The 230,686-nt window shown below is 39.6% G+C and carries 191 protein-coding genes and 1 tRNA gene (1 of these 192 only partly in view); 86 read left to right on the forward strand and 106 right to left on the reverse strand.

The window, feature by feature from the left end; translation table 11 throughout:
- A protein-coding gene (locus J8L85_RS09220) for a hypothetical protein (protein WP_211016668.1) crosses the window boundary here: on the reverse strand, window positions 1–73 show its 5' portion. Its footprint begins 122 nt before the window's first position; 73 of the gene's 195 nt are visible here — the first part of the coding sequence; its start codon is at window positions 71–73; its stop codon lies off the left edge, out of view.
- A 253-nt stretch (window positions 74–326) separates the two neighbouring features.
- On the opposite strand from J8L85_RS09220, the gene J8L85_RS09225 reads away from it, so the two are divergent.
- The 6 genes from J8L85_RS09225 (at window position 327) to J8L85_RS09250 (ending at window position 8,869) form a co-directional block, all read left to right on the forward strand.
- On the forward strand, window positions 327–1,589 hold the full coding sequence (locus J8L85_RS09225) for a PD40 domain-containing protein (protein WP_211016669.1): 1,263 nt from the start codon (window positions 327–329) through the stop codon (window positions 1,587–1,589).
- A 147-nt stretch (window positions 1,590–1,736) separates the two neighbouring features.
- Window positions 1,737–3,446 carry a PorP/SprF family type IX secretion system membrane protein gene (locus J8L85_RS09230; protein ID WP_211016670.1) on the forward strand — a complete coding sequence of 570 codons (1,710 nt, stop codon included), beginning with the start codon at window positions 1,737–1,739 and terminating at the stop codon, window positions 3,444–3,446.
- A gap of 640 nt (window positions 3,447–4,086) precedes the next feature.
- On the forward strand, window positions 4,087–4,707 hold the full coding sequence (locus J8L85_RS09235; protein ID WP_211016671.1) for a response regulator transcription factor: 621 nt from the start codon (window positions 4,087–4,089) through the stop codon (window positions 4,705–4,707).
- 265 nt (window positions 4,708–4,972) lie between these two features.
- The gene (locus J8L85_RS09240; protein ID WP_211016674.1) at window positions 4,973–6,460 is read left to right on the forward strand and encodes an FGGY family carbohydrate kinase; all 1,488 of its coding nucleotides are present in this window, start codon (window positions 4,973–4,975) and stop codon (window positions 6,458–6,460) included.
- A 1-nt stretch (window position 6,461) separates the two neighbouring features.
- A complete protein-coding gene (gene xylA, locus J8L85_RS09245) occupies window positions 6,462–7,787 on the forward strand; it encodes a xylose isomerase (RefSeq protein ID WP_211018234.1) in 1,326 nt (441 codons plus the stop codon).
- 65 nt (window positions 7,788–7,852) lie between these two features.
- Entirely contained in the window at window positions 7,853–8,869 is a 1,017-nt protein-coding gene (locus J8L85_RS09250) for a LacI family DNA-binding transcriptional regulator (RefSeq protein ID WP_211016676.1), read from the forward strand.
- 1 nt (window position 8,870) lies between these two features.
- Here the strand turns inward: J8L85_RS09250 and J8L85_RS09255 are convergent, their stop codons facing one another.
- Window positions 8,871–10,244 carry a Gfo/Idh/MocA family oxidoreductase gene (locus tag J8L85_RS09255; protein ID WP_211016678.1) on the reverse strand — a complete coding sequence of 458 codons (1,374 nt, stop codon included), beginning with the start codon at window positions 10,242–10,244 and terminating at the stop codon, window positions 8,871–8,873.
- A gap of 199 nt (window positions 10,245–10,443) precedes the next feature.
- Between J8L85_RS09255 and J8L85_RS09260 the strand changes: the two genes are divergently transcribed.
- The 3 genes from J8L85_RS09260 to J8L85_RS09270 are packed head-to-tail and all read left to right on the forward strand — an operon-like array spanning window position 10,444 to window position 13,719.
- Window positions 10,444–12,165, forward strand: a complete 1,722-nt coding sequence (locus J8L85_RS09260) for a GMC family oxidoreductase (RefSeq protein WP_211016680.1) — start codon at window positions 10,444–10,446, stop codon at window positions 12,163–12,165.
- 3 nt (window positions 12,166–12,168) lie between these two features.
- Complete coding sequence (locus J8L85_RS09265) at window positions 12,169–12,885, forward strand: gluconate 2-dehydrogenase subunit 3 family protein (RefSeq protein WP_211016682.1); 717 nt, start codon at window positions 12,169–12,171, stop codon at window positions 12,883–12,885.
- A gap of 15 nt (window positions 12,886–12,900) precedes the next feature.
- Window positions 12,901–13,719: a sugar phosphate isomerase/epimerase gene (locus J8L85_RS09270; protein ID WP_211016684.1), complete on the forward strand. Its 819-nt coding sequence runs from the start codon at window positions 12,901–12,903 to the stop codon at window positions 13,717–13,719.
- A gap of 59 nt (window positions 13,720–13,778) precedes the next feature.
- Here the strand turns inward: J8L85_RS09270 and J8L85_RS09275 are convergent, their stop codons facing one another.
- Entirely contained in the window at window positions 13,779–14,900 is a 1,122-nt protein-coding gene (locus J8L85_RS09275) for a glycoside hydrolase family 130 protein (RefSeq protein ID WP_211016699.1), read from the reverse strand.
- 127 nt (window positions 14,901–15,027) lie between these two features.
- Here J8L85_RS09275 and J8L85_RS09280 point away from each other — a divergent pair, with 127 nt between their 5' ends.
- The 16 genes from J8L85_RS09280 (at window position 15,028) to J8L85_RS09355 (ending at window position 42,711) form a co-directional block, all read left to right on the forward strand.
- Window positions 15,028–15,750: a M15 family metallopeptidase gene (locus tag J8L85_RS09280; protein WP_211016701.1), complete on the forward strand. Its 723-nt coding sequence runs from the start codon at window positions 15,028–15,030 to the stop codon at window positions 15,748–15,750.
- Between the two features lie 28 nt (window positions 15,751–15,778).
- Window positions 15,779–16,663 carry an alpha/beta hydrolase gene (locus J8L85_RS09285; RefSeq protein ID WP_211016703.1) on the forward strand — a complete coding sequence of 295 codons (885 nt, stop codon included), beginning with the start codon at window positions 15,779–15,781 and terminating at the stop codon, window positions 16,661–16,663.
- 169 nt (window positions 16,664–16,832) lie between these two features.
- Window positions 16,833–16,906, forward strand: a tRNA-Pro gene (locus J8L85_RS09290).
- Window positions 16,907–17,256: 350 nt separating this feature from the next.
- Entirely contained in the window at window positions 17,257–18,729 is a 1,473-nt protein-coding gene (locus J8L85_RS09295) for a hypothetical protein (RefSeq protein WP_211016705.1), read from the forward strand.
- 523 nt (window positions 18,730–19,252) lie between these two features.
- Window positions 19,253–22,600 (forward strand): gliding motility-associated C-terminal domain-containing protein, encoded by a 3,348-nt coding sequence (locus tag J8L85_RS09300; protein ID WP_211016706.1) that lies wholly within the window; start codon window positions 19,253–19,255, stop codon window positions 22,598–22,600.
- A 25-nt stretch (window positions 22,601–22,625) separates the two neighbouring features.
- The gene (locus J8L85_RS09305) at window positions 22,626–23,558 is read left to right on the forward strand and encodes a type IX secretion system membrane protein PorP/SprF (protein WP_211016707.1); all 933 of its coding nucleotides are present in this window, start codon (window positions 22,626–22,628) and stop codon (window positions 23,556–23,558) included.
- Window positions 23,559–23,573: 15 nt separating this feature from the next.
- Window positions 23,574–25,514, forward strand: coding sequence for an OmpA family protein (locus J8L85_RS09310; RefSeq protein ID WP_211016708.1), 1,941 nt, complete (start codon window positions 23,574–23,576; stop codon window positions 25,512–25,514).
- A gap of 250 nt (window positions 25,515–25,764) precedes the next feature.
- Complete coding sequence (locus J8L85_RS09315; RefSeq protein ID WP_211016709.1) at window positions 25,765–28,521, forward strand: LuxR C-terminal-related transcriptional regulator; 2,757 nt, start codon at window positions 25,765–25,767, stop codon at window positions 28,519–28,521.
- A 234-nt stretch (window positions 28,522–28,755) separates the two neighbouring features.
- The gene (locus tag J8L85_RS09320; protein ID WP_211016710.1) at window positions 28,756–31,788 is read left to right on the forward strand and encodes a TonB-dependent receptor; all 3,033 of its coding nucleotides are present in this window, start codon (window positions 28,756–28,758) and stop codon (window positions 31,786–31,788) included.
- Between the two features lie 21 nt (window positions 31,789–31,809).
- A complete protein-coding gene (locus tag J8L85_RS09325) occupies window positions 31,810–33,342 on the forward strand; it encodes a RagB/SusD family nutrient uptake outer membrane protein (protein ID WP_211016711.1) in 1,533 nt (510 codons plus the stop codon).
- 8 nt (window positions 33,343–33,350) lie between these two features.
- Window positions 33,351–35,066 carry a LamG-like jellyroll fold domain-containing protein gene (locus J8L85_RS09330; RefSeq protein ID WP_211016712.1) on the forward strand — a complete coding sequence of 572 codons (1,716 nt, stop codon included), beginning with the start codon at window positions 33,351–33,353 and terminating at the stop codon, window positions 35,064–35,066.
- Window positions 35,067–35,124: 58 nt separating this feature from the next.
- On the forward strand, window positions 35,125–36,489 hold the full coding sequence (locus J8L85_RS09335; protein ID WP_211016714.1) for a glucoamylase family protein: 1,365 nt from the start codon (window positions 35,125–35,127) through the stop codon (window positions 36,487–36,489).
- Between the two features lie 31 nt (window positions 36,490–36,520).
- Entirely contained in the window at window positions 36,521–37,870 is a 1,350-nt protein-coding gene (locus J8L85_RS09340) for a glucoamylase family protein (RefSeq protein WP_247656623.1), read from the forward strand.
- Between the two features lie 2 nt (window positions 37,871–37,872).
- Window positions 37,873–38,664 carry a prolyl oligopeptidase family serine peptidase gene (locus tag J8L85_RS09345; RefSeq protein WP_211016719.1) on the forward strand — a complete coding sequence of 264 codons (792 nt, stop codon included), beginning with the start codon at window positions 37,873–37,875 and terminating at the stop codon, window positions 38,662–38,664.
- A gap of 99 nt (window positions 38,665–38,763) precedes the next feature.
- On the forward strand, window positions 38,764–41,046 hold the full coding sequence (gene bglX, locus J8L85_RS09350; protein WP_211016721.1) for a beta-glucosidase BglX: 2,283 nt from the start codon (window positions 38,764–38,766) through the stop codon (window positions 41,044–41,046).
- 75 nt (window positions 41,047–41,121) lie between these two features.
- Window positions 41,122–42,711, forward strand: coding sequence for a sulfatase (locus tag J8L85_RS09355; RefSeq protein ID WP_247656672.1), 1,590 nt, complete (start codon window positions 41,122–41,124; stop codon window positions 42,709–42,711).
- Between the two features lie 15 nt (window positions 42,712–42,726).
- On the opposite strand, the gene J8L85_RS09360 is transcribed toward J8L85_RS09355, so the two are convergent.
- Window positions 42,727–42,870 (reverse strand): hypothetical protein, encoded by a 144-nt coding sequence (locus J8L85_RS09360; protein ID WP_211016725.1) that lies wholly within the window; start codon window positions 42,868–42,870, stop codon window positions 42,727–42,729.
- Window positions 42,871–42,982: 112 nt separating this feature from the next.
- The gene (locus tag J8L85_RS09365) at window positions 42,983–47,503 is read right to left on the reverse strand and encodes a two-component regulator propeller domain-containing protein (protein WP_211016727.1); all 4,521 of its coding nucleotides are present in this window, start codon (window positions 47,501–47,503) and stop codon (window positions 42,983–42,985) included.
- Between the two features lie 344 nt (window positions 47,504–47,847).
- Here J8L85_RS09365 and J8L85_RS09370 point away from each other — a divergent pair, with 344 nt between their 5' ends.
- Window positions 47,848–48,552, forward strand: a complete 705-nt coding sequence (locus J8L85_RS09370) for a sulfite exporter TauE/SafE family protein (RefSeq protein WP_211016730.1) — start codon at window positions 47,848–47,850, stop codon at window positions 48,550–48,552.
- Here J8L85_RS09370 and J8L85_RS09375 read toward each other — a convergent pair.
- The 13 genes from J8L85_RS09375 to J8L85_RS09435 form a co-directional block, all read right to left on the reverse strand.
- A complete protein-coding gene (locus J8L85_RS09375) occupies window positions 48,549–49,643 on the reverse strand; it encodes a hypothetical protein (RefSeq protein ID WP_211016732.1) in 1,095 nt (364 codons plus the stop codon). The two genes, J8L85_RS09370 and J8L85_RS09375, sit on opposite strands and share 4 nt — an antisense overlap.
- A gap of 43 nt (window positions 49,644–49,686) precedes the next feature.
- Window positions 49,687–50,748: a hydrogenase expression/formation protein HypE gene (hypE, locus tag J8L85_RS09380; protein WP_247656624.1), complete on the reverse strand. Its 1,062-nt coding sequence runs from the start codon at window positions 50,746–50,748 to the stop codon at window positions 49,687–49,689.
- A 9-nt stretch (window positions 50,749–50,757) separates the two neighbouring features.
- Entirely contained in the window at window positions 50,758–51,852 is a 1,095-nt protein-coding gene (gene hypD / locus J8L85_RS09385) for a hydrogenase formation protein HypD (RefSeq protein WP_211016734.1), read from the reverse strand.
- Between the two features lie 6 nt (window positions 51,853–51,858).
- Window positions 51,859–52,137 carry a HypC/HybG/HupF family hydrogenase formation chaperone gene (locus J8L85_RS09390; protein ID WP_072995306.1) on the reverse strand — a complete coding sequence of 93 codons (279 nt, stop codon included), beginning with the start codon at window positions 52,135–52,137 and terminating at the stop codon, window positions 51,859–51,861.
- Between the two features lie 3 nt (window positions 52,138–52,140).
- Window positions 52,141–54,402 (reverse strand): carbamoyltransferase HypF, encoded by a 2,262-nt coding sequence (gene hypF, locus J8L85_RS09395; protein WP_211016736.1) that lies wholly within the window; start codon window positions 54,400–54,402, stop codon window positions 52,141–52,143.
- 58 nt (window positions 54,403–54,460) lie between these two features.
- On the reverse strand, window positions 54,461–55,156 hold the full coding sequence (gene hypB / locus J8L85_RS09400; RefSeq protein ID WP_211016738.1) for a hydrogenase nickel incorporation protein HypB: 696 nt from the start codon (window positions 55,154–55,156) through the stop codon (window positions 54,461–54,463).
- 64 nt (window positions 55,157–55,220) lie between these two features.
- Window positions 55,221–55,568, reverse strand: coding sequence for a hydrogenase maturation nickel metallochaperone HypA (locus J8L85_RS09405; RefSeq protein WP_211016740.1), 348 nt, complete (start codon window positions 55,566–55,568; stop codon window positions 55,221–55,223).
- Entirely contained in the window at window positions 55,568–57,049 is a 1,482-nt protein-coding gene (locus J8L85_RS09410) for a hypothetical protein (protein ID WP_211016742.1), read from the reverse strand. Before J8L85_RS09410 ends, J8L85_RS09405 begins: the two co-directional genes overlap by 1 nt.
- Window positions 57,024–57,281 carry a hypothetical protein gene (locus J8L85_RS09415; protein WP_211016744.1) on the reverse strand — a complete coding sequence of 86 codons (258 nt, stop codon included), beginning with the start codon at window positions 57,279–57,281 and terminating at the stop codon, window positions 57,024–57,026. Before J8L85_RS09415 ends, J8L85_RS09410 begins: the two co-directional genes overlap by 26 nt.
- Window positions 57,278–57,598, reverse strand: a complete 321-nt coding sequence (locus tag J8L85_RS09420) for a hypothetical protein (protein ID WP_076457192.1) — start codon at window positions 57,596–57,598, stop codon at window positions 57,278–57,280. Before J8L85_RS09420 ends, J8L85_RS09415 begins: the two co-directional genes overlap by 4 nt.
- Window positions 57,595–58,074 carry a hydrogenase maturation protease gene (locus J8L85_RS09425; protein ID WP_076457191.1) on the reverse strand — a complete coding sequence of 160 codons (480 nt, stop codon included), beginning with the start codon at window positions 58,072–58,074 and terminating at the stop codon, window positions 57,595–57,597. The genes J8L85_RS09420 and J8L85_RS09425 overlap by 4 nt, the downstream gene beginning before the upstream one ends.
- Window positions 58,075–58,156: 82 nt before the next feature.
- Window positions 58,157–59,749, reverse strand: coding sequence for a nickel-dependent hydrogenase large subunit (locus J8L85_RS09430; RefSeq protein ID WP_211016745.1), 1,593 nt, complete (start codon window positions 59,747–59,749; stop codon window positions 58,157–58,159).
- Between the two features lie 21 nt (window positions 59,750–59,770).
- Window positions 59,771–60,730, reverse strand: coding sequence for a hydrogenase (locus J8L85_RS09435; protein ID WP_046287861.1), 960 nt, complete (start codon window positions 60,728–60,730; stop codon window positions 59,771–59,773).
- Between the two features lie 607 nt (window positions 60,731–61,337).
- On the opposite strand from J8L85_RS09435, the gene J8L85_RS09440 reads away from it, so the two are divergent.
- The 10 genes from J8L85_RS09440 (at window position 61,338) to J8L85_RS09485 (ending at window position 72,714) form a co-directional block, all read left to right on the forward strand.
- Window positions 61,338–62,156: an SDR family oxidoreductase gene (locus J8L85_RS09440; RefSeq protein ID WP_211016746.1), complete on the forward strand. Its 819-nt coding sequence runs from the start codon at window positions 61,338–61,340 to the stop codon at window positions 62,154–62,156.
- Between the two features lie 159 nt (window positions 62,157–62,315).
- The gene (gene uxuA / locus J8L85_RS09445) at window positions 62,316–63,512 is read left to right on the forward strand and encodes a mannonate dehydratase (protein WP_211016747.1); all 1,197 of its coding nucleotides are present in this window, start codon (window positions 62,316–62,318) and stop codon (window positions 63,510–63,512) included.
- 174 nt (window positions 63,513–63,686) lie between these two features.
- On the forward strand, window positions 63,687–65,921 hold the full coding sequence (locus J8L85_RS09450) for a c-type cytochrome (RefSeq protein WP_211016748.1): 2,235 nt from the start codon (window positions 63,687–63,689) through the stop codon (window positions 65,919–65,921).
- Between the two features lie 177 nt (window positions 65,922–66,098).
- The gene (locus J8L85_RS09455; RefSeq protein ID WP_211016749.1) at window positions 66,099–66,500 is read left to right on the forward strand and encodes a response regulator; all 402 of its coding nucleotides are present in this window, start codon (window positions 66,099–66,101) and stop codon (window positions 66,498–66,500) included.
- A 77-nt stretch (window positions 66,501–66,577) separates the two neighbouring features.
- Window positions 66,578–67,120, forward strand: a complete 543-nt coding sequence (locus J8L85_RS09460) for a heme NO-binding domain-containing protein (protein ID WP_211016750.1) — start codon at window positions 66,578–66,580, stop codon at window positions 67,118–67,120.
- A complete protein-coding gene (locus J8L85_RS09465) occupies window positions 67,113–69,470 on the forward strand; it encodes a PAS domain S-box protein (RefSeq protein ID WP_211016751.1) in 2,358 nt (785 codons plus the stop codon). The genes J8L85_RS09460 and J8L85_RS09465 overlap by 8 nt, the downstream gene beginning before the upstream one ends.
- Window positions 69,471–69,488: 18 nt before the next feature.
- Window positions 69,489–70,622, forward strand: coding sequence for an FIST N-terminal domain-containing protein (locus tag J8L85_RS09470; protein ID WP_211016753.1), 1,134 nt, complete (start codon window positions 69,489–69,491; stop codon window positions 70,620–70,622).
- The gene (locus J8L85_RS09475) at window positions 70,622–71,686 is read left to right on the forward strand and encodes a HAMP domain-containing sensor histidine kinase (RefSeq protein WP_211016755.1); all 1,065 of its coding nucleotides are present in this window, start codon (window positions 70,622–70,624) and stop codon (window positions 71,684–71,686) included. The genes J8L85_RS09470 and J8L85_RS09475 overlap by 1 nt, the downstream gene beginning before the upstream one ends.
- Complete coding sequence (locus J8L85_RS09480; RefSeq protein WP_211016756.1) at window positions 71,683–72,003, forward strand: Hpt domain-containing protein; 321 nt, start codon at window positions 71,683–71,685, stop codon at window positions 72,001–72,003. Before J8L85_RS09475 ends, J8L85_RS09480 begins: the two co-directional genes overlap by 4 nt.
- Window positions 72,004–72,714 (forward strand): LytTR family DNA-binding domain-containing protein, encoded by a 711-nt coding sequence (locus J8L85_RS09485; RefSeq protein ID WP_211016757.1) that lies wholly within the window; start codon window positions 72,004–72,006, stop codon window positions 72,712–72,714. It abuts the gene before it with no gap.
- Between the two features lie 109 nt (window positions 72,715–72,823).
- On the opposite strand, the gene J8L85_RS09490 is transcribed toward J8L85_RS09485, so the two are convergent.
- The 3 genes from J8L85_RS09490 to J8L85_RS09500 form a co-directional block, all read right to left on the reverse strand.
- Window positions 72,824–73,234, reverse strand: a complete 411-nt coding sequence (locus J8L85_RS09490) for a response regulator (protein ID WP_211016758.1) — start codon at window positions 73,232–73,234, stop codon at window positions 72,824–72,826.
- Between the two features lie 2 nt (window positions 73,235–73,236).
- Window positions 73,237–75,024, reverse strand: a complete 1,788-nt coding sequence (locus J8L85_RS09495) for a sensor histidine kinase (RefSeq protein ID WP_211016759.1) — start codon at window positions 75,022–75,024, stop codon at window positions 73,237–73,239.
- 149 nt (window positions 75,025–75,173) lie between these two features.
- Window positions 75,174–77,228: a tetratricopeptide repeat protein gene (locus J8L85_RS09500; protein ID WP_211016760.1), complete on the reverse strand. Its 2,055-nt coding sequence runs from the start codon at window positions 77,226–77,228 to the stop codon at window positions 75,174–75,176.
- A gap of 227 nt (window positions 77,229–77,455) precedes the next feature.
- On the opposite strand from J8L85_RS09500, the gene J8L85_RS09505 reads away from it, so the two are divergent.
- The 5 genes from J8L85_RS09505 to J8L85_RS09525 all read left to right on the forward strand — a co-directional run bounded on the left by J8L85_RS09505 (window position 77,456) and on the right by J8L85_RS09525 (window position 84,060).
- Window positions 77,456–78,694, forward strand: a complete 1,239-nt coding sequence (locus J8L85_RS09505) for an oligosaccharide flippase family protein (protein WP_211016761.1) — start codon at window positions 77,456–77,458, stop codon at window positions 78,692–78,694.
- Window positions 78,695–78,929: 235 nt separating this feature from the next.
- Complete coding sequence (locus J8L85_RS09510; protein ID WP_211016762.1) at window positions 78,930–80,156, forward strand: glycosyltransferase; 1,227 nt, start codon at window positions 78,930–78,932, stop codon at window positions 80,154–80,156.
- Between the two features lie 186 nt (window positions 80,157–80,342).
- Window positions 80,343–81,482, forward strand: coding sequence for a response regulator (locus J8L85_RS09515; RefSeq protein WP_211016765.1), 1,140 nt, complete (start codon window positions 80,343–80,345; stop codon window positions 81,480–81,482).
- Between the two features lie 33 nt (window positions 81,483–81,515).
- Window positions 81,516–82,799 (forward strand): oligosaccharide flippase family protein, encoded by a 1,284-nt coding sequence (locus J8L85_RS09520; RefSeq protein ID WP_211016766.1) that lies wholly within the window; start codon window positions 81,516–81,518, stop codon window positions 82,797–82,799.
- Window positions 82,800–82,830: 31 nt separating this feature from the next.
- A complete protein-coding gene (locus tag J8L85_RS09525) occupies window positions 82,831–84,060 on the forward strand; it encodes a glycosyltransferase (RefSeq protein ID WP_211016768.1) in 1,230 nt (409 codons plus the stop codon).
- A 47-nt stretch (window positions 84,061–84,107) separates the two neighbouring features.
- Here the strand turns inward: J8L85_RS09525 and J8L85_RS09530 are convergent, their stop codons facing one another.
- From J8L85_RS09530 to J8L85_RS09540, 3 genes are read right to left on the reverse strand one after another with little or no spacing between them, the layout of a single operon-like run.
- On the reverse strand, window positions 84,108–85,628 hold the full coding sequence (locus J8L85_RS09530; protein ID WP_348771746.1) for a glycoside hydrolase family 2 TIM barrel-domain containing protein: 1,521 nt from the start codon (window positions 85,626–85,628) through the stop codon (window positions 84,108–84,110).
- 2 nt (window positions 85,629–85,630) lie between these two features.
- Window positions 85,631–86,905 carry a hypothetical protein gene (locus J8L85_RS09535; protein WP_211016772.1) on the reverse strand — a complete coding sequence of 425 codons (1,275 nt, stop codon included), beginning with the start codon at window positions 86,903–86,905 and terminating at the stop codon, window positions 85,631–85,633.
- Entirely contained in the window at window positions 86,856–89,942 is a 3,087-nt protein-coding gene (locus J8L85_RS09540; RefSeq protein WP_211016773.1) for a hypothetical protein, read from the reverse strand. Before J8L85_RS09540 ends, J8L85_RS09535 begins: the two co-directional genes overlap by 50 nt.
- A 201-nt stretch (window positions 89,943–90,143) precedes the next feature.
- On the opposite strand from J8L85_RS09540, the gene J8L85_RS09545 reads away from it, so the two are divergent.
- On the forward strand, window positions 90,144–91,298 hold the full coding sequence (locus J8L85_RS09545; protein WP_211016774.1) for a response regulator: 1,155 nt from the start codon (window positions 90,144–90,146) through the stop codon (window positions 91,296–91,298).
- Here the strand turns inward: J8L85_RS09545 and J8L85_RS09550 are convergent.
- From J8L85_RS09550 to J8L85_RS09565, 4 genes are all read right to left on the reverse strand, one after another.
- Complete coding sequence (locus tag J8L85_RS09550; protein ID WP_211016775.1) at window positions 91,295–92,212, reverse strand: DUF5050 domain-containing protein; 918 nt, start codon at window positions 92,210–92,212, stop codon at window positions 91,295–91,297. The two genes, J8L85_RS09545 and J8L85_RS09550, sit on opposite strands and share 4 nt — an antisense overlap.
- A gap of 129 nt (window positions 92,213–92,341) precedes the next feature.
- Window positions 92,342–92,755: a DUF6691 family protein gene (locus J8L85_RS09555; RefSeq protein WP_211016776.1), complete on the reverse strand. Its 414-nt coding sequence runs from the start codon at window positions 92,753–92,755 to the stop codon at window positions 92,342–92,344.
- Window positions 92,756–92,759: 4 nt separating this feature from the next.
- The gene (locus J8L85_RS09560; RefSeq protein WP_211016777.1) at window positions 92,760–93,317 is read right to left on the reverse strand and encodes a YeeE/YedE thiosulfate transporter family protein; all 558 of its coding nucleotides are present in this window, start codon (window positions 93,315–93,317) and stop codon (window positions 92,760–92,762) included.
- An 83-nt stretch (window positions 93,318–93,400) separates the two neighbouring features.
- On the reverse strand, window positions 93,401–93,928 hold the full coding sequence (locus J8L85_RS09565; protein ID WP_211016778.1) for a DsrE family protein: 528 nt from the start codon (window positions 93,926–93,928) through the stop codon (window positions 93,401–93,403).
- 189 nt (window positions 93,929–94,117) lie between these two features.
- On the opposite strand from J8L85_RS09565, the gene J8L85_RS09570 reads away from it, so the two are divergent.
- Window positions 94,118–95,152, forward strand: a complete 1,035-nt coding sequence (locus J8L85_RS09570) for a c-type cytochrome (protein WP_211016780.1) — start codon at window positions 94,118–94,120, stop codon at window positions 95,150–95,152.
- Between the two features lie 2 nt (window positions 95,153–95,154).
- Entirely contained in the window at window positions 95,155–96,498 is a 1,344-nt protein-coding gene (locus tag J8L85_RS09575; protein WP_211016782.1) for an OprD family outer membrane porin, read from the forward strand.
- Window positions 96,499–96,523: 25 nt separating this feature from the next.
- Here the strand turns inward: J8L85_RS09575 and J8L85_RS09580 are convergent, their stop codons facing one another.
- Both J8L85_RS09580 and J8L85_RS09585 read right to left on the reverse strand, forming a co-directional pair.
- A complete protein-coding gene (locus J8L85_RS09580; protein WP_211016785.1) occupies window positions 96,524–97,831 on the reverse strand; it encodes an FAD/NAD(P)-binding oxidoreductase in 1,308 nt (435 codons plus the stop codon).
- A gap of 146 nt (window positions 97,832–97,977) precedes the next feature.
- Window positions 97,978–98,184, reverse strand: coding sequence for a DUF2892 domain-containing protein (locus J8L85_RS09585; protein WP_211016787.1), 207 nt, complete (start codon window positions 98,182–98,184; stop codon window positions 97,978–97,980).
- Between the two features lie 246 nt (window positions 98,185–98,430).
- Between J8L85_RS09585 and J8L85_RS09590 the strand changes: the two genes are divergently transcribed.
- The gene (locus J8L85_RS09590; RefSeq protein WP_211016789.1) at window positions 98,431–99,312 is read left to right on the forward strand and encodes a sterol desaturase family protein; all 882 of its coding nucleotides are present in this window, start codon (window positions 98,431–98,433) and stop codon (window positions 99,310–99,312) included.
- Window positions 99,313–99,418: 106 nt separating this feature from the next.
- On the opposite strand, the gene J8L85_RS09595 is transcribed toward J8L85_RS09590, so the two are convergent.
- From J8L85_RS09595 to J8L85_RS09655, 13 genes are all read right to left on the reverse strand, one after another.
- Window positions 99,419–100,042, reverse strand: a complete 624-nt coding sequence (locus tag J8L85_RS09595) for a DUF3365 domain-containing protein (protein ID WP_211016791.1) — start codon at window positions 100,040–100,042, stop codon at window positions 99,419–99,421.
- Window positions 100,042–100,311: a heavy-metal-associated domain-containing protein gene (locus J8L85_RS09600; protein ID WP_211016793.1), complete on the reverse strand. Its 270-nt coding sequence runs from the start codon at window positions 100,309–100,311 to the stop codon at window positions 100,042–100,044. The genes J8L85_RS09595 and J8L85_RS09600 overlap by 1 nt, the downstream gene beginning before the upstream one ends.
- 69 nt (window positions 100,312–100,380) lie before the next feature.
- On the reverse strand, window positions 100,381–100,731 hold the full coding sequence (locus J8L85_RS09605) for a rhodanese-like domain-containing protein (RefSeq protein WP_211016794.1): 351 nt from the start codon (window positions 100,729–100,731) through the stop codon (window positions 100,381–100,383).
- A gap of 96 nt (window positions 100,732–100,827) precedes the next feature.
- Window positions 100,828–101,490 carry a peroxiredoxin gene (locus J8L85_RS09610; protein WP_211016796.1) on the reverse strand — a complete coding sequence of 221 codons (663 nt, stop codon included), beginning with the start codon at window positions 101,488–101,490 and terminating at the stop codon, window positions 100,828–100,830.
- 159 nt (window positions 101,491–101,649) lie between these two features.
- Entirely contained in the window at window positions 101,650–102,027 is a 378-nt protein-coding gene (locus J8L85_RS09615) for a rhodanese-like domain-containing protein (RefSeq protein WP_211016798.1), read from the reverse strand.
- A 99-nt stretch (window positions 102,028–102,126) separates the two neighbouring features.
- Window positions 102,127–102,450: a rhodanese-like domain-containing protein gene (locus tag J8L85_RS09620; RefSeq protein WP_211016800.1), complete on the reverse strand. Its 324-nt coding sequence runs from the start codon at window positions 102,448–102,450 to the stop codon at window positions 102,127–102,129.
- A 17-nt stretch (window positions 102,451–102,467) separates the two neighbouring features.
- Window positions 102,468–103,877 (reverse strand): MBL fold metallo-hydrolase, encoded by a 1,410-nt coding sequence (locus tag J8L85_RS09625; protein WP_211016802.1) that lies wholly within the window; start codon window positions 103,875–103,877, stop codon window positions 102,468–102,470.
- A 132-nt stretch (window positions 103,878–104,009) separates the two neighbouring features.
- Window positions 104,010–105,425 carry an MBL fold metallo-hydrolase gene (locus J8L85_RS09630; protein ID WP_211016804.1) on the reverse strand — a complete coding sequence of 472 codons (1,416 nt, stop codon included), beginning with the start codon at window positions 105,423–105,425 and terminating at the stop codon, window positions 104,010–104,012.
- 149 nt (window positions 105,426–105,574) lie between these two features.
- On the reverse strand, window positions 105,575–106,387 hold the full coding sequence (locus tag J8L85_RS09635; protein ID WP_211016807.1) for a sulfite exporter TauE/SafE family protein: 813 nt from the start codon (window positions 106,385–106,387) through the stop codon (window positions 105,575–105,577).
- A 73-nt stretch (window positions 106,388–106,460) separates the two neighbouring features.
- Window positions 106,461–107,093: a Crp/Fnr family transcriptional regulator gene (locus J8L85_RS09640; RefSeq protein WP_211016809.1), complete on the reverse strand. Its 633-nt coding sequence runs from the start codon at window positions 107,091–107,093 to the stop codon at window positions 106,461–106,463.
- The gene (locus J8L85_RS09645; protein ID WP_211016811.1) at window positions 107,090–107,494 is read right to left on the reverse strand and encodes a DUF983 domain-containing protein; all 405 of its coding nucleotides are present in this window, start codon (window positions 107,492–107,494) and stop codon (window positions 107,090–107,092) included. Before J8L85_RS09645 ends, J8L85_RS09640 begins: the two co-directional genes overlap by 4 nt.
- A 143-nt stretch (window positions 107,495–107,637) precedes the next feature.
- Window positions 107,638–108,165 (reverse strand): sigma-70 family RNA polymerase sigma factor, encoded by a 528-nt coding sequence (locus J8L85_RS09650; RefSeq protein WP_211016814.1) that lies wholly within the window; start codon window positions 108,163–108,165, stop codon window positions 107,638–107,640.
- A gap of 277 nt (window positions 108,166–108,442) precedes the next feature.
- Window positions 108,443–109,198 carry a YoaK family protein gene (locus tag J8L85_RS09655; RefSeq protein WP_211016816.1) on the reverse strand — a complete coding sequence of 252 codons (756 nt, stop codon included), beginning with the start codon at window positions 109,196–109,198 and terminating at the stop codon, window positions 108,443–108,445.
- A 665-nt stretch (window positions 109,199–109,863) separates the two neighbouring features.
- Between J8L85_RS09655 and J8L85_RS09660 the strand changes: the two genes are divergently transcribed.
- The 4 genes from J8L85_RS09660 (at window position 109,864) to J8L85_RS09675 (ending at window position 113,790) form a co-directional block, all read left to right on the forward strand.
- Window positions 109,864–110,763 carry a LysR family transcriptional regulator gene (locus tag J8L85_RS09660; protein ID WP_211016817.1) on the forward strand — a complete coding sequence of 300 codons (900 nt, stop codon included), beginning with the start codon at window positions 109,864–109,866 and terminating at the stop codon, window positions 110,761–110,763.
- Between the two features lie 380 nt (window positions 110,764–111,143).
- Entirely contained in the window at window positions 111,144–112,115 is a 972-nt protein-coding gene (locus tag J8L85_RS09665) for a substrate-binding domain-containing protein (RefSeq protein WP_211016819.1), read from the forward strand.
- A 26-nt stretch (window positions 112,116–112,141) separates the two neighbouring features.
- On the forward strand, window positions 112,142–112,681 hold the full coding sequence (locus J8L85_RS09670) for a DsrE family protein (protein WP_211016821.1): 540 nt from the start codon (window positions 112,142–112,144) through the stop codon (window positions 112,679–112,681).
- A 68-nt stretch (window positions 112,682–112,749) separates the two neighbouring features.
- Window positions 112,750–113,790: a c-type cytochrome gene (locus J8L85_RS09675; RefSeq protein WP_348771747.1), complete on the forward strand. Its 1,041-nt coding sequence runs from the start codon at window positions 112,750–112,752 to the stop codon at window positions 113,788–113,790.
- A gap of 180 nt (window positions 113,791–113,970) precedes the next feature.
- Here J8L85_RS09675 and J8L85_RS09680 read toward each other — a convergent pair whose 3' ends face one another.
- The 3 genes from J8L85_RS09680 to J8L85_RS09690 all read right to left on the reverse strand — a co-directional run bounded on the left by J8L85_RS09680 (window position 113,971) and on the right by J8L85_RS09690 (window position 116,413).
- A complete protein-coding gene (locus J8L85_RS09680; protein ID WP_211016823.1) occupies window positions 113,971–114,453 on the reverse strand; it encodes a hypothetical protein in 483 nt (160 codons plus the stop codon).
- Window positions 114,454–114,567: 114 nt separating this feature from the next.
- On the reverse strand, window positions 114,568–114,939 hold the full coding sequence (locus tag J8L85_RS09685; RefSeq protein WP_211016825.1) for a hypothetical protein: 372 nt from the start codon (window positions 114,937–114,939) through the stop codon (window positions 114,568–114,570).
- Between the two features lies 1 nt (window position 114,940).
- Window positions 114,941–116,413 (reverse strand): potassium/proton antiporter, encoded by a 1,473-nt coding sequence (locus tag J8L85_RS09690; protein ID WP_211016827.1) that lies wholly within the window; start codon window positions 116,411–116,413, stop codon window positions 114,941–114,943.
- Window positions 116,414–117,062: 649 nt separating this feature from the next.
- Between J8L85_RS09690 and J8L85_RS09695 the strand changes: the two genes are divergently transcribed.
- Together J8L85_RS09695 and J8L85_RS09700 are read left to right on the forward strand one after the other, a co-directional pair.
- Entirely contained in the window at window positions 117,063–118,115 is a 1,053-nt protein-coding gene (locus J8L85_RS09695) for an acyl-CoA desaturase (protein ID WP_348771748.1), read from the forward strand.
- A gap of 127 nt (window positions 118,116–118,242) precedes the next feature.
- Window positions 118,243–118,434 (forward strand): cold shock domain-containing protein, encoded by a 192-nt coding sequence (locus J8L85_RS09700; RefSeq protein ID WP_211016829.1) that lies wholly within the window; start codon window positions 118,243–118,245, stop codon window positions 118,432–118,434.
- 151 nt (window positions 118,435–118,585) lie between these two features.
- Here J8L85_RS09700 and J8L85_RS09705 read toward each other — a convergent pair whose 3' ends face one another.
- The 7 genes from J8L85_RS09705 to J8L85_RS09735 form a co-directional block, all read right to left on the reverse strand.
- Window positions 118,586–120,070, reverse strand: a complete 1,485-nt coding sequence (locus J8L85_RS09705) for a mannitol dehydrogenase family protein (protein ID WP_211016831.1) — start codon at window positions 120,068–120,070, stop codon at window positions 118,586–118,588.
- Window positions 120,070–121,791, reverse strand: a complete 1,722-nt coding sequence (locus tag J8L85_RS09710; RefSeq protein WP_211016833.1) for a hypothetical protein — start codon at window positions 121,789–121,791, stop codon at window positions 120,070–120,072. Before J8L85_RS09710 ends, J8L85_RS09705 begins: the two co-directional genes overlap by 1 nt.
- Window positions 121,792–122,106: 315 nt before the next feature.
- Entirely contained in the window at window positions 122,107–123,027 is a 921-nt protein-coding gene (locus J8L85_RS09715) for a putative sulfate exporter family transporter (protein ID WP_211016835.1), read from the reverse strand.
- 234 nt (window positions 123,028–123,261) lie between these two features.
- Window positions 123,262–124,146, reverse strand: coding sequence for a dienelactone hydrolase family protein (locus tag J8L85_RS09720; RefSeq protein WP_211016837.1), 885 nt, complete (start codon window positions 124,144–124,146; stop codon window positions 123,262–123,264).
- Between the two features lie 14 nt (window positions 124,147–124,160).
- The gene (locus J8L85_RS09725; protein ID WP_211016839.1) at window positions 124,161–125,021 is read right to left on the reverse strand and encodes an MBL fold metallo-hydrolase; all 861 of its coding nucleotides are present in this window, start codon (window positions 125,019–125,021) and stop codon (window positions 124,161–124,163) included.
- 14 nt (window positions 125,022–125,035) lie between these two features.
- On the reverse strand, window positions 125,036–125,734 hold the full coding sequence (locus J8L85_RS09730) for a LytTR family DNA-binding domain-containing protein (protein ID WP_247656625.1): 699 nt from the start codon (window positions 125,732–125,734) through the stop codon (window positions 125,036–125,038).
- Window positions 125,735–125,739: 5 nt separating this feature from the next.
- Window positions 125,740–126,762 carry a histidine kinase gene (locus J8L85_RS09735; protein WP_211016841.1) on the reverse strand — a complete coding sequence of 341 codons (1,023 nt, stop codon included), beginning with the start codon at window positions 126,760–126,762 and terminating at the stop codon, window positions 125,740–125,742.
- 326 nt (window positions 126,763–127,088) lie between these two features.
- Here J8L85_RS09735 and J8L85_RS09740 point away from each other — a divergent pair, with 326 nt between their 5' ends.
- From J8L85_RS09740 to trxB, 5 genes are all read left to right on the forward strand, one after another.
- Window positions 127,089–128,243: a PepSY-associated TM helix domain-containing protein gene (locus tag J8L85_RS09740; RefSeq protein WP_211016842.1), complete on the forward strand. Its 1,155-nt coding sequence runs from the start codon at window positions 127,089–127,091 to the stop codon at window positions 128,241–128,243.
- Window positions 128,244–128,576: 333 nt separating this feature from the next.
- Entirely contained in the window at window positions 128,577–130,610 is a 2,034-nt protein-coding gene (locus J8L85_RS09745; protein ID WP_211016843.1) for a transketolase, read from the forward strand.
- A 21-nt stretch (window positions 130,611–130,631) separates the two neighbouring features.
- Window positions 130,632–131,285: a fructose-6-phosphate aldolase gene (fsa, locus tag J8L85_RS09750; RefSeq protein WP_047244988.1), complete on the forward strand. Its 654-nt coding sequence runs from the start codon at window positions 130,632–130,634 to the stop codon at window positions 131,283–131,285.
- A 196-nt stretch (window positions 131,286–131,481) separates the two neighbouring features.
- Entirely contained in the window at window positions 131,482–132,618 is a 1,137-nt protein-coding gene (locus J8L85_RS09755; protein WP_348771749.1) for a formylglycine-generating enzyme family protein, read from the forward strand.
- 314 nt (window positions 132,619–132,932) lie between these two features.
- A complete protein-coding gene (gene trxB, locus J8L85_RS09760) occupies window positions 132,933–133,910 on the forward strand; it encodes a thioredoxin-disulfide reductase (protein WP_211016844.1) in 978 nt (325 codons plus the stop codon).
- A 71-nt stretch (window positions 133,911–133,981) separates the two neighbouring features.
- On the opposite strand, the gene J8L85_RS09765 is transcribed toward trxB, so the two are convergent.
- From J8L85_RS09765 to J8L85_RS09800, 8 genes are all read right to left on the reverse strand, one after another.
- Window positions 133,982–134,428 (reverse strand): hypothetical protein, encoded by a 447-nt coding sequence (locus J8L85_RS09765; protein ID WP_211016845.1) that lies wholly within the window; start codon window positions 134,426–134,428, stop codon window positions 133,982–133,984.
- A gap of 100 nt (window positions 134,429–134,528) precedes the next feature.
- Window positions 134,529–135,590, reverse strand: a complete 1,062-nt coding sequence (locus J8L85_RS09770; protein ID WP_211016846.1) for a pyridoxal phosphate-dependent aminotransferase family protein — start codon at window positions 135,588–135,590, stop codon at window positions 134,529–134,531.
- Window positions 135,590–136,600 carry a dipeptide epimerase gene (locus J8L85_RS09775; protein WP_211016847.1) on the reverse strand — a complete coding sequence of 337 codons (1,011 nt, stop codon included), beginning with the start codon at window positions 136,598–136,600 and terminating at the stop codon, window positions 135,590–135,592. Before J8L85_RS09775 ends, J8L85_RS09770 begins: the two co-directional genes overlap by 1 nt.
- Window positions 136,601–136,692: 92 nt before the next feature.
- A complete protein-coding gene (locus J8L85_RS09780; RefSeq protein ID WP_211016848.1) occupies window positions 136,693–137,424 on the reverse strand; it encodes a head GIN domain-containing protein in 732 nt (243 codons plus the stop codon).
- A 132-nt stretch (window positions 137,425–137,556) separates the two neighbouring features.
- Window positions 137,557–139,371, reverse strand: coding sequence for a PspC domain-containing protein (locus J8L85_RS09785; protein WP_211016851.1), 1,815 nt, complete (start codon window positions 139,369–139,371; stop codon window positions 137,557–137,559).
- Window positions 139,372–139,375: 4 nt separating this feature from the next.
- A complete protein-coding gene (locus tag J8L85_RS09790) occupies window positions 139,376–139,711 on the reverse strand; it encodes a PadR family transcriptional regulator (RefSeq protein WP_211018241.1) in 336 nt (111 codons plus the stop codon).
- Window positions 139,712–139,881: 170 nt separating this feature from the next.
- Entirely contained in the window at window positions 139,882–140,334 is a 453-nt protein-coding gene (locus tag J8L85_RS09795; RefSeq protein WP_211016853.1) for a nuclear transport factor 2 family protein, read from the reverse strand.
- Window positions 140,334–140,816 (reverse strand): DUF4870 domain-containing protein, encoded by a 483-nt coding sequence (locus J8L85_RS09800; RefSeq protein WP_211016855.1) that lies wholly within the window; start codon window positions 140,814–140,816, stop codon window positions 140,334–140,336. Before J8L85_RS09800 ends, J8L85_RS09795 begins: the two co-directional genes overlap by 1 nt.
- A 194-nt stretch (window positions 140,817–141,010) precedes the next feature.
- Here J8L85_RS09800 and J8L85_RS09805 point away from each other — a divergent pair, with 194 nt between their 5' ends.
- From J8L85_RS09805 to J8L85_RS09820, 4 genes are all read left to right on the forward strand, one after another.
- Complete coding sequence (locus tag J8L85_RS09805) at window positions 141,011–141,466, forward strand: DUF4442 domain-containing protein (protein ID WP_211016858.1); 456 nt, start codon at window positions 141,011–141,013, stop codon at window positions 141,464–141,466.
- 232 nt (window positions 141,467–141,698) lie between these two features.
- A complete protein-coding gene (locus J8L85_RS09810) occupies window positions 141,699–142,592 on the forward strand; it encodes a DUF6268 family outer membrane beta-barrel protein (RefSeq protein WP_211016860.1) in 894 nt (297 codons plus the stop codon).
- Between the two features lie 151 nt (window positions 142,593–142,743).
- Window positions 142,744–143,541 (forward strand): TIGR00266 family protein, encoded by a 798-nt coding sequence (locus J8L85_RS09815; RefSeq protein ID WP_211016862.1) that lies wholly within the window; start codon window positions 142,744–142,746, stop codon window positions 143,539–143,541.
- Between the two features lie 54 nt (window positions 143,542–143,595).
- Window positions 143,596–144,249 carry a DUF2461 domain-containing protein gene (locus J8L85_RS09820; RefSeq protein ID WP_211016864.1) on the forward strand — a complete coding sequence of 218 codons (654 nt, stop codon included), beginning with the start codon at window positions 143,596–143,598 and terminating at the stop codon, window positions 144,247–144,249.
- Here J8L85_RS09820 and J8L85_RS09825 read toward each other — a convergent pair whose 3' ends face one another.
- Window positions 144,250–145,821: a M81 family metallopeptidase gene (locus J8L85_RS09825; protein ID WP_211016866.1), complete on the reverse strand. Its 1,572-nt coding sequence runs from the start codon at window positions 145,819–145,821 to the stop codon at window positions 144,250–144,252.
- A 111-nt stretch (window positions 145,822–145,932) separates the two neighbouring features.
- Between J8L85_RS09825 and J8L85_RS09830 the strand changes: the two genes are divergently transcribed.
- From J8L85_RS09830 to nudK, 3 genes are all read left to right on the forward strand, one after another.
- Window positions 145,933–147,633, forward strand: coding sequence for a GMC family oxidoreductase (locus J8L85_RS09830; protein ID WP_211016868.1), 1,701 nt, complete (start codon window positions 145,933–145,935; stop codon window positions 147,631–147,633).
- Window positions 147,634–147,635: 2 nt separating this feature from the next.
- Window positions 147,636–148,229 (forward strand): gluconate 2-dehydrogenase subunit 3 family protein, encoded by a 594-nt coding sequence (locus J8L85_RS09835; RefSeq protein ID WP_211016870.1) that lies wholly within the window; start codon window positions 147,636–147,638, stop codon window positions 148,227–148,229.
- Window positions 148,230–148,324: 95 nt separating this feature from the next.
- On the forward strand, window positions 148,325–148,906 hold the full coding sequence (gene nudK / locus J8L85_RS09840) for a GDP-mannose pyrophosphatase NudK (protein ID WP_211016872.1): 582 nt from the start codon (window positions 148,325–148,327) through the stop codon (window positions 148,904–148,906).
- A 22-nt stretch (window positions 148,907–148,928) separates the two neighbouring features.
- Here nudK and J8L85_RS09845 read toward each other — a convergent pair whose 3' ends face one another.
- Window positions 148,929–150,197, reverse strand: a complete 1,269-nt coding sequence (locus J8L85_RS09845; RefSeq protein WP_211016873.1) for a D-alanyl-D-alanine carboxypeptidase — start codon at window positions 150,195–150,197, stop codon at window positions 148,929–148,931.
- A gap of 188 nt (window positions 150,198–150,385) precedes the next feature.
- Between J8L85_RS09845 and J8L85_RS09850 the strand changes: the two genes are divergently transcribed.
- Window positions 150,386–150,583: a hypothetical protein gene (locus tag J8L85_RS09850; RefSeq protein ID WP_211016874.1), complete on the forward strand. Its 198-nt coding sequence runs from the start codon at window positions 150,386–150,388 to the stop codon at window positions 150,581–150,583.
- Between the two features lie 84 nt (window positions 150,584–150,667).
- Here the strand turns inward: J8L85_RS09850 and J8L85_RS09855 are convergent, their stop codons facing one another.
- Window positions 150,668–151,606: a LysR substrate-binding domain-containing protein gene (locus tag J8L85_RS09855; RefSeq protein WP_211016875.1), complete on the reverse strand. Its 939-nt coding sequence runs from the start codon at window positions 151,604–151,606 to the stop codon at window positions 150,668–150,670.
- A gap of 130 nt (window positions 151,607–151,736) precedes the next feature.
- Here J8L85_RS09855 and J8L85_RS09860 point away from each other — a divergent pair, with 130 nt between their 5' ends.
- Window positions 151,737–152,216, forward strand: coding sequence for a Dps family protein (locus tag J8L85_RS09860; RefSeq protein WP_211016876.1), 480 nt, complete (start codon window positions 151,737–151,739; stop codon window positions 152,214–152,216).
- Between the two features lie 63 nt (window positions 152,217–152,279).
- On the opposite strand, the gene J8L85_RS09865 is transcribed toward J8L85_RS09860, so the two are convergent.
- Window positions 152,280–152,696 carry a DUF2141 domain-containing protein gene (locus J8L85_RS09865; protein ID WP_211016877.1) on the reverse strand — a complete coding sequence of 139 codons (417 nt, stop codon included), beginning with the start codon at window positions 152,694–152,696 and terminating at the stop codon, window positions 152,280–152,282.
- A 207-nt stretch (window positions 152,697–152,903) separates the two neighbouring features.
- Here J8L85_RS09865 and J8L85_RS09870 point away from each other — a divergent pair, with 207 nt between their 5' ends.
- Window positions 152,904–155,063 (forward strand): TonB-dependent receptor, encoded by a 2,160-nt coding sequence (locus J8L85_RS09870; RefSeq protein ID WP_211016878.1) that lies wholly within the window; start codon window positions 152,904–152,906, stop codon window positions 155,061–155,063.
- A 35-nt stretch (window positions 155,064–155,098) separates the two neighbouring features.
- Here J8L85_RS09870 and J8L85_RS09875 read toward each other — a convergent pair whose 3' ends face one another.
- The 4 genes from J8L85_RS09875 to J8L85_RS09890 all read right to left on the reverse strand — a co-directional run bounded on the left by J8L85_RS09875 (window position 155,099) and on the right by J8L85_RS09890 (window position 160,145).
- Window positions 155,099–156,496: a hypothetical protein gene (locus tag J8L85_RS09875; RefSeq protein ID WP_211016880.1), complete on the reverse strand. Its 1,398-nt coding sequence runs from the start codon at window positions 156,494–156,496 to the stop codon at window positions 155,099–155,101.
- A 9-nt stretch (window positions 156,497–156,505) separates the two neighbouring features.
- Window positions 156,506–157,114, reverse strand: coding sequence for an FMN-binding negative transcriptional regulator (locus J8L85_RS09880; RefSeq protein WP_211016881.1), 609 nt, complete (start codon window positions 157,112–157,114; stop codon window positions 156,506–156,508).
- Between the two features lie 159 nt (window positions 157,115–157,273).
- A complete protein-coding gene (locus J8L85_RS09885) occupies window positions 157,274–158,113 on the reverse strand; it encodes an endonuclease/exonuclease/phosphatase family protein (RefSeq protein ID WP_211016882.1) in 840 nt (279 codons plus the stop codon).
- 4 nt (window positions 158,114–158,117) lie between these two features.
- Window positions 158,118–160,145 (reverse strand): S9 family peptidase, encoded by a 2,028-nt coding sequence (locus J8L85_RS09890; protein WP_211016883.1) that lies wholly within the window; start codon window positions 160,143–160,145, stop codon window positions 158,118–158,120.
- Between the two features lie 138 nt (window positions 160,146–160,283).
- Between J8L85_RS09890 and J8L85_RS09895 the strand changes: the two genes are divergently transcribed.
- Window positions 160,284–160,664 carry a glyoxalase superfamily protein gene (locus tag J8L85_RS09895; protein WP_211016884.1) on the forward strand — a complete coding sequence of 127 codons (381 nt, stop codon included), beginning with the start codon at window positions 160,284–160,286 and terminating at the stop codon, window positions 160,662–160,664.
- Between the two features lie 49 nt (window positions 160,665–160,713).
- Window positions 160,714–161,697: an SDR family oxidoreductase gene (locus J8L85_RS09900; protein WP_211016885.1), complete on the forward strand. Its 984-nt coding sequence runs from the start codon at window positions 160,714–160,716 to the stop codon at window positions 161,695–161,697.
- 173 nt (window positions 161,698–161,870) lie between these two features.
- Here J8L85_RS09900 and J8L85_RS09905 read toward each other — a convergent pair whose 3' ends face one another.
- The 12 genes from J8L85_RS09905 to J8L85_RS09960 form a co-directional block, all read right to left on the reverse strand.
- Window positions 161,871–162,617 carry a DUF6090 family protein gene (locus tag J8L85_RS09905; protein WP_211016886.1) on the reverse strand — a complete coding sequence of 249 codons (747 nt, stop codon included), beginning with the start codon at window positions 162,615–162,617 and terminating at the stop codon, window positions 161,871–161,873.
- Window positions 162,618–162,633: 16 nt separating this feature from the next.
- Entirely contained in the window at window positions 162,634–163,260 is a 627-nt protein-coding gene (locus J8L85_RS09910; RefSeq protein WP_247656626.1) for a Pycsar system effector family protein, read from the reverse strand.
- Window positions 163,261–163,283: 23 nt separating this feature from the next.
- Entirely contained in the window at window positions 163,284–164,324 is a 1,041-nt protein-coding gene (locus tag J8L85_RS09915; protein WP_211016888.1) for an adenylate/guanylate cyclase domain-containing protein, read from the reverse strand.
- 4 nt (window positions 164,325–164,328) lie between these two features.
- Window positions 164,329–164,703: a response regulator gene (locus J8L85_RS09920; protein ID WP_047245016.1), complete on the reverse strand. Its 375-nt coding sequence runs from the start codon at window positions 164,701–164,703 to the stop codon at window positions 164,329–164,331.
- A 17-nt stretch (window positions 164,704–164,720) separates the two neighbouring features.
- Window positions 164,721–168,368: an ATP-binding protein gene (locus J8L85_RS09925; RefSeq protein WP_211016889.1), complete on the reverse strand. Its 3,648-nt coding sequence runs from the start codon at window positions 168,366–168,368 to the stop codon at window positions 164,721–164,723.
- A 6-nt stretch (window positions 168,369–168,374) separates the two neighbouring features.
- Window positions 168,375–170,549 (reverse strand): ATP-binding protein, encoded by a 2,175-nt coding sequence (locus J8L85_RS18015; RefSeq protein ID WP_247656627.1) that lies wholly within the window; start codon window positions 170,547–170,549, stop codon window positions 168,375–168,377.
- Complete coding sequence (locus J8L85_RS09935) at window positions 170,542–170,742, reverse strand: hypothetical protein (RefSeq protein ID WP_211016890.1); 201 nt, start codon at window positions 170,740–170,742, stop codon at window positions 170,542–170,544. Before J8L85_RS09935 ends, J8L85_RS18015 begins: the two co-directional genes overlap by 8 nt.
- Before the next feature lie 250 nt (window positions 170,743–170,992).
- Entirely contained in the window at window positions 170,993–171,505 is a 513-nt protein-coding gene (locus tag J8L85_RS09940; protein ID WP_211016891.1) for a Rid family hydrolase, read from the reverse strand.
- Between the two features lie 25 nt (window positions 171,506–171,530).
- Window positions 171,531–171,947: a nuclear transport factor 2 family protein gene (locus J8L85_RS09945; protein WP_211016892.1), complete on the reverse strand. Its 417-nt coding sequence runs from the start codon at window positions 171,945–171,947 to the stop codon at window positions 171,531–171,533.
- A 190-nt stretch (window positions 171,948–172,137) separates the two neighbouring features.
- On the reverse strand, window positions 172,138–172,458 hold the full coding sequence (locus J8L85_RS09950) for a hypothetical protein (RefSeq protein ID WP_211016893.1): 321 nt from the start codon (window positions 172,456–172,458) through the stop codon (window positions 172,138–172,140).
- A gap of 313 nt (window positions 172,459–172,771) precedes the next feature.
- The gene (locus tag J8L85_RS09955; protein ID WP_211016894.1) at window positions 172,772–173,467 is read right to left on the reverse strand and encodes a peptidase E; all 696 of its coding nucleotides are present in this window, start codon (window positions 173,465–173,467) and stop codon (window positions 172,772–172,774) included.
- A 78-nt stretch (window positions 173,468–173,545) separates the two neighbouring features.
- A complete protein-coding gene (locus J8L85_RS09960) occupies window positions 173,546–174,076 on the reverse strand; it encodes an ester cyclase (RefSeq protein WP_211016896.1) in 531 nt (176 codons plus the stop codon).
- A gap of 188 nt (window positions 174,077–174,264) precedes the next feature.
- Here J8L85_RS09960 and J8L85_RS09965 point away from each other — a divergent pair, with 188 nt between their 5' ends.
- A complete protein-coding gene (locus J8L85_RS09965; RefSeq protein WP_211016897.1) occupies window positions 174,265–176,223 on the forward strand; it encodes a histidine kinase dimerization/phosphoacceptor domain -containing protein in 1,959 nt (652 codons plus the stop codon).
- Window positions 176,223–176,954 (forward strand): response regulator, encoded by a 732-nt coding sequence (locus tag J8L85_RS09970; RefSeq protein ID WP_211016898.1) that lies wholly within the window; start codon window positions 176,223–176,225, stop codon window positions 176,952–176,954. The genes J8L85_RS09965 and J8L85_RS09970 overlap by 1 nt, the downstream gene beginning before the upstream one ends.
- Before the next feature lie 82 nt (window positions 176,955–177,036).
- Here the strand turns inward: J8L85_RS09970 and J8L85_RS09975 are convergent, their stop codons facing one another.
- Window positions 177,037–178,353 (reverse strand): DEAD/DEAH box helicase, encoded by a 1,317-nt coding sequence (locus tag J8L85_RS09975; RefSeq protein ID WP_211016899.1) that lies wholly within the window; start codon window positions 178,351–178,353, stop codon window positions 177,037–177,039.
- 64 nt (window positions 178,354–178,417) lie between these two features.
- Complete coding sequence (locus J8L85_RS09980; protein WP_211016900.1) at window positions 178,418–179,971, reverse strand: FAD-dependent protein; 1,554 nt, start codon at window positions 179,969–179,971, stop codon at window positions 178,418–178,420.
- Between the two features lie 213 nt (window positions 179,972–180,184).
- Here J8L85_RS09980 and J8L85_RS09985 point away from each other — a divergent pair, with 213 nt between their 5' ends.
- The 10 genes from J8L85_RS09985 to J8L85_RS10030 all read left to right on the forward strand — a co-directional run bounded on the left by J8L85_RS09985 (window position 180,185) and on the right by J8L85_RS10030 (window position 186,574).
- Window positions 180,185–180,808 carry a VTT domain-containing protein gene (locus J8L85_RS09985; protein ID WP_211016901.1) on the forward strand — a complete coding sequence of 208 codons (624 nt, stop codon included), beginning with the start codon at window positions 180,185–180,187 and terminating at the stop codon, window positions 180,806–180,808.
- A 118-nt stretch (window positions 180,809–180,926) separates the two neighbouring features.
- Window positions 180,927–181,604 carry a class I SAM-dependent methyltransferase gene (locus J8L85_RS09990; RefSeq protein WP_211016902.1) on the forward strand — a complete coding sequence of 226 codons (678 nt, stop codon included), beginning with the start codon at window positions 180,927–180,929 and terminating at the stop codon, window positions 181,602–181,604.
- Window positions 181,605–181,862: 258 nt separating this feature from the next.
- Window positions 181,863–182,279 (forward strand): DUF2141 domain-containing protein, encoded by a 417-nt coding sequence (locus tag J8L85_RS09995; protein ID WP_247656628.1) that lies wholly within the window; start codon window positions 181,863–181,865, stop codon window positions 182,277–182,279.
- Window positions 182,280–182,298: 19 nt separating this feature from the next.
- Window positions 182,299–182,922, forward strand: a complete 624-nt coding sequence (locus tag J8L85_RS10000) for a hypothetical protein (RefSeq protein WP_211016904.1) — start codon at window positions 182,299–182,301, stop codon at window positions 182,920–182,922.
- Between the two features lie 4 nt (window positions 182,923–182,926).
- Window positions 182,927–184,249 (forward strand): 2TM domain-containing protein, encoded by a 1,323-nt coding sequence (locus J8L85_RS10005; protein ID WP_211016905.1) that lies wholly within the window; start codon window positions 182,927–182,929, stop codon window positions 184,247–184,249.
- Between the two features lie 217 nt (window positions 184,250–184,466).
- Window positions 184,467–184,745 (forward strand): 2TM domain-containing protein, encoded by a 279-nt coding sequence (locus J8L85_RS10010; protein ID WP_211016906.1) that lies wholly within the window; start codon window positions 184,467–184,469, stop codon window positions 184,743–184,745.
- Between the two features lie 45 nt (window positions 184,746–184,790).
- Window positions 184,791–185,093 (forward strand): 2TM domain-containing protein, encoded by a 303-nt coding sequence (locus J8L85_RS10015; protein WP_211016907.1) that lies wholly within the window; start codon window positions 184,791–184,793, stop codon window positions 185,091–185,093.
- Window positions 185,093–185,416 carry a 2TM domain-containing protein gene (locus tag J8L85_RS10020; RefSeq protein ID WP_211016908.1) on the forward strand — a complete coding sequence of 108 codons (324 nt, stop codon included), beginning with the start codon at window positions 185,093–185,095 and terminating at the stop codon, window positions 185,414–185,416. The genes J8L85_RS10015 and J8L85_RS10020 overlap by 1 nt, the downstream gene beginning before the upstream one ends.
- A 1-nt stretch (window position 185,417) precedes the next feature.
- A complete protein-coding gene (locus J8L85_RS10025; protein ID WP_211016909.1) occupies window positions 185,418–185,783 on the forward strand; it encodes a 2TM domain-containing protein in 366 nt (121 codons plus the stop codon).
- 35 nt (window positions 185,784–185,818) lie between these two features.
- The gene (locus tag J8L85_RS10030) at window positions 185,819–186,574 is read left to right on the forward strand and encodes a LytTR family DNA-binding domain-containing protein (RefSeq protein WP_211016910.1); all 756 of its coding nucleotides are present in this window, start codon (window positions 185,819–185,821) and stop codon (window positions 186,572–186,574) included.
- 34 nt (window positions 186,575–186,608) lie between these two features.
- Here J8L85_RS10030 and J8L85_RS10035 read toward each other — a convergent pair whose 3' ends face one another.
- Together J8L85_RS10035 and J8L85_RS10040 are read right to left on the reverse strand one after the other, a co-directional pair.
- A complete protein-coding gene (locus tag J8L85_RS10035) occupies window positions 186,609–187,802 on the reverse strand; it encodes an LETM1-related biofilm-associated protein (protein WP_211016911.1) in 1,194 nt (397 codons plus the stop codon).
- 608 nt (window positions 187,803–188,410) lie between these two features.
- The gene (locus tag J8L85_RS10040) at window positions 188,411–189,199 is read right to left on the reverse strand and encodes a DUF547 domain-containing protein (protein WP_247656629.1); all 789 of its coding nucleotides are present in this window, start codon (window positions 189,197–189,199) and stop codon (window positions 188,411–188,413) included.
- Window positions 189,200–189,362: 163 nt separating this feature from the next.
- On the opposite strand from J8L85_RS10040, the gene J8L85_RS10045 reads away from it, so the two are divergent.
- Window positions 189,363–190,064 (forward strand): glycosyltransferase, encoded by a 702-nt coding sequence (locus J8L85_RS10045; RefSeq protein ID WP_211016913.1) that lies wholly within the window; start codon window positions 189,363–189,365, stop codon window positions 190,062–190,064.
- Between the two features lie 81 nt (window positions 190,065–190,145).
- On the opposite strand, the gene J8L85_RS10050 is transcribed toward J8L85_RS10045, so the two are convergent.
- The 5 genes from J8L85_RS10050 to J8L85_RS10070 form a co-directional block, all read right to left on the reverse strand.
- Window positions 190,146–190,331, reverse strand: coding sequence for a hypothetical protein (locus tag J8L85_RS10050; RefSeq protein ID WP_211016914.1), 186 nt, complete (start codon window positions 190,329–190,331; stop codon window positions 190,146–190,148).
- A gap of 179 nt (window positions 190,332–190,510) precedes the next feature.
- A complete protein-coding gene (locus tag J8L85_RS10055; RefSeq protein WP_211016916.1) occupies window positions 190,511–191,149 on the reverse strand; it encodes a YceI family protein in 639 nt (212 codons plus the stop codon).
- An 85-nt stretch (window positions 191,150–191,234) separates the two neighbouring features.
- Window positions 191,235–191,945 carry a DUF2490 domain-containing protein gene (locus J8L85_RS10060; protein WP_211016918.1) on the reverse strand — a complete coding sequence of 237 codons (711 nt, stop codon included), beginning with the start codon at window positions 191,943–191,945 and terminating at the stop codon, window positions 191,235–191,237.
- Window positions 191,946–192,017: 72 nt separating this feature from the next.
- On the reverse strand, window positions 192,018–195,251 hold the full coding sequence (locus J8L85_RS10065; protein ID WP_247656630.1) for a hypothetical protein: 3,234 nt from the start codon (window positions 195,249–195,251) through the stop codon (window positions 192,018–192,020).
- A 106-nt stretch (window positions 195,252–195,357) separates the two neighbouring features.
- A complete protein-coding gene (locus tag J8L85_RS10070) occupies window positions 195,358–195,948 on the reverse strand; it encodes a methyltransferase domain-containing protein (RefSeq protein ID WP_211016920.1) in 591 nt (196 codons plus the stop codon).
- A 142-nt stretch (window positions 195,949–196,090) separates the two neighbouring features.
- Here J8L85_RS10070 and J8L85_RS10075 point away from each other — a divergent pair, with 142 nt between their 5' ends.
- Window positions 196,091–199,321 (forward strand): S41 family peptidase, encoded by a 3,231-nt coding sequence (locus tag J8L85_RS10075; protein WP_211016921.1) that lies wholly within the window; start codon window positions 196,091–196,093, stop codon window positions 199,319–199,321.
- Between the two features lie 466 nt (window positions 199,322–199,787).
- Here J8L85_RS10075 and J8L85_RS10080 read toward each other — a convergent pair whose 3' ends face one another.
- From J8L85_RS10080 to J8L85_RS10090, 3 genes are all read right to left on the reverse strand, one after another.
- Window positions 199,788–200,798, reverse strand: coding sequence for a permease (locus J8L85_RS10080; RefSeq protein ID WP_211016922.1), 1,011 nt, complete (start codon window positions 200,796–200,798; stop codon window positions 199,788–199,790).
- A gap of 96 nt (window positions 200,799–200,894) precedes the next feature.
- A complete protein-coding gene (locus J8L85_RS10085) occupies window positions 200,895–201,257 on the reverse strand; it encodes a metalloregulator ArsR/SmtB family transcription factor (protein ID WP_211016923.1) in 363 nt (120 codons plus the stop codon).
- Window positions 201,258–201,487: 230 nt separating this feature from the next.
- On the reverse strand, window positions 201,488–204,646 hold the full coding sequence (locus J8L85_RS10090; protein ID WP_211016924.1) for a glycosyl hydrolase: 3,159 nt from the start codon (window positions 204,644–204,646) through the stop codon (window positions 201,488–201,490).
- Between the two features lie 237 nt (window positions 204,647–204,883).
- Between J8L85_RS10090 and J8L85_RS10095 the strand changes: the two genes are divergently transcribed.
- Together J8L85_RS10095 and J8L85_RS10100 are read left to right on the forward strand one after the other, a co-directional pair.
- Window positions 204,884–205,783 (forward strand): sterol desaturase family protein, encoded by a 900-nt coding sequence (locus J8L85_RS10095; RefSeq protein WP_211016925.1) that lies wholly within the window; start codon window positions 204,884–204,886, stop codon window positions 205,781–205,783.
- 106 nt (window positions 205,784–205,889) lie between these two features.
- Window positions 205,890–206,522, forward strand: coding sequence for a DUF998 domain-containing protein (locus J8L85_RS10100; protein ID WP_211016926.1), 633 nt, complete (start codon window positions 205,890–205,892; stop codon window positions 206,520–206,522).
- A gap of 32 nt (window positions 206,523–206,554) precedes the next feature.
- Here J8L85_RS10100 and J8L85_RS10105 read toward each other — a convergent pair whose 3' ends face one another.
- Genes J8L85_RS10105 through J8L85_RS10115 form a run of 3 tightly spaced genes read right to left on the reverse strand, consistent with a single transcriptional unit; the run spans window position 206,555 to window position 210,042 of the window.
- Window positions 206,555–207,799, reverse strand: a complete 1,245-nt coding sequence (locus tag J8L85_RS10105; RefSeq protein WP_211016927.1) for an amidohydrolase family protein — start codon at window positions 207,797–207,799, stop codon at window positions 206,555–206,557.
- Between the two features lie 11 nt (window positions 207,800–207,810).
- The gene (locus J8L85_RS10110; RefSeq protein WP_211016929.1) at window positions 207,811–209,241 is read right to left on the reverse strand and encodes an amidohydrolase family protein; all 1,431 of its coding nucleotides are present in this window, start codon (window positions 209,239–209,241) and stop codon (window positions 207,811–207,813) included.
- Window positions 209,242–209,274: 33 nt separating this feature from the next.
- A complete protein-coding gene (locus J8L85_RS10115; RefSeq protein ID WP_211016931.1) occupies window positions 209,275–210,042 on the reverse strand; it encodes a CDP-alcohol phosphatidyltransferase family protein in 768 nt (255 codons plus the stop codon).
- Window positions 210,043–210,369: 327 nt separating this feature from the next.
- Here J8L85_RS10115 and J8L85_RS10120 point away from each other — a divergent pair, with 327 nt between their 5' ends.
- Window positions 210,370–213,765 (forward strand): ThuA domain-containing protein, encoded by a 3,396-nt coding sequence (locus J8L85_RS10120; RefSeq protein WP_211016933.1) that lies wholly within the window; start codon window positions 210,370–210,372, stop codon window positions 213,763–213,765.
- Between the two features lie 101 nt (window positions 213,766–213,866).
- On the opposite strand, the gene J8L85_RS10125 is transcribed toward J8L85_RS10120, so the two are convergent.
- The 5 genes from J8L85_RS10125 to J8L85_RS10145 form a co-directional block, all read right to left on the reverse strand.
- The gene (locus J8L85_RS10125) at window positions 213,867–214,334 is read right to left on the reverse strand and encodes a GAF domain-containing protein (protein ID WP_211016935.1); all 468 of its coding nucleotides are present in this window, start codon (window positions 214,332–214,334) and stop codon (window positions 213,867–213,869) included.
- Window positions 214,335–214,342: 8 nt separating this feature from the next.
- The gene (locus J8L85_RS10130) at window positions 214,343–215,953 is read right to left on the reverse strand and encodes a M1 family metallopeptidase (protein WP_211016937.1); all 1,611 of its coding nucleotides are present in this window, start codon (window positions 215,951–215,953) and stop codon (window positions 214,343–214,345) included.
- Window positions 215,954–215,973: 20 nt separating this feature from the next.
- Complete coding sequence (locus tag J8L85_RS10135) at window positions 215,974–217,305, reverse strand: M28 family metallopeptidase (protein WP_211016939.1); 1,332 nt, start codon at window positions 217,303–217,305, stop codon at window positions 215,974–215,976.
- A gap of 106 nt (window positions 217,306–217,411) precedes the next feature.
- Complete coding sequence (locus J8L85_RS10140) at window positions 217,412–218,611, reverse strand: MFS transporter (RefSeq protein ID WP_211016940.1); 1,200 nt, start codon at window positions 218,609–218,611, stop codon at window positions 217,412–217,414.
- Window positions 218,612–218,784: 173 nt separating this feature from the next.
- On the reverse strand, window positions 218,785–220,998 hold the full coding sequence (locus tag J8L85_RS10145; RefSeq protein ID WP_211016941.1) for a bifunctional alpha,alpha-trehalose-phosphate synthase (UDP-forming)/trehalose-phosphatase: 2,214 nt from the start codon (window positions 220,996–220,998) through the stop codon (window positions 218,785–218,787).
- A 102-nt stretch (window positions 220,999–221,100) separates the two neighbouring features.
- Between J8L85_RS10145 and J8L85_RS10150 the strand changes: the two genes are divergently transcribed.
- Window positions 221,101–222,900, forward strand: coding sequence for a glycoside hydrolase family 15 protein (locus tag J8L85_RS10150; protein WP_211016942.1), 1,800 nt, complete (start codon window positions 221,101–221,103; stop codon window positions 222,898–222,900).
- Here the strand turns inward: J8L85_RS10150 and J8L85_RS10155 are convergent, their stop codons facing one another.
- The 5 genes from J8L85_RS10155 to J8L85_RS10175 form a co-directional block, all read right to left on the reverse strand.
- Window positions 222,901–224,346, reverse strand: a complete 1,446-nt coding sequence (locus J8L85_RS10155) for an aminotransferase class I/II-fold pyridoxal phosphate-dependent enzyme (RefSeq protein ID WP_211016943.1) — start codon at window positions 224,344–224,346, stop codon at window positions 222,901–222,903.
- 101 nt (window positions 224,347–224,447) lie between these two features.
- On the reverse strand, window positions 224,448–226,256 hold the full coding sequence (locus J8L85_RS10160; protein ID WP_211016944.1) for an acyl-CoA dehydrogenase family protein: 1,809 nt from the start codon (window positions 226,254–226,256) through the stop codon (window positions 224,448–224,450).
- A 17-nt stretch (window positions 226,257–226,273) separates the two neighbouring features.
- Window positions 226,274–227,464, reverse strand: a complete 1,191-nt coding sequence (locus J8L85_RS10165) for an acetyl-CoA C-acyltransferase (RefSeq protein ID WP_211016945.1) — start codon at window positions 227,462–227,464, stop codon at window positions 226,274–226,276.
- A gap of 4 nt (window positions 227,465–227,468) precedes the next feature.
- Complete coding sequence (locus tag J8L85_RS10170) at window positions 227,469–229,874, reverse strand: 3-hydroxyacyl-CoA dehydrogenase/enoyl-CoA hydratase family protein (RefSeq protein ID WP_211016946.1); 2,406 nt, start codon at window positions 229,872–229,874, stop codon at window positions 227,469–227,471.
- 15 nt (window positions 229,875–229,889) lie between these two features.
- A complete protein-coding gene (locus tag J8L85_RS10175) occupies window positions 229,890–230,342 on the reverse strand; it encodes a MarR family winged helix-turn-helix transcriptional regulator (protein ID WP_211016948.1) in 453 nt (150 codons plus the stop codon).
- Window positions 230,343–230,686 lie beyond the last annotated feature (344 nt).

Genomic DNA, 230,686 nt, shown 5'->3' on the forward strand with positions numbered 1-230,686 from the left:
GTACCATGGCTATCATTAATAGATCTGATAAAAATTGCGTGTCTACCTTTGGTGTTGAAGTGTTCATTTTCATAACTAATTGGTTTACAATAGGAAGATAATACAATATTTAAAATTTAACAAATAATTAAGAAAACTTCCATGAGAGTCGGTGTAACCATGTTTACTAGGTATGTGGTTTTTGTCTAAGTAGCTCTGAATCAGAAAATAATTTTAAAATTTTAACATAAAAATTGAAAAAAATCTAAAAACCTATGAATTTTTGTTAAGTATTTGTTGGTCGTCTTTTAAGATCTTTGACATGTTAACCCCAAAATCATGTAATCATGAGAAATATCTTAATTTACAAAATGGCTTTAGGGTGCGTCATCTCGCTAACCTGCACTGCCATGACCGCCCAGACAGCATTTGTTTCTTCAAACGAAGCGTATCGTTTGAACGAAACGGAAAAAAGACTTCAAAACTATGAAGAGCTAAAATCCTTAGGTTATACCGAAAAGGAAATCTATGAAGATTTAGGAAACGCACACTTTTTATCGCGTAATTATGAGAGTGCATTGTATTGGTATGATAAATTGACCAATATAAGCGAAGATGGAACTTTAGAGCCGTCGTATCAAAAAAGGTACGAACATGCACTTTCCAAATTAGGTAAATCTGCCTCTGACATAAAAGAGGATGATGAAAACTGGACCGAGTTGGTAAAGGCTGATTATCATATGACAGATGCCTCTTCAAAAAAGATGGCAAGAAGAACATCTTTTAGAGACAATTTTAAACCGTTGCACTTTAACACCGAAACAAGAACGGCATCTTTGGGAAACGTAATGCCCTATAGGGCCAACAGCGATAATTTTCTTAAAGATGATGAATTTAAGTACGAAAGTCCCATTGTGGTTACTCCAGATGGCAATACCGCCTATTTTAGCAAGGTGGTAATGGAGAAGCCTACTACCGGTATTTTTTCGAAAAAGGAAAAGCAACACCGCATCTTTAGGGCAGACAAGGTAAATGGGGAGTGGAAAAGTATAAAAGAGCTTCCCTTATGCCCTAAAGGGTATTCTGCCATGCATCCAGCCATTTCAGAAGATGGCTCCAGACTGTTCTTTGCTTCCAACATGCCAGGTTCTTTTGGAAAATACGATATCTACGTAACAGACATTAAAAAAGGAGGTATGGTAGGTATTGCAAAAAACTTGGGCCAGAAAGTAAATACAGAAAAAAACGATATGTTTCCCAAAGTAGTAGAGGGCAATACCCTGGTTTTTTCATCTGAAGGACATAAAGGTTACGGAGGTATGGATATATATATGGTACAGGTAGAAAAGAGAAAAGTAGGCCTGGCCATGAACTTGGGAAGCCCGATCAATAGCCCTAGCGATGATTTTTCAATTCAGTTGACCAATGATCAAGGAATGGGCTATGTAATGTCCAATAGGGGAAATGGTAAAAAGACCGCCCATAAAGTAGCGTTCTCCTACATTGGAAAAAAAGATTTTAATCACACAAAAGACTACCAGTTAATGGAAGCCTTGAACACAGAAAGCCAATTACAATATTCTTCTTCGGTATTTGAAGATGAGAAATGATAATAGGTAATAACCATGTGAAATGAATTTTTGAAGACAGACCCCTACAAAGGATATCAGTACTGATCCGTCCTACCCAAACAGGTCAAGTTGATATACCCGATCCTTTGCTCGCAAATTTTACTCGAATATTTAAAATATACTCAAATGAATTTACTACATAAAATACCCGCCAAGATAGGTTGCACCGTCTTCCTGGTGATGCTGTTCGGAAGCCTTTCCGTTCTCGGTCAGGAAACTAGTTCTGATTTGAGTTCTAGCAGCACCTATCACAATCAATTGTTCTTTAACAGATTTTTGATAAACCCGACCTTTTCACTGGTACGCGAAAACAAATCGTACTTGAACATTCTTCACAGAAACCAGTATGCCACATTTGACGATAACAGTCAGAATTATTTTCTAGGTTTCAGTAATAAATTAAGCGAAAGAACGGCAGTAGGTATTGGAGTGTATAGCCAATGGTCTGGAGTTATACAAGAGTTTGGATTCAATGCCAATTATGCCACGGCAGTAAAATTGGGCGACAAGAGTAAACTTACCTTCGGTACCAACGTTACCTATTTTAATCAGGGATTGGATAAAAACCGTGTAATTATAACGGAAACCGACCCAGAAGTAGCTGATGCAAGAAAAGAAAGTAAAATTGCGGTACAACCGGGAATTAACCTATCTATCGGAAAATTTGATTTCGGATTGTATGCAGAAGACCTATTAAGGTATAACCAGACCACGAACGAATTTTTAACCAATTTATCCACTAAAAGCGTAAAGGCATCTGTACAATATACCCACACTTTTGATGCAAATAGAGGCTTGTTCGAGAACGCACGCCTAATGCCCTTGGCACAAGTTGGTCAAAATGAGGATGGTAGCATCTATTATTTAGGTTCTTTATTGTTGGATTTGCCAAACTATGGCTGGTTGCAGGGTACTATAGACCAAGAGTATGGTGTTTCTGCCGGTATTGGCTTTAACTTGAGCAAGAAAATGTCTTTGGGTTATTTAATGGAAAAGAACCTTTCTCAAGACGAGGCTAATCTAGGCTGGAACCACGAACTTTCATTAGCATATACCTTTAAAGATGACCAAGATAATTTTGGAAACGGGTATGTAGACAGCTCCAACGATGCCAAAATAGACCGTATCGTTAGAAATTATGAAGAGCAGATAGCCGATTTGATATCGGAAAGGGACAAGGCAAAAAGAAAAGAGAGAAAAGAAGAAAAGAATAAAGAGGTTATCGAGACGGCATCTGTCGTTACAGGAGACCCAAACGACATAGCTTACCAGAACCGCTTGATCCTAGACGAGCTTATATTAAGACAAGACTCTATAGAGAAAGCGCGTAACCGGGCCTTTGAGCAAAAATTTGAGACCATAGTAAGGTTGTTGAGAAACGATATCAAGAACAATATCAATTCAAACTTGCACAACTTTAAATTGGAAGAGAAGACCATGATGGCGGCCAAGAAGATGGAAGAAGAGCACGCAGCCGCCGTGGCAGCTGAAGATTCACAGAAATACAAGAAGCTACCTATCAGGGTTTTGGGCGATTCGGATGTAATAGGTGTAAAATCTGGATATTATGTGATCGCCAACGTGTATAGCAATAAAAAATACCTCAAAGCCTTTATGGACGATTTAAAGAGGAAAGGACTGGAGCCACGACAATTTTACAATAAGGAAAATGGTTTGTACTACGTTTATTTGGCAGATTACGATTATAAACAAGAAGCACAAACGGCATTTGTATCTAACCTAAACGGTAAGTACAACGACGAAAAATGGATTATGCAGGTAGACGAAAATACAGCTACTGCCTCTAATACTTTTGAGGACGATGAGTCATATTAAAGAGCACATTAAATAGGAGAATTTAATTTAAAATTATTAGTAGTACGATACAGGTTAGAGTATTTCTATGTTTGAGTAAATTGTCGACAGAAGGAGGGGTGGTATCCGGGGGGATAACTAATTCCCCTCCTTTTTTATTATAAGCTTTTTAGCTAATACTAGTCGTTGAAATGCATCAAAAAATGCATTTTAACGAAAATTAAAGCTAGTTTATCGGATGTATTTTATAAATAACTATATTTAAATCTCAAACATAAATAAAACCATTGTTTAACCCCAAATCCCCCCAAAAACATGGAACATTTTTACCTACAGCTTACTACCAATAAGCACTCCTTCTTACCGACAAACAGTAGAGACCTGTCCAAAGTCCTAAACTATTTAGACTTTATTCTTAAGCAGGTCATGAACCCTATGAACACGGGAACGCGATATTCCTGAGATTAGTTCATTTTCCCCGAACATTTAACACGCAAGTTATAGTAGGCTAGGCCCTTACCCAAGGCATTGGTATATAATTTTTATGGCATCTCATATGATTTGCCGGCTGTTAATTGTTCTAAACTATTTCCAATTTACTCAATACTAACCCCGATTGTGGTGCTTTTTTAGAGCATGGCATGGGATAATACTACTTATTATGAAAGCTCAAGATTTAAAAGTTATCATACTGGACAAAGATGAGAACCTACACGCATCTTATCAAACCTATCTAGAAAATTTGGAAGGTTTTTCATTGATGGGAATTTATACCTCGGCAGAAAAGGCATTGAAAGATTTTCGTAGAAGTACCCCCGATATTATTATAACCGAGGTCGATTTAAATGGTATTGGAGGTATAGATGCCATTAAATCTTTTCGGAGAAAAGACTGGAACGTAAAAATTATAATGATCAGTGAGAACAACGATTTTGAGATCATTAAAAAAAGTTTTAAAAGAGGGGCCAATGGGTATTTGACCAAACCATTGACAGAAGATAAGATATCGCATGCATTGTTAAGCATAAAGGAAGAGGGGGCTACCTTAAGCAACGATATCGTGAAGCAGGTGATATCTACATTTCACAGAAAATCGTTCAACTTCTTTTCTGAACGAGAAAATCAGATTATCGATTATCTGTGCCATGGGGCCACCTACAAAATGATAGCCGATAAACTGTTTGTGACCACAAGTACGGTCAACTTTCATATTCAGAACATTTACCTAAAACTCAACGTAAACTCCAAATCGGAGGCATTGAGCAAACTTGAACAATTATAACTATACCTACTTATACATTTGGTTAGACCCTTGGAGATAATTTTATTTTCAGGGGTTTTTTGCGAAAACGGTTTCGTTAAGTTTTCGTAAATCACGAAAATAATATAAATATCTAATAATCAGAGTAGTAAAATTACAAATATCATATATAACGATAATCTTAATTATATTATTCGTAAATATTATTTAAGTGACCAACTATAAAACAGATTCTTTATTTTATTTTTAAGTAGCAAAAATCCATTTGCCGTTAAAAATAAAAAGGATGTATTATTTAGGTCTCGATATCGGTAGTTCTTCTATCAAAATTGCATTGGTCGTATCGGAGACCGGGGCAAGTGTGGCGGTCGTACAAGAACCGGAAACGGAAATGTCGATGTTGGCCATTAAAAATGGCTGGGCAGAACAAGATCCCAATGAATGGTGGATTCATGTATGTAATGGAATAGGCCGTATAATTAAGGAAAACAATATTTCTTCTAAAGATATTATTGGCATAGGTATCTCGTATCAAATGCACGGTCTTGTATTGGTTGATAAAGAGGGCAAGACCGTAAGAAATTCGATTATTTGGTGCGATAGCCGAGCTGTGGCCATAGGGCAACAGGCGTTTGAGGAAATAGGAGAGGACAAATGTTCGGAATACCTCTTAAACTCTCCGTCAAATTTTACAGCATCGAAACTTAAATGGGTCAAAGAAAATGAACCGGAAGTATATGTCAAGGCGTATAAATTTATGTTGCCCGGTGATTATATAGCCATGAGGCTTTCAGGAAAAATAAACACTACCGTTTCCGGTTTGTCGGAAGGAATCTTCTGGGATTTTAAAAAAGAGGGAATAGCGGAATTTTTAATGGATTATTATGGATTGGATGCCCATATGGTTCCCGATATAGTGGACACCTTTGGTGAGCAATGCCATGTAGATGAAAAAGGAGCTATTGAAAGTGGATTAAAAATGGGTACCCCCATTTTATATAGGGCAGGGGACCAGCCCAATAATGCATTATCATTAAACGTATTCAACCCTGGTGAGGTGGCTGCAACGGGCGGTACCTCTGGCGTGGTCTATGCGGTGACAGATAACCTTTCTGTGAAAGAAAGTGCCAGGGTAAATAATTTTGCCCATGTAAACTATAAACCAAAAGTAGAACCTAGAATAGGTAAGTTATTATGCATCAATGGATCTGGAATACAATACAGATGGTTGCTTAATAATTTGGATGTTTCTTCCTACGAAGAAATGAACAACTTGGCCAAAGAAATACCCATAGGCTCTGATGGGGTGGTGTTAATACCATTTGGAAACGGTGCCGAGCGCATGCTCAACAACCGTGAGGTAGGCACAAGAATCGTTAACCTTAACCTTAACAATCACGGTAAAGGGCATTTGTGCCGAGCGGCATTGGAAGGTATTGCCTTCTCTTTCGTATACGGAATGGAAATTATGAAGTCAGATGGTATAGAGGTAAATGTTATGCGGGCGGGTAACGACAACCTATTTAGGTCCGAAATTTTTTCGGAAACGGTTTCGACCTTGATAGGCTATGATATAGAAATATACAATACGACGGGGGCCATAGGTGCGGCCAGGGCAGGGGTATTGCAAAATGGGGACTTTGAAACCTATGGCAAGGTAATTATGGAGAACGATTACATAATGAGCTTTGAACCATTAAAAAATAAAGAAACGTACAAAGTCGCTTATCAACGTTGGAAAAAAGAACTGGAATTAACATTGAACAACTTATAAAATTAAAATAATGGCAGGTAAGGAATATTTTAAGGGAATAGATAAAATTAAATTTGAAGGAAAAGAATCTGATAATCCGTTGGCGTTCAAATACTACAACCCCGATCAGGTGGTTGCGGGTAAAACCATGCGCGAACATTTTAAGTTCGCCATAGCTTATTGGCATACCTTCTGTGGTCAAGGGGCAGATCCCTTTGGGCCCGGAACTCAGAATTTTGAGTGGGATCAAGCTTCAGACCCTGTTCAGGCGGCAAAAGATAAGGCAGATGCTGCCTTTGAGTTTTTTGAAAAAATAGGATTTGATTATTTCTGTTTTCATGACTTTGACCTCGTTCAGGAAGCGGATACCTTGGTGGCATCGGAAAAACGTTTGTCCACTATCGTAGATTATATAAAAGACAAACAGAAAGCTACCGGTAAAAAGTTGTTATGGGGTACGGCCAACTGTTTTTCCAACCCACGTTATATGAACGGGGCGGCTACAAACCCCGAGTTTAATGTGTTGGCCAGGGCCGGAGCACAAATAAAATTGGCTATGGACGCCACTATGGAACTTAATGGAGAAAACTACGTGTTCTGGGGCGGTAGAGAAGGTTATATGTCTTTGTTGAACACCGATATGGGAAGAGAATTGGAACACATGGGGCAGTTTTTGGCCATGTGCAGAGATTATGCCCGTAGCCAAGGTTTTAAAGGTAATTTCTTTATAGAGCCAAAACCAATGGAGCCCATGAAGCACCAGTACGATTTTGATACGGCTACCGCGATCGGATTTTTAAGGGAGTATGGTCTAGAGAAAGACTTTAAGATAAATATAGAGGTAAACCATGCTACTTTGGCGCAACATACGTTTCAGCATGAAATTGCGGTTGCCGGTAAGGCCGGTATGCTAGGTAGTTTAGATGCCAATAGGGGAGATTACCAAAATGGATGGGATACCGATCAGTTTCCCAACAACATTCAAGAAACCACCGAAGCAATGTTGGTGTTTTTAGCGGCCGGTGGCCTACAAGGCGGAGGTATTAATTTTGATGCTAAAATTAGACGTAACTCAACCGATTTGGAAGATATATTCTTGGCCCATATTGGTGGTGCGGATACTTTTGCAAGGGCATTGGTCACAGCCGATAAAATAATTGCATCATCTGCCTACAACAGTCTTAGGGAAAAGAGATATAGTTCTTTTGATTCAGGAAAGGGAAAAGATTTTGAAGAAGGAAAACTGGATTTGACCGACTTGTACAAAATAGCTCATGAAAATGGAGAACTTCCTTTAGTGAGTGGAAAACAAGAATTGTTCGAGAATATTATTAATCAATATATTTAGTACATATATATTTAGTTTAAAAAAGGTCTTGATGTATATTGTCAAGGCCTTTTTAGTTTACAGTAATGAGAAAGATAACCCTTAAAGATATTGCCAAGTATTTTGACGTGTCCATTTCGACCGTATCAAAGGCCGTCAATGACAGTCATGAGATCAGTGATGATCTTAAAAAGAGGATACGGCAATATGCCAAGGAAAACAACTACAAGCCTAATAAGTTGGCACTTAACTTGTTAAATAGAAGTAGTAAAACAATAGGTGTAATAGTGCCGAATATATTAAATTACTTTTTCGTGCAGGTCCTGTACGGCATAGAGAAGGTAGCCAATGAACATGGGTATAATATCGTTAGCTGTATTAGTAACGAGTCTTTTGAAAAAGAATCCAAGACTTTAGAACTGTTAGATTCTGGAACGGTAGATGGTCTAATAATGTCATTGGCAGAAGAAACCCAGGTAAAGGAACGGGTTGAAGGCCTGCAGGCGATTACGAACAGTCATATCCCCTTGGTGTTGTTCGATCGGGTCTCAGATCTGATAGCGTGTGACAAGGTCGTGGTAGATGATTTTGAGGCGGGGTATAAAACAACCAAACATTTTTTTAATATTGGATGTAAGAATGTTGCCTTCGTTTCTCCAATAGGCAATTCCAGTGTAGGCAAATTAAGATTGGCGGGGTATAAAAAGGCCTTGGAGGAGGCTGGTAGGGAGTTCGATGAAAGGCTGGTTGTAAACTTTACGGCCAAAGATGACTTAGATCTGTTAATGTCTTTTCTTTTAAATTATAAACCCGTAGATGGTATTTTGGGGCTAGATGAGATTACGGCCGTGAAAATATTACATATTGTAAAATCTAGGGGATATAACGTACCTAACGATGTTTCCGTTATCGGTTTTACAAATGGCCAACTCTCACAATATGTAACCCCTCCGTTGACCATGGTCAGCCAACATGGAAAATTTATCGGAGAGCAGGCCGCGGAGCTTTTGATCAAGAGAATAAAAAAACCTAGTGAGCCTTTTGAGACCAAAGTGGTAAAAACCAGTCTTTTGGTGAGAGAATCTACCAGAAAATTACAATAGGCTATATATTGTTCGGATGGGGATGCTCCCAATTTTTTCTGTAATCGCGCTGTAAAAGACGAGTAGCTTCGGGATCGTTTAAAACCGTTCTGCTTTTGGGGTCATAGACCAAGGGTCTCTTTAGGTCCATAGATAGGTTGGCCAAAATACAACTGGCCGTAGAGATATGCCCTTCTTCGATATCGGCAATAGGCCTGGTATCATTTTCAATGGCTTCCAGAAAGTCGATCATATGCCTTCTGGTAGCAGGTGCCGTATGTAGCTCAATGTCTTTTTCGGTTAAGTCCTCCGGATATTTTTCTTTCTCCCATAAAACATCAAATCGAATGGTTTCACTACCATCGCTAGGTACAAATTCGGCTTTCATGACATCACCTTTAAAAACCCCTTTTTCTCCATAAATAAAAAAGGCCCATGGGTATTCGGGGTCTGCGGCATTGCCCCATGTTCTATGTTGCCAAACACAATTTAGGCCATCGTATTCAAAAACAGCGGTTTGGGTGTCTGAAATGTTCGATTTACCTTCTTTTTGAACATAAATACCACCTTCAGAACTAATACGTTTTGGCCACCCTAGATCCAGCATCCAACGCACAGTGTCCAACATATGTACACACATATCTCCTACGATGCCATTTCCATATTCCCTAAAAGAACGCCACCATCCCCTATGGGGAATACCATCGTAGAGTCTCATGGGGGCAGGGCCGGTCCACATTTCATAATCTAAAAATTCGGGAATAGGCTGCAGGGCAGGGTTGCTATTGGAACGCATGTGGTAGTAGCAACATATATCTACATGGCCAATTTTTCCCAATAGGCCTTTATCTACGATCTGTTTTTTGGCCTCTATCAAATGCGGGGTGCTTCTACGTTGGGTACCCACTTGCACTACACGGTTATATTTTCTTGCTGCCGCAACCATAGCCTCCCCTTCGATAACATCAACGCTTATAGGTTTTTGTACATAGACATGGGCACCTGATTTTAATGCCTCTATGCACATTAGGGCATGCCAATGATCTGGGGTTCCAATAAGTACAATGTCTAGCTTTTCTTTGGCAAGCATCTTTCGATAATCGGAATATAGTTTGGGTTTTTTACCATTTTTTTGTCTTTCAGATACCAAAACCGCCACTTCGTTCAAAAAGTTGGAGTCTACATCGCATAATGAGGTAACTTCTACATTGGCTATTTGAATAAGTCTTAACAAGTCGCTTGTGCCGTACCAGCCACACCCGATAAGTGCTACTTTTTTTGGTGTTTCGTCTTTAAAAAAATTAAAACCATAAGATGGCACCGTAGAAAAAAGCAATGCGGCCGAGGTTCCTTTTATAAAATGTCTTCTATTAAACTGCGATGGTTCGTTGGTCATAATGATCTGTTTAAAAGATAGGTTTTCAAATACTTAAAAATAGGCTGTTTCTTATATTTCTTGAAATAAATGTAATCAGCAACGGGATAGGTTTCGAATAATATCAAATAATTCATGAATTTGTATTTGTTAATATATTCAAAATCCCTGTTTTTTTTGATTAATTCTTTAAATTGTACACAAAATCAAACTACAAATTATGCAGATAAAGGAATCTTCAGAAATCTATGATGTTATTATTGTAGGTTCGGGAGCAGGTGGCGGTATGGCTACCAAACAATTAGCGGATGCGGGTCTTAATGTTGCCGTAGTGGAAGCGGGTCCGTTTTTTGACCCGGCGGACCCTGTTACAATGACCCAATTAAAATGGCCTTATGAATCTCCTCGTAGAGGAGCGAATACCGATCGGGCTTTTGGCGAGTGGGACATGTCTTACGGAGATTGGGAGGTGGAAGGCGAACCTTATACCCATGCCGAGGGAACGACCTTTAAATGGTGGCGTTCAAGAATGTTGGGAGGTAGAACCAATCACTGGGGTAGAATATCTTTACGTTTTGGGCCTAAAGATTTTAAGGGAAAGACCAGGGACGGTCATGGTGATGATTGGCCGATCGGTTACGAAGATGTAAAACCCTATTACGATAAGGTAGATAAATTGATCGGTGTATTCGGAACAAATGAAGGCTTAGAGAACGACCCTGATGGTTTTTTTCTTCCTCCGCCAAAACCACGTTTGCACGAACTTTTTTATATCAATGGAGCAAAAAAAACGGGAATTCCGGTAATTCCGGGTAGGCTGTCCATGTTGACCAAAAGAATAAACAACGAACGTGGTGTTTGTTTTTATTGTGGCCAATGTAGTAGGTCTTGTCAGGTATACGCCGATTTCTCATCGGGTAGCTGTTTGATCTTTCCTGCCCAGAAAAGCGGGGGCAAGGTGAGGATTTACGTAAACAGTATGGTACGCGAGGTAACCACCAACGAAGAAGGTAAGGCTACCGGTGTTTCTTACATCAACAAAGAAGACAGAAAAGAATATAAGCTAAGGGGAAAAGTAGTGGTCTTGGCCGCTTCTGCCTGTAGCTCGGCGCGTATATTATTAAACTCAAAGAGTAAACAACACCCTAACGGACTGGGTAACAGTAGTAATCTTGTCGGTAAATATCTTCATGATTCTACAGGTGCCAGTGCGGCAGGGTTTATACCGGGCCTAATGAACCGTAAAACATCTTACAATGAAGACGGTGTTGGTGGTATGCACGTATACTCGCCATGGTGGGGCGATAACTCTAAATTAGATTTCCCAAGAGGATATCATATCGAAGTTTGGGGAGGTATGGGACAACCAAATTATGGTTTTGGAATGAACCCCAACGATTTTAATAAGTTCTTTGGTCTAAAAGTAGGAGGTTACGGAGAAAGCCTACGGGACGATGTTAAAAAATACTATGGTTCTGTCATAGGATTTGGAGGTCGTGGAGAAAGTATAGCCCGTAAAGAGAACTACTGTGAAATAGATCCTACGACGGTGGATCAATTTGGTATTCCTGTCTTGAAATTCCATTATAAATGGTCAGATTTTGAAAGAAACCAGGCCAAACACATGCAAGATACCTTTGAAGAGTTGATCCATAATATGGGAGGCCATTATTTAGGTGAAAAACCAGGAAAGGATAAAGATTATGGCCTACATGCCCCAGGAGAAATTATTCACGAGGTGGGTACTACCCGTATGGGAGATGACCCCAAAACATCTGTTACCAATAAGTTTAACCAATTGCACGATGTGGACAATGTATTTATTGTAGATGCCGGACCTTTTGTTTCACAGGCCGACAAGAACTGTACTTGGACCATTCTGGCACTCTCGTGGCGTGCTTCCGATTATATCATTGAGCAATTAAAACAACAAAATATCTAAACCATGGATAGAAGAAAGAGTATAGAAACCATGATTCTAGGTGTAGGTGCTTCGGCATTGGCGTTTCATGGTTGTAAAACAGAGGAAAGTAAACCGGCGGAAGAAGTAGCCGTAAATACCGACACCAAATATTTTGGCCGTACACCGGCAGAATTGGAACGTATAGAGAAGTTAAATGCCGAAAGACTGTTTACAGATCATGATATGGATACCATTACGGCGCTAAGCTTGGTAATATTGCCTCCAAAAGAACCTTTTGGAGGGCCTATCGAGGCCGAGGTTCCGGAAATGATCGAGTTTATGGGCAAGGATATTCCAGAAATGCAACCTACCTTAAAAGGTGGACTTATGTGGTTGGACCATAAAAGCAATAAAGAATTTGGTGTTGAGTTCAAATCGGCAACTTTAGAGCAGCAAAAACAGATATGTGATGAAATCTGCTGGCATGATATTGAGAAGCCATTGGAAGAGCAGCCGTTAGAAATCCAATTTTTTGCTTTGATGCGAAATCTCGTGGTAACTGGTTATTATACCTCTAAAGTAGGTATAGCCGATTTGGGCTATAAAGGAAATACCCCTAATGTATGGGATGGTGTTCCGCAAGATGTATTGGATCAGCACGGGGTAGCATATGATCCCGAATGGATTGCCAAATGTGTAGACCAAAGTAAGCGAAATGTTATCGCTGAATGGGACGAAAATGGCAACTTGCTCACATAGAACAATAATAACTTTATGAAGAAATTAGTTATGACCGCTATCCTATTGGGTAGCGGTTTTATGTCACAGGCGCAGGAAGTAGGTATACAGTTGTATAGTTTACGCAATCAGTTTAAAATAGATGTATCCAATACATTGGGACTTATCAATGAATGGGGTATTTCTAAAATTGAAGGTGGGGGAACCTATGGGATGCCCCTAGAGGACTTTAAGGAACTTCTAGTCCAATACAATTTAAAGATGGTGAGCGTTGGCGCCGATTTTGGGGACTTGGAGAATGATATAGATAAGGTAATTAAAAACGCAAAAGATTTTGGTGCTACTTATGTCATGTGTGCTTGGGTACCTCACGACGATAACAAGTGGGACCTCGAAGAGACCCAACATGCTACCACTGTTTTTAATAAGGCCGGTAAGCGGTTAAAAGAAAATGGACTTACATTGGTATACCATGCTCATGGCTATGAATTTAGACCATATAAAAATGGTACCCTATTCGATTATATGGCTGAAAATGCTACTGATTTTGCTTTTGAGTTAGATGTTTTTTGGGCTCAGCATGGAGGGGCAGATCCTTTGGCGCTGATAAGACAGTATCCCGATAAAATGAAGTTGTTACATTTAAAGGATATGGAGCATGGAATCGTGGGCAACAATACGGGACACGAAGATGTTGAGACCAACGTGGTCCTCGGATCTGGGCAAATTAATATAGCCGGGGTAGTGGCAGAGGCCAAAAAACTGGGTATAGAATATATGTTTATAGAAGACGAATCTTCTAGAGTGGTTTCGCAGGTGCCCCAAAGTTTGGAGTATTTAAAAAGCTTGGATTAAAAGAACATCATAGTAAAATTGAAAACTCCAGCTACAATGGTAACTGGAGTTTTTTTTTGTTATTCCTTTATGGCCAATCCCACCATAGAATCTGCCGTGCCATAATAAAGAAACCATTTGTTCTTAAAATAGACCAGACCTTCTATAAATGTGGTTCCTGCTTTGTATTGTCCACTTACCTCATGGGGTAGACTAGGGCAAATAAAAGGCGTTTCCAATCTGGCGAGCACTTTTGTAGGGTCGTTTTTATCGAACAACACTTGTCCGCCACAATAAGTGCCTTCCGGATATTTGTCGGTAGCCCCCTCGCCATTCAAATTTTTGCCATTGTATAACAAAAGAATTCCGTTGTCGGTATATAGGGCAGGAGGCCCCGGTTCTGTCAAATGACTGTCAAAGTCGTTTAAGGTAGGTTTAAAACTGTGCAATAAACTACCATCTTTATTAAGTGTGGGGCTCCAATCCACTCCATTTTCAGAAGTGGCAAGGTTTACGAAGAGCTCTCCCCAATACATAAGATATTTTCCGTTTATCTTTTTTGCTACCAATTTACAATCTTTTAACTCGGTGACGATAGAACCCGATTTGCTCCAAGTGTCCAAAAATTTTCCATCATGGGCATCTTCAAAAACAGGGCCTTGCTTTGTCCAGTTTCTTAGGTCTTTAGATGTGGCACTAGAAAGTCGGGCCACATCTTTGTTCCAGCTGGTGTAGAGCATAATATAGGTGCCGTCCGGTGTTTCGACTACACGGGGATCTTCGATACCTCCAGGTTGGTCCCATTGGGCAAATTCATCGGTGTCGGGAAAAAGAACGGGAGAAGGGTATTTGGTGAAATCAATGCCATTGGTACTGTAGGCAAGGCCAATTCTAGAGGTACGCCCCCCTAAAATGGCATCGGGGTTGTCCTCCGCACGAAATAATAGAAATACGGTATCGTTACGTACAATGGCCCCGGGGTTAAAAACATCCGCTTTTTGCCATTGCACCTCTTTGTCGGTAACGGGATCCTTAAAAACATAGCTGGAATCCGCTGTCATTATAGGGTTCTTTTTTGTCTTTTCAAATCCTAAGAGCCATATATCGGCAGAAGGGGTGTCAACAGCTTTTTTTTGAGTTGTAGTATCTTTACATCCAAAGAATAAAACCAATAAACAAAGAGATAATAACCTTACGTCCATTTTGTTGAATTTTAATATTTTACTAGTGTAATGGTAAGGTAAGAATTTAATTCCGTTCTCGGAATCTGACCTAATGTTTATAGGTATTTTGATAAAATAACTGTATTTTTCATTGTTTAACCTTAGTATGAAATATTTCTATTATAGCCTGGTACTACTGTTCTTTATGTCTTGTGGAGAAAAAGAAAAAGTAGAAAAGAAAAGCGATACCGTTGAACCACTTTCTCAAAAAATAGATACAATAGAGCAAGTTGATATTCAAGAAAGGGATAAGCCGGACCTTAATAGTTTGGCAGACACCACCTTTGTGAGATTGGCGGATTACAGCGACAATTTTATGTATGATATGCGGTATGCGACCGAGAATAATTTTTTAAAGGCCAAGGTATACGACTGTGCCGAATGTTATACGAGGGTAAAGACCGTAAAGGCGTTGATCGCCGCTAACGAAGATTTTATGAAGAAGGGCGTGAAGATTAAATTCTATGATTGTTACCGTCCCAATTCGGTGCAGTATAAAATGTGGGATATTGTACCCAATCCGCAATATGTTGCCAACCCGGTAAAAGGCTCAATTCACAATAAGGGTGGGGCCGTAGATATTACGTTGGTGAATATGGAGGGTGAGGAGCTTGATATGGGTACCGATTTTGATTTTTTTGGTAAACGGGCCTATCATGACAATTATGATCTTCCCCAAGAAATTCTTGACAATAGAAAGTTATTAAAAGAAACTATGGAGAAGCATGGTTTTTGGTCCACCAGGACAGAATGGTGGCACTATAATCTACAAGGGGCCTCAAAGGATCCTATAGCAAATTTTAAATGGGAATGTAATGAAAACGATTAATTATAGATTATGCTCAATTATCTTTTTAATGTTTAATTTTTTGAGTTGTTCCGTAGCAGCTCAGGTATTTTCGTTATGGCCAGAGGGGCAAATACCAAATAGAATAGAGACGAACGAAGAAGAGGTACACAAACAAGAGGGGATACTCAGAATCAGTACTGTTCAAAAACCGACCATAGAAGTCTATTTGCCTGCACAGAATAATGCTACAGGAGAAGCTATGCTTATCTTTCCTGGTGGGGGGTATGGTATATTGGCCTACGATTGGGAGGGTACCGATATTGCAAAATTTTTAAACGGAAAAGGTATTGCGGGTATAGTCGTCAAATACCGTTTACCTTCTTCAAAATCCCAGACACAAAAACACAATGTTCCGTTGATCGATGCGCAAAGGGCCATGCGCATGGTAAGGAGTAAAGCGAGCGATTTTCATATAGATCCCAATAAAATAGGAATTATAGGTTTTTCGGCCGGAGGACACTTGGCCTCAACACTTGGCACCCATTTTAATGAAAAGGTGTATGCTCCCGTGGACGCCATTGATAGTATAAGTGCCAGACCCGATTTTATGGCCTTGGGGTATCCGGTCATTAGCTTCGGTGCTATGACCCATAATGGTACAAAGACCAACTTAATAGGGGAGAGCGGACCACAGGATATGATAGAACACTTCTCTAATGAAAAGCAGGTAACCGACCAAACACCACCGACCATATTGTTTCATGCAACCGATGATACCGTTGTGCCGGTAGAAAACAGTCTGTTGTTTTATAAAGCTTTGAAAGACAATGGTGTTTCTGCAACCATGCATATATACCCAAAAGGAGGGCATGGTTTTTCACTGGCAAGAAAAGACGAACATCTAAGAGGTTGGACAGAGCGGTTGTTGGAATGGTTGGAAAGTCTTGATTAGATTTTACATCGTGTTTTTATGGTATAGGATCTAATGACCTGCATAATTTACCATGGTGGATGAGGAAAAATTATAGTAAAAAAATCTATCACTGTTTTTTTTGATTATTAAAAGAGCAATTCTATCTTTGCGCGAAATTGAGCCATAAATTTTTATGGCTTTTTAGTTTCGGGATGTAGCGCAGTCCGGTAGCGCACTCGGCTGGGGGTCGAGTGGTCGCAGGTTCAAATCCTGTCATCCCGACTAAATAGAAGCTTTGGTTTTTGTAGAAAGTTTAATTTCTAAAGAAAACCGGAGCTTTTATTTTTTAATAAAGCTTAGTTTTATTTGCAGTGAGGGTTTATAAGGATTGTTTAAATCCTGTCATCCCGACCAAATAGAAAAGTGGTTAGCAAAAGCAAATCACTTTTTTTGTTTTCAAGTGTAACGACAAAGCTTATTTTTTTATTAACGGATTAATGTTTTGTGCCTCAAAACATTGACTGTTGGTATATGGTTTTTGGGGCTTTGGAAATTTTAATTGTAAGAAAAATATTCTTAAAAAAATGTATTTTTGACGAAGGATATTTTTAATCTTATGTTCGAATTTTTTTATGAATTTTTCTTCTTGCGTTGCAATTTTTTTATTCTTTATTAATTTATCAAATGCCCAAACCTTTACCCCCACACCAGAAACTGTAGATGACCAAATCGAACAGTCCAAACAAGAGTTTTCTAAATTAAATTTTTATCAATCTATATCATATGCGAAAAAGGCATTCGATGGTGCTGAAAGCATATCATATTCAAAAGGGAAAACGATCGCTTCCATCTACTTGGCGAAAGCTTTGATTGAGATTGGGGAGTACAAAAAGGCTTTGTCTTTTATTTCAAAGGCAGAAAGAGAGGAATTCTTCAGTTCTTACATAAATATGCAAGTAGAATCGTATAGGCTAAAAGGTAGACTATACGGTAGTCTAGACATGAATCTCTTGGCAGAGAAAGAGTTTAAGAAACAATTGTTGCATTCTAAAAAGATAAAAAATCAGAATCAACGGGGAATGTCCAGGTTTTGGTCTTACCAAAATCTGGTACATATATATGATAAAACAAATAATAAGGACTCTTTGGATAAATACTTGGTTTTACAGGAAAACAGTGTTAATCGTTTAAATGAGACCGCCAATTTTTACAGTATAAGTGCAACATACTGTCAGATTGCCAGAAATCTTATGAAAAACAGTAAGTTTCAAGAGGCAAAGAACTACTTGGATAGATCAAACGATATTCTTCATAAATACGACTCTAGTTATCTCTTTCAGCATTATGATTGCTATGCCACTTACGAGAAATTGACCGGCAACTTAAAAGAAGCGGAGCGGTACTATGATTTGGCGTTACAAAATGCTTTGGAACTGAAAGATTTGGATGCCATTGTCGGTCAATACAAAAACATGTCCGATTTCTTCATAAACGATATGAAAGATGTTAAAACAGGGAAAAAATACTTGCTGTTGTATCATAAGTATAATGATTCTCTAAAGACGATAAATTCAAACATACAGGACGATGTGTACAATGAGATACTAAAAGAGAAATATGAGGTTTCTAGACAAGTAGGCGGAAGGTATGAATATGTTGTTTTGGGTGTACTGGTAATTGGTCTGGTGCCTATAGGGTTTATATATTATCGAAAAATAAAATATAAGCGTAAAATTAAGGTATTGGAAACCAAAATAGATGGTCATGATAAAACGGAGCAATCGAAAATAGAAGGTCAGAGGCATAAAGAACTAATGGCTGCGGCCAATGCCAATAGTCCCGATTTTCTGTTACTGTTTAAAGAACTTTATCCAGAGGTTGTAGTAGAGATTAAGAAACGTAATAAAAACGTACTTAATTCCGATATTGTTTTTTTGGGTATGGCGCATTTAAATTTTTCTACCAAAGATTTGGCTAAAATATTAAACGTTACGGTACGGGCCATTCAGGTTCGTAAAAATAGACTTCGAAAAAAGTACAATATTCCTTCAGAGATAGACTTTAATCTATGGTATGGTGTAACAACTAAAAAGGAGATTGACTAAGAACAATCGAATAAATAGGGCTGGTTGTTATCTAGAGGATGTTATTGGTTAATGGCCATTTTGTTATGGGGTGGTTAAGGATTAAATGAAGAGGCAACATTGTTGATGCTATATTTAGTTCATTACAGGCATATATTTCCATAATCGGTATATCATAAAGAATATCATGACCTTTCTTCCAAATTAATTATCTGTAGAATTACTTTTAAACAAAGGGTTGCTTTTTGAAAAGGCAGTAGAAAGTCCGGAGTATGATTTGTGTATATGGATCAATAGAAATTCCGGCTACCTTTTTTAGTGAGGTCATGAGACCCTATGGCTGATGGATTTGTCTTTGTTTTTCTTCATTTTATCTAAAAAATGCCAATGTTTCGCACATGTGAAACATTTGTGATAGGTGCTTTTTGGGACATATGTTAATTTTTTAAAGATTTTTGTGAAAATTCTGTAAATATTTTTTTTACAAGTTTTGAAGATCCCACCACCATTTTTTTTTGTCCCATTTAAACATAAACAATTTAGTATGATGAGAAAGTATTTTAAATGTATACTGTTCTTGGTTTTTGCCACATTTATAGGTTATGGGCAACAACCGTTTCAGTGTGATGGGTCCGCGTACCTTGTGTCTTCGCCCTCGGGAACCGTTCCCTCAACGATTTACGTGGTCGAGTCTACCAGTCCCAGTACCGTTTTGGCTACCATTACCCCATCCATAGCGGATAGGTACAATGCCATAGGCTATAATTTTATGGATAATCTTATCTATGGAATCGTTAGTGGTGATGCAGCTTCCAATACCCCGGGAGATATGGTACAGATAGATGCCCTGGGAAATGTTGTAAACATGGGGGTGCCCACACCCGTTGCAGGACAAAGTGATGGCTTGGCTTCATGGACTGCCGACCCTAGTGTAAATGCCAATGGAGGTTACGTGAATATGGCCTCGGGCGTGGTGGGAAGCGATCATTTGTTCTATTGTCTTGCAAGTACCGATGATTCCAAAGCCTATCTGGTAACCGTTGATTTGGTTGCCATGACTTATACCACAAAACAACTGTCCCTTGGTGTAGCGTCCTTAGTGGCCGACCTGGCATTTTCTTCGTATGACGGTATGCTCTATGGAACCGTGAGAGGAGAGCAAAAAATCGTAAAAATAGACCCGGATAATGGAAATCAATCCTATGTAAGCCTTCCGGCAGGTTCCCCTACATTATTGTATTCTGCCGGAGGCGCTTGGAACGATTCCCAAGGTAGGATCTATTTCTATTATAATAGTACCAATGAAATAGAAAACAGATTGTTCAGATATGACCCAAGTATCAATGAACTTGTTGATATGGTCAAAGCTACCGCATATTCCACCTTCGATGCAACGGCATGTTATCCTACCTCCTTCGAAAAAGAAGTGGATGTGCCAGCTGAAGGGGTGCATGCGGGAGACATCGTAGATGTCGAATTTACTATTTACAATAATTTTCCTTCAACACAAATTTTTGACTTTGAGGACACACTTATTTCCTCAAACCTTAGTTGGGTGGCCAATTCCGTGACCCCCGCATCGCCTGGTGGTGGTACGGTTAACATTACGGGGCAAACCCTGAATATAGATGGAATTTCAATTCCCCCCATCGCATCGACCAGTGGCGTGCCTTTTTCTTTTACCGTTTCCTTTAAAATTTCCGAGGAGGCGTCTCCGATTGAATGTTTTACCAATCAGGCCAGTATATCCAATGGTTCTACAACGGTAACGAGTGATGACCCGAATACCTTGGATTTAGGCGACCCTACAGAATTTTGTTTAACTCCATGTACCACTTGCAAGGCCGGGGACGATTCCGCTACTACACTAGTAGATGCCCCCGTTTTGATCGATATATTGGACAACGATTCCAATATGGGAGATTTGGATGTGTCAAGCATAACCATTACAAGTGCCCCGTCAAATGGAACGCTAACCATCGATCCTGTAACCGGAGAGATAGAATATACTCCAAATGCAGGTTATACAGGTACGGATGAATTCACCTATTCGGTATGTACAACAGATACACCGGTATACTGTGATACGGCCACTGTTTCTATTGATGTGCTCGCGGACACGGATGGCGATGGTATTTCTGATGACCAAGAGACCTTGGACGGTACCGATCCTTCAGACGATTGTGATTCGGTAGGCGGAACACCTTTGAGCACCAGCGACTGTGATAATGATGGAATCAGCAATGGCGATGAGGTGACTTTGGGAACTGACCCGAACGATCCCGATACGGACGGTGACGGTATATCGGACGGACAGGAAGTGTCCGACGGCACCGCCCCCCTTGACGACTGTGATTCGGTAGGCGGAACACCTTTGAGTACTGGCGACTGCGATAGCGACGGTATCTCTAATGGCGATGAGGTGACTTTGGGTACGGATCCCAACAACCCCGATACGGACGGCGACGGCATTTCCGACGGACAGGAAGTATCCGATGGTACTGTCCCCCTTGATGACTGTGATTCCATAGGCGGTACACCTCTAGCTACAAGCGACTGCGATGGCGACGGAATCACCAATGGCGATGAGGTAGCTTTGGGAACTGACCCCAACAACCCCGATACGGACGGTGACGGTATATCGGACGGACAGGAAGTGTCCGACGGTACGGATCCTTTAAATTCTTGTGATTCGGTAGGCGGAACACCTTTGAGCACCAGCGACTGTGATAATGATGGAATCAGCAATGGCGATGAGGCTACCTTGGGAACCGATCCCAACGACCCCGATACGGACGGCGACGGTATATCGGACGGACAGGAAGTGTCCGACGTTACGGATCCTTTAAACGATTGTGATTCGGTAGGCGGAACACCTTTGAGCACCAGCGACTGTGATAATGATGGAATCAGCAATGGCGATGAGGTAGCCTTGGGCACCGACCCCAACGATCCCGATACGGACGGTGACGGTATATCGGACGGACAGGAAGTGTCCGACGGTACGGATCCTTTAAACGATTGTGATTCGGTAGGCGGAACACCTTTGAGCACCAGCGACTGTGATAATGATGGAATCAGCAATGGCGATGAGGCTACCTTGGGAACCGATCCCAACGATCCGGATACGGACGGTGACGGTATATCGGACGGACAGGAAGTGTCCGACGGTACGGATCCTTTAAATTCTTGTGATTCGGTAGGCGGAACACCTTTGAGCACCAGCGACTGTGATAATGATGGATTGACCAACGAAGAGGAATTAATTTTGGGCACCGACCCTAATGACCCCGATACGGATGGTGACGGTATCTCAGATGGTCAAGAAGTCTTGGACGGAACCGATCCCTTGGATGATTGCGACCATGTAGGTGGTACTTCGTTACCAGATAGCGATTGTGACGCAGACGGTCTGACCACCTCCCAGGAAGAGGCGATAGGGACCGATCCGGAGAATGCGGATACGGATGGGGACACCATTCCCGATGGTCAAGAATTGGAGGACGGCACCGATCCCCTGGATGCTTGCGATTCCATAAACGGAGTTCCTACTCCAGAATCTGACTGTAATGAAGAGGTCGACGAAATGGATATTTCGGTGACCAACGAGATCATAACACCGGACAACGACGGGGTGAACGATTACTTCGAGATCGACAATATCGAGTCGTACCCGAACAACAAGGTGCTGATCTACAACCGTTGGGGCGTTTTGGTCTATGAGATGTCAGGTTACGACAACGGGCCCGGTTCCTTCAAGGGCGTCTCCAGCGGAAGGGCTACGATCCAGGCGGACTCTAAATTGCCAGTCGGGGTATACTTCTATATAATCAAATATGAAAACAAAGGGGAGGGTCTGAGCAAATCGGGCTACTTATACGTGAACAGATAATTTTCCCCGAAAACAAACAATAAAGATGAAAAAACTATTTATAGCTGTCCTGTCCATATTTTCCGGTCTTTTTTCGGTCGTTGGACAGCAAGATGCCCAATACACGCAGTACATGTACAATACGATATCGGTGAACCCGGCCTATGCGGGCTCCCGTGGTGTTTTCAGCATAGCGGCGCTGCACCGTTCCCAATGGGTGGGTCTGGACGGGGCCCCGAGCACCCAGACACTGAACCTTCATACGCCGGTATCGAATTCGGTGGGTCTTGGGCTCTCGGTGGTGCACGACGAGATCGGCAACGGGACGAACCAGGACACGTACATCGATGCGGCCTTTTCCTATACGGTGCATACCTCCGAGGAGGGCAAGCTCTCCTTCGGCCTGAAGGCCGGGGGCCATTTGTTCAACGTCGATTTCTCGAAGTTGAGGAACTACGGGGCGGAGAGCAACCTTCCCAATATCGACAACAAGTTCTCTCCCAATATCGGGGCGGGCATCTATTACCATACGGACCGTTACTATGCGGGGCTGTCGGTACCGAACTTTTTGGAAACGGAACATTTCGACACATCGGGTTCTGGCGGCAGCTCTTTTTTGGCCAAAGAGCGAATGAACCTCTACTTCATCACGGGCTATGTGTTCGACCTGGATTACAGGACCAAGTTCAAGCCTGCCGCCCTGGTGAAGGCGGTAAAGGGGGCGCCCCTGCAAGTGGACCTTAGCGCGAGCTTTTTGTTCAACGAGAAGTTCTCGTTGGGTGCGGCCTATCGTTGGGACGCCGCCCTGAGCGGGCTGTTCGGGTTCCAGTTGAGCGATCAGTTGATGCTGGGGCTGGCCTATGACCGGGAGGTCACCGAGCTAGGGGGGGCAAGTTTCAACGACGGATCTTTCGAGATCATGCTGAGGTATGAATTTTTGAACAAGTACAAACGAGTGATTACCCCGAGATTCTTTTAAATACGATAAGACAACATGAAAAAAGCAAGATCTATTTTCTTTGGTTTGGCCGTAATGGGCTGTATGGTGAACGCCCAGGAAAAAAAACTGGAAAAGGCCGAAACCAAGTTTTCCAACTTTGCCTATGCGCCTGCCATACAGTCCTATGAGGACCTGGTAGCGGAGGGTTACGGCGAAGAGCAAATATTCAAGAACCTGGGGAACGCGAATTATTATAACGCCAAGTACATAGAGGCATCTAAGTGGTACGGGAAACTGTTCGAACTCGACAATGCGGATATCGACCCGGAATACATGTACCGCTATGCGCAGACCCTTAAGTCACTGGAAGAGTACGGTGCCTCCGATAGCTGGATGAACAGGTTCAAAGAGGCCAAGGCCAATGACCGTCGCGCGGTACAGTTCGGGGAGAACCTGGACTATCTGGATCGGATAGAGGCGAATTCGGGCCGTTACGAGATCGAGAATATCGGTCTGAATTCCAAGGTGTCCGATTTTGCCCCGTCTTTTTACGGACGGGACCTGGTCTTTTCAACGGCAAGGGACAGTGGGTCCATATCGAAGAACATCCATAAATGGAACAACGGTTCGTTTCTGAACCTATATAAGGCCTCACGGGACGGGGAGGGGAATTTCCTCGAGGTGTCGCGGCTTTCCCGGAAGTTGAACAAGAAGACCCATGAGTCCTCGACGGCCTTTACCAAGGACGGGAAGACCATGTACTTTACGAGGAACAACTCCAACAACGGCAAGTTCTCGCGGGACGAGCAAGGAGTGAGCCGGTTAAAGATATACAGGGCCACGCGGGAGGACGGCGAATGGAAACATATCGAGGAGCTTCCCTTTAACGACGACAGTTACTCGGTGGCGCACCCGGCATTGGACAAGGACGAAAGCAAGCTGTATTTCGCCTCCGATATGCCGGGCACGGTAGGGGAGTCGGATATCTTTGTCGTGGACATCCATGCCGATGGAAGCTTCGGCACACCACGGAACCTGGGCTCCAAGATCAATACCGAGGCCAGGGAGACCTTCCCTTTTGTGACGGATTCGGGCGTGCTCTATTTTTCAAGTGACGGGCACCCTGGCCTGGGCGGGCTCGATGTTTTCGCCACCGATCTGAAGGAAGGGGAGTTCGGCAAGGTCGTGAACGTGGGCCGGCCGTTGAACGGGGAAGAGGACGATTTCTCCTATATAATCGACGAAGACACAAAGAAAGGTTTTTTCGCCTCCAACAGGGAGGGAGGACACGGGGATGATGATATCTACGGCTTTACGGAGACCAGGCCCTTGGACCTCAAGTGCTATATCCTGATAGCCGGAACGGTCATCGATGAAGCGACAGGGGAACTGCTGGCCAATGCGTCCGTCAAGGTCTACGACGACCAAAACAATGTGGTCTCCACATCGGAGACCGATGCCGACGGGGCCTTTGGCATGCAAGGCGATTGCAGGGAAGCAAACTATAGGGTAGTGGCCTCAAAAAGTGATTACGACGATGGGGAGAAGGCTTTTGTGACCATAGGGTCAAAAGATGCCACGGGCATAGAGGTGGTCTTGGGCAGGACGGTAAAATCGGCCCCTGTGGGAACCGACCTGGTCAAGTATTTGGAGATAGAGCCTATCTATTTCGATTTCGACAAGTACTTTATCCGGGAGGATGCCAAGGTAAGTATCGAAAAGGTGCTGGCGTACCTGAGGGAATTCCCGAATGTAAAGGTAGAGGTACGTTCGCATACCGATTCCCGTGCCAACGATGCGTACAATATAAGGTTGTCCCGTAACAGGGCGAAGGCCACTGCAGCGTATTTGACGGCCCATGGCATTGCCGAGGACAGAATTTCCTTCGAGGGCTATGGGGAGACCCAGCTCACCAACAAGTGTAGCAACGGGGTGCCCTGTACCAAGGAACAGCACCAGATGAACAGACGATCGGAATTCATAGTGGTGGAATAGTCCACTGTTACAAAGTTACAAATGGATATAAAAGGGGAGAAGCTCAGTTTCTTCCCTTTTTTTATACGATAGAACCTGTTATATATACCCATAATTGTACAGAAGAGTCTTTTGAAGATAGATAACATACTCGGTTTTTGATATTCTCAGGTCTTAGATTCATATCTTGTTATACTTCATGTTCACATTGCTTCCTATGATATAACTTCTACTTATCTTTATCCCCTTAAAGAGAAAAATAGGTGTTTACATGAGATTATTTTTCATCCTATTACTAACGGTACTCACTACATCTTTGCGGTTAAGTGCACAAAACCTTTTGCCGCCGATACATAATTATAAGATTTTTGAATATAGGGCCGACAGTAAAAACTGGGGGTTGTCTACCAATGAGGCTGGAGAATTATTCGCTGCCAACAATAGCGGATTGCTTCATTATAACGGAGAGAAATGGCACCTTTATAAACTTCCCGACAATACGACGATAAGGTCCGTTGCCCATATCAACGACAGAATATATACGGGGTCTTATGAAGAGTTCGGTTATTGGGTGAAGAATACGTATGGTGTTCTTGAGTATACTTCGCTGACGCACTTAATAAAAGATCACACCTTTACCAATGAAGAATTTTGGCAAATTATGCCCTATGGCGATGATGTGCTTTTTCGATCATTTAACGGCATATATCTTCTAAGGGATAACGAAGTCAAGGTAATCGCTCCTGACTTTGTGATCAACTATATTTCTGGATATAGAGATAAGATTGTGGTCGCTGCCGGACATAACAGGCTTTACGAACTTGTAGATGATAAGTTAGAGCCCTTGAAAGAGTATAAGCTGTTTTCCGATAAGATTATTGTTGGTATGGCCGAAATAGAAGAAGGCCTTTTGGTTGGTACTAGGCGTAATGGTTGTTTTATCTTGAACGATAGAGGGGTAAGTCCTTTTAAAACCCTAATAGACGACCAATTAAGTCAACATCAACTCAATCAGATCTTGCCGATTTCGGAAAGTATGATTGCCTTCGGGACCATAAAGAACGGTATATATCTCTATGATAAGAATAAAAAAAGTAGTCAAAAGGTCAACCGTCAAGTGGGACTGCAGAACAATACAGTATTGTCAATGACTCAGTACCAAGACCAACTATGGGTGGGCTTGGACAATGGAATCGATAGGATACAACTCAACTATCCCTTAACCTATTATACCGATTATACGGGTGCCGTGGGTACGGTGTACGATCTGGCCGTTTATAAGAATATCCTATATATGGCGAGTAACACGGGCATGTATTATTTTAAGGACGATGTGTTGCATTTTGTTGAAGGTTCACAAGGTCATGTGTGGGATTTGAATATTACGGACGGAGATCTTTTTTGCGGTCATAATACAGGAACTTATAAAGTAGAAGAAAACACTTTTGAAAAGATATCGGATATTTCAGGGGGCTACCAGATCGTAAAGGTCCCCGAATCGGATGCTTCCTTTGTTCAGGGTACGTATATAGGTTTGTCCAAATACGAAAAGGACGATTCGGGCAATTGGGTCGTTACCCCGATTACGGGAATCAACAAACCGGCTAAATACCTTTGTTTCGAAGACGCCCATACACTCTGGGTAGCTCACCCTTATAAAGGGTTGTACCGCCTTGTACTCAACGATAGTTATGATCAGGTGGTAGATAAAATCGAATTTACCAAAGAGAACATACCTACCAATTACAATGTTAAGGTCTTCAATATTAGAAATCAGATCGCGTTGGATATTGAAGGGGTGTGGCATAGGTATGATCCCATTTTAAAAAAGATAAAACTGTTCGATGAGTTTCAGGCTTATAATCATAAGAATCTGGTGTACCATGATGATTCGTCTTTTTGGTTTATAGATAACGAAGGCGTCAAAAAAGTACTCTTTTCCGATTTAAAGGAGGTGAATTACATCTTGGACGATCTGCAACTGCAAAAACGATTGACCCCCGAAGCTGAAAAAATCGTTAAGCTAAACGATTCTACCTATTCCTTTACTTTAAATGATGGTTTTGGAAAACTGGATATATCCGAATTTCGCCATCATTTTGAGAATTTTGAACTACAGCAACCCAAGCTGGTGTCTTTTAAGGCCAAGGGTAGCACGTATCCATTGGATAAAGATACTTTTGAAATTCCATACAAGTTGGCAAGTGACATTACGGTAAATATTGCATCGCCCGCCTTGCTGGATGCCACATATTACTATGATCTAAGCGGGCCCATAGATCAAGAGGCTTATTTGGAAAATGGTCAAATAAATTTTCAAAATCTTCCCTATGGCAATTATGAGTTAAATGTTTTTAGTGTAGGTATAGACAATGAACGTTCCAAGGCCAACATCTTATTTTTTGAAATCGCACCACCATGGTATTTGTCCAAGGTGAGTTTCGTACTTTATATAGTGGCTTTTATTGTAGCACTATTTTTATTAAGAAGGTACAACAGATCAAAAATAGAGAAACGTCATTTAGAGCTAAAAACCAAATTTATCAAGGACCAAGAAGAGCGGTTGGCAAAAAAGGAAAAAGAAAAACTTGAAAAGGAAATTAAGAAAAAACAAAAGGAATTGGCCCGCATTACAATGAGTATGGCCGAGAAGAACAAGGTTATCTTAGAGTTAAAGGAAATGTTATTGGTAAATAAAAGCCAATTTACCAATCAAAAACGTTTTGGTTCGTTTATCAAAAAATTAGACAATTCTATTAATGATGATGAGGATTGGAAGCATTTTGAAGTTAACTTTAAAGAACTTCATGAGGACTTTTTCGAAAACCTGTTAAAAATGTATCCCAAATTAACACCTAAAGACCTAAAATTATGTGCTTATTTGAAAATGAACCTTACATCAAAAGAGATTGCGCCCTTAATGGCGATTTCAAATAGGGGAGTGGAGATTCATAGATACCGACTTCGAAAAAAATTAGGAATCGACAGTTCTCAGAACCTTTCTAACTTTTTAATCAAATTTAACTAGCTTTTTTTACGATATTTTTAATGCCTTTCGATATTTATACATACATCATTACTACATCAATGTGTTAAAATTTAATATTCACTTAACATAGTAACTACTGCAAACATCCTTTATATAGGACATTCGGGCAGATGTTGGGGTGATGTATTTTTTATGTACCTAGTTGACTCCGCTCCCTATACTGTAATTGGTAATTTGGTAAAAATTAAAACTAATAATTAAACATTATTCAAAATGAGGAATACAATATTGGCAATACTGCTTTTTTTGTTTCAAATAGCAAGTTATGCACAGGATGGTGTTACGGTAAGGGGGGGCGTGTACGATACCGGAGGGCAGCCCTTGCCAGGTGCCAGTGTGGTGGTTAAAGGAACTACTACGGGTACACAGACCGATTTTGACGGTAATTTTACCTTGTCAGGCATTCCGTCCGATGGCGTATTGTTGGTCAGTTATATAGGGTTTATGACCCAAGAAGTTCGTGTTGACGGAAGAACGTCGGTATCGGTAACTTTAGAAGAAGATACCCAAACGTTGGATGAAGTGGTTGTAGTGGGTTATGGTACCCAGAAAAAATCGGATTTGACCAGTGCCATAGTATCTGTTGATACAGAAAGTATGGAGAAAGTTCCGACCGGGCAATTAATGCAGGCGGTACAGGGTAAGGCTGCCGGTGTTCAGGTAAGTAGCCTTGGTTCTCCAGGTGAGGCACCTGAGATTATGATCAGGGGCGTAAACTCTGTATACGGTAATTCTACTCCATTGTTCGTTGTAGACGGGGTGTTCTTTGATAACATCGATTTCTTGAATGCCAGTGAGATAGAGAGCATGTCCATTTTAAAGGACGCCTCCGCATCTGCCATTTATGGGGTAGAGGCTTCGAACGGGGTTATCTTGATCAAGACCAAAGGGGGCAAGTTCAATAAAAACGCCACCATTACCTATTCTGGTTACACCGGGGTTCAAAAAGCACAGAATATACTTCAAATGGCGAACACCGAACAGTTTGTGAATTTCGCCTTGGAGTCCGGTTCGGAATCGGAAATAGCAAGTGTGCAGAGCGCCATGCAACGGTATGGGCGTAGTAGGATCAACCCGAACGTACCCGATGTAAATACAGATTGGTACGATGAGATCTTAAGAACGGCAATGACCCAAAATCATGATATTTCCATTGATGGGGGGTCGGAAAATATCGCCTATTCCGTTGGGGGCAATTTCTTTACCCAAGACGGTATTCTTGATATGAACAACAGCTATGAGCGTTTTAATTTAAGGACTAAATTGGATATTAAGGCGAACGATTGGCTCAAAGTAGGTGGTAGTATGGTCTATAGCAATGCCACAAAATACGACGATGAGGGTTCGGCGTGGTCATTGGCCTATTTTGCGGTACCTATTATGCCCGTATACGATGACTTGTTCACCGAGGCCGACCCGCTTCCTTATTCCGATGCCAGGGAACTGGGGTACAGAAGCAGTCAAAACCCGTTTCCTACGATGGACAACTCTGATCTTAAGAGCAATATACGTAGAACCGTGGCCAATTTTTATGCCGATTTTCAACTGGTTCCCGAAAAATTAAACTTTAAGACCAGTCTATCCTATAATCATGCGGGTACCACAGGACGTAATGTCTACCTACCTTATTATGTTACCGATGATTATCAAAGAAGTGTAGAGCAATCTTCTATTAACAGAAGTCAGGTAACGGACGAGTCTTATGTTTTTGATAATGTATTGACCTATCAGAATACGTTCAACGATCACGACCTTACCTTAATGGGAGGTATGTCTTACCGAGATAATTATTATAGCTATTTTGGTACTACCGGTTATTTTGACCCAAGTGGATCTTTTGTTAGGGACAAAGAACAGACCTGGTATATTGCCAATACATCTACCGATAGTCAAACATCATATGACGGAGGTAGCCGATCTTACGGATTCTCCTATTTTGGTAGGGCGGCCTATAAATACAAGAACAGGTATTTGGCCTATGCCACGTATAGGGCTGAGGGTGCCAATAAATACGACGAAACCTATGTGCACTTGCCCGCCTTTGGTTTGGGTTGGGTTGTTTCCGAAGAATCTTTTATGGAAAATGTCGGCTTTATCGACTACCTTAAGTTAAGAGGTGGTTGGGGACGCTTGGCCAATGGTTCCGTACCTGCATCCGATGGTGGCGTGGGATCAAGTACGGTACAGACCGTCTTTAACGATCAATACTATACCGGAACGCAGTTTGAAACCATCTCCGATGATATCAGCTGGGAGTATACCGAAGAGACCAATATTGGTATTTCGGCCAAGTTCTTGGGCAACCGACTGTCTTTGGAAGCCGATTATTTTATTAAGGATACCAAAGACATGGTGATTCCCCTGTCGCCCCTTGTAGGTACCGAAGTGAGTTACCAAAATGTGGGTAGTGTTAGAAACCAAGGATTGGAATTGGCCGTAGGGTACAATGGAAAGATCGGTAAAGATTTTGGTTACTCCGTTAATGCCAATTTCAGTAAGATTAAAAACGAGGTTACCGACCTATACACCCAGCCATATATAGAAAGAGGTTCTGCGGAGTTCAGGCAGATGATTACCGAAGGGCAATCTATAAATGTTTTCTACGGTTACGATATAGAGGGCGTTTACCAGACCCAAGCGGAGGTAGATGCGGACCCTGTGGCACAATCGGCCATTGCGGGTGGTACCAATATTGCTCCAGGATATTTTAAGTTTAGGGATGTTGACGGTAACGGTACATTGGATGCCGACGATAGGGTGTACCTTGGTGCTCCCGTACCGGATTATTTTTATGGAGGTAGCATTAACCTATACTATAAAAACTGGGATTTCTCTACTTCTTTCTACGGTCAAGGGGGCAATGTAATCTTAAACAGGAACAGGGCCGAAGTCATTTGGACCACAGGAAGAAATATCGATGCCGAACTGGCTAAAAACCGTTGGACGGGCGAGGGATCTACCAATGCCTTCCCTTCCTCTGAGGGTTATAGACAATCTTGGAACCAAAAGCTTTCCGATTTCTTCTTACAGGATGGCGATTTCTTTAGGATCCAGAACATACAACTGGCCTATACCATCAAGAACGATAAGTTGCCCGAAATACGATTGTCGCTTACTGCGGATAGACCCTTCCTTTGGACCAAAGAGTACAATGGCTTTAATCCTGAAGTTGGCTTCGACGGTATAGATAGCCAAACCTATCCGATACCTTCTACGTATTCTTTCGGAATGAATATAAAATTATAATCATAAAAAAATATCAGGGAAATGAAATCAACGATTTATATAAAAAGTTTACTTCTGGTTTGCGGTTTGTACTTGGCGGGCTGTGACAATAAGTTAGACGAAGACGCGGAACTTAGGTCGTATCAAAATGATATTGATTATTCCAGTACCGAAGGGGCCTATGGAGCGCTTGTAGGTGCATATGAAACTTTTCAAAGTGTTGGCTGGGAACAGATTCCGCTTATAGCCGTTAGGGGAGACGATGTTAATGCGGGCGGTCTGGGAGACCAACAGGGTTTTGCCGACACCGATAACTACACCTACGATAACAATTATTGGATGTACAATTCACTTTGGGAAAACTGGTTCCAGGATGTGATGCAGATCACCTCCCAGATAGAGCAGTTGGAACTCTACAGGGAAGGCGGGGTCAATAGTAGTTTGGTCGACCAGTACATAGCCGAGGCCATGACCTTGAGAGGGTTTATAACCTTAGAGCTATCAAGGGTTTTTGGCGATGTCTATTTGATAGAAAGTACCGATCAGACAAGTATCACGGTAGAATCGAAGGAATATTTGATGCAATGGATCTCTGATCAAATGGATGAGGCCATTCCCAACCTTGTGGATCTTCGCCCCAATCAAAGAACCGATATTCCTGGGGGTATGACCAAGTATACGGCATTGACAGTAAAGGCCATGGCCAATCTCGAATTAAAGAACTATCAGGCGGTCGCCGATGCTACTGGAGAAATCATTAACTCCGGAAAATTTGAACTTTATGACGATTTCTACCAATTGTTCAAAATTCCTGGAAAGTTGTGCAACGAGAACATTCTAGAGATCCAATATTCCGATTTTGGTCAATCTTCGGGTGAAAATGTCGCCCATTTGTTTGCATTTTACGGACCACAGGGGTGGACGCCAGCGGTACCCGAAGCCGGTGAGGGTTGGGGATTCTTTGAGCCCAGTACCAAATACATCAAGTTTATGTTAGATCGTGGCGAAACCACGCGATTGGAAACCAGTGTCTTGTTTACCGATAGGGGTATAGCCGATATTCAAACAGACACCGATTATGCCACCTTGCCCGATTTTGTATCCAACACCACTCGTGATGGCGACGTGATAAACGATTACTCTAGGGCCATGTTCGCCAGCGGAAAACACTATTTGCCGTCCGTTCAGTTAACCGAAGGTAGAACTGACTACGGTACCAATAAAAACTATACGGTCATCCGTTATGCCGAAGTGCTTTTAATGTATGCGGAAGCCTTGACAAGAGGTGCTTCGGGTTCGGCAGGTTCTGCAGATGATGCCGTGAACTTGGTCAGGACGCGTGCAGGAATGCCTGCCTTGAGCGGAGTAACCAGTGATGACGTAATGGATGAGAAGTTTGCCGAGCTGGCCATGGAATGGGGTATACGATACTACGACATGATCCGATTGGAAAAAACATCCGAATTAAGTTATGACGGAAGAACCTTTACCATGGAGAAGGCATACCTGCCTTACCCATTGGAACAATTGGATGTAAGTCCAATTCTAGACGAATACAATAACCAAAACAACTAGACGATATCATGAGAAATACTATAAAATCCTTATTGTTTGTTTTAGGGCTCTTGGTGGTCTCCTGTGATGATGGTATAGACCCATTGACGTACGTAGCGCCCGGAGAAGATGCCGAGGCTCCGCAGATTACCATAAATTCTCCTGCCGATGGGATGGAAATCAAGGTTTTTGAAGACGTGACTACCTTGGACGTAAGTCTAGAGGTAACCGACGATATCGAGATAAAGGACATCGTCGTATTATTGGATGGCAATGAAATAGCTTCGTTCAATAGTTTTTTGGACTACAGAAGGGCCATTGAGGAATTTACCTATGACAGTCTTGGAGACGGTAGTCATACACTTACCGTAACCGCTACCGATCTTGACGGAAAAACATCGACTTCTTCAGTAGATTTTTCCAAAGCACCACCTTATACGCCATTGTTCGATGGGGAGTCTTTCTATATGGCCTTTGATGGCGATTATAGAGATCAAATAGGCTTCGAATTGGCAACGGAAGTAGGTACACCCGGCTTCGAGAACCCCGGCCATGATGGAGTAGGGGCCTATTCAGGGGCAACGGATTCTTATTTGACCTTTCCTTCAGAAGGTTTGTTGTCCAACGAGTTTAGTGCTTCGTTTTGGTATAAAGTTGACGCCGATCCGGATCGTGCAGGTATATTGGTCGTTGGTGACGATGCCGATGACCGTTTACAGGGTTTCCGCTTGTTCAGGGAAGCTAGTGGCGACGACCAACGGATTAAATTGAATGTTGGTACCGGAGCAGGTGAAAGCTGGAACGATGGGGATCTTATCGATCCATCTTCAGATGAATGGGTTCATATTACCATTACCATTTCCAGTACCAAAAACACCATATATTTTAATGGTGTAGAGGTAAATTCTTCCGATATGTCGGCTCCTATAGATTGGACGGGCTGTGAAGAGTTTACTATTGGTTCCGGTGGCCCTACCTACGATTATTGGGGGCATGGAGCCGACAATAGTGCTATCGATGAACTTCGCTTCTATACCAAAGCACTATCTGCAGAGGAAGTGGTTACCATATACGGTGGAGAACTAGAGGAAGAATATTTTGGTGCTACCTTGTATATGCCTTTTGATGGAGCCAATACCGATATGGTAAATGGTATAGATCCGACCCTTGTGGGTACTGCAAGTTTTGCAGGTGAGAGCAAGGTAGGTACAAATGCCTATGCAGGTGCTACCGATTCTTATCTTACCTTACCAATTACCGGGTTGTTCACCAATGAGTTCAGTGGGGCATTTTGGTACAAGGTAAATGCGGATGCCGATAGGGCGGGAATCTTGACCGTAGCTCCACCTATGATAGGTGCAGATAACGATCTTTCCGCTGGCTTTAGATTGTTCAGGGAAGGTGATGCCAACGAACAACGGATAAAACTTCATGTGGGTGCTGTTGAGGACAATGTTTGGAACGATGGAGATGTAATCGATGTTACCGCAGGAGAATGGGTACATATTGCGTTCACCGTTTCCGAAACCGAGACCAAGATCTATTTTAACGGTACGGCCGTGGCCAATGTTGGCGATATGACAGGTAAGACCATGAACTGGGAAAATTGTTCCATTCTGTCAATAGGTTCCGGAGCTCCTAATTTTATAGGTTGGAGCCACTTATCGGATACTAGTTATATCGATGAGCTTTATTTGTTCGATAGGGTTTTGACTGCCGATGAAATTCAGGATCTGATGGAATAAGGGGTCCTATTTATGAGTTTAAATTGAATTGTTTGAGTTAGTTAGTTTAATATATTTTATGAGATTTATCTTCATTACAATGGTCGTTACAAGTTTGTTAGTTGGTTGTAACGGCCATTCTTCTAAAAAGAAAATGGCAACATCGGAATCGAAGGCCGATACCTCGTACCTGTCCAATAACGAACAGTTGATGGATACGGTACAAAAACAGACCTTTGAGTACTTTTGGGAAGGGGCCGAACCGGTTTCGGGACTGGCACGCGAACGTATTCATTTAGACAATATTTATCCGGCCCATGATAAGGATATAATCACCATTGGCGGTTCCGGTTTCGGACTTATGGCCATTCTGGTCGGGGTTGAACGTGGATTTATAACCCGGGAACAAGCTTTGGAGCGCTATGAAAAAGCGATTGGTTTTTTGGAAAAGGCAGACCGTTTTCACGGTGCCTGGCCCCATTGGTTGCTGCCTTCTGGAAAAGTGACGCCCTTTAGTGCCAAGGACGATGGGGGAGACCTGGTTGAAACGGCCTTTTTGGTTCAGGGCATGCTCACCGTTAAGGAGTATTTTAAAGATGGAAACGAGCGAGAAAAAGCACTGGCCGACAAGATTCAGAAACTTTGGGAAGAGGTGGAATGGGACTGGTATACCCAAGGGGGACAGAACGTCCTGTATTGGCATTGGTCGCCCAATCATGGCTGGGACATGAACTTTCCCGTCGGAGGCTATAACGAGGCCTTGATAATGTACATATTGGCAGCGGCATCTCCCACACATCCTATCAAGAAAGAGGTGTACGAGCAAGGTTGGGCAAGAAACGGGGCGATCAAAAAAGACACTGTTTTTTATGGCCTGCCTACCATACTTGATCATTACGAGCACGACGCCTCGCCCGTGGGGCCCATGTTCTGGGCGCATTATTCGTACCTTGGCCTGGATCCCAACGGACTTGTAGATCAATATGGGGATTATGAAAAACTAAATGTAAACCACGCCTTGATACAGTATAAATATGCAGTGGATAATCCCAATGGTTACAAAGGTTATGGTGAAAATTGTTGGGGGTTGACCTCTAGCTATTCCATAGATGGCTATGCCGGACATAGGCCCGATAACGATTTAAGTGTTATTTCACCTACCGCAGCGCTTTCATCTATGCCGTATACGCCCAAGGAAAGTATGCAGTTCTTAAAGTATATGTATAAGGAACAAGATTCCTTGATCGGTAAATACGGACCTTACGATGCTTTTAGTCTAGAGAAAAAATGGTCTCTGCCCCGATATCTGGCCATAGACCAAGGCCCCATTCCCGTGATGATAGAGAATTACAGAACGGGTATGTTCTGGAAGCTCTTTATGAAAAACGAGGAAGTCAAAACCGGATTGCAAAAGTTAGGGTTCAATTCTCCTTATTTAAACTAGAATGGTAAAGACCAAGATTTATATATTTTTAATGGGCGCACTATTGTGGTCGTGTTCGGGAGGCGATGATTATACCTATGTTCCTTCGGAATTACCGGGAGAATCGGAGGAGACCGTTGATGATGAACCGGAAATTACCGATGAGGAATTGTTAGACCTCACGCAAGAAACTACCTTCAAGTACTTTTGGGACTATGCGGAGGCCAATTCTGGAGGTGCCAGGGAACGCTACCACCCTGATGACACTTCAAATAGTGCCAACGTAGTAACTACAGGAGGCACTGGATTCGGATTAATGGCCCTTCTCGTAGGTATCGAAAGAGGATTTATTTCTAGGGATGAAGGTGTAGGGCGATTGGAAAAAATACTGACTTTTTTAGAATCGGCCGATCGTTTTCACGGGGCATGGCCCCATTGGATCGATGGCGCATCTGGTGACGTAATTCCTTTTAGTACAGAGGATGATGGGGGCGACTTGGTAGAAACTGCTTTTCTGGCCCAAGGGCTCATTTGCGTAAAGGAATATTTTAAAGAAGGTTCGGATACCGAAAAAGCTTTGGCCGAAAAGGCCGATACCCTTTGGAAAGGGGTCGAGTGGGATTGGTATACCCAAGGTGACAATGCGCTTTACTGGCATTGGAGTCCGAACTATGGTTTTAACATAAACCTGAAGCTCTCGGGTTATAACGAGGTGTTGATCGCTTATATAATGGCGGCCGCTTCCCCCGATTACGGGATAGATAAAGATGTATACACCGCCGGGTGGGCAGGTAATGGGGGTATTTTGTCTTCCAATACGGCCTATGGCTACCCGCTTTTGGTTAAACATAATGGAGCCGAAAACTACGGGGGACCCTTGTTCTGGGCACATTATTCGTACTTGGGACTTGATCCGAACGGACTTTCGGATGAGTACGTAAATTACTGGGATGTCAATGTAAACCATTCCAAGATCAATTATGGGTATTGTGTGGAGAATCCGAAGAACTTTGAAAGTTATGGAGAGGATTGTTGGGGCTTAACGGCCAGCTATTCCAGAAATTCGGATGGTAGTATGGGTTATGCCGCCCATCATCCGGAAAACGATCTTGGGGTTATATCCCCAACGGCGGCCATTAGTTCAATGCCCTACACCCCAGAGGAATCTTTGGCCGCTTTGCGATATTTTTATAAAAACGAAGATAAACTGTTGGGGCCTGCCGGATTTTACGATGCCTTTAGTCCGGAGTATGACTTTTGGGTAGCCGAAGCTTATTTGGCCATCGACCAAGGTCCGCAGATTATAATGATTGAAAATTATAGGACAGGGTTGCTATGGAATTTGTTCATGCAAAACGAGGATGTACAAGTAGGCCTAAATTTACTTAATTTTAGCTATTGATTATGGTACGTAAATATATTTTTTCTTGTCTTTTATTTTTAGGGGCGCTGCTGATGGGCCAAGCTCAGGACACTTCCTTGTTTAAAAAGGAAAAATGGATCAAAAACGGGGACACACTATTATATAGGGTATTATATCCCGAAAATTTTGACAAAAACGTGTCTTACCCTTTGGTGTTCTTTTTGCATGGGGCAGGTGAAAGGGGCAATGACAACGAAAAGCAACTGACCCACGGTAGTACCTTGTTTACCGATGGGGAAAACCGGACAGATTATCCGGCCATTGTGGTGATGCCACAATGCCCCCAAGACGATTACTGGGCCCAGGTAAACGTAGATCGAAGCAATTATCCCATTCAACTGGATTTTCAATTCGAAAAAGGACCGACCAAGGCCATGGGGCTGGTCATGTCCTTATTGGAAGAGTTCCAACAAAAAAAATACGTCAACAACCATCAGGTTTATGTAATGGGCCTGTCCATGGGAGGCATGGGAACCTATGAACTGTTGGCTAGAAAACCCCATACCTTCGCGGCTGCCATTCCCATTTGTGGGGCCGGAGACCCAAAACAGGTAAATAAGTACGCCTTAAATACCCCTATATGGGCCTTTCATGGTGCCCATGATAATGTGGTCGATCCATTGCACTCTTTTGAAATGGTCACGGCATTGTTAAAAGAAGGCGCCTTTCCTAGGTTCACGCTTTATGATCATGCGAACCATAACAGTTGGGATCCCGCTTTTGCGGAACCGGATTTGCTATCATGGCTCTTTTCACATCAACTTAAAAAATAAAAAAACAACAATTTAGACGGGATGTAAATACTTAAAGGGAAACCTTTGATAATGGGTGTACCTATCTTGTTTTTAAATACTTATAATAGAATTAATCATATGAAAAACAGAATATCGATACCTTGTTTGGCCGTAATACTTTTATGTTTGGTCACAACAAGATCAATGGCGCAACAGAGGGTTCCCTTTGTAGAAGACCTCTTGCAGAAAATGACTTTGGAGGAAAAAATAGGTCAATTGAATTTGCCGGGCGCCGGGGACGTGGTTACCGGACAGGCCCAAAACTCCGATATAGCCAAGAAGATAGAAGAAGGCAAGGTAGGGGGGCTATTGAACCTGACTTCAGTGGAGAAAATTAGGGAGGTCCAAAAAATAGCGGTCGAAAAAAGCCGTTTAAAAATTCCCTTGTTGTTTGGTCTGGATGTTATCCATGGCTACAAAACAACTTTTCCCATTCCTTTGGGACTCTCCACTTCTTGGGATATGCCCCTCATAGAAAAAACGGCCCGCATAGCGGCACAAGAGGCCAGTGCAGATGGTATCAACTGGACTTTTTCGCCCATGGTGGATATTTCCAGAGATCCGCGTTGGGGAAGGGTATCCGAAGGAAACGGTGAAGACCCCTATCTGGGGAGTGAAATCGCAAAGGCCATGGTACGTGGATACCAGGGCGATGACCTTACCAAGAACAACACCATTATGGCCTGTGTGAAGCATTTTGCCCTTTATGGGGCTTCCGAGGCCGGGCGTGACTATAATACCGTAGATATGAGCCGCATACGTATGTATAATGAGTACCTACCACCTTACAAGGCTGCTATTGATGCCGGTGTGACAACCGTAATGGCTTCCTTCAACGAAATTGACGGAATTCCCGCTACGGGAAACAAATGGTTACTGACCGATTTGCTGAGAAAGCAATGGGGTTTCGAAGGCTTTGTGGTCACCGACTATACGGGCATCAATGAAATGGTGGCACACGGTATGGGCGATTTGCAGACCAGCTCGGCCTTGGCCCTAAATGCGGGGGTAGATATGGATATGGTCGGGGAAGGCCTTTTGAACACCCTTCCCAAATCACTGGAAGAAGGTAAGGTAACGATGGAACAGATCGATAATGCCGTTCGAAGGATCTTAAAGGCCAAATATGATCTAGGGCTCTTTGATGATCCTTATAAATATTGTGAGGTAAAAAGAGCGGCAAAAGAAGTTTACACGAAAGAAAACAGGGATTTTGCTAGGGAGGTCGCTACGCAATCCATGGTATTGCTAAAGAACGAAAACCAATTGCTGCCCTTAAAAAGAACCGGTACCATTGCCCTTGTAGGACCTTTGGCCAATACCAGCGAGAACATGGCCGGTACATGGAGTGTATCTACCGATCAGAGTAAATCTATCGCTTTGTTGGAGGGAATAAAGGAAGTGGCCGGGAAAAAAGTGAACATTACCTATGCCAAGGGAAGTAACCTGACCTACGATCCCGAACTGGAAGCAAAGGCGACGATGTTCGGAAAAAGTCTTAACAGGGATCAAAGGTCCGATGCCGAGTTGCTAAAAGAGGCCTTGGAGGTAGCGGAGAATGCCGATGTAATCGTGGCGGCACTTGGCGAAGCGGCAGAATTTAGTGGGGAGAGCAGCAGTCGAACGAATATTGAAATACCACAAGTGCAAAAAGACTTGCTGAACGCCCTGTTAAAAACAGGAAAACCAGTGGTCTTGGTGCTGTTTACCGGTAGACCCTTGGTTTTGAAGGAAGAAAGTAAAACGGTTCCAGCGATACTTAATGTGTGGTTTCCGGGAAGCGAGGCCGGTCTGGCCATTTCTGATGTACTTTTTGGGGATGTGAACCCATCGGGGAAATTGACCGCGACATTTCCCCAAAACGTAGGGCAGGTACCCATTTTCTACAACCATAAGAATACGGGACGTCCGTTAAAGAACAAAGAAGGGAAATTTGAAAAGTTCACTTCCAATTATATCGATGAACGAAACGAGCCGGTATATCCTTTCGGTTACGGACTTAGCTATACAACGTTCAAATATGAAAACCTGCAACTAAGTTCCGGTACCATACACGAAAACGATACGTTGACGGTAAGTGTCGACGTAACCAACACAGGCGATTACGATGGCAAGGAAGTGGTACAGTTGTACGTTCGCGACCTTGTGGGCTCGGTTACCAGACCGGTAAGGGAGTTGAAAGGCTTTCAAAAAGTGGCCTTGAAAAAGGGAGAAACCAAGACGGTAAGTTTCAACCTGACCGTTGAGGACCTCAAGTTTTACAATTATGATCTCGACTTTGTCGCTGAACCCGGGGAGTTCGAGGTCTTTGTAGGGGGAGATTCCAACACGGAACTAAAGGAAACCTTTATCCTTCAATAGAAGATAAAATTAACGTATCAATTAAGAAATGGCATGACATACAGAGGAGTACTGGTATTGATTTTTGCAACTAGTATGTTATTTTCCTGTAATACGGAAAAAGCTTCTGGGACAGTTGAAAAGAAAAGGCCCAATATTATCTTTATAATGTCCGACGACCATGCTTCGCAGGCGATTAGTGCCTACGGGCACCCCATTGGTCAATTGGCACCTACGCCCAATATAGATCGGTTGGCGACCAATGGGGCCTTGTTTCGCCATAATTTCGTTACCAATTCTATTTGTGGCCCCAGCAGAGCTGTAATTCTAACGGGAAAACATAGCCATATCAACGGATTTAGGCAAAATGGGGATCATTTTGACGGTAATCAACCTACCTTGCCCAAACTATTGAGAAAAGCGGGCTATCAAACCGCTATTGTTGGCAAGTGGCATTTACACGGATATCCCCAAGGTTTTGATCAATGGAAAATTATTGTCGATCAGGGCAATTATTACAACCCCGACTTTATCGAGAATGGCGATACCATCCGCATCGAAGGGTACGCTACGGATATCATTACCCATGATGCCCTAGATTGGTTGCAGCACAAAAGAAACGACTCTGTGCCCTTCTTTTTAATGGTACACCACAAGGCCCCGCACCGCAACTGGATGCCAGCCTTGCGCCATGTCAAAAAGTACGACTCCGTGCAGTTTCCCTTGCCCGGGTCCTATTTCCCGACCTTTAAGAACCAACGGGCGGCGGAAGAACAATTGCAGACCATTTATGATGATATGTACGAAGGGCATGATCTTAAGATGACCAAGGAATATGGCAGTACCGAATTGGCCCATAACCCTTGGACCACCGATTTTGAGAGAATGACCCCCGAACAGCGCAAGCAATGGGATGCCGCTTATTTGCCAAAGAACAACGCTTTTCATAAGGCCAACTTGTCGGGCAAAGAACTGGCCGAATGGAAAGGGCAACGCTATTTGCATGATTACATGGCCACCATTGCGGCGGTAGACGAAGGTGTAGGCAGTATTTTGGATTATTTGGAAGAAAGTGGTCTGGATGAAAATACCTTGGTGGTCTATACTTCCGATCAAGGATTTTACTTGGGAGAAAAAGGGTGGTTCGACAAACGTTTTATGTACGAAGAATCCTTTAGTTCCCCATTGTTGATGCAGTTGCCCGGAACCATAGCGCCCGGGACGGAGATTAATGCCATGGTGCAGAATCTGGATTTTGCCCAAACCTTCCTCGATTTTGCCGGTTTAAACGGTTTAGGGAAAAACATGCAGGGAGAATCCTTTAAGGGACTGTTGGATGGTAGTATGGACGAAGCTGATTTTAGGGATGTTGTTTATTATCACTATTACGATTACCCGGCCTTTCACATGGTCAAAAAACATTACGGTATTCGCACAAAGCGCTATAAACTGATGCATTTTTATGATGACATAGATACTTGGGAACTCTACGACCTGAAAAGGGATCCGCAAGAGCTTCACAATGTGTATTCGGATAGTGGATATAGGGACATTGTGGCGAACCTGCACCAAAAGCTGGATTCTGTACAAAAGGTTTACAAAATAACGAAAAAGGAGTATGAAAAGGCTTCCCAAGAAGACGTCCATAAAGCCTATAAACAATTTAAACGGTTAAGGGGGAAATAGGCAAGAGCCTATTCGTTATTGTATTTCGGTGTTATCCCCTTTAATTATTTCGAAAGTTTTAATGACTTTATCGTCCTGCAGTATAAAAAGCTCGTATTTTCCTTCTTTGAGATGGTCTATGCTCAAATAAATTTTATTTTCTCCTGTTTTGTGTTTCATGGTTTTGGGGTAGTAAGGTAGGAGGATAAAGGTACCTTGAAACGAAGAAGAGGAATGGTAAGTATGTTTTTAATTGTATAATATATGTTTCCCTAGGTAGAGAGAGTATATGCTATGATTGTTTTGATATATACTCATTGGGTGTACAGCCCTCGGCTTCTTTAAAACACTTGGTAAAATAAGAAGGGGTATTGAAGCCCACTTGATAACCGATTTCAGAAATGGTAGCATCAGATTCTTTTAAGAGTTTTTTTGCCAGATTAATACGTTGCACCCTTACAAACTCTGAAGTAGACATACCGCTAATGGCATTCAGTTTTTTGTGCAGCTGGGAACGGCTCATAAGCATGAGTTTAGCGAACTTTTCACTTGTAAACTCTGTAGAGGTAATATGGTTGTCCAAAACATTTTGAAGTCGTTTTAAAAATGCAGCTTCCGTTTTGGTAGGAACAAGGCCCGGATCTATCTTAAAGGTTTTTGAATAGTGTTTTTGAAGTCGAGTTCTATTTTCTAAAAGTTTCTCTACCCTTACCTTTAATATATTGGGGTTAAAGGGTTTGGTAATATAGGCATCGGCCCCTGTTCTAAATCCTGTTAATTCGCTTTCTTCGTTTGCTTTTGCGGTAAGCAATACAACGGGGATATGGCTGGTGAATTCATTATTTTTTATGCCATGGCAAAGTTCAATACCATTTTTAATCGGCATTATTAAATCGCTTATGATCAGGTCGGGGCAATATTGTAATGCCATTTCCAGTCCATCCTTTCCGTTCTGTGCTTTTATTACCTTGTAATCGTTCTTAAAAATTGAAGAAATATATTTTAGCACATCTTTATCGTCTTCTACCAATAGTAACGTTGCTTTTTTGCCAAGATCTGGTTTTACGGGGGTGTTATCGGGGATGCTACTTTTAGGCCGATTATCCGCTTCCCCTTTATTTAGCTCCAATTCGGGTTGAGCTACTGGTAAGGTAAGAGTAAACTGAATTTTATCTTCCCCGATACTATTTGCTATAATACTCCCATTTGACAAGGATACCAATTCCCTGACCAGGGCAAGCCCCACACCAACACCATCGGCGTCTTTATTATTTCGATAAAAACGTTTGAAAAGTTTACCAAGGTCTTCTATCTCCATTCCATCCGTATGGTTTATGATAGAAAATATAAGATTGCCCTGTGCTTTTTTTGCATTTACCCACACCTCACTATTTTTTGGAGCATATTTTATGGCATTGGACAAAAGGTTGGAAATAACTTTTTCTATTACATCCTTATCGAACCAAACATGCCCGAGTTTTTTTAGATCGTAATTGATCTTTATATTTTTTTCGCGGGCGACATATGTGTAAGCTTCTACCAGTTGTATTAATATTCCCCTAAGGTCTCCTTTGGTTACCTTTAGCTTTAGATGGCCAGAATCTATCATCGATAGGTCTAACATTTGGTTTACCAGTCCTAATAGCCTTTGGGCATTGTCTTTTATGAGTGACAATTCCTTTTTGTCATCCGAAGAAAGGCCTTTCCTCTCCAATTGATGTTCTATAGGGCCTGCGATGAGGGTAAGGGGCGTTCTAATTTCGTGCGAAATATCGGTGTACAGTTTAGTCTTTAATTCGTCCGTCTTTTGAATTTTATCTTTCTCTATTTCTACAAAGTAAAATTTATGCCCTAACCCCAATGAAAATACGATCATTTCTAAAAACACGGCCATTTGGCTGATGTTGAAGCTGTAAAAACCAAAGAAGTTATTGGCTTCGGCACCTCCCGAAAAAGCATTTCTAGAACCATAGTAAACCCCTACCATAGATAAGCCGATAAGAAATATATTGCCTAACAAAATATAATATCTTAAGGGGGATTTTACGATAATATAAGCCCTTATAACGGCGTATATGCCATATAAATGCAAGGGTAATAGAATAAGGTTTAAATGGTCTCTTACCAATGCTATGTTGTTGGAGATCATTAAATATAAAAATGAAACAATGGCCAATATATACGTGGTAATCGCAAACCATTTAAGCTCTTTTGAAAATATAGGATTGTACGATTTTATTTCAGCGAAGGAATTAACGAACATGATGAAAATTCCGGATACCAAAAAGATAATGGGGGTCAATAAACTATAAATGGTGTTACTGTCCTTTACGAATAAACCTGTTTGTAACTCTAAATCTATACGGAGAAAAAAATAAGCGGCGAAAAGTAGTATATAGGAACCATAGAGGATATAGTCCGATTTTCTTAATCTAAAGTATAGTAAGAGCATAAATACCCCGATTGCAATAAAGCACCCCTGTAATATAAAGGTAGCAAACACGGCCGGAGCCATATTGGTAAAATGCCACGGTTGTTCTATCTCAAAATCGTATGTGGCGGGATAATCGCCCCAAATACCATCATAATTACTGGATAGTACTTCAAAAGTATACTTGCCCGGAGGTAAATTGGTATAACGAATTTGGTTGTTGTTGCCGGCAGAAATCCAATCGTTATCGTTGCCTATCAATCTGTATTTATATTGATTTAGCTTTGGTTGTGAGAATTGTAAAGAAGAAAAGGTAAAAGTAATGGTGTTTTGGGTGTGTTTTAAAGGAATCTTTTCAGAAAGACTACGTGTAGCATTAAAAACCTTAACATTGGTTATTATCGTTTTAGGTTTATATGGATTCGTTTTTAATTGATTCGGATTAAACCAATTGATACCCTCTAGGCCTCCAAAATAAAGAGTGCCGTCCGCTCCTTTGAAATAGGCGCCTGTGTTGAATTCGTAGGATTGTAACCCGTCATAATTTTCATAGTTTTCTACGATAGGTTTCCCATTTTTCAACGCAAATTTTGAAATACCCTTATTAGAGCTCAACCAAAGATTATGCTGATCGTCGGGTAAAATGCCGTATATAACATTATTGGCGAGTCCATTTTCGGTAGTAAACCGTAGAATAGAATCATTGATGGTATTATAGGCTATAAGTCCGTTTCCGTTCGTGCCGATCCAGAGTGTTTCGTTTTGGTAATAAAGCGATTTTATTTTATCGGGAATGGCTTTAATCTGTGTTATTTTGTTGGAGGTTATATCTAGGTTAAAAAGACCGTTATGTTCGGTACCTATCCAAATATGTCTATCTCTGCCATATGTTATGGTCCGTATATTGTTTGTGGGAAGTAATGAATTGTCACTATTATATTGGGCCTCTATTCCCTTTTGTTTATCATAGAGTACCAGTCCATGATTTCTGGTACACAACCAAATTTTGTTGTTTGGTGCTTTTAAGATTTTCCAAATGGTAAAGTCTTCGGTTTCTTCAATGGAGGATAGATTACCATTTACATCCATCTTTTGAAGACCATAGTCTTGGTGGCCGATCCATAAAAAATTGTTATCATGGTACAAAGACATAATTCGGTCTCCCAACAAATTGGAGCCTTTTGCATCTATCGTGGATGATTCGTTGCTTTCCAAATTAATTTTGGTCAACCCTTTTCCCGATGTTCCGATCCATATGTTTCCGTTTTCTGCTACGATAGATCGGGTAACATCTACATGAACATCTTCTGGTAACTGTTTATTCGTAAGAGTATTGAATTTCGATAAATATTCGTCGTAATAGCTAAGTCCACCTCCGTCGGTTCCTAGCCAAATAGTTCCGGTAGCATCTTGAAACAGGGATAATATGTCGTTGTAATGAATAGCATAAGGGTTGTTTTTATTAGCCATGAAATGACTAATTTTTTCATTATTATGGTCGATGACATATAGGCCTTGACCATAGGTTGCGACCCATAGTCTATCTTTACTGTCTGATAGTACGTCTTGAATTACAAAATTAGTGTGGAATCTTTGGTTGTTGAAACCTTTGAACTGTTCAAAAGATTCGGTACTGGAAGAGTATACAAACAACCCTTTGCCGTAACTGCCAATATATAGTTTATCGGCTATTTGGGTAAAAGAGCTGAAATTGGTGTCCGGCAGCTCTTGAACCACATCTAATGCATGGTTCTTTGGGTTTAACTTAAAAATTCCTCCCGAGGCGGCAATCCAGATATCATTTTTATGCTCTATTAAGTCATAAATTTTTAGATTCTGGTAGGGCTTTTCCAATATCTGAACGGTATCTTTTGTGTCATGGGCTATTTTGTAAATACCATTTTCAAAAGTGGCTATATATAGGTTATTGTAAGAATCTTCATATATAACACTGGCGTTATTTATAGAATTTACGTTTTTAAATTCGTCTTTTGTTCTATCATAATATTTCAAGACCCCGGGGTAGGTAATGGCCCATAAATTATTTGTTTTATCGGTAAATACTTTACCTAACCTACTATAGGTTGGTCTGGTAACATCTTCGAACTGCTCTTTGATAATATTAAATTGCCTTCCATCATATCTATTCAATCCATCTTGCGTAGCGAACCATAAAAAACCTGTTGTGTCTTGTGCAATGCTTACTACACTATTTTGTGACAGGCCATCGTTAACAGTAAGATTATTAAAGGAAAAACCGTTAAAGCTACTGGAAGATTCTTGGGTGTAAGAGGTCGCATAATATCCAAAACAAAAGATAAAGAATATTAAGGTACAAGGGGTATCAAAAACACGATCACTATACTGATGAAATATTCGCAATGCCTTTATTGGTTAGTAAATTGTTATTACAAGATAGTCCTTTTCTGGATTTTAAAAATAACTACTGGTTGAAATTTAAATAGTTACGTCAAATGGTTAGGCAATAATACTTACTGATAATTTAACTGTTCTAACACAAAGAATGGGGAGAAAAAAGAGTAACGCCCTTAAAACTGTTTTTTTTAATAAAAACATAAAAATCTTGGCTTGACCATTGCGGGGTACAAGTTGTCTTTTAAAACACAAACTTCTTCAGAAGTTTGTGTTACCTATTAGTAATATAAATAGTTCTTTTTTGCTTTTTTGCACAGTATTTTATTAAATTGTTGCTATTAATATATACTATGATCAACTTTCCTTTGTTTGCCGGTGTTGCGGCTGCCGTACTGCATGTGGTTTCAGGTCCGGACCACTTGGCCGCAGTAACGCCACTGGCCATTGAAACCCGACGAAAAGTATGGAAAATAGGTCTGTTTTGGGGTTTTGGACATTTAGTTGGAATGCTCCTCATAGGACTTCTTTTTCTGGCCTTTAAAGAGTACATTCCTATCGAAAAAATATCGGAACACAGCGAACAATTGGTCGGGGTAGTGCTGATCGCCATTGGGTTATGGGCTCTGTTCAGTCTTTTTTACAAGGCCAAAGGGCACAAACACCCCCATGTACACGATGGGGACGAGCCCTATATCCATGTACACGAACATGATCATGACACCAATAAACTCGAACATTCCCATTCCCACGATAAAAAGGTAAAACAAAATGTCTGGTCTTCTTTTGGTATCGGTGTGCTGCACGGACTTGCCGGAGTGGCGCATTTTATACTTCTTCTTCCGGTATTGGGATTCGAAAGTCAAGTAGACAGTCTTCAATACATCGCTGGCTTTGGTATCGGAACGGTGTTGGCCATGACCGTCTATACCTTTCTGTTGGGAAAAGTGTCCGGTTATGCCAAGGGCCAGAGCAAATCACTTTTTAAGGCGGTACGACTTTCGGGCGGACTCTTCGCCATTTTCGTAGGGGTGTATTGGTTGTATTTGGGCCTCTAAAATTTTAGATCGGTAATCACCAGGCGGTGGTTGCCCGTATCGGCAATAATCAGCTTGTTCCCTTGGGTAGAGATGGAAAAGGGCCAGTAGAGCGAGCTTGAGGTGCCGTGTAGGGTTTCCTTGTTTTCACTTCCCGTCTTAAAATCGCGCTTTCCGATGACGGCCGTGGCCTCGGCATTGTTATCTTTTGGAAGGGTTTCGAACCATAATATCCTACTGTTCCCAGTATCGTTTACCAAAAGTCCGTCCTTATAAAAACAGGCATCGTAGGTCCAGTTTAAGGATTTTGAACTGGGGAAGAGGCCAAATTGGTTCTGTCCGCAGGCATCAAAATTCGCTTGACCAACGATTACATCGGCCGGTTTTGAAAAGGCATCTTCCGCATTGTTCCATATCAGGTTTCTGTAGAATTGCGTATCGGCGACGACCATTTGGTTGTTGGCGTTCACTTTCACCGAATAAGGCCAAATGGGCTCGTGGTTTTCGTAATCGCGGGTCGTAAAATCGGGTTTCCCGATAACCTTGTCGGCCGCTTTATAATTGGTTTTGGGGATGTCTTCATAAAAAAGGATCCTGCGGTTTCCGGTATCGGCGATCCATAGGTGGCTTCCATCCGAAAAAACCCCGTAGGGCCAATTAAGGGTCTGTGCAGAAGGGGTGTTCCCTATACCCTTGACATTGGGTTGGTTGGAACGAAAATCGGGTTGGCCCACGACTACATCCGCCGCCTGCCCATTTTTTGTAGGTAGGGTATGCCAGATCAGCACCCGATGGTTCCATGCATCGCCGACGATCAATACACGGCCGTCGCTCCAAATACCGGAAGGGTAGTGCAAGGTGCTTTCAGATACAAGACCCCCCGAATTTCTTCCGGTTTCCGAAATGTTCGATTGCCCTAAGACGATATCGGGTTCCTGATATTCCGATGTGGGCAACTGCTTCCAAATAAACACGCGATTTCTGCCCGTATCGGAAACAAAAAGATGGTTGTTGGCCACAAAAACCCCTCTTGGAGCCAAAAAGGGTGTTTGTTCCGAACCTTTAAAAATATACGAGTTGGTAACGTTCGGACCTAAAGTTTCAAAATTCATAAGTATGGTTTGATGGGTATCGGAGCTCTTTTGTGTTCTTTGTTTAGCAGATTCTTGGTAATTGTTCACCGGGCAACATGCTGATTACCCGTTTACCGCCTATACCGCTTTCCATAATCACTTGTTTGGGGTGTTCGCCGACTACGCTTCCGATGATCTGTGCATCCTTGCCCTTTTCATCTTGCCGCAATCGTTCCAAAACGGCATCTGCCGATGCTTCCGATACAAAGGCGATAAAAAGTCCCTCGTTGGCGACGTACAGTGGGTCGAGGCCCAAGAGTTCGCAGGCGCTTGCCACTTGGTCGTCGATAGGGAGGTCTTTTTGAAAGAGGTCGATCCCTATTTCCGACGATTGGGCTATTTCCTTTAGCACCGTTGCCACACCGCCACGTGTGGGGTCGGTCAATAGGTGAATGTCGGCCCCGTAAGCATCGATCAGTTCGATAATCGTATGGTTGAGGTTGGTGGTGTCACTTTTTATTTCGGAATCGAATTCCAGTCCTTCACGTACCGACATTATGGCCATTCCGTGCGAGGCGATATTACCGCTGATAATAATTTTATCGCCCACCGCTATATTTTGGGTGCTGATATGGGCCTTTGGATGTATCGGACCCACCCCGGATGTGTTGATGAATATTTTATCACCCTTTCCCTTTTCCACCACCTTGGTGTCACCGGTTACAATTTGGACCCCGGCTTTTTTACAAGCAAATTTGATGGCGACCAAAATATCCCAAAACTCCTTTACGGGCAGGCCTTCCTCGATAATAAAGCTCAAGGATAGGTATTTCGGGGTAGCCCCGCACATGGCCAGGTCGTTCACCGTTCCGTTTACCGCAAGTTCACCGATGTTCCCACCCGGAAAAAAGATGGGTGACACTAGAAAACTGTCGGTAGAAAAGGCGGTCTTTCCATTTAGTTCCAAAAAGGCACCATCGTGTCTTTCGTCTAAAATATCGTTGCTGAGCAGGTCAAAGACCCCGCTGTCCAATAATTTGTTGGTAAGTACTCCTCCGCTCCCGTGCCCAAGGGTAATGACGTCGAAGTCCAGTTTGGGCATGGGGCATTGCAGTTGCATGCGTATTTTATTATTTTCTGACATAAAATTTGATTAAGCTTCCACCATTCCGGAAAAGTGATAGTATGCGGCGCAGGCCCCTTCGCTACTCACCATGGGGGCGCCTAAGGGATTGGTCGGTTTACATGTTTTTCCAAATTGGGAGCACTCAAAAGGTTTTTTGATGCCCTTCATTATCTGTCCTGAAATGCACAAGGGGTTTTCTGGAGCTTCCGATATACTAACGTTGTACTTTTTTGTTGCATCATACTCTACATACTTTTCCCGCACAGCATAACCGCTATCTGGAATCTCACCGATACCACGCCACATTTGATTTCGCACTTCGAATACTTCATTGATGATTTTTTGTGCTTCGGGGTTTCCTTCCTCCCTAACAATACGGGCGTATTGGTTTTCAACTTCCGACTTGCTCTGTTCCAACTGGCGGATGACCATCAATATACCTTGAAGCACATCCAAAGGTTCAAAACCGGTTACGACAATAGGAACCTTATATTCGGCAGATAACGGATGGTATTCTGTGTTGCCCATGATGGTACAGACATGGCCTGCGGCCAAAAATCCATCGATCTTGCTTTCTTCATCGTCTATTACCGCTTTTATTGCAGGTGGTACCAATACATGCGATGCCAATATAGAATAGTTTTTTACTCCTCTACGGTGGGCATGCACAACCGATAGCGCATTGGCCGGAGCTGTAGTTTCAAACCCTACGGCAAAGAAGACCACTTCCTTGTCGGGGTTGTCTTCCGCAATTTTAACGGCCTCCAAAGGTGAATATAAGATGCGAACATCGGCACCTTCTGCCTTGGCTTCTAGAAGGCTTTTTTCGGAACCGGGTACGCGGAGCATATCGCCAAAAGAGCACAGAACGACTCCTTTTTCCATAGCAAGATAAATGGCCTTGTCTATAAGGTTTAAGGGAGTAACACAAACCGGACAACCGGGCCCGTGGATCATAGTGACCTTATCGGGCAACATTTCAATAATGCCGTTTTTTACAAGACTGTGGGTCTGTCCCCCACAAACTTCCATAATGGACCAAGGTCGGGAAACGGTTCTTTTTATTTCCTCCAAATACTTTTTCGCCAACGCGGGGTCGCGGTATTCTGACATGTATTTCATAGTTCGCTATTTATCGGTTTTGGGTAAGTATTCGTCCACATCTTCCAAATCGCCCAATTCCCCTATTTCTTCGAGGTATTTGAACGTTTTTTGTGCTTCTTCCTCATCTACTTTGCTAATGGCGACACCCACGTGCACCAATACATAATCACCTACGTCGGCATCGGGCAGCATCTCTAGACTGGCCTCTTTGGTAATGCCGCCAAAAGATACCTTGGCCATACGCACCATACCGTCATATTGGGATTCGATACTCTTTATTTTTCCTGGAATTGCTAAGCACATATTTCAATTTTTTAGATAGTGATGATAGCATAATTGTCCGAACGAAATGTTCTCGTCGTTACTAGACAATATACGATTAAATTTTAACTTGAAGCCTTGTGTTTTCGATAGTTTCAACAGTTTTTCGACCAATACCGAATTCTGGAAAACACCCCCGCTACAGGCTATGGTTTCGCAATGGTTTTCCTTTGCCGTCTTTACGATCGATAGGGCCAGGGTGTGGATAAAACTGTGCGCTATCCGCGATGTGGGAATGTCGTCCTTTTTTGCTTTTAGAATGTTGGCCATTAGGCTTTTTGTGGGGATGTTTTGATATGGGATTCCAGCCAGAAAATCAATAGGGGTATCGCCATTACCATCTCGGGCCGTGTTTTCTAAAAGCATGGCGGCCTCTCCTTCGTAGGAAGTCGTGTCTCCCATATCTAAAAGTGAGGCAACGGCATCGAACAAGCGGCCTACGGAAGAGGTTTTTAGGGTGTTTTTTTCCAACATCTTGTTATAGATCTTCCATTCCGTGTCCGAAAATTTTTGTCGTACCGTTTCCCTTTCGGTTTTGGGAAGCATACAGAGCAATGACAAACGGGGTTCCTTGGCCATTTTATCGGCAGCGATCCAATCTACATATTCAAAATGGGCAAGGCGTTCCATTTTGTGGTCTTTATACATGAAAAACTCACCGCCCCAGATGGCACCATCATCGCCCAGGCCGGTGCCGTCCCAAATGGCCCCCATTATTCTTTCTTTGGAAGCGAAGAGTTCATGTTCTCCCAAGACACTGGCGAAATGGGCCTTGTGGTGTTGCACGGTCCGTAGTTCGGCCTTCCATTCGTTGGCCCATTCCCTCCCCAGAATACTGCTTTGGTATTGGGGGTGGGCATCGATCAAAACAAGCTCGGGCCTTGTATCAAAAAGGGCCATGTGTTGTGCAATGCTTTTTTGATAGCGTTGTGAAACGTCATAACTGTCGAGGTTTCCGAAATAGGGACTCACATAGGTATGGGTATTGGGAACAAAAGCAAAGGTGCTTTTTAGGTGGGCGCCCATGGCGAGCACCTTCTTATTTTCTGAAAACGGGGCGTTCAAATAATTGGGGGCGAGCCCACGGGAACGACGTAAGGTAATTCGCTGTTCACCTGCAAAACGAACAACCGAATCGTCCTGCGGAAAGGTGATGTTTAAATTGTGGTGTACGAAATAATCGGCTACCTCCGCTAATTTCTTTACGGCATCGGCGGCTTCGGAAATGATCGGGGAACCGTGAATGTTTCCGCTCGTGGCGATAATGGGGATTTTCAAGGCGTCCATCAAAAGCGTAAGCAGGGCCGAAGAGGGCAACATGACGCCCAATTGGTGTAGTTTGGGGGCGATGCTTTCCCGTTCCAGATCGGCGATACCTTTCTTGGGGTCAAGAATAACAATGGGCCCGGCCGAAGCGGTAAGTGCCTTTTCCTCCTCGGCACCTAGTTTAAAGTCCTTTTTTATTTTTTCAAGGGACGGATAGAGTAGGGCAAAGGGTTTGGTGGGACGTTGTTTTTTCTCCCTTAACCGGGCTATGGCCGTTTTGTCATTGGCATTGCAACAAAGCAAATAGCCGTTCGTGTTTTTAAGGGCTACGATGTTTCCCGAAAGAATAAAGCCCGAAATTTTTTTTATGATCTCAAGGGTATCGGTAGCTATGGAAGTTCCGTCTGAAGTGGTTAGGTTCAATTGAATACCACATTCCCTGCAGCTATTGGTCTGCGAATGAAAACGTCGATCGTTGGGATCGGTGTACTCCGTTTTACATTGGGTACACATGTGAAAATCGGATAGGGAGGTGTTGATCCTTTCAAAGGGAAACTTCGTGGTTACCGCATACCGGGGCCCGCACTGGGTACAAGTGGTAAAGGCATAACCGTATCGGCGGTCGGCCGTATTCCTGATCTCAGATTTACAGGATTCGCAAATGACAAAATCGGGCGTTAAGGGAATGTTGATCTGCTTTTGGGCCTGAGAAGGAAGGATCTTAAAATCGTCATAGGAACGAAAAGAAATCTCGGAAATGGAATGGGATTGGATAACCGAAATTTTCGGAGCCTTTTTTATAATAGCATTTAAAAATTCCGTTGCCTTTTCTTCCTCCGAATTTACATGGACCAATACACCGTCCCCATTGTTGCAAACCATGCCTTTTAATCGATATTGATACGCCAAACCATAGACAAAAGGGCGAAATCCAACTCCTTGTACCTGCCCTGAAATAATAATCTGAAAAGTTTTCGCCATGCTTTCATATATAGACCTCACTTGTCTTAAAAGACCTGTGAGGTCCTTTTACCAAGACCTATCCTTTCTTTTGTTTAACTTTTTCCAATAACCAATCGCACCATTGGTCGATACCCTCATCGGTAATGGAGGATATCTGCAATACTTCTATTTCATGGTTCACTTCACGGGCATCTTTGGTAACGGCTTCTACCGAAAAAGGAACATAGGGCAACAGGTCGGCCTTTGAAACCAACATCATATCACTGGTCAAGAACATTTTTGGGTATTTTTTCGGTTTGTCGTCCCCTTCGGTGGTCGCCATTAGGGTAACGCGGTAGTCCTCACCCAAGTCAAAGGAAGAGGGACAGACCAAATTGCCCACATTTTCAATAAACAATAAATCAATGTTTTCCAAGTCGAATTGGTCCAGTACCTGGTGCACCATTTGCGCTTCCAAATGGCAAATGCCCCCGGTTACGATCTGTAGGGCCTGAATACCCGTTTCACGGATGCGTTCGGCATCCCGTTCGGTTTCGAGGTCACCGACCATAACGGCAATGTTTATTTTGTCTTTCAACCTTTCTGCCGTTTTTTGCATAAGGGTCGTTTTACCGCTTCCTGCCGAAGAGGTAATGTTGATTAAAAGAGTGCCGGTCTTGGTCATTTCCTTTTTTATACTGTCGGCCACAAAATCATTGGCCTTTAGCAAATGGATGTTCGTGTTTTCACATTGCACGGTGCCCCGTGCCGCTTTCGTTGATTTGTCTACCATTTTCTTTTTTTTAGATGACCTTCAAGGTCGTAATTCGTTTTTTATAATCGTTTGACCGATGCGTTCAGTCTTCAAATTCTACTTTGTGTATCAGCATTTCCTCACCTTGGATCACATTTTTGCTGGGCCGGTCACAGTTTTCACAGATAAACCGATAGTTCTGTACATCGGTAACGTGGTTACATACCTCGCACTGGATTTTTAAAGGGGTAGATTCTATATGCAGTTGCACATGGTGGTACCCCGGATTGGTGAGGTGATAGGCGCTATAGGCATTGTGCAACAAACGCGGCTCAATGTTCGATAAGATGCCTACCTTTAAATGAATAGCCTTCATTTTGTCCAACTTTTCCCTTTCGAACTCCTGTTCGAGGGTACGCATAATGCTATTTACAATTGATGTTTCGTGCATTAAATTAAACTTTTTACTTTTTCCAATTCCTCTAAATGCTGATCGGCCTGGGCAATCAGGTTTTTGTCGTCGACCAAGGTTTTTATCTCTTCGGCCTTAGCCTTCATTTCTTCGTATTTTTTCAGTTCTTCGGAACTGTTTTCGTTGTGCGTAAGCCAGCCTAGTTCCAATTGGTTCAATAGGGTGAGGGCCCGCTCGAACGGATAGTCACTGGCCGTTCGTATTTCTAGGGCTTCGTTAAACAGTCCCGCTGCCTTCTCTAGATTGTCATGGATTTTCGCTGGAGGAAAATGCATCAGGGCCGTGGCATAATTGTGGCTGGCCATGGCATTTTCATAAGGATATTTTTCTTTGGTATAGAAGGCCAGTACCTCTTTGAAGGAGGAAGCACAAAAGGCCGTCCACATGGGTTTTTCTTCTGATGATACGGGAATTTCCGAATAGATAAGGGCCAAATTATGGTGTACATCGGCAAATTTTTTCGGATGTGTGTCCCGTTTAAAGACCTTTAAGACATCTTGGAAGGCATTGATGGCCGCTTTGTAATACTGCGGATTTCCATTCTTTGACCAAGTGTACAAAAGAATGGCTTTTTTGTACATGGCTTCTCCCAAGAATTCGGGAATATCTTCCTTTCTAAAATATTGGATCGCCCTATTGATCAATTCCTTTGATGCGATGAAATCTTTCTTGAAGTTCGCGATTTCGGCGGCATCGACCAGTAACATACCTGCCTGTACTCCCAAGCCTTTTTCTTCGTAATAGGCAATGCAGCCCAATTGCAGCTCATGCACCTCATTTAATTTTTCGGGGTCGTAGGGCACCTGTAACTGGGCCATTAGAATACCGGCCAAATGACTGTTCATGGCATTCTTGGCATCGTCGGAAACGGCTATCTTAAGTTGTTCTTCGGCCAATTGTTCGGCCTCTTGTAATTCTCCCGAATCCAATAACAAATTCAGGTAGTGCTTTGCGGTAAATACCCTGACCTCGTCGTTTTCGGCCTTTGACAGGGCTTCGGTGAATCCTTTTTTAAGCTCGGCATGCCCCGGGGAGGGCGCTACGGCACCGTAATAGTTGATAATGGCGCTGTTATGGGCCGAGGTATTATAGCAGAAATCGATCATATTGTGCGAAATCTCATAGCCGAACTGTAAATGGGTCGCGATAAGAAGGTGGTGGTACAGGGGCGATTTTTCCGAAACAAATTCAAAGGCCTTTTGATGGTTCCCCAATTTATAAAAAACCAAGGCAAGCAAATTTTTTGGGGTAAACGGAATCTTGGGAAACACATAGGGCGGTTCCAAATCATACCAGTCCAAGGGAACGGAGATGGTATCGACATCCACTGTCAATGTTTTTATATCCCGTATGCCTTCGGGGTCTTCGGTTACCGTAACCAGCTCATCCAATCGGTCTACGGTCGCAATTGCATCATTTGCTTTCTGCAAGGCATTAGTTGTCGTTAATATCGTAAGCATCTTTATCTACTTTTTGTGTGCCACGCGGGTCTTTGGCCGCTGTTAACATCATGTTTCTGCCATATATCTCGGCCAGACGTTCTGTTCTGTAATCCCCCATGGTCTGAACCAATACTTGTTTGGGGTCTTTGGTGTTGATGAAAATGAGCGAAACTTCCCAACGGCCTTTTACCGGGGTAACTTTGTATTGTACCTCGGCATCCATTAGCCAATTGTTGTTTTTTTTCGTCATGTAATGGCCACCTTTATTAATTGGGTCTTTTCAATAATCTCATAATCCAATTCCCTATCACTCATATCCAAATCGTTGTCTATCAATAATTCACGTACGGCAAGGGTCTTATCACCCTTTAAGTTACGCGATTTTAATAGAAACTGCGTGGGTTTATACATTTTTACGAACCATTGGCTTGTGACCGGCGTAATCAAAATATGACCTTGTTCCTCTACATAGGTCACATAAGCGTACAAGCTTTCCCCGAAAATGGGGGCTATCAATTCATGGTCTAGGTAAATATGGGATGTTTTTAGGCTGATTTTTGAACTCACGTGGGTATCGATAGCTTTAGGTCTTCCAAAATATGTTGTACAATTTTGTCCCCAGCGTCTTTCACTTCATCGCTAAGGTCTACCTCTAGCTTGGTATTTTCAATGGCCACGAGATATACTTGGATATCCTCTGGATATTCATCGCGAAGTATTTTTTTGGTATAGGATAAGGCCTGGTCCCATTTCATGCCATGTAAAAAAACCATAGGATCGTCTTGCGGAGCCTTCATCACCTCTTCCGCGGGTACCTTGAACAAGGTGCCTACAGGCTCGTTACTGTTTAAAACCGCATCGACCAAAATGATTTTATCGTGTCCCTTGAGGCCAAAGAGTACCTCAAAGGCAGCGGTGCCCATGTCAAAAATACTGATATCTTCCGTTTGGGGGAGTTTTTCGCGTAGTTGTTCAATAACGTAAATGCCTACTGCATCATCGCTTCGTACCGGATTACCAAACCCCATTATTGCCGTCTTCATGTGCTTTCTTGTTTTAGATATAAAGACCTCACAGGTCTTAGAGATCTGTGAGGTCTAAGGTAATCATTATCGAAATCTGTAATTATAGTTTAAATCGAGATAATTCAACGCCACTATGTGCATCATGGGCATGTACGGTACATACCAGGCACGAATCGAAGGAACGCGCCACAATACCTACTTCCACGGGATCTGACGGATCTTCTATCTCGGTACCCATTAGGGCGGTTTCTATAGGCCCCGGGTTATCGTTGGCATCTTGCGGACCTACGTTCCATGTGGTCGGTGCCATTACCTGATAGTTTTTGATCACACCATTTTCGATTTCGATCCAGTGTGCGAGGGCACCACGTGCCGCCTCGGTAGCACCGAAACCTTTACCGTCTTTCTCAACGGGTTTAACGTAGAATTCACCATCCAAATCGATCTCGGACAACCATTTCTCTATGAAGGTATAGATTCTTGGTGCCTCATGTACCCTTGCCAATACCCTGGTAAATACACTGGGTCCCAGTTTTTTGATAATATCGCCGAACAAAGGATCTTGAATCTGATGGTCTTTGTTGGCCGGGTTGGCGTTCATGATGGCACGGGCCAATGGTCCGGCTTCGGCGGCATGGCCGTCGTAACGTGGCGATTTGGCCCAGCTGTACTGATTGTCAAAATCGGTTTCGTGCAAGGTTTGCGACTTCATGGGCGTTGGTAGGGGCTCGTCCCAAGGGTGGAGTCCGTCTTTTTGATTATCGTACCATGAGTGCTTCACGTGCTCGCTGATCTTCATGTGGTCGAATACATGATAGTTTTCCCCGTCGAAGAATCCGCTCGACGAAATTAAGGCGTCGTTTCTACCTTCGATAGTCGGGTTATTGTACATGTCTTTATGCAAGTAGGTTCCCGTTGCCAAGAACTTACCGACCCCCTGTCCGAATTTGTCCAATCCGAATTCGATTCCTGCACGTATCAATAGCCCAAGGTCGCTATTTCTCTGCGATTCGTTTTCTTCGACCCACGCCAACATATCGTCCCAGGTCTTGATTTCCATGTAACGTTCAATGGAACAACCCAACCAAATGGGTTCTAGCCAATCATTTTTGAACTGGGCGAGAATGGCATGTGCCCTAGTGATATCCTTTAAGGTAGGGGCACACATGACACCACCTGGTACCATATAGCTCGAGTGCGGCCATTGGCCACCGAACAAAGCGTATATCTGAACGGGCAGTCCACTGGCGGTCAACCCAATTTGAAAGGTTTCGCCGACGTAGGCGGACCAGCGTTTCACTACTTCCTTATATAAAGGTTTATCTGCATATTTTTTATTCGCCAAATCGGTCGCAAAGATGGCGTAGAACCATCTTGGGATACTTTGAAGGGTTTCCGAAGCCTGGCCGATGGCCCTTAACAAAAGGGCATTGGGCGTTAACTTGGTACCCCATGCGGTATCGAGAGCCGAAGAGGCACAATAGAGGTGAGACCCTCCGCAGATTCCACAGATTCTAGGCGTAACCACGAGACCCGATTGAGGGTCCTTGCCCGCCATTATTTTTTCAAAGCCCCTGAACATTGCCGCTTGTGTATGGGCACGGGTAACCTTGCCGTTGTCGATATAGACCTTTACGTCCAAATCGCCCTCAACGCGGCCAACAGGAGATATATTTAATTCTTTAACTGACATTTTAGATTCTTTAAGGTTCGGTTATTTTGAAGTTTCCTGTACTCTCTTGTTCGAAGGCATGATCTTTTGGAAACCTGCCTCCATATAATAGGCTAGTTTAGTTCTTCCTTCAGGAACCTCTTTTGGAAACGTGCCCATATATTTCATGGTTTTCATAACGCTTCCCTTTTTGAGGTCGTGGTGTGGGAAACCGGGTTCGGTACAACCAAGGCAAGGATGATTGGCCCTTGTCTTACTAGACTGTCTGTTCCACAAAATGTTGTTACAGCTCGCCCTGGTCATTGGTCCTCTACAACCAACCTCATAGAATAGGCATCCGCCACGCCTACCAAAGCCACCATCTACTTTTTGTGCAAAGTTGACCACATTGGTACAACCCGTTTGTACAAAATCGGTAAAGAAGGTCTTTGGCCTATGGTAATCGTCGATTTGAACATCACCGATCCTTCCTACGGCGATGGCCACAAGAATTTGTGTGATCCAATCGGGGTGGGCCGGACAACCGGGAATATTAATTACCGGTAAGCCTCCTTTTGATACATAGTCGGCCCCTAGGAAACCACCTTTGTTTTTCTTATGGAATTGCAATCCGGTAGACTCACTGGGGTTCGGAGGAACCGCAGGTATACCTCCCCATGTTGCGCAATCGCCGATAGCGACGACATAACCTGCAACTTCAGAGAGTTCTTTGATCCAGTCCATCATCGGACGGTCGGCGAAATAGTTCATTGTACCCGTGTTGTTCGGGCCTTGGATCAATGAACCTTCGTAAACAAGGATGTCCATCTGCACCTTACCGGCGAGAATATCCTTTAATAGGTCTTGAACTTGGTCCCCAATCTGTAAACCAGTTGTGGGGTGCCATAAAATGTTGAGGCCGAAGTCGGTGATGAGCTCCACCACCGTGGGTTCCTCGGCATTCAAAAAGGACATCGTGTTGCCACTGCATGCGCCTCCTTGCAACCATAATACATTTGCCATATTCTTATGAGATATTTGGTTTGGAAGCATTAAAGTATAAATATGACACTTATTTAGCAAAAAAAATAAATTATTCGCATTAATTTGGAATTATTCTAGATAAAATGAAATGTTGTTTTGTTGCTGCTAAATGGGATTGAAAGAAAAGTTAATGGGGCAGATATAAATCGTTATGGCAATACTTATTTAAGAATCGCTCTGCAGGGATGCTGTTGTGTATGCTTCTTATTGTCAGTTTATTACATTCTATTGGAGTGAACTTTGTCTTAGGGCGAGATGAAGCGTATCTAATCTTTAAAAGATACTTTGGTTTTGAAGATTTACAATGTAATGTTCGCCCATATTTCAATTAACTATCAAATTGTGATATCGAGTTTAATTGTATAAACGTATTTTAATAAAACCCTTAACTTGGCATGGCACATTTAGAATGTGGGTGTTTTTTTATGATTTGATGTAGAATAAATTAAAAAATTAGTTTAGTGGCAACTGGTGAAACCAGCTACTATAAATAATTCGAAGGAGACCTAGCGCTATTTTGTCGAGAGCTGTCGAACAGCTGAATTAAAGTAGAATATAACCAAGAAACAAGGGAAAAAAGAAATACATGAACGAATTACTGTCTTTAAAAAATAAAAATTATGCCTTGTCGGGAGGTACTGGAACCTTAGGTGGTTCAATAGCAGAATACTTGGTGCAGAATGGTGCAAAAGTATTATTGTTGGGTAGATCCATGGATAAACTGGAAAAGAAACAAACCGAACTAAATAACATTGTTGCCGATAGCACCTTCATTTTTAAGGTCGATGTCATGGATGAACAAGCATTAGTGGCCTTACGAGAAGAAATAAAGAAAGAGTTTACGCATTTAGATGGGCTTGTAAATCTTGCAGGAGGCAATATACCCGGAGCAACTTTAAAACCGGATCAGACCATTAGGGATATTGCCTTGGCGGATACACGAAAGGTGGTGGACATAAACTTATTCGGTACCGTAATGCCAACAATAATATTGAGTGAAATTATGGTGGCACAAGGTTATGGTTCAATAATCAATATTTCTTCAATGGCTGCCAAACAAAGTATTTCTAGGGTCTTGGGATATTCAATGGCAAAAGGGGCTATAGATATTTTTACCAAGTGGATGGCCAATGAACTCGCCTCTAAGCACGGTGATAAAATTAGGGTAAATGCCATAGCTCCCGGATTTTTTATAGGAAACCAGAATAAACGATTATTAACAAATGAAGATGGTTCGTATACCGAAAGGGGCAATAGCATTATAAAAAATACGCCCATGGGACGTTTTGGAGATGCATCGGAACTCAATGGTATGGTTCATTATCTGTTGAGCGATGCCGCCAGTTTTGTTACCGGCAGTGTTTTTGATGTTGATGGGGGATTCAGTTCGTTCTCAGGTGTATAGATAATTAGATATTACAAGAAGCATTACATTCATACATTTTGTTATGTCAATGGCAAGAAGAAATATAAGGGTATTTCTTTTTTTTATAAAGAAAACTTTTATTTCTTGAGAAAATATTGAAAATCTATTTTTGAAATTAATTATTTGATAGTATAATACATGGATTACTTAAAGAAAACCTTTCGATGGTTTGGTCCAGAATTTGGGGTTGCCCTTTCTGACATAAAGCAATTGGGGGTAGAGGGAATAGTGGCCGCGTGCCAAGAAGTTCCTCTTGGGGAAGTTTGGCCCTCGGAGACGATCGCCGCACTTAAATCAAAGATTGAGGCTTATGATATGGAATGGTCTGTAGTAGAGAGTGTTAATATTCATACAGCTATCAAATATGGGCTTCCGGAAAGAGACCGTTACATTGCCAATTATATACAGACTTTAAAGAATCTTGCGGAAAACGGTATTTATAATGTGTGCTATAATTTTATGCAGCTAATAGATTGGACCCGTACAGATTTAGATTTTATATTGCCTACAGGGGCGTCTGCCCTGCGGTACAGCCCTATCTCGGCGGCGGCCTTCGATTTGTTTATTCTAAAGCGCCAAAATGCGAAAGAGTCCTATACGGAACAAGAATATACAGAAGCAAAATCTTATTTTGAAGGCCTTACCGACGCGCAAAAAAAGAAATTGGAGCAAGCTATTTTAGCCGGTATGCCCGGTTCTAGAAAATTGATAGCATTAGAAGATTTCAAAGCCAATCATGCGACTGTTTTAAAGATCAGCAAAGAACAACTTCAAGAAAATTTGTCATATTTCTTGAACGCTATAATACCCGAAGCGGAAAAAATAGGGGTGCGAATGGCCGTTCATCCGGACGACCCTCCTTTTTCGGTCTTTGGGGTTCCAAGAATAGTTTCAAACTATGAGGAAATTAAGTTTTTGTTGGAGTGTTGTCCGTCACCCAGTAATGGGCTAACGTTCTGCTCAGGGTCTTTAGGGGCCTCTGCCAGTAACGATTTGGTAAAGATAATCGAGGATTTTGGAGATAAGATCCACTTTATACATTTAAGAAATGTTGCCCGATCGGAAGATGGAAGTTTTTATGAAGCGGAACATCTTTCGGGATCTGTGCCCATGGATAAAGTAATGAAGGCTATTGTTGAGCAACAGCATAAAAGATACGAAAGTGGAAACGGAATCGTCCGCATACCCATGAGACCAGACCACGGCCATGTATTATTGGATGATAAGAAACGTCAAAACGAATTTTATTCAGGGTACTCTTTAATTGGTAGAGCCATGGGCTTGGCACAGATTTCCGGATTGGAAATGGGGGTCAGGCAAGGTTTAAATATATAGATCATTTATATTGATTGTTCCATTTGAATTTTCTTGCTAAAGAAAATTCAAATGGAACATAAAGACCGTTTATGAGAGGCTTTTAGACCTATTTTTGTTTGTTTTTTTGAATATGAACAAACTTTTCTCCTTTATTTGTTAGTTTCCTTTATTATATAAAATTGTTATTGCTATATGCGCTTAAAGTTCATTTTGACCTTCGTAATAATTTCTATGTTGTTTTCATGTCAAACTTCTTACAAAGAGACCGAGGTTTCATTGAAACCTTATAAGATAGAAGATGGTTTTGAACTTGAGGTTATTGCTGCCGAACCACTTTTAAAAGCTCCCGTAGCTATCGACTTTGATGGAAAAGGTAGGGTTTGGGTGGCTCAAATGCCAGGTTATATGAGCGATATTCAAGGTTCAGAGGAAGACTTACCGCTCGGTAGTATTCGTATTCTAGAAGATTTGGATCATGATGGCGTTGCCGATCACACAAAGATATTTCTGGATAGTCTTGTTATGCCAAGAGCCTTGGCCCATGTTTACGGAGGTTTGCTGTATGCCGAGCCACCAAACCTATGGTTTGTGGAAATAGAGGACGACAAGCCCCAAAAGCGTGTTTTGGTAGACTCTTTGTACGCAGTGGATGGTAATCCAGAACATCAGCCCAATGGTTTAGAATTGAATATAGATAATTGGATCTACAATGCTAAATCTAATTTTAGATATAGAAGAAAAAATGGTGTTTGGCAAAAAGAGCCCACTACTTTTAGGGGACAATGGGGTATATCGCATGATAATTTTGGAAGGTTGTACTACAACGATAATTCTAGGGTGTTGCTAGGTGATTATGTATTGCCCAATACCTTGATAGATAACAAGTATTTTACCCCAAAGAGAAGTGTAGATAAGTTGTTGACACCAGATCAACGTGTTTATCCTTTACATGCGACTTCTGTAAATCGGGGGTATGCCAAAGGGGTATTGAACGCCGATAGTATTTTGGTGGCAGCAACAGCCGCCTGTGGCCCCTTGGTTTATAGAGGAGGTAGCTTTTCCTCTGGCTATGATCAAAATGTGTTTATATGTTTGCCCGAGGCCAATCTGATCAAACGTACCCTTTTGACCTTTACAGGAGACTCTACCATTGCGAAGCACGCATGGCAGGGAAAGGAATTTTTGGCTTCTACAGATGAAGGTTTTCGCCCGGTATATTTAAAAAATGGCCCCGATGGTAGTATGTTCATTGTAGATATGCATCGGGGCATGATCGGTCACCATGCCTATATGAGCCCCTATTTAAAGGTAAAGACCGAGCAAGAGCGTTTAGATACCATTATAGATTTTGGAAGAATTCTTAAGGTGAAACAAGAAGGTATGAAAGGGAATGCCGTTCCTGATTTTGATACCTTGAACGGGTTGGAACTGGTTTCTCTCTTATCGGATAAAAATGGATGGGTACGTGACCGTGCGCAACACTATTTGGTATTTAAAGAACTAAGGGATCAGATGAATGTCGTTAAAGAAATGGCCCTAAATTCTAAGAACCCCTTGGCACAGATACATGCCTTGTACGTATTGGAAGGTTGGGGTGCACTTACGTTTGACTTTTTAACGGATTTGATGAAAGATACCAATTCTGAAGTTGTAGCCCATGCCATAGTTCTTTCGAAGCCTTTTGTGTCAGAAAAAAACAAAGAAAAGGCACTGTCGACGTTCGATGCCTTATTGCAAAGAAACAATCTTGAAATAGATCTTTATTTAGGGAGTGTTATAGGAAGTTGGATAAAATTGGAAGAGCAAGAGTTTATACCATTTATGATGCGAATATTAAAAAGAAGGGAAGACAATAGTACGGTTATAGAATCTGTTATCAGTGGTCTGGGAGGTGTTGAAACCAGAATTTCAGAAAATAAGGCCATCATGGATACATTGAAGCATACGCAGTTTGTGAACGGATTGGTCAGAAGTACTTTTGATAGAAGAAAAGGGAAAATGAACGCTATCTACACCAGAAAGTTTTTGGGTGAGGACAGACGCACCAGTGGCGCCAAAATGTTTTTCCAGATTTGTGCTTCTTGCCACGGGGCAAACGGCCAAGGTATCGAAGGGCTCGCTCCCCCGTTGATGAATTCTGAACATGTAAAAAATACAGAGCGTTTGGCACTTATTATATTACATGGTCTAGACGGACCCGTACATGTTAACGGAGAAGAATATAATATTAATTTGGCCATGCCGGGGCTAATAAGAAACGAAACTATTTCTGATAAGGACATTGCGGATATCATATCATATGTGACCAATGCTTTTTCTGATCGGCCAAAAACATTGGGTACAGATCGTATAAAAGAACTGAGAGACATAAAATCTTCATCCGGTAAAGAGTTTACCGAAGCAGAATTGATAGAGCTCACCCATTAGGGGCCTAATTGTATTATGGCCATTGGTTATAAATGGGCATAGAAGATGTACAGAAGACGTTTTGTTTACCGAAAGTGGTTTACCGTCTATCGACACTTTTGCGTTATTCGTCTACAGCTAACTTTTATTGTCTTAACTTTATAAGACTTTTGTTCCTTAAATTTAAAAACGCTTCTTATGAACATATTGCTTATTGAAGATGATAGTATAGAAATTATGAAATTGGAAAGAACCGTTTCTAAATTGGAGGTAAAGCATAAGATTACCAAAGCAAAGAATGGGGAAGAAGCATTGGAATATTTAAAATCGGATAGTAGGTTGCCCGACATTATTTTACTGGACCTGAATATGCCACGAATGAGCGGGATAGAATTTCTTTCGATTCTCAAGACAGACGAAGCATTTAAATACCTGCCTACTATTATTCTTACAACTTCTGAAAATAGGGCAGATTTACTGGAATGTTACAAAGCCGGAATAGCTGGATACATTATAAAGCCTTTAAAATATGAGGATTACGAATCTAAAATTAAAAAGGTTTTGGCTTATTGGGATGTAAATGAACTGGTCAAAGCCTAACATAAAATAGTGATTCACAACAAAAAACGAAATTTCTGTATTACTTTTCTTACTTTTAGTATGTTATTGAAAAAAGTATGAAAGGAATAGTATTTACAGAATTTTTAGAAATGGTCGAGGCCAAATTTGGTTTAGAGACTGTTGACAATATCATCGAAAAGTCGAATTTACCTTCTCAGGGAATCTATACATCTATTGCTTCGTATGATTTTAATGAAATGGTAAGCCTCATTACCCAATTAAGTGAAGAGGTAGGGCTTGCACCTGGAGACTTGATCTATGCCTTTGGGCTTTATCTTTTTTCGGGTCTAAGTAAATCGCATCCAGAGGTGATACAGAATTATAAAACGCCCTTAGGGCTTTTATATTCTATTGAAGACCACATACATGTACATGTGAAAAAGTTATATCCAGATGCAGAATTGCCCACATTTAAAATACTGGAAAAGACAGATACTTCCCTTTCCATGGTCTATACTTCCTCTAGGGGACTTTACCGATTGGCACACGGTCTAATAGAAAAGACTTTCGAACACTTTAACGGCAAGGCGGAAATTACATACGAACTATTGAAGGAAGATGGCACCGAGGTAAAATTTGATATCGTTCAGTATGGATAGTAAAGAAGTGATCCTCTTAAAAAAGGCGCTTGAAAGACAAAAAAAAGCCCGTCAACAAGCAGAAAGAATATTAGAGGAGAAATCAAATGAGCTATATGATGTTACCCTTCATTTAAGGGAGGCCAATAATAGGCTGGAAAACCTTTTAAATGAAAAGACTTCAGAATTGGACGGTGTATTCATAAATATCATTGATCCTTATGTAGTCATGGATCTTAATTTTGATATAATAAACATGAATTCATCCGCAAAAGAATTTCTGCAGGTGGATCATACCGAACAACGCGTAAACCTTTCAAGATTCATACATTCCGATTTTACGGATTATACCAGAGAGTCTGTGAACTCTATGATGAAGGTAGGTATTCTAAAAAACTACCGTGCCAAGATCAACATCAATCAAAATATCGTAAAATGGGTACAGATAAATGCCAGTCTTATCTATGATAAACAAAGAAATCCGATAGGTGCACAAGGTGTTATAAGGGATATAACCCAAGAGATGGAAGTAAAAAAATTACTCTCCGATCAAAAAAAGCAACTTAACCTTATTATAGAAAACTCACCTTTGGGTATTGTTCTATCGTCTAATGGATATATCGTTAAGGCCAATAATGCCTTTGTGAAAATGTTGGGTTATTCGGAAAATGAACTTAAAGATCTTTCCATTGAGAAAATTTCACGGCCCGATGACCCTGATGAATTTAATTACCACATTAAGCAAATGTATGCCGGTAAGTTGAACAAATTTACCTCGATCAACAAAATCATAAGAAAGAACGGTAGTCCAATTTTAGCTAAAATGATGTTGAATGTCATTGCCGATGACAAGGATTCGCTAGATTATCAATTGGCAATTATAGAGGATATATCAAAAGAACACGAAGCCGAAAGAAAGCTCAAAGATTCAGAAAACAGGTTGTCAACATTGATTTCTAATTTACATACAGGTGTTCTGCTGGAAGATGAGGACCGTACAGTAGCATTGACCAATCAAAGGTTTTGTAATATATTTTTAGTGCCCACAACACCCGAGCAATTAAAGGGTATGGATTATAGCCGATTTGCGGACCAGAATAAATTTCATTTTAAAGAACCAGAAGCGTTTGTAGAGCGAATAGAACAAATTTTGCGCGATAAAAAGGCGGTGTTGTCGGATGAACTTGAAATGGCCGATGGTAGGGTACTGGAAAGGGATTATATACCAATATACAGCGAAGGCATCTATAAAGGGCACTTATGGGCTTATAATGATGTTACCATCAGTAAAAAGCATAAGAAGAACCTTGAGGTTCAAAGAGAGAAGTATAGCAGTATTATAGCCAATATGAACCTTGGCCTTGTTGAAGTGGACAATGAAGACATTATACAAATGGTCAATCAGAGTTTTTGTCATATGTGCGGTTATGAAGAACATGAACTTTTAGGTAAAAGGGCATGTGACGTTATCAGCATTAAAAATGATGAAATAATAAGGGAAAAGAATAAAAAGAGATTGAACGGAGAATCCGATTCGTATGAGGTAGAGGTCATTACCAAAAAAGGAGATATAAGACATTGGCTTTTGAGCGGGGCACCGCGTTATAATGAGTCTGGTGCGGTAATTGGGTCCATAGGAATACATTTGGACATAACGAACCAAAAAAACTTAGAGTTGCAAAAAGAGAAATTACTTGGGGAATTGGAACTTAGTAACCAAGGTTTACAAGAATACGCCCATATTGTTTCTCATGATTTAAAGTCGCCTTTACGAAGTATCAGTGCCCTAGCTACTTGGTTGAGCGATGATTATAAAGATGTGCTTGACGAAGGTGGCAAGCAAAACCTAGAGCTCATGCAAGAAAAAGTAGCTTCTATGGATAAACTGATACATGGCATATTGGAATATTCTACGGCGAACAGTGCCGAGCTCGACAATGCCAATGTAGACCTGAACAGTGTGGTGACAGAGATAGAAGAGGTTATCTATATACCCGATCATGTTCAGTTATCCGTTCCAAGAGAATTGCCCACGATTGTAGCGGATAGGACCAAAATGCACCAGCTTTTTCAAAATATCATAGGTAATGCGGTCGTGCATATAGAAAAAGACAAGGGGTTGGTAGAGGTATTATGGGAAGAAGAAGTGAATTTTTGGCATTTCACGATCAAGGACAACGGGGTAGGTATTCCAAAAAAATACCACCAAAAGATATTCGATATATTTCAATCTATAGGAGAAAATGAGAGATCAACAGGTATCGGACTTTCTATAGTCAAAAAAATTATAGACCGTTATGGGGGCCGTGTATGGGTAGATAGCGAAGAAGGTGCGGGAACCGAGTTCCATTTTACGATCAAAAAAAATTGAGCAATCAAAAAGCGACAAATGAGAGTAGTCCAGGCAATTAAAAAAACAGATAAGCCTTTTGTATTTATAGGTAGTGTAACGGAACTTAATAATCCGTTGGTGTTGGTCTTTGGAAATAGATATGCCCTAGAAAGCCCAACGATCTATGAAGAGGTACGAGAATTGTTTCCTACCGGACATATTGTATTTGGTACCACTTCGGGTGAGATCATAGACGAAATGGTTATGGAGGGAACTACCATAATAAATGCTATAGAGTTTGAAAGGAGTGAATTTCTGATAAAAAGGAAAAATGTGGGAGATTATGATCACGATGATTGTTTGCTCGGAGAAAGTTTAATAAAAGAGTTTCCGGAAGAAAACCTAAGACATCTTTTTGTTATTTCGGAGGGGAGTACCGTGAATGGCAGTGCGCTTATAAACGGTTTGGAAAAAAATAAAAAAACAAGTATTGGTCTTTCGGGGGGATTATGTGGAGATGATGATCGTTTTGAAAGAACACTGGTTTCCTATAATGAAAATCCGAAAGAAGGTGAAATTGTGGCCATTGGGTTTTATGGAAAAAGTTTAGAGGTAACGAGTGCCAACTATGGTGGTTGGACACCTTTTGGCCCAGAAAGGATCATTACCAAATCACAGGACAATATTTTATACGAATTGGACGGTAAACCGGCTTTGGACCTATATAAAAATTATCTGGGAGAAAAGGCCTGTGAACTGCCAAAGTCTGCCTTACTATACCCGTTGAGCGTAAAAACTTCGGATAGTGCCGAACCAATAGTCCGTACTATATTGAACATAGACGATAAAGAAAATGCCATGATCTTGGCAGGTGATGTACCGGAAGGGGCAAAGGTTCAGCTAATGATGTCATCGGTAGATGATATTGCCAATGGGGCATACCAAGCGGCCCAGTTGGCCATGGAACGTAGAAATAACGAACCCGAATTTGCACTTTTGGTAAGTTGTATTGGCCGAAAACTGGTAATGGACCAAAGAACGGAAGAAGAAATAGAAGAGGTGAGATCTGTGGTAGGGGAGAACACGTTTATAGGAGGGTTTTATTCGTATGGGGAAATGGCCCCGTTTACGGAGAAAAATGCCTGTAAACTGCATAACCAGACAATGACTTTAACTTTATTTAGCGAATAATGCATTCATTGTTAAGAAGACAATTAAAAAAATACCTTTCGGCAGACGTACAGTCTTTACCGGAAATCGAAGCTTTTTTAAAAGCGGTGGAAAAATCATATGAAAATTATGACGAGAAACTGGCTATGCTACATAGGGCAACCTCTATAAGCTCTGATGAGCTTTATGAAGCCAATAAACAATTGGAAAGTGAATTCGCCAGACAAAAAAACATTTTAACTTCACTAGAAAATGCGATTGGTAGTTTGACGGATAATCTGAAGGAAGAACAACCTTTCGGACAAAATATGATTGATGAGTTCAATGCCGAACATCTAGCGGATTATATAAGTAATTTGGCTTTTCAGGTTGCACAAATGAACGAGGAAAAAGATAGGTTCTTAAAAAGTTTGGAAGAACAGAACCAAGCCTTGAACAGTTACGCACAAATGGTTTCACATGACCTAAAATCCCCTATCAGAAATATAAATGCCCTGATGAGCTGGATTATGGAGGACGAAAAAGACAAGTTTTCAGATTCAAGTAAAGAAAATTGCTCTTTGGTTTCTAAAAACCTGGAGAAAATGGATAAATTAATTTCTGGAATACTGAATCATGCGACTCTAGGCAAAACCGAAGAGCAAAGAGTTGGTTTTGAACTAAAGGATGCTCTAAAAGAGATAGTACGAACAATATATGTGCCCGACAATGTTAAAATTGTACTAGCCGACAATCTTCCTAAAATGGTTTTTGAGAGAGCCCGTTTAGAGCAATTGTTCATGAATTTACTTACCAATGCCATATCTGCCACAGAAAAAAAGGAGCAGGGGTTGATAGAGATAGGATACGAACCAGATGATCTTTATTGGAAATTTATAGTTTCCGATAACGGTAAGGGCATTCCAGAACAATATCAAGAAAGTATTTTTGAAATGTTCAAGAAGTTGGAAAATGAAGGTAACGGAACAGGAATAGGACTTGCTCTGGTAAAAAAAATAGTAGACCTGTATGATGGCTGTATACGTTTAAAATCGGAAGAAGGCATAGGAACTATTTTTTATATCACGTTAAAAAAAGAATTATGATAGAACAACCCAACCTTAAATATGTGGATGATCTAGCAGGTGACGACGTTGCTTTTAGGCAGCAGTTCATCACTATTTTAAAAGAAGAGTTTCCTAAGGAAAGGGAAACATACATAGATCATGTAGAGAATAAAAGGACAAAAGAAACTGCGGCAATCGTTCATAAATTAAAGCATAAATTCAATATCTTGGGAATGGAAGAAGCTTATAGACTTGCCGTTACATATGAAAAGGAGCTTTTAGAGGGGCAAATAACTGCGGATGCCAAATTTAAAATGATATTGGACACCATTGCGGGGTATATTAAAAACATATAAATGAACTGTATTGTTATAGACGACGAAGCAATGGCCAGGGCCATAATCACCAAATTATGTGGTACCGTTCAAGATTTGGATGTTATAGAGGAATTTGACAATGCTATCGATGCGATCAAATTTTTAAACCAGCGGAGTGTTGATGTGGTCTATTTGGACATTCATATGCCCGGTTTTACGGGAGTAGATTTTGTACAGACCTTAAAGAATCCGCCCAAAATAGTTTTGACCACCTCAGACACCGATTTTGCCATTGAAGCCTATGAGTATGAGTGTATTGTAGATTATTTGGTAAAGCCGGTAACGCAAGAGCGTTTTGAAAAAAGTTTTCAGAAGGTAAAAAATGCCATAGTACAAAAACCAAAAGTAAACGGTAGTGAGAGTCAAGAAACCGATTTAGAGGGAGACCTCTACATAAATATAGATCGGCGATTGATAAAACTAAAGTTTAATGAGATATTGGTGATAGAGGCAAAGGGCGATTACATTGGGGTAAAAACGGAGAAAGAGGAATATCGCGTACATACGACCCTAAAAAAGATAAAAGAAAAATTGCCCGAAAAACTGTTTCTTCAAATACACAGATCATTTATCATAAACTTCACTAAAATAATAGATATAGAAGATAATAGTGTATTGATAGAGAAAAATGTAATTCCTATCAGTAGATCTAATAGGCCAGAACTTATGAGAAGGTTAAACCTTTTATGATCATAAGATCAATAAAAAAGCGAGCGTTTGTAAAGATTTTAAAATATGACCAAAGCATCGTTTGTTAACAGTGATTATTTTAACGGTTATATAAAAAAATGATGTATTGTTACGTTACATTATAAGCTTTGGTAAATATGCCGGCTAATTTTTTTCTATCTATAGGTTTTATCATGTAGTCGGTTAATTCCTCGTACTCTGCCGCTTTTTTTATATCACTTTCCCTTACCGAAGAACTGACTATATAAATATTTATCTGTTGTTCTATTTTTGATTTTAGTTTTTTGAACTCTGCCAGAAAACCCCAACCATCTAAAAAAGGCATATTAATGTCCAGAAAAATTACTTTGGGGAGCGTTTTTTTTTCTTTGGTACATTTACTTACAAATTCTACAGCTTGTTCCCCGTCAGTAAAGGAATTGACTTCAATGTCCTGCGTCATTTCCTTTATCGTTTTTTCCATAAGATAAAGGTACAGTTCGTCATCGTCAACCAATAATACGTTAGATTTTTTATCCATAATTAAAATGTTATTTCAAATGTTGTGCCTACGTTCTCTTTACTTTTTATGGTGATTTTCGCATCTAGTGCCTCTAATTGTGATTTAACAAGAAACAACCCCATTCCCTTGCCCGAAATATTTCTATGAAACCGTTTATAGAGCTTAAAGAGGTTATCTCCGTGTTTTTCCAGGTCAATACCTATACCATTGTCCGAAACGGATAAGACTTTGTTTTTATTTTCATAACGGGTTTCGAACAGTATATAAGAATATATATTTTCTCTTCTGTATTTAATGGCATTGGACATTAAGTTGTGAATGACGCTTCTTAGATAAAATTTAGAGAAGTCAACCTGTTGCCAAGCGTCCGATTTTATAATTACCTCAAAACTGTCGTTGTCTAATAGCGTCTCGGTAAAGTCTTTCTTAACCTCTTCTATTAGGTCGATAATGTTTACATCATCGATCTTAATTTCTCTATTGTCCAAGATGGTCACATAATCGCTTATATCTTCGGTAAGATTGATAATACTCTTGGTAACTTGACCCAACTTAGGTAAAAGCATGGTGACATTTTGCGGCTCTTTTTCATTGTTGATCATGTCCATTACAGTGGCCATGCTGGTTACAGGGGCCCTGAGGTTGTGAGAAACTAGATAATTGAACTCGCTTAACTGTTCGTTACGTATTTCTAAGCGGTGGTTCATATCGGTTATAAATTGGTTGTTTTTCAGTAACTTATCCCGGTTTTTGGTCAAAAGCTCGTTTTTTTCTTCCAATTCTTTATAAAAGAGCTCTTTTTGAACCCTATTTTTTTGAAGCATATAGGAAAGGGAGGCCAATAGAATAATTGCAAAAAAATTAAACAATCCCAATCCTTCGTATATGGGCAGCAAACTAGCCTTTATCATTGAGGGGGAAGCCTCTTGGGCCAATTTCCAGTTCGTGGGGCTCACTACTTTGAGAGGAGCTCCCGAAAGGGTGTTATAACCCGAATCTATTTTATGTAGATTAACCTGTTGTATGGTCCAAATATGGTTGTTTTTAAAATAAGTGGTATCATGTTTTATTGCGTCCGGAACGGAGGTGTAAAGGTCCTCTAAAGAGGTGTTTCTTTCTAAAAATTCATATGGAAGATCCTCTTGGTATTTAGAAGAGGTGATAATTCTTTTATTGTTGTCCAATAGAAAAATATTGTTGTCCGAAGCCCTTAATTTAAGATAGTCAAGAATTCTCTTCATCTTAAAATTAATGACCACGATTCCCATTTTTTTTCCCGTTTTGTCATAAATGGGGCTTACGGCCCTGATGACGGGTTTATGGGGTTTTTCAATTTCCCCGTTTTCACGGTTTAGACTTATTTGCGAAAGGTATGTTTGACCGTGTTCCAATGCAAGTCCGTTCTTAACATATTCACGTTCAATTTTGTTTTGAAGCGGTCTTAGTTTTACAGAGTTAACTTTTGTTCGTTCTGCACGAAAAAATTCATTTCCCTCAAGATCTAAAAAACGGAATTGGTCATAATCCGTAATTCCCCTAATAATCTCTAAATAGGGGCTCATAAAAGAAACATGTTCTTTTAAGGGGTCAAAGTTTATGGGGTACTTTAGTGTAGACCAATATTGGGTATTGTTAACAAATGAATAAAACTGGTCTTCTAGATATTTTTTTTTGATAGAGGTGTCCTTTCTTTGATAATCGGACAGAAGTTCGATTTTTTCTTTTTTTTGGGACAGAAAAAGATACAGAGAGAGTATTAATACTGGAATATATAAATAGGCGAAAATTTTAAAAACTCTTTTCCTCATAAAAAACCCCGTTAGAGTCTTATCACTATATAGTTATTATATGGGGGAAGAGATTATAAGTGAATACTTTCAATAAAGTTAATGATTATTCTTACATGATTTTATGTTGGCTAAATTTTTTTTAAGGTTTTTTTAAGATTTTATGTTATTTATCTAGCCAGCTTTTTTGAAAAAATAGGTTTGTTCATAAAAAGCCATTTTATCTTAAAGCCAATTTCGGTAAACTCAAATCCGGCCGCAGTGGCAGAGGCAATATTGCTATACTTTCCATAAATTCGAGTATTTAGGCGTTTTGTTATTTGGTGCTGTATAGCGGCCTCGGCTCTAAAAATATTGGTGTTATCGTCTTTTTCTACTTGCTGAAAACCAGTAGCGGCACTGGCCATGTAAGTAGTTTTTTCTGAAATTTCTCCCCTAATGTCAACAAATAGCTCAAAGGCTTGGTATTGTTCTGGGCTAAAATAAATGGTAGGTAATTGCTCTTTAAATGTAATGTATTGGTAGTTGACTCCCATTTTTAAGGCTGGTTTTCGAAATAAAGAGTAATACAATGAGGTAAATAATAAGTTTCGAATATTGCTGTCACTCTGTTGTGTATGAATAAGTTGGGAATACCAACCAAGGTTTATGTTGGTTCCTAGGTTGTAGTTGATCCCATAGTGGTTTTGAACGATTTCACGTTCAATAAGGTCGGCATTAAAATTTTGTACTTCTCGTTGGTATCCCAAAGTAAGGTTTTGCAATTTAAAGGGTTGCAGCATTAATTTGGTATCTATTACCGGTTGAGTGTAAGCGTCATCCATAAATCTGGAATTATTGAAACCTAGTACTGTTTTTATGGTGGTTTTTGGAAGAATTTTATAGATCAATCCTGCCAGAACGACATGAGAATTTGCCTTGTGTTCTGTAACGGTATTTTTTGTGGTACGATAAAAATAAGAAACGGTAGTTCTAAACTTTGATGAAAAAGGCAATTCGACGGTAGTATTTGTATAAAATGCAACATTATTGCCATTGTCAAACGTATAGGCCGCATGTTCCTCTATGCTAGGCGTATGCATTAAATCTAATTTTTCGATAAAACCTATGGCATCTTTTTGATTTTTATAAAAGGAAAGGGTCTTATGGGCCATTTCATATGCGGGCATTACATGATCGGCGGCAAATAGGGCATTTGCCTTGCCCAAGTTGCCATCAAAAGAAGTACTATCGTTGACCAATATTCTATCATAACTCTCGATGCTGTTTTTAGGCGAACCGGTATAAAGGCCTAACGTAGCTTTTAGGGCCAAAACCCAATTGGTGTTGGGGTATACCTTTTCAAGGCTGTCTATCTGTTTTTTGGCGGTTATAAATTTTCGGTTCCAGATCAATGCCTGTACATAACGATCATAGGTGCGTTGGGTAAGTATGGTATCGTTAAAAAACGATACCATAGATTTGGCACGTAGAGCGGTTTTAAGGGCCTCTTTATCTTTTTCGTTTATATGCGAAGCCAAAGAGATACCGTTTAATGCGGTAACAGAATCTTTTGGGGTAGTGGCGTACCTCTTGTATATTTCAGTGGCACGCTCGGTGTTTTTGGTAATAAGATATAGGTTGGCCAAATTTAAAAGCGCATCCTTGTCTTCTGGAAAATCTAGAAAGATCGTGTTTAATATGGTTTCTCCTTCCTCATAATTTTGATCGTTCACAAATTCATTGGCGTAGCCCAATCGCATATACTTTCGAGAAACCTTCGCACTTTTGTTATCTGGTTGTAGGGCAAGCGCTTTTTCTATCCAATGTAGTGCAGATTCATATTCTTTTAAATTACTTAATGTGTTTGCATACCCCAGTAAGGCCCCAAATTTATCGGGGTTTTCGGTGACCAATTCTTGGTACAGAGGCTTCGCCCTATCGTATTCTTTTGCCCACAAAAAAGACTCATTATAATTGATCTGTATTTCAAAATCTTTTGGGTATTCGTCTAAAAGCTCTTTAAATAAGGTCGTCGCTTGTTGGGGTTCTCCACTTAAACCAACAGCTCTGGCATAACACAAACGGGCGGTCTTATTATTGGGGGCACTTTTTAAATAAGTTTCAAAAAATGCTTCCGCTTCTTGAAAGTTACCTTTTTCCAACATTTCAAAACCTTGTGACATATCGGATTGTGCCCTCAATAAGGTAGTGAAAGCCAAAAAAAGAAAAAGAAATTTCCGCATTATACAAAAGTAAGATTAGTACTACAAGTGTCTAACGTTCATTATGTTGTTTTATTAGAACTATTGGACTTTATAAAGGTAAAGTAGCCTCTATATTCTCGGAAGTACGATAAACGCCATTCGTCTATAGCAACTTGTATTCTATCCACTGTAGACAAATAAAAGCATCTTTCAACGAGATATTTGTCTTATAAAATGTAAAGGATCAACACTATATTTTTCTTCTTATGACTGCAATTAGATTAGCTTTTGAAAAAATTTCTCCAGAACGTTTGTTCATGGTTAGTGTACTTTTGGTAAATGGGGGCAACTACGTTTATAACTTGTTGCTGGGTAGAATACTTGGCCCGGCCGCATTCTCTGAGGCTGCCTTATTAATAACCCTATTATTGGTATTGTCTTTTTTAGGAATGACATTTCAACTGGCGACGGCAAAATTCTCGGTATTGTTTTCGAACACTGACTGGGAGGCCTTTCAACAATTAATGTATAGGTATGCACTTGCCTTTGGTGTAGTTATAGGGGTGTTACTTTTTGTATTTGCCGAAAACCTACAACAGATATTTCATACAGAGTCGAATGTATTGTTTAAAACCTTCGCAATAGGGGTGCCGCTCTACTTTTTTATGTCGGTGAATAGGGGTAAGTACCAAGGGGCGCAAGATTTTAAAAACCTTTCTGTAACCTATCAGGCAGAAATGTGGAGTCGGTTGGCCATTACGCTTTTGTTACTTTTGTTTGTACCCTTACAACCTGCTTTTTCGATATCGTTAGGTATTGCAGTCTCTTTTTTATTCGGTTTGGTACCTGCCAATTTTAATTTGGCGACCCTAGCAAAAAAAATTACCCTACCCAAGGCTCATAAAAAGAAGGTATGGAGTTTTTTAATTCTTACCGCTTGTTATGAACTTACACAGATTGTAATAAATAACAGTGATATACTTTTGGTAAAACATTATTTTGATGCCGCTGATGCCGGTCTATATTCGTCGTTGGCCTTGATCGGTAGAGTGGTCTACTTTGTAGCATGGATGTTTGTAATGTTGCTACTACCTACCGTGGTACAAAAACAAAAGGATGGTGAAGCCACGGCCCCGATTCTTATAAAATATATAAGTTATATTGGAACCCTGTCTTTATCGATAGTATTGTGCTGCGCAATTTTTCCCAAATTTATTGTGCAAATAATGTTTGGTGAAGCATACCTTTCAATGGCCCCGCTCTTATGGCAATATGCCTTGGCAACCTCTTTGTATGCGGTCTCCAATATATTCGCTTATTATTTTTTATCCTTGGATAAATACATTCCGGTTATAATATCGGGACTACTTGGGTGTACACAAGTAATATTGATCATGTTTTTTCATAACAGCCTATTTATCGTAGTACAAGTTCAGATTATTGCCATGGTTGCCCTATTGGTGGTACAACTACTGTACTTTATGCACCATCAAATTATGAATTAACCGACAGTGGTCTTAAGGCCAAAATGTCTGGCCAGCGAATATTCCCCAATGTTGAGGCGGGTATTTTCCATTTAGGTATACCTAATAGAACAAAATGAACAGATCCTTTATCTAACCAAACCTCCCGCTCATCTACGGTAAATAGTCATCTGTCTGCCACGACCCCTGAGCATATTGATATAACCGGATATTTGTATAGAAGATTTAATAAACAATCAAACTTAAAATTAAACAAATGAGACTAGCAATTGTAACGGCATACCCACCAAGTAAAGTAACGCTAACAGAGTATGGCTATCATTTGGTAAAGCATTTTAGGCTACAAAAGGAAGTAACGGAGATTATTTTGATTACCGATAGAACCGAAGGAGCTAAAGATGTTGATTTTGAAGAAGATGGGTGTAAGGTTACGGTGAAAGAATGTTGGGCTTTTAATAATTATACGAACCTTATAAAAATAAATAAGGTAATCTCGGACACAAAACCCGATGCTGTATTCTTTAATCTTCAATTTTTAAAATTCGGAGATAAAAAAATACCTGCGGCCCTTGGTTTAATGTTACCTTTTATTTGCAAATTAAAAGGTATACCTACCATTTCGTTATTGCATAATATTCTAGAGCAGGTAGACTTGGAAAATGCAGGCTTTACCTCTAATAAGGTATTGCAAAAGGCCTATAATTTTATAGGAAGTACATTGACCAAATTTGTTTTGGCTTCAGATATTGTGGCGGTTACGATCAGTAAATACAAGGGGATTCTTGAGAAAAAATACAAGTCTAAAAATGTCGCTTTGGTACCTCATGGTGCTTTTGAAATACCGCCAGAGCCCAATTATGAACTAAAAAAAGGTCCGAAACAGGTAATGGCATTTGGTAAGTTCGGCACTTATAAAAAGGTGGAAATTATGATCGAGGCGGTTGAGTTGATAAGGCAGCGCACCAATGAGGATATTGAAATTGTAATAGCCGGTACCGACAGCCCCAATACCCCGGGGTATTTAGATACCATGAAAAAGAAATATGCCCATGTAGGTCAATTACGTTTTACAGGGTATGTTGCAGAGGAGGATGTTCCGGTAATTTTTGGGGATAGTACCGTGGTGGTATTCCCGTATACCTCTACAACTGGTAGTTCTGGTGTATTGCACCAGGCGGGCAGCTATGGTAAGGCCGTTGCCTTGCCCGATATGGGTGACCTTGGTATTTTGGTAAAGGAAGAAGGCTACAGGGGAGAATTTTTTGAGCCGGAAAATACAGCATCTTTGGCAGATGCTATTGAGAATATATTAATGAACGATGCTTATAGGGTGCAGCTGGGCAGAACCAATTACAAAGCAGCATGTTCACTGCCCATGTCAGATATTACCCAAATGTATGTGGATTATTTTAGGGCGCTACAAATGACAAAATCGCCAGGATTTAATATAGATATTGTCAAAAAAGAAAAAGAACTGGTCTAGAAAGTATTAATTGGTGGTGTTATTAGAAAAGGGGGTAGTATGTTTTACTATCCTCTTTTCTGATTGTAAATCAAATAGTTGCGAATATGATAATTTATGTGTGATTCTATCGAATAAGTCCTTCTTCTTACAATATATAGAAATATTCACGTTATGTGTAGGTTAATTCTTACTTAAATTTGAAACATGAAAATTCTAGCCATTGATGACCAACAGTTGATACTCTTATCTGTTGAAAAACGACTCAAAGAATTAGGGTATACTGTGATGACCGCCGAAACAGGTCAGAAGGGTATGGAATTATTCGATTCGTTTAATCCAGATCTTGTTCTTGTAGATATAAATATGACGGATATGTCCGGCTTAGAGGTGGTAAGGTACATAAAGTCAGAAGGAAAAAACAAGGTACAGGTAATGGTGATGTCCGGCAATACCGAAGAAAATATAATTATAGACGGCTTTACCTTGGGTATCGACGATTATATGAAGAAGCCAGTTAGTTTAGATGAAATGGCGGCCCGTATAAAAAGACTTATCGGAGTGCCAAAGGCTAATAACAATGTAGAAACGGCGCCAGGTGCCAGAATGTTACAAAAGAACTGTGTAGGGGTTGTTATTCCGTGTTACAACGAAGAAGAACGTTTACTAAGTCTCCAGTTTAAGGATTTTGCCCATAAAAATCTCGGATATCACCTCTGTTTTGTAAATGATGGTAGTACCGATAATACCTTAGAGGTATTAAAGAAACTACAAGACGGAAGTGAAAGTAATATCAGTATTTATGACTGTGCCAAAAATGGAGGTAAGGCAGAGGCCGTACGCCAAGGAATGCTATTCTTGGAAAAAGATCCACAATTAGATTATATAGGTTTCTTGGATGCTGACCTATCTACCGATTTTAGGGATTTTGATGATTTGGTAGAAACATTGGACCAATCAAGTTTTAAAATTGTTAGTGGGTCTAGAATGAGTAGGATGGGGGCTAATATTACAAAAGAATCTGCCCGTAAGATCATTAGCATGACCATTAATCTTATTATTAGAACCATTTTAAGAATGCCTTTTAACGATACACAGTGCGGGGCCAAAGTAATGGACCGTTCCGTTGTTCCCCTACTTTTTAGTAAACCCTTTATTACCAAATGGTTGTTCGATGTAGAAATGTTCATAAGAATGCGAAAGCACTATGGTAAAACCGAAGCAAAAAAACTTATTTGTGAGCAACCTTTAAAAAGATGGATACATGCTGATGGTTCTAAACTATCCATGAAAGATTCCGTAAAAATTGTGGGTCAGTTGGCCAAGATCGCCTTTGTATACAGATAAGACCTCAATATAGCCATAACAATACCCCATTTTATGTCGGTAATAAAAATAGCCTTAGGTAAAGTTTCCCCTAAACAATTGTTTATGGGCAGTGCTTTGTTGGTCAACGGAGGTAATTATCTGTACAATCTTCTTTTGGGTAGATTGTTGGGGCCAGAGGCTTTTGCCGATGCTGCGTTATTGGTCACCTTGCTTTTGGTGTTGAGTTTCGTAGGAATGACTTTTCAATTGGCGACAACCAAATTTGCGGTCTTGTTTTCCGGTGGAACATGGATGGCCTTTAAAAACACTATGTATCGGTATGCTCTGGTTTTTGGAGTGGTCACAGGTTTTACCGTTTTTAGTTTCTCAAAAAAGCTTCAAATACTGTTCAATACGCAAAATCATTATATGTTCATGGTCTTTGCCATTTCCGTACCCCTGTATTTTGTAATGAGTGTAAATAGGGGCAGGTTTCAAGGCAGACATGAATTTGGGAAACTGGCGGCCACATATCAAACAGAAATGTGGAGCAGGTTACTTTTGACCTTTGCGTTGTTGTTGTTACTTCCTGTAGAAACGGGAATCTTAATTGCAATTGGTATTGCTCTTTCTTTTGTGTTCGGACTTTTTCCTTCCAATTTTAAAGGTGTTCAGGTTTTTTCAAAAGAGAAACTATCATCTGTAGATTTAAGACAAGTTTGGATTTTTATAGGGCTGACCGCAGGTTACGAGCTTACGCAGATAATCATCAATAATAGCGATATTCTTTTGGTAAAGCATTATTTTAATGATAAGGATGCAGGATTATATTCATCGTTGGCCTTGATCGGCAGGGTGGTTTATTTTGTAGCCTGGATGTTTGTGATGTTGTTGATGCCAACAGTAATTCAAAAACAAAAGGACGGAGAGGCCACGGCACCAGTTCTGTTTAAATATGTACTCTTTATTGGAGCATTGTCTACCTTAATTGTTTTTGCCTGTTATTTAATGCCCAATTTGATCATAAACGTAATGTTCGGCGAGGCTTATTTGCCTATAGCACATTTGTTATGGAAATATGCCCTGGCAACTTCATTGTTCGCCGTATCCAATATATTCGCTTACTATTTTCTTTCTTTAAACCAGTATGCACCAGTAATACTTTCGGGTATTCTAGGGCTTTCACAGGTAGTATTGATAATGCTTTTTCACGATAGTTTGGCCAATGTGGTTCATGTGCAGATTATTGCCATGGTAATTTTACTGGTGGCACAACTACTGTTTTTTGTCGTGAAGAACGGATCAAATAGTAGCAAGACAAAGAAATCAGAATTGCTTGGAGAAAATATCCTCTAGCCATTAAATAATAGAATTAAAAATAATCAAAATGAGATTAGCAATTGTAACGGCATACCCTCCAAGTAAAGTCACCCTGACCGAGTATGGTTATTACTTGGTAAAGCACTTTAGATTACAAGAAGAGGTGACCGAGTTAATATTGATCACCGATCGTACCGAAGAGCCCAAAGATTTAAACTTTTCTGAGGACGGATGTAAGATTACGGTGAAAGAATGTTGGAGCTTTAATAGCTATCGTAATATTTTCGGTATTAGTAAAACAATATCCGAAACCAAGCCAGATGCTGTACTTTTCAACCTTCAGTTTTTAAAGTTCGGTGATAAAAAGATACCTGCCGCTTTAGGTTTAATGCTTCCGTATATCTGTAAATTAAAAGGAATTCCGACCATTTCGCTTTTACATAATATTTTAGAAAAAGTAGATCTCGAAAATGCAGGCTTCACAAAAAATAGACTGTTACAAAGTGTATATAATTTGATAGGTACAACGCTCACCCGTTTTGTTCTTGCATCGGATGTACTTGCGGTAACCATTAGTAAATACGTTACGATCCTTGAAAATAAGTACAAGGTCAGAAACGTGGCACTGGTTCCCCATGGGGCTTTTGAAACCCCGCCGGAACCCGATTACGAACTTCCTACAGGACCTAAACAGGTAATGGCCTTTGGTAAGTTTGGTACCTATAAAAAAGTGGAGATAATGATCGAGGCCGTAGAATTGATACGACAACGCACTAACGAGGATATAGAAATTGTCATCGCCGGTACCGATAGCCCCAATACGCCAGGTTATTTAGGGGAGATGAAAGAAAAATATAGCCATGTACCACAAATTAGATTTACGGGGTATGTGGCGGAAGAGGATGTGCCCAAACTTTTTGGAGAAAGTGCGGTTACGGTTTTTCCATATACCTCAACAACAGGTAGTTCGGGGGTTTTACATCAAGCGGGGAGTTATGGTAATGCAATAGTGTTGCCAGACCTGGGAGATTTAAGCACCTTGGTACAGGAAGAAGGGTATAGGGGCGAATTTTTTGATGCTTATGATACTTCTTCTTTGGCACAGGCAATTGAGAATATATTAATAAACGAGGAATACAGAATACAGCTTGGTAAAGAGAATTATAGGGCGGCATGTTCACTACCGATGTCTGCTATTACCCAAATGTATATCGATTATTTTAAGGCCATTCAGAAATCTAAAAAACTTGGTTTTGATATGGACGTTTCGTCCATAGAAAAGAAATTAGTTCATTAGAGAATAGGTTTAATGGTATAAAGGGCTGGTTGGTTGACCGGCCTTTTTTATTTTACAATATTGAGATAGGCGGGTTTTAACTCACCATTTTTATCTATAATGCCAAAATGTTTTTGTTGGCTTTTTCGCCATGGCAATCTACCGACTACAGTATTTGGCACCTCTTCAAAATCGTACAACGTCCATAACAAGAACGGTAGGTTCTCTTTGTTGATGGTGGCTTGCATTTCTTGGTAGTAATCGGCTTGGTCCTCTGCAGACCCTAAATAACCGTTCCAGAGGCCGCTATACGAAGAATAACCATATTCTTGTAGTACCATCGGCTTAGTACCAACGGCTTTTTTTAATTGGAGATAAGCCTCTTTAAAATCAGCCGGTTTACGGTAATAATGAAAAGAAACGATGTCAACTTCTTTTAAAAGTTCAATGGCGGCTTCAGGGCTGGACCAACCTATGGTTATGGGATTTTTGGTATCCCATTTTCTAATTTCAAATATCATTTGATGCAACCATGACAAAACATTTTCTTTACCACGAGATTCAAAGTCCAGATCGGGTTCGTTTTTAATGTCCCAAGCCAATAGGGCCTCATGGTCTTTTAAGGTATTTACGATTTGTTCGGCGTGTCTATGGGTCAACGTCCAGTCGCTCAAAGAGTAATCTCCGTAGAAATCGAACAATGTAACGGTAACCTTTAAATGGTTCTTAGCGGCCAAATCCATAGTTTGTTTTAATTGTCCCAATTTTTCTTCGTCTACCACCGCTTTGCCAAAAGCTTCATAGGGCACAAAAATTCGTATGGTGTTCAATCCTATGGAGTTTATTCGGTTAAAATCATGATCAATGGTACTGTCGTTGAACTGCTTCCCGAACATATTCCAAGGATTGTCTTTCGGGTAATAATTTAGGCCTTTGCCATTTGCGATATCTGCCTCAAATTCATGTGGGGCCAATGGTTCAACCTTATTCTCTTGATCTTCGTTTTCGATTTCTACCATATGGCGAATGCGCCAAAAACCATCCTCTAAAAGCAGCATTACTTTAAAGGTGCTTTCCGATGATTTTTTTAGGACAGATAACCCGTCTACAAATACTTCTTTATGTATTTGAATATTCTTATCGGTTAAAACGGCCAATTTACCATCTGCACTGTAAAATTCTAATGTAGGATGATGCTCTATGGTCGTTGCTTTTATGTACGTGTTGTTTTCTTTATTAAAATCTAGAATATCAAAAACCTTTACACGGGCACTATCGGTGTAATAATCTTGTACCCCATATTGGTTGTTGGTTTCCATGGCATTGTTTTTAACGTACCATGCCTTTATATAATCACGTTCTAACTCTTGCAAGGTCTGTTGCTCCATAGGTCTACCTTCGTTTTGCAAGGGAGCCCATATTACTTTCGGCACATAATTAGAGGTAAGTTGGGCGGGTAAATGTAACATGGTTGCACGGTCGGCACCCGTATTTAAGTAAGACCAGAGAGAACTTAGGCCGTAAAGTATAAGGCCGTTTAAAACCAGAAAGGTCAAAAGCAAGAAAGCACGATATAGGTTCCGGTTCATTTTCATTTTAGGGTAATGTCTTGTTTTTTGACGATACCAGCTACAACGGTCTCAATAGAGTATTCACCGGCATCATAAAATTCTGTAGACAGCTCAAACTTTGCTTTGCCCAATCTTGATGTTTCTTTCAACAAGGCAACAAATTCACCTTGTCGATCATTTAGTTTCATAGAAATAGGGACTCCATCGGGCACGATCTGGTCCATAAAACTTTGAATGTTTTCTACAGATATACTTCTCTGGTCATTTGTAAGGGTTATCTGGTAGTCTTTAATGGCCGCTATAAAAGAAACGGATATTGGTTTGCTCTGTGCTGCTCCTGTAACATATGCTTTTACCTTCCATTCGGTAGCCTCATATGGATGTATAAAACGGGCCTTGGCGATACCGTTTAAAGTGGTGCCGTTTGCCGTTAACCGAATATTTTTATGGTTGTTTGCCACAAAGTTGACCAAGGTACCGTCACTAACCACATTGCCATATACATCTTTAATGATGTCGGAAGAAAAGGTTATTGTTTGGTTCCCGTCCGCATAATCATGGTTACGAGCGTATGTAATAGTAAAATCGACCGCATTGCCAGGGTAAACTATACTAGTCAATTCTTTGGAATTACTCTCGTTACAGGTAGCGGTGACCAAAATACGACCAGCTTGTTGTGGGGCATATATATTTTTCCATCCCATTAGGTCTTTCATCGTGATGGAATTGGACGATATGTTGTCTTTGAATTGATAGGTACTGGTAATTTTTGTGCCGTCGGACAAAGGATTGTCATAAGCATCCGTAGGAGCTATAACGTGCATAGAAAAATCAGAGGTTACGGCCGTAATGCTTCTTGGGCCCAAATAAGATTCTATATAGGTGCCATTATTGGGGTTGGGGAGTATATTGAAGCTTCCCTTTGCCTTAATTTGTGCGTTTTCGGTCAATGTCCAATGACACAATCCCGCTTTTTGCGTGATATGTTTCGGTACATCAAAGATGAACATATTCTCTTCTTTGGTAGCTTTGAGTACGGTAGTGCCCAAACTGTTTTCTATGATCAAGGCTGCAAGCTCGTTGGTAGCGTCCTTGAACTTTAATTGAATAGGGTCACCGGCAACATTTAATTTTTTAAAGGGTAGAACTGTGGGGTTGGAAGTAATAATTTGTGAACTGTCCATTTCTTTCTTGCATCCTACAATAAGGACGAACAAAACAAGTATGTAAGCATAGTTCTTCAAATTATCTTGGATTTCCGATATAACCGTTCGTTTCAATTTTAATATACTCATATCCTATTCCAGAATATGGCTGTAACTGTTCTTGGGCATGCTCATATTCGCGATTAGGAAATGCCTGTTCAGATATGGATTTGTTAGGCAGACCGTTCACGAAACAGTTTTCTAAACTGCTGTTGATTACCTGTAGGTCGTTCAATTTTTCAGGTTTAAAATCGAAATATTGTTTACGTTGTATACGAACGCCTTCGGTTAAAAAGTGGTGGTCTACCCACATTAATTTTTTGTTGTTATCGTAGTACGATATCAATAGTTGAGGTATTGTAACCTCTTGTATACCTGCATTATACAAAGACCCCGTAATTTGTTCGGGACTTAATTCCACATCTTGCAAGGTAATTTCTTTATAAAGGTCGGTATTGGCCACGTTTCCTGCACATTGAATGTTGAACCTCGTAGGCTGTTCCTTAAAATTCATCGGGGTAAATTGGTCCGGATCAAAGGTAGGGGGCAAGGTATCTTTGGTAGATGACCAAGCAATACCCTCAAAATCTATTCTAAAAGTGGTCGTTTCTTTGGGCATCAGTTTGTGCTTTAATTGGTATTTACCATTATAAGTGGCCAGTTCAACATTACTGTCGTTGTATAGACTGGCCTTTATGACCACATCTGAAGGTACATTGTCTACATTTTGTAATTCTCCAATTATACTGTAGCTACCGTTATGTTTTACCAGTTTTGCCGTTAAAATCTCTAGTACGGGCTGTTTTAAAACATCTTCATGATTGGTCTGTTGGGTCGTAATACGGCGTCTGCCATGATTAAAGAAAGCGGTCGTATTAGAAGAAAGCAATTGATCTGGAGGCAGGTCGTTGTCAAAAGTAGAAGGGGCTATATACCATTTGCCGTTATGTTTCAATAAATCATGTTCGTATAATTTATCAATTTTTTCAAGAGGGGTTACCCATTGGGTAAATACTTTGGCCTTGGCACTGGTTTTGGTCTCATCCAGTATTTCTACGCCGATAGAATCTAGTTTGGCGTATGAACTAAGTATGCCATCGGTGACGGACACTTCTAGCATATACTGAGAAATGTCTACATCGCGATTAGGGTCCAGATAAGAATGGGCCCTTTTAAATTCTTTAAAATCGAGGGCGTCATAATACGAAACGACTACATTTTTTGGTGCTATCTGTGTAGCATTGGTCAGGTAAAAATGATACACCCCAAAACCCAGTACCATAAGTAACAACAGGGCCCAAATATGATTTATGTTCACTAGGCCTTTAGAGAATTTGGTGTACTTTATTTCATAGTTCATGAACACACCTTGGGGCAAGGGGCGCGATTTTAGAATTCGGTACCACACCAATTGAATGTTAATTATAAAAGCCAAAACAACGGTTAACATGGGTATAATACTCCACATTATTTTCAATGTAGTGGATACATCTTCTTTTTCTATAATGGCGGGGATCGGGGGTACGTTTAGTTTTTCCCAGACCATAATTCCGTTTTCCAATTGCTGCAGTCGTTGCCAACCACAGAAGTAGAGTAGTGGGTCATAGAATTTGTCATTGGAGAATATATATTTAAGATTATATTTTTCCGGTACCGTTAAGAATTGTTGTAGAGAGCCAATACCTTGAACACCCCTAAACTTTGAATTCTCCAATCGTTCTATAGGTCGCGTGGTAAGCTCTGGTAATCTTCTTGCGGAGTGATAGTTGCCATCTACCGTCATAGCTTTCGTCTGCGCCGAAAGCCATGCCATTTGGTCACCGAACCCCAAGGGCAGATAGCGCCAATGATCGTGCATATCCTGACTCAGAAAATTAACAATGGGCAGCATATTTATTTTTTGTGGCTGTGATGGCCTAAAATAGTTAAGGCTCATGGTGAATATGACCATTGCCAGTATTCCACCAGCCAATAAGCCGCCAATAATTCTATGGTATACAGCCCCGAAACGCTGCTGAATATGTTCTTTTAAATCACCTTCTACCAGTCTGTATACAAATTCACCAAATATGGGCAGGGCCATAATGGTAGCCCATAGTGTAAAACGGTCCAGGGTTAAAATATTAAAGGCGGTTTCGCCCAAAACGGCTAATGGAATCGGGGTGGTACCACCGGTTCCCAAAATCGTCAATACGGTAAAAGATAATCCGAAGAACAGGTAACGCTTGCTAAAATATCTGTAAAATATATAAGGAAGAATAAATAGTAATATTCCCCAGGGAATTAAAAAGAATACGAGTCCTGATGAGGTAACTTCCAAAAAATTATCCCTTGACCCATGTGGAATGGGAACTTGGGTGATAGGGTTTTTCTTTGAGTTTATCCAGTACGGCAGTATACAGAAAATAAAGAGCATTAACGAACCGAAACCGAAGCCCACTATACGCCAAAACAATTTTTTGAACTGTACTATGAATACTTTAAAGGTGATAGATTTGGTGTTCGGTACCTGATCTCTACTGGCGTCCATCAACACCATACCAATTAATGGGAATATAAAGAAAACCATTCCGAATATTGGTGTTACATGGTGCGATGTAACGGTTACGGCGATCAAAGACAAGCTGGTGGCGAGGTACCTAAGTTTTCCTGTTTTTATCCATGAATATATTTCCGGTAAGGAATGTAGTAAGATGGATAAGGCCAAAATACTCGGTAATTGTCCAAAAATATGGAGGGTTTCTATGAAGGTAGACGAGAAGACGGCCAAGATAGAGGTGTATCCGGCTATTTTACGGCTACCGGTCATAAGCAACCCATAGCGGTAAGCCCCGGTTATAAAAAGAACAATGCCGATCATGGCAACGGTAAACATTCCAAACTTAAGCCCGCCTATATACGAAAGTGCGGCAATACCTTGGTGAACCAAAGGGGGGTAGGCTTGTACGGTAAAACCGGTATACCACCTATAGTCCCAGGGTTCGAACCAACTATTGGCATAATGGTCGGCAAAAAATAGGTGGATCAATGCGTCGTACGTGGTCTCTAACGTAAAAAAGATGCTGGATCCATGAAAGGCGACTCCTATAAAGAGAGCCAAAATAAGTAAGACGTTCGTCTTTTGCATTGATTGCTAGTTGTAAGAAAATATAACAAAACAAAGATAGCTTTATTGTACATGTCCTTCACAATCAGCCATCGAACTTAAAAAACCATTCGTCTATACAAAAATGCATCCCGTCCGTTCGGGGTAAAAATCGACGTCTAATGCCGGTAGATTTGCAGTAGAATATGTAAAACTTTTTATATCCATTTAAAAAATTGCCCAATGAAAATTTTAGCTATAGACGATCAAAAACTAATATTACTTTCTGTTGAAAAGCGTTTGACCGAATTAGGATACGAGGTAAGAACAGCATCTGACGGACAGTCTGGAATAGACCTTTTTGAGGCTTATAAGCCAGACCTGGTGTTGGTAGATATTAATATGCCGGATATGTCGGGACTGCAGGTGGTAAAGCATATTCGATTTTTTAAAGAGTCGACAACACCTATTTTGATAATGTCCGGCAATACTACCGAGCAGGTAATAATGGACGGTTTTACCTTGGGTATCGACGATTATATGAAGAAGCCCGTTAGTTTGGACGAGATGGCGGCAAGAATTAAAAGAATCATTGGTACGCCTGTGAACAAAATGGAAAACCTAAAGGAACAGTCAGATGCCCAAATGTTACAAAAGAATTGTGTAGGGGTGGTTATACCCTGTTACAATGAAGAGGAGAGGCTTTTAAGTGATGAGTTCAAAGACTTTGCGCATAAAAACCTTGGATACCACCTTTGTTTTGTGAACGACGGCAGTACGGACAATACATTGGAAGTGCTTCAAAAATTACAGGAAACCAACCCGGGCAACATCAGTATATATAATTGCGAAAAAAATGGCGGAAAGGCGGAAGCGGTAAGGCAAGGGGTTCAGCATCTGATTAAGGACGAACAGTTTGACTATATAGGGTTCTTGGATGCCGATCTATCTACAGATTTTAGAGATTTTGATGATTTGGTCAAGACCATTGAAAATTCTAATTTCAAAATAGTTAGTGGCTCAAGAATTTCACGAATGGGCGCTAATATTACAAAAGAGTCGGCCCGAAAAATTATTAGTACCACCATTAACCTTATCATACAGACTATTTTGGGCATGCCCTTTAAGGATACACAATGTGGGGCAAAAGTTATGGACAGGGATATTGCCGTTAAAATGTTCGAACAAAAATTTATAACCAAGTGGCTTTTTGATGTAGAAATTTTTATGAGAATGAAGCGATACTATGGTAAGAATGAAGCTATAAAGCTTATCTGTGAGCAACCCCTTAAAAGATGGATACATGCAGATGGGTCTAAGCTGTCGATGAAAGACTCTGTTAAAATTGTTGGGCAATTGTTCGAAATAGCCGTTGATTATAGAAAGTGGAGTTTCTAATTTGAATCTTCCAGCCCATATTTTACGTAAGCCAACCGTGTACCGTCCGGACTCCATGAGGGAACGTTGATGGTGCCTTGCCCACCATAAAATTCCTCTGTTAAATCGATTATCTTTTTTGTTTCCAAATCCAATAACCTCAATTTTACCTGTTTCCCAAATGGATGACTTTGACCCTGATCGCTCATATAGGTAATAATGGTAGCTACTTTATTGTTAGGTGAAATATGGGCAAACCAGTTAGAACGGTCGTCAAAGGTCATCTGTTCCGGGTTGGAGCCATCGGGGTGCATACGCCATATTTGCATGGTTCCCGTTCTGTAAGAGTTAAAGTAAATATATTTTCCGTCAGGTGAATATTCCGGCCCATCATCCAGTCCTTCAGTAAAAGTGAGTCGAATTTCATCGCCACCGTCTACATGCATTTTATAAACATCATAATTATCATGTCTCTCGGCACAGTATACGATCCATTTACCGTCTGGGGACACACCGTGCCAATAAGATGGAGACAAGGGGGTTATTTGTATGGGATTTCCTCCGCTTGCAGGCACCTTGAATATATAGGAACCACCTTTACCGTTGGGGTTTCCGCTAGACAAGAACAATGTTCGCCCATCAAAAGAATACCCATGGTCGTTGTTGGCCCGTTGAACGTTGCCCGTGTTCAAAACACCTAGGTTTTTACCGTCCAATCCAATTTTTTCTAGTTGTCCGTTACTGTTGATTAATAGAAAAGAACCATCGGGCGACCAATTCGGTGCTTCAAAATGCCGGTTCTCTTTTAAGATCAGTTTAGAAGTAGCTGCCTCTAACGAATAAACGTACAAACTGCTAACCACTTTTTTACCATCGGGTATTTGAGCGCTTAACGATAGTTGAACCAGTAAAAAAAGAATTAAAAACCTTTTCATCGTTAGCTAATAGTATGGTTAGATAATAAGTTTAAGATACTTATTATTTTTTATACTACTTGTACCACTACACTTTTGTAACACCGAAGCAAGCAATATATTAGGAGCTAAGTTGTTTCGAAAGATGGTTTAATGGGGTAACTTGTCTTTTATGAGTCCATATAAAAAGGTTCCGACAATAGAGGCCAATATTAAAACAAGAATAGGTACATAACCAGCTCCGACCAAGGTAAACATAGGTCCGGGGCAAGCACCTGCCAAGGCCCATCCCAATCCGAAAATAATTCCTCCGATCATATATCGGCTAAAGCTTTTTTCTTTTGGATAAAATTTGATGGTCTCGCCATAGAACGATTTTATATGAAGTCTTTTGATCAATTGTACCATAATGATCCCGATTACCAAGGCAGAACCAATAATGCCGTACATATGAAAAGACTCAAACTTGAACATTTCATAAATTCTAAACCAAGAGGCCGCTTCTGACTTGTACATGGTAATACCGAACACAATGCCTATTAATAGATAAGATATTGTTCTCATAGCCTTAAAAAATTAATGGAAAAATAATATATATCATTACCAGGCCACCAATAAAAAAACCGATGACCGCTATTAATGATGGTAACTGTAAATTACTTAGTCCTGATATGGCATGGCCAGAGGTGCAGCCACCGGCATAACGTGTTCCAAAACCTACCAAAAGACCTCCAATGATCAAGATAGATAGGCTTTTGATGTCCGTCATGGCATCCAGGGCAAAAAGTTCGGTGGGTAAATAGGCTTTTCCGGCACTTTCGAAACCGAGCTCTTGCAGATCTGCTATAGTGTTAGGGTTTATGGCAACAGAGGCATCGTTGGTTAAAAAAGTAGATGCGATAAAACCTCCTATAATGGCACCCAGCACAACAATAAGGTTCCATTTTTGTGACTTCCAATCAAACTTAAAAAAATTCACCTTGTTTCCTGCCCCGCAAATTGTACATAGGGTTCTAAGGTTGGAAGACATGCCAAAGTTTTTTCCTACCATAAGAAGTAGAAACATTATCAATGCTATCATGGGGCCCGATACATACCAAGGCCATGGTTCATAGATCCAGTTCATTTAGTCCTTTTTTGATTACAAAGATATGCGCTTACGGCAAGATAACCGATAAGGGCGGTAGAAAGGCATATGGCAGGTGTGCATCAGGGCATCAAGGCATAGCCTTTAAGTTCGTAATTTGCCAAGACCATCATTGCCGATAGCCCCAATTCTGTGTTATCGTTTAAATCATCGGCACTAATGCCCCTAGATGCAGTTGCTTGGGCACATACATATATTTCAACTCCGTAATCGCGCAACAATTGTAACAACTCGGTATTCGGATTGGCCTTGTTATATTTTTCTTTGTATTTCTGGTCGTTCAATGCGGCAAAGGTAGCTCCACCATGTACGGCCGCTACAATATGAATCTTATCTTGGGAAACACCACCGGTGCCAAGCATGTTTATTAATCGGGCTATTTTAAACAGCCCTATATTTACACCGTCTAGTTCTCTATCATCCTTTACATCAAAAACTATATTGTACTCTAAAGAGGTATCCGGTTGGGCGGCAACATCATTGAACTGTTTTATTCTGCCATATCCTTCGATTATCGGAGTGGTCCATTCTTGGGCATTCATCATGCCACTTGTCAAGCATAATAAGGCTATTGTAATTACGTTGCGCATATCTAGTTTTAATTAATTGGTTTTTTATCAGATACAGGTAAAGTTAAAGGAATATTGCTATTCTATACCGTGTTTTCATAAAAGTAAGGGAGAATTGTAAATCTGTGGCCATTATTGTCGTTATTATTAGGTCAAATTTTTAAATTGAACCTAAATTTAATTCCCTCAAAAGAAGACAATAATTAGGTTATGGATGAGATAAGGCTCCTTGCACGTAGGTTATTTGTTCTCTTCATATCAATGTTGGCTTTGATCGTTGTTCTCTTTATTCTATTATTTACCTATAAACCTTCTAAGAATATAGCTTCTCCTGTAATATCCGAGGAAGCAAAAGTTATTGAATGGAAACCCAAAGACGTACTTGCGGAATTGAAAAATATGCCTGACGATGTTAAGATGGGATATTTTTTGGTTTCTGAGACCTCTAACTTCATGGGGCCTTCTGCGAAGGATCCTACGATGAGGTTTGCGGGAAACAATTTGGCGTGTACCAATTGTCATTTGCAAAACGGTACACAGGCAGGGTCGGCTTCATGGGTGGGGGTTATTGACCGTTTTCCACAATTTGGCGGACGTGCCAATAAAATAGGAACGATCGAGGAACGTATAAACGGCTGTATGGAACGTAGTATGAACGGAAAGATGCTTTCGGAAGGTTCTCAAGAGATAAAGGCGATCGTTGCCTATATGAAATGGTTGGGCGAAGATTTGCCAAAGGATAGGGAAAAGGAGTTTAAAGGATATGGGCCTCTAAATATCCCTAATAAGGCGGTAGACCTTAAAAAGGGCGAAGAGGTATTTGTAAGAGAATGTACATTATGCCATGGGGCCGATGGCCAAGGTATTAGATATGTGGAAGCTTCCAAAGGCTACCAATACCCGCCTTTATGGGGAAGTGACAGTTATAATGACGGGGCGGGGATGTATAGGGTGATAACGGCAGCACAGTTTATAAAAAGTAATATGCCTTTTGGTCAAGCAACTTGGGATAATCCAAAATTGACCGATGAGGAAGCCTATAATGTGGCGGGCTACATCAACAGCTTTAACAGGCCACATAAATCTAATACCGAAGATGATTATCCCGATAAAAAATTAAAACCCGTTTCTACACCGTATGGTCCGTGGGAGGATGATTTTTCTGCAGCCCAACATAAATATGGTCCGTTTCAACCAATTATGGAGTTCTATAAAAAGCAATATAATATCATTAAAACCAAATAGACTTGATCCGAAACTTGTTTTTTCTATGGTGGTTACTGCCCTGTATCGTTTTTTCCCAAGCTTCGGAAGAGAACGTTAGTAAGGGCAAATTGTCGGGGCAATGGAGAACTTACTATATGACAACCTTTAATAAAGGCGGTTTGAAGGATTATAGTGCGTTTGCCACAGGCGGAAATATTAAATACCATTTTCAGTTAAATGAGAAATTTCAATTTGGTGCTGCCTTATATAATTCGACCAATTTGGGAGTTCAAGACCTAACCGTTGCAGATGTCTCTACAGGTAAAATAAGTAGGTACGAAGAAGGTTTGTTCAATAGGTTGGATCTTTCTAACGATGCTGTTTTTTTGCTAGGGGAGCTGTATGTTAAATACAAGTTGCCCCGTCATGAATTTACGGTGGGGCGTATGAAAATAAATACCCCTTTGATTAACCCCGAAGATGGCAGAATGATCCCTACTTTGGTTCAAGGGGTATGGTACAAACATAAAGTAAAGAAAGATTTCTTTTTTCAGGCCGGTCTACTAAACCGGATCGCCCCACGATCCACAGGTAAGTTCTTTACTATTGGGGAAAGCATCGGAACGTACCCAGTAGGCAGAAATAGAGATGGCAGCAATAACGAATATGCCAATAATACTGATTCTGATTTTATAGTATTGCTCAATGCCAATATGAAGGTTTTGAAAGCGGTTCAGATGGATGTTTGGAACTATTACGTTGATAATATATACAATAGTCTATATATTAGACCTAGTTATTCCATAACTCCGAAAATAGTTGTTGATCTTGAATGGTTACACCAGAACAGGGTAGGCAATGGGGGTAATACCATAGAATCGTTTCGTTATTTTGACCAAAATTCCTCAGATATATTGGGGGTGCGATTAAATTATAAATGGAAAAAATCTATGATCTCTATCTCCTATGATAAAATAATGCCGCATGGGCAGTTTATTTCGCCACGCGAATGGGGAAGGGAAGACCTTTTTAGTTTTCAAAAAAGGGAAAGAAGCGAGGGCTCTGCCAATAATGACGCGCTGGTTCTTAATTTTAAGACCAACTTTCCGGTGTGGAAAGATCAAATGGGCCTTACATCCATTTTAAGTGTTGGAAGACATTGGAAACCAGAGGTGACCAATGCAGATTTAAACAAATATGCCGTTCCCGATTATACGCATATTAACCTGGACCTTTTCTTTAATCTTAAAAAAGTAAAGCATTTAAAACCAGAGCTGTTGTTGACTTCCAAACTCGCCAACGGCGATATCCCCGACAATCCTAATTTTTACTTTAATAAGACCGATATGTTTCACATAGATCTTATATTGAACTACAATTTTTAAGAGCGCCTTTTACCAAGTTGATAAATTAAACGTCTTTACCTTTCATCATTTTGTTCCAATAAAGATAGGGCAGTCCATATTTCTTGAGCATCCATAATCGCCAATGTTCTTTTGATGAATCTGAAATGAGCATTCGTTTCAATTTAGGGTCGGGAGTAAAATTATTGTTGTAATCGAACTCTGCAAGTACCATTTTACCATAGTCGGTTACCAACGGACAAGAAGAATAGCCGTTATATGACTTGTTACCCATTTTATGGTGCTTTATCAACAGGTCAATATTGTCCACAACAATAGGAACTTGTTTTCTAATGGCCGCCCCGGTCTTTGCGGTGGGGAGGGCCGCTACATCTCCGAGACCAAAAACATTTGAAAATTTATTGTGTTGCATTGTTTGGTGGTTTACGTCTAACCATCCTGCATCGTTCACTAAAACGGAGTCTCTGACAAATTTAGGGGCTACCGAAGGGGGGGCGGTGTGTAACATATCGTAATGTATTCCATACCGGTCTCCATCTACCGTTACCTTGACATCTTTATAATTGTATTGAAAAGAATCGTCTAACCGGTTTTCATCATCTTCTCCGGCCATTACTACGCAACCACCTGCAGTGACGTCTTTTCCAAGTTTATACCATGCAATTTGTTTATCGGCATCTACGGCCACCAATTTATGGTAAAACCGTAGGTTAATGTCTTTTCGGTCAACCACCTGCATTAAGGTTTTGGCGATTTTCTTAACACCGAAAATTACGGTGCCACTCGTGGCGAACACGACTTCCGTTTTGTTTCGGACACCACTTTTTCTAAAGTAGCTTTCTGCCAAATACATTATTTTTTGGGGTGCTCCACCACATTTTATGGGCGTTGTGGGCTGTGTAAAAAGGGCGGTGCCGCCTTTAAAGTTTTTTATAACGTTCCAAGTATGCTTCGGATTGGTGTAGTTGCTACAGACGACCCCTTTATCTATGGCATCGCCCAAACCTGGTACCAAACTAAAATCATAGGCCAAACCAGGTACTACGACCAAATAGTCATAGGTGATGTCGCCTTTATTAGCGGTATGTACCAAGTTGTTCTCGGGGTCCATACCTGTGGCTCTATCCTTGATCCATGTAGCACCTTTGGGTATCACAGAGGACATGGGCCTAGCGGTTTTGTCAAAATCGTAGGTGCCCGCACCTACTAAAGTCCAGGCAGGTTGGTAATAATGGGTATCCGCTGGTTCGATTATGGCAACATCGCTTGCCTTTTTTTGTCTTATTAATTGTGATGCGACCATGATGCCGGCCGTACCACCGCCAATAATTAAAATTTGATGATGTGCGCTCATTGTATTAATTTTTTATCAATCTTCTAAATTTAGATGTAATAAATTATTAATACTGTAACTTTTGTTACATAAGCTTATTATTTACTACAACCGCCTGCTTACATCATGGTAAACGGACCGCTGTTCGTTTTATATTAAAGTGAATGTTATTCTTTGTTTTTATCGGATTTTATGCCCAATACGGAATAGAGAGGACAAAATTTAATTAAAGTGGTAAATAACAATATAGCGGATAATGCTATGAGTATATTGCCCAATGTACCGTCGATTATTTTTAAGTAATATAGAATTATTACGACCAAGGCAAGACTGATCCTAACTATGCGGTCGGTACCGCTCATATTTTTTTTCATAATAAATGGTTATTTATAGATTCAATGATTATGTTCATTATAGTTATCGCCCCTGCATAATCAGAACAAGTATAAAAAGACGTTGTTCTATTACAGAAAAGATTTGCCGAAGGTAGTTGACTGGTTTATAGTAAAATATGATAAATGTTAGGAAACTGATTTATTGTTTTGAGAGCTTTGGATTGTAACAATTGTTACTAAAAAATTTAAGGGGAAGGGGTAACTTTGATTTTTAATTTAATTTGAATGAAAGAATACATAGATGCATTTGTAAATGCTTTTTTAGGAACGGTTCAGTGGACCTGGAAGTCTATTTTGTTCGATGTGCCATGGTACACGAATTACTTTTGGGGACTGATCGCAATCTCGCTATTTGTATGGTTTTTAGAAATTTTATTTCCATGGCGTAAAGAACAGGGGATATTTAGAAAGGATTTCTGGTTGGATGCCTTTTACATGTTTTTTAATTTTTTCTTGTTCGCGATTGTCATTAGTGGGTTTTATAAGGTATTGCAAGTTCTTTTTAACGATATGGGTATCACCGCCAAAAGCTTGTCTATAGTGGATATTTCCGCTTGGCCAATGGGGCTTCAGCTTTTGGTGTTTTTTATAGTATTGGACTTTGTGCAATGGTTTACGCATGTATTACTGCACAGGTATCCGGTTCTTTGGAGGTTTCATCAAGTACACCATAGTGTAAAAGAAATGGGTTTTGCGGCCCATTTAAGGTATCACTGGATGGAAAATATTCTATACAAACCCTTGAAAACTTTTGGAGTGATGATTTTAGGCGGGTTTGAACCTGAACAAGCGTACATTGTTCATTTTCTGGCAATTGCCATAGGTCATTTCAATCATTCCAATATCAAGATAACATGGGGCCCATTAAAGTATATACTAAACAATCCTGTAATGCATTTATACCACCATGCCTATGCTTTACCGGAAGGTAATACCTATGGTGTCAATTTTGGTATAAGCCTTAGTATATGGGATTATATATTTAAAACGAACTATGTACCGGAAGATAGTGGTAAAATAAAACTAGGCTATCCGGGAGATGAGGAATTGCCCAAAGATTTTTTCGGACAACTGGTTTACGGGTTTAGAAAGAACAAAAAAAAATGACCGAGACTAAATAGGTTCCGGTCATTTCTTTGAAAGTTGAGAACGAATAGGGTAGGGGTCATTTCTAAAAATATCCTACCCTTTTGTGTTTGTCTTTATATGGGTTTTACTTTTCAAAAGTAATGGACCAAATTCCGCGCACTTCGTTCGCAGAATACCCAGTGGCCAAATCGTTCGGATACAATTGTTGTAATGAAGTCATGACCTCCGGTTGTATGTCGTTATTTGGTTTTCCGTGGCATTGCAGGCACATGGCATTGGTGATCAGCGGAGCGTAAAATTTGACAACATCGCCTTCTTCTTCCACAATAGGGCTGTATTCTTTACCTTCGGCAATACTACTTTTAAAATACGCTATATGTTCCAGTTCTTTTGCATTGGCCTTATTGTTGGGGTTTCTGGGCTTATCCGAAACTCTTTTTATAACGGCATGATGAACTGTGGCCATACTATCGGTAATGGGATAGGCTTGTATATTACAGAACTTTACGGCTCCCAAGGTACCTTTCTCTTGAATGGCCGCAATTAGGTTTTTTCCCAATTGTTTCTGTGTGCTAGTGGCATATTTCATACCTATTTCTTGGTAGTTTACACTATCGCCGTTATCCACATTGCTATCGTGCAGTGTTTGTTGGTCTTCTACGGGCGACTCATCGAGCTGTTTTTTTTCAACGTTTTTACAACTGGCAAGTATCAAAACGATTACGGCTATTTTTAGAATATTTTTCATTATTTCGAAATTTTTCCGGTTGCACAACTTACAAAAGATTTGGCCTTGGTAAAAACCGTGTTTTCGGCATCTACCGATGGGTATCCAATATCTTTTAATCTTTCTTTTACCAATAGGGCATCTTCTGGTTCGTTACAGTCGAACGAAACCACAGAAGAGTTAACATCAACGGTTACATCCGAAATATTGGGTAAAGTTGCCAATTTGGTAATGATAGTACTAGCGCATCCGCCACATTTTAGATTTTGAACAATAATAGATGTTTTCATAATAGTTGTTTTAAAATACTGTAAATAAGCATTGTATGTTTAATTTGAGAGCCAGGGGAAATAAGAGGGCTATTGGTTTCTTTGCCAAGCCATATAGCCTCCTTTTAAATCTGTTATAGAGGTAAACCCCATTTCTTCTAGCATGTACGCAGCTTTTCTACTACGGTTTCCTGATCGGCAATAAAGATAAATAGGCTCTTCTTTGTTTTTTAATTTACTAAAGAATTTTTGAAATGCCGCCCTGTTAAAGAAATCTACGTTGACCGCATTTTTTATGTGGCCAGAATTATATTCTCCAGATGTTCTAACATCTACCAACCGTACTTTCTTATTTTTAATTTCATTTTGAAATTCTTCTGCGTTCAAAATATTAATGTATTCTGAAGATTTTGATTTAAAGAGGGATGAAAAAAATGACATATGTTTATAATATTAAATGAAAAGATTAACTAAAAAAGAAAACGGCCCAGTTTTAAAAGACCGTTTTCTCCCATAACCAACCAAATAAAAACAATTCTAATTTAGGCTTTTCTTTGCCAGATACCAGTCTACTTTTTCTACACTATCATCGGCCAATCTTGCGTTTAATTCATCTAGGGTTTTAGGTGGCGAAACAATTACCTTATCACCTTTTTTCCAATCTAACGGCATTGCAACTTTATATTTATCAGACGTTTGAAGTGCCTCTAGCGCCCTTAGAATTTCATCCATATTACGACCTACGTTAAGTGGGTAGTACATAATGAGTCTTATTTTTTTCTCGGGATCTATAAAGAAGACAGCCCTTACTGCAGAGGTTTCACTCTCGTTTGGTTGCAGCATACCGTACAATTTAGATACTTTCATGTCCAAATCGGCTATGATAGGAAAATCAAAATATACCCCGGTATTTTCCCGAACGTTTTGTACCCATCCTAAATGCGCATGTACACTGTCTATACTAAGTCCTAAAAGCTCTGTGTTCAAAGCGTCGAACTCTGGTTTTCTGGTGGCAAAACCACTCATCTCGGTTGTACAAACGGGCGTAAAATCTGCAGGATGCGAAAACATAACAATCCATTTATCTTTCGCGTAATCTGATAATTTTATTTTTCCCTTGGTGGTATTGGCCACAAAATCGGGAGCCTTGTCTCCAATTCTTGGCATTACCGCTACTTCATTGTTATCTAGTGTTTCCATATTGTTTATTTTTTATACTATAAAGGTACCGGTCTTTACACTTAAGCACAGTAACTTAGGTTACATAAAGTGTTAAAGAAAGGGCATAAAAAAAGGCCCGATATCGGGCCTTTCTTATAATATTAAAGTTTTGTTTACGCTAATGGATTTTATAGGAATCTATTTGTTTTTGGCACTCCATTCGGTGTAGCCGCCCGAGTAATCGTAAATGGTCTTAAAACCTAATTCTTTTAATATTTGGCTTGCCTTGTTACTTCTGCCGCCCACTTTGCAATAAATGTAAACGGGCTTTTCTTTGTCTAACGACAACACCTTTTTATTAAAGGTTTCGGTGTCCAGAACATTTATGTTTATGGCATCATCTATATGTCCGGCATTATATTCTTCAGGTGTTCTTACATCCACCAATTGAACATCTTTACCTATGGCTTCTGTTTTTAACGTTTCTATATCGATAATTTGTACTTGGTTGTCGCTTTGCGAATTGCAAGAGGAAATAACGGTTGTTAAGAAAAGTAATATTACAATGTTCTTCATTTTAGCAGGTGTTTTATACATCAGGTAATTTAAAAAGGAAACCGGTTCTTCGTAAAATTGGATAAAAGAGTTCTTCTTTATTCAATTTACTCATTAAAATTAATCAATATCTGGAACAATGGTTTTTCCTTGCCATTCTAACATACCGCCTAATAGATTGTATGTATTGGCAATACCAGTAGCTTCTAATAGGTTGCAGGCTCTTTGGCTTCTTTGTCCACTTCGGCAATACACGTAATAGTTCTTGGTTTTATCCAATTTGTTTGCGGCCTGTTCAAATTTTGCAGGATCCATTACATTTATTAGCAAGGCATTTTCTTGAACACCTTCCATCCATTCGTTTGGTGTTCGTACATCAATTATAACAGCATTGCCATCATTTTCTATGAGTGATTTCCACTCGGTCTGATTTACATTTTTCATATACAACTATGATCTGTTTATAATGTAGACGGACAAACGTAATCGGAAACCGGAATACCGGATTCTTTAATTTCCTTGAACCCTCCTGTCACGTCTATTAAATTATGTATTCCCCTACTTTTTAAGATAGAACTTGCTATCATACTTCTATATCCGCCGGCACAATGCACGTAAAACGGTTTGTTTTCAGGAAATTCCGATAAATGATCGTTTAAGAAATCTAGAGGGGTATTATGTGCCGTCAACACATGTTCCGACAAGTATTCGCTTGGTTTTCTAACATCGAATACCGTCGCATTTTCTTTTTCTATGGCATCTTTAAGCTCTTCAGAATTTACTTGGCTTACCGTGTCGTATTCCATTGATGCTTTTTTCCAGGCTTCAAATCCACCTTTTAAGTATCCTAGGGTATTATCGAAACCAACTCTAGACAGTCTTGTAACCGCTTCTTCTTCCAAACCTTTTGGGGCTACCAATAAAATAGGTTGCTGTACATCGGCGATCAAGGCGCCTACCCATGGGGCAAAACTACCATCTAACCCTATAAAGATAGAGCGGGGGATATGGCCTTTTGCATAATCATCTTGATGTCTAACATCTAACACAATAGCTCCGGTCTCATTGGCCGCGGCTTCAAATTCTTTGGGAGAAAGAGCTCTGGTACCACGTTCTAATACGGTTTTTATATCCTCGTACCCCTCTTTGTTCATTTTTACGTTCAACGGAAAATACTGTGGTGGTGGCAGTAATCCTTCTATTACCTCCTCAATAAATTCGTCTTTGGTCATATCTGCCCTTAAGGCATAGTTCATTTTTTTCTGGTTGCCCAAGGTATCCACCGTTTCTTTCATCATATTTTTTCCGCAAGCGGAACCGGCTCCATGGGCCGGATATACGATTACATCATCTGCCAATGGCATTATTTTTTCCCTAAGGCTGTCATATAAATAACCGGCAAGGTCCCTCTCTGTTAATTCCCCCATTTTCTGAGCAAGGTCGGGTCTACCTACATCACCTAAGAAAAGTGTATCTCCACTAAATATAGCGTAGTCTTTTCCATTTTCATCTTTCAACAAATAGGTGGTACTTTCCATGGTATGGCCAGGGGTATGTAAAACCTTAATGGTAAGGTCGCCTAATTTAAACTCTTGGTTGTCTTCGGCAGTAATAGCATCGAAAGAGGGATTGGCATTTGGCCCATATATGATTGGTGCTCCCGTTTCTTTAGCCAAAGTAACATGTCCGCTTACAAAATCTGCATGAAAATGTGTCTCAAAAATATATTTGATCTTAGCATCGTCTAGCTTGGCTCTTTTAATATAGGGGTGTACTTCACGTAAAGGATCTATTATGGCAACTTCACCTTTGCTCTCTATATAATAGGCACCTTGTGCAAGACAACCTGTGTAAATTTGTTCAACTTTCATTAGGACACATTTTTAATTACAATACAAAATTACGAATTGCAATTAACTAAAACGGTAACAATGGTTACATTGCTTGTAAACAAGAACGCCCTGTAGATACTACAGGGCGTTCTTACTCTTGTTTTAAAATGATCACAGCATTGTGGTCGGGCAAACGTATTCTGATTTCGGAATGTCTGTTTTAGAGATATCGTCAAAACCACCTATAACATCCGCAAAATCGGACCAGCCTCTTTGTTTTAAAATAGAAGCGGCGATCATACTACGGTACCCACCGGCACAATGTAAGATAAAGGTCCTGTCTTTTGGAAACTGGGCCAAATGTTTATTGATTTCATTTAGGGGTACATTAATGGCCCCGATAATATGTTCAGAATCAAATTCACTTTTCTTACGTACATCGACAATCAATGGTTGCTCACTTTTTATAGCTTTTTCCAAATCTTCTGCAGTAATACGGGCGGTAGTTTCAAAATCTTTGCCAGATGTTTTCCAAGATTGGAACCCTCCTTTTAAATATCCTACGGTACCATCATAACCTACTCTAGATAAGCGCGTAATCGCCTCTTCCTCTTTATCTGGGTATGTGATCAACAATATTTCTTGTTTTACGTCTGGAATCATTTCACCTACCCATTGTGCAAAATTGCCATCGAGACCAATGTTAATGCTATTAGGAACAAAACCTTTGGCAAAATCGGAAGCATCTCGGGTATCTAACATTAAAGCTCCGGTTTCGTTCGCGACCACTTCAAATTCGTCTGGTGTTAGAGCTTTGGTTGCCCTGTCCATTATTTTGTCCAAACTTTCGTATCCCTTAATATTCATGAGAACATTTTGGGGAAAGTACCCTGGAGGTGCGGTGAGGCCGGTCAAAAGTTCTTTAATAAACTCTTCTTTGGTCATATCTGCCTTAAGGGCATAATTTACTTTTTTCTGATGGCCCAGCGTATCGGTCGTTTCCTTACTCATCATTTTACCACAGGCAGAACCTGCTCCATGGTTTGGGTAGACTATTAAATCATCGCTTAAGGGCATGATTTTATTTCGTAACGAGTCATATAAATGCCCCGCGAGCTTTTCTTGGGTCAATTCGGATACTACGTGCTGTGCAAGGTCGGGTCTTCCGACATCTCCGATAAATAAGGTGTCACCTGTTATAATACCGTGTTCTTTTCCATTTTCGTCTATGAGTAAATAGGTGGTACTTTCCATAGTGTGCCCTGGTGTATGTATGGCCTTGACCTTATAATCGCCCACTTCGAATATTTGTCCATCTTTGGCGATTGTGGCTTCATATGCGGGTTTCGCACCCGGACCAAATACAATTTCGGCACCGGCCTTCTTTCTTAAATCTAAATGGCCGCTTACAAAATCTGCATGAAAATGTGTTTCAAAAACATATTTTATCTCGGCGTTATCTATTTGCGCTCTATCAATATAGGGTTGTACCTCCCTTAGTGGGTCAAATACGGCCGCTTCACCTTTACTTTCAATATAATAGGCCGCATGTGCCAAGCATCCTGTATAAATCTGTTCTACTTTCATAATTGTTCGTTTAAAGGTTTATGGGCTAAAATTACTTATAGAATGTCTGTAATTCTGTGACTTATGTCACATAAGGTTGTTAAAATTGTATAAAAAATAGTGAGAATTAAACTGTTCTATATGTAAAAAGTAAGGGTGTTGAAATTAACTTATCGTTCTACGAAAAATTCCATATAAAATATAAAGGCAGCCATTATCAGTATAAAATATCCGAAACCTTTTTTTAGTTTGTTACCATCTATAAAGTTGCCTATATAGCTGCCGATAAAGATACCTATCAAGGACAGGCCGGTAAAAAGACCGAGAAATTGCCAGTCGATATCCATTGTGAGGGCATCTCCCAAAAAGAATCCCATTAACGATTTAATGGCGATTATTATCAATGATGTACCTACGGCCACTTTCATTTCTACGTTGGCAAGAATTACCAATGCAGGAATGATCAAAAATCCGCCTCCGGCACCGATCATACCGGTAATGCCACCGACCAATAAACCTTCTGCCAAAATTAAGGGGTAGTTATATTTGACCTTGCCACTGGTTTTGGTTTTTACCTCCTTTTTTGTTTTTAACATAGAAAACGCCGCAGGTATCATTAAAACGGCAAAAAGACCGAACATGGCCATACGTCGGGTAAACTCAAAGTCGCCTAGGTTAAAAAGAGTATCGGGTAGTATAGGAATAACATAGTGCCGTACAATGGTAACTCCAATAATTGCAGGGATACCAAAAACAACAGCGGTACGCCAGTCAACATAACCTTTTAGGTGTTGTTTCCACCCACCCACCAAGGCGCTGGTTCCTACAATAAAAAGGGAATATGCCGTAGCGGCTTTTTCGTTTATGGAGAACAGGTAGGCAAGTACGGGTACTGCTAGAATGGATCCACCTCCACCTATGAGCCCTAACGATATTCCAATGATCAATGCACTTATGTAACCAAAAATCTCTATAACTTCCATACCGTTTTACTTTGATACGGTACAAAGCTAATCGGCCCAGTGAAGCTAGGCAGTAACAATGGTTACATAGTATTTATAAATCCAATATTTTAATATAGTTTCTGTGTAGTTCTATTTTGCCCATTTGCTCCAGTTTTTTAAGCAATCTTGAGATGACCACTCTAGAGGTATGCAGGTCATAGGCAATTTCTTGATGAGTATTTTGTATGGTATCCTCTTTGTTGATCCGTGCCTTTTCTTTTAGATAACCGATCAGGCGCATATCCATTTTATCAAAAGCGATACTGTCTAAGGTGGTCAGCAGTTCGTTTAAGCGGTTGTGATAGCTGTTAAAAATGAAATTACGCCAAGATTTATATTTTGCCGTCCATTCTTCCATTTTTTGAACAGGAACCATAATAAGTTTGGTATCCGTTTCGGCGATAGCCCTTATTTCACTTTTGGCATCGCTCATGCAGCAGGTAAGGGTCATAGAACAGGTGTCTCCCTGTTCTAGGTAGTAAAGCAACAGTTCATCTCCATCATTATCTTCTCGAAGCACCTTTATGGCACCCGAAATTAATAACGGCATGCCTTTAATATATTCGCCAATGTCCATCAATTTATATCCTTCCGGTATTTCTTTGTATGTGCCGACCTGAATTATTTCATTGATGAGCGCTTCTTCGAAAATATGGCCATAACTTGCTTTTAGCTCCTGTATCATGTTATTTTTTCTGACTTAACTTTTTCCGCTATTTTTTTATCATACTTAAAAAAGAAGTTTGCCCAAATAATTTTTGATACCGCGGCGATCCAAGGCATTGTTAATACCAAGGTAATAACTATTGAACCAAAAAGTTCGGCAATGGACAAATCTAACCTAAAGATAAGGGTTAGTACGTACACTGCCACGGCTACTGCCACACCTACCGCATATGAAACATACATACTGCCGGTATAAAAACTAGGTTCAATACTATATTTTAATCCGCATTTCGGGCAACGCTCCTTTACCTTGTTAAAGTTACTTAATTTATAGGGATTTGCTTCTAAAAATGCGCCTTCATGACACCTAGGGCATTTTATGAATAGGATACTGTATAATTTAGAGCCTTTGCCGAACATGTTAGAAATTTTCTTTCAAAAGTACGGGAAGGCAATTCTTATATTGGTAACAAATGTTACAAAAGACCAAAACGGAAAGGGAGGAACAATAGGTGTTTTTATGTGATAATAATAAGAAGTGTACTTCTACGGACTAAAAAAACTTAAACAGTTTTACAAGAAGAACAATTGGGTTCTCCCGTTAACAATCCGTTTTTATCTAATTCATATTTGCAACACTCGTTAAAGTTTTGCTTTAAGATGTCTTTGGCCCTATGTATTCTTGCTTTTACATTCGCCAAGCTTATATCTAAAATTTTTGCGACTTCTTTTTGTTTGTGTCCCTTTATGTACACGAGTTCTATCACCTCTTCATATATTGGGGGAAGGTTGTTTATAAATTTGTCAAAACAACAGACGTCTTGATAGTCGTCCTTTTCGACCTCTTGTATAGCAGTGGCTTCCTCGGTGTATATAGATTCTTTTTTGGTGTAGTTAATTATTTCGTTTCTGGCAATCTGAAAGATCCATGCCTTTATTTTTTCTTCATCTTTAAGATTCGGAAGATTTTTGTGGATTTTTAAGAAGGTATTCTGAAAAATATCATTCGCAGCAGTTTTATTCTTTACCTTTTTTAAAATAAAGAAGTATAGTTCGTCGCTATAATCGTTCCATATACTTTGAGTTTTCATGGTTTAAAATTAAAAAAAAGGCCAGTTTTTACACTGGCCTTCCATAGATTTAACAGCAACTACATTTATCGCACTCACATTTGGCGCAATTACAGTTGTGTTCCAAGCAATTTTTACAAGTACATTTTGTACAGTCACAATTTGTACATTTACAAGTATTCATAGGTGTATAATTTTAATGTTTGTTAAGTAGACTCGAATACATTAAAAAGGATACATGAATTTCGATTTTTTTACAGAATGTTAATTTGAAACAGGATGTTTTCCGGTATCTCCCTTAATTCTCAAACTGATGCACAGTTTTACGTTGGGTGTATTTTCTTTTGGTTTTGATGACTTTATATCTAAAATCATCGTAAAACAAACTTGCGAGTAATATGAGAGCACCTATAATTAAGGTGTTCAGTTGTATGTTCACTTCAGAATAGAAAAAACCGCCCACCAATCCGCCGGCAAAAAAGAACGAAATAATAAAAATACGTAGTTTAATGTTCGATTTAAGTTTTTCTCTTTGCGATTGCAGCTTTTTAAAAAAGAGTTGAGAAATATCGATACCCAAATCTGTGAAAAGACCGGTCAGGTGTGTTGTTCTTACTACGGCATTCGAAATTTTTGTAACAAAAGAGTTTTGTAGCCCCATCGCGAACAACAGTAAGCAAATAATCAGATTAGCCGATTCTATGATCAATAGATTGCTTAGAACCCCGATAGATATTAATATCATTGATTCGAGTATTGTAGGTATTACAAAAACGTTAAGCCTTTTGTTTTCTTTGTATTTCTCTATTAATAGGCTCGATAAAAAAGAACCGATCAAGAAAGAGAAGATATATAGGAAATAAATGGTACCCTTCCAGAACTCAAAATTTGCAACGTCATAAATAAATAGCGCAAAATGTCCGGTTACGTTTGTCGTTAATTGATTAAAGGCCAAAAAACCTGTTACGTTTACGATTCCGGCTACAAAAGATAATACGGTAGCAATACGCAGATTGTGTTCTAAAGTTCTGCTCTTACCTTGATGTCTAAACATGCGATAGCATTTAATGCGATTTTTTAAAATCGGCAACAAAGGTACGTATTAGTGAAATGGATTAGGGCGATAGAATAATAAGTTGTTTCTATAAAAGCATAGTCTATTGGTTACTATATAAATTTTATTCGAAATTAGGTTTATGTGCCAAGGGTTGACAGTTTTTGGAAAGCTAAAAAAAGCGAGACTTACAAATATTGTTGGAAGTAGTTTTTTTATTCATATTTGAGCAATTTATAGATAGACGGGTTCAACCATTTTTTTATCAATTTACAACTGAAAAACACGGAGACCCGGTTGACGAACGGATGTAGCAACGGGGTGCCCTGTACCAAGGAACAGCACCAGATGAACAGACGATCGGAATTCATAGTGGTGGAATAGTCCACTGTTACAAAGTTACAAATGGACATAAAAAGGGGAGAAGCTCAGTTTCTCCCCTTTTTATGTGCTAAATGGAATATTCATTTGGTAAAAAAGTAAATATCACCATTGAATAATACTATAGATAGGTTTTAGTTTATGATGATGTTAATTACATGGGTGCATCAATAAATGTCTATGCAATAGTAATAGTATAAACCTAAAAAACGAGTACTGTCTAATTTAGATAATGGGTTACTCTAAGATACGTATATCAAGTTTTAGTATTAATTTTGCTTATAATGTTTGACTATAGAATACGTATCTTTTTTACCGTAGCCAAGAGGTTGTCTTTTTCCAAGGCGGCCGAGGAGCTACATATTACCCAACCGGCAATAACAAGGCACATAAGGCAGATCGAAGACTATTTTGGTCAAAAATTGTTTGAAAGAAAGGGAAACAGTATAGCACTTACAGAAGCAGGCAACTTGCTGTTAAACCACTCAAAACGAATCTTGCAAGAGTATAAAGAACTGGAATTCGACATGAATGCTTTGGTCGATAGAACAGAGGGTATACTCCGTATTGCCGCCAGTACCACTGTTGCACAATATGTGTTGCCAGTGGTCTTGGCCAAATTTCATAAACAGTACCCCAAGGTTAAAGTAAGTTTGATCAGCGCCAACACCGAAGATGTTGAAAAGGCAGTGCTTGAGTCTAATGCCGAGCTGGGCTTTATCGAGGGGCGTTCAAAGAATCGTGAATTGGCCTATCAACCCTTTTTAAAGGATGAAATTGTTCCTGTGGTGGGGGCGGGGCATCCTTTGTTCAATGGAAATGCGATTACCCCACAAGATTTAAAAAAACAACCTTTGGTGCTTAGGGAAGAGGGTTCGGGAACCTTAGAAATAATTCTTCAAGAATTGAGAAAGGTAGGTATTGTTTACAATGACCTTACTGTTGAAATGCGCTTGGGTAGCTCTGAGAGCATCAAATCGTACCTTGGTGATGACCGCAGTATGGCTTTCCTTAGTGTTAATACGATATTAAAGGAACTGAAGTCGGGAGAATTGGGCATTGTAGATGTTACCGAACTTTCTTTGGAGCGCGACTTTTATTATATATTTAAACAAGGACATCATTCGGCACTTTCCAATTTATTTCTCGATTTTATAGGATATCATTATAACATATTGTTATAGTATATGCTTTTTTATCATTTGTTTGCCCCGCCAAGCACTGCTACTTTTACATCGAATAATAACAATGTGTTTGATGAATGCAATAATTCGACCTACGGAACAAGTGGCGATTAAATTATACCTATTTACACTTTTCTCGTGCAGCGGGCCCATTTCTTGTATCTAGGGTTTTTGGAGACATCTTCCGGGTATCTGTTCTCATTACCCTGCCTATAGGTCAGGCAACGTCATAACTGATTTAAGATTACTTTTTCGCCAAGTCTTTGTAGATGCCAGAATCACTCGGGTATGTATAGGGGAGGCAGTATTGTTACTGGTCTTAAGGGAAATCAATTATCGATTTAATGTTTAAGAATTAAAACCATCTAAAAATGAAAACAATGAATTGTAGAAAAAAAGGAAAAATGATCAGGACTCTCCGTTTTGTCCTGGTCCTTTGCGGATTTGTGTTGTTGGGCGAGGTTGTGCATGCCCAGATTTCAAAACCCTATGATCACAGATATGACCCGCCATGGGATAATGTGGTACAGGAAGGGACGCCATTTACGATCTACGGTATTGATAATGCCCCCGATTTTCATGGGGATATCAATAATCCCGATTTGGTGGTCTTTTTTGCGGGAAACCAATACATGGCAGTTCCCGAACTACTGGAAGCCTTTAAAACCGAATATCCCCAGTACAAAAGAATATTTGCAGAGACCATTCCACCGGGTATAGAAGAACGTCAAGTGAAGTCTGGTATTTTGGTAGTAGGCAATATGCGTATTCAACTAAAGCCCGATGTGATAACGGCGGGTAAGGGAAGTATTGAAAAAAACGAGGCACTTGGCTGGTTTTCACGAACCAAGGCCTATGCCAAAAACCGCTTGGCCATTATGGTAGGAAAAGGCAACCCGAAGAACATTAAAAGCTTACAGGATTTAGGAAGGTCCGATATGAAAGTTAGCATGCCTAATCCCGAATGGGAAGGAATTGGAAGGCGCATCACCAAAGCTTATGAAAATGTGGGGGGCGAAGCCTTGAAAACCAAGATTATGAAAGAGAAAGTAGGTGACGGTACTACCTATCTTACTACGATTCACCACCGTCAGACCCCTATGTCAATAATGTACAAAGAATCGGATGCCGGACCAGTGTGGTACAGTGAGGCGTTTTATCATTCTCAACTAACGGACCATCCCTTGAAAATGGTCACCATACCGAACAATGTCAATGTTGGGGCCACCTATGTAGCGGGGCAAATGAAAAATGCCGAGCATCCGGAAGCGGCAAAGGCCTTTATAGAATTTCTTACTTCCGATAAGGGGCAGGCGATTTATAAAAAATATGGATTCATCACTGTAAGATGATAGAGAACAATATTAAAGAAAAAACAATGCAAAAGATCAAAGCGATTATCTATATATGCTTGCTTTCAATCGTTGGCAATAAAGCAATAGCACAAGAATGGACAAACCCCGTGATCAAGGATTACGGGAAAATCAAATATTATAAGGATGCGGTCATGAAGCCCGAAAGGCATATGGACTATAAAATTGTGTTCAATATTACCACGGACAAGGAAATAGACGGGGTAAACGCCGGCTTATGGAAGATGGCGCGAACTATCAACCTTCTAAGGGCCGGAGGGGTTAAGGAGAAGAACATCCATTTGGTAGGGGTCATACACGGTGGGGCCACACCAACGGTTCTTACCAACGAGGCCTATCAAAAAAGCAAGGGAAGACCTAACCCCAATCTCGATATTCTAAAGGTACTCATGGAGCACGGAGTGCAGCTTCATGTTTGCGGACAAGCGTTGGCCAAGGCCAATATCGATCCGAATACCGAGATAAACAAATACATCACTTTTAGTCTTTCTGCACTCATAGATATCCCCACTTTTCAGCTTAAGGGCTATGCTCTGATGCCCTAACTATAGGTGGCGCTGTTGTTTCCATGACAGGGAGGTGTAATAGATTATAAACGTGAAATTTTAATCAAGTGGAAAATTTTAGAAATCAGATAAGAAGGTTGGTATATGGTGTGCTTGCACTTTCTTCGGCCATACTTTTGGTGATCGTGGGGCTAATTGTATATGTGAGCCATCCAGAGGCTTTTAACTCTAAAGAGTTGGTCGTCGAAACAGCATCGGAATGGAGGCCCAAGGATCCGGCTCGAGAAATGGCAATGGCAAATATGCCCGATGATGTAAAGTACGGCTACGATCTGTTGACCGAGACTCCCAAGTTCCTCGGGCCCAAAGTGGCCGATTCCAAAATGCGGTATACCGGTAATGATCTGGCCTGTAAAAACTGTCATTTAAAAACGGGAACACAAGCAGGAGCTGCTTCCTGGATCGGGGTTACCCAACGCTTTCCTTCATTTCGGGGACGCTCCAATAGCATTGGTACTATTGAGGATCGAATCAATGGGTGTTTTGAGCGAAGCATGAACGGTAAAAAGTTGCCGGTGGATTCCCAGGAAATGCAGGCCATGAAGGCCTACATGGAATGGCTGGGCGAGGATATGCCCGAAGAACGGATGAAAGAGTACAAGGGCTTTGTATCCTTGAAAATACCCACCAAGGCCGTGGACCTGGAACAGGGTAAGGCCATCTATACCAAGGAATGTGCCCTTTGCCATGGTGCGAACGGACAAGGGGTAAAGTTCCCTGACGGCACTATGGGGTATCAATATCCTCCTTTATGGGGGCAAGATAGTTATAACGATGGGGCAGGGATGCACAGGGTACTTACGGCCGCACAATTTATTAAGGCCAATATGCCTTTTGGCCAAGCTACCAAAGACAGGCCTAAATTGACGGATGAGGAGGCTTACCACGTTGCGGGATATATCAATAGTTTTATACGTCCTGAAAAAGGGAATAAAACCAAGGATTTTCCTGACCGAAAGTTAAAGCCCGTTTCCACTCCTTATGGTCCTTGGGACGATAATTTCTCGGCAGAACAACATAAGTTCGGGCCTTTTCCTCCTATAATTGCCTACTATAAGGACAAATACAACATTCAAAAGACAAAATAAGGGCAAAAGTGAAGGTCGCATAATAAGATTACATGTCTTTATTTTGGGTGTAAAAAAGGGAAAAAGCAAGGCTTTTTCCCTTTTTTGTATAGAAAAGATTCAATTTTAGACAGGGGTTATACCATAAGTTTTATACTTACCAAGCCCTGATCTTACAGGTCCATTTTATCAATAAGAACTTTATTTACTGGTTTTTAATATATTGTTAATCAGCTTGTTCCATTTTTTAATGGATTCTAGTTCTCCATTTATTTGATAATTTACATCTACGTTGTAAAACTCTAACACAGTGTTAGGCTGGTTATCGTCAATAGGGCTAAAATTCAAATTTAATCGTTCGATTATTTTTCCATTTTTTGAAGTAGACTTGCCTATATTGGCTATTTTACAACTTTTAATCTTCGATAGGTCTACAAATTGCTGCTTACCAAGATCCTTTTTCTTAAAAACAAAGAAAACAAAGTTCTTCGCTTTGTCTATACCAATGGCATAGAATCCGCAAATATCATATTCGGTTATTTCGCAATTCTGTTGTTTTGCTAAGTCTTTTAGCGAAACCAATAATTGTTTTTCTTTTTTCTTTTTACCTCTAATTGTTAGTACAAAAGGTATTGCGCATATTACAATGCATATTAGACCTATAACGGTCGTTCCTAAATCCATTTTTATAATATTTTAATTTTTGGGTATGCTGAATTTGTATGAGGTGGTTTTATCCCCATATTTATTTGTAAGTTGAAGACACTACGTAAATCGGTAGTTCTTAAGAGGAGAGGATTACCAAAAATTATGGAAAGGAAAAATAAGATCAGACTTTCTATGTCGGATCAAGAGTGTTTTAAAGTGACTCTTGTATTGTTTGAATAAGGCACTAAAAAGTACTTCACCATAGGTGGAAATTATCCAAAAACCTTTATATGATAGGTTATAATCGGGCGAAGGGTATTCCGTAAGACCAGAAAACAGGACTTCTGATTGTTCTGTATGGGGGGTAAGAACCTTAAATGTAGTCAGGTATTCTTTTTGTCCGTTTTTATGGGAAACTACCTGTTCGTTATAGTCCGATAGTATGTTTATGGAAGTATAGATACCAAAACAGTAGACTGTAAAAAGTAAGAGGGCCTTTAATATTTGATATGGACTTTTCATATTATACTACGCTACTTTTAGCAAGCACTTCGTTTACTTCATTTAAACTGTCCTCATTATCCAATAAAACTACCAATATGTCATTGGCTTCAATGACCGTAGATCCCCCGGGTCTGACAAATTTTGTATCACGCTTGATCATAACAATAAATGCAGATTGCGGAAAATGTAAATCTATGATTCGTTTACCAACTGCAAAACTATCGGGGGCAACTGATATTTCTTCCATTTCCGATTTTGGCAAATTAAGAATATACCTATCACTTCCGGTAATAGGTTTCACTTCTTCAGGTAAGGCAACATTGAGCCATTTGGAAAAAATGGATAAAGTAGTGCCTTGTATCAATACAGAAGTAACGGAAATAAAGAATACGATGTTGAAAATAATATGGGCTTTATCGATTCCGGCCAATAGGGGGTAGGTAGCAAAAACAATTGGAACCGCCCCACGCAGGCCTACCCACGATATATATACCCTACGCCTAAGTTTCATTTTAAAAAACATCAGACTTAGAAAGACACCAACGGGGCGGGCAACGATTATTAGAAATAATGAAATTAAAAGGCCAATACCCATATAAGGTATGATCTGCGAAGGAAAAACCAGTAGCCCCAATGTTAAAAACAGTACGATCTGCATCAACCAAGCCATTCCATCAAACATTTTAAGGATGGTAGATTTGTGTATAAGATCTTGGTTGCCCAGATAAACAGCACATATATAAATAGCCAAAAATCCATTTCCTCCAACAAAGTCGGTCGCTGAGAACGTAATGAACATTAGGGCAATTACTAAAACTGGGTAAAGGCCCTCAAACCCTAGTTTAATATTGTTTATGGTAATCTTGCTCAGTTTTCCAAAAGCGAAACCTGCCACGCCACCCAATATCATCTGTTTAAAAAACATAGGAATGATAGATGCAATACTTTGATCTTGATGAATTACCAAGGTCAAAAAAGCCAGGGTTAAGACATAGGCCATAGGATCGTTACTTCCACTTTCTAGTTCTAGTGTTGGTCTAAGATTGTTTTTTAAGGCTAAATTTTTTGATCGTAATATAGAAAATACGGCGGCTGCATCTGTAGATGAAACTATAGAACCCAACAACATGCTCTCATAAATGGTGAAATCGGTAACAAACCATACGAAGGTTCCAAGTGAAAGAGCGGTTAGCAGAACGCCAAGGGTAGATAAGACCAGTCCTTCTTTAAGAATGGGTTTTACCGAGTTCCAATTGGTGTCCAAACCACCGGAAAACAATATAAAATTAAGAGAAACGATACCAATGAACTGGGCCAGTTTAGGGTCGTTAAAGAGAATACCTCCAATACCATCGGAGCCAGCCAGCATTCCAATCGCCAAGAACAGAATTAAGGTCGGGACACCAAATTTATAGGAGGTCTTGCCTACAACGATGCTTATAAAAAGTAATAGGGAACCTACTAGTAGAATATTTTCAATGGTTAAATCCAAATTGTTTTGTTCTCTTAAAAATTAGAAGTGACAAATTTAAGTGTTTTATCACTTTTAACAGATAAACTGATTGTTATTAGTTTTATAAAAAGCGGTAAAAATAAAGTAGTTAGGTCCCTATTTATTACTAGGGTAAATACTTCTTTTTTTGAATGTTCGCAAAATGATGGTAATTGTAATACATTTTACCGTGCCAAATAGGCACAAAAATGAATTGTTATTGCTTTTGTCCATGGATTATGAGAGGTTTTAAAAGTTAAAAACAGTTAATTTGTTGGGTGATGAACCGTATGCTTCAAGGTAATGGTGTAAGGAGTTTCGGGCTTATTTTGTGCTTGACGGGTAAGAGAGGACAAACATAATTATTGCAGGTTTCTTAGGTATAGCTCGATAATTTGAGTACATTTGTAATCGATTCACGAAACAAAAGATTGTTTTGTGGGTAGGATTAAAATAGTAAAAATACCCTACTTTTTAGTAGCTCTTCGTTAAGCAATTTTCTTTAGACTTTACTTCAACGTTTCCATTTGACCAAAAAATCAAATATCATTTTTACCCTTTTTTCGAAGTAATTTTTGTTTAACTAATTTCTTTTCACATTAAAACATTAAGATTCTCTAAATCAGTTGGTTCTGATTTTTCAAAGACATTGAAAGTTCGTGTATCCGAATATTTCAAGACCGCCCAAAAAAGCAGGTACGGTAATAAAGGTATGGTTGTAAAGACCATTTTTATGCTCCTGTTGTTTTTTACTCCGTTGGCATTTATCATTTTTTCGTCCATTACCAGCGTTCCTTTATTGTTCGGATTGTACATTCTTAGCGGTTTGGGCATGGCGGGTATCGGTATGGGTATCATGCACGATGCCATACACGGATCCTATTCAAAGAACAAGATCGTAAACAAGCTCATGGGCTATACCATTAATTTAATTGGGGCCAATGATAAGGTATGGCGACTGCAGCACAATGTGCTACACCACAGTTTTACCAATATCGATGAGCACGACGATGATATAAACGCCCCCTTTTTTCTACGGTTTTCGCCGCATGCAAAAAGAAACAAACTGCACCGGTACCAACATTGGTATGCGTGGTTCTTTTATGGACTGTCAACGATTTCATGGGTTACCTCCAAAGATTTTATCAGGTATAAAAGGTATTATAAATTGGGACTGATCAAGGATCGCAAAACCTATATAAAAGGCTTGTTGAAGATTGTGTCTTGGAAGGTCGTTTATTATTCTTACGCCTTGGTATTACCGATCGTTATGACCGCTTTTGCCCCTTGGATGGTAGTGCTGGCCTTTTTGGCAATGCACTTTGTGACCGGGTTGAGTATATCGTTGGTCTTTCAAACGGCCCATGTTTCTCCCGACGCAGCTTTTCCGCTGCCGGATGAAAACGGAAATTTAGATTCCGGTCGTTTGGCACATCAGTTGGAAACGACCTGTAATTTTGCACAAAAAAGTGTCGTCCTGTCATGGTTGATCGGAGGCCTTACGCATCAGATAGAACATCATCTTTTTCCGAACATATCGCATGTTCACTATAGAAAAATAGCCCCGATCGTAAAACGAACGGCAGAGGAATTTGGTTTACCGTACCACACCAACGGCTCTTTTATAACAGCGGTAATCAAACACTTTCAAATGCTTCGCGACTTGGGGCGAATGGATATGATACCCGTCGAAAACCATTAAAATAGTATAAAAACGGATAGCTATATCCAACGGAATAAGTAGGCCCTATTGGGCATATGACCCAAGACACGCCTGCACATTCACCAACAAATAGCACATAAATTTTAAAAATTAATACATTACAATTATGCAAGAAGGAACAGTAAAGTTTTTCAACAACGACAAAGGCTTCGGATTTATAACACCGACCAATTCAGATCAAGATGTTTTCGTACACGCAACAGGTCTTATCGATGAGATCGAGGAAAACGATCAAGTACGTTATGAAACGCAACAAGGCCAAAGAGGGCTTAACGCCGTTAACGTAGAGCTGGTTTAGGCTCGGTAAACTTAAAGGAAAAGAGCGGCTTATGGCCGCTCTTTTTGTTTTCAAGGGTGTTCGTTTTGGGCAAGACTTCGATCTGGATGATATGTCTTTCGTAAATGGGAAGGAAATATCTATACTCTTTAAGCGCTGCCAAGCCATGGCCTTATAACATGGCTTTCATATGTTTTTTGACATCGGGGTCCCCGTATATTTTTGCTATCATACGTACATATGATTTGGCAAAACGTTCATTATTGGCCAAGTCGCCAAAAAGGGATTTTTGTTTTACGAAGGCCAATGGATCTGTATCGGTTTGCTTCGCTGCTTCGTGAAGCTCCTCTTGCATGGCATCGATAATTTCAAGGGGCTGCCCATTCTTATCGGTCTGTTTATCGCTGTAATAACACCAGGCGGCAATGATCAGGCTTATAAAATCGATACTTCTTTCTGCCGTTAAATTCTCTTGCAGGGTCTCAAACAAGAATTTGGGCAATTTGGCAGAGCTCTCAGAGCAGATACGGCTTACACTGTCCTTGATATTGGGGTTGGCAAAACGTGCCTGCAGACTATCCTTGTAGTCATTAAGGTCGATGCCCTTTACCTCGTCTAGGGTAGGGGTGGCCTCACGATCCATAAAGGTTCTTAAATAGGTTACGAAGGTCGGGTCCTCCATACAGGCATTAATAGTTGGATATCCGTGTATGGCCCCTAAAATACCCAATACCGAATGGCCTGCGTTCAACAAGCGAAGCTTCATTTTTTCATAGGGCTTTACATCGGGAACAAATTGTACGCCTACCTTCTCGAATTCGGGCCGGCCGTTCGAAAAATTATCCTCTACCACCCATTGTATAAAGGGTTCGCAGGTTACGGGCCATTCGTCTTTAATACCGTAGGTTTCTTCCAAGTAGGCTATATCCGCACCCGTGGTTACGGGGGTTATGCGGTCTACCATACTATTGGGAAAACAAACTTCTTGTTCGATCCATTCGGCCAAGTCGGCGTCTTGTCGTTTGGCGAAGGCAAGCAACATGGTACGGGCCACATCGCCATTGTGCTGAATATTATCACAAGACATTAGGGTGAATGCCGGTAGGTTCTCTTTACGGCGTTTTTTTAGGGAGGCCGTTAGAAATCCGTAAACGGTCTTAGGAGCATCGGGATGCTCTAGGTCGTGTTGGATATCTTGGTTTTCAAAGTCGAATTCCCCCGTTGATGGATTAAAGTTATACCCTCCTTCGGTAATGGTGAGCGAAACAATCTTGGTGGCTGGGTCCGCCATGCGGTCTATAACCTGTTCGGCATCGTCGACCCCGAGTAAAAAATCGCATATAGAACCGATGACCCTTGGTTCTACCTTACCATCGGGATGCTTTACGATCAAGGTGTAAAGTCCGTTTTGTTTGGTAAGGACATCGTGTATTTTTCGGTCGCCCTCGCGCAGGCCAATGCCACAGATTCCCCACTCAAGGGTATTGTATTTTTCTTGCAGGGCGTCGGTATAAAAGGCTTGGTGCGAACGGTGAAAACCGCCTACGCCAATATGTACCATACCCGGTACAAGGTCGTTTCTGTTATAGGAAGGACAAGGAATGCGCCCTGCCAATTCAGGTAAATTCTTTTGATTGAGTGTTATCGATTCTTTCATTACAATGCTGCGTTTTTTTGCTTTCCGCGTTTTAGGGCCCAGTAAGCAGTGACAAAATAGAGTAGGGTACAGATAAATGCGTATCTGTAAAATACCTCACGGTTTTCTACATAAAAGGTTTCGTCAGAACTACCGAACAGGGTAATAAGAGCTAAAATTAAGGTTATAACCAGGGTTATTATGGATACAATCCGTAATGCTTTCGTAAAAACGGAGTTGTCTTTTACGGTCAAGGGTTCCGATTGGGCCTTTTGTTCGTGAAACTTTTCTATGTGCTGTTGGCGTATCTCTTCTTGTTTCTCGGCTTCCGGATATGCTTTTTTGGCTCCGTATCTTCCAGCCAGAAGGGTATAGACGAGAATCGTAAATATCCAGGTTGGAATGAACAGGTAAAAGAACGACATCACGTTAAAGGCGTTGAGGCCAAAACCGAACAACAGTCCCAATGCCCATGAGGCTACGGCGGGGGTGCTAAACGTAAGTTGGCTGTACGAAGACCAGTAGCGGGTATAGCCTATTCTAGGGAATATCTGGTGTTCGGCAAATACGATGGCACCTACGGGAACGACCAATAGTCCGGCATAGGTAAGTAGTGGCAGTATTTGTGAAAAAACAAAGGGGAAACACGCTATGATCACGGTTATCAGACCTACTACGATAGTGGTCTTCTTTCGCGAATGGTTGTGAAAAATGGCCTGTGCCGCCAAACCTGCGCGGTAGAGGTTGGTGATGGCGGTCGTCCACCCGGCTACGATGACAATGACGAAGCCTGACCAGCCTAGGGCGTAGTAGGCAACATCCCCTGGATCTAGTTCCACGATCGATTTTCCAATGATCACTGCTGCGCCGGCGCCCATAATACCTGCGGCGATCCAAGCGACGTAGTGACCGAACATCATTCCGGTACTGGTCGATAGTCCGTATATTTTCTTTTTGGCAAAGCGCAATAGGGCCATATCTATGAGTCCGAAATGGGTAATGGTATTGGCCGCCCAGGCGAAGCCGATGACCTCTATCAGCCCGATGCCCGGTTCACCATCACTATCAAAACCCGTCCAAATAGACTGGTCGCCGAGGGATATAAAATCGTTCCAGCCGGCAGGCAGGGTTTTTCCCAAAACGTCCAATGAAAGGGCGGGCAAAAGTACCATGGCCCCACTGGTGAACATAACGAACAACCAAGGCGCACAGATTCCCGAAAATTCGGAAACGGCATTAAAACCATAAATTGCTATAGATACGACCACGGCACCCACGCAAAAGACAATTAGCACAAACCAGAGGTTAGTGGGGTACCAGTTCAACTGGGCGGGTACATCAAAGGCAAAACGGACCGCCGTGGCCGATACGGTGATCATGGCGGCGGAAATGACCGAAAAGATGATCACATTGGCCCAATTGTAGAGCTTGGTCATAGAATCGCCCGCAATCTTGTTCAGATACGTATAGAGACTAAGCCTAGTGTCTACTGCAATGGGCGAGGTAATAAAGGTCCAGCTGAGAACGGCCAAGATATTACCGATCAGTAGACCTAAAAGAATATCCATCGTTTTGGCGCCGAGTGCGACAAAGGTGGCACCTATGACAAATTCGGTAGCGGCTACGTGCTCCGCGGCATAAAGTCCGGCAAAATGCGTCCAATCATGAAGTTTATGTTTGGCAACCGGTAATTGTTCTTCGTTTAAATCTTCAAACTGTTGATAATCGGTGGTAGTGTCCATGAGTTAAGTTGATGTGTCATATGGCGCCCTTCAATAATTGGTGTTTAAAGTGTGGTTTTGCTGGAATTAAATGAGCGGGGTAAATGCGCCATGATTAAGTTGTTTAAGTTGTTCGAGTTGTTAACAAGCGGGCTAATTTAGTAAAAGCAGACCGAACAGAAAATGTACAAATGTGATATATGTCGTTTTTTCTTGTCAAGTGTTTGCATTGGCACCGCTTCTTAACATAGTATCACCGTTATTTTACGTTGTGCTCTTCGGTTGTCATTTAATAAACCATCGTTCTTATAAGTTAATGAAACCGTTTTAAAAGGGCTAATTAAGAATGTATACCAACGAGAAAATAGAAATAAAGATCCAAAGGGCTACCGCTAGCAATACGGGTTTGATTCCCGAAGATTTTAGATCACTGATAGAAATGGAAGAGCCTACTAGAAAAAGTGTTGCGATCAAGAGTCTTTTGGCTATCAGAACAAATAAACCAGTAGTTGTTTCGGGTAAAATATGATAGCTGTTTATGATAATGGCCGCGATAAACAGCAGTATGAAATAGGGGACTCTTATTTTTTCGCCCTTGCTTTTAAAAAGGAACATAGAGAACGCGGACAGCGGTATGATCCACAAGGTTCTAGAAAGTTTAACTGTCGTGGCGATACGGAGGGCCTCATCTCCATAGCCAATGGCTGCCCCTACGACCGAACTGGTATCGTGTATGGCTATGGCGCACCATAGACCAAATTGTTCTTGTGTCAATTGCAAGGAATGGCCTATCATCGGAAAAATAAAAAGAGCAACGGAGTTTAACAGAAATACAATCCCCAGGGCAATGCTTATAATCTTGCTCTTACTTTTGATGGCAGGTGAAATGGCCGCAATGGCGCTACCTCCGCAAATAGCTGTGCCAGAAGTGATAAGGTGTCCTAGTTTTAAGTCTATCTTTAGAAGTCTTGTCAACAATAAACCTAACGAAACCGTTAAAATGATAGAGGAAGCAGTAAGGCCTATACCTTCTTTACTTGTTTGAAGTGTTTCTCGGACGAACATACCAAAACCTAGTCCGATGACCGAAATTTTTAGGAAATAATGAATGGCCCTATGGCTGTAGGAGTCAAAGGGATTTGAAAAAATTAAGGTAAATATAAAACCTAATAGTAGGGCGGTGGGACTGTTTATTTTACCTAAAAGTGCGGTAATGATAATAAGGAAGTAAGCCGTTTTTACAAAAATACCTTTCATATCAATTCGTATGTTTTGATACAAAAGTACGCTCGTAAAACAAGCCTTTAGCACAGTAATTTGTTATCTGATATAACCAAAAGTTATAGCTGCCGCGAATGAATTTTGCCGATGGCTGAGTTTACCGGCATAGATAAGTTTTTACGGTATAGCATACTATAAAAACTGTGCTCGGTTAAGTGGGAAACGGTAGAAAAACAAATGAAAGATTTCTGTTGATATCTTCAGAACCTATTACGAAAGCTTTTCTTTGAAAAAATCAATGGTACGTTGCCAAGCTAATGTTGCGGCTTCTCTATCATATCTTGGGGTAGTGTCGTTATGAAATCCGTGATTGGCATTTTTATAGATGAAAGCCTTATACTCTTTGTTGTATTCCTTTAAAGCGGCTTCATAGGCAGGCCAACCAGCATTGACCCTTTTGTCGAGTTCCCCGAAATGAAGCAATAACGGAGCATTTATCTTGTCAATATCCTCTGTTGGTTGTCCTCCGTAAAAGGGAACGGCAGCACTAAGATCAGGAACCTTAACGGCCATCATGTTAGATATCCATCCACCAAAACAAAAGCCAACGACTCCTACTTTTCCGTTACACTCCGGATGGTTTTTAAGGTACTCAAAAGCGGCGATAAAATCTTCCAACATTTCGTTGCTATCTCTTTTACGTTGCAGTTCGCGACCATCGTCATCATTACCGGGGTAACCTCCCAAGGGAGTCAATGCGTCTGGGGCGATCGATATAAAACCAGCGAGTCCGGCTCGTCTACCCACGTCTTCTATATGCGGGTTTAGTCCCCTGTTTTCATGAACTACGACTATACCTGGTAATTTGCCTTTTGCGTCCTTAGGTTTTGATAATAAGGCCTTTATACTACCACCTCCTTTAGGAGAATCGTAGGTGATAAACTCGGAGCTAAGGTTGGGGTCGTCCGGTTTGATCTGTATTTTCTTGACATAATCCGGAGAAATAAAGCCAAGAAGGGAGGCTACGGTTACGCCCCCTACGGCATAGGTAGATAATTTATCTAGAAACAACCTTCTACTTACCCTGTCATGGGCATAGTCGTCATATAGGTCAAAAACCTCTTGTTTAATGTCTTCTTTTTTTAGCTTTTTCATAGTGCTGTATTTTATTAGTCGGCGGATAGGTAGATGAATTCGATGATCCGATCCGGGTTAATAAAGCCTTGTCCGTGTGTTTGGTCCCATTCTTTTGACAATCCCATTTTTTGTGTTTCTTCCAACGATTTACCTTCAGCTCTTGCTTTTGTTACTCTTTCTCTTAACGTAACAAGAACATCCAAATAGTTTTTTAAATCTTGTTTAGAGGAAACACTACCATGGCCAGGTATAATTTTGGTGGCATCGTCCACTATGTTAAGAGCCATGGATACGTTGGATATTAACCCGTCTATATCACCCCCAGATCCAATATCTATATAAGGATAGCGCCCACTGAAAAAGTTATCGCCCATATGAATTACATTATCCTCTGGAAAGTAATAATAGGTGTCACCATCGGTATGTGCGGGATTCACGTGCATAGCGTGTATGCTTTTGCCATTTCCGAGGTATAGGGTCATTTTATCATTGAACGTAACAACGGGAAAAGCTTCCTTGGCCCTGGGGGTATCCGCTTCTTCCATTCTTTTTCGTACGTTTTCATGTGCTATGATCATGGCACCGGCATTTGCCAGGTTTGCGTTGCCACCGGTATGGTCTCCATGTACATGTGTGTTAAGCACAAAATGGATAGGTTTTTTTGTCAAAGTTTGTACGTGGGCTACAATTTTATCTGTTAATGGTCCAAATTGATCATCGATAAGATAGGCAGCTTCTTTACCTATGGCGAGGCCTATATTACCTCCGGCACCAAACAGCACATGTACATCTTCAGTAATTTTCTCAGAAGTAATCTGAACCTTGCTAAAATCTCTTTGAGCAAATAAAAGGGAGTTGATACACAGCAAGGTAAAGAGCATACTTGTTCTCATGGAGAATTTTTTCTTTAAGATAAAACATTTTTCATAAACTTTTCTTTGTAGGCCCGACCAATGGGTAGATTGGTATGCTCGTTCAACCGAACATGATTGCCGGTTATCTTTTCAATTTTTGAGGTGTTAATTATGTATGACCTATGAATTCTAATAAACTTATTGGGGTTTAGGTCTTTTTCCCAATATCTCAAAGGTTCTTGTGAAAGAATCTTTTTGTTAGTGGTATAAAGCTCTGTATAATCGGCATCTGATCTAATATATAAAATGTCGTTTATATTTACTTTAATAAGTTCGTATCCTGATTTTACGAATACAAAATCGCGTGTTTCGGACGGATAAGAATTATTTTCGTTAGCAAGACGGTTTAACTTAACCTTGGATACCGCCTGTACAAAACGTTCAAAAGAAAAGGGCTTTAATAAATAATCTACCACGTTGTAATCATAGCTTTCTAGGGCATATTCTGAAAATGCCGTGGTTAAAATCACATTGGGCCTGTTCTCCAAAGTTTTTAGAAAATCTATACCCGATATTTTTGGCAGGTGAATGTCTAGGAAAATTAAATCAATAGGTTGCGTGTTTAAAAAATCCATGGCCTGTATTGCATCGGCGAAAACGCCTTTTAGAACCAATGTGTCCATATCGGCAATAAATTTTTTAAGAACACGCTGTGCGGGTGGTTGATCCTCTATGATTATACAATGTATCAAAAGATTTATGTTTTTAGATTCATTCTTAATGTTACATGATATGTGTTTTCTTTGGTCACAATATCTAATTTATGTGCATCCGGATACAATATTTCCAATCGCTTTTTTACATTGTTCAAGCCGATTCCTTTAGAAAGGCTTTGGGTGTTTCCCATTGGGGAAAAAGAATTTTTACATTCAAATTCTAAAATATTGTCATCGCTGACCTTTATATCAATATTAATAAATATATTTTTTGATTGGCTTGCCGTACTATGTTTAAAAGCGTTTTCTATGAATACGTTTAAAATTAGCGGGGCAATTTTATATTCGGGCTTAATATTTTGCGTATTAAAAATGACCTCGCCACGTTCTTCGATCTGGAGTTGGTTTAGCTGTGTGAAATTCTTTAGGTGTTCGATTTCTTTCGGAAGAGCCACAAAATTTTCTTTGCAATCATACAACATGTATCTGAGTACAGAGGACAACTCCAATATAATAGAAGGGGTCTTGGTAGATTGTTCAATGGCGTATGAGTATAAGTTGTTTAGGTTATTGAACAAAAAATGGGGATTGATCTGTGACTTCAGATATTGTAATTCACTCTCTTGCACGGCATCTTTAAGTTCGTCTATCTGTTCTTGTTTCTTTAGGGCGTCCCAACCAAATTTAAAACCAGATAAAATGGCAATGACCGGTATAATATCAAAAAAGACAAAATAAATACCTGGAAAAATATCTGCCCGTTTTGTTCCGGAGTAGAATATCTTTTCTAAAACCATTTCTTCTATCAACATTAATATGATAATTGTTAATAATACCCCTCCAAAAAACTTCCAATGCTTTTTTTTGTATAGAAATTTTGGCATAAGGTAGTAGGATATAAAAAGAGCTCCAGCACAATAAGATCCAAAGGTCAATGCCTGTGCAATGGTAACACCAGGGTCGTTTTTATCAAAGCTATAAAAAAGAAACACCAGAGTATAGAGTACTATTTGAAAGATAATCTCTTTGGTATTAAGGGATAGTGGTTTTAGAGCCTTCGCCATTCTATAAAAGTAGGTTTATTTCTTTCAATAACTGAATAAAAACCGTTAGCGACATTTTTAAACGGTTGAACGTCAAAGTGTATTGTTCATCAGTTATGTAGGCTTTTTGTTCGTATTAAGAGATGTTTGTTTGTGAGGTAAAGATCTGTGGATACCAGACGCAAATGTGGCTAAATCAATTTACTGCTTCCTTATTTAGATTTAATAAAAATAATTTGCACAATTCAACAGAGGCGTTTAGTTTTGTGGAAGTTATTTAAAGCAAGTCTAAATAAAAGGAAGGTGTTTTATTTAAGATAAACCAATTCAAACTAACCGATATTTTTATGAAGAAATACACATTTAAGAAATTTATAAACGACCTTCATCTATGGGCCGGTTTGGGTAGTGGCATTATTCTCTTTTTGGTATGTTTGAGTGGTACGATACTCACTTTTGAAGAGGAGATAAAAGCGGCATTTTCAGAAGAGTTGATAGTTGATCCCAATGGTAAAGATCTATTGACCGTAGAAACGTTGAAGCAACAGTTGGAAAAAGAGGGGACGGTCAGCAGTGTAACCATACCCGAAGAAGAAAACGGGTTATACGTCTTTTCGGTAAAAAGCGATCCAAAACAAAGAAGGGGTACTACTTTTTATGTGGATCCTTATACGGGAGATTATCAAAAACAACAGAAATCCTCTTTGGACGGATTTTTCATGTCTATGTTCAGATTGCATCGTTGGTTACTGTTAGATACTGAGATCGGTAGGCCTATCGTAGGGGTTGCGACCTTGATTTTTCTTTTCCTTTCTATAAGTGGGCTTTATTTGTGGTTTCCTAAAAAGCTTAAATGGAAAAACCTTAAATCTGGGTTTAAAATCAAGTTTTCTGCTAATTGGAAACGTATTAATCATGATTTGCACAACACACTGGGGTTCTATGCTTGTATTTTCTTGGTCGTAATGACCTTGACAGGTCTTTGTTGGTCTTTTGAGTGGTATAGAGATGCTAGTAGTGCCGTACTCGGAACCAAAGTTTTCGGGGCCAGGGGAGGTGGTCCAAAATTTGAATCGGCGGTAACCGAAGATCAGAAGCAATTATCGATTTCAGAGATTATAAAAATTACCAACAAGGAATTGGACTATAATGGGGAAACCCGGGTTTCTTTTCCACCTTCAAAAAAAGGGGTTTATTCCATATCAAAAACAGGAGCTTCTTCTTTTTCACCCGTTACTTCCGATAAATTGATATTGGACAAGGACGGAACCATATTGAATAAAGAGATTTTTAGCGAAAAACCATTAAATGTTCAGATAGCATCTTTGATCAAACCACTTCATACGGGAAATGTATTTGGTACATTTTCTAAGATAATATACTTTATTGCTTGTTTAATTGCGACGAGCCTTCCTGTAACCGGCACCTTGATTTGGTGGAACAAGCTTCAGAAGAAACGCAAAAAAAAGACAAAAGATATAAACATGGCAAGAGCCGCTTAGTCTATTTTTTGGTGTCAATTGCCAACATAAATTCTTCATGGTTTATATATTAATTCTACACTTACGGCATTACTAATGTTGATAAGGGTGTAATGGGTTGATATCGTGTCGGGTATATTTTGAAGTATGCCTTGTGGGGATTCACAATTTTAACGAAAGCCTTTTCTGTTTCTATTGTTTATTGTTCTTAGTGGGTTTAATAAGTATCATACAAAGTTTACTTTTTGTGATGTTGTGGCATTATATTTTAAATAGCGCTCCAAATACGGTATCTTTGATACGTGATTTTTATAGTCTAAAAGCAATATTATTATTTAAACAACTATTTACTAAATGAATCAAGAAATAGATCAATTAGCCGCAGATAATATTAGGGCGTTGGCCGTAGCTATGGTAGAAAAAGCAAACTCTGGCCACCCAGGTGGGCCAATGGGCGGAGCTGACTATATGCATATCTTATATTCGGAATTCTTTAATTATGATCCGGCGGATATGCACTGGCCATTCCGTGATCGTTTTTTTATGGATGCCGGCCACCTTTCTACACTGATGTATGCCCAATATTATTTGTTAGGAAATTTTAAAAAGGATGATATTGCCAATTTTAGACAATGGGGTTCTGTAACACCGGGTCACCCAGAAGTTGATGTGGCCAGGGGAATAGAGAATACTTCTGGGCCTCTTGGTCAGGGCCACACTATGGGAGTGGGAGCTGCGATCGCCGCTAAATTTCTTCAAGCCCGTTTTGGGGATTGGATGAACCACAAAATATATGGTTTTATCTCTGATGGAGGTGTACAAGAGGAGATTTCTCAAGGAGCAGGGCGTATTGCGGGTCATTTGGGACTGAACAATTTCATCATGTTCTATGATGCCAATGATGTGCAATTGTCATCAAAGACAGACGAAGTAACCTCAGAAGATACAGCTAAAAAATATGAAGCTTGGGGCTGGAAAGTAATAACTATTGATGGTCATGATCACGATCAGATCAGAAAAGCACTTACAGAAGCCAATGCCGAAACGGAGAAACCAACATTGATCATTGGCCATACCATAATGGGCAAAGGATGTGTTACCGCAGATGGGTCAATGTACGAAGGTTATACGGAATTGCACGGTAAACCGATCGGGGGAACCGGAGCGGACTATACGAAGACTTTAGAAAACCTAGGTGCCGATGTAGACAATCCTTTTGATATATACACAAAGGTTGCAGAATACTATGAAGATGTAATCGGTAGAAAAAAAGCTGCGGCTCATGCGAAGAAACAAGAGATAGATACATGGAGGTCCGAAAACGCCGAGCTTTCGGCTAAGTTGGACAGTTTCTTTGATGGAAAATTGCCGGAACTTGATTTTGGTTCAATTGTTCAAAAAGAAGGTCAGGCGACAAGAGCGGCCTCTTCTAACGTATTGGCATATTTAGCGGAAAACGTGGAAAATATGATCGTTTCTTCCGCAGATTTATCCAATAGTGATAAAACAGATGGTTTCCTTAAGAAAACAACGGTACTCAAAAAAGGAGATTTTTCAGGTGCTTTTTTACAGGCAGGTGTCGCTGAGTTGACCATGGCCTCTATTGCAAATGGTATTGCCTTGCACGGCGGTATCATACCGGTAGTGGCGACTTTCTTTGTTTTTTCGGATTATATGAAACCGGCCATTCGTTTAAGTGCGATACAAGAATTACCTGTTAAGTTTGTATGGACACACGATGCATTTAGGGTAGGGGAAGACGGACCAACACACCAGCCAATAGAGCAAGAGGCACAAATTAGGTTGTTGGAGAAATTAAAGAACCATAGCCATGAGCAAAGTTTTGTGGCCTTGCGTCCGGCCGATTCACAAGAAACCAATGTTGCGTGGAAAATGGCAATGGAAAACCAGAAAACACCAACAGGTCTAATATTGTCCAGACAAGGTATAAAGGATATACCGGCACAGTCGGGTAGCCGATATGAAGTTGCATTGGGAGCTGAAAAAGGAGGATATTTGGTGAAAGAAGTGAGCGATCCCGATATCGTTTTAATAGCAAATGGATCTGAAGTGGCTACTTTGGTAGCTGCCGCAAAGTTATTGGAAGAAAAAGAAAATTTAAAAGTAAATATTGCTTCTATCCCTTCTGAAGGTATTTTTAGACAACAAACAAAAGAATACCAAGAAAGTGTGATACCAAGTACTAAACCAGTGTTTGGTTTAACTGCAGGTTTACCGGTGAACTTAGAAGGTTTGGCAGGCCCTAACGGAAAAGTGTTCGGACTAGAACATTTTGGTTATTCCGCGCCTGCGACCGTATTGGACGAGAAGTTCGGATTTACAGGGGATCAAGTATATGGTCAGGTAATGGAGTTTTTGAAAAAGTAATAAACAATAAAAAAGAAGAAGATGAAATTTTTTATAGATACAGCGAATTTAGAAGATATTAAAGAGGCTCAGGATATGGGTGTTTTGGATGGCGTTACTACAAACCCATCCTTGATGGCAAAAGAAGGTATTACTGGAGCAGAAAATATTCTTGAGCATTATAAAAAAATATGCAGCTTGGTAGATGGGCATGTAAGTGCGGAAGTAATTTCTACCGATTTTGAAGGTATGGTGGAAGAGGGAGAAAAATTAGCGGCCCTTAACCCACAGATCGTTGTTAAACTGCCTATGATCGCTGATGGTGTAAAGGCTTGTAAGTATTTTTCTGACAAGGGTATCAAAACAAATGTAACCTTGGTATTTTCCGCGGGTCAGGCATTGTTGGCCGCTAAAGCTGGAGCAACGTATGTTTCTCCATTCATAGGTCGTTTGGATGATATTTCAACAGATGGTCTAGGACTTATCTCCGATATCAGGTTAATTTATGACAACTATGGTTTTGAAACCGAAATATTGGCTGCTTCCGTAAGACACGTAATGCATGTATTGGATTGTGCCAAAATAGGTGCAGATGTAATGACAGGCCCATTGTCCGCAATTAAAGGACTTCTAAAACATCCTTTGACAGATATAGGTTTGGCCAAGTTCTTGGAAGATTACAAAAAAGGGAACTAAGAATTTACTAAATATAAAAAGCACCTAGCTCTTAGAGTTAGGTGTTTTTTTATGCTTTTTTTAGAAGTCAAAAACCAAATCCTATTTTCACGTGTACACTAAAAACTAATAATTTGTGAGTAATACGGGTATACTTGATGGTTAATCCTCAATACATAATGTTTAAATTTACAAAGCAACCAAAAACTTATAATTCGTGCGGTACTATTTCAAGATTTTGACATTGTTCGTTATTTCTTTTTTTATACAAAATTGTAAATCGGATAAAAAAACAACACATGAGAAAGTAGAAACACTTGAAACTACAGATGCTGAGGTTCTCAATTTTACAGAAAAGGATGTATTGGTCAAAAAGCCCGATAGTCTAAAAACCCCTCCTGGTATGGTATGGATACCTGGAGGGAAACTTAAACAAGGGGCTGTAGATCAAGATAAAATGGCGATGGAACATGAAAAACCGGCAATAGATGTGGTAGTGGACGGATTTTTTATGGACATTACGGAAGTAACCAATGCCCAATTCAAGAAATTTGTTGACGAAACAGGGTATGTTACGACCGCAGAAAGAGCTATTGATTGGGAAGAATTAAAAAAGCAAGTACCCGAAGGAACAGAAAAACCGCATGACTCTGTTTTGCAGCCAGGAGCACTTACCTTTAAAAAAACAAAATCCTCGGTGCCCAACCTATATGATTTTTCGCAATGGTGGGATTGGACTATAGGTGCCGATTGGAGGCACCCTAATGGCCCAAATAGTAATATAGATGGTAAAGATAATTACCCTGTGGTTCAAGTTTCTTATGAAGATGCCTTGGCATATTGCGAATGGGCAGGTAGGCGTCTGCCGACAGAAGCGGAGTGGGAGCTGGCCGCAAGGGGAGGAAATGAAGGAACAACGTTCTTTTGGGGTGACGATAGTACCGTATTGCAAGAAAGAGCGAATACCTGGGAAGGGGAGTTTCCCGTTACCAATACCAAAGTAGATGGATACGAACTTTGGGCGCCCGTTAAGTCGTATCCTCCAAACGAATATGGACTTTATGATATGGCTGGCAATGTGTGGGAATGGACCAGTGATTGGTACAATGCCAATTACTATAAGAACGTGAAAGCTACAGGTGCCGTATTAAAGAATCCAACAGGGGCCCTAGAGCCATTTACGCCCAATAACCCCTATGCCAGAGAGAAGATCATAAAAGGAGGTTCTTTTTTATGTAGTGCATCCTATTGTGCTAGTTACCGAGTGTCCGCTAAAATGGGGTCTAGTACAGATTCATCGTTGGAACATACAGGTTTTAGGACCGTTGCGACTGTTGAATTGTTAAATAAATAGTACTTTTTTGTTAAGTATTTAAGACCTCGGTTTAATCTGTACTGGTTGTGTAGGCTAAGGTCTTTGTTTGTTTTAAAATAAAGATTAATACCTATATTTTTGATATTGAGAACCTTAAGTTTGTAATTGTTTATAAATTGGATTACGGACGCTTTGTTTATGAAAAACGTTGCCTTTTTAAAATTACTTTCTACATGGGTATGTACTTCTGATAACGCTTTATTGTTCTGTGAAAACTTTTAATAACTTAGCTGTAAGGTTTTTATTCAAAAAGCTACTTTTGTATTGGTAAGAATAGATTGAATATAAATATTATGTCGGAAGCAATAGAGAGAATTAAAACATTGATTATAGGGTCTGGTCCTGCTGGATATACAGCTGCTATTTATGCGGCCAGAGCCGATTTAAAACCTGTAATGTATACGGGAATGGAGCCAGGGGGGCAATTGACAACTACTACGGAGGTAGACAACTTTCCTGGTTATCCAGAGGGTATAGACGGGCCTTCTATGATGGCTCAATTGCAACAACAAGCAGAGCGTTTTGGTACAGAGGTGCGTATTGGAATGGTAACAGCGGTCGATTTTAATGAAAAACCGGGAGGTATCCATAAGGTTACGGTAGACAACGATAAACAGATCGAGGCAGAGACAGTAATTATTTCTACAGGCGCTTCTGCAAAATATCTAAATATCCCTAGTGAACAAAAACTAAGGGGAGGCGGTGTTTCGGCATGTGCGGTTTGTGATGGCTTTTTTTATAAAGGGCAAGATGTGGCAATAGTAGGTGCCGGTGATACGGCAGCGGAAGAAGCTTCTTATTTGGCCAATATTTGTAACAAAGTAACCATGTTGGTAAGAAAAGACCACATGAGGGCATCAAAAGCAATGCAGCATAGGGTAAAGAGCCTTAAGAACATTGAGATAAAATTCAATACCGAGGTCGATGAAGTTTTAGGTGATCAGGTGGTAGAAGGACTAAGAATGGTGAATAACCAAACAGGTGAAAAGGAAGAAATAGCGATTACCGGTCTTTTTATAGCTATTGGGCATAAGCCGAATACCGATATTTTTAAGGGACAGTTAGACATGGATGAAACGGGTTATATAATCACCAAGGGAAAATCTACCAAAACTAACATTCCAGGAGTGTTCGCCGCAGGAGACGCCCAAGATAAAGAGTATAGGCAAGCAATTACGGCTGCAGGTACCGGTTGTATGGCAGCTTTGGATGCCGAGCGATATTTAGCTACGATAGACTCTATGGAAGAGACTATGGCAGATGAAGTATAGTTATTAGAATTATTTTATAAAGAAAAAGCGCCTTTTTAAGGCGCTTTTTTATTAGGAACATATTGTTGGCCCTAATCTATTCTTTTGTAGTTTTCAGAAAAGGTTCTATTACCCTGGTCGTCCAATGTTATTTGACTGTAATTATTTTTATCAAGTATTAGTTCAAATTTGAAAACCTGAACCGTATCTTGAATTTTCATCATTTCGGCAGAGCCGTACTCCAATCGTTCCTCAAGTTCGTTCTCTGTATTGTGATACGACCCAAAACCAAACCATTCGGCCGGATCATCCGGTGAATATCTGGTCCACATAACTTTACCTTTACTGTAAATTTTTATCTGTCTATAACCATTGATATTAAAAAGCGTATCCGTTACACCAGATTCGTCATAATTATATCGGTTAATAAGCTCCCAGGTTCCCTCTAAGGAGTAATTGCTCTGTAGTTTTGAAGAAGTGGTACTGGTGAGTGATACCAATAACAGCATCAAAAAAACCAATCCAAGTATTTTTTTCATGGCCTAATTGTTTAATGATTATTAATACCATAAAAGATACAAATTAAATTAATAATTTAATAATAAATTAACTACTTTATTGAGAATTATTTATTACACTTCATTTTTGTAAATCACTAAAAAAACTATTCAGAACGCTTGTTAGTTTTTTAATGTCTTTGGTAGAATGGGCGGCCGATATTACAATGCGGCTCATTGTTTCAGAAGTAGACTTTGGGTAATTAAAGTTGGTAACAATTATTTTATGGTGTTCTAAGTATTTCACCAGTTCTATATTTTGAAAAGTAAAGGTTGGATGGCCGTTCATGTACCTAAACTTTTTTAATGAGGTCATTTGAGACAAGAACAACTCAATATTGTTTCTTAAGAGGGCCCTTCTTTTAGCATAAATCTTTTCAGCTTCTATAAAAGTTGCCATGGCGCTGGGGCTTGCAGGACTGGCACCGCCAAAAAAAGAGGTGTTTTCCATGGCTGCAATAGTTGTTTTGTCTCCCAAAACCGCTCCTGCCTGTATAGCGAATCCTTTGCCTAAAGAGCAACAGACAAGAAGTTGTTTGGGGCACAAAGCCTTTAGGGCATTATAGACTCCACAACCGTTTGCACCAACGATTCCGATGCCATGGGAATCATCGGCGACTATAATCATTTCTTTGAGGGGAAGAATTTTTAAACTTTCAAAATCGGGATAGCTTCCACCAGAAAAGTCTATCGTATCTAAAAATAAAACCGGGGTTTTGGCATTGGGGTCGTTAAGGTAATTTCTTACTGCAATATTTAAACTGGCGTAGGTGACATAGTTCTTCACCTTATTGCGAAATAAGGCAGAATGGGTATTTGGGGCATAAAATGGTTTACATGGGTTTTTGTGGATAAACTCAGAAACAAACTGTCCGGCCAAGTAACCTGATGATAGTGTTAAGCAAGCTTCACTTCCCGTCAAATCTGCCAGATAGTTTTCGGCATCTTCAAAAATGGAAAAACGAACGTTCGATTTTCTTGAAGCACTGTAATTGGTACCGTATTGCTTTATGTTCTTAATAAAAAGATCTTGAAATTCTGACTCTTCCTGTAACCCTAAATACGATGTTCCACCAAAATATAAATATTGGTTTCCGTTGGTATTTATTACCCTTCCGGGAAATTTATCTATATAAATAGCCATTATATCATTGTTATGCCGCTACCTGCCATTGCAGGAAATATGACTTGTCCGTCAGCTTTTATCTCTACACCATGGGCTATATCCTCTTTTAAGAGTAAGGCGCCGTCCATATCTACATAATCTAGTTGTGGCAATAGTTGTGCAATCGCAGAAATGCCCACGGTAGACTCTGTCATGCAACCTACCATTACCTTTAGGCCTAGTTCTTTTCCTTTCTTTATCATTCGAAGGGCAGGGGTGAGGCCTCCGCATTTGGTCAGTTTTATGTTGATACCATAAAAGTGTAACGCACATTTTTCTACATCTTCTTCTACAATACAGCTTTCATCGGCGATTACAGGTAGTACGCTATGGTGTGTTACCAGTTCCATACCTTCCCAGTCGTCCGCCTTTAATGGCTGTTCTAAAAACTCTACCCCCAAATCTTTTAAAAGAGGGGCGTTATGTATGGTTTCTTTGGCGGTCCATGCACAATTGGCATCGATCCTAAAAATGGCATCCGAATGCTCTCTCAACTTTTTTACAATGGCAACATCGTCATCTGTCCCTAATTTTATCTTATAGATGGGCCAGGGCATTTCCATCATTTTTGATAGCATTTCGTTTATTGGTGCTATACCAATAGTGTAATTGGTGGTAGGGTAATGATCGTTATTTGTATCCCATAGTTCATATAAAGGTTTGCCTTTAATTTTTCCATAAAGATCATGGGCGGCCAGATCCAATGCGCAGATGGCAAAGTTTGTTAGGCCCTTAGAACTTAAAAATGCATGGAATTCTTCGGGTAGATCAAAATTAAAATCCTCTATTTCTTTTCTGATAGATTCTATTTCGGCCATCATGCTCTGTACCGTAATCTTGTAATATGGATTAGAGGTAGCTTCCCCATAACCGGTATGTCCGTTCAATGAAAGACCTACAATGAGCGTGTCTTGAAAATCGTGCGATTCCCTTGAAATACTAAAAGTATGCTTTAGGGGGAGTATGTACTTTTTAAGATGTATTTTCATAATACTAAGATAGGGATAAGCCATTTACCGAAAAATGAAAACCCGTTGAAATTTCAACGGGTTTTGTAGATCAGTTGGTTTTATAGCTAACTCTAATATTTATGGACACTGCCCGAAACTGATTTATTCTTTTTTACCGTAGCCTCGCCAGAATAGGAAATATTGGCACCGCTACTGGCATCGGCGGTAAGTAGATCGGATACGTTTACACTAATGTTAGCACCGCTACTGCCATCGGCCCTACATTCTTTAGAAAGCAAGTTTTTAGCATTGATATTGGCGCCGCTGCTTCCATCTACATATACTTCTCTTGCCTTACCTGCTATTTCTATGTTGGCACCACTACTGGCATCAATGTCGATTTGGTCCGCGGTGACCTCTATATTGGTTATGGAGCCACTGCTAGAGTCAATATTGATATCATCACCTTTTATCGTGTTTTGAGTGGTTAAATGTGCACCACTGCTACTTTGCAAAGATGTTACGTCCGGTAATGAAACAAATACCTTTTTTGTGGCCCTACCTATATTTTCTATGGCATGTATCTTAAGTCTTCCGTTTTTTATATCTGTACCTATCAGATCTATGATATTTTCGTCCGCCTCTACGGTAATGCTAAAATCATCGTCTTGGGTAACATAAACATCTAGACCTTCGGAAGCATGTATGGCGGTAAAGTCATCGGTAATTTCTCTGGTTTCTTCAACAACGGTTCCGTTGCCGGCTTTGCCAGATCCAAAATCGCCGAAGTTAATGTCAAAACCGCACGATGATAAAAAGAGTGCGAGAAAAAGAGCAATGGTAATTCTAATTATTGTAGTCATGATTGTTTGTTTTTAGATTGATTGTTATTTGAATGATGTAAAGGTGTTGAACGTAAGGTGTTTTTCAAAATCCTTACGGACGAATTGTCGAATTTTATAACCGAGCTGTAATGATCTGGGTTATCGGTTTTGTTAATTTATTTTCTGATCATCTATTTCTTCTGAATTAATATTTACCGAGCCTTTGTTGGAATCTATGTTAATGTCTACCTGTTCCTCATCATTGTCCTTGGCCTTGATCCGAACCCCTTCTTCGTCTATTTTCATTTTAAAGGATTCTCCGTTCTCATCATTGAATTTTATGTCCACGCCTTGCCCGTTAATACGGATGCGATTATTGCCTTCGTCTTCTTCCTCGTCATCCATTTCTTCAGGGCAATCCAGACAGGTAAGTTCGTTGTCATCTGTCATTTTCCAGGTATACGTGTCCAAATAGTCCTTGTCGTTATCGGTATCGGCTCTCATGACCCAGCTACGCCCATCACCTTTGTCGTACGTAAGAATGGTACCTACGGGAACAAAAAGGTTTACGCGCACTTCTTGATCATTGAATTTGCTGTGTCCGGGAGTTTCCAGAAAATTGTTCAACTCTATATGATTGCCCTCTACTTTATAATGATACGCAATTTGCTCGGCGGTTTCTTTTGCTTTTATAAAAGATGGTCCGTTGGCCTCTTTTCTGATCTCGATACGAAAGATAGAGTCTTTTGACTTTCTTATGCGAAACCTAACATCTTCGGAGACCAACAATTTATCGCCATTGTCGTCATGTGTGATCATCATATGGCCCATATGTATCTTGTTGTCGCTATCATGATCATGGGTCGCCAAGCTAATACGCAAGGTATCGGCCGGGTTTTGGACCATGATTTCTTTCTCAGTGGTAGAACTGCCCGAATAGGCGTGTGATGCCGCTTCTCTAATTCCGAACACGATCAGTAATATCAATGAAATCAACCACAGGCCCAATAAGCTGAACTTGGCTATGTTGCCTATAGATTTTAAATTGGTGACCAAGATCTTTAAACCTAGATATAGTAGAAAGAAGAAAGGAATACCTACCACAAAGAATGCCAGTAAAGAAACCAACCAAATGGGTAGGTTGCTAGAGTTGACTACATGGTAAAAGTCAATACCGGGAACATGCACCATATCTAATATACCTACAGAAATCAATCCTATAAAAAGCCCTATAAGGGTAGAGGCGCCTATAATGATTAATAATATGCCTATTAGCTTTCCAAAGATCCTGAAGAAGAACATTATAATGTCTCCAATGGTATCAAAAAACGTTTTTCCCCCTTTTTTGACGGTATTGCCCACTTTTTCATAGTCAACACTTTTTACACGATCCGCAACGTCATCAAAACCCTCTTTAACTTTACGTTCAATATTGCTTATGTTCACGGCTTCCCCTCTCATGTCCAATTTCTGGGCCGTGGTAACGGCTTCGGGGATCAAGATCCAAAGAAGGCCATATAAGAGAATGAACGATCCTGCGGACCCAATGGTCAAAAAGATCCAAAGCAAACGAATCCAAATAGGATCTATGCCCAAATAATGGGCCAATCCAGCAGAAACACCGGCCACATATTTATGGTCTATATCTCGATATAATTTTTTTACCCTATTTGGGGAAGACTTGGCTTTCTTGGATTTAGGTTCGTCCTCAAAAATATCTTCGTCCACCATATAATCTTCTGGCTGTCCCATGATGGCAATAACCTCGTCTACTTCTTTTTGGGTAATTACCTGTCTTTCGTTTTCTAATTTCTCGTAGAAAAGTTCTGCAATTCTAGCTTCTATATCGGCCAATATTTCATCGCTGCCCGGTGTATCGGCAAAGGAACGCCTTATAGATTCTAGATACCTGCGCATTTTATTGTATGCATCTTCATCTATATGGAAGAGCATGTTGGCTAAATTTATATTTACGGTCTTGTTCATTTTCTTAGTTGTTTTTTTTGTTGGTAACCAGATCGGTGGCTTTTCTCAATTCATCCCAAGTGGTGTCCAGCTCTTTTAGAAAAAGTTTGCCGGTCTCGGTCAGGGTATAGTATTTTCGTGGTGGTCCGGATGTGGACTCTTCCCAACGGTAGTTTAGCAGCCCCGCATTTTTTAATCTTGTCAATAGCGGATAAATGGTACCTTCTACCACCAGCATTTTAGCGTCTTTTAGCGTATTTAAAATTTCGGAAGCATACTTGTCCTGTCCGTTAAGGATGGACAATATGCAGTATTCCAAAACCCCTTTACGCATTTGCGCTTTTGTATTTTCTACGTTCATAATGTCTTTTTTCTTTTTATGCAGTCCCAGCTCCTGTGGGTATTGCGCCTTCTTTTCTGTACTGGTCTGCATGTGTTAACGGTTCGTTTTTTGATTGATGAATAAACATCCTTTTTTGATTTGATTGATAAATAGACTCCGAAGGGTGTGATGAAGACCCTGATTATTTTTTAGTGTAAACTGATTACCCTGCTCATTACCCAGTTGGTATCGTTTTTTTTCCAGATAACAATAAACTTGCTAGGTTCAGATATGGCATTGGGTTCTTGGTTGTTGTGAAATTGATGCATGCCTATCTGTACTGCACCAAAATCTTTGATCGGGTGTACTTCTACACTTTCCTCTAACAAAGTTCTGGTTACTTTTCCGCATATATTATTTTCTATACTTTTTAAAAGCTCGGTTTTATCGGTTGCCAACCCGCCCATGTCATGATAAAACTCAAGGTCTTCGTCATAGAACTGTTTTTGGGTTTTCATATCACAATTGTTATAGGCCGTAAAATAAGCTTTGTCCAGTTTCATAATAGTTTTGTACAGTTCTGAATCTGTAGGGGCTTGTGCTTGTACCAGACTCGAAAAAAATGCCACGATCGTGAATATTATAATTTTTAATAGTGTCATTATTTTATGAATTTGATGGTTATAGGGTATTCGAACGTTTGTCCATCGTTTGTTCTAATAGTGGCCAAAATGGTATAAACTATATTGACCACAAATAAGGCCCCTTGTAATAAACCGGTAATGCCAATGGGCAAAAGCCAGGTACCGAACCTAAAATCGTCACTGTCAAAATGAATGTTTAGATTGTTGAAATTGTTTAGTCTTAAAAACCCGAAATGCTCAAAGTCAAAAATATTGGGGAGAAAACCGAAAAAGAACGGAATACTTATAAGTCCCAAAATAATAGAGTAGAGTAACAGGCTTATTTGAAAATTTAAAGCCTGTTTTCCGTTGTGGTCCACAAACTCATACTCTTTCTTGTTAGCGGTCCATAATACCAACGGGACGATGAAGTTTCCGAACGGAATAAAAAATTTAGAAAACGTACTCGCATGTATAAGTGCGGAGAGATTTCTTTCGTGTTTGGTTACTGTTTCTGTCATAGTTCGTTCTTTGCTGATGATTGATTGATGTGTTACTATGTTTAGACTAAATATGTTGATAACATAATAACTTACAATGCAAATATATATCTAAAAGAAGGTACTATGCAACACATAGTACTAAAAATTAACATAGTATTAACATTTTAAGATGTAGTTTTTTATCAATACTTTTAGCAAAAATTAGTATAGAGATGCCTACGAACATTAGTAAATTCAATACGTTTATGTTTTTTAAGTTGCCTTCTGCATGGTGGTGCGGGGTGCGATTGCGATATATGGATAAAGAGAAGGCAATAGTGTCCGTTAAGTATAAATGGTTTAATCAAAATCCGTTTAATTCTATGTTTTGGGCCGTACAAGGTATGGCTGCCGAGCTTACCACTGGGGCAATGATGATGGACCAAATAAAGGAAACAGGCAAAAGAATTTCGATGTTGGTGGCCAATAACAAAGCTAATTTTTCAAAGAAGGCCACGGGCAAAATTACATTTACCTGTGAAGACGGTCATAAAATAAAAGAAGCTTTGGATAAGACTATTGCCACTGGGGAAGGACAGACCATATGGATGAAATCTATTGGGGTAAACGAAGATGGGGTAGTGGTAAGTACTTTTGATTTTGAATGGACCGTTCGGTTAAAAAGTTAAATATCCGTATTCTCATATTTTACAATATTTCATATTACAATCTACCTTGTAGATAAATACAATGTTAAGGTTTGTACAAAAAAAGTGGTTGGTAGATAAAACAACTCTTTTGCTCTACACAGTTTTACGGGATATCTATTATGATTGATTCTACTTTAAATTTTAAACACTTTTACGGTGTTTAGAATAAATTGGTTTGTTCTAAAGACAACTAAAAAAGTAGGATTGTTTTATGAAAAAAGTTTTGATTTTTTTATCGTTGGCAATAGGTAGCAGCGTTATCTATGCCCAAGAAACGGACGATGTGTACATAAACACACAATTTCTTCCCTCTGCCGATGTAGGCAGTTTTGTTAAAATGGAAGCAGGAATCTCTGTTCCGCTTTTAAATACAAGTAAAGACAAGCTTTCTATCGGAGGCTACTTTCAAAATAACAGTTTAAATTTTGAGGATAAAAATGTTCCTTTCGAAACAGATGACATCGAAACATTCAATGCCTTTGGTTTAAAATTCAATTATCAAAGAAGCTTATCTAATAACTGGGCCATTAATTTTATGGGAGGATCACAGATTTCTTCCAATTTTGACGAAAGTGAAATTAAATCGGATGATATATTCTTTAATGCACTGGTAACCGTAGATAAATTTAATGAGGAAAACAACACTCAATGGACCCTTGGTGCAACATATGATATAAAGTACGGTCTGTACTTCCCGATACCAATCGTTACCTATGCAAAAAGAATAAGTGATGCATGGGCCTATAAATTGGGTGTGCCCGACAGCCGGGTAAAATGGACCTTATCGGATCATCATAATTTTGAGGGCTTTGCCACCTTGACCGGGTTTACGGGTAATATAAACGATGAGATAGAAATTTATAAAGAAGATTATGAGGGAACGTTGAGGCAAACCACCGTTTTATTGGGATTAGGTTATAATTATACATTTTGGGACAATTTTAAAGCAACCGTTAATGGTGGATATTCGGTATACAACCATATGCAGGTTCAAGATTACGACCATGATGAAATTTATGATTTTGATATTTCTAACAGCCTGTATATAAGTGCAGGTATTAAATATACCTTTGATAACAAGACCAATATAAAGAGTGTTTACTAATTACTATGGTATATACACGAGCTTAGATGTGTAGGGCAATAGCCTTCCTGTTCGTATCTTTTTTTTGCATTTTAATAAAGCAAAGTAGTTTTTGTAACAAAAATTATCATTTTGCTACTGATGTTATAAACCTTAAAACATCGATCTTAAAATGAATGCACACGAAATAGACTACGAGATTTACGGAGAAGAAATGCAATATGTAGAAATAGAGCTGGACCCACAAGAAGCCGTGGTGGCCGAGGCAGGTAGCTTTATGATGATGGACACCGATATAAAGATGAATACTATTTTCGGTGATGGAAGCAATCAAGATAATAGTGTTCTGGGCAAAATATTCTCTGCAGGAAAAAGAATGTTGACCGGAGAAAGCCTTTTTATGACCGCATTTTTAAATATAGGTCAAGGTAAAAAGAAAGTAAGTTTTGCCTCTCCTTACCCGGGTAAAATACTTCCCATAGACCTATCGGAAATGGGAGGTAGGTTCATTTGTCAAAAAGATGCCTTTCTCTGTGCGGCAAAAGGGGTTTCTGTAGGTGTCGAATTTTCTAAAAGACTGGGGCGTGGTCTTTTTGGTGGTGAAGGCTTTATCATGCAGAAATTGGAAGGTGACGGTATGTCGTTCGTACATGCAGGAGGTACAATGGCCAAGAAGACATTGGCCCCTGGAGAAGTTTTAAAGGTAGACACGGGCTGTATTGTTGGTTTTACCAAAGATGTAGATTATGATATTGAGTTTGTAGGAGGTATTAAGAATACGATATTCGGAGGTGAAGGACTGTTCTTTGCAACCTTAAGGGGTCCGGGTACCGTGTATATCCAATCATTGCCATTTAGTAGGCTTGCCGGTAGAGTTTTGGCTTCTATACCAAGAGGCGGTAAAGACAAGGGCGAAGGTAGTATTTTAGGAACTTTAGGAGATATTGTTGGTGGGGATAATAGGTTTTAGTGTATAGATTATCTTTTTTTGCATCAAATTGATAACAAAGAGTATTTGATGTCTATGAACTTTAAAAACCAAATCGAATTTCTAAAGCAACTCCAGAAAAACAATTCGAAAGATTGGATGGACGCCAATCGAAAATGGTATCTACAAGTACGTGATGAGTATATCGATTGGCTCAATAGTATGAATATTAGACTATCTTCCATCGATGCTGAATATTATGATACACCGGGAAAAAAAGGAATCAATAGGATCAATAATAATCTTATGTTCCATCCTAATAAACCTGTTTATAAAGATCATTTTGGAGCAGGTTTCGATAAGAGACCAAAAACGGCTGATTTCTATTTTGAGTTGGGAATAGACAGGTGCATTTTTGCGGGCGGACTTTGGAGACCAGAACCTAAAATATTAAGAAGTGTGCGAGAGGCTATCGATTATGACGGGGAAAACCTTGAAAAAATATTAAATAAAAAGTCCTTCAAAAATCGTTTTGGAGGACTTTATAAAGATGTAAAACTAACGAACGCACCTAAAGGTTTTGCAAAAGACCATAAGCATATAGAGTTGCTGAAAAATAAAACTTTTGCCGTAGCCCAAGAGTTTTCCACAAAAGAAACCTTTAATAACAACTTTGATGATATACTAGTGGAAGCATATGTTGAAATGTTGCCCTTTAGGCGTTATTTAAACAAGGCCATTACCGTTTAGCTAGTTACCGGAGTCGGAAGCGGGAATCAATCTGGCACTTAAGTCAGGGGTTTCCATATCCTTATCCAAAGGAAACATAGGTCTTTTTATATTTTTATAACCAAGACGTTCGAGGTCTTGGTCGACTCCGCCAGGGGTCAATGCCATTATCCAATCTCCTCGCATATCGTATAATTCAGGAACTAGATATCCTATTTTGACTACGACGATATCGGTTTCTGTAGGTTTAAGCCCCAAATCGGTGAAGTCGCTCTTATGATGGTATGGCTTTCGTTTTTTGGTAACTATAACATGTACGCTGCCTATTTTAACGACGACCTCTACTTCTGCATCGCGGTCTCCTTCTTTAATGGCTTCAATAGTTCCGGTTAGGAGTAAAGGCGGGGCAAATCTATCGTCCACCGCGGCACCTGCCAAGGCACTTATATTACCACCAACACCTATTTCCAATGCTTTCTCTACAAGTTCTGGCCCTGGTATGGAAGCATAGATCAATGATGGCCCGTTATCAGTTTTAAATTCAGGGCGATTTAATATCTCCCGCAACGTCCATGTAACATCACCGGCACCACCAGCCGTAGGGTTATCGCCCATATCACTGATCATAAACGGCTTTTTATCACTATTAAGCGCCATTTTTAGGCTTTCGTCCAATGTGGCCACGGGGGCAACAAACTCAAACTCGTTACGAACATCCCAAAAGGCTTTGGCCAATTTCTCGGCTCCGGTAGTTACCTTTTCCTTATCATCTCCCGTAACCATTATCACGGCATGGTTTCGGGGTTCATCTGCCCATGCATAACCGATCCATATGGCAGCATCTATAACCCCATCTTGATCGGCAACTTCTGGTACTTTGGCATACAGGCTCTTGCCGGGCTCTATACGTGTGCTAGTCTTTTCGCCAGGAAGCAAAATAGGTACGGGTACCCAAGCTTTGTATGCAGGTTTGCCCTTACCGCTTTCCAATCGTTCCAATAGGTTAATTATTGAACGCTCTTTTGATTCCAGGGCATCTTCATGCGGTGCCATGCGATAACAGGTAATCAAATCGCTGTGTTTGGCCAAAGTTTCAGAAACATTTCCGTGTAGATCCATAGAAGTAGAGACAACAACATCGGGGCCGATCACTTCTCGGATACGTTTTATAAGGTCACCTTCGGCATCTTCTAACCCTACCACGCTCATGGCACCGTGTATGTCAAAAAAGAGTCCGTCATAAGGCCCGTTTTCCTCAAGCATTTTTAAAGTTTTCTGAACCATTGATTCGTAGGCTTCGCGAGTTACGATACCCCCGGGCAAAGATTTGCCCAATAGGGTTGGTACCCAATCGGCACGCTTTCTTATATCACTGCCTTCGTCAAAAAAGTGATATCTGCCAAAAATAGAATCCCCGATTCTGGCATGAAAGGCCTCTTCGCCGGTTTGCGCTGGTGAAAAGGTACTGGATTCTATACCCAGTCCTGCAATAGCTATTCTAGGAAGGTCACTTTTGGTGACATTGTCTTTTTTCTGCTCTTTGCAGCTGAAAATCGATAAAACAAGTAGAAGTAAGTAAATGTGTTTTTTCATTTTGGTTTTATTGGTTCTTTAAAAGTACTATTATTTTTCTTTTTGTTAGAGAGGCCGTTTATTGCCATTTCTTCTATTAATGATATATTTGATTGTCAACTTTTAATATTTATGGCCAACTTTAATATAGATGCAAAAAGGAATAGGACCTATGATGCTATTGTCATAGGTTCAGGAATAAGTGGAGGATGGGCTGCAAAAGAGCTGTGTGAAAAAGGTTTGAAAACTCTTGTTCTTGAGCGTGGGCCTATAGTAGAACATGTGGTAGATTATCCTACAATGAATTTGGATCCGTGGGATATGGAACTTAGGGGTGGACTAACACCCGAAGAAAAAAAGAAACATTATAAAAATATACGCTCGGGGTGGGTAGGTAAAGATACCGAACACTTTTGGGCCGATGATGAAGCTAATCCATATACCGAAAAAAAACCTTTTTTATGGTTAAGAGGACACCAAATGGGGGGTAAATCACTTTTGTGGGGTAAACAGACCTACAGATGGAGCGATATTGATTTTGAGGCCAATGCCAAAGACGGACATGGTGTTGACTGGCCTATACGATACAAAGATATTGAGCCTTGGTATACGTATGTAGAAAAGTTTGCAGGTATTAGTGGAGAAGCTCTTGGTTTACCTCAATTACCAGATAGCCATTTTCTGCCGCCTATGGAATTGAATTGCGTAGAGAAATATGTAAAGGAAAGAATAGAAAAGAATTTTGCCGGTAGAAATATGACTATCGGAAGGGTTGCCCATCTTACAAAGCCCATGAATGGAAGGGGGCAATGCCAATACAGGAATAGGTGTAGTAGGGGCTGCCCCTTTGGTGCCTATTTTAGTAGTAATGCGGTTACATTACCAGCAGCTAATGCAACGGGAAATTTAACCATTAGGCCTTATTCCATTGCACAAGAAGTTATTTATGATGATAAAAGAGGAAAGGCTACGGGAGTGCGGATCATAGACGCTGAAACCAGTGAGGTATTGGAATATTCTGCTAGGGTTATTTTTGTAAATGCTTCGGCATTAAGCACGGCCCATATCCTAATGAAATCTACCTCTAACCGTTTTGAAAACGGATTGGGGAATGATAGTGGTGAGCTTGGCCACAATTTAATGGACCATACATATAGGGTAGGGGCCATGGGAAAAGTAGAAGGTTTTGAGGATAAATATTATAAGGGAAGAAGGCCCAACGGAATCTATATTCCAAGATATGTGAACATAGATGAAAATAGTAAGTCGGATAAATTTGTACGCGGTTTTGGCTTTCAGGGTGCTGGTTATCGTGGAGGCAATGCAGCCAATATAGAATCGTTTGGGGCAGAATTTAAGGACAGTATTTTAAAACCAGGTCCATGGGAATTTTTTCTGACCGGTTTTGCAGAATGCCTACCTTATCATGAAAATAAAATTACCCTTAATAGGGATGTTCTGGATAAATGGGGTCAACCCACATTGACAATCGATGCAGAGTTCAAGGAAAACGAAAAGGCTTTGAACAAACAAATTCAAGAGGATGCGGTAGAAATGTTGACAAAAGCAGGCTTAAAGGATGTTATGGGATTTGATAAAGAACATCCGCCCGGATACGGAGTACATGAAATGGGGACGGCAAGAATGGGGCGTGACCCTAAAACCTCGGTATTGAACAAATTCAATCAAATACATGCGGTAAAAAATGTTTTTGTAACAGATGGTGCTTGCATGACTTCTTCTTCATGCGTAAATCCATCATTGACTTATATGGCCCTAACGGCCAGAGCTGCCGATTATGCGGTTTCGGAATTGAAAAAATTTAATATTTAATCATGGATAGACGAAAAGCGTTAAAAAAAGCAGGATTAATTGCTGGAGCCACTATAACAATGCCATCCATGTTTTCTTTGTTACAATCTTGTAAGAACGAATCAAGGTTGGATTGGAAGCCTTTGTTTTTTACAGATATAGAGGCCAAAACGGTGGCTCTGTTAATAGATATGATCTTGCCCAAGACCGATACTCCCGGTGGCCTGGACGTAAAAGCGGATATTTTTATAGATAAGGTTATCGCTAAGTCCTATGATGAAGAAGAACAAAAGAAAATGAGAAGTGATATCACCGAGTTTAATGCTGGGTGTAAAGATAAAAAAGGTGATATTTTTATTGATTTGAAGGAGTCCGATAGAATTGAAATTTTAAAAGAAGCGGAGGCGAGTTCAGGTAAGTATAACCCGGGAGTTTGGGGAACCCATGTAGGTGAACAGGAACCTATAGGCTTTTATAGGTCTCTGAAATCCATGGCCATATGGGCTTATTTTACTTCTGAAGAAGTAGGTAAGAATGTGTTGAGCTATGATCCTATACCTGGAGTATTCGAACCTTGTAAACCATTATCGGAAGTAGGAAATCGTTGGAGTTTATAGGACTTGAACAAATTTTAAATTATAATTTTGCCGAATTCAAACAACGATGTGTGGATTCGGTTTTATTATTTAAAGACAATCTTTAAACATTACATATGCCCAATAATAAAATAAGAAATATAAAAAAAGAAATATTATCCGATAATTGGTACACCTTAAACAAGTTTACCTTTGAATATCAAAAGGATGATGGTACTTGGGAAAAGCAAAGTAGAGAGGCCTACGACCGAGGTAACGGTGCTGCAATATTACTGTATAATTCGAAAAAAGGAACCGTGGTGTTGACCAAACAATTTCGGATGCCCACTTATGTGAACGGTAATGATGATGGGATGATGATAGAGGTCTGTGCAGGCCTACTGGACGGTGATGCGCCCGAAGATTGTATTAAAAAGGAAATTGAGGAGGAGACCGGGTATAAAATTGAAAACGTACAACGTGTTTTTGAAACATACATGTCTCCGGGTTCGGTCACCGAGATATTATATTTGTTCGTTGGGGCCTATGAAGATCAAATGAAAGTAGGGGAAGGTGGTGGTGCCGAACATGAAACAGAGAATATAGAAGTAATGGAAATTACTTTCCAAGAAGCATTACAAAAAGTAAAAACAGGTGAAATCTGTGATGCGAAGACCGTAATACTTTTACAATATGCCCAAATTAAAGGCCTATTGTAAATAGCAATAGGCCTTTATATTCTTAATACCCTGTTCTTAGCTGTTCAAAAACGTTGCGCATTCTATTTTTTAGGTCAGCGGAAGAATTTCTGAAATTATTGTTCATAAAGCTAAAAATCAGAATCTTTCCCGATTCGGTTTTTAGATAACCGCTTAGACAATAAATATTACCCATGCTACCGGATTTTGCGAACAAATATGGGCTGCCCGTTTTACCGTGCCAGTTTGTAAAGGGTTTAGATGTGTCAATGGCAGGAAAAATATTAAAAAGCCTATCGGTAGAAACTTCTTTATAAAGTTGGTCCAATACATAGACCATAGATTGCGGAGTAAATAAATTATACCTTGAAAGTCCTGATCCGTCTACCCATCGAGGTTCTTGTGGTAGCCCTTTAAGGTCATTTTTTAGTATATAGTTTCTGGCATTTTTACTGTTAAGGGTATCCGTTAACATACCGGAGGACAGTATTAATAATTGCTCTGCGATAAAATTATCGCTTTCGTGCATTAATCTTGTATACAGAGAATCGGCATGTATTCCGTAGAGCATTTTTTTATCGCCTTCTGGCATTTTTGGTATAAGGCTAATAGGTTGTTGGAGGGTATGTTCTAAAATGGCCTTGGTGGTAGAAGTCTTGGTTATAAAAGGTACTTCCAACGTATCTTTTCTATTGCTATCAAAATAAAAGCGATTCCGATGTATTTCCCTGTTGTTAAGGTTGGTCATATTTATGACGCTATCCTCAAAATAATTTGGAGATATGGTATGTTGGGGATTCTCGTAGAGCATGACAACATTTCCATAAACCGGAAAACCGTTACGCTCGGCCGCATAGTACCACTCATAGTCGTCCCAAGACCATCCAGGGCCCATTGGGGTGTCTTGAAAATTACCAGGGTAAAGAGCGAGGTTGTTTTTACTCTTCAAAAACTTAAAAGCTGTGCTGTCTTTCAGGTAATGATGCAGAAAAGAGGGGTCGCCCGTACCTTCAAAGAATAGAGTGTCGTTATGTTCGATATACTTTAGTGCCGGTATTTTTTTTGGTAGTGTCTTGAGAGCGGTATATAGGGTAAATATTTTGGTGTTGCTAGCGGGTATAAAGTAGTTGTCGCTGTTATGATCGTACAGGGTATCTTTTGAAACAGGGTCTATTACGACCAATCCCGTAAATTGATTTTTAAAAAAAGCGGATTCCAATGAACGGTCAATTGCCTTGGCGTTTTTATTTTTTAGCCCGGCACAGCTAATTGTAACGCATGCGATAATAAAGAGTAACAGGTTATTTTTCATTTAACAATTGATCTATATTGTTTTTAATCAGAATATTATAAAATTTTTGTATTTTTAAATCAATGATAATCAGTTTTTTATGATGTAAACAAGTTTAACATATTTACATTGATTTTAACTTTTTACCTACAATATTATTAGGTCTTTTCGGTTTAAATTTACAGAACAACTAATTAAAAACGCGCTACATGGCTAGAACAATGTTAGAGTATAGTAAAACTGTACTTAAGAAGGTTAGTTTTGATGCTAAATTATTTTACAAGGAACTTAAAAAAGCACTTGTAAGATTACTGCCCGATGAGGTAGAGGAATTAAAAGTCTGGTTAGAGACATTTGTAGTAGACAAACCAGAGCTACAAAAAAGTTTAATCTATATAAAAGAATAAAATAAAAGCCACTTTTTAAGTGGCTTTTATTTTTCAGGTAATTTTTCGTTTGTATACAGGATCTAGTAATGGAGCAATATGAATTTATTTGCTCAGAGGGCTTATTATTTTTACATCTTGAAAAGCAATGGCGCCCCTTACCACACTAGATATAACTTCTCTAAGAGCCTCTGTTATTTGTATTTTCAATTCTTTTTTGTGGTATATGAGACTAACTTCCCTAGCCGGTGAAGGGTCTACAAAATATTTTAAGTTTTGTTTTCTCTTGTCTTCCAGCTCCAATGTATTTAAGAAGGGCAATAAAGTCATTCCCAATCCTTCGTCAGATAAATTTATCAAGGTTTCAAAACTACCACTTTGCAATTGAAAATTGTCTTCCCCAAATTTTTTAGAAGACTTGCAGAGGTTTAAGACACCATCTCTAAAGCAATGCCCATCTTGAAGCAAAAGTATGTCGGAAGTGTCCAAATCGTCGGTTTCCAGTTTTGCAGCAGGGCTCAAACGATGATTTTTAGGAACATAGCCAACAAAAGGTTCGTAATAAAGAGGTCGTTCTTTTAAAAAATCGACTTCTAAAGGGGTAGCGGCTATGGCGGCATCCAAATGGCCATCTTCAAGGTTTTCTATAAGTCGCTCGGTATTTTGCTCTTTTATTATAAGGTTTACCTTGGGGTATTTTTTAATAAAGGTCTTTAAGAACATGGGTAAAAGGGTAGGCATGATCGTAGGTATGATGCCCAAGGTAAAATCCCCTCCGATATATCCTTTTTCTTGGTCTACGATATCTTTGATCCTGTTGGCCTCATTGACAATATTTTTGGCCTGATCTACAATTTTTTTTCCCACTTCCGTAACGGTAATGGGTTTTTTTCCACGATCAAATATTTGTATATCTAGCTCATCTTCAAGTTTTTGAACCTGCATACTTAACGTAGGTTGTGTCACAAAACTTTTTTCTGCTGCCAAGGTGAAGTTTTGATGTTCGGCCACCGCTAATACATATCTTAATTGTGTAATGGTCATGTTAATAATTTTGGGCTATAAAGGTATTAAACCTATCAATTAAGTTTATGATAAACGTCATATTAATTCAATACTTTTATACTTAATTATGTAAAGCATATTAGTGTAACCAAAAAAATAAAAACAAGACATGAAACTAAACAGTATAGGTTTGGATGCCGAGAAATCCAAGGAGTTAAGCAAGGATTTAAATGTACTTTTGGCCAATTTTCAGAGGTACTACCAAAATTTAAGAGGTATACACTGGAATATTAAGGGGAAACGCTTTTTTGACCTTCATGTAAAGTTCGAGGAGCTGTATAACGATGCAAACCTTAAGGTAGATGAAATTGCAGAGCGTATTCTTACTTTAGGTGGGGTACCGTTGCATACGTTTGAAGATTATATTGACAGTTCTTCTGTTCCGGTAGGTAAAAATATTACCAAAGATGATGATGCGATACGATTGATCGTAGATTCGTTAACAGAATTGTTATTGATAGAAAGAGGTATTTTAAATGCTTCGGACGAAGCAAATGATGAGGGTACCAATTCTATGATGAGCGATTTTATCTCTGAACAGGAAAAAACGGTTTGGATGATGAAGGCTTGGTTGGCAGAAGAAATATAACAGTGTCGACTCCAAACAAAAAAAGACCTTCTTTGGAAGGTCTTTTTTTGTTCTTTGATGATTTTAGAACCGCAATCTCAAATCTATGTCTTTATCGGCAACCTCGAATTTTGCATTTTCAAAGGTTGGTGGTCCAAATGACATATCGCCAGAAGTAGCAAAGCTCTCTTTGGGCATTCCGTTGGATTCGAAATCCATTCTATTGTTTTCATTTTCGTCGTGCATCAACATTAAAGCAAAAGTACCCGGTTCAACATCAGAAAAAACAAGGGTAACCTCTCCTTTAACGGCATCAACTTCTGTATTTATAATACCAGGACCTTTCATAAATGTTTCCGCGGTGTGTAACGAGCCGATTACGTTTCCTTTGTCAGAGAGTATATTCTCTATGGTCACTTTCACGGTAACTCCTTTATCCTCTTGTGCCCTTAAGGCAACGGTGGCCAATGCAAATACTAAAATAAGTCCTAATCTTTTCATATGTATGGTTTTATTGTTATTTCAAATCTCCGGTATTCATAATGTTTTGGAAAAAGAGGATCTCTCAACTGTTGTTTTTTGTGAGTGAACCGTATTCTGAAAATTATCGTTCAATTCAGTGCGCATAATCTACGGTTCGGTAAAAACAATTGGTTTAGGTTGTTGATTACGGACAGTTTTGCAGTATAAAATATCAACAACCAACGTATGAAGACTATAACGACCTTAATTTTTTTATGTGCCAGCTTTATTGCCACGGGCCAGACCATAATATCCGGAAAGGTGAAAGATGCGAAGGGAAACCCCATAGAAGGTGCCAATGTGTATTTAGAGGGTACCTATGATGGGGCATCTACAGATGTTAAGGGCAATTTTTCTTTTGAAACAGCAGAAACGGGTACCCAAAACCTAATTGTTTCTATGGTCTCTTTTGAGAGTTATTCGCAAGTAGGGGACCTTTCTTATTTTAAGGATTTGGATATAACCTTACATGAAGCAATGAACCAGTTGAACGGGGTTACTTTAACGGCGGGCAGTTTTAAAGCGGGCGATAATTCAAAGGCCTCTGTATTAAAACCATTGGATATAGTAACCACTGCGGGTGCCGCAGGTGATTTTGTGGCCGCCTTACAAACGTTGCCCGGAACATCTACGATAAATGAAGACGGTAGATTGTTCGTAAGGGGAGGGGCCGCTGGGGAGACCCAGGTATTTATAGATGGCTTAAGGGTGTTTCAACCCTTTAGCGCCACGGCGAACAACATACCTACAAGAGGGAGGTTTTCACCTTTTCTTTTTAAGGGAATCACTTTTAGTACTGGAGGTTACTCTGCCGAATACGGCCAGGCCCTATCCAGTGTTCTGTTATTGAACACCACCGATATTCCCGACCAAGAAAAAACCGATATTTCCATTATGTCCGTTGGGGGTGGTGTGGGCCATACCAAAATATGGGGGAAAGAGTCTTTGAGTATCAATACTTCATATATTAATCTTTCTCCGTATCAATCATTGGTACCCGCCGACCAAGACGTACGATGGAACAAGCCCTACGAATCAATTTCGGGAGAGGCCGTTTTTAGAAGTATAGGAGACAAGAGTATGTTTAAACTTTACTCGGGTTTTAACCATGCCAATTTAGATATTGAACAAGAAGATATCAACTATGAGGAATATGTGCCTTTTCAGTTAAAAAACAACAACCTGTATGTAAATACATCGTACAAGTACTTTTTGGAAAACGAATGGACCATTACCTCAGGAGCGAGTATCTCTATGGATAAGAATAATATTGGAATATTCAACGATAAGGTAGATTCTAAAGAAACGGCAACCCATGTAAAGGCCAAGGTAGGCAAGAATTTCTCCAATAGGTTTCAATTGAATTTTGGTGCGGAGTATTTTTACAATAACTACGATGAAACGTTCAAGGAAGAAATAGGTTCAGAATACGCATATGGTTATCAAGATAATTTATTAGGAGCTTTTGTAGAATCGGATATTTTCTTCAGTAATAAATTTGCAATGAAAATAGGGGCAAGGGTAGAGAACAGTGGTCTTTTAGACCAGATCAGTTTGGCCCCTAGGGTGTCACTGGCATACAAGAGTGGGGAAAAAGGGCAATTTTCTTTGGCATACGGCGACTATTACCAAAACCCATGGACAGAGTATTTGAAATTTAATCAAGACCTTAAGGCAGAAAAGACATCCCACTATATTTTAAACTACCAATACTTGGGTAACGATAAGACCTTTAGGGCAGAGGCCTATCATAAAACATATAACAACTTGGTAAAGTTTAATACCCAATTGCCCCAATTTGATTCTGAATATTCAAATGCGGGAAGTGGATATGCCTCTGGTCTCGATATTTTTTGGAGGGATAATAAGAGTATAAAAAACCTTGATTATTGGATGTCATATTCTTTTTTGGATACAGAAAGAGATTATAGAAATTATGAGGAAAGGGCGACACCTACTTTTGCGCCCAAACACAGTTTTTCGTTGGTAACCAAATATTGGTTGGCAGATTGGCGGTCGCAAATTGGTTTTTCATATAATTATGGGTCGGGAAGACCGTACGATAATCCCAATACCACGGCTTTTATGAACGAAAAAACAAAGGCTTACAATAATTTGAGCATTAATTGGGCCTATTTGGTATCTCAACAAAAAATACTGTATTTGTCTATTAGCAATGCAGCAGGTTTTAACAATGTTAACGGGTATCAATATGCGAACACCCCTAACGACCTTGGGCGTTATGAGCGTAGGGCCATACGGCCTACGGCAGATACCTTTTTCTTTATCGGTTTCTTCTGGACCATCAGCCAGGATAAAAAAAGCAACCAATTGGACAATCTATAAATACAGCTCGTACCAGCCGCCTATATGTAGATATATTAATTTTCGGTAACACTTATTTTGTTAAGCTTATTGGTATTGGAGGATTGGGCGAACCATTTGGCAATTACATTTTCGGCAGGTTTAAAACGTGGAGAAAAATCGAGGTCTGTCTCTGCACTTTCCCTAGTGGTTCTCGTATGCCATTGCCAGATATAAATACCTGCAAACCATGGTTTGTTCCAGTTCTTTTTAAACATGGCTTCATAGGCCAATTGTTGTGTCATATCAGATTTTTTTTCTGATAGTTTACTGAGGTAAGAACTCCATTCCCATGGTTTTATGGTCGCGTCCAGAGTACTTTTGTAACCAACCTCGGTAAAGAGAATGGGCTTGCCATATTTTTTATGTACGTTCTCTAAGGCCTTCAAATGCTTGTCCCAGCCTTTTTCGATAGTTTCCAAAGAGGGGTTTTCTTCTTTGGTTAGGGGAAAATAGGCCTGAATGCCAATATAATCTAGTTGGTCCCAAAAGGTAATATGTTCGTATTCGTCGTGCCAATTGGCGGCATAGGTAAGTTTACCATCATAAATATCCCTAATTTCCTTGATCAACAGCTCCCATTTTTCGGGTTGGTTCTTAATAGAGGTCTTTAACTCTGTTCCGATACAAAATAGTTCTGCTTTGGTGTCCTGTGCCATCTTCGCGTAACGCAACATATGAACACGGTACGAGTTGAACCAAGTATCCCATTCGGTTTTGTTGGATAAGCTGATATTGGAACGCCATCCATTTCGTAACCATAAATGGGGCTTTAGGTGAACACGAAGGTTTTTAGCGTGTAAGTCGTTGATGGCCCTTATCATGTTAGAGTCTCTCCGAGAATAAATACCAAGGTTGTTAGGGGCTCTTACGTGATCGCTGTTTTCGTCTTTTTGGTCAATAAAAGGTATTACCGCAACCCACTCAACATTGTTCTTGACAAGGTCGTCTATTGCTTTTGAATTATCGTTAGACCATCCAAAAACACTTATACCCCGCTGTTTTTTGTCTTTTTCATAAAGGTCTTTTGCATAACCGGTTTTGTTTATGACACTGGTGTCCCAATCATAATGGTGCCATTCTCTTGCATTTATGAATACAATGGTCTTAAAGCCTACAAATAGCATGAGTAACGGAAGACAGCATCGGTATAAAAATTGTTTTATGGCAATGTTACGCCCTTTGTTTTTTGAAACTTTTATAAAATGTTTGATCGTTAAAAATAGGGAATAGACCAAAACGAACAAGACATGAAAACCTATAAGAAAATTGGAATTAAAGGCCATTTCAAAAAAGAACAAAGCACTGTCGGCGATACTGCGTTCCCTTCTAGAAAAAAGAAAGGTAAGCACCATAAATACTACCACCCAAAGTAAGGTGTATATCAGTGCTAAATTTTTGGCTCTCTTTTTCAATCTACGTATTTAATTATGTTTGTTCTTCATCTTATCGGCAACGGCTTTCGCATTAAAATCTCGCTGTTTTAATTCGGTAATTATTTGTGAATGGTCCTCTTCTCGCCCTTGAGATAGTTTGTAGGTGGCCTGTATATCGGTGATATTAATTTGAAACCCTACGACCCCCTTAATTTGTTTCATGGTCTTTTCAGAGAGGTTGTGTATGGATACGGGGTTTTCGGAATCTTTCTCGTATTTGTCCACCAGTTTGTGCATAGACGCCAAAACGGCCTCTTCCTCTAAAATTTGTATGGTACCGTATACATGTACCGCTATATAGTTCCATGTAGGTACTTCTTCTTCATGGTACCACGAAGAGGATATATAACTATGCGGACCATTAAAAATACAGAGTACCTGACTCTTATTTTCAAATGATCGCCATTGTGGGTTTGCTTTTGAGATATGGCTTATAAGTACATCGTTGCCGTTTTCGTCCATATCCAATTCTAGCGGTATATGGGTGGCCCATGGTTTATTATCTACCTGATTTATCAGAATACCAAAACTGTTATGTTTTATAAAGTCTTTTACCTCTGATAAATCCTCGTTTTTGTAATGGTTGGGTATATACATAGTATAAAAGTAACCAAAACATCGATTCGTAATACGATCTTTCTATTGGTGATATGTTTTAAAGCGATAAACGGATAAAAGCGTTCTTTAAAAAGAAAAGCCCCATACAATAAAATGTATGGGGCTTTTTAGGTGTTTATTCAAATTGGTAGAAAAAGACTAATGCATGGTCAAATGTGCCATTACTGGTAAATGATCAGAGATATGTTTATTGTTCTCCATGCGATCATCGATATGTTGGTAACTGTTTACTTCAAAATTATGAACAAAAATATAATCGATTCTTTCGTCCAGAATTTTATTATGGTCAAAACCGCTAAAGGTACCCGTAGGGCCATAAAAGGCTTTTTTTGTTGCCGTCTGCCCATCCGTCAATTCTTTTTTAAGAAACTGGATCGGTTTTGTTTCTGGAGTACGGTTCAAATCGCCCATAAGCACTACGGGCAAGTTCTCTTTATTGATCTCCTTAATTTTTAAGGCAATCAATTCGGCCGATTTTTCACGTGCCAAAACACCTTTATGGTCAAAATGAGTGTTGAATACCCAAAAACGTTTTTTGGAGTTTATTTCTTCGAAGAGACCATAGGTACAGATACGTTCTAAAGCGGCATCCCAACCGATAGAAACTTTATCGGGAGTTTCCGATAGCCAAAAAGTATTGTCTTTTAAAAGCTTAAGGTTGTCCGCATTATATAAAATAGGGGAGTATTCGCCTTTTTTCTTTCCGTCTTCTCTCCCCACACCTATGGCTTTGTATTGGGGCAAACTTTCATCCAAATAAACTAATTGCCTTTCCAGTACTTCTTGCATGCCTATGATATCGGGGCTATAGAATTTTAGTAACTTAACCATATCCCCTTTTCTGTCGTTCCAATTGTTAACGGTGTCGTTAACATTGTCATATTTAATGTTATAGGTCAACACTTTTACCGTTTGGCAGTAACTGTTGGATACAACGAGGAGTATCGTTAACGATAAAATAATTTTAAATCTTTTCATAAACTTATTTCTCATCTTTATGTTTATCGAACCAAGCTAAAACACTGGCAATTTTTGCGACTAGATTGCTCGGTCTGTTGGCAATACCGTGTCCCGAACCGGGAATACGCACCATTGCGGCTTCTACACCTTCCAATTTTAGGGCGGTATAGAATTGTTCAGATTCACCGATAGGCGTTCTATAATCCTTTTCTCCCGTAAGTAACATTGTCGGCGTGGTAACGTTTGCGGCATACATTAACGGAGAACGCTTAAAATAGCTTTCTGGATCTTCCCATGGTTTTTTGCCGAACCAGTATTTGTAGAAGAAAGCAGGGTTGTCGGCATACAGCACAAAGCTGGTCCAGTTAATTACCGGTTTGGCCACAACGGCCGCTTTAAACCTATCGGTTTTACCTATGATCCAAGCAGTTAGTACTCCTCCGCCACTACCACCGGTAACAAAAAGGTTATTGGTGTCTACATACCCTTTTTCTATAACGGCATCGACTCCGCTCATTAAATCGTCATAATCATGGTTCGGATAGTCGTGGTGGATCAGGTTTCCAAATTCAGCACCATAGCTGGTACTTCCCCTTGGGTTGGAATATAAAACTACATAACCGGCAGCGGCATAGGCCTGTATTTCTGCACTGTACACAGAGCCATAACTGGTAAAGGGGCCACCATGTATTTCTAAGATGAACGGATACTTTTTGTTAGGGTCAAAATTAGGAGGGGTTACGATCCAGCCTTGTATTTTTCGTTGATCAAAAGAGGACTCCCACCATATTTCCTCTACTTTGCCCAAATCTTTATGAGAAAAGAGATCATCGTTGACGAAGGTGAGACGTTTTGTTCCTTTTTTATCTGCTACGGCCAAATCAGAAGGGTGTTCCGTTCCGCCCAATGTTAGGGCAAACTTGTTGTTTTTAGAAACAGAAAAGTCTGCAGCGTTATAGGGTCTTCCCAACGATAGGCCGCCCAAGCCTTCAGCGATGGTCGTTACCTTACCGTCCAAAGTAATATGCCCTATTTTGGTATCGCCCTTATCATCGTACTGAAAATATAAGCCTTTGCCATCGGCGGCCCAATGTACATTGGCAATACCTCTATCAAAGTCTCCCGAAAGCAATTTAGAGTTACTGCCATCGGTATTCATTACATATAGCTCGGCCATTTGATAGCCCAAGAATTTATCGTCGTTTCCTGTATAGGCAATCTGTTTGCCATTAGGTGAAAGTACGGGGTTGTTATCCGGGCCAAAACGGGTGGTTAAGGGGGTGACGGTATTTGTGTCAAGGTCTAAACGATAAATTTCGCTATTGGCCGGCTCAAAAGCTTCTTCAGGATTAAAATTAGCTGAAAAATACAGGCTCTTATTGTCTTTTGACCATATAGGGGCACCATGGTTAAAAGGCTCAGAGGTAAGTTGTCTTGGGGTACCACCATCTATAGATAAGGTAAACAATTGGGTGTGTCCCGATTTTAGGTATCCTTGGCCATCACCTCTATATTTTAATTTATCGATATAGGTGGGTGGCGTGTTCCATTTGGCCCCTTCGGGCTTTTTGGGCATTTTAATGAGTGACTGTTTTTTTTCGGGGACGAACATGGTAAATGCCAAATAACGGTCATCGTGCGACCAACTTACGGCACCCGGTGCTTTTGGTGTGTTCGTTAAAGGTGCTATCTCTTTCGTGTCCATCCACATTATGTAAAGCTTCATTTTATTATCCGCCATGTTCGACTTAAAAATGATTTTCTTTCCATCGTGTGACCATCTGGGGTAAAAGTCGTTATGGTTGCCAGTAGTCAATGGTCTGTTTTGCGAACCGTCGTAGTTAACGATCCATAGATTTGAGAGATTCTTGTCGGTCATAATGTCCTTAAAGTTTCTCACGTAGATAATTTTACTGCCGTCGGGTGAAATTTGAGGGTCGGATACATACTCCATGTTAAAAATATCGGTAAGCTCAAGATGTGATGACACTTGTGCCGTGGCAGGTACCGAAAACAGCAGAAAAAGCAGTGTTTTGATAAAAATTTTCATAATGTCGAATTAGGTTTGAAATAGAAGTTATGAAGATAACGATTATACATAAAATATGTAAACCCGTAAGATGGTAAAAGGTCAAGTATTTAATTGCTTTTGATCAAAGTGTTTTGTTGCTTTTCGTATTTTCACAAAATGGATCAAAAAGGCTATCTACACCAAATTCATCCGGTGCTTCCGGTTTGGGATGTAATAGAGGCGCTTGATTTTTATGTAAACCGGTTGGGGTTCAGGATCGCCTTTGCCGATGACCCTAAAAAACCCAAGTATGCCGGTGTTATAAAAGATGCCGTGGAGATACATTTGCAATGGCATGATGCCAAAGAGTGGGATGCTGAAATTGACCGACCTATGTTGAGGATCGTCACCCAGAACATAGAATCCCTGTATCGGGAGTATGGAGAAAAAGAGGTCTTTAACCCGCACACTCTATTAAGGGAAACTGCCTGGGGCACTAAAGAATTTGCCTTTTATGATCCTTTTAAAAATGGATTGACCTTTTATAGGGATATTTAAAGTAGATGATCGTAGAGGATTGAAAGTCAGGAATTAAAAAAAGATAAAAATGAAAGTATTATTTATTGGGGGAACGGGGAATATTAGTACGCCAAGTAGCAAACTTGCCGTATCTAAAGGAATGGATCTGTATTTGTTGAACAGGGGAAAGGCCAAGGTTCACATTGATGGGGCAAAAACCATTATCGGGGATATTAATAAGCCAAACGAGTTGGCCGAACTAAAAAAACATGATTGGGATGTAGTCGTTAATTGGATCGCCTTTACACCAGAAGATATTGAGCGAGATATCGCATTGTTTAAAGGGAAGACCAAACAATACATTTTTATCAGTTCTGCGTCTTGTTACCAGACACCGTTAAGTTATCCGGTAATAACCGAGTCTACACCGTTGCACAACAATTTATGGGATTACTCGCAAGGTAAAATTCAGTGTGAGGACCGTTTGCAAAAAGCGTATCGCGAAGAAGGGTTTCCCATTACCATAGTTCGCCCTTCATTAACGTACGATACCGTAATACCGATTGCAATAGGCGGATTTAATAAATACAATACCGCAAAGCGAATTTTAGAAGGTAAGGAAATCATAATACATGGCGATGGAACATCGTTATGGACGGTAACCCATTCCGATGATTTTGCTAAGGGATTTGTTGGCCTCCTAGGCTTGCAACCCGCGATTGGCCATGCTTTTCATATTACTTCGGATGAGGTACTTAGCTGGAATATGATTTATAAGATTTTGGCGGATGCACTTGGGAAAGAAGCGAAGGTGGTGCATATAGCCTCTGACTTTATCTGTAAGGTAGAGCCGTCCTTTACTGGGACCTTGTTGGCGGACAAGGCAGAAAGCGTCTTGTTCGATAATACAAAGATCAAGACTTTTGTACCCGGATTTAAGGCAACGATCCCTTTTTCCGAAGGAATCAAAAGAACCATTACATGGTTACAAGAGAAACCGGAACGCCAAAATATAGATTTGGAAACGGAAGCGAAGATCGAGAATGTGTTGAAAGCCTATAAGGGATTATAAATATATTTTTTTTAAGGTCTCGTTTTTGAATCCGATTTCATTTAGGAAGTACCGCTATCATATGCTTTAAAAGTGGCATCTATAGATTGAACGTTTTTAAACTGTTTTCTATAGGTAGTTTTTAGGCAATTACCGTAAAATAGAACTACGGGAGTGGCTTGTATATCTTGGTATTATTCTATTTCATGATTATTTAAATATTTTTCTATTCTTTGATATAAGAGTGCAGCGTCTTTTTTAGCATACTCAAGCCTATTTAGAATGGAATAGGCATAGGTTAATTCTAAATTTGTGAGTTGGTAAAATTTATCCTTACGCATCATTTTTAAAAGAATGGGGATTTCGGCGGGACTTACTGAATCTGGAAATTTAGGGTTAAATACTTTGTATGAGTTCATAAAATGCGGGTAATCACTCCGTGAATCTGAACCATATTCATATAGGAATTCTAAATTAAGATAGTACGCAACAATCTCATCACGTATGTCTTGGTCTGAAATTAGGCTAATGTTACCTGTGCTTGATAACTCATTAAAAGTTCTATTATTAGGGGTAAACCTGCCTATGCCATAAATACCGCCATATGCTACATCATTTATAAATGTGATGGTATCGGTTGGTATTATACCGTTCAGGTAGTAATTTTTAGCCTTGTTTAAACTTTGAATTTTTTTATCACCATTTTTAAACCAGGTCCTTTCAAAATATAAGGAATCCGATAGTATATCCTCTTGAATATTCTTTAGATAATTCAATTCTACCTCTCTGCTTTTACGAGACTCATTCCAGTTATTAATCTGTAAGGCAATTAAGATTCCAAAAACAACGAGAATAATTTCACCGATGGCGTATTTTATATACTTGGAAACTTTGCCTTCTTCGAGCAGGTTTCTGCGGATTTTTCTAAAGAAATTAATCATTGGTGTCCGCTTATAGTTACATGATTCTTAGTACGGCATAGTACACAGCGGTTGCTAATAACAGCAAAAGGCTTATGGCTAAAAACCTGATCGAACGTTGTACGTTTCTAAATTTCCATGCAGAGATCTTAGAATTGATATAGATTTGCTCTCCCAATTGTTCAAAAACCTCTTTCTCGTTAATGCTTACGTTGTAAAACTTCTTTGAAAACTCTTTAATGGTGCCGAACTTGGTAATGACATCTCCAAAATAAAATACATTGTCGCTATAGTTTCCCTCCAATTTTGGAATAAAGCACCGTACACTATAAAAGATAGACATTACCGTAGCTATAAACCAAAGCCCCATGAGTATATAGAATAAAATGGCATTGGAGAGCGAATGCATTACAGGGGCTGCACTTTGGTAGATAAAGTTTAGAATAATACCGTAAAAGGAAAGTATAAGCCCCGCTTTTAGTTCTGATGCCTTTATGAGTCCGGATACATAATTAATGGTTCCCCAATAATGATCGACCAATTCTTCTGAATGTCCCTTAGATTTTAATTCATCTAAAAGACCTTTCTCAAAAGCGGATAAGGAATCGTGAACTTGCTCTTTAGCAGCCGTTTTTTGTTTTTTATTGTTCGATGGTTTGGTCATGGATTTTAATTTATTGTAACTGGCTATTCTATCACATTGTACACCATGAGTGGTTGCGATTTGTTCTTCATGTTAATACTGCCTAAGTTTTCACATTTAAAAGCTTCTTTTACCTGTTCATAACAACTTTCGCAGATAATAATTTGATTTTCTTTTGCGGCATCTTGTAACCTGGCAGCAGTATTTACAGAATCTCCAATAACGGTATAGTCCAATCTTTTTAATGTCGCCGAGCCAATGTTTCCAGAAATCATTTCTCCGCTTTTAATACCGATAGAAACCTTTGGTTGGTATGTTTCTTTGCCTTCCTCAACAGGAAGACTGTTTACTTGGTTTCTTATGGCCAATGCGGCATCAATGGCACGGTCTAAATGATATTCGCCCCTAAAAACGGCCATCACGGCATCTCCTATAAATTTGTCTATAATGCCGTCTTGCTCCATAATCTCCTTCACCATGGTATCGAAATAGGTATTGAGCATTGAAACGACTATATCTGGACTCGTGGTTTCACTGATTTTTGTGAATCCGCAAACATCAACGAACATTATTGTGCCCTCGATATTTTCGTTCGCCATAATTTTGGACTCATATTCTTGACCTCCCATAAAGTTGAGAACATTCTCGTCTACATACATTTTAAGAATATTGTTCTCTTTGATCGCCTGCAGTGTTTTTCTTATCTCCATGGCATGCTTTAAAGTTTTTTCCATGGTAATGGTCAGGTCTTCAAAGTTTATGGGTTTGGTGATAAAATCGAAAGCACCACGGTTCATGGCTACACGAATATTCTCCATATCCCCATAGGCGGAAACAATGACAGATTTAATCAACGGACTGGATTCGTGCAACTCTGAGAGTAGGGTAAGTCCATCCATCTCGGGCATGTTAATATCGCTCAAAACAATATCGATACCTGGGTTTTCAACGAGCTTGTCAAGTGCATCTCTACCATTTATGGCAAATACAAACTCATATTCGTTTTGTCGTATCTGTTTTCTAAATTTCTGCTTGATGAGTATCTCTAAATCCGTCTCATCATCTACTACCATTATTTTTGCCATAGTCTTATGTTAAGGTTATCAGCTTGTCTTTTAGAAGTGAAAAGTCTAAAGGTTTTGTAAGAAAGTCATCGGCACCTAGATTTTTTGCCATAGTTCTATTTTCATCATCTCCATAGGCGGTAATCATCATAACCATTGGAGGCGGTTTTACGTAATTTTTTTTGATGGTATCTAACAATTCCAGTCCGCTCATGCCGGGCATATTTATATCGGATAAAATCAATACCGCTTCATGTTCCATTGCTTTCATTAAGTTTAAGGCTTCTTCGCCAGAAAAGGCAAATACAAACTCTAATTCTTCTTTTCGTATTTCTTTTCTAAAACGCTGTTGAAAAAGTACTTTTACATCTTGTTCGTCATCTACAACTAATATTTTCATAAGGTGGTTTTTTGTGGTTATTTTATTGGTAATGCTATGGTAAAAGTGGTGCCTTCTCCCTGTTTGGTATCAACTGTTAATTCACCACCATGTACTTTTACAATATCATAGCTTAATGATAGTCCTAATCCGGTGCCTTCCCCAGAAGGTTTAGTAGTGAAAAAGGGTTGAAATATTTTATCCAATACCTCTTTAGGCACTCCATTACCATTGTCCGATACTTTTATGAATACCATAGTACCTTTCTTTTCTGTAGTTACCGAAACGGTAGGTTCGTACCCTTTGGGGTTTTCTTCTTTTTTCTTCTTTACCACATAAAAGGCATTTGTAATAAGGTTGAGAATTACTCTACCCATATCTTGGGCTACGATATTTAATTTACCGATAGAGTCGTCAAAGTCGGTATTTAATGTGGCATTAAAGGTTTTATCCTTTGCACGTAAACCATGGTAGGCCAGGCGTAGGTATTCATCTGATAAAGTATTGATATCCGTCATTTCTTTTTGACCAGTGCTGCTACGGCTATGTTGTAACATTCCTTTCACAATGCCATCTGCACGCTTGCCATGAAAAATGATTTTATCCTCGTTATCAGAAACATCTTTGGCCAGGGCTTTTACTTCATCATAGTTGCCATTCTCAATTTCTACTTCCATTTCTTCCAGAAGTTCTTTATTTACTTCAGAGAAGTTGTTGACAAAGTTGAGCGGATTTTGAATTTCGTGGGCAATACCTGCAGTAAGTTCACCCAAACTTGCCATTTTCTCTGATTGTATCAGCTTTGATTGTGTGGACTTTAATTCGTCTATTTTATTTTTAAGCTGAACCGTTCTATGACTAACACGCTCTTCTAAGATTCTATTTTCTTTAGTTAATTTTCTGGCCCTAAAAACAATATATGCCCTTAAAATACTAGCTGCAATTAAACAGAATATTAAGTATGCCCACCAAGTTTGCCACCATGGAGGATTTATTTTAAAAGATAGGCTATCAGGATTGGACCAATTACCAATGGAATTTCTAACGGCCACTTTAAAGGTGTAATTTCCTGGTTTTAAATTATAATAGTTCTTGGTCTTGGTTGCATTTGCGGCATAGGTCCAATCTTCATCTTCACCATCTAGAATAAATCGATAGTTTAATTTATCTCTATTAAATATAGCATCACTACCGTAACTAAAACTAATACTGTTCTGGTCATAGGGTAGTATTAGTCCTTCTGGAATATTATAAGGAGGTTTAACAGAATCCCACCTTATTTTATTGGTACTGGCATTGGTTGAAGTTTGCTCTTTTGTAGAATCTTTTCCAATATTTATATTGAGCCACGGGTTTTCATCCATGACGAAAATGTTGTTGATTTTCACTGTTCCAGTAGTACTATCCTTTTGTGGTTCTGTATTAAGAACAAGTAGTTTCCATTCATTGGAAGTATTTGTAACACCTGACCAAAACTGACCGTTTTTTAAAAATTTAGGGGAATCTTGTAAATAATCGTTCGATTTAAAACCAAGTCCGTCATTAAAATTGTAGAAGCCTTTATCAGTTGTTTTTGCAGTGGCTTTTTCCATGGCAACTAAACCATTACCGCTAGCAGCGTACATCATACCTCCTTTTTCGGTCAGATCATAAAAATCTGTAGGGTATAGTCCGTTTTCTTTCTTTATTGAGGTTAGGGTATTTTGTTCTAAGTTTAGTATGTTAACACCATTTTCGGTAGTTAACCATAGCTCTCTTTCGTTTGAAATTTTGGCGGTGGATACATTATTATTGCTAAGACCTTGTTCTTCTCTAAGGTAACTGACGATATTCGTTTTTAAATCAACTTTGGCTAACCCGTTCGTAGTAGGGGTCCAAAGAATTTCTTTATCATAAACCATTATAGATCCACTTCCTGCAATTAAAAAATCAGGGTTATTTTTAGAAACTGCTTTTTTAAAGTTGTTGTTTTCAATATTATAGACATACAGGCCCATTCTCGTATATATTGCAAAAGTATGCTCATCAATAATTGCAATACCTGCTCCGTAAACATCGGTAGAATTGGCGTATGAGGTGAGTTTGTTTTTTTGTCGATCAAGAATAGAAAAGCCTTCTCTCGTATTTATAAAATAAATATTAGGTGTGATCTCTTTAATGAAATTAATTGTGTTAGTGTTGGAATGTAACTGATCAAAACCTAGGGCTTTTATAGTATTTTCATTTAAGTTGATTATATTGATTCCCGAAGCCGTTCCTAACCATATGTCACCATTGGAGTCTTCTTCTATTTCCCATATTTCCTCATTTATAAGACCTCTTGTGTCATCAAAATATTCTGTTTGTAAAGTGTAATTTGTGGTTATTAATACTCCATTATCCGTAGTGGCAATCCATAACGAGCCATCATTTCTTTTTAAGGGTCTAGGAATCTTTAGAGAGCCTTGTAGTGCGCTATTTAAAGCTATCGTTTTGTGTTTTTCCAGATTGTTACTTAAGATAAACGCCTCGTTAACGCCCAAAATCCAGAAATTACCATCGTTATCTTCTTCCATTTCGGTACCTACTATGCTATAGCCATTTTCTTGGTCTAATACTTTTGCAGTATTATCTTTTAAGGAGAGTCGTAAAACCCTAGGAATGGTAATATTACTAGTTGCAGAAGAATATGGATAGTTAAGCCAAATGTTTCCTTTTTGATCTTCTGTAACATCCCAAACTATGGAGTTTATTTCAATGTCTGCAATCCTTGAAAGTGTTTTAAGCTCCTTTCTATCCTTATCTAAAATCCTCAAATGATTTGTATAACCTAACCAAAGATTATTATTGCTATCTTCAAAAAGTCTCCAAGGTTTATTACTATTAACGTTGCTTACTTTTTGCAAACTTTTTAATTCAGGGTCAATAGTATAGAAGCCTTCGTTTAGAGACGCTATATACATAGTACCGGTATGGTCGCAAAGAACGTCGAATGGGGTGAAATTTTCAGTTCTGGTAATGGTATATTCTATATTATTATCGAAATCTAATACATTGATTATGCGATCTGCGGGTCTAACCAACCAAAGTTTACCTTGTTTGTCCAGTTCCATTTTGTAGACTGTATTGTAATCATAGATAAATGCATTTTCACCGTCATAAAGTGTTAATGATGAAAAGGACGATGAACCAATCCAAATACTACCATCCTCAGTTTCTAAAAAGGAGGTAATATCATTAGAGGGCAATCCTTCATTTGATGAAAGTTGTAAAAGGTTTACATTAGTACCGGCCATATTTCCAGGGGGTTTCATTTTGGTAATAATCGGTTTTTTTATGGTAGATTTTGTGATAGTAAAGGAAACGGAATCAAACGTTATATTTTCTGTCGGAAAACTGTCCCAGTCCAAATCGTACTCCTTCATTGGTGACTTCAATGGTTTAAAAGTGTTTAGCTCAAAGGATTTGCTAGGTAAGTCATCCACATTTAAATCATACGAAAGGGGTGTTGTTAATGAATCATTAGTTAAGTTTTCCCATTCAAAAGGTTCGGGATCCGTAAATTGTAAAGGAATGGTTTTTGGAACTTTATAATCACCCACCGTAGTTTCATCTTCAGACTTGCTCTGTTTTTGGCAAGAAATCAGAAATAGACCGTAAAAGATACCGATTAAGAATATTGGTCTTGTTAATGTTATGTTCTTCATATTGGTCTAGTTATCGGTTAAGTTTGGCAATTCTATAATGAAGGTGGTTCCCTTGTTTTCAGTTGTTTCTACTATTAATTCACCACCATGCCCTTTCGTTACAATATCATAACTCATGCTCAATCCTAAACCAGTACCTTGCCCAGTAGGTTTTGTGGTGAAAAAGGGTTGGAATATTTTCTCTTTAACTTTTTCAGGAATGCCATCACCATTATCGGAAACACTAATGATGATATGTTCATCCGTTTTTTTAGTGCTGACAGTTACTATGGGCTTAAAATTAACATCCATTTGTTTTTTCTCGTTTACCGCATAAAACGCATTGGTAATTAAATTGAGAATTACCCGCCCCATGTCTTGTGGTACAATATTTACGTTACCAATACTGTCGTCAAAATTTGTAATGAGTTCTGCATTAAATGATTTATCCTTTGCTCGCAGACCATGATAGGCCAAGCGCAAATATTCATCTGCAAGGGCATTGATATCCGTAGGTTCTTTTGTGCCGCTGCTGCTCCTAGAATGTTGAAGCATACCTTTTACAATATTGTCCGCACGTTTGCCGTGATGGTTTATTTTCTCAAGGTTTTGCTTGATATCCAATGAAATAGCTTTCACTTCTTCAAGATCTCCTTTATCCAATTCCTCGTTCATTTCATCAATAAGCTCGTTACTTACCTCAGAGAAATTATTGACAAAGTTTAAGGGGTTTTGAATTTCATGGGCAATGCCGGCGGTAAGTTCACCAAGGCTCGCCATTTTCTCGGATTGAATAAGTTGAGATTGGGTGGCTTTTAAATCTTCTAAAGATTGATTTAATTCTGATGTTCTTTCTTTTACTTTTAATTCTAACTTTTCATTTTGTGAAGTAATTAGCGCACTCTTTTCAGCTTCGACCTTTACAAGTTCCATTGCATTTTGCCGCATATTCTCATTTTTCTCTCTCATGCGATAAGCAACAAATGCCAACATGCCTAAAAAGAGAATGGCTTTACCGATCGTATCACTATAAACCATTATTAATCTTAGACTAAAATCATCTGTTAAAGAGGATTGTCTTACCAAAAATCCAACAAGAGAAAAGACATAAGAAAATGTTAAACAATAAAGAAGTATTCTAGCAGATAAAACTTTATTCTTAGACTTTATGGATAGGTAGATTAAGAAAATGCCAATACTGATTTGAAATATAAAATATAGACCCCCCCCTATATCGTTGGTTACAAAGAAGAAAAATAAAGGTATAATCAAACTTGCCAAAATAAGCCATTTAGGAACTTTTCCATAATATATTTTATAGGCGAACAAAACGCAGAATAAGTAAAAACATAATTCTAAATAAAATCTGCAATAGGCAAACATTATCATGTAATGAGATGGTATAGTAAAGTACAAACTATCACCACCATAGAAAGCTGTGCTAATATTCGCTAATAACATTATAGTAGAAAAAAGAGCGATAAAGAGTAGTTCACTTTCCTCTTTAATAAGGAAATAAAGAAGCCAGAAAAGAATGAAGAAGATGAAAGAACTCAATAAGTCAAATAAATGTTTATACCCTATAAAACTCATGTAGTCAAAATAGTCATTGGTAACAAATCTGGTAGAGCCCAAAGGAAGCCATTTAGCAATGCCCCAATAGGTACTATAGTCAACATAATGTATGGCTAATGTATATGTAGTGTCAGGTTCTAAAAATATTGGGGTTCTTATTTCAAAATCTTGAATATGCTCTTTAAATGAGGCTCTGTCTTTCCCTTTTTCTCCAAATTGGCGGAATAACTTTCCATTTAAATAAATATCCTCTGCAGCATGATCTTCTTTATCTAAATAGAGTGGAAGCTTTGCAATAGCACTATCAATAGTAAACTGCAATCTGAACCATCCTTCAAATTTTCCAGCACTATCTGCCATATCATTGGTTATCTGAGAAGGGCTTAATCGTTCCCAACCGGCTAAATCAATGTTGATAGGAGATGAATCTTTTTCATTGCCCGATTTAAAAATCCAACCTTCTCTATTTTTCAACGTTAAACCAAAAAGTGGATCTACGTCTGCTTTCGTAAAATGTATAATTGTATCGAGTGCCAGCCCATTTTTATCTACCGGGTTTTCTTGCCCACTTGCCGTAAATAGCATACAGAAAAATAGGGCAATCAATAATAGGGGTTGTTTAATCATTGATTTTTAGGTTAATTATGAAAGTTGTGCCTTCACTTTCTTCAGTTTCCACTTGCAATTCGCCTCCGTGGCCCTTGGTCACAATATCATACCTCATACCTATGTTTGAGTAAGAGTTTATACCTATAGAGTAATGTAATCGTTTGTCATATGTCTTAATACTTTCTTTTTCTCTTTCTTTAGTTGGTGCCATGTACTAATTGGTGGTTGGTTTGAAAAAATCGTACTGATTACAAATTCATTTATCTATTTAATTTTTCAACCAAAGCAAAACAAATACAGCTGCAAATCAGGGGTAGTCGGCAACTTATTGTGAATCAGAAAAATAAAAGGGGATTTTACACCCTTAAAATACACAAATAACCATTACCGTTTGCCAGTTGGTATGGGAATTTGAGTGTATTTATTTATTAATTCGATATTAATGATCAAACAAGATAGTTTTATTCACTTTTATAAACTTCCAGTTCTATTTCTATTAAAAACTCAGGCATTGCCAGTTCTTTGACTCCTAGCCAAGATCCCGCGGGAAATTGTTTTTTGTAAATTTCGTTTCTGTACGCGGCGACTTCTAAAAACTTGGGCATGTTGGTAGTAAACACATTTTCGACAATAACATCGTCGAAAGTGCAGCCAAAATGCTCTAGAATCTTATTTAGGTCCGAGTAGCAATTGATCATTTGTTGTTCAAAATCTCCTACTGCGGTAGGGGTGCCATCGGCATCCATACTAACCGCCCCCGATATTTTTATATCATTTCCAATTTTTACGGCATGCGTATACCCAAATGTTTTTTCGACCTCTGGACGTAAATAAAAATACTCGGGGGTTTCTGTTGTGATTTCTTCAATGGTCACTTTCTCTTCTATTTCTTTTTTTGGTTGGTTGCACGATACAAATAAGAGAGAAATAGAGATGGCGCATAATACAGGCTTAAGAAATGCTGTGTTTTTCATAAAGTTAGAGTTTTATTAATTCGTGTTATCTATTGGCCGCATCTGCCAGTTGCTTTGTATCTACATATTGTTGAAAGCCCACGATCTTACCTGATTTTAAGATCCAAAAGTGTGCTGCCTGCGCGTCTATGAGTGCGCCATTGTCTTTTCGTTTGGCATCATACCTTAGCGTAGCAAGTACTTTGTCTTCGTACATTTCATGAAGTACAATATCTTTTGTATTGAAATACTCATGCTCTTCAGCCAATTTTATAAAAACACCGTTCAATACGGCTTCCGGACCAACGTATGGGTTGCCATTTGCCAAGGCATTGCCCTCGGCTTCGTTCCATATTATTTTTTCGTCCATTAACTCTAAAACGGTAGGGATATCGCTCTCTGTAAAGGCTTTGTACAGGGTATCTATAACTTTTAGATTGATGCTGGTCGTTTGGTTTTTCATTTATATTCTCTTTTGGTTGTTTGGTAGATGTTTTAAAAAAAGTGGCAGACTTAATTTGCAATCATACAGGTTGTTGGTTGTAAAAACATAATTGTTTTAATCCTGTCAGATGTACAATAATTTCCCCCGAAACACGTCTGCCAACTTTAATGGTTTTAATTAGAATGGTTATTTAATTTGCGAAATAGTTTCAATTCTTAACGGAAGGAACTATTTCATAAGGTTTGTAACAATTTTGTTTATAGCTTGTAAGCGTATCGCTCCAGTAGGCCATTTGTAATTTCATACCTAACGATCTACCGTCATTTTGATTCTCGCATTCCATTGTCTCTTTATCCCATATTTTATAGAAAACTTTTACATTTTCCAATGCGCTTACATACTTCTCGAGGTTTTTTTCAGCTATTTCACCGTTATTAAAATTTAAAGGGGTTTTAGATTTTTGCCCCTTGCTTTCCATTACTCCAAATATCATACAGACAAAAAAGAACGTAAGTTTAAGTCGTTTCATAATATCATCGATTTTTTAATGAATATTACTTTTTTGATATGTTAATGGGGAACATTGTTTTAAAGAACTCGATATACGGTCTTAAATGCAATTCATTAAGGACGGATGAGAACTCTTACTGTCCGAAAGGTCATTTTTATTGATCGAAGCATGTATAAAAGAAATAGTGTATGAACAGCTTCTTTTTCAGCTAACCGATTAATTGTAGAACATGGGGGAGCGACCGCACATATCTGATAGAGTTGACATGCCGGGGAAACAGAGGTAAAAAGGTCTTTTTATTCAGGGGTTACCCGATTTATGATGACGTAGTTTATGTAACGACGGTACTGGGTATACGCTCTTCTACGATGTTGTTATCATTATCTAGGTAAACGAAATATGAGTGGTTTTCACCATCCAAGGAAATGGAACAGTTAACCTCGTCATTGATAAAATGTATGGCCGAACGATCGTCGCAGGCATACCCATCCGTTAGCTTACCGGTAATAATATTGTTATGATATAAAGGTCTTCTAGATTTTTCGGAATTGTAATGCGGGCAATGACTTTTATCTATGAACCGCATACCTTCAACAATACTTAACTCTTTAGGTCTAGAGTCTGTGGTGCCGGCATTGAACCAACATAAAGACCCTGCACTGCCGCCCCCCATAACAACTCCGTTATCATAAGCTTTCTTAAGAGCAACATCAATGCCTTGGGCCTTCCAAATGGCCAACATGTTCAAGGTGTTTCCCCCGCCTACAACAATAGCATCCATTTTTGAAATTATCTCTTCAAATGACTCCTTTTGGTCATAAGAGTTTATCCAAACGGTTAAAACATGCGGAGTCACATTAATTTGTGAACAAACCTCATAGAAAGAATCTATGTAGTTTTGGTCCTCTCCGCTTGCAGTGGGTATAAAGCAAAGGTTCGGTTTTTCTTTACCGGTCGCTTCTGCCATATATTTTAAAAATGGAACGGTATGTCTGCCACTACCGTATATTAAGAGCTGTTTTTTCATACAGGCAAAATAATTGATTCTATAACTGAATTAAAAGTGTATCATATCTTTTTTTATAGAGGCAGCGGTATTTAAGCATTATTTCATTACCGGTATTGATAAGGAATAACCTAAGTCTTCCATAAAATTTAGCATATCAAAATAGGTAACTTCATGTACTATTTTACCGGCATCGTCAAATGTAAGAATGCTAACACCTTTTGTTTGTCCGACTTTGCCGGTGGGCGGTGTATCTCCTAACATACCGGTATTGGTGCCATGGCATTCCCAATTAACATAGGTTCTATTTTCAACTATGGTAATTTCTTTATCAACAACTAAGATGTCGGGCATGGCCCTATGCCAAAAATACATGGATTTAAAAAGTTCGTGCTGGTCGTATGATATATTTTCACCATTTACGTTGCGCACAAACTTTTGTATGGTAACCGATTGTTGCAATAAAGTGTCATACTCGCTCCATGCACTTAAGTATTTTTTAGTGTTCTGTTTTAAGACCGATATATTGGGTTTAGGAGTGGGGGAAGGGTCATTGTTTTTATGGGAGTTTTTATTTCCACAGGCCATGCAAAGCATCCATACGACGGCGATAAGTTTACAATGTTTCATAAAATAGATTTAGGTTGATTTTGGATACTTATGAAGTAAAGTATAAATATTTGCAAACCATTGCAGATAAGGATGGGGTTACGTGTCCATTGTCCGAATAACCTTGATTTTTGATCAAGCTAAAAACTGGGGAGAATGTTGTACATTTAATGCAATCTCATTTTCCCCGGTGAGAATCAACCAGTGAAATGAGAGTCGGCCAGCATATAATCTATCCCTTAGTTCTGTTGTCTTTTTTTGGACTAAGCTTCTCCTATGGTCAGATCGTGGATTTAAAAAGCGAGCATCCCTATGCCAAGGTTTTTGTAGAAACCGACAATTTTGGCGCTTCTTACCTAGATACCTTAGAACAAAACTATAACAAGGTGAAAACCGATTCTATAAGGTTTTCGATGCTGAACGACCTAGCATATTATTGGCATACTAGAAACCTGAATAAGGCAATGGCTTTTACCAAAGACGGGCTGGACTCTACAGTGCGAACCGATTCTTTATGGCATGGTAGATTTCAAATAACACAAGGAGCCATTCTTTTGCGGTCAGAAAAACTGGATAGTGCCCAAATTGTTCTTGAGGCCGCCAAAACAAAGGTGCATCCATCGGATTTGGCATTTTTGAACACTCAGTTGGGCTATGTTTATGAAAGAAGGGGCCAACTAGACAAAGCTGCCGATTACGCCTTAAAGTCATTGGATTTAGGTGAGGAGTATAACGATACCAAAGCAATGGCGATGGCTTACAGTGATCTAAGCAATCTTTTTTGGAAACAAGGTAAATATAGATCGGGTGTAGAATATGGACTAAAATCTTTAGAGCTTTTTGAAACATGGGGCATTACCGATCTAGATTATGACTTTACGTTATATGTTACCGGAAATAACTATCTGGCATTAGAGAATTACCATGAGGCCCGTAGGTATTACGAACAGGCGATCATAATTGGGGAACGCTATGGTTTTTATAATAATTTAAGTGATGTTTATATTTCATTGGTAGAACTTTACACCTATTTGGGTGAGTTTGATAAAGCTGACGAAGCGGGAAAAAATGCTGTTAAGTATGCAGAACTTCTAGAGAATAATTTTATGATAATGCGTTCTTGGCTTGCGGTAGGCAAATTACAGAACATACAAGAAAATTATTCAGAAGCGATTAAAAGTCTAAATACGTCTATAACAGTAGCAACAAAAGACTTTGGAGATGCCTATTACCTGAGTGATGCCTATCAGGAACTGGCCAATGCCTACGCCAATAAGCAGGACTATAAAAATGCATACAGCGCATTTTCTGAATATGATTCCTTAAAAAGTGAGGTGTTTACGGCAGAGGCGGACCATCGTATATCACAATTACGTACAGAGTTCGATGTAGCTAAAAAAGAAAACACCATAAACTTGCAAGAGATCCAAATTAAAAAGCAGGAATCAAGACAACAGTTGATTACCGTTATTACATTCTTGTTGTTGCTATTGTTATTATTGGCCTATAAGGCAATTTCCAATAATACTAAAAAGAATAAACTCTTAGAGAATAAGAACGCCGAAAAGGAGTTTTTGCTCAAAGAAATACATCATAGGGTGAAAAACAACCTAGAAACCGTTTCTAGCTTATTGTCGCTACAGGCATCATTAATAGAGGACCCCGAGATTATGGAGGCCATGGAGCAAAGTCAACAGAGGGTTCATAGTATGGGCATGATCCACCAAAAATTATACTTGGGCGAGAAATTGGCCACTATAGAAATGAAAGATTATTTTAATAATCTAAGTGATTATATAGTACACTCTTTTGGCAAAGGTGAGCAAATAGACGTGAATATTATCATGGATGAGATTGAATTGGAGGTAGATGTAGCAATACCTATAGGTTTAATAGTCAATGAGTTGGTAACAAATTCCTTAAAATATGCTTTTCCCGATAACGGCAAGGGAAACATTGTCTTGAGCTTGGTGAAAAATAATGATATGCTCGTTTTGGTGGTTAGGGATGACGGTGTAGGAATATTGAACGAAAATCTAAAGAAAGGAACAGGGTTTGGCACCCACTTGGTAAACCTATTGGTGAAGCAATTGGATGGAAAAATGGTTTTGTTGACAGATCATGGCAGATCTGTTCAAATTGAATTTCAACATATAAAAGCAGCCTAATGAACAATTCCGTTAAAATATTGATAGTTGAGGATGATATGATAATTGCCGCCAACTTATCCATTCAATTAACAAGTTTGGGATATGAGGTAACCGGCATTATACCTAGGGGAGAAGAGGCTATTCTACACGTTAGGGAACAGTCGCCCCATATATTGTTAATGGACATCAACCTAAAAGGTAATCTTAATGGTATAGGTACGGTCAAGGCAATTCAAAAAGAAAGGGATATTCCCGTTATATACCTTACCGCAAATAATGATGATGCCACTTTTGAAAAAGCAAAAGAAACCCGCCCTAAAGCCTTTATAACAAAGCCCTTTAATAAATTAAGTTTACAGCGAACAATAGCCTTGGTCGTTGGGCAATTAAAGGAAGCTACGCAGGCCGATCAAAGCAAGCAACAAATAGAGGTGCTTGATGATCGCATTTTTGTTCGTCATAAGGGAAGAATGGAAAAACTTCTTTTGAACGATATATTATATATCGAAGCTGACCGTAATTACTGTTCGCTTATTACCCCTAAGGTAACTCATATACTTACCTGTACCCTTAAAGTTATGGAAGAAAAGCTGCCAAGTACCACATTTGTTCGGGTGCACCGTTCTTATATCATTAATATATCAAAATTGGATGTATTGGCGGATCGCCATTTGGAAATTGGACGAAAGGTGATTCCCATTGGTAAATCGCATAAGATGTTTCTGTTAAATCGAATACGTACCATATAATTCTAGGGTAACAACAAAAAAAGCCTCCATATTGTATGTTCTGGAGGCTTGGATATTTATTTTTCGGAGTGAAAACTATATATTAATCACTACTTCTAGAAGTATTGCGGTTTGGACTTTTCTTATTGGTATTTCTATTGTTCTTTCCGCGAAAATTGTTGCCACCGCCCCTGTTCCGGTTTCTGTTCTTATTACGGGAATTACCTTGTCCTCTGGGCCGTTGGGCCGGTCTAGCATCTTTTTCTTCTTCGCTATTTGTATCTACGTCCACAAATTGATGCTCTGGCATGCGCGGCACCTGTTGTTTGATCAATTTTTCAATATCACGTAAATAAGGTCTTTCGTCCTTGTCACAAAAAGATAAGGCAATACCGCTTGCGCTTGCACGACCTGTTCTTCCTATTCTATGTACATAGGTTTCAGAAACATTGGGGAGGTCATAGTTGATGACCAACGAGAGTTCCTCTACATCTATGCCCCTTGCCGCTATATCGGTGGCAACTAATACTTTTAGTTTCCCGTCCTTAAAATCTCCCAACGCCTTTTGCCGGGCGGTTTGCGATTTGTTTCCATGGATCGCCGCAGATTTGATACCTGCCTGGGCCAATTTTTTTACAATCTTATTGGCACCGTGCTTTGTACGTGAAAATACCAGTACAGAGGCAGAACCTTTTTCTTTGATCAGGTGTATAAGTAGTTTGGGTTTATTCTGTTTACTAACAAAATAAACACCTTGCTCCACTTTTTCGGCCGTTGCCTGTTGTGGCTTAATGGTAACACGTTCAAAATCGCCCAACATGGTTTTTGATAACTCTACAATGGTATTGGGCATGGTGGCCGAAAAGAACAGCGATTGTCTTTTAGGAGGCAATTTGGCAATAATTTTCTTTATGTCGTGTATAAAGCCCATGTCCAACATCTGGTCGGCTTCATCGAGTACCACGAACTCCAAGTCCCTAAACGATATAAAACCTTGGTTCATAAGGTCTAATAGTCTTCCGGGAGTGGCAATAAGTATATCGACACCTCTTTTAAGGGTATCTACCTGTCTACCTTGTTTTACCCCGCCAAAAATAACGGTGTTCTTAAGTCCGGTGAATTTTGCGTAGGCGGTAAAGCTCTCACCAATCTGTATGGCCAATTCGCGGGTGGGTGTAACCACCAAGGCCTTTACTTTTCTTTTGTTGTCCTTAAGGCTAATGCCCTCGTATAAATGGTGAATGATGGGGATGCCAAAGGCGGCCGTTTTTCCGGTACCTGTCTGGGCAACTCCCAAGAGGTCTTTTCGTTTTAATAAAATGGGTATCGCTTGTTCTTGAATAGGGGTGGGGTTGGTATATCCTTCTTTTTCAAGTGCTTTTAAAATGGGTTCCGCTAGGGATAAATCTTTAAATGTCATGTATAATAATAAGTTGCAAAGGTAGCCTAATAGTTTGGATTATGTTTTTTTAGTTGAAAAACCATTAAAGTCCGGCCACTGCAGCCTCTGCGCAGCGCTCACCGTCCATGGCTGCAGAAACTATGCCACCGGCATAGCCACCGCCTTCACCACAGGGGTAAAGTCCTAAAATCTCGGGATGTTCCAAAGTAGCGCTCCTAGGAATGGTAACAGGAGATGAGGTTCTGGATTCCACCCCGACAATATTGGCTTCGTTTGTGTAGTAGCCCGTCATCTTTTTTCCGAATTCTTTGAAACCGGCCCTTAATCTGCTACCTATCAATTTAGGAAGAAGAGAATGTAAGGGGGCCGATTTTAATCCCGGTTGGTACGAAGTGGGGTTTAGGTCGGTCGATAATTTTCCTTCTACAAAATCCGTTAAGCGTTGTGCGGGTGCGGTCTGTGTGCGCCCTCCGGCAGTAAAGGCAAGCCGTTCCAGGTTTTTTTGAAATTCCAATCCTTTTAAGGCTCCGAATTTTTCATATTTAAAAAGGTCTTCTTCTATGTTGATCTCTACCACAATACCAGAATTGGCGAACAGATTGTTTCTTTTGGAAGGAGACATGCCGTTTACCACGATTTCGCCCGGTGCAGTGGCCGCAGGTACTATAAAGCCTCCCGGGCACATGCAAAAAGAATATACACCTCTATTTTTTACTTGTTGTACCAAGCTGTAGGCCGCTGCGGGCAAAAGTTCGTTTCTATCTCCGCTACAATGGTATTGTATCGAATCGATAATATGCTGGGGGTGTTCTACTCTAACCCCCATGGCAAACGACTTGGCTTCCAAGGTTATTTTTTTTGAATTGAGCAGGTAAAAGATATCCCTTGCAGAATGGCCCGTTGCCAAAATAACCCTTTGTACGGGTAGCTCGTTTCCATTTTCTAGAATAATGGATTTTAATCGCTTGTCTACAATATTAAAATCGGTCACTTTGGTATTAAAATGAACCTCTCCGCCATGTTCTATTATGGTTTCCCGAATATTTTGAACGATTTTAGGCAGCTTGTTGGTTCCTATATGAGGGTGGGCATCTATTAAGATACGCTCGGTAGCACCGTGGTGTACCAAGCTTTCGAACACCCTTCTTACGTCTCCGCGTTTTAAGCTTCGGGTATATAGTTTACCGTCAGAATAGGTGCCTGCTCCACCTTCTCCAAAACAATAATTGGAATCTTCGTTTACGTGATGGTCTTGGTTTATGGCTCTTAGGTCTCTTCTTCTGTCCTTTACATTTTTGCCCCTTTCCAATACAATGGGCTTAAAACCTAACTCTAGACAGCGTAGTGCCGCCCACATGCCTGCAGGGCCAAACCCTATAATATGAACAGGTTTCGCCTTGGAAACATCTTTATAGTCAAATGTATATTTAGAAGATTTGGGAGCCTCTTCACCAATAAAGGCCTGAAGCTTATAATTAAAATATATGGTAGGCTTGCGCGCGTCAATAGACTTGCGGAGTACTTTTAATGTAAAGCTGGACTCTGATAGCGATAGGTATTTGGCGGCCTTGGCTTTTAGGCTGCCCGGTATAGCTTCTTCTTCAAGTGTTAATCTTAGTTGTAGGTTTTTGACCATGCCGCAAAATTAAAGTAAATTATAGGATTGCCTTGCCAAACATCATATTCTTTAGTCTTTACAAAAAGTTAATTTACACCTCGTTAATATTTATGGACACTTATTTGTTTTAGATTTGTACACCCAAAAAATAATTCGAATGAATATTCTTTTTGGAGAAAGAAACGTTTTCAATGATATCATTGATGTAAATACGTAACGTTAAAATTAGTAATGACAGAGAATACAATATATAATAACGCCCTTAAAAGGTTGTCTTTATTAAACCGCTATTATAAAATAACGCGGTTTTATACTTTTCTTAAAAGCACCGCTTACAAAGGAGGTATGGTGATTGGGGCTTTTGTACTATTATTGATAGGTCTAGAAGTTTTCTTCTTGGATTTTAATTCAATATTGAACAATTTGGTTGCATCATATTCGCCTATGGTGATATTTACGTTCTTTTTAGGGTCAGAAACCTTTTTGGGCATAGTGCCTCCAGAAATATTTATTGCATGGGCTTCGAAATCGGCCAGTCCGTGGTTGTTTTTGTTCATATTGGCATCAATATCATATCTGGGAGGTGTTATTTCTTACTACATTGGCCGTCGCTTGTCTTTAGTGCCTTCTATCAAGAACCATATAGAGAACAAAATTCAAAAGCATATCGTTAATTTACGTAAATGGGGCGGTGTTTTTGTCGTTCTGGGAGCAGTATCGCCATTACCACATTCAATAATCAGTTTAGCTTCAGGTCTGATCAAATATAACTTTAAGCATTATTTGTTGTGGGCTCTTTTTAGGTATGCACGGTTTCTTATTTATGGCCTTATTATTTTTAAGGCTTTTAAATAGGCACAGATAGATTTTACCTTATTTCTTACATAACTGGAATATATTTGGTTTTGCCATATATTAATGGTCGCTGTAAATAAATGCCTCGATACTATGTTGGAGGCCCTCGAAAACGTGTATGGATAAAAAGGATAGGACCGGTAAAAGAAATAAAAAACCTTGGCCCACCAAAGACGCTATGGCTCAGGTCTATGAGATGAATCTTTGGGGTAGGGGCGAATCTGATTTTTATTCGGGCGAAGGGTCTCATTGTACCGAAATTGTACATCCGTACGTGGCGGTTTTGAAAACGTTTTTATCCACTTTTAGAACACCCCTTGTGGTGTGTGATTTGGGGTGTGGCGATTTTAATGTTGGAAAACAGTTAACGGAGTATACCTCAAAATATATAGCGGTAGATATAGTACCGGATCTAATAGCGCATAATAAGAAAAAATTTAAAAAGGAAAACCTCGAATTTTATTGCTTGGATATAGCCACGGACAATTTGCCTATGGGGGATTGTGCCATTGTAAGACAGGTATTGCAGCATTTATCAAATGCGGAGGTAAAACGTGTAGTGGCTAAGTTGGCCAATTATAAATATGTGGTGCTTACCGAGCATGTACCGGAAGGGAATTTTGAGCCCAATAAAGATATTATTTCGGGGCAAGGAACAAGATTAAAAAAACAAAGTGGTATCGATCTTTTGGTTGCTCCGTTTAACTTTAAGGTAAAGGAGAAAAAAGAATTATTGTCCGTTGTTTTGGATAAAGGCAAAGGGCGCATAGTTACAACTTTGTATAAAACGGTTTAAGACATGTTTTGTGCTTGCCGAGGTCTTTTCTGTGTTGTAAGTGTAGCTTTAAAAACAATGATGGTCTGGTTTTGCGACCAATAATTGGAATGTAATATTAATATTGTTCTTTTGATAGTTCTTTGTTAATCGTAATACCTGTAATAGGAGATAAATGTTACAGTACATCCTTGTATATCTACAGTTGGGTATTTCTTTCTTTCATATACAGGTTTATTACCGCACTTTTGAACAGTTAACCCGTATAAAATGAACTTTATGAAAAACTTTCTTGCTGTTATTTGTTTTGTGTATGTAGCAATGGGTATGGCCCAAAGTAAAAGCTCCGGTACCATCGAGGTGGAAATAGCGGGAGTGGAAAGCAACGAGGGCCAAATGGTCATAGGACTATATAGTTCTAATGACCAATGGCTAAAAAAAATCTACAAGGGTACCTATAGTGCCATTAAAGATGGTAAAGCCTCTGCTACTTTTAAGGATATTCCCGAAGGGGAGTATGCCATTTCTGTTTTTCATGATGAGGACAACAATGGTAAACTGAAAACTTTTATGGGTATACCCAGAGAGACCGTAGGTTGCTCAAACAATGCACCTGCGAGATTCGGGCCACCAAAATGGCAGGATGCCAAATTTTATATCACCGACAAAGTTGTAAAACAAGAAATTCAATTATAACAAAACCTAAACTGTTCAGATGAAAAAAATAATCACACTTATAATATTGGTAATATCAGGCAATGTTTTTGCCCAAGATAAATATACAAAGGGAATGGAAAAAGCCTTTGCTCTTTGGGGAGAAGGCAAATCTATAGAGGCCTCCAACATGTTCGAAAGAATAAGCACTGCGGAGCCAGATAATTGGTTACCGTATTATTATGTGGCCCAGATAAATACGATTATATCTTTTGGCGAAAAGGATGAGAAAAAACTAAAGCAGCAATTGGACAAGGCTCAGGAGTTTTTGGATGTTGCCAAGGCAATTTCTCCACAAAACCCCGAAATTTTGGTTCAACAGGCCATGACATATACCGCATGGATCGCTTTTGATGGTGCTACCTATGGGATGACGCTTTCTGGCAAGGTGGTCGCTTTGTATAATGAGGCGCTGCAATTGGCTCCTAATAATCCAAGGGTGGTTTTTTCGAAGGCAGAATGGGATATGGGCTCGGCAAGATATTTTGGGCAAGATACGTCCCCATACTGTAAAGATATAGAACGTTCGTTAGAACTTTTTGCTAACTTTAAACCCGAAGGTGCTTTTTATCCCAATTGGGGAGAAGATAGGGCAAAGGCCACTTTAGCACAATGTAAAGGCTAGATCAATGCAAAAGTTTCTCAAACTCTTAAGAATATCCATTTATATTACCGCAGGTATCACCTTGCTAAATCTTCTTGTTTTTTTGGACGAGCCTTTAACTTGGTCCGTTTTTTTAGAATATTCTGGAATCTGTTTTCTTTTTAGCTTTGTGCTCACCCTGGTAAACGCTTATTATTACGACGGTGTATCCATAAAATACGACTGGGCAACACAACCAAAGACCCGTTTGTGGGTAGGGGCCTTGGGATCCATTGTTCTCTCTATAATAGTCTTTGGGTTATTAAGAATGTTCTTGTCAATAGTGGTGTATGGCCAAACCTACAGGCATTTTATGGCGAACGAAGAATCTTTTGCCTACGTTTTTGCTATCATTGTTACAGTATTGATTTCTTTGTTCTTGCATGCTTTTCATTTTTATAAGGCATTGCAGGAAAACAAGGTAAAGGAGCAAAAAATAATTGCCGGTACCGCTTCTGCCAAGTTCGATGCCCTAAAAAATCAATTAGATCCACATTTTCTATTTAATAGCCTTAATGTGCTGACGAGCTTAATAGAGGAGGACCCCAACCAGGCTCAAAAATTCACCACTTCATTATCAAAGGTTTATAGGTATGTGTTAGAGCAAAAGAACAAAGATTTGGTTTCGGTAGATGAGGAGTTGCAATTTGCAAAAACCTATGTAAAGCTATTAAAAATGCGCTTTGAAGATAGTATTGTTTTGGACATACCTGAAAAGGCCAGCAATCCCGAAGCTAAAATTGTTCCGCTGTCCCTACAGCTTTTATTGGAGAATGCCGTAAAACATAATATCGTTAATTCCGTAAAGCCCTTACATATAAAAATCTATGAAGATAACGGGCAGTTACGGGTTACCAATAATCTACAAGAAAAACAAGTAGTAAAGAAAAGTAGTGGGGTAGGACTTCAGAATATTCAACAACGGTACGAGTTGCTAAGCAACCGTAAAATGGAAATTACAAAGACCGCTACCGATTTTACGGTAAATCTGCCTATACTCACACAGCAGGTGTCGGTAGTGGAGACCCAAGACGATTATATAGATGACAAACGCTACCAGAAGGCAAAAGAAAAAGTAGAGGCCATAAAAGGTTTTTATGGAAACCTGATCGCGTATTGTATCGTAATACCGTGCCTTGCATTCTTAAACTATAAGACCACAAGTTTTCCATGGATTATCTTTCCTGTCGTAGGATGGGGGTTTGGCCTTCTTACCCATGGTTTAGAGGCTTTTGGCTATCATCCCATTTGGGGAAAAAGATGGGAAGAGAGAAAGCTTCGCGAGTTAATGGAAAAAGAGGATTTTTAATCCATTTCTTGGAGAGTCACCCTGTTCTTGACCTATCGGAGGTCAGGTTTCAATGATGTGTTTTAATTGCCTTTAGACCACTGTACGGTACCCTTTTACATTCTATCCTTAAAATTTTACAGTTGGGTAATTCATTTTTTAAAAAGCACTGTTCTTTTGTGACCTTTATACTATAATTAAAATAACCATGGGGTTTAACCCAACTAAAAATCATATTATGAATACTACGGAAGAAATTAAATACATCAGGGCAAAAGAAAAAGTGGAGGCCATTAAATCATTTTACAGCAACTTAATGGCATATTGTATCGTAATACCTTTTTTGGCATGGGTAAATTACAATACCACAAGTTTTCCATGGGTCGTTTTTCCGGCCGTAGGATGGGGAATAGGTTTGGTAGGACACTGGTTTCAAGCATACGGTTACAACCCGATATTGGGAAAAGGATGGGAAGAACGTAAACTAAGGGAGTTTATGAAAGAAGAGGAGTTATAAGGATTAATTATATTTAAAACATCATTACACCAACAACCAACTATCATGACACAAAGAGATCAAGAAGCAAAGTATTTCAGGGCAAAGGAACGTGTTGAGAACATCAAGAAATTTTATACGGGCCTACTGTCTTATGTGATTTTTATAGCTTTTTTGGCCGGACTTAACTATTGGACGGACAAATGGAACTATCCATGGTTTTTGTGGGCTGCCTTTGGGTGGGGCATAGGCTTGGTTTTTCAAGGGGTGAAAGCATTTGGTTTTAATCCTATATTCGGTAAAGACTGGGAGAACAGAAAAATCAAAGAATTAATGAGAGAAGAGGAGGAACAAAAAAAGTGGAAATAATGGAAAGGAAGGACGTAAAATTGGAAAGAGCGAAAAAAAGACTCAAAGAACTGAAAGGTTTTTATTGGCATTTAACCGTTTACATTTTAGTAAATACCTTTATTACGATAAGTACTATAGTAGGCAGGATGAACAATGGGGCCGAGATCACGGATGTGCTAGATTTTGGAAGTTTTGCCATATGGTTCTTCTGGGGAATAGGGTTGTTTTTCCATGGCATGAAGGTGTTCTCTTATAATCCTATTTTTTCAAAAGAATGGGAAGAGCGCCAAATACAGAAATATATAGAAAAGGATAGGCAAGAAGCCGAAAAATACAGATAACATGGAGAACGTTCATCAATCAGAAAAATTTGTAAGAGCTCAACGACAGGTAGCACAAATAAAAAAGTTCTATAAACATGTTAGAATTTTTATAGTTGTAAATATTATTCTACTATTGATAAAATTTAAGGTCCAGGATTATTTTGACTCGCAAGGGTTTAATGATGAGAACTTTGTTGATTGGTTTGAATGGAATATTATAGGAACTCCCATTTTATGGGGTATAATACTTTTGGTTCACGGTATTTATGTCTTTAAGTTCAAAGCCATACCTTGGACCGAAATGAAACCGGGTTTCGTTAAAAATTGGGAAAAAAAACAAATTGAAAAGTTCTTAAAAGAAGAGGACGATAAATCAAAACCATGAACTAGTATTTGACAGGTTTAAAATAGTAAAGAATAATGAACGTAATAATTATTGAGGACGAAAAACCTGCGGCTAGACGCTTGGGGCGGTTATTGGCAGAATTGGATGTTGAGGTTTCCACTATGCTGCATTCTGTAGAAGAGGCCATACAATGGTTTCAAGACAATAAGCATCCCGACCTTATTTTTTTGGATATCCAACTGTCTGATGGCCTGTCTTTTGAAATATTCGATGTAATAGAAATTAAGAGCGCTATCATATTTACCACGGCTTATGATGAATATGCCCTGCAGGCCTTTAAGCTGAACAGTATAGATTATTTGCTTAAACCTATAGATGACGAAGAGTTAGAAAGTGCGGTTAATAAATACAGGGAACTAAAACCTTCTTCAAACAAACTCACCCTAGATTTTGAGGACATAAAACAGTTGTTGGTAAACCCTATAGAAAGGGAATATAAAAAAAGGTTTACGGCAAAGGTGGGGCAGCATTTAAAAATTATCAATGCAGATGAAGTGGCCTGTTTTTATAGTGAAAACAAAGGTACGTATGCCGCAACCAGCGATGGTAGAAATTACTTGTTGGATACGACCCTAGAAAACCTGGAAAGCGAATTGGAGCCCAAAACATTTTTTAGGGTAAGCCGTAAGTTTTACGTAAACATAGACTTTATAAAAGATATTGTATCCTATACCAACTCTAGATTACAGATTAAGTTGAACGGTTGTCCAGAGTTGGAAATAATTGTAAGTAGAGAACGGGTAAAAGATTTTAAACTCTGGTTGGAGTAATCGGAATTTAGTTGTGTTTACTTTGTCTGTGCGACTATTTTTCTTTTTCTACCCTATTTTCATCAAACGAAGAAGGCAACAATTTAGGAATTAACTTAATAAAAATAGGGAGTAATATTGCTCCGCCCGGCAATAAGAATATAGCCAAAGAAGGTATACTTTTAAAAATATCCAAAAGTTGTGATTGTACTTTTTTCTTTTCCTCTTTACTGAGGTCCCTAACGGTCGATTTGGATAATAGGGCCACCAGTTCTGCACTTTCCGATAGTTCTTTTTGAAGCCGTTTGCTGTTTCTTAAGATCAGTCGGTTTACCAATTTAGACATATTGTCATAAAACTGAAAAGCCATGTTGTGCTCTTGTAGAAAAGGAATGGTCTCTTTGTGTGAGTTTATGAACTTGGTAACATCGGTAAGTGAATTATCTATAATGTTATCGTCGAAATGTAAATCTTTGCCAAGGCCATAAATAAATTCAGACTCAGTGTATTCTAAAGAATGGTCTTCCCAGACCGTTAAACAGGCAAAATCCAATAGGTATCTATTCTCCCAGATATCTTTGTTGGATATTAGTTGCATCCTGTATGAATCATCATATTTTTGGCCATCACTGTTTATATAGGTCAATGAAGAATCTAGTAACTGCGCCAATTTTTTGTCCGTTTTGCTCCTTTTTTTTGATCTTAAGGCGTTGTAACTAATATTAAGGGCCAAATACTCTAGTTTTTGGGCCTGTCTTAAAATATCTTTTGAGTCCGTTAGGTACTTTCGAAACAATAGAACATCTATAAAAAGAAGTGAATTGGTAATAAGGCCATTAAAGGTCTTACTTATAATATTGTCTTCTATATACACCCTTGACTCCAGTATTTTTTCCAGTTTAGAAGAAGTCTTGTTTCCAGAGAACAGTTTTCCTAAGAACGAAACCTGATTTACTTCCAGAGCTTCGTAAAACTCGAACATGGTTTTTAGGTATAGATCAAAATCTGAGTGTGAAGTTTCTATCTTAAAGGTGAAATAAAGTGCCGTTAACAGGTTTATTTTGGCCATTTCATCTTCAGAAGGGGTGTGCTCAGGAATAATAAAAGGAGGGAAACCGGTGCTTATGCCGTATACGAAGCCTATTTTTTTTAAGGCATCATATAGCTCACCAAAGCTAACATAGGTGTTTTCGTGCTTCTTGATCAGTGAGCCAAATTTATCGATCCAACCGTTGGCGGATGGGTTCATATACCATTATTTTGGGAACCACAAAGTTAGTTAATTGAATCTTTTGTTGTTATAGAAATTATGTTACGAATCATGAAGGTCTCGTAATTACCGCCAAACATAAAGACTAAGAGGTATTTGTTCTTTTGTGGCCAATATACGGGGCGCTCATTTTAAGAAGCCTACCTGTCATTTTTAAGGTTGATATACCTAATTTTTAACATTTAGAGGTGAATATGAGTGTATTTCATCGAAAATTATACAATTATTAAGAATTTATTAGATGAAATGTATATGTTTATCGTTGAAATGCATTGTATAACATTGAAAAGACACCAAACGCTTATCAATGGATAAAGTACTATAACTAAACCAACCTTGTAAATTACTTTTATTATGACATACCTTCTTTTCTCTTTATGGATTACGGTCATGGCTTTTATGGTAGGTAAAAGTATAATGGCGCATCGTTCGCTTCAAAGAACACTTAACAGAAAGTAATATCCATTACATTTTATAGATATTTTTTGTAATACGGCCAATTTATTGTTGGTAGGATAAAATGGCAATATCCATTTTGTACGGAATAAATAACCGTTTTAAGATGGGGTGTTGGGTATGCTCCAAATTTATAGGTCTATGAAATTATCCAGGTCTAAAGTCCAATCGTAGTTTTTATATACTAGGTCTATATTTTTTGTAGTGGGAATCAAATCATTTTGTTTCAATATTTTTTTGATTCCGCTTTCTCCTCCAAAATCACCTCTAAACCAACTAAAGAGAGAAGTAACAGAAGCTTCTTTCTTAAGGTCGTTATAGTCTGTTGTACTGCTCAAATATGCCTTAGTGCCTTTGTCAAATTGTTCGTTTACCCTTTCCCATTCGTATATAGCTACTGGCGGACAGTCTTTTGCCCCACAATTTAAGGCAAAATGTATCCGATAGTCTCGCTTGTTTACCCGCAATCTTCTTTCCAACTTACCGGGAAACCATTTTCTAATGTACCCAAGACCGTATTCCCATTGCGATTTTCTAAGAATTCCATGTTCTATTTCCGCAAATGAAACTTTTTCGCCGGCAATAGTGATCTGTTCTTTTTTAAAGAAACTACCTCGGTCTTTATATAGATCCGGATTTTTTTTGAGAATCAACTGAATGTATGCATTATATATGTTGGTCCAAAAGGCCAACTTTTTAGCATCTGTGTCTAGCGAACTCTCTAAATTTTTTAAACTGGTCTTGGCCAATATATCTTCTATATTTTCGGTGTTTTTGTTCTGTTTTATTTGTTCTAGCAAATCTTCTGAAAGCTCATTGTAGTCTATGTCTTTTACGATAGCTTCATCTTGATCTTGGGTGCTTTTGCAAGACATCATCGTAATTATAAAAATGGAAAATATAAGTCTTATACGCGTCATGTTCGTTGTTTTGTCAATGATATTTATGCTATAATGATAGCTAACATGCGGTAAATAGGTCGTAATTATTAATGAAACTTTCAAAGGTTATTATACTATTTATGTAGATTTAATAATTATGTAGCATAACAAGGTTATCTATTCGTAAGTACTATTTGCCCATATGATAAGCATTATTATTCCCGCACATCAAGAAAAAGAGAACCTAACGGATTTAATATGTAAAATGTCGGGGTTGAAAAGTAATCATGGTTTTGAGATACTTGTGGCCTTGTCTCCTGATAGTAAAAATAATTTTGATACTGATTTAGGGGATAAGGCTCAATTTATAATATGTTCCCAAAAGGGTAGGGCGGTACAAATGAACGAAGCTTCTAGGTTGGCACGGGGAGAAATAGTTGCGTTTATACATGCCGATGTTAGGCCTCCGACATCTTTTTTTATTGATATAGAAAATGCTATTGCCAATGGTAATGATGCGGGTTTCTTTTCCTATAAATTTGACAAGAATAATCTGTTGTTGAACATCAATGCCTTCTTCACAAGAAAAGATGGTTTTTTTACAGGAGGGGGAGACCAGTGCCTGTTTATAAAAAAAACAGTCTTTAATGCTTTGGGAAGATTTAATGAAGCTCAGGTTATTATGGAAGATTTTGAGTTTTTTAAAAGAATGAAACAACAAACTGTACCCTATACCATAGTTAAGAACAACCTTGTTGTATCGGCACGTAAATATGAGAGCAACTCTTATTTAAAAGTGAATTTATCCAATTTGCTTTTAATGGTACTTTTTAAGATGGGTGTTTCGGGCAGTAAACTGAAACGTCTTCACGATGCATTATTAAAAACCCCTTACAGTACTTAAAGCATATAGGTACAGCACTTTTGAAGATATTACTTTAATGCGTGTTATGCCTTCGCCTATGTATCAAGACTTTGAGAACCGTTATTCCTTACTTTTCATGGTTCGTATGAGTCCAACTCCCGAGAAGAAAAATATGGCACCGAGTACGGCGTAAACAATAAGTTGTTTAGTGTTTCCTGTGCCGTTACCAAATAAAATGGCAGCATAGATAAGTCCTCCTATTCCAAGAAGGGTAAGTATAGTTCCGAAAAGTTTCTTTAAATCCATGGACGAAAAATAAGAAAATTTTGGTTATCTCTTCTATCAAAGATTTTCTTTTAATTAAGAAATGTAAGAGGTTATGGCTTATATAAAGCCGTTACACTTTGGTAAACAAGGTTATTTGGTATGTTGCAAAAAAAAGAGCCGCCCATTGGGCGGCCCTTTTTTAGTATACTATAAAAATTTTATTTCTTCTGAAGCATTACTTCTGCGTTTAAAGCTACTTCGCTCCAAGTTTTGCTGACACCGTCTTTTCCGGTATGCAAAATTTCACATGCTTTGTTGATAGAGTTTACGGCATCCATCGCATTCCAATCTTCTAGATTCATAACCCCTGTAAGGGTAATTTTAGAATCATCTGCGGTTGCGTGTTCTAAAGGTAAATTATGGGTTTCGCCATTAAGGGTAAGGTCAACGGAACATTTGTTGTCCTCAACTTTAAAGCTACCCGAAATTAATTCGGGATTCTTCATGACACCAAAGAAAAACTCTAAAAGTTTAGGGTCTCTTACCCCAGTAGGGTCGTTGGTAAACAAACTACTTACCGGTATGCTAAACTCAAGACCGTTCAAGGCCTCCAATGGCGTGCTTCCACCTTGGCTCTTGGTAATATTTATCTCTTTGAATTCTCCACTTACGGGTACTTTTTCAGTTGTTTTATAAGCTGTAAAACTAACCTTCGAAGAATCTTCGATTATACTGAACATTTCAGTAGATTCGGATACCTCTTGGGCATCTTTTACTTCTTGATTTTTTTTGGCGTCTTTGCAGCTAAAAGATAATAGTACCAATGAGCAAAAGAACGCATAAGTTATTTTTTTCATAATTGTGTATTTTATTAAAAGTATAAAGTTACTGATTATATGATTTGACAATAGAATTACTAGGTCAAAAATTAAAATCTTTTAGTTACTCCTTCTTTTTAAAGACACCTCTTAAGTCTGTATTGAACACAAGGCCCAATTGCAAACGATCGTAATTGGTACTGCTAAAATGATTTTTTAAGTACCCAAATTGCATGCTCAAGTCTTCGGTTACATTGATGCCCAAGGCTGCATAAAGTCTATTTTGCCCAAAAGCTTCATTTTGTAGGTTTATGAAGATTTCGTCATAAAAATTCAGAAAGAAAATATCCGTTAATGGTAATGTAACCTGCAACCTATACCTGGCACGGTGTTCCGTTCTGTCCAAATTCTGTTCCGGGTCGCTTAAAATATCGGTTTGGGAAATAAACCTTTGCTCTAAACGATAACGGTGTTCAAACAAAAACTCCCATACTTTGTTCTTTAAGATAAACTGTTCAAAAATTCTATGTTCGGTCAAATTGGCCGCGTCTAAACTACCTTCAAAAGTGGGGTCTGTATCTATGTAGCCATACCCGAGAGTGGCAATGGCGTCCGAATTAATGTGGTAGTTGATTCCGGTTCTTAATAATAATTGATTAAAATTAGAAGCAGTTTCGTAATATCTAAACTGAGCTTCGGTATGAACACTCCATCTGTCCGAAATTTTATTGGTACCAAAATACATGAACCAACTTCCCAATTCGTTTTCTCCGTTTTCTTGGGCCATGGTCAAGGTAGATGTAATGGTGAACAGTACAATAATTAATTTCTTCATAAATAATTTTTTCTTTCGGTTTCTTAAAAAGTATGAATATTAGACTTTATCTTATTTTAATGCTTATATCTATTACTTTAAATTAAAAACCTCTGTCTTTTTGAATGGGGAAAGTTGTAGGCTTTCCATTTTTGTTTTGTATGCGTTCCATTCTGTTGAGAAAAAGGTGTTGGTTTTTTTCAAAGCGGATTGTAGTTCATCTTCTGCAAAGGCCATTAACTGTTTTTCGGTATCAGTAATGCCAGTTTGTCTAGAGCCCACATACCTTTGGGCACTCTGTATACGGTTCATAACCGTAATTTCTGGGTTTCTGGTAATTCCCTGTCTCTTGTCTATTTTTCCTATATATAGGGCAATTACGGAGTCTATCTGCTTTACAATGGCTTTAGAGTCGTCTATTTGTTGTTTGTATTTTTCTTTATCAAGCTTTTTAAGGTCTTTTTGGTAACTTTCGGCTACTTCTTTGCTTTCTACCAATTGTTTAACCGCATCCGCCGCCGTTTGGGTATACTTCTCCAACTTTTTCTGATTTGCGTAGACCTCGTTGATAGCTGCGGTAGAAATGTTTAACCTTGGGTCTGGTTTTACGGTAATTTGAGTTTCTTCCGTTGTATCGCCGTAATGTACTTTTATTGTATAAGTACCAGGTTTTACATCTACACCACCACGTTCGTTTTTACTTTTTCGAATTCTTCTGGAAGGCCTGTCCGGTCCTTTTTCATCCATTCTCCAATATATTCTATGAAAACCGGCCTTTTCTGGAGTCTTGTATTTTAAGGTGCGGATCAAACGGTCTCCATCATAAATGTCAAACTGAATAGAGTCTTTCTTTTGAACACCGGTCAGTTTCTTTCTATTTTCAGTTTTATTTTCAGTTTTTGGTTTGCCGTTCTTTTTATTGCCAGATGGTTTTTCTTTGGTCAGGTCTTTTTTACCTTCTTTAATGTAATAGGTAATCATAGCGCCAGGTTTTCTGTTTTCTCCCTGATATAGGCCATCTGCACCAAATCTACTTCCGGTAGGTTGTTGGTATGCCGCTTGGTATGCGGTAGGTGGGGTAAACAATGCAATATCTTTGTTCAAGATACTTTTGTCCTTTGCCAGCGCACGTAAGGGCCTAATGTCGTCTAAGACCCAAGCGGCTCTTCCAAAAGTACCGATCACTAAATCGTGTTCTCTAGGATGAATCACCAAGTCTTTTGTAGAAACGGTAGGAAAACCTTCTGTCCATTTTTGCCATTTTGTTCCCGCATTAAAGGAAACATACAATCCATCGTCAGTACCCAAAAACATTAAATTAGGGTTTTCGGGATCTTCGATAATTGATAAAGTATAGCTTTCAACATCATCACCATCTACTATTCTTGTCCATGTTTTTCCATAATCTTTGGTTCTGTATGCATAAGGGGTGTAATTGAACCTTCGATAGTCATTGGCAATTAAAAGCGCTTCTCCTTTATTTCTAGTGGAAGCCTTTATTTGTGGAATCCAGCTTCCCTTTGGTAATCCTTTAATGTTATCGGTTACTTCTGTCCAGGTCTGGCCCCCGTTTTGAGTGTAATGAACCTTACCATCGTCTGAACCTGTCCAAAGCATACCTTTCTCAACGGGAGAAGGCTCTATGACCAAAATTGTCGTATGGTTTTCAGCACCCGTGGCGTCCATAGAAAGACCACCGCTCTCGCTTTGTTTTTGTTTTTCGGGATCATTGGTGGTCAAGTCGGGCGAAATCACTTTCCAGGTTAAACCTTTATCTGTGCTTTTATGAACGAACTGACTCCCAAAATATACAGTGCTGGCATCAAATGGATCTTGGCTTATGGCCGAATTCCAATTAAAGCGAAGTTTCGTATCTGCATCTGGTGGAGTAGGGCGTACTATATAGTTGTTTCCCGTTAAATAATCGAACCTTTGTACATAACCTTGTTGGCTCATGGTATACCCATATCTAGAGTCTTCAGGGTCTGGCACAACATCGAAACCGTCACCAAAACTTATCTCTTGCCAATAACTATTGCGTATGCCTTGTGCTTTCCATACATAGGCAGGACCCCTCCATGAGCCATTATCTTGCATGCCCCCATATACATTATAAGGGAACTCGTTATCTGTGGCAATATGATAAAATTGGGCTACAGGCAAATTTCCTATAAATCGCCATGTTTTACCACCATCTTTCGAAATATTAAGACCGCCATCGTTACCATCTAACATAAACTGGCCGTTATTAGGGTGGATCCAAAAGGCGTGGTGATCGGGGTGGATTCCATTATCGGCACCATAGGCAGGCATTAATTGGCTAAAGTTCTTACCACCGTCTTGCGAAACGTTTACATAGGTAAATACAGAGAAAACCCTATTCTCATTTTCGGGATCAACATAGATTTCCGAATAGTAAAAAGGACGGTTGCCTATATCGCTTTTGTCATTTATTTTTTTCCATTTAAACCCACCGTCCTCAGATTTGTAGAGGGCATTCTTTTTAGCCTCTACCAAAGCATAGACAATATTGGGTTTTCCGGGGGCGATCGCTACACCGATCCTACCGAGGTCTCCTTTTGGAAGACCGTCTTCTTCTGTCAGTTTTTTCCAGTTTTTGCCACCATCGTGGGTCATATACAGGCCACTTCCCGGTCCACCAGAGTTAAAAAACCAAGGCTCTCTTTTGTGCTCCCACATGGCGGCGATCAATTTGTTGGGGTTGGTAGGGTCCATGATCAGGTCCGCGGCACCGGTCTTATTGTTTACAAAAAGAACCTTCTCCCAAGTTTCGCCGCCATCCGTTGTTTTATAGACGCCTCTCTCTGGGTGTTCTCCCCATGGGGAACCTATGGCACCCACATAAACCGTATTAGGATTCATGGGGTCTATCTTAATTCTATGAATGTGCCTGGTTTTTTCCAGTCCCATAGATTTCCATGTTTTACCACCATCTAGTGATTTGAAAATACCATAACCTCCATTTACACTATTTCTTGGGTTTCCTTCTCCCGTACCTACCCAAATTACAGAAGGGTTGTTTTGTTGAATGGCGACGGCACCGATAGAGGCGGTAACCTCATGGTCAAAAATGGGTGTCCATTTTGTGCCTCCAGAGGTTGATTTCCATAGGCCACCGGAAGCGGTGCCCACATACATTATATCTGGGTTTTCGGTGACAACATCAATGGCGGTTACACGGCCACTCATACCTCCAGGCCCTATGTTTCGGGGTTTTAGGTCTTGTGCCAGATCCATATTAAAGTCTTGTGCGCTAATAAAAAAAGATGCCAAAAGCATCAGAAGGGAAAGTAATTTTCGAGTCATTTTTAAGTTTGTTAGTTAGTTGCCTAAATATAATTGAAAAGAAAGATTGGGGGTCTTAAAACCATGTTAAGAGATGGTTTAATTCATTATGGTAGCATGGCTGATTTTATTTTTCAAATATCCCGAAAAGCTCGTTTCCTTGTCGTGGGGCAATCGAATTATAGCAACGATCAAAAGTAATTATTTTAAAAAACGGGGATAGGTAGCTTATATACAGATCTTTATTTCCACCAAAAGGTCTTTTTATCATGTCTCCGGTTAATGGAATGTCGAACCAAAGACCTACCAATTTTCCGTTTGGCTTTAAAAGTTCTGACATGTGTTTGGCATATGCGGCCCTATTCTCGTACGTGGGAACCATTGAACAGAAAAAGGTCTGTTCTATTATAAGATCGTACTGCCCCTCAAATTCAAAAAAATCGGAACAGTGTATTTGTTTTTTGGGAAAGTCGGGGTTTCGTTTTTTAAAATATTTTAATGGAATTTCTGAAATATCTAAAATATGAACATTTTTAAAGCCCTGTTTCCAAAGATATTCCACCTCATATCCATTTCCGGCCCCAGGAACCAATATTTTTAGGGATGTATCTGTTAGTTGGTCTATATACGTCTTGATAGGCGTGGCCACATACCCAATATCCCAACCTGTTTTGTCTTCCTTATAACGTTGGGTCCAGTAGTCTTCCTCTTTTTTCAATTGCTATGTCTTTTTTAATGTACTCAGTAAAATTACTTATTTGTAGTTTAATAAAAATGACATCTAAGGTTAAACAAAATTGTGAGCGTTGTATCAATTTCCTATCTTTCAAAATCTTCAATTATCAACAAAAAACAACTAAATGAAAGCTTATTTCTTGACCGCATTTACCATTTGTTTTTCCATTATGTCCATGGCGCAAACAAGCCCGAAATGGGCACGGTACCCGGCAATATCACCAAATGGTGAAGTCATTGCCTTCACCTATAAGGGCAACCTATTTTCTGTTCCTACAAATGGGGGTGTGGCAAAGCAGTTAACGTTTCACTCGGCGCATGATTATGCACCCGTATGGAGCAAGAATGGCCGGCAATTGGCATTTGCCTCTAATAGGTATGGTAATTTTGATGTATATGTGATGGACGCCGAAGGTGGTGAAGCTAAAAGATTGACCTTTCACAGTAACGATGAAACACCTTATAGTTTTTCGGCAGACGGCAGTAACGTACTTTTTGGGGCGGCACGGTTAGATGCTGCGACCCATCGGCAATACCCTACAGGTTCACAGCCAGAACTATATAGTGTTCCGGTAACAGGGGGTAGGGTAGATCAGGTGCTTACGGTACCAGCAGAAAATGTTCAGGTAAACGGCGATGGTACTAAATTGGTGTATCAAGATAAAAAAGGATATGAAGACACCTTTAGAAAACATCATACTTCTGCCATTACCAGAGATATATGGATTTACGATTTTGCAACGGGAAAACATGAAAAAGTGACCAATTTTAAAGGAGAGGACCGTAATCCGGTATTTTCCAAAGATGGTAACACCCTTTATTATTTAAGTGAAAGGGAAGGTACTTTCAATGTGTTTTCAAGAGCTTTGAACGGTGGGTCACAAATTCAGACTCTTACCAATTTTAAAACGCATCCCGTTCGTTCATTAAGTATTGGTAATGGTACGTTGGCTTTTGGTTATGATGGTGAGATTTATACTCTGGAACCTGGTGAATCTGCCCAAAAAGTAAATATTATTATTAGAACACAAGAAGATACGAACCCCATAGAGTATGTGACCGTAAATGGGGGTGTACGGGAAATGGACGTGGCACCAAACGGCAAAGAAATTGCTTTTATAAGCAGGGGAGAGGTTTTTGTTACCTCTGTAGATGGATCATTGACCAAGCGTATCACCAATACCCCAGAACAAGAACGTTTTGTTAAATTCATGCCCGATGGCAAATCGGTTGCCTATGCCAGTGAGCGTGACGGAAAATGGACTATTTTCAAATCATCGAAAGTACGTTCTGAAGAGCCTTATTTTTTTGCAGCCACTTTGTTTAAGGAAGACACGTTGATTACGGCAAAAACCGATGTGTACCTACCGGAATTTTCTCCCGATAGCACCTATATTGCCTATATTGAGGATAGAAGAAACTTGAAAGTAAAGAACCTTAAGACCAATGAGGTATATACTTTGTTGACGCAGAAAGAGCTTTTTCATATGCGAGATGGCGATAAGTATTTTAAATGGAGTCCCGATAGTAATTGGCTATTGGTAGATTGGAGCGTTTCGTTAAGTAATTCTGAAGTATTGTTGATTTCGAAAGACGGGACAAAACGAAAAAACCTGACCGAAAGCGGTTATTATGATAGTTCTCCGAAATGGGTAAATGAAGGTAATCAAATTCTTTACTTTACCAACCGAGATGGATTAAGGAGCTATGCTACAAGTGGAAGATCTGAGATGGACGTGTATACCATGTTCTTAAATAAGGAAGGATGGGACAAGTTTAATAAATCGAAAGAGGAATACGATCTGTTAAAGATGATAGAAGAGGCTTCCAAAGACAAAAAGAAGGATGCCGAATCTGAGGGCAAGAAAAAGAAGAAATCTAAAAAGGAGGCAAAACCTGTTAAAGAACTAAAATTTGATTTGGAAGATGTAGACCGCAGAAAAGCACGGTTAACCATACATTCTTCGTTACTTTCCGATGCCGTTCTTTCCAAAGACTGTGAAAAACTATACTACCTTACCCGTTTTGAAAAAGATTTAAATCTATGGGAAACCGAAATACGTACCAAGAATACAAAAATGCTTATTTCTTTAGGGGCAAGATCCGGAAGTTTACAATGGGATGCCAAAAAAGAAAACCTGTTCTTGTTGTCCGACGGTAAAATAGCCAAGGTAGATCTGAAGGCCAAGAAAACTAAGCCGGTAAAGATAAGTTCAGAAATGGTATTGGATGCGGAAGCGGAGCGCCAATATATGTTCGATCATATATGGTTGCGGACCAATGCAATCTTTTACACCTCTACTTTTCATGGAATAGATTGGAAAGCAATGCGTGCGGAGTATGAAAAGTACTTGCCTCATATTGGAAACGATTATGAGTTTGCAGAAATGATATCTGAAATGTTGGGAGAATTGAATGTGAGCCATGCCGGAGCCCGTTTTTCAAAGAATGTTAAAAATGGGGATAAAACTGCTTCATTAGGAGTGTTTTATGACTATGGGTACCAAGGTGACGGATTAAAGATTACAGAGATCATAAAAGGCGGACCTTTGGACAAATCCGGTTTTGATATTGAACCCGGTATGATCATTGAAAAAATAAATGGTACGGTTATAGGAAACTCAATAGATGCGGCCCACTACCTAAACCGTATCGAAGGTGATTTTACCCTATTGGACATATTGGATAAAAATGGAAAAAGAAAGCAAATAACCGTAAAGCCTATTTCACTGAGGGAAGAAGGTAGGTTGTTGTACGATAGATGGGTAAAAAACAACGAAAAAGAGGTTTTGGCCAAGAGCAACGGTACGTTGGGTTATGTGCATATACCTGGAATGAGTGATGGTCCTTACCGTACTATTTATGAAGAAATGCTAGGTAAGTTCCATGATAAAAAAGGAGTTATTGTAGATACCCGTTTTAATGGCGGGGGAGATTTGGTGGCCGACTTGGCCATGTTCTTTACCGGTGTACCATTTTTGTCGTATGAGACCGAGTCTAGAGTTGTGGGCGGAGAGCCGACCTCTCGTTGGACAAAACCAACTTTGGCCATGTTCAACGAATCAATGTACAGCGATGGTTCGTGTTTTGCCAGTGGATATGTAGATCTGAAAATTGGAAAGACCGTGGGTATGCCCGTACCCGGTACTTGTAGTTTTGCAGGTTGGGAAGGATTACCGAACGGAGGTCGTTGGGGCGTGGTACCCGTTAGTGCCAAGAACAAGGCAGGGGAGTGGATGGAAAACAATGAGACCAATCCGGATATTATAGTGAAAAATCAACCAGAGATCATAGCCAAAGGTGTAGATCAGCAATTGGAAAAGTCTATTGAAGTATTGATGAAAGAGGTAGAGTAGGTATTCATAAAAAATAGGTAATATAAAATAAATGGTTTATTGCCATTGTCGGCATTAAGCTGATTTTACGCTATTGGTCTGAAAACAAAACCATTGTGGTGAGGTACAATGAATTGTTTCATTATTGAGTGGCTTTTCGTTTATGATTTAGTAATATAAGATAGTTTACTAGCATTACGAAAAGCCCTAATAATATAAATAGGGCCGAATGTATGGCGTTCAATATGATAAAATTGGTGCTCATTCCTGTCAACAGGGAATACCAGAAAAAGGGACAGAATATACCCACTAAAGATATATTCCGTCCTGTTTTCATTCCTTTTTTTAATCTTGCTGTTTTATTGTCATTCTCTTGAACTGTTTGTTTTTTACCCTTAACAACAGCAATGCATTTTTTTCCGGCCAAAGTATACGGACATGCTTTGATCATTGATTTAATAAAGCTGACGATAGTATTCATGTTATTTTAGAATAGAAAATAAAATAAAAATCCACCTACAATTGCCATTGCCATTACAGCAACAATAAAAGCTATGATTGCTTTAGGTTTTAGCATAGATGAGATAATCGCTATTTCGGGTAAACTTGCACCGGTGCCACCTATGATCAGGGCCATAGCCGCTCCCATACTCATTCCCTTTCCGATAAGGGCACTCAAGATAGGAATAGCCATTTCTATTCGTAGATATAAGGGTACACCAATGACCGCTGCAATAGGAATGGCAAAAGGACTATTGTTTCCCAAATATTCCTGAACCCATTCATCGGGTACAAATACGGCGGAAATAGCACTAATCAGAGCTCCTAATATTACGTATGGAAAAATACGTTTAAACAAGGCTAGGGCAAATGAAAATGCCTCTTTTAATTTTGTGTTGGAGTGATTTGTTTGGCTACATGCAGAAGTCGATGACGATATTTTTGGGTCATTTTTACTATTTGCATTTTGGTCAGTTATGTCAGAACAAGATGGGGCCGTGGCTCCACAGGTGGTTTTGGGTTCGGAAGAGCATGTAGAAGGCGTTGTTTTTTTGCTTAGGCCTATTCTTTTTACTTCATTTTTTAAAGATGTTTTACCCACAACGGTACCTATTAGTACGGCACCTAAAAAGACAACAAGAAAATAGATTAAAGCCACTTGCCACCCAAAAACGCCAAAAATGAAACCTACGACCACAAAATTGGCCAGTGGAGCGGAAAGTAAAAATGAAAAAACCATTGAAAAAGGCGCTCCCATTTCTATCATGCCCATAGACACAGGTACCATTGAAGCACTACAAAAAGGGGTAGGTACACCTAGTAGAGCCCCTGTAAGACCACTGTACTTACCCGTTTTGGCCAGTTTTTTTTGCAGTTTTTCTTGAGGAATAAAAGCCCTTACCATTCCTGTAAGAATGGATACTAGAGCGATAATCAAAACCAATACTCCTCCCACATGTATAAATTCGTTTAAGGCTAAAGTCAATTTTTCGTTCATAATATGTAATTCATTAAAGTTTAAAATTTTTACATGTATATATGCACATATCAACATATGTTTTGATAAAAAAAAGTGTTTTTAACTTATAGGGTGTTAAGAACCTTCTTCTTTAGTATCTATATCGTTTTCACGCATTGTTAACCTCCTTTTACATTTCATCATTTCAGTGGTCATTTCTGTGTCGGGTATAGAGCAGATAGCTTTTTGGATCAAGTCCCCAAACTCTTCTTTCATGGGGGATAGGTAGTAAAACACCCATTTCCCTTCTTTTACTTCATCGATTAATTGGGCATCTTTTAATATCCTTAAATGACGTGACACGTTGTATTGGTATTCTTCCAACACATCAACAATTTCAGAAACGCAGATCTTTTCATCAATATTTATAAGTAACCACATTATCTTTAATCTGGTCATATCCGATAAGGCCTTAAAAATTTTGATGTAATTATCCATTTCTTATTGGTTTTACATATATGTGATTTTGTGCATATGTTAAAGCAGGGCGAATTTAAAAATACTTTTTTAAACCGCAATATTTTTTTGTGTAATTGTTTTCATAATCAAAATCACTTATTATCAGTTTTATAATGGGTACCTAGTATTGAGCAAAAGATTACGAATGCCATCGTAAAATTATATAAAGCACGTAGGTTTAGCCGAAAAACCAAACCTACGTGCTTTATTTATAATTTAATCTTCTTATCCAACATTATCTGAAGTTCGCTCTTTTTTAATTGACCGTTAAACTTTTGGACTTCAACATCAATGAACTTTTTAAGTTTTTGGTCTACTGTCTTAAGCCTATCGTTAAAAATATCATATACTTCGCTCTGTTGGTCTGTTGGTCTAAAATCAACACCTTTGCCCGTAATGTCACTAGCAAGAGCACTCAATCGTCCATATAGTTTCATGGGCGACCTAAAAGCATCTTCACGGGCACCGGTCAGTTGAATATCATATAAAGACCCTGCGATAGACTCGGCAGTTACGCGAAGTTGCTCGGCTTTTTTAATGTCTCCCTTATTTTTTAACCGTGGTATAACGTCATTAAGTTCTGCCCTTATTTCTTCTACATTATTGATCATGGTAACGGCTAGGTTCATGGCATCCCTTAATTCTAAAGAAAAAGCTACTTGTTTTTTAATGTCTTCCAGACTGCCTTCCGACGTAGGTTCTTTTAAGACATTCATTTCTCTTATATATTCTTTTTCACCAACAATTAGTTTTACTTTATAGGTATCTGGAACCACTCGTGGGCCATATTGCCCCCTCATTAAATCTAGGTCCCAAGTCACTAAAGGTCTCCAGCCCTCCCCATTTAGTTGTACCCATGGTCTTCCCGGAGGTGTTGATTTTAACTTGGGTTTAAAAGAGGGTTCGTATCTTAAATCCCACATAACCCTGTTTACACCCGCGGTGTTCTTTCCTTGAAGTGTACGTATGATTTCATTGTTGGATGTCAAAATCTGAATTTCCACTTTTTCCTCTGTATCGTCCTTTAGAAAATAATTGATATCCGCTCCATAAGCGGGGTTTCTGCCTGAATTAAGGCTTCGACCATCGGTTTTTATCGCTTGTTGGTCATTGAAACGGTATGAAGGTCTTACACTGAACAAATGGGCTTCTTGGTCTTTGGCATCCATATCATATTCTCGAAGAGGGGAAATATTGTCAAGAATGTAGTATCCCCTGCCATACGTACCTACGACCAGGTCATCAAAACGTTCTTGGATCTCTAGCCAATATACCGGTGCGGGAGGAAGGTTGTTTCTCAGGCGCATCCAACTTTCCCCGTCGTTGGTACTGATATAGATGCCATTGTCTACCCCTAGATACAACATTCCCTCTCTTTTGGGATCTTCTTTTATAACATGGGCAAAACTGTGAACGGATTTGGGGACTGTACCGCTTATTAATTTCCAACTGGCACCATAATCGGATGTTTTATATATATATGGATCAAAGTCGCCCATTTGATGAAGGTCTACAGAAATATAGACCGTTCCTTTTTTATACCTCGAAGGCTCTATATTACTAATGGTGCCCCATTTTGGTAGGCCGGTAATATTTTTGGTAACATTTGTCCAAGTAGCGCCTCCGTCTTTGGTAAGGTTTACTTGGCCATCGTTACTTCCCGTCCATATAAGGCCTGGCTCTAATTTAGATTCTACAATGCTAAAGAGTGTGGCCCCGTCAAAAGTCATGAGGTTGTCAATAGCGATACCACCAGAACTTTTTTGGTGTGTTTTGTCGTTCAAGGTCAGATCAGGACTAATAACTTGCCAACTTTGGCCGTCATCATCACTTTTATGAACAAATTGACTTCCAACATATACGCGGTGCTTAGTGTGGGGCGAGAAGGCCAAAGGAAAATTCCAATGCCATCTATATTTTAATTTACCGGGTTCCCACCCGTAACCTGCTTCTGGCCATACACGAACTTCACGCGCATGACCTGTTTTTGCATTATATCGTTGAAGGCCACCATCATAACAACCAGACCATACAATGTCGTTATCAAAAGGGTCGGGTTGGGCAAATCCACTTTCGCATCCGCCAACTCCCTGCCATAGACCAAGAGGTATATAACCTTGGCGACTGTTACTGGGCCCCATGTATGAGTAGCCATCTTGGCGGTTGCCATATACATTATAGGGTATTTGGTCGTCTACCGCAGCATGGTACATTTGGGCGATAGGGAGTACTATCCGCTGAAAACTTTTACTATGGTTCAAGGTAATACTTGCGCAGCCATCATGTGCTACCATCATACGGTCTGCATTGGTGGGATCTAGCCAAATATCATGGTTGTCTCCACCTGCAGGAAGTCTACTGAATGTTTTTCCCCCATCTGTGGAGGTGCTGAACCTTACACTTGCAAAATATAGCTCATTGGGATCTGCTGGGGAAACGGCCATTCGTGTATAGTAAGGCGCTCTTTCCGCAATATCATGGTTGCGTGACTGAAGAGTCCAAGTATTTCCAAAATCATCCGATCGGTATAGGGCAGGACTGTCGATTTCGAAAAGGGCGTATACTATGTTGGGGTCTGAATGTGATATGGCTACCGCCGTTTTTCCTACGGGATTGTCTTTGCCGCCAGGAAGTCCATACTTGGAAAGGGCTTCCCAAGATTCGCCTCCATCGGTAGTTCTATAAACACCACCACCCGGTCCTCCGCTGTTAAGTCCCCAAGTATTTATGTGAATCGACCACATACCTACTAGAAGCCTGTCAGGATTTTGAGGGTCAATGGCCATTTCGGCAGCGCCCGTATTTTCGTCTATAAAAAGAATTTGTTTCCATGTTTTTCCGCCATTCGTAGTTTTATAGATTCCCCGTTCTTGCTGTGGCCCATAGGTGTGGCCCAAAGCAGCCGCGTAGACTATATCCGGATTGGTAGGGTGTACGATAACACGGCCTATTCTGCCCGTTTTTTCAAGACCCATATTTTTCCATGTTTTTCCGCCATCTTCAGATTTATAGATGCCGTCTCCCATGGCATGGGCAGGCCTGATTACAAATGTTTCGCCGGTACCTACCCAGATTATATTGGGGTCGGTAGGGGCAATGGCCAATGATCCTATAGAGGAAACATCTTGATCGTCAAAAATAGGATACCAAGAAATACCTCCGTCGGTGGTTTTCCATAATCCGCCGGAAGAGGCTCCGATATAATTGATCATAGGATCTCCGGGCACCCCTGCAATGGCTATGGCCCTATTGCCTTCCGGACCAATAAAACGAAATTTCAAATCGTCGAATACGGTAGGGTCGGTTTGTGAGAAAGAGACAAAAAACAGTAAAATAAAGCAAGTGGTAAGGGCAGATTTAATTTTCATTTTGTTAGGTTGTTGGTTGGTACTAAGGTTCAAGATATGAATACTGAAATATTTTTAAGACCTTTTTGTAATTTTTAATAATAATTGTGATAAAATGAGCTTTTAAAGCTTGTTATATAATAATTAGAGGTCTGGTTTGTGTATAATTTACTTGCATAAAAGGTGAAAATCATGAAGGTTATCTAAAATTTTAGCAAATAGATTTGTAAATTGGAAAGGCGCATTTAAAATACCTATATGCAAATACCTGAAATACCTAACTTAATTCATTACGCGATACCTTTTTTTGCGTTGACGGTTATTATAGAAGTGATACTTACCGTGAAGGTTAGAATGGAAGGCTATGATTTTAAAGATGCGGGAACATCCATTTTAATGGGATTGGGAAATGTCGCAATTGGCCTATTTACAAAAGCGATCACTTTAAGTCTTTTCTATGTGCTGTACAATTTTTATCATGTATTTACAATCCCCTTTGTTTGGTGGTCTTGGTTGATACTATTATTTGCCGAGGACTTCTGTTACTATTGGTTTCATAGAATTAGTCATGAAAGTAGGTTCTTTTGGGCAAGCCATGTTGTACATCATTCATCCAAGAAGTATAATTTGAGCACCGCCTTAAGACAAACATGGTCCGGAGGCTTTTATACCTTTATTTTTTGGTTTCCGTTGATTCTTATAGGTTTTCATCCTATTATGGTTTTGGTACAAATGTCAGTTAGCTTAATTTATCAATATTGGATTCATACAGAGTTGATCCATAAAATGCCAAAATGGTTCGAAGCCATATTTAATACGCCCAGCCATCATAGGGTACACCATGCTACGAACCCACAATATTTAGATAGAAACCATGCAGGTATTTTTATTATTTGGGATAGGATTTTTGGCACTTTTGAACCAGAAGTAGAAAAACCGGTATATGGTTTGGTAAAAGATATTGATACTTACAACCCTATAAAGATTGCCTTTTTGGAATGGTATACAATGTTCAAGGATTTTGTGACCTCTAAAACCTCCTTAACAAATAGGTTTAACTATTTAATTAAACCACCAGGTTGGAAACACGATGGCAGCAGTGTTTTATCTTCCGATTTACGAAAACAATGGGAAGAAAAAAATAAAACGAATAGTTAATGGCAATTGTAGAATTTTAAAGGTGTGTATCTTCTAATTATACTTTCATCGTAACATTTACTTTGTTTAATCGTCTATTGATTATATCAATAGAACAAGACAAATTATGAACAACAAAATAGTAGCCTATATTGGAATACTTGGTGTAAGTTTATTCGGGTTAGCGGCTATTATCGGCCCATTATTAATAGAAGATTATAGTGTTGTCGGCCAATATATAAGTGAATCGTTCGCTTCTAATACCGAGTATGGAAGGTATCTACAATATTTCGGATATGTGCCAAGCGGTATTCTAACTACTATTTTTTGTTTGAATGCGTTCAAATATCTACCTAGTTCTAAGCTTGTTACGGCTGGATTTATTGGATTGGCAATTTTTTATGGTCTGGGAACTATACTGGTAGGGTTGTTTCCGTGTGATGAAGGTTGCAACGTAGAATTGATAGATCCAAGTATGGCACAGCTTATACATAATGCGGTCGCTGGCCTTACCTATATTTTTGTTCCTATAAGTATAATAGGCATTGGTCTCGGATTAAAAAGAGCCAAATATATTGGCCGTTTATCACAAATAGCTATTACCGTGGGTATTGTGAGCGTGGTTTGTATCTTTTTATTGTTTTTCGACCCTCAGTCGGCTTACAGGGGGCTTTTGCAGCGAATTATAGAAGCTTCTTTTATCTTCTGGATAATTACATGCGCGATAAACATAAAAAAGAGAGGTTATAAGAATATTTAGGTATCTAGCATAAAATAGCTACGGGGCAATTGTTATTTCTTGTAAACAACTCCGTCTTTCATCACGAAAGAGACACTTTTCATGTTTTTTATATCCTTTACGGGATTTCCTTTAATGGCGATAATATCTGCTAAAAATCCTTTTTCAAGCTTGCCTAACTGGGTTAAGTGAAACATTTTAGCATTGTCCGAAGTGGCCGATTTTAAAACATCGATAGGTTTCATCCCATATTCCACCATGAGCTCCATCTCTCGATAATTTTCGCCGTGGGGAAACACACCTACATCACCACCAAAAACAATCTGCACACCAGATTCTAGGGCAGCTTTAAAGGAAGTACGTTTCTGTTGAATACGTTCAGGTTCTGGATCGGTAGCTTTGTTCCATCCGCGATATTGGGTAATGGCATCGCCAGCGGCAAGGGTGGGGCAGAAGCCGATTCCTTTCTCTTTCATAGTCTTGAAAATTTCAAGAGTGCCGCCGTCACCATGTTCGATGGTTTCAACACCACCCGCAATAGCCCTTTTCATGCCTTCTGCAGTGCCTGCATGTGCGACAACATACTTACCTGCACTTTTTGCGGTGGAGACCATAACATCAATTTCTTCCTGTAAAAATGTAGGTTGAGAATCTGCACCAGGTGTCCAACGGTAATCGGCATATATTTTAATGAGGTCGGCCCCGTTTCCCATCTGTCTACGAACGGTTTCTATACATTGGTCAACACCACTGGCCGCCTCTGCACCTAAGGGAACTGTAACGCCGTCATGAAAACCTTTGGGGCCGTAGGCACCGGTTGCCACGATGGCCGGTCCGGCGACCAAAAGCCTAGGTCCTATGATTATACCATCATCAATGGTCTTTTTTACATAAACATCTGTATAGCCTGCACCTTCGGCACCTAAATCTCTCATGGTGGTTATGCCTGCCATCAGCGATTTTTTCACATGTACAGAAGCACGTATGGCACGTTCAACAGGAGATTCTTTTAATACCTGATCGTTCCATTCCGTTTCATTGTAAGGGTGTAACAATATATGCGAATGCCCTTCTATAATGCCCGGCATTAGTGTGGTGCCATTTAAATTTATTTCTGTTGTGTTGCTTGGTTTTTTTAGACCGTTGAGGTTTCCTGTATAGGTAATTCGGTTATTTTCTACTAATACCACCCAATTTTCATGAAGTTCGGTACCGTCGAATACTCTGTCGGGTACTAAAAGTGTTTGGGCGGAGCTTATGAAAATCGAGAATAAACAGAAAAGAGAAATAGGTTTCATACTACTGGTTGTTAGTTTGTAAGGGTAGATTTTAAAAGGTCGTCCAAGTCTTCTTTGGTGTATGGTTTTCCTTTTTTCAAGACCATAAAGATATCCTTGGTACTTTTAATGTCTTCTAAAGGGTTACTGTTAAGGAGGACCATATCGGCTATTTTACCTTTGGTGATAGTACCGTAATCACTATCCTTTTTTAGAAATTTAGCCCCGTTATAAGTAGAGGTCCGCAAGGCATCTAGTGGAGAAATACCGGCGGCTACCATAGCCTCCATCTCTTTGTGTAAAGAAATACCAGGGTAAGTATAACTGTTAAAAGCGCCACTATCCGAACCGGCCAACAGAGAAACTCCATTTTTATTTAGTGTATGGGCGAGTTGTCCAAAAAAACGATCTAGGGCTTTGCGGTCGGCGACTTGTTTTTCCGATGCGTTTTTTACACGGTCTATTCTGCCCTTATATGTTTTTTGAATCCCAAGCGACATATATTGCAAATAGGGATCGGTAGAATGGTCCACTTCGTCCAAATAGCTTAAGACCCTGCCAATATGCAGCGTTGGTACCACAAAGACATTGTGCTTTTTTAAATTGGCAAAAGTTTTCATGGCCGTGGTGTCTGAGTAGGTAGATTGTAATAAGGGCATGGCATCCCAAAAACCAATTTCTTTGCTTACTAGTTGTTCCGTTATTTCTTCTTCATCGGAAGAACAGCCTTTCATGATATAATACAAATGTTCTATTGCATCAATGCCCGCATCAATGGTGGCATCGAGTTCTAGGGTAAATGGCATGTGGCCAGAAGTGATAAGATCTCTTTTGTCGGCTTCTTTAATTGTTTTTAGGTAATTGTCCCCAGAAATTCGACTGTCGTAAAGTTTAACGAAATCTACTGGTATCGCTTGTAAAGAATCTAATGCGTTAACAATGTCTGTGTCGTTTTCTACTTCTAGTGAACCGGCCCATGTAGCACCGGGACCATCAATTTTTGGTCCAGAGGTAAAGATGGTAGGACCTATCAAATCATTGTTTTCAATAGCTGTTTTCCATTCCATAATAGAAGAGGTTAAGTCACCGCCCGCTTCACGTACCGTTGTGATACCATTGGCCATAAACAGTTTTAGAAAGTTCTTATTAGCTGAGATTAAAGAATCTCCGCCCCTAAAATGTACATGGTTGTCCCAAAAACCCGGTAGTACATATTTACCCGAACCATCAATAATACGGTTCGCCTTAGGTTCTGTATTGTCTCCCGTAGGGTCAATTTTGGCAACGCGATCACCGTTTAGGTAAATATCCATATTATTGACCTTGCCTGTTTCCAGATCAATGAGATGTACGTTCTGTATGGCTATATCGTACAAAATTTGAGGTTCCGATTTGCATGATATCAAAGTTGAAATCAATAATAAGCTAAGACAAAACTGTCTGAATTCTTTGGTAATTGACATTTTATGCGAGTTTGACTAGAAAGGTAAAAATAATTACCTATTCAACATTTGCCTAATCGCAATAAAAACAAATATCATAAGACTATTAAGTATAAAGTAGGGAATTATGAATTCCTTTATTTCTAAAACCAGAAAAAAACCGATGATCAATAGTTGAAAGCCAAGCCCAAAACACGAAACGGCTGTCATTAACCAATTGGGCAACCTATCTTCTGTATGGGCATTCTTGTCAAGACTATATATAACACGGTCATAGGGGCCATAACAAAGCGTGTAAATATGATATAACATCTTTACTGTGCTCTGTTCCTCATTTTTAAAAGCAATGGGGATTTTGTTTTCAAAAACCTGGGTCGTAGTATCCCCTTTGTACCGGTTTCTTAAAATTGCGTAGTAATAATTATAGAGCGTTCCCTGTAATTCTAATCCGATAAAGGCCAATATGGCATAGAAAAAGCCGTTTTCGGTTATATGCCAGATAGATAATATGATGAGCAGGTTCAGAATAAAATCAGAAATGGAATCTAGATAACGCCCTGTATAGGAAGGGGTATTCTTAATTCTGGCCAGTTCACCATCGGCTGCATCTAAAATCGATTTTAAAAGCAAAAAGAACAGTGCGGCCCAATAGTATTCGTATAAAATAAAACCAACGGCAATAAGACCGCTTGCCACAAAACCCAATGTTATATGAATGGGGGTATAGGAAGTATGTTTTAAAGACTGTGCTATTAGTACCCCCATGGGTCTTCCATAATCGGACAAATCAAAAAACTGATGCTTTTTCGGTAGTTTAGGCATTGGTTGTACCATACCCAAATATTGCCCAATAACGAAGACACGCTAGCTTGGTTTTTTTTGGATAAGGGCTTTAAAAATACGATAAAAACGACAATGTCATATAAATTGCTAAATATGGATATTGATTATCAGATAGATAATTTTTTTAGCAGTTGTCATAGCAGAATAATTGAGCGATAAAAGATTCTGTGATAAAATGCAATTGACATTATGTTTGATGTTAAATTATGATTTTAAAGATAATATGGCCATAAATAAATTTAATGTGCAATTTTTAATTGTTACATTTAGCAATTCTAAAATCAACTAATCAACAAATTTTTAAGTATGAAGAAAATTTTTATAGCACTGCTTTTGGGCTTTGCACTTGTTATTGTCTCATGTGGTGGCAATAAACGGGATGGCGAACCTAAGGTATTAGTGTTTTCAAAAACCATGGGATTTAAACATGCATCGATTCCTGCAGGAATTGCGGCAATTCAAAAGTTGGGCAAAGAAAATGGGTTTGCTGTAGATACAACAAAGAATGCCGAATTGTTTACCGATGAAAATCTAAAACAATATTCCGCTGTAATTTTCATGAGTACTACCGGAAATGTTTTGGACCAATATCAAGAAGCCGCCTTTGAACGTTATATCCAAGCCGGTGGAGGCTATGTTGGTGTACATGCCGCTGCCGATACAGAATACGATTGGGGTTGGTACAACGATTTGGCGGGCGCACAATTTTTAAGCCACCCAAGTGGAACGCCAACGGCCGACTTTATTATAAAGGACAAAAATTTTATAGCGACCGAGTTTTTTACGGATACGGTATGGAACAGAACGGATGAGCTGTACAACTATAAAAATATAAATCCGGAGGTTAATGTTTTAATGACCTTGGACGAATCTTCATATGAAGGAGGAGAGAACGGTGATTTTCATCCAATAGCTTGGTATCACGAATTTGATGGAGGTCGTGCATTTTACACAGGTGGTGGCCATACCGATGAAAGTTTTTCGGAAGAGTTGTTCTTAAAACATCTTTTAGGGGGCATTAAGTATGCCATTGGCGATAATTTAAAATTAGACTATTCCAAAGTAACTTCACAGATACCTCCAGATGCGGACCGTTTTTCTAAAGTAGTATTGTCCGAAGGTCAATTTTTTGAACCTACCGAGATGACGGTATTGCCCAACGGTGATGTTTTGGTGGCCCAAAGAAGGGGAGAGGTAATGCTCTATAACAACGAAACACAAAAGTTAACTGAAGTCGCAAAATTGGATGTGTATTGGAAGACACTTGAGACTCCGGGAGTTAACGCGGAAGAGGGACTTATGGGATTGCAGAAAGACCCCGATTATGCCAATAACCATTGGGTCTATCTGTACTATGCCCCAACAGGTGATAAATGGGTAAATAGATTATCTCGATTTAAATACCAAGACGGTAATTTTGATTTATCTTCTGAGCAGGTAATACTTGAAGTAGATTCTCAGAGAGAAATATGTTGCCATACGGGTGGTTCTATTGCATTTGGCCCCGACAATTTACTTTACCTGTCCACAGGCGATAACTCAACACCTTTTAACGAGGAAGGTGAAAAGTATGTCAATAATGGTTTTGCTCCTTTGAACGATACCCCTGGGCATGAGCAATATGATGCCCGTAGAAGTTCGGGTAATACCAATGACCTTCGTGGTAAAATACTAAGGATCAAGGTAAATGAAGATGGTAGTTACGATATACCTGAGGGCAATTTGTTTCCGGTAGGCACCGAAAAAACAAGACCTGAAATATATACAATGGGGCACAGAAACCCTTACAGGATATCTGTGGATATTAAAAGAGGATATGTATATTGGGGAGATGTTGGTCCGGATGCCAGAGCGGATAGTTTAGGTACCAGAGGCCCTAGGGGTTATGATGAAATGAATCAGGCACGGGAGGCCGGTAACTTTGGTTGGCCATTGTTTATCGGTGATAATTATGCCTATCATGAATATAATTATGAAACAGGGGAAAGTGGACCCACTTTTGACCCGGAAAAACCTATAAATAACTCTAGAAATAATACGGGACTGACGGAGCTGCCACCGGCAAAACCAGCGTATATATACTATCCGTACGATGAGTCCCAAGCTTTTCCGCAAACGGCTACAGGAGGTAGAAATGCCATGGCGGGGCCGACCTATTATTCAGATTTATATGAAGGTGACGAGAAATTGCCCAGTTATTACGATGGTAAAGTCATTATTTATGATTGGATGCGTGGCTGGATGTTCGCCGTTCACTTAAACGATGATGGAACCTTTAGCAAAATGGAACCTTTTGCTCCAGAGGTGAAGTTGAACAACCTAATAGATATGGAAGTTGGTCCAAAAGGTAAAATATATCTGTTGGAGTATGGAAGCGGTTGGTTCTCACAAAATGAAAACTCCGCTTTGGGTTATATTGAGTATAATGGAGGAAACAGACCTCCCGTTATCGATAACCTGACCGTAGATGAAACGGCCGGAAAACTTCCATTATCGATCAATGCCCAAGTAGAGGCTGTTGACCGTGAAGGGGATGCCGTAAAATATATATGGGATTTTGGTAATGGTGAAACAAAAGAGACAGCAGAACCAAGTATAAGCTATACCTATACAGATGCCGGTGCCTATAAATTGAATGTGACCGCAATGGACGACAAGGGTGCTTCGGCAGTTAGCCCGAGTACAAGTGTAGTTGCAGGAAACTCTAGACCAGAGGTTACCATTAATCTAAAAGGAGGAAAACCTGCTTTTTACCTACCGGGACAAAAAATACCTTATGAGGTAAGCGTAAGCGATCCCGATGGTACCCAGATAGATGAGGATAATATATTTGTTAGTGTAGATTATTTGGAAGGAATGGATAAGGTGGCCATGAATATGGGGCACCAGCAAGTTTCTGCGGCGGTAACAGGTAAAGCATTGACACAAACAATGGATTGTAAAACATGCCACAAAGAAGCGGAAGCCTCCATTGGACCAAATTATATGGATGTATCTAAAAAGTACAAAGAACAAAAAGATGCGTTGGAATATCTTCAAAAGAAAATTGTCGCCGGAGGAAGTGGTGTTTGGGGAGAGGTGATGATGCCTGCCCATCCAAAAGTCACTTCTGACGAATCAAGACAAATAGCTTTATACATTCTTTCATTGGCAGGAGACCAAAAAGAGGAAAAATCATTACCGGTCAAAGGGGTTATTACTGCAGCGCAGTCGGCTCCAGGAAATATGTTGGTCATCACAGCCAGTTATACCGATGATGGTGCAGAAGGTACCATTCCGTTAACAGGTTCTGAGGCCATAGCCATATCCAGTAGTACTGTTAAATTTTCCGATAAGATAAAGACAGACGGTATGCAAGCGGTAAGTTTCGGGGGTATGGACCTATTGTTGTTGAATGATACCAATGGTTGGTTCATGTTGGAGAATATGTCTTTAGAAGGAGTAAAATCGGTATCGATAACGGCTGCATGGCAATCTCCTCCAACATTGTCATTTAATTTTGAAATTCACGAAGGAACCCCAGACGGACCATTAGTGGGTAAAGGGGTGTTACCGGCAAATTCCGGTGGCCCACAAGGTACATTGTTTACAATACCTGTAACAGGTACGGTATCTGGTGAGGGTCCTTATTATGTAACCTTTAGAGCAGAAGAAGGTAAAGAACTTTCTCAGGTAGCATTGACCAGTGCTATTTTTAAGTAAGTAGTAATATTTATCGTAATAAAAAGCCCGCTGAAAAGCGGGCTTTTTTTATTCAGGCAAACTTATAATAAATAAGTTGCTGGTATTTTCACTAAAATCTATTAAGACATTTTTTGACAAATTGTCTCACCTATTTTCATTAATAGATCAATTTCTGTCTCGGTAAAATCATAAGGTACGGGCTTGGCTATACCTATGGTACCATAGAGCTTTTCTTTAAACAATAATGGGGCCGCCAAAGATCCTTCAACCTTGGTTTCTTTTGCTGCAGGTCGTGCTACTCCTGAGTCGTCGGTTTGTAAATTACACATTTCAACTGGCTTCATCCGTTCTGCGGCTATACCGGCCATTCCCTTACCTATAGGTATTTTAGAGACTTTTGGCAATAGAAAATCGGGTATTCCAATTTGAGCTTCCAATTCAAGTAAGGAGGTGGATGGGTTTAAAAAGTGCAAAGTGCCTGTAGAGCAGTCAAAATGTTCCAAGGTTGCCCTTAAGACCATAGCCCAATCTATATTTTTTTGAGTTAAAAGATCATTGATGTTCTGTGGAATAATGGTGCTTGCCATATTGAATATTATTGTTTTTTAATGTCTATGTAGAAATTAGGGTCTATCTTAAGAGTGTTTAAGTCTCCTTTTTTTTCCAAGCTTTGCCAATTTTCGTTCGGGGTTATCCAAATAGCTTTTCCTTCGATAAAAATACGGACGGGCATTTCAAAATTGTCGACTGTATTTTCATATCTGTAGGTTAGGGTGTTGTCTTCAACTTTATATGAAAGAAGTGGAATTTTTGTAGTCCGTAGGTACTGATCAAAAAACGGACCAAGGTCTTGCCCCATTTTAGTGGCTATAAATTGTTCTATTTCAGCAGTTGTTACGGTTTTGTGATAAAACTCCTTGTTTAAACCTCTTAAAATAGCTCTCCACTTTTCATCATTGTCCACTAGTTGCCGTAGCGTGTGAATTATATTGGCTCCTTTAAAGTACATGTCTCCCGATCCTGACTTGTTTACGTCATACGGACCTATGATTGGTTTGTCATTTTTAATATTCGAACGCATTCCTATCACGTATTCCGAAGCGGCTTCTTTGCCAAAATGATAATCTACATAAAGGTTTTCCGAATAGGTGGTAAACGCTTCATGTACCCACATATCGGCAATATCCTTATAGGTAATGTTATTGGCGAACCATTCGTGGCCAGATTCGTGTATAAGAATATAATCGAATTTAAGTCCCCAACCAGATTGTGATAGATCTCTGCCCAAATACCCGTTTTCATACTTGTTTCCGTACGTTACGGAGCTTTGGTGTTCCATGCCCAAGTAAGGTACTTCTACCAATTTATAAGAATCTTCATAAAAAGGGTAGGGGCCAAACCAATGTTCAAACGCTTCCATCATTAAAGGTGCTTGCTTAAACTGTTTTTTTGCTTTTTCAAGATTATCGCGCAGTACATAATAATCCATATCTAAAATACCGTTTTCACCCTTATATTTTTCACCAAAGTGAACATAGTCGCCAATGTTTACATTAACACCGTAATTGTTAATGGGATTAGAAACAAACCAGTGGTAGGTATTGGTTTTCTTATCTATACTGCGTAATCTTCCATTGGAAACGTTCATTAATCCCTTGGGTACTTTTACACTGATCAACATACTGTCTACTTCGTCGTACATATGATCTTTGTTGGGCCACCAGACACTAGCGCCAAGACCTTGGCAAGAGGTGGCGATAAAATCGTTGCCGTTTGCATCTTTCTTCCAAGAGAAACCGCCGTCCCAAGGTGCTCTTACGGCTTCTTTAGGATGACCGGAATAATGAACGACCACTTCGTTGAAATCCCCCGGTTTTTGTTGTTTTTTTAACTTGATAAAATGGGCATTGCCATTATGTTCAATAGCTAGTTCAACACCGTCCTGTGTTGCTTTTTCAATTTGAAGGGGCGGCTGTAGGTCTATCTGTAATACTTGAGCAGGGGTTAAAACCTTGTAACGTATGGTATTGCTACCTGTTATCAGTTTTTCGTCAGGTTTCACTTCTATGTTCAAATGATAATAATTCAGGTCCCACCAAGCTCTTTCAGGGGTTATGCTACCGCGTAGTGTATCTTGTTCTGTAAATGTTTGTGCGTGTAAAGAGGTGACAAACACCATACAGCATAAAAAAGCGATCTTGTTCATTTGTATATATACTTAATTGTTTATCTAAAAATTGCATTAGGGAATACAACAGGGCTTTCAAAACCATTTTTACCAACTGCCGATACACCAAAAAAGAAATTGTCTATAACAATACCATCCAAGGTAAACTCTGTTACATCACCTACATATCTACTATGGTCCCAAGTAGGGGAGGTAGTATCTCTCCAATATATTTTATAGCCTACGGCTCCCTCTACCTTGCTCCATTGAAATTTTGCCGAGGGTTGTACGATACCTCCGATTTTTACTTCTTTTGGTGCTGGTGGTGCCCATGCCAAAGAGGCTAGGTTAATGGCATTTACCGCTGTCAGTTTGGCTGCATATTCAAAGTTGACATGTTCCAGTACATCCCCATATGCAATACCGTCCTCAACTCTGATATCTTGGTGTTGTTGCGTATAATTTTCATGGGCTTCCATAATACGTATACCTGGGAAACCAACATCGTTAAAAGGTCTATGGTGCCCCCCTCGACCAAAACGGTCTAAACGATAAATCATCATAGGGTTCATCTCTGGCATATATTTTTTTACGGTCTTATGCACATAACGTGCCAATTGCCTAGAAATACCATCTACCTCGCCTCCATAAAACCTACGTGCTTTTCGTTCTTCTTCGGTTTCTGTCGGAGGTACGGGTTCAGAGAAAATTCGAAAATCGACATTGCTGACAACCCCGTCTACCCCTTTGATATTTCCGATCATATCGTTGTTAAAAATACCTATGATTTCCCATCCCTGTTCTTTGGCGTATTCGGCTACACCTTTACCACCGAACAAACCTTGTTCTTCTCCGGAAAGCCCCATGTAAATAATACTGTTCTCAAATTTATATTTAGACAATACCCTGGCCGCTTCTATGGTACCGGCCATACCACTTGCATTATCATTGGCCCCGGGAGAATCGTCGGTATAATTAGTTGGGTCGCTGACGCGCGAATCTATGTCACCGCTCATAATAATGTATCTATTCGGATATTTGGTGCCTTTTTGGATAGCCAGAACATTTACCACCTCTACATCTTTTACAATTCGCTGGTTAGTACCTTTTTTCACTAAATTTTTTTGATAGAAGACATCAAGACAACCATTGCACGCTTTTGATGTTTTTTCGAACTCAGATTTGATCCAACGTCTTGCGGCCCCTATTCCCCTTGTTTTAGAGACCGTATCGCTTAAGGTATGTCTGGTGCCAAAATTGACCAACGAGGTGACATCTTTTTCTATTCTTTCAGCAGAAACCGCATTAATGATATCATATAAATGTTGATCTGTTTGGGCGGTCAGTGTAAAGGAGAGGGTCAAAAGACCAAATAGGAGCAGTTTTTTCATTTTAATCGGTTTTGTTTGTTTTATAAATAGGTTCCCCCGGCTAACATCAAATAGTGGTCGCACCAAGGTAAATATGGCCTTTCCGAAGGTCTCAATTCTAAGAATGTTAGGTGGTAGGTTCATCGTTTCTAAAAGTATTAAAAATAAATTTCTTTTGACGAAGTTGCCACAACCCAAATATGGGGCCAATGGATAATATTAAAAATATATTGGTAGGATTTAATGATTCTGATAAAAAGGACAATAGTTGTATGCTAACAATACTGAGCGCAAACCCTAAGCTGTTTACAATGGTCAGTCCGGTACCCTTTAATTCTGGGGATACAGCATTTGCCACCAAATTTGAAAATTGGGGCGAGTCGGCTGTCGCGGCCATGCCCCAAATACACCACCCGATCATAAAAATTGTGGGGGAACTTTTAAAAAGGAAGGGAGATACAAGGCAGCACGCTCCAGAAATGAACAAAGCTATGATTGCGATTTTTTTGCTTCCGTAACGTTGCGATGCCAATCCTCCAATAGCACATGAAACGCTGCCCAAAGCTATTACGGCCCCGGTAAACAATGGTACTGGAATGTTGTTGCCGGATATGTTGTTAAAAGTTTCAACCGCAAACGGGGTAAATGCCCAAAATGCATACAACTCCCACATATGGCCGAAATATCCGAACGCCGCTTTTTTGTAATTGCCAGACCTAAAAAGTTTAGGACCTGCGGAGAAGTTTAGTTTTTTGCTGGATTTTCTATAAGGGCCATTAGGAACAAGAACAAAAAGCAATACACCGCCAATGGCCGTTATAATTGATGTTGTTTTTATCACCGTTTCATGATCATGCCCCCATGAGGTGCCATTTATCAGGTATGGGAAGGCAGTACCCAGTACCAAGGCCCCTACCAAAAAACCCAAGGCTTTTCCTAATCCGTTTTTGAAATAATCGGCGGCTATTTTCATACCCACGGGATAAATACCGGCTAAAAAAAAACCGGTTCCGAACCTTGCTGTGAGCATAGACCATTTAGTCATATTTTCCAATAACAAAGAAAAATTGAATAAAGCCGTTATCAAGGCACAAAACATAAAAACCTTGGAAGGTGAAAACCTATCGGCTATCATGAACAGGGAAAAAAACAAAGTACCTATAATGAACCCTAGTTGAACCGATGATATGAGATAACCAATAATTTCATTTCCGAGACCGGTCTTAAGTACTAGCTCGTTAATAATCGTATTTCCTGCAAACCACGGTGAAGTGCAAGTGAACTGGGCAATAATTATAATAAGTAGAATATATGGTTTAGGCCTCAATTAACAGTTGTAATATTTTAAGTATCTTCTTGTCAACGTTATTTTATAACGTCATATATGGATCGGTATATAGCATACTCCTATATACAGCACTATCTCAGTCGTATATTACAATGTTTACTATCACCATCTTGTACTAACTTCTCAGAGTACGGTCAAATTAAACTAAAATATCAACGTTCGTTCGCGAAACGGGCTAATATATCCCTTACGTTCTTTGTATTGTCCACAAAATACCTGGCTTGTGTTTTTTGTCTACCTACTTTTACGCTAATGGTATCTTCCGGTAATTCCTGAAACATAAATTCATCGGTCCAATCGTCACCGATGGCGAAAACAAAATCATACTCGTTTTCTGTATATACGCGCATAGAGGCTCTTCCTTTATTTACGTTACTACTTTTAATTTCCATGACTTTATTACCGTTCAAGACACTTAAATCGTCATTGGCGATCAAACTTGTTAGTACCGTATTTAGTTCTACCGCTCTCTTTTGACCAAAATCTGGGTCGGTATTTCTGTAGTGCCAAGCCAAGGAGTAATTTTTTTCTTCTATAAAACTACCTGGCGTTCTATCTACAAAAGATTCCAATACCGGATGTATTTTTTCCATCCAATCTCTTTTTACGTTTTCTAGCATTCTAAAATCTTCACCGTTTTGAGAAATCCATACTCCGTGCTCAACGATCATATTGTATTTCTTTGGCATGAACCACTTGGTGAAAGTTTCTTTGTCCCTACCACTTATTAAGTACATGTCCGTGTTTTCTTGACTGGATATTTCATCTAACAGTTTATAAAGGTCTTCATCTGGACTTGCCTTTTGGGGATCGTTATGAAAGCCGGCCAAAGTACCGTCATAATCCAAGAAAATAAGTCTTCTTTTTGCTTTTTTATACTGTTTCATGACCGTATTCATTAAATCTATGGACAACCTTCTTGAAATGTAGGTAAGGTCTTTTTCTTTTTGATTTATCAAAGAGGTCATAAAATCGTTGGCCCATTTTTCAACATTATATCTTTCCAATCTTTTTTGCAATAGACCGTTTCTGTGTTGCTGTTCTTCTTTGGGCATGTTAATGGCTTTGTCCAAAGTGTCGGCGATTTCCTCAAAATTATTCGGGTTGATCAATAAAGATTCGTTCATCTCATTGGCGGAACCGGCCATTTCGCTTAATATTAAAACTCCTGTCTTGTCGGTTCTGGTGGCAATGTATTCTTTTGCTACCAGGTTCATTCCATCTCGTATAGGGGTTAACCATGCGATGTCGCAAGAGGTGTACAGGTCTATCAGGTTTTCAAAAGGCATGGATCGGTAGAAATACCATATAGGGGTCCAACTTACAGTGGAAAGTTCTCCGTTAATTCTACCTACTAATTCGTCTATTTCTTTTTTTAATAATTGATACTGTGGCACATTTGATCTAGATGGTACCGCAAGAATGATCAATCTTACTTTTTCTTTGTATTGTGGGTATTTGCTTAAAAAATATTCAAAAGCGTTTAAACGTTTTGCAATCCCCTTTGTATAATCCAGGCGATCTATAGAAAGAAAGAATTTCGCGTCAGGGGCCGATTTTTTATGGGTGTCCAAGCGTTTTTGCAGTTCAGATTTCTCATCTTCGGTTCGCTGGGCATGTTCTTTGGCGGCGTCGTTAAATTTTTTGTAATCGATTCCCATCGGAAATGAATCTACCTTAATGACCCGTTCATCCAAATAGATATCGTTAAAACTAACTTCTAGGCCCAACAACCTTCGTACAGAACTTAAAAAGTGCCTTTCGTAATCGTATGTGTGAAAACCGATCAAGTCGGATCCCAAAAGTCCTAGAAGCACCTCTTTCCTCCAAGGGAGTGTTCTGAAAATTTCAAAGGATGGAAATGGAATGTGTAAAAAGAACCCAATGGAAATATCGGGTCTTTTTTCCCTTACCATTTGCGGAACCAACATTAATTGATAATCGTGAACCCAAATAGTATCGTCATTATCGGCCTTTTCTAAAATAGCATCGGCAAATTTTTGGTTAACGGCCTTATATATTTCCCAGCTCTCCAGTTCAAACTCCGAATATTCCATAAAATAATGAAACAATGGCCAAATGGTCCTATTACTGAACCCGAAGTAGAACCCATCTACCTCTTTTTTTGTTAGCATCACTTTTGAGGAGCCGTGTTCTGCCAAGGCGGCATCAATTTTTGGAGCCAGTTCTTCCGGAATTTCCTCATTTGTAAGACCGCTCCAGCCTATCCACAGACTATCGCCTCCCGAATGAACCGATTTCATTCCTGTAGCCAAACCGCCCACACTTGGAATCGCCGTAATGGATCCATTGCTAATTTGTAATTGAACAGGTAGTCTATTTGAGATTATGATAGTTTTAGCCATAAATAGCGATTTTTGCTTTGATTTAAATTTATTTTCACTCAATTTCGGGAAAAAGAAGGGCAATAGCAATTGTACGCCCTATTGAATTGATATTTTTATTGAATGGATAATTTAGATTACGGAATTATTGGAAATTGTAGAAGTGCCGCCTTGGTTTCTAAAAACGGATCAATAGATTGGTGCTGTCTACCAGAGTTCGACTCCTCATCGCTGTTCGCCAAATTATTGGACGAAAAAATTGGAGGTAGTTTTGAGATTATAGTCGATGATTCTTATAAGATAACCCAAAGGTATAAAAAGCATACCGCAGTTCTGATAACCAAGTTTACTTCTGGTGAAGATTGTTTTGAGATCAGAGATTTTATGCCAAGGTACCGTAAGCCCAATGGAGGGTATAATGCGCCACCCGAGTTTATACGTTATTTTAAACATGTAAGCGGTAAGCCTAAGTTTAAAGTGATTTATGACCCTAAATTGGAATATGCACATGGTGAAACAAAAACATACATAAAAAAGAATTTTATAGTAAGCCTTACCCATGGTGAAAAGTTCGACACCTGTTTTTTGTATACCTCTTTTAACAAGAATGCCGTTATAGAAGGGCGAGAAATTGAGTTGACTAAAGATGGCTATTTTCTTTTAGGGTACAATGAAAAACTTTTTCAGCCCACGGTTAGAAAAATGTATACCGAACTTGAAAGAACCAAGGTGTATTGGTTAAACTGGAGCAGTAAAACACCAAATTACCGAAAATACAATTCACAGATAAGCCGTAGTGCCATTACCTTAAAATTGCTGACCTATGATAAGTCGGGTGCAGTTTTGGCCGCTGCAACAACCTCATTACCGGAAACCATTGGCGAAGTCCGTAATTGGGATTATCGTTTTTGCTGGATCCGGGATGCTTCCATGGCCATAAAGGTAATTGGTGAACTGGGCCATAGAAATGTGGCAAAAAGGTATTTACAGTTTATTGTGGACCTTATTCCCGATAAGGACGAAAAACTGCAGATAATGTACGGTATCAACAAAGAAAAAAAGTTGACCGAACATACATTGGATCACCTAAGTGGGTATAAGGGGTCTAAGCCGGTAAGAATAGGAAACGCAGCTTATAAACAAAGACAAAATGATATTTATGGTATTTTGATGGATGTAATCTATGAACAGCTATCAAAATATAGTAACGATATAGAAAATGGGGAGGATTTATGGGGAATAACCAAAGGCATTGTTTGGATCGTCTCTAACCACTGGAAAGAGGCCGATAAAGGTATATGGGAGTTTAGGACCGAAGACCGCCATTTTACCTTTTCAAAAGTACTTTGTTGGGTGGCGATAGATAGGGCCATTAAAGTGGCAAGACTTTTTAGAAAATCCAATAAAATTCAAAAATGGACGGCCCTAGAACAGGAAATTAAGAACGATATTCATAAGAATGCTTGGAATTCGGAGGTAAATGCGTTTACACAGTCGTATGGTTCCTCACATTTGGATGCATCTGTACTGTTAATGGAGTCTTACGGATTTATTCATGCCAAGGATCCAAAATATGTAAGCACCGTAAAAGCCATAGAAAAAGAATTGAGTAACGATGGATTATTGTACCGTTACAAAAACGCTGATGACTTTGGTTTGCCTTCATCGTCTTTTACCATATGTACATTTTGGTTTATTAATAGCCTGTTTAAAATAGGGGAAGAAGAAAAAGCGATGAAACACTTTGATAGGTTGTTGTCTTACAGTAATCATTTAGGTTTGTTCAGTGAAGATATTGATTTTAAGACCAAAAGGTTACTGGGGAATTTCCCACAGGCATATTCGCATCTTGCCTTGATAGAATGTGCTATCAATTTCTCTAAAAAAGAAAGTGAGGAACAGGTACTGGAATCTATTAGCTGATCAATTGATGCCGATGGATAAAATTTGATGGGCAAAAGCCGATATTTTCTCCAGTAATTGTTTAAAATGATTTTCTGTGGTAAACGGATTCATAACTGTAACACGTAGGTAATGTGTATTCTTTAGTTTGGTCTGTACAATATAGAATTCGCCATCTTCCAATAGTTGTTGGCGAATTGTAGCATTTAACTCATTAAGTTCGGAAGGGGAAAGGCTTTCATCCATAAACCTAAAACAGACAATATTTGACATGGGCTTTAAGGCCAGTTCAAAATGTGTGCTTTTTTCAATGATACCGGCAAAAATTGACCCCATATCGTATAGGTGCGTAACATAGGAGTCAAATACCTTTTCGCCATATACTTTTAACAATGTATACCAATGAATACTCATCATGGTCTTGGTACATTCAAACGTTCTTTTACCCGAATTATACCAATCTTCATGGTCCGATTCAGTCAATAGGTAGTCCGCTTTTTGGCTAAAAGTCTTATTTGCATACCGACCATCTTTTAATAATAGTGCCGTGGTAATGGTAGGCATCATCATCATTTTATGGCCGTCAATAACTACAGAATCCGATGTGTCTATTCCTTTGAGGGTTTTTTTATATTTATCGGAAAAAATACCTGCACCTCCATGGGCTCCGTCCACATGAAACCATAAATTATGGGCTTTGGCAAATTCACCTATTTCTTCTAGATTGTCAAAAATACCGGTGGCCGTAGAAGGGGCACTGCCGACGATGGCAAAAACTTCTATCCCCTTGGCTTTGGCTTCTTTATATTTATCCTCTAATACCGAGGTATTCATCTGAAAACTATCGGTCACCGGAATTTTAATGATTCCTTTTTCTCCCAGCCCCATAATACGAGCGGCTCTATCCACGCAATAATGGGCCTCTTCGCTGACCATAATGGCAATGGGTCTGTTTGTGCCGTCTTTCCATATGTTTTCTGATACTATTGCCTTTCTTGCGGCCAATAAGGCGGTTAAATTGGCCAAGGTTCCACCGGAGGTCAAAAAACCTCTGGAATCGGTGTTCCATCCTATTTTTTTACAAAGTAAATCGGTCACTATTCTTTCAATAGCGCTCGGGGCCATTCCCATTTCATAAACGGCCATACCATTGTTGAGCAATGAGCTTATCATACCCGTAAGTGCCGTTATGGGGGCAGCAGGACTCACTTGATGTCCTATGTAATGGGGATGGTGTACATAAACCGTACGTTTGGTAATCTCTTTGAACAAATCATCTTTATCTCCCTTCTCTAGAAAATCTTTCCAGAACCCCAGTTCCTCTTCCGGATTTTTCCAATGAATGGCCTTGTCCGATTTTTCATTGATTTTATCATCTAAATGACGTGTAAGCTCATCTATAAGTTCATGTCCCTTTTTTTGAAAGGACTCTGGAGAATATACAGAGGTTAAATAGGTTTTGTTCATGGTCTAAAAATAGATGCTTCTTAAAACCTGGGCAAATAAAAAACCACTCCTTTTAAGGAGTGGTTTTACTTTTGTTCAACAAAACAAAAGGGAAATCTGAATTAGTCAAAGGTGTAACCGTTATCTGCAGCTACCTTGTCGGCAATTTGTGTGCGCAAGGCCACTACATTAGGGTTGTTAGTGTATTTTGTAAAACGTTTTAGTCCCATAAGCATCATACGTTGCTCATCACCTTCGGCGAAAGAAACAATGGCTTCCTTACCTTTCTGGATCACAATATCGGTAGCCCTGTACAGGTATAATTTAGACATTGCGATTTGGGTAGCCTGTGAGTCTTCTCCAAAACGTTTGGCATTCTTTTCTGTTCTTAAGATAGCCGATTCCGCCAAATATACTTGGATCAAAATATCAGATGCGGCCATCAATAATTGTTGGTGCTTGTCTAACTCAGGACCAAATTTTTGCACGGCACTACCGGCAACCATCAAGAAAACCTTTTTTAGTCTTTTTAATAGGTCTTTTTCTTCAGCAAAAAGTTCAGAAAAATCTGGTGTATCAAAAGAAGGGATTCCCATAAGTTCTTCGCCAACGGCAGTAGCAGGGCCTAAAAGGTCTACATGGCCTTTCATTGCCTTTTTAACCAACATACCTACGGCCAACATACGGTTAATTTCGTTGGTTCCTTCATAGATTCTGGCTATACGGGCATCTCTCCATGCAGATTCCATTGGGGTATCGGCACTAAAGCCCATTCCACCAAAAATCTGAATACCTTCATCTGTGGTTTGTTGTACATGCTCTGATACCGCTACTTTCAAAATTGAACATTCTATGGCATATTCTTCCACTCCTTTTAATTCTGCTTCTTGGTGCGAATTGCCATCCGCTTCACGTATCGCTATTCTGTCCTCGATATTTTTAGCGGCCCTATAACAAGCAGATTCGTCTACATAGGCATTGGTGGCCATATCCGCAATTTTTGCTTTTATAGCACCAAAGTTCATAATAGGGGTCTTAAACTGAATACGCTCATTAGCATAGGTAACAGCTTCGTTGATAACCCTTCTTTGGGCTTCTAAACAGGCTGCTGCCAATTTAATTCTACCAACGTTTAGGGCATTCATGGCAATTTTAAAACCGTTTCCACGGGTAGAGAGCATATTCTCTACAGGAACCTTTGTTTCATTAAAGAATACCTGACGGGTAGAGGAGGAGTGAATACCTAATTTTTTCTCTTCATCACCAAGTGTTATTCCATTTTCAGGATCGTTTTCTACGATAAAACCAGTAATGTTCTTGTCATCTTCAATTCGTGCGAACACAATGAACATGTTACAGAATCCTGCATTGGAAATCCACATTTTTTGACCTGTAATACTGTAATATTTTCCATCATCGGACAGCACGGCCTTTGTTTTACCAGAATTAGCATCGGAACCTGCACCCGGTTCAGTTAGGCAATATGCGCCAAACCATTCTCCAGAGGCCAATTTTGGAACATATTTTTGTTTCTGCTCTTCGGTACCATAAAGGGTGATGGGCATGGTGCCAATACCTGTATGCGCTCCAAAAGCGGTACTAAAAGACCCTGTGGCCCCAGAAATATAATCACAGACCAGCATGGTAGATACAAAGCCCATTCCCATTCCGCCGTAAGCCTCTGGCACAGCAACACTTAATAGGCCGAGTTCACCAGCTTTTCGCATGGCCTCTTCGGTATAGGCATAATCTTTTTTCTCAAAACGTTCCCAATGCGCCCAAAGTTCTCGGTCTACGAATTCTTTGGTGCTCTCACGCATCATTTTTTGTTCTTCGTTCAAGTCTTCTAAAGTAAAGACGTCTTCGCAGTTGGTTTCTTTAACGAGGAACTGTCCTCCTCTAAGAATATCTTGTTTATTTTCGGTACTCATAATTATAATTCTTTTGTCTATTTCAAAAATTCAAAAATACCTGCAGCTCCCTGTCCGGTACCTACACACATAGTTACCAAACCATATTTGCCCTGCATAGATCGCTTGCGCATCTCATCAAAAAGCTGAACTGATAATTTGGCTCCGGTGCAGCCCAATGGGTGGCCTAGTGCTATGGCGCCACCATTTACATTTACGATATCTGGATTCAGGTCTAATTCTCGTATTACGGCTAAGGACTGAGAGGCAAAAGCTTCGTTAAGTTCTATCAGTTCTATATCCTCTTGTTTTAGACCGGCCTGTTTAAGTGCTTTTGGCACTGCAGCGACAGGACCGATACCCATGATTCTTGGTGGAACACCCGCGGCGGCATAATTTACCAAACGGGCTATGGGCTCAAGGTTCAATTCTTTTACCATATCCTCGCTCATTACCAACACAAAGGCTGCTCCATCGCTCATTTGTGAAGAGTTACCTGCGGTAACACTACCATTAGCCGCAAATACCGGACGTAATTTGTTCAGTACTTCTATCGATGTTCCCTTTCTTGGTCCTTCATCTTTAGTGACCGTATAGGTCTTAGTGGCTTTTTTACCATTGGAATCTATATAGGTCTGTTCTACTTCTATAGGAACGATTTGATCTTGAAAACGATCTTCTGCTTGGGCCTTAAGAGCCTTCATGTGAGAATTATAGGCGAACTCATCTTGGTCTTCTCTAGAAACCTTGAACTCTTCTGCGACTGCTTCCGCAGTATTTCCCATTCCCCAATAATAATCTTCATGGCCAGATTTTACCAAGTCGTAATTAAGTTCGGCCTTATAACCTGTCATGGGTACAGAGCTCATGCTTTCTGCACCACCGGCAATAATACAATCTGCCATTCCCGATTGAATCTTAGCCGTAGCGATACCAATAGTTTCGAGTCCGGAGGAACAAAAACGATTTACCGTTACACCTGGCACATCTACGATGTCCAGTCCCATTAGAGAGATCAACCTCCCCATATTAAGGCCTTGAGAGCCTTCTGGCATTGCATTGCCCACAATTACGTCGTCGATACGTTTTTTATCAAAGTCGGGCAGTTCTTTCATCATGTACTCAATTGTTTCGGCTGCAAGCTCATCCGTTCTTTTAAAACGGAAGACGCCTTTAGGAGCTTTACCAACTGCAGTACGATATCCTTTTACTATATATGCTGTTTTCATTTTTTTAATTTCTAAGAGGTTTACCAGTCTTTAACATGTGTTGAATACGTTCCAGGGTCTTACGTTCGGTACATAAAGAAAGAAACGCTTCCCTTTCTAGATCTAATAAGTATTGCTCTGTAACCATAGTAGGTTCCGATAGGTCACCACCCGCCATTACATAGGCCAATTTATTGGCTATTTTTTTGTCGTGTTCACTTATGTAGTGACTAGCTTCCATAGAGTCGGTACCTACCAAGAACATACCCAATGCCTGTTTTCCAAGAACTTTTACATCCTTACGTTTGGGAGGCTGTGTATAGCCTGCTTCTGCCATAAGTTTTGCATAGGCTTTTGCGGTTGCTATCTGTCTGTCTTTGTTTACGACTACAATATCCTTCCCTTTTTGTAATATGCCCATATCGTATGCCTCGTATGCCGAGGTAGATACTTTGGCCATACCAATGGTTAAAAAGTACTCTTGAAGAACATTTAACTCTACATCTCCTTTACGGAAAGTATCTGAAGCTCTTAAGGCAAATTCTTTAGAACCGCCACCACCGGGGATAACCCCAACACCAAATTCTACCAAACCTATGTAGGTTTCGGCCGCGGCAACCACTTTGTCGGCATGTAACGATAACTCACAACCACCTCCCAAGGTCATACCGTGAGGGGCCGATACGGTAGGAATCGCAGAATAGCGCATTCTCATCATGGTGTCTTGAAACATTTTAATGGCCATGTTCAATTCATCATATTCTTGTTCTACGGCCATCATAAAGATCATACCAATGTTCGCGCCCACCGAGAAATTGGCTGCTTGGTTACCAACCACCAGACCTTGAAAATCCTTTTCGGCCAAATCAATGGCTTTGTTCAATCCGGTGAGTACATCGCCACCAATGGTGTTCATTTTGGACTGAAATTCACAGTTTAAGATGCCATCGCCCAAATCTTCTATAACAACACCACTATTTTTAAATACTTCTTTAGATTTTCTAATATTGTCCAGAATGATAAAGGCATCCTGTCCAGGTATTTTTACCATTTCCTTTTTAGGGATATCATAAAAATAGGTAGCTCCATCTTTTACGGAATAGAAAGACTCTATGCCTTTGGCCTTCATTTCTGTAACCCAGGCAGCTGCTGTCTGGTTTTCTGCACCAATGAACTCTAATCCTTTGTCAAGACCGACGGCGTCCCAAATCTGGAAAGGACCATGTTCCCATCCAAATCCTGCTTTCATCGCATCATCTATCTTATAAAGCTCGTCTGTAATCTCGGGGATGCGGTGAGATACGTAGGCGAACAGCTGACCGAAGCTTTTTCTGTAGAATTCTCCGGCTTTATCTTTTCCATTTACCAGAACAGAAAATCTATCTACTACTTTATCAATGGTCTTGGTCAGTTCTAAAGTGGCGAATTTTGCACTTTTTTTAGAACGATAGTCCATAGTATCCAAGTCCAAGGTCAAAATCTCACTTTTGCCTTTTTCTCCTTTTACCTTTTTATAAAATCCTTGACCGGTTTTACTTCCCAGCCATTTGTTTTCCATCATGGTTTGGATAAAGTCTGGCAGGGCGAACAGCTCATGGCGTTCATCATCCTTACAGTTTTCCGAAATACCGTTGGCAACATGTACCAAGGTATCCAAACCTACAACATCTACCGTTCGGAAAGTAGCGGATTTTGGCCTACCGATAACGGGCCCGGTAAGTTTATCAACCTCTTCGACCGTCATGCCCAATTCCTTTACGGTATGGAACAAGCTCTGAATACTGAAAATACCCACACGGTTTCCAATAAAGGCGGGAGTGTCTTTTGCCACTACCGAAGTTTTCCCCAGAAATTGCTCGCCGTATCCGTTCAAGAATTCCAATACCTCTGGAGAAGTTTTAGGCCCAGGGATTATTTCAAATAATTTAAGGTACCTGGCAGGATTAAAGAAGTGTGTGCCACAAAAATGCTTTTGAAAATCGTCACTTCTTCCTTCGCTCATAAATTTGATCGGAATACCAGAAGTGTTCGAAGTGATCAAAGTTCCTGGCGTTCTATATTTCTCCAAGTTTTCGAAAACTTGTTTTTTGATGTCCAATCGTTCTACAACTACCTCGATGATCCAATCTACCTTGGCTACTTTAGAAATGTCGTCCTCTAAATTTCCGGTAGTAATTCTATCCGCAAACTTTTTATGATAGATAGGTGAGGGTTTCGATTTTAACGCAGCTGTGAGCGAATCGTTCACGAGTCTGTTACGGACCACTTTGTCCGTTAATGTTAAGCCTTTCGCTTTTTCCTTATCAGTTAGTTCTCTCGGCACAATGTCCAAGAGTAAAACCTCTACGCCAATATTGGCGAAATGGCAAGCGATTCCACTTCCCATTATCCCGGAACCGATTACCGCTACTTTTTTAATGTGCTTGTTCATGAAATCTTAGCTGTATTAATGATTTGATGTATTTTTTGTATAAATTTTCTTGTCCGCTATTAACTTGTTGATAACGTTCGTTACTTCAAAAAAACCTTTTAGGCTTTCTTCGGAAACGTTTGCTTTTACTACGTCGTTAAATTTTAATACGACGTCTTTAGAGTCTTTTCTTTTTTCCAGTCCAAAATCGGTCAAGTGTATCAACACCCCGCGTCCATCGGAAGGATTAGGTTTTCTTTCTATCAAACCTTTCGCTTCCATACTTTTTAAGATCCTAGAAAGACTGGTAGCTTCCATTCCCATCTTTGGGCCAAGAGAAGTAGAAGGTGTACCTGTTTTGGGATCTATACTTAATAGCGTAAAACCTATGGCCATTGTCGTCTGAAAATGTTTAGCTTCCTCATTGTACATTCTAGCAACTGCTTGCCAAGTAGCACGAAGGGCATAATCAATAGTGATTTCCTTCATATAGGATTTTTAGTTGGTTACCAAATATAATAAAATTTATTATGCATGCATAATAAATTAATAAAATTTTGTCAGTTATTTTTTAAGTTAAGGTGATACTTTTTGCTCTTGTTGCCGAGTGGGAGATTAAGCGTTCAATAACATTTATGAAAAATTATTGCAATGTATATTGAGGATAATATAATGTGTATGGGAAAAAATATACTTTTTAACAATAATAGAAATATTGGCACCAGATGGAAAATAAGGTGTATATGGTGCAAACTACCGATAAGGACATGTGGCCGAAACAGATGAAAATACGGACGAATAAAGCCCCTTTTTTAACATACCAAATAATCACA

The organism is Maribacter sp. MMG018 (assembly GCF_018100785.1).
In the GTDB taxonomy this organism is placed as follows: domain Bacteria; phylum Bacteroidota; class Bacteroidia; order Flavobacteriales; family Flavobacteriaceae; genus Maribacter.

What these genes read in the sequence shown, in the direction of transcription:
- J8L85_RS09335 (WP_211016714.1), top strand. Translation starts at nt 35,125, where the DNA reads ATGAGATTTATCTTCATTACAATGGTCGTTACAAGTTTGTTAGTTGGT.
- J8L85_RS09565 (WP_211016778.1), bottom strand. Translation starts at nt 93,928, where the DNA reads ATGCGCAACGTAATTACAATAGCCTTATTATGCTTGACAAGTGGCATG.
- J8L85_RS09835 (WP_211016870.1), top strand. Translation starts at nt 147,636, where the DNA reads ATGGATAGACGAAAAGCGTTAAAAAAAGCAGGATTAATTGCTGGAGCC.
- J8L85_RS09965 (WP_211016897.1), top strand. Translation starts at nt 174,265, where the DNA reads ATGAGAGTCGGCCAGCATATAATCTATCCCTTAGTTCTGTTGTCTTTT.
- J8L85_RS09330 (WP_211016712.1), top strand. Translation starts at nt 33,351, where the DNA reads ATGAGAAATACTATAAAATCCTTATTGTTTGTTTTAGGGCTCTTGGTG.
- J8L85_RS09390 (WP_072995306.1), bottom strand. Translation starts at nt 52,137, where the DNA reads ATGTGCTTAGCAATTCCAGGAAAAATAAAGAGTATCGAATCCCAATAT.
- J8L85_RS09490 (WP_211016758.1), bottom strand. Translation starts at nt 73,234, where the DNA reads ATGGATAAAAAATCTAACGTATTATTGGTTGACGATGACGAACTGTAC.
- J8L85_RS10085 (WP_211016923.1), bottom strand. Translation starts at nt 201,257, where the DNA reads ATGGATAATTACATCAAAATTTTTAAGGCCTTATCGGATATGACCAGA.
- J8L85_RS09260 (WP_211016680.1), top strand. Translation starts at nt 10,444, where the DNA reads ATGCAGATAAAGGAATCTTCAGAAATCTATGATGTTATTATTGTAGGT.
- J8L85_RS10050 (WP_211016914.1), bottom strand. Translation starts at nt 190,331, where the DNA reads ATGGATTTAAAGAAACTTTTCGGAACTATACTTACCCTTCTTGGAATA.
- J8L85_RS09435 (WP_046287861.1), bottom strand. Translation starts at nt 60,730, where the DNA reads ATGGCAAATGTATTATGGTTGCAAGGAGGCGCATGCAGTGGCAACACG.
- J8L85_RS09495 (WP_211016759.1), bottom strand. Translation starts at nt 75,024, where the DNA reads ATGAGGAAAAGAGTTTTTAAAATTTTCGCCTATTTATATATTCCAGTA.
- J8L85_RS10030 (WP_211016910.1), top strand. Translation starts at nt 185,819, where the DNA reads ATGAACGTAATAATTATTGAGGACGAAAAACCTGCGGCTAGACGCTTG.
- J8L85_RS09795 (WP_211016853.1), bottom strand. Translation starts at nt 140,334, where the DNA reads ATGACACTATTAAAAATTATAATATTCACGATCGTGGCATTTTTTTCG.
- J8L85_RS09275 (WP_211016699.1), bottom strand. Translation starts at nt 14,900, where the DNA reads ATGGACGTAAGGTTATTATCTCTTTGTTTATTGGTTTTATTCTTTGGA.
- J8L85_RS09560 (WP_211016777.1), bottom strand. Translation starts at nt 93,317, where the DNA reads ATGAACTGGATCTATGAACCATGGCCTTGGTATGTATCGGGCCCCATG.
- J8L85_RS10175 (WP_211016948.1), bottom strand. Translation starts at nt 230,342, where the DNA reads ATGAAGGAAATCACTATTGATTATGCCCTTCGTGCTACTTGGCAAGCA.
- J8L85_RS10035 (WP_211016911.1), bottom strand. Translation starts at nt 187,802, where the DNA reads ATGAACCCATCCGCCAACGGTTGGATCGATAAATTTGGCTCACTGATC.
- J8L85_RS09550 (WP_211016775.1), bottom strand. Translation starts at nt 92,212, where the DNA reads ATGAAAAGGTTTTTAATTCTTTTTTTACTGGTTCAACTATCGTTAAGC.
- J8L85_RS09225 (WP_211016669.1), top strand. Translation starts at nt 327, where the DNA reads ATGAGAAATATCTTAATTTACAAAATGGCTTTAGGGTGCGTCATCTCG.
- J8L85_RS09895 (WP_211016884.1), top strand. Translation starts at nt 160,284, where the DNA reads ATGGATCAAAAAGGCTATCTACACCAAATTCATCCGGTGCTTCCGGTT.
- J8L85_RS09950 (WP_211016893.1), bottom strand. Translation starts at nt 172,458, where the DNA reads ATGAAACGACTTAAACTTACGTTCTTTTTTGTCTGTATGATATTTGGA.
- J8L85_RS09810 (WP_211016860.1), top strand. Translation starts at nt 141,699, where the DNA reads ATGAAAAAAGTTTTGATTTTTTTATCGTTGGCAATAGGTAGCAGCGTT.
- J8L85_RS09465 (WP_211016751.1), top strand. Translation starts at nt 67,113, where the DNA reads ATGGATAGTAAAGAAGTGATCCTCTTAAAAAAGGCGCTTGAAAGACAA.
- J8L85_RS10115 (WP_211016931.1), bottom strand. Translation starts at nt 210,042, where the DNA reads ATGCCTAAACTACCGAAAAAGCATCAGTTTTTTGATTTGTCCGATTAT.
- J8L85_RS09535 (WP_211016772.1), bottom strand. Translation starts at nt 86,905, where the DNA reads ATGAGTATATTAAAATTGAAACGAACGGTTATATCGGAAATCCAAGAT.
- J8L85_RS10100 (WP_211016926.1), top strand. Translation starts at nt 205,890, where the DNA reads ATGAACAACAAAATAGTAGCCTATATTGGAATACTTGGTGTAAGTTTA.
- J8L85_RS10160 (WP_211016944.1), bottom strand. Translation starts at nt 226,256, where the DNA reads ATGAGTACCGAAAATAAACAAGATATTCTTAGAGGAGGACAGTTCCTC.
- J8L85_RS10015 (WP_211016907.1), top strand. Translation starts at nt 184,791, where the DNA reads ATGACACAAAGAGATCAAGAAGCAAAGTATTTCAGGGCAAAGGAACGT.
- J8L85_RS09865 (WP_211016877.1), bottom strand. Translation starts at nt 152,696, where the DNA reads ATGAAAAGATTAGGACTTATTTTAGTATTTGCATTGGCCACCGTTGCC.
- J8L85_RS09790 (WP_211018241.1), bottom strand. Translation starts at nt 139,711, where the DNA reads ATGAACGTAGAAAATACAAAAGCGCAAATGCGTAAAGGGGTTTTGGAA.
- J8L85_RS09355 (WP_247656672.1), top strand. Translation starts at nt 41,122, where the DNA reads ATGTTATTTTCCTGTAATACGGAAAAAGCTTCTGGGACAGTTGAAAAG.
- J8L85_RS09660 (WP_211016817.1), top strand. Translation starts at nt 109,864, where the DNA reads ATGTTTGACTATAGAATACGTATCTTTTTTACCGTAGCCAAGAGGTTG.
- J8L85_RS10095 (WP_211016925.1), top strand. Translation starts at nt 204,884, where the DNA reads ATGCAAATACCTGAAATACCTAACTTAATTCATTACGCGATACCTTTT.
- J8L85_RS09830 (WP_211016868.1), top strand. Translation starts at nt 145,933, where the DNA reads ATGGCCAACTTTAATATAGATGCAAAAAGGAATAGGACCTATGATGCT.
- J8L85_RS09520 (WP_211016766.1), top strand. Translation starts at nt 81,516, where the DNA reads ATGTCGGTAATAAAAATAGCCTTAGGTAAAGTTTCCCCTAAACAATTG.
- J8L85_RS10135 (WP_211016939.1), bottom strand. Translation starts at nt 217,305, where the DNA reads ATGAAAAAACTGCTCCTATTTGGTCTTTTGACCCTCTCCTTTACACTG.
- hypE (WP_247656624.1), bottom strand. Translation starts at nt 50,748, where the DNA reads ATGTCAGAAAATAATAAAATACGCATGCAACTGCAATGCCCCATGCCC.
- J8L85_RS10060 (WP_211016918.1), bottom strand. Translation starts at nt 191,945, where the DNA reads ATGAAGAAATTAATTATTGTACTGTTCACCATTACATCTACCTTGACC.
- J8L85_RS09945 (WP_211016892.1), bottom strand. Translation starts at nt 171,947, where the DNA reads ATGAAAAACCAAACGACCAGCATCAATCTAAAAGTTATAGATACCCTG.
- J8L85_RS09595 (WP_211016791.1), bottom strand. Translation starts at nt 100,042, where the DNA reads ATGAAAAATATTCTAAAAATAGCCGTAATCGTTTTGATACTTGCCAGT.
- J8L85_RS09725 (WP_211016839.1), bottom strand. Translation starts at nt 125,021, where the DNA reads ATGAGAACAAGTATGCTCTTTACCTTGCTGTGTATCAACTCCCTTTTA.
- J8L85_RS09485 (WP_211016757.1), top strand. Translation starts at nt 72,004, where the DNA reads ATGAACTGTATTGTTATAGACGACGAAGCAATGGCCAGGGCCATAATC.
- J8L85_RS10025 (WP_211016909.1), top strand. Translation starts at nt 185,418, where the DNA reads ATGGAGAACGTTCATCAATCAGAAAAATTTGTAAGAGCTCAACGACAG.
- J8L85_RS09455 (WP_211016749.1), top strand. Translation starts at nt 66,099, where the DNA reads ATGAACATATTGCTTATTGAAGATGATAGTATAGAAATTATGAAATTG.
- J8L85_RS09775 (WP_211016847.1), bottom strand. Translation starts at nt 136,600, where the DNA reads ATGAAAATACATCTTAAAAAGTACATACTCCCCCTAAAGCATACTTTT.
- J8L85_RS09315 (WP_211016709.1), top strand. Translation starts at nt 25,765, where the DNA reads ATGAGATTATTTTTCATCCTATTACTAACGGTACTCACTACATCTTTG.
- J8L85_RS09735 (WP_211016841.1), bottom strand. Translation starts at nt 126,762, where the DNA reads ATGGCGAAGGCTCTAAAACCACTATCCCTTAATACCAAAGAGATTATC.
- J8L85_RS09715 (WP_211016835.1), bottom strand. Translation starts at nt 123,027, where the DNA reads ATGAAAGGTATTTTTGTAAAAACGGCTTACTTCCTTATTATCATTACC.
- J8L85_RS09670 (WP_211016821.1), top strand. Translation starts at nt 112,142, where the DNA reads ATGCAAAAGATCAAAGCGATTATCTATATATGCTTGCTTTCAATCGTT.
- J8L85_RS09935 (WP_211016890.1), bottom strand. Translation starts at nt 170,742, where the DNA reads ATGGCACCAACTAAAGAAAGAGAAAAAGAAAGTATTAAGACATATGAC.
- J8L85_RS09850 (WP_211016874.1), top strand. Translation starts at nt 150,386, where the DNA reads ATGGCTAGAACAATGTTAGAGTATAGTAAAACTGTACTTAAGAAGGTT.
- hypB (WP_211016738.1), bottom strand. Translation starts at nt 55,156, where the DNA reads ATGGTAGACAAATCAACGAAAGCGGCACGGGGCACCGTGCAATGTGAA.
- J8L85_RS09610 (WP_211016796.1), bottom strand. Translation starts at nt 101,490, where the DNA reads ATGGAAACACTAGATAACAATGAAGTAGCGGTAATGCCAAGAATTGGA.
- J8L85_RS09925 (WP_211016889.1), bottom strand. Translation starts at nt 168,368, where the DNA reads ATGAAGAACATAACATTAACAAGACCAATATTCTTAATCGGTATCTTT.
- J8L85_RS10000 (WP_211016904.1), top strand. Translation starts at nt 182,299, where the DNA reads ATGAAAAAAATAATCACACTTATAATATTGGTAATATCAGGCAATGTT.
- J8L85_RS10090 (WP_211016924.1), bottom strand. Translation starts at nt 204,646, where the DNA reads ATGAAAATTAAATCTGCCCTTACCACTTGCTTTATTTTACTGTTTTTT.
- J8L85_RS18015 (WP_247656627.1), bottom strand. Translation starts at nt 170,549, where the DNA reads ATGATTAAACAACCCCTATTATTGATTGCCCTATTTTTCTGTATGCTA.
- J8L85_RS09970 (WP_211016898.1), top strand. Translation starts at nt 176,223, where the DNA reads ATGAACAATTCCGTTAAAATATTGATAGTTGAGGATGATATGATAATT.
- J8L85_RS09845 (WP_211016873.1), bottom strand. Translation starts at nt 150,197, where the DNA reads ATGAAAAATAACCTGTTACTCTTTATTATCGCATGCGTTACAATTAGC.
- J8L85_RS09230 (WP_211016670.1), top strand. Translation starts at nt 1,737, where the DNA reads ATGAATTTACTACATAAAATACCCGCCAAGATAGGTTGCACCGTCTTC.
- J8L85_RS09265 (WP_211016682.1), top strand. Translation starts at nt 12,169, where the DNA reads ATGGATAGAAGAAAGAGTATAGAAACCATGATTCTAGGTGTAGGTGCT.
- J8L85_RS10170 (WP_211016946.1), bottom strand. Translation starts at nt 229,874, where the DNA reads ATGAACAAGCACATTAAAAAAGTAGCGGTAATCGGTTCCGGGATAATG.
- J8L85_RS09460 (WP_211016750.1), top strand. Translation starts at nt 66,578, where the DNA reads ATGAAAGGAATAGTATTTACAGAATTTTTAGAAATGGTCGAGGCCAAA.
- J8L85_RS09940 (WP_211016891.1), bottom strand. Translation starts at nt 171,505, where the DNA reads ATGAAAAACACAGCATTTCTTAAGCCTGTATTATGCGCCATCTCTATT.
- J8L85_RS09880 (WP_211016881.1), bottom strand. Translation starts at nt 157,114, where the DNA reads ATGTATATACCCAACCATTACAAAAACGAGGATTTATCAGAGGTAAAA.
- J8L85_RS09425 (WP_076457191.1), bottom strand. Translation starts at nt 58,074, where the DNA reads ATGAAGACGGCAATAATGGGGTTTGGTAATCCGGTACGAAGCGATGAT.
- J8L85_RS09765 (WP_211016845.1), bottom strand. Translation starts at nt 134,428, where the DNA reads ATGAAAAAAATACTTGGATTGGTTTTTTTGATGCTGTTATTGGTATCA.
- J8L85_RS10020 (WP_211016908.1), top strand. Translation starts at nt 185,093, where the DNA reads ATGGAAAGGAAGGACGTAAAATTGGAAAGAGCGAAAAAAAGACTCAAA.
- J8L85_RS09685 (WP_211016825.1), bottom strand. Translation starts at nt 114,939, where the DNA reads ATGAAAAGTCCATATCAAATATTAAAGGCCCTCTTACTTTTTACAGTC.
- J8L85_RS09415 (WP_211016744.1), bottom strand. Translation starts at nt 57,281, where the DNA reads ATGACGAAAAAAAACAACAATTGGCTAATGGATGCCGAGGTACAATAC.
- J8L85_RS10110 (WP_211016929.1), bottom strand. Translation starts at nt 209,241, where the DNA reads ATGTCAATTACCAAAGAATTCAGACAGTTTTGTCTTAGCTTATTATTG.
- J8L85_RS09905 (WP_211016886.1), bottom strand. Translation starts at nt 162,617, where the DNA reads ATGATTAATTTCTTTAGAAAAATCCGCAGAAACCTGCTCGAAGAAGGC.
- J8L85_RS09615 (WP_211016798.1), bottom strand. Translation starts at nt 102,027, where the DNA reads ATGAAGAACATTGTAATATTACTTTTCTTAACAACCGTTATTTCCTCT.
- J8L85_RS10150 (WP_211016942.1), top strand. Translation starts at nt 221,101, where the DNA reads ATGGATAATTTAGATTACGGAATTATTGGAAATTGTAGAAGTGCCGCC.
- J8L85_RS09650 (WP_211016814.1), bottom strand. Translation starts at nt 108,165, where the DNA reads ATGAAAACTCAAAGTATATGGAACGATTATAGCGACGAACTATACTTC.
- J8L85_RS09885 (WP_211016882.1), bottom strand. Translation starts at nt 158,113, where the DNA reads ATGAAAAGATTTAAAATTATTTTATCGTTAACGATACTCCTCGTTGTA.
- J8L85_RS09915 (WP_211016888.1), bottom strand. Translation starts at nt 164,324, where the DNA reads ATGGCAAAAATAATGGTAGTAGATGATGAGACGGATTTAGAGATACTC.
- J8L85_RS09855 (WP_211016875.1), bottom strand. Translation starts at nt 151,606, where the DNA reads ATGACCATTACACAATTAAGATATGTATTAGCGGTGGCCGAACATCAA.
- J8L85_RS09700 (WP_211016829.1), top strand. Translation starts at nt 118,243, where the DNA reads ATGCAAGAAGGAACAGTAAAGTTTTTCAACAACGACAAAGGCTTCGGA.
- fsa (WP_047244988.1), top strand. Translation starts at nt 130,632, where the DNA reads ATGAAATTTTTTATAGATACAGCGAATTTAGAAGATATTAAAGAGGCT.
- J8L85_RS09240 (WP_211016674.1), top strand. Translation starts at nt 4,973, where the DNA reads ATGTATTATTTAGGTCTCGATATCGGTAGTTCTTCTATCAAAATTGCA.
- J8L85_RS09740 (WP_211016842.1), top strand. Translation starts at nt 127,089, where the DNA reads ATGAAGAAATACACATTTAAGAAATTTATAAACGACCTTCATCTATGG.
- J8L85_RS09960 (WP_211016896.1), bottom strand. Translation starts at nt 174,076, where the DNA reads ATGAAACATTGTAAACTTATCGCCGTCGTATGGATGCTTTGCATGGCC.
- hypD (WP_211016734.1), bottom strand. Translation starts at nt 51,852, where the DNA reads ATGAAATACATGTCAGAATACCGCGACCCCGCGTTGGCGAAAAAGTAT.
- J8L85_RS10120 (WP_211016933.1), top strand. Translation starts at nt 210,370, where the DNA reads ATGAAGAAAATTTTTATAGCACTGCTTTTGGGCTTTGCACTTGTTATT.
- J8L85_RS09280 (WP_211016701.1), top strand. Translation starts at nt 15,028, where the DNA reads ATGAAATATTTCTATTATAGCCTGGTACTACTGTTCTTTATGTCTTGT.
- uxuA (WP_211016747.1), top strand. Translation starts at nt 62,316, where the DNA reads ATGGATTACTTAAAGAAAACCTTTCGATGGTTTGGTCCAGAATTTGGG.
- J8L85_RS10125 (WP_211016935.1), bottom strand. Translation starts at nt 214,334, where the DNA reads ATGGCAAGCACCATTATTCCACAGAACATCAATGATCTTTTAACTCAA.
- J8L85_RS09405 (WP_211016740.1), bottom strand. Translation starts at nt 55,568, where the DNA reads ATGCACGAAACATCAATTGTAAATAGCATTATGCGTACCCTCGAACAG.
- J8L85_RS09995 (WP_247656628.1), top strand. Translation starts at nt 181,863, where the DNA reads ATGAAAAACTTTCTTGCTGTTATTTGTTTTGTGTATGTAGCAATGGGT.
- J8L85_RS09720 (WP_211016837.1), bottom strand. Translation starts at nt 124,146, where the DNA reads ATGAAAAAGCTAAAAAAAGAAGACATTAAACAAGAGGTTTTTGACCTA.
- J8L85_RS09955 (WP_211016894.1), bottom strand. Translation starts at nt 173,467, where the DNA reads ATGAAAAAACAGCTCTTAATATACGGTAGTGGCAGACATACCGTTCCA.
- J8L85_RS09645 (WP_211016811.1), bottom strand. Translation starts at nt 107,494, where the DNA reads ATGTTCGGCAAAGGCTCTAAATTATACAGTATCCTATTCATAAAATGC.
- J8L85_RS09785 (WP_211016851.1), bottom strand. Translation starts at nt 139,371, where the DNA reads ATGAACAAGACCGTAAATATAAATTTAGCCAACATGCTCTTCCATATA.
- J8L85_RS09590 (WP_211016789.1), top strand. Translation starts at nt 98,431, where the DNA reads ATGAAAGAATACATAGATGCATTTGTAAATGCTTTTTTAGGAACGGTT.
- J8L85_RS09630 (WP_211016804.1), bottom strand. Translation starts at nt 105,425, where the DNA reads ATGAAAGTAGAACAGATTTATACAGGATGCTTGGCACATGCGGCCTAT.
- J8L85_RS09665 (WP_211016819.1), top strand. Translation starts at nt 111,144, where the DNA reads ATGAATTGTAGAAAAAAAGGAAAAATGATCAGGACTCTCCGTTTTGTC.
- J8L85_RS09545 (WP_211016774.1), top strand. Translation starts at nt 90,144, where the DNA reads ATGAAAATTTTAGCTATAGACGATCAAAAACTAATATTACTTTCTGTT.
- J8L85_RS09625 (WP_211016802.1), bottom strand. Translation starts at nt 103,877, where the DNA reads ATGAAAGTTGAACAAATTTACACAGGTTGTCTTGCACAAGGTGCCTAT.
- J8L85_RS09270 (WP_211016684.1), top strand. Translation starts at nt 12,901, where the DNA reads ATGAAGAAATTAGTTATGACCGCTATCCTATTGGGTAGCGGTTTTATG.
- J8L85_RS09800 (WP_211016855.1), bottom strand. Translation starts at nt 140,816, where the DNA reads ATGACAGAAACAGTAACCAAACACGAAAGAAATCTCTCCGCACTTATA.
- J8L85_RS09745 (WP_211016843.1), top strand. Translation starts at nt 128,577, where the DNA reads ATGAATCAAGAAATAGATCAATTAGCCGCAGATAATATTAGGGCGTTG.
- J8L85_RS09990 (WP_211016902.1), top strand. Translation starts at nt 180,927, where the DNA reads ATGGATAAAAAGGATAGGACCGGTAAAAGAAATAAAAAACCTTGGCCC.
- J8L85_RS09585 (WP_211016787.1), bottom strand. Translation starts at nt 98,184, where the DNA reads ATGAAAAAAAATATGAGCGGTACCGACCGCATAGTTAGGATCAGTCTT.
- J8L85_RS09640 (WP_211016809.1), bottom strand. Translation starts at nt 107,093, where the DNA reads ATGATACAGGAGCTAAAAGCAAGTTATGGCCATATTTTCGAAGAAGCG.
- J8L85_RS09580 (WP_211016785.1), bottom strand. Translation starts at nt 97,831, where the DNA reads ATGAGCGCACATCATCAAATTTTAATTATTGGCGGTGGTACGGCCGGC.
- J8L85_RS09360 (WP_211016725.1), bottom strand. Translation starts at nt 42,870, where the DNA reads ATGAAACACAAAACAGGAGAAAATAAAATTTATTTGAGCATAGACCAT.
- J8L85_RS09255 (WP_211016678.1), bottom strand. Translation starts at nt 10,244, where the DNA reads ATGACCAACGAACCATCGCAGTTTAATAGAAGACATTTTATAAAAGGA.
- J8L85_RS09605 (WP_211016794.1), bottom strand. Translation starts at nt 100,731, where the DNA reads ATGTCATTTTTTTCATCCCTCTTTAAATCAAAATCTTCAGAATACATT.
- J8L85_RS09705 (WP_211016831.1), bottom strand. Translation starts at nt 120,070, where the DNA reads ATGAAAGAATCGATAACACTCAATCAAAAGAATTTACCTGAATTGGCA.
- J8L85_RS09815 (WP_211016862.1), top strand. Translation starts at nt 142,744, where the DNA reads ATGAATGCACACGAAATAGACTACGAGATTTACGGAGAAGAAATGCAA.
- J8L85_RS09285 (WP_211016703.1), top strand. Translation starts at nt 15,779, where the DNA reads ATGTTTAATTTTTTGAGTTGTTCCGTAGCAGCTCAGGTATTTTCGTTA.
- J8L85_RS10155 (WP_211016943.1), bottom strand. Translation starts at nt 224,346, where the DNA reads ATGAACAAAACCTATTTAACCTCTGTATATTCTCCAGAGTCCTTTCAA.
- J8L85_RS10080 (WP_211016922.1), bottom strand. Translation starts at nt 200,798, where the DNA reads ATGAACGAAAAATTGACTTTAGCCTTAAACGAATTTATACATGTGGGA.
- J8L85_RS09910 (WP_247656626.1), bottom strand. Translation starts at nt 163,260, where the DNA reads ATGACCAAACCATCGAACAATAAAAAACAAAAAACGGCTGCTAAAGAG.
- J8L85_RS09340 (WP_247656623.1), top strand. Translation starts at nt 36,521, where the DNA reads ATGGGCGCACTATTGTGGTCGTGTTCGGGAGGCGATGATTATACCTAT.
- J8L85_RS10010 (WP_211016906.1), top strand. Translation starts at nt 184,467, where the DNA reads ATGAATACTACGGAAGAAATTAAATACATCAGGGCAAAAGAAAAAGTG.
- J8L85_RS09320 (WP_211016710.1), top strand. Translation starts at nt 28,756, where the DNA reads ATGAGGAATACAATATTGGCAATACTGCTTTTTTTGTTTCAAATAGCA.
- J8L85_RS09710 (WP_211016833.1), bottom strand. Translation starts at nt 121,791, where the DNA reads ATGGACACTACCACCGATTATCAACAGTTTGAAGATTTAAACGAAGAA.
- J8L85_RS09450 (WP_211016748.1), top strand. Translation starts at nt 63,687, where the DNA reads ATGCGCTTAAAGTTCATTTTGACCTTCGTAATAATTTCTATGTTGTTT.
- J8L85_RS09570 (WP_211016780.1), top strand. Translation starts at nt 94,118, where the DNA reads ATGGATGAGATAAGGCTCCTTGCACGTAGGTTATTTGTTCTCTTCATA.
- nudK (WP_211016872.1), top strand. Translation starts at nt 148,325, where the DNA reads ATGCCCAATAATAAAATAAGAAATATAAAAAAAGAAATATTATCCGAT.
- J8L85_RS09620 (WP_211016800.1), bottom strand. Translation starts at nt 102,450, where the DNA reads ATGAAAAATGTAAATCAGACCGAGTGGAAATCACTCATAGAAAATGAT.
- J8L85_RS09505 (WP_211016761.1), top strand. Translation starts at nt 77,456, where the DNA reads ATGACTGCAATTAGATTAGCTTTTGAAAAAATTTCTCCAGAACGTTTG.
- J8L85_RS09600 (WP_211016793.1), bottom strand. Translation starts at nt 100,311, where the DNA reads ATGAAAACATCTATTATTGTTCAAAATCTAAAATGTGGCGGATGCGCT.
- J8L85_RS09300 (WP_211016706.1), top strand. Translation starts at nt 19,253, where the DNA reads ATGATGAGAAAGTATTTTAAATGTATACTGTTCTTGGTTTTTGCCACA.
- J8L85_RS09780 (WP_211016848.1), bottom strand. Translation starts at nt 137,424, where the DNA reads ATGACTACAATAATTAGAATTACCATTGCTCTTTTTCTCGCACTCTTT.
- J8L85_RS09985 (WP_211016901.1), top strand. Translation starts at nt 180,185, where the DNA reads ATGACAGAGAATACAATATATAATAACGCCCTTAAAAGGTTGTCTTTA.
- J8L85_RS09980 (WP_211016900.1), bottom strand. Translation starts at nt 179,971, where the DNA reads ATGGTCAAAAACCTACAACTAAGATTAACACTTGAAGAAGAAGCTATA.
- J8L85_RS09370 (WP_211016730.1), top strand. Translation starts at nt 47,848, where the DNA reads ATGATCAACTTTCCTTTGTTTGCCGGTGTTGCGGCTGCCGTACTGCAT.
- J8L85_RS09305 (WP_211016707.1), top strand. Translation starts at nt 22,626, where the DNA reads ATGAAAAAACTATTTATAGCTGTCCTGTCCATATTTTCCGGTCTTTTT.
- hypF (WP_211016736.1), bottom strand. Translation starts at nt 54,402, where the DNA reads ATGGCGAAAACTTTTCAGATTATTATTTCAGGGCAGGTACAAGGAGTT.
- J8L85_RS09890 (WP_211016883.1), bottom strand. Translation starts at nt 160,145, where the DNA reads ATGAAAATTTTTATCAAAACACTGCTTTTTCTGCTGTTTTCGGTACCT.
- J8L85_RS09655 (WP_211016816.1), bottom strand. Translation starts at nt 109,198, where the DNA reads ATGTTTAGACATCAAGGTAAGAGCAGAACTTTAGAACACAATCTGCGT.
- J8L85_RS09515 (WP_211016765.1), top strand. Translation starts at nt 80,343, where the DNA reads ATGAAAATTCTAGCCATTGATGACCAACAGTTGATACTCTTATCTGTT.
- trxB (WP_211016844.1), top strand. Translation starts at nt 132,933, where the DNA reads ATGTCGGAAGCAATAGAGAGAATTAAAACATTGATTATAGGGTCTGGT.
- J8L85_RS09770 (WP_211016846.1), bottom strand. Translation starts at nt 135,590, where the DNA reads ATGGCTATTTATATAGATAAATTTCCCGGAAGGGTAATAAATACCAAC.
- J8L85_RS09805 (WP_211016858.1), top strand. Translation starts at nt 141,011, where the DNA reads ATGCCTACGAACATTAGTAAATTCAATACGTTTATGTTTTTTAAGTTG.
- J8L85_RS10165 (WP_211016945.1), bottom strand. Translation starts at nt 227,464, where the DNA reads ATGAAAACAGCATATATAGTAAAAGGATATCGTACTGCAGTTGGTAAA.
- J8L85_RS09825 (WP_211016866.1), bottom strand. Translation starts at nt 145,821, where the DNA reads ATGAAAAAACACATTTACTTACTTCTACTTGTTTTATCGATTTTCAGC.
- J8L85_RS10145 (WP_211016941.1), bottom strand. Translation starts at nt 220,998, where the DNA reads ATGGCTAAAACTATCATAATCTCAAATAGACTACCTGTTCAATTACAA.
- J8L85_RS09410 (WP_211016742.1), bottom strand. Translation starts at nt 57,049, where the DNA reads ATGCTTACGATATTAACGACAACTAATGCCTTGCAGAAAGCAAATGAT.
- J8L85_RS09525 (WP_211016768.1), top strand. Translation starts at nt 82,831, where the DNA reads ATGAGATTAGCAATTGTAACGGCATACCCTCCAAGTAAAGTCACCCTG.
- J8L85_RS09345 (WP_211016719.1), top strand. Translation starts at nt 37,873, where the DNA reads ATGGTACGTAAATATATTTTTTCTTGTCTTTTATTTTTAGGGGCGCTG.
- J8L85_RS09475 (WP_211016755.1), top strand. Translation starts at nt 70,622, where the DNA reads ATGCATTCATTGTTAAGAAGACAATTAAAAAAATACCTTTCGGCAGAC.
- J8L85_RS09680 (WP_211016823.1), bottom strand. Translation starts at nt 114,453, where the DNA reads ATGGATTTAGGAACGACCGTTATAGGTCTAATATGCATTGTAATATGC.
- J8L85_RS09295 (WP_211016705.1), top strand. Translation starts at nt 17,257, where the DNA reads ATGAATTTTTCTTCTTGCGTTGCAATTTTTTTATTCTTTATTAATTTA.
- J8L85_RS09235 (WP_211016671.1), top strand. Translation starts at nt 4,087, where the DNA reads ATGAAAGCTCAAGATTTAAAAGTTATCATACTGGACAAAGATGAGAAC.
- J8L85_RS09430 (WP_211016745.1), bottom strand. Translation starts at nt 59,749, where the DNA reads ATGTCAGTTAAAGAATTAAATATATCTCCTGTTGGCCGCGTTGAGGGC.
- J8L85_RS10055 (WP_211016916.1), bottom strand. Translation starts at nt 191,149, where the DNA reads ATGAAAAAAATAACTTATGCGTTCTTTTGCTCATTGGTACTATTATCT.
- J8L85_RS09635 (WP_211016807.1), bottom strand. Translation starts at nt 106,387, where the DNA reads ATGGAAGTTATAGAGATTTTTGGTTACATAAGTGCATTGATCATTGGA.
- J8L85_RS09860 (WP_211016876.1), top strand. Translation starts at nt 151,737, where the DNA reads ATGAAACTAAACAGTATAGGTTTGGATGCCGAGAAATCCAAGGAGTTA.
- J8L85_RS09540 (WP_211016773.1), bottom strand. Translation starts at nt 89,942, where the DNA reads ATGCAAAAGACGAACGTCTTACTTATTTTGGCTCTCTTTATAGGAGTC.
- J8L85_RS09870 (WP_211016878.1), top strand. Translation starts at nt 152,904, where the DNA reads ATGAAGACTATAACGACCTTAATTTTTTTATGTGCCAGCTTTATTGCC.
- J8L85_RS09530 (WP_348771746.1), bottom strand. Translation starts at nt 85,628, where the DNA reads ATGAACCGGAACCTATATCGTGCTTTCTTGCTTTTGACCTTTCTGGTT.
- J8L85_RS09820 (WP_211016864.1), top strand. Translation starts at nt 143,596, where the DNA reads ATGAACTTTAAAAACCAAATCGAATTTCTAAAGCAACTCCAGAAAAAC.
- J8L85_RS09900 (WP_211016885.1), top strand. Translation starts at nt 160,714, where the DNA reads ATGAAAGTATTATTTATTGGGGGAACGGGGAATATTAGTACGCCAAGT.
- J8L85_RS10045 (WP_211016913.1), top strand. Translation starts at nt 189,363, where the DNA reads ATGATAAGCATTATTATTCCCGCACATCAAGAAAAAGAGAACCTAACG.
- J8L85_RS10005 (WP_211016905.1), top strand. Translation starts at nt 182,927, where the DNA reads ATGCAAAAGTTTCTCAAACTCTTAAGAATATCCATTTATATTACCGCA.
- J8L85_RS09480 (WP_211016756.1), top strand. Translation starts at nt 71,683, where the DNA reads ATGATAGAACAACCCAACCTTAAATATGTGGATGATCTAGCAGGTGAC.
- J8L85_RS09250 (WP_211016676.1), top strand. Translation starts at nt 7,853, where the DNA reads ATGAGAAAGATAACCCTTAAAGATATTGCCAAGTATTTTGACGTGTCC.
- J8L85_RS09310 (WP_211016708.1), top strand. Translation starts at nt 23,574, where the DNA reads ATGAAAAAAGCAAGATCTATTTTCTTTGGTTTGGCCGTAATGGGCTGT.
- bglX (WP_211016721.1), top strand. Translation starts at nt 38,764, where the DNA reads ATGAAAAACAGAATATCGATACCTTGTTTGGCCGTAATACTTTTATGT.
- J8L85_RS09440 (WP_211016746.1), top strand. Translation starts at nt 61,338, where the DNA reads ATGAACGAATTACTGTCTTTAAAAAATAAAAATTATGCCTTGTCGGGA.
- J8L85_RS09325 (WP_211016711.1), top strand. Translation starts at nt 31,810, where the DNA reads ATGAAATCAACGATTTATATAAAAAGTTTACTTCTGGTTTGCGGTTTG.
- J8L85_RS10065 (WP_247656630.1), bottom strand. Translation starts at nt 195,251, where the DNA reads ATGACTCGAAAATTACTTTCCCTTCTGATGCTTTTGGCATCTTTTTTT.
- J8L85_RS09510 (WP_211016762.1), top strand. Translation starts at nt 78,930, where the DNA reads ATGAGACTAGCAATTGTAACGGCATACCCACCAAGTAAAGTAACGCTA.
- J8L85_RS09975 (WP_211016899.1), bottom strand. Translation starts at nt 178,353, where the DNA reads ATGACATTTAAAGATTTATCCCTAGCGGAACCCATTTTAAAAGCACTT.
- J8L85_RS10105 (WP_211016927.1), bottom strand. Translation starts at nt 207,799, where the DNA reads ATGAAACCTATTTCTCTTTTCTGTTTATTCTCGATTTTCATAAGCTCC.
- J8L85_RS10075 (WP_211016921.1), top strand. Translation starts at nt 196,091, where the DNA reads ATGAAAGCTTATTTCTTGACCGCATTTACCATTTGTTTTTCCATTATG.
- J8L85_RS09555 (WP_211016776.1), bottom strand. Translation starts at nt 92,755, where the DNA reads ATGAGAACAATATCTTATCTATTAATAGGCATTGTGTTCGGTATTACC.
- J8L85_RS09470 (WP_211016753.1), top strand. Translation starts at nt 69,489, where the DNA reads ATGAGAGTAGTCCAGGCAATTAAAAAAACAGATAAGCCTTTTGTATTT.
- J8L85_RS09375 (WP_211016732.1), bottom strand. Translation starts at nt 49,643, where the DNA reads ATGAATTTTGAAACTTTAGGTCCGAACGTTACCAACTCGTATATTTTT.
- J8L85_RS10040 (WP_247656629.1), bottom strand. Translation starts at nt 189,199, where the DNA reads ATGACGCGTATAAGACTTATATTTTCCATTTTTATAATTACGATGATG.
- J8L85_RS10130 (WP_211016937.1), bottom strand. Translation starts at nt 215,953, where the DNA reads ATGAACAAGATCGCTTTTTTATGCTGTATGGTGTTTGTCACCTCTTTA.
- J8L85_RS09920 (WP_047245016.1), bottom strand. Translation starts at nt 164,703, where the DNA reads ATGAAAATATTAGTTGTAGATGACGAACAAGATGTAAAAGTACTTTTT.
- J8L85_RS09500 (WP_211016760.1), bottom strand. Translation starts at nt 77,228, where the DNA reads ATGCGGAAATTTCTTTTTCTTTTTTTGGCTTTCACTACCTTATTGAGG.